Origin of the sequence: Pseudomonas aphyarum (assembly GCF_028657055.1) — a bacterium.
Taxonomy (GTDB): Bacteria; Pseudomonadota; Gammaproteobacteria; order Pseudomonadales; family Pseudomonadaceae; genus Aquipseudomonas; species Aquipseudomonas aphyarum.
In genome coordinates this window covers 109,403-324,650 of the sequence record NZ_JAMDGS010000009.1, presented here as the reverse complement: position 1 = coordinate 324,650, position 215,248 = coordinate 109,403, and the positions used below count along the sequence as shown (strand labels likewise).

General features: G+C 61.7%; 173 protein-coding genes, 1 tRNA gene and 2 rRNA genes (1 of these 176 only partly in view). 104 read left to right on the top strand and 72 right to left on the bottom strand.

Annotated features, from left to right (window positions below):
• Positions 1-10: 10 nt before the first annotated feature.
• Both rrf (M5G18_RS14220) and rrf (M5G18_RS14215) read left to right on the top strand, forming a co-directional pair.
• Positions 11-126 (top strand): 5S ribosomal RNA (gene rrf / locus M5G18_RS14220).
• Between the two features lie 106 nt (positions 127-232).
• Positions 233-348: ribosomal RNA gene (gene rrf / locus M5G18_RS14215) — 5S ribosomal RNA — on the top strand.
• A gap of 73 nt (positions 349-421) precedes the next feature.
• Here rrf (M5G18_RS14215) and M5G18_RS14210 read toward each other — a convergent pair.
• The 4 genes from M5G18_RS14210 to M5G18_RS14195 all read right to left on the bottom strand — a co-directional run bounded on the left by M5G18_RS14210 (position 422) and on the right by M5G18_RS14195 (position 5,765).
• Positions 422-1,600 carry a PepSY-associated TM helix domain-containing protein gene (locus M5G18_RS14210; protein WP_273897822.1) on the bottom strand — a complete coding sequence of 393 codons (1,179 nt, stop codon included), beginning with the start codon at positions 1,598-1,600 and terminating at the stop codon, positions 422-424.
• Positions 1,601-1,674: 74 nt separating this feature from the next.
• The gene (locus M5G18_RS14205) at positions 1,675-4,176 is read right to left on the bottom strand and encodes a TonB-dependent siderophore receptor (RefSeq protein ID WP_273897824.1); all 2,502 of its coding nucleotides are present in this window, start codon (positions 4,174-4,176) and stop codon (positions 1,675-1,677) included.
• Positions 4,177-4,263: 87 nt separating this feature from the next.
• Entirely contained in the window at positions 4,264-5,265 is a 1,002-nt protein-coding gene (locus M5G18_RS14200; RefSeq protein WP_273897826.1) for a FecR domain-containing protein, read from the bottom strand.
• A complete protein-coding gene (locus M5G18_RS14195; protein WP_273897829.1) occupies positions 5,265-5,765 on the bottom strand; it encodes a sigma-70 family RNA polymerase sigma factor in 501 nt (166 codons plus the stop codon). The genes M5G18_RS14200 and M5G18_RS14195 overlap by 1 nt, the downstream gene beginning before the upstream one ends.
• Before the next feature lie 311 nt (positions 5,766-6,076).
• Between M5G18_RS14195 and M5G18_RS14190 the strand changes: the two genes are divergently transcribed.
• Positions 6,077-7,957 (top strand): methyl-accepting chemotaxis protein, encoded by a 1,881-nt coding sequence (locus tag M5G18_RS14190; protein WP_085712595.1) that lies wholly within the window; start codon positions 6,077-6,079, stop codon positions 7,955-7,957.
• 59 nt (positions 7,958-8,016) lie between these two features.
• On the opposite strand, the gene M5G18_RS14185 is transcribed toward M5G18_RS14190, so the two are convergent.
• From M5G18_RS14185 to M5G18_RS14165, 5 genes are all read right to left on the bottom strand, one after another.
• Entirely contained in the window at positions 8,017-8,484 is a 468-nt protein-coding gene (locus M5G18_RS14185) for an SRPBCC family protein (protein ID WP_273897832.1), read from the bottom strand.
• Positions 8,485-8,507: 23 nt separating this feature from the next.
• The gene (locus M5G18_RS14180) at positions 8,508-11,897 is read right to left on the bottom strand and encodes an amino acid adenylation domain-containing protein (RefSeq protein WP_273897833.1); all 3,390 of its coding nucleotides are present in this window, start codon (positions 11,895-11,897) and stop codon (positions 8,508-8,510) included.
• A 13-nt stretch (positions 11,898-11,910) separates the two neighbouring features.
• Positions 11,911-12,840 carry a diiron oxygenase gene (locus M5G18_RS14175; protein WP_273897835.1) on the bottom strand — a complete coding sequence of 310 codons (930 nt, stop codon included), beginning with the start codon at positions 12,838-12,840 and terminating at the stop codon, positions 11,911-11,913.
• Positions 12,837-13,610, bottom strand: coding sequence for a DUF3050 domain-containing protein (locus M5G18_RS14170; protein ID WP_273897837.1), 774 nt, complete (start codon positions 13,608-13,610; stop codon positions 12,837-12,839). The genes M5G18_RS14175 and M5G18_RS14170 overlap by 4 nt, the downstream gene beginning before the upstream one ends.
• A gap of 755 nt (positions 13,611-14,365) precedes the next feature.
• Positions 14,366-15,076 (bottom strand): GntR family transcriptional regulator, encoded by a 711-nt coding sequence (locus M5G18_RS14165; protein WP_273897839.1) that lies wholly within the window; start codon positions 15,074-15,076, stop codon positions 14,366-14,368.
• Between the two features lie 193 nt (positions 15,077-15,269).
• Between M5G18_RS14165 and lapG the strand changes: the two genes are divergently transcribed.
• Both lapG and lapD read left to right on the top strand, forming a co-directional pair.
• Positions 15,270-15,962: a cysteine protease LapG gene (lapG, locus tag M5G18_RS14160; protein ID WP_007960234.1), complete on the top strand. Its 693-nt coding sequence runs from the start codon at positions 15,270-15,272 to the stop codon at positions 15,960-15,962.
• 14 nt (positions 15,963-15,976) lie between these two features.
• On the top strand, positions 15,977-17,923 hold the full coding sequence (gene lapD / locus M5G18_RS14155; RefSeq protein ID WP_273897842.1) for a cyclic di-GMP receptor LapD: 1,947 nt from the start codon (positions 15,977-15,979) through the stop codon (positions 17,921-17,923).
• A gap of 265 nt (positions 17,924-18,188) precedes the next feature.
• Here the strand turns inward: lapD and M5G18_RS14150 are convergent, their stop codons facing one another.
• Both M5G18_RS14150 and M5G18_RS14145 read right to left on the bottom strand, forming a co-directional pair.
• Positions 18,189-18,527: a hypothetical protein gene (locus tag M5G18_RS14150; protein ID WP_007960236.1), complete on the bottom strand. Its 339-nt coding sequence runs from the start codon at positions 18,525-18,527 to the stop codon at positions 18,189-18,191.
• Between the two features lie 146 nt (positions 18,528-18,673).
• Positions 18,674-35,803 (bottom strand): LapA family giant adhesin, encoded by a 17,130-nt coding sequence (locus M5G18_RS14145; RefSeq protein WP_273897844.1) that lies wholly within the window; start codon positions 35,801-35,803, stop codon positions 18,674-18,676.
• 361 nt (positions 35,804-36,164) lie between these two features.
• Between M5G18_RS14145 and M5G18_RS14140 the strand changes: the two genes are divergently transcribed.
• The 11 genes from M5G18_RS14140 to M5G18_RS14090 all read left to right on the top strand — a co-directional run bounded on the left by M5G18_RS14140 (position 36,165) and on the right by M5G18_RS14090 (position 50,280).
• Positions 36,165-37,517 carry a TolC family outer membrane protein gene (locus tag M5G18_RS14140; RefSeq protein WP_007957732.1) on the top strand — a complete coding sequence of 451 codons (1,353 nt, stop codon included), beginning with the start codon at positions 36,165-36,167 and terminating at the stop codon, positions 37,515-37,517.
• A 33-nt stretch (positions 37,518-37,550) separates the two neighbouring features.
• Positions 37,551-39,707: a type I secretion system permease/ATPase gene (locus M5G18_RS14135; RefSeq protein ID WP_045121845.1), complete on the top strand. Its 2,157-nt coding sequence runs from the start codon at positions 37,551-37,553 to the stop codon at positions 39,705-39,707.
• The gene (locus M5G18_RS14130) at positions 39,697-41,064 is read left to right on the top strand and encodes an HlyD family type I secretion periplasmic adaptor subunit (protein ID WP_011331851.1); all 1,368 of its coding nucleotides are present in this window, start codon (positions 39,697-39,699) and stop codon (positions 41,062-41,064) included. Before M5G18_RS14135 ends, M5G18_RS14130 begins: the two co-directional genes overlap by 11 nt.
• A gap of 371 nt (positions 41,065-41,435) precedes the next feature.
• Positions 41,436-42,332 (top strand): TauD/TfdA dioxygenase family protein, encoded by an 897-nt coding sequence (locus M5G18_RS14125; RefSeq protein WP_273897847.1) that lies wholly within the window; start codon positions 41,436-41,438, stop codon positions 42,330-42,332.
• A gap of 18 nt (positions 42,333-42,350) precedes the next feature.
• Entirely contained in the window at positions 42,351-43,376 is a 1,026-nt protein-coding gene (locus M5G18_RS14120; protein WP_007957722.1) for an ABC transporter substrate-binding protein, read from the top strand.
• 5 nt (positions 43,377-43,381) lie between these two features.
• A complete protein-coding gene (locus M5G18_RS14115) occupies positions 43,382-44,242 on the top strand; it encodes an ABC transporter ATP-binding protein (RefSeq protein ID WP_007957720.1) in 861 nt (286 codons plus the stop codon).
• Between the two features lie 20 nt (positions 44,243-44,262).
• Positions 44,263-45,129, top strand: coding sequence for an ABC transporter permease (locus tag M5G18_RS14110; RefSeq protein WP_085608535.1), 867 nt, complete (start codon positions 44,263-44,265; stop codon positions 45,127-45,129).
• Between the two features lie 58 nt (positions 45,130-45,187).
• Complete coding sequence (locus M5G18_RS14105) at positions 45,188-46,105, top strand: LysR family transcriptional regulator (RefSeq protein WP_007957716.1); 918 nt, start codon at positions 45,188-45,190, stop codon at positions 46,103-46,105.
• Between the two features lie 102 nt (positions 46,106-46,207).
• Complete coding sequence (locus M5G18_RS14100; RefSeq protein ID WP_262196259.1) at positions 46,208-47,743, top strand: MFS transporter; 1,536 nt, start codon at positions 46,208-46,210, stop codon at positions 47,741-47,743.
• 18 nt (positions 47,744-47,761) lie between these two features.
• Positions 47,762-48,832 (top strand): HlyD family secretion protein, encoded by a 1,071-nt coding sequence (locus M5G18_RS14095; protein ID WP_273897848.1) that lies wholly within the window; start codon positions 47,762-47,764, stop codon positions 48,830-48,832.
• Positions 48,829-50,280, top strand: coding sequence for an efflux transporter outer membrane subunit (locus M5G18_RS14090; protein WP_273897849.1), 1,452 nt, complete (start codon positions 48,829-48,831; stop codon positions 50,278-50,280). The genes M5G18_RS14095 and M5G18_RS14090 overlap by 4 nt, the downstream gene beginning before the upstream one ends.
• Before the next feature lie 47 nt (positions 50,281-50,327).
• Here the strand turns inward: M5G18_RS14090 and M5G18_RS14085 are convergent, their stop codons facing one another.
• The gene (locus tag M5G18_RS14085; RefSeq protein WP_064382656.1) at positions 50,328-50,633 is read right to left on the bottom strand and encodes an XRE family transcriptional regulator; all 306 of its coding nucleotides are present in this window, start codon (positions 50,631-50,633) and stop codon (positions 50,328-50,330) included.
• A gap of 204 nt (positions 50,634-50,837) precedes the next feature.
• On the opposite strand from M5G18_RS14085, the gene M5G18_RS14080 reads away from it, so the two are divergent.
• From M5G18_RS14080 to M5G18_RS14065, 4 genes are read left to right on the top strand one after another with little or no spacing between them, the layout of a single operon-like run.
• On the top strand, positions 50,838-51,617 hold the full coding sequence (locus M5G18_RS14080) for an efflux RND transporter periplasmic adaptor subunit (protein ID WP_115076096.1): 780 nt from the start codon (positions 50,838-50,840) through the stop codon (positions 51,615-51,617).
• On the top strand, positions 51,614-52,933 hold the full coding sequence (locus tag M5G18_RS14075; RefSeq protein ID WP_273897852.1) for an efflux RND transporter periplasmic adaptor subunit: 1,320 nt from the start codon (positions 51,614-51,616) through the stop codon (positions 52,931-52,933). Before M5G18_RS14080 ends, M5G18_RS14075 begins: the two co-directional genes overlap by 4 nt.
• Positions 52,934-55,030, top strand: coding sequence for a site-2 protease family protein (locus M5G18_RS14070; protein WP_273897853.1), 2,097 nt, complete (start codon positions 52,934-52,936; stop codon positions 55,028-55,030).
• Between the two features lie 11 nt (positions 55,031-55,041).
• The gene (locus M5G18_RS14065) at positions 55,042-55,530 is read left to right on the top strand and encodes a GNAT family N-acetyltransferase (protein ID WP_420793310.1); all 489 of its coding nucleotides are present in this window, start codon (positions 55,042-55,044) and stop codon (positions 55,528-55,530) included.
• Positions 55,531-55,539: 9 nt separating this feature from the next.
• Here the strand turns inward: M5G18_RS14065 and M5G18_RS14060 are convergent, their stop codons facing one another.
• Positions 55,540-55,851 carry a DUF6916 family protein gene (locus tag M5G18_RS14060; protein ID WP_007957696.1) on the bottom strand — a complete coding sequence of 104 codons (312 nt, stop codon included), beginning with the start codon at positions 55,849-55,851 and terminating at the stop codon, positions 55,540-55,542.
• A 56-nt stretch (positions 55,852-55,907) separates the two neighbouring features.
• Positions 55,908-56,495, bottom strand: a complete 588-nt coding sequence (locus M5G18_RS14055; protein ID WP_273897855.1) for a phage tail protein — start codon at positions 56,493-56,495, stop codon at positions 55,908-55,910.
• 242 nt (positions 56,496-56,737) lie between these two features.
• Here M5G18_RS14055 and M5G18_RS14050 point away from each other — a divergent pair, with 242 nt between their 5' ends.
• The 7 genes from M5G18_RS14050 (at position 56,738) to M5G18_RS14020 (ending at position 69,648) form a co-directional block, all read left to right on the top strand.
• On the top strand, positions 56,738-58,333 hold the full coding sequence (locus M5G18_RS14050; RefSeq protein WP_273897857.1) for a glycosyltransferase family 39 protein: 1,596 nt from the start codon (positions 56,738-56,740) through the stop codon (positions 58,331-58,333).
• A gap of 137 nt (positions 58,334-58,470) precedes the next feature.
• On the top strand, positions 58,471-59,316 hold the full coding sequence (locus M5G18_RS14045) for a sulfotransferase family protein (RefSeq protein WP_273897859.1): 846 nt from the start codon (positions 58,471-58,473) through the stop codon (positions 59,314-59,316).
• A 55-nt stretch (positions 59,317-59,371) separates the two neighbouring features.
• Positions 59,372-65,752 carry an Ig-like domain-containing protein gene (locus M5G18_RS14040; protein WP_273897861.1) on the top strand — a complete coding sequence of 2,127 codons (6,381 nt, stop codon included), beginning with the start codon at positions 59,372-59,374 and terminating at the stop codon, positions 65,750-65,752.
• A gap of 48 nt (positions 65,753-65,800) precedes the next feature.
• A complete protein-coding gene (locus M5G18_RS14035) occupies positions 65,801-67,315 on the top strand; it encodes a TolC family protein (RefSeq protein WP_007957681.1) in 1,515 nt (504 codons plus the stop codon).
• Positions 67,299-67,904, top strand: a complete 606-nt coding sequence (cysC, locus tag M5G18_RS14030) for an adenylyl-sulfate kinase (protein WP_273897863.1) — start codon at positions 67,299-67,301, stop codon at positions 67,902-67,904. The genes M5G18_RS14035 and cysC overlap by 17 nt, the downstream gene beginning before the upstream one ends.
• Positions 67,901-68,686: an aspartyl/asparaginyl beta-hydroxylase domain-containing protein gene (locus M5G18_RS14025; protein WP_273897865.1), complete on the top strand. Its 786-nt coding sequence runs from the start codon at positions 67,901-67,903 to the stop codon at positions 68,684-68,686. Before cysC ends, M5G18_RS14025 begins: the two co-directional genes overlap by 4 nt.
• On the top strand, positions 68,674-69,648 hold the full coding sequence (locus tag M5G18_RS14020; RefSeq protein WP_273897867.1) for a sulfotransferase family protein: 975 nt from the start codon (positions 68,674-68,676) through the stop codon (positions 69,646-69,648). Before M5G18_RS14025 ends, M5G18_RS14020 begins: the two co-directional genes overlap by 13 nt.
• On the opposite strand, the gene M5G18_RS14015 is transcribed toward M5G18_RS14020, so the two are convergent.
• Positions 69,614-70,372, bottom strand: a complete 759-nt coding sequence (locus M5G18_RS14015) for a slipin family protein (protein ID WP_007957673.1) — start codon at positions 70,370-70,372, stop codon at positions 69,614-69,616. The genes M5G18_RS14020 and M5G18_RS14015 overlap by 35 nt on opposite strands.
• Before the next feature lie 2 nt (positions 70,373-70,374).
• Positions 70,375-70,902 (bottom strand): NfeD family protein, encoded by a 528-nt coding sequence (locus M5G18_RS14010; protein WP_273897868.1) that lies wholly within the window; start codon positions 70,900-70,902, stop codon positions 70,375-70,377.
• A gap of 196 nt (positions 70,903-71,098) precedes the next feature.
• Between M5G18_RS14010 and M5G18_RS14005 the strand changes: the two genes are divergently transcribed.
• Complete coding sequence (locus tag M5G18_RS14005) at positions 71,099-71,560, top strand: aminoacyl-tRNA deacylase (protein ID WP_273897870.1); 462 nt, start codon at positions 71,099-71,101, stop codon at positions 71,558-71,560.
• 129 nt (positions 71,561-71,689) lie between these two features.
• A complete protein-coding gene (locus tag M5G18_RS14000) occupies positions 71,690-71,935 on the top strand; it encodes a DUF2789 domain-containing protein (protein WP_007957668.1) in 246 nt (81 codons plus the stop codon).
• Between the two features lie 9 nt (positions 71,936-71,944).
• Here M5G18_RS14000 and M5G18_RS13995 read toward each other — a convergent pair whose 3' ends face one another.
• Positions 71,945-72,145: a hypothetical protein gene (locus M5G18_RS13995; RefSeq protein ID WP_273897872.1), complete on the bottom strand. Its 201-nt coding sequence runs from the start codon at positions 72,143-72,145 to the stop codon at positions 71,945-71,947.
• Between the two features lie 173 nt (positions 72,146-72,318).
• Between M5G18_RS13995 and M5G18_RS13990 the strand changes: the two genes are divergently transcribed.
• The 11 genes from M5G18_RS13990 to pgaD all read left to right on the top strand — a co-directional run bounded on the left by M5G18_RS13990 (position 72,319) and on the right by pgaD (position 86,406).
• Entirely contained in the window at positions 72,319-72,747 is a 429-nt protein-coding gene (locus M5G18_RS13990) for a MarR family winged helix-turn-helix transcriptional regulator (protein WP_011331882.1), read from the top strand.
• A complete protein-coding gene (locus M5G18_RS13985) occupies positions 72,744-74,807 on the top strand; it encodes an FUSC family protein (protein ID WP_273897873.1) in 2,064 nt (687 codons plus the stop codon). Before M5G18_RS13990 ends, M5G18_RS13985 begins: the two co-directional genes overlap by 4 nt.
• Positions 74,804-75,013 (top strand): DUF1656 domain-containing protein, encoded by a 210-nt coding sequence (locus tag M5G18_RS13980; protein ID WP_007957657.1) that lies wholly within the window; start codon positions 74,804-74,806, stop codon positions 75,011-75,013. Before M5G18_RS13985 ends, M5G18_RS13980 begins: the two co-directional genes overlap by 4 nt.
• Entirely contained in the window at positions 75,010-75,897 is an 888-nt protein-coding gene (locus M5G18_RS13975; protein WP_007957655.1) for an efflux RND transporter periplasmic adaptor subunit, read from the top strand. Before M5G18_RS13980 ends, M5G18_RS13975 begins: the two co-directional genes overlap by 4 nt.
• Positions 75,894-77,336, top strand: coding sequence for an efflux transporter outer membrane subunit (locus M5G18_RS13970; protein WP_273897874.1), 1,443 nt, complete (start codon positions 75,894-75,896; stop codon positions 77,334-77,336). Before M5G18_RS13975 ends, M5G18_RS13970 begins: the two co-directional genes overlap by 4 nt.
• Positions 77,337-77,429: 93 nt before the next feature.
• On the top strand, positions 77,430-78,065 hold the full coding sequence (locus tag M5G18_RS13965; protein WP_007957651.1) for a hypothetical protein: 636 nt from the start codon (positions 77,430-77,432) through the stop codon (positions 78,063-78,065).
• 199 nt (positions 78,066-78,264) lie between these two features.
• On the top strand, positions 78,265-79,770 hold the full coding sequence (locus M5G18_RS13960) for a YdgA family protein (protein WP_007957649.1): 1,506 nt from the start codon (positions 78,265-78,267) through the stop codon (positions 79,768-79,770).
• Between the two features lie 258 nt (positions 79,771-80,028).
• Positions 80,029-82,509, top strand: a complete 2,481-nt coding sequence (gene pgaA / locus M5G18_RS13955; RefSeq protein ID WP_273897875.1) for a poly-beta-1,6 N-acetyl-D-glucosamine export porin PgaA — start codon at positions 80,029-80,031, stop codon at positions 82,507-82,509.
• A 12-nt stretch (positions 82,510-82,521) separates the two neighbouring features.
• The gene (gene pgaB, locus M5G18_RS13950; protein WP_273897876.1) at positions 82,522-84,519 is read left to right on the top strand and encodes a poly-beta-1,6-N-acetyl-D-glucosamine N-deacetylase PgaB; all 1,998 of its coding nucleotides are present in this window, start codon (positions 82,522-82,524) and stop codon (positions 84,517-84,519) included.
• A 1-nt stretch (position 84,520) separates the two neighbouring features.
• Positions 84,521-85,876, top strand: coding sequence for a poly-beta-1,6-N-acetyl-D-glucosamine synthase (gene pgaC / locus M5G18_RS13945; protein ID WP_273897877.1), 1,356 nt, complete (start codon positions 84,521-84,523; stop codon positions 85,874-85,876).
• The gene (gene pgaD, locus M5G18_RS13940) at positions 85,873-86,406 is read left to right on the top strand and encodes a poly-beta-1,6-N-acetyl-D-glucosamine biosynthesis protein PgaD (RefSeq protein WP_115076116.1); all 534 of its coding nucleotides are present in this window, start codon (positions 85,873-85,875) and stop codon (positions 86,404-86,406) included. The genes pgaC and pgaD overlap by 4 nt, the downstream gene beginning before the upstream one ends.
• On the opposite strand, the gene M5G18_RS13935 is transcribed toward pgaD, so the two are convergent.
• Positions 86,399-87,928 carry an FAD-dependent oxidoreductase gene (locus M5G18_RS13935; RefSeq protein WP_273897878.1) on the bottom strand — a complete coding sequence of 510 codons (1,530 nt, stop codon included), beginning with the start codon at positions 87,926-87,928 and terminating at the stop codon, positions 86,399-86,401. The two genes, pgaD and M5G18_RS13935, sit on opposite strands and share 8 nt — an antisense overlap.
• 139 nt (positions 87,929-88,067) lie before the next feature.
• Between M5G18_RS13935 and M5G18_RS13930 the strand changes: the two genes are divergently transcribed.
• From M5G18_RS13930 to M5G18_RS13910, 5 genes are all read left to right on the top strand, one after another.
• Positions 88,068-88,628 carry a YbhB/YbcL family Raf kinase inhibitor-like protein gene (locus tag M5G18_RS13930; protein ID WP_129973830.1) on the top strand — a complete coding sequence of 187 codons (561 nt, stop codon included), beginning with the start codon at positions 88,068-88,070 and terminating at the stop codon, positions 88,626-88,628.
• Between the two features lie 87 nt (positions 88,629-88,715).
• The gene (locus M5G18_RS13925) at positions 88,716-90,407 is read left to right on the top strand and encodes a vWA domain-containing protein (protein ID WP_273897879.1); all 1,692 of its coding nucleotides are present in this window, start codon (positions 88,716-88,718) and stop codon (positions 90,405-90,407) included.
• 29 nt (positions 90,408-90,436) lie between these two features.
• Positions 90,437-91,018: an RNA polymerase sigma factor gene (locus M5G18_RS13920; protein ID WP_262161243.1), complete on the top strand. Its 582-nt coding sequence runs from the start codon at positions 90,437-90,439 to the stop codon at positions 91,016-91,018.
• Positions 91,015-91,629, top strand: coding sequence for a hypothetical protein (locus M5G18_RS13915; protein ID WP_273897880.1), 615 nt, complete (start codon positions 91,015-91,017; stop codon positions 91,627-91,629). The genes M5G18_RS13920 and M5G18_RS13915 overlap by 4 nt, the downstream gene beginning before the upstream one ends.
• 20 nt (positions 91,630-91,649) lie before the next feature.
• A complete protein-coding gene (locus tag M5G18_RS13910) occupies positions 91,650-91,919 on the top strand; it encodes a hypothetical protein (RefSeq protein ID WP_011331897.1) in 270 nt (89 codons plus the stop codon).
• 65 nt (positions 91,920-91,984) lie between these two features.
• On the opposite strand, the gene M5G18_RS13905 is transcribed toward M5G18_RS13910, so the two are convergent.
• Positions 91,985-92,061: transfer RNA gene (locus M5G18_RS13905), tRNA-Arg, on the bottom strand.
• Between the two features lie 198 nt (positions 92,062-92,259).
• Here M5G18_RS13905 and M5G18_RS13900 point away from each other — a divergent pair.
• From M5G18_RS13900 to M5G18_RS13875, 6 genes are all read left to right on the top strand, one after another.
• Complete coding sequence (locus tag M5G18_RS13900) at positions 92,260-92,487, top strand: RebB family R body protein (RefSeq protein ID WP_085684289.1); 228 nt, start codon at positions 92,260-92,262, stop codon at positions 92,485-92,487.
• Positions 92,487-93,026 carry a hypothetical protein gene (locus M5G18_RS13895; RefSeq protein WP_273897881.1) on the top strand — a complete coding sequence of 180 codons (540 nt, stop codon included), beginning with the start codon at positions 92,487-92,489 and terminating at the stop codon, positions 93,024-93,026. The genes M5G18_RS13900 and M5G18_RS13895 overlap by 1 nt, the downstream gene beginning before the upstream one ends.
• A gap of 43 nt (positions 93,027-93,069) precedes the next feature.
• Entirely contained in the window at positions 93,070-93,387 is a 318-nt protein-coding gene (locus M5G18_RS13890; RefSeq protein WP_207984669.1) for a RebB family R body protein, read from the top strand.
• 317 nt (positions 93,388-93,704) lie between these two features.
• Positions 93,705-95,147 (top strand): NADP-dependent succinate-semialdehyde dehydrogenase, encoded by a 1,443-nt coding sequence (gene gabD / locus M5G18_RS13885; protein ID WP_011331898.1) that lies wholly within the window; start codon positions 93,705-93,707, stop codon positions 95,145-95,147.
• Between the two features lie 186 nt (positions 95,148-95,333).
• Positions 95,334-96,611 carry a 4-aminobutyrate--2-oxoglutarate transaminase gene (gabT, locus tag M5G18_RS13880; protein WP_007957613.1) on the top strand — a complete coding sequence of 426 codons (1,278 nt, stop codon included), beginning with the start codon at positions 95,334-95,336 and terminating at the stop codon, positions 96,609-96,611.
• Between the two features lie 141 nt (positions 96,612-96,752).
• Positions 96,753-97,964 (top strand): response regulator, encoded by a 1,212-nt coding sequence (locus M5G18_RS13875; RefSeq protein ID WP_273897882.1) that lies wholly within the window; start codon positions 96,753-96,755, stop codon positions 97,962-97,964.
• A 27-nt stretch (positions 97,965-97,991) separates the two neighbouring features.
• Here the strand turns inward: M5G18_RS13875 and M5G18_RS13870 are convergent, their stop codons facing one another.
• Both M5G18_RS13870 and desA read right to left on the bottom strand, forming a co-directional pair.
• Positions 97,992-98,981 carry a GGDEF domain-containing protein gene (locus M5G18_RS13870; protein ID WP_007957611.1) on the bottom strand — a complete coding sequence of 330 codons (990 nt, stop codon included), beginning with the start codon at positions 98,979-98,981 and terminating at the stop codon, positions 97,992-97,994.
• Between the two features lie 145 nt (positions 98,982-99,126).
• Positions 99,127-100,311, bottom strand: coding sequence for a delta-9 fatty acid desaturase DesA (gene desA / locus M5G18_RS13865; protein ID WP_273897883.1), 1,185 nt, complete (start codon positions 100,309-100,311; stop codon positions 99,127-99,129).
• A 146-nt stretch (positions 100,312-100,457) separates the two neighbouring features.
• On the opposite strand from desA, the gene dibA reads away from it, so the two are divergent.
• From dibA to M5G18_RS13835, 6 genes are all read left to right on the top strand, one after another.
• Positions 100,458-102,377 carry a phosphodiesterase DibA gene (gene dibA / locus M5G18_RS13860; protein ID WP_273897884.1) on the top strand — a complete coding sequence of 640 codons (1,920 nt, stop codon included), beginning with the start codon at positions 100,458-100,460 and terminating at the stop codon, positions 102,375-102,377.
• Between the two features lie 190 nt (positions 102,378-102,567).
• Entirely contained in the window at positions 102,568-102,750 is a 183-nt protein-coding gene (oscA, locus tag M5G18_RS13855) for a sulfur starvation response protein OscA (RefSeq protein ID WP_007952821.1), read from the top strand.
• Positions 102,751-102,882: 132 nt separating this feature from the next.
• Entirely contained in the window at positions 102,883-103,896 is a 1,014-nt protein-coding gene (locus tag M5G18_RS13850) for a sulfate ABC transporter substrate-binding protein (protein ID WP_007952819.1), read from the top strand.
• 71 nt (positions 103,897-103,967) lie between these two features.
• Positions 103,968-104,786, top strand: coding sequence for a sulfate ABC transporter permease subunit CysT (gene cysT, locus M5G18_RS13845; RefSeq protein WP_007952818.1), 819 nt, complete (start codon positions 103,968-103,970; stop codon positions 104,784-104,786).
• 13 nt (positions 104,787-104,799) lie between these two features.
• Positions 104,800-105,672, top strand: a complete 873-nt coding sequence (cysW, locus tag M5G18_RS13840) for a sulfate ABC transporter permease subunit CysW (RefSeq protein WP_007952817.1) — start codon at positions 104,800-104,802, stop codon at positions 105,670-105,672.
• A 3-nt stretch (positions 105,673-105,675) separates the two neighbouring features.
• Positions 105,676-106,665 carry a sulfate/molybdate ABC transporter ATP-binding protein gene (locus tag M5G18_RS13835; protein ID WP_064382696.1) on the top strand — a complete coding sequence of 330 codons (990 nt, stop codon included), beginning with the start codon at positions 105,676-105,678 and terminating at the stop codon, positions 106,663-106,665.
• Between the two features lie 123 nt (positions 106,666-106,788).
• Here the strand turns inward: M5G18_RS13835 and M5G18_RS13830 are convergent, their stop codons facing one another.
• Positions 106,789-107,313, bottom strand: coding sequence for an Mpo1 family 2-hydroxy fatty acid dioxygenase (locus M5G18_RS13830; protein ID WP_273897888.1), 525 nt, complete (start codon positions 107,311-107,313; stop codon positions 106,789-106,791).
• A gap of 85 nt (positions 107,314-107,398) precedes the next feature.
• On the opposite strand from M5G18_RS13830, the gene M5G18_RS13825 reads away from it, so the two are divergent.
• Positions 107,399-108,082, top strand: a complete 684-nt coding sequence (locus tag M5G18_RS13825) for a Crp/Fnr family transcriptional regulator (RefSeq protein WP_007952814.1) — start codon at positions 107,399-107,401, stop codon at positions 108,080-108,082.
• 120 nt (positions 108,083-108,202) lie between these two features.
• Here M5G18_RS13825 and uraH read toward each other — a convergent pair whose 3' ends face one another.
• Together uraH and M5G18_RS13815 are read right to left on the bottom strand one after the other, a co-directional pair.
• Positions 108,203-108,613, bottom strand: a complete 411-nt coding sequence (uraH, locus tag M5G18_RS13820; protein ID WP_273897891.1) for a hydroxyisourate hydrolase — start codon at positions 108,611-108,613, stop codon at positions 108,203-108,205.
• Between the two features lie 16 nt (positions 108,614-108,629).
• On the bottom strand, positions 108,630-109,112 hold the full coding sequence (locus M5G18_RS13815) for a GlcG/HbpS family heme-binding protein (RefSeq protein WP_273897892.1): 483 nt from the start codon (positions 109,110-109,112) through the stop codon (positions 108,630-108,632).
• A 136-nt stretch (positions 109,113-109,248) separates the two neighbouring features.
• Between M5G18_RS13815 and M5G18_RS13810 the strand changes: the two genes are divergently transcribed.
• The 4 genes from M5G18_RS13810 to M5G18_RS13795 all read left to right on the top strand — a co-directional run bounded on the left by M5G18_RS13810 (position 109,249) and on the right by M5G18_RS13795 (position 112,885).
• Positions 109,249-109,929, top strand: coding sequence for a heavy metal response regulator transcription factor (locus M5G18_RS13810; protein WP_007952810.1), 681 nt, complete (start codon positions 109,249-109,251; stop codon positions 109,927-109,929).
• Positions 109,919-111,307 (top strand): heavy metal sensor histidine kinase, encoded by a 1,389-nt coding sequence (locus M5G18_RS13805; protein WP_273897894.1) that lies wholly within the window; start codon positions 109,919-109,921, stop codon positions 111,305-111,307. The genes M5G18_RS13810 and M5G18_RS13805 overlap by 11 nt, the downstream gene beginning before the upstream one ends.
• 113 nt (positions 111,308-111,420) lie before the next feature.
• Positions 111,421-111,669, top strand: coding sequence for a helix-turn-helix domain-containing protein (locus tag M5G18_RS13800; RefSeq protein ID WP_085746304.1), 249 nt, complete (start codon positions 111,421-111,423; stop codon positions 111,667-111,669).
• A complete protein-coding gene (locus tag M5G18_RS13795) occupies positions 111,662-112,885 on the top strand; it encodes a type II toxin-antitoxin system HipA family toxin (RefSeq protein ID WP_273897896.1) in 1,224 nt (407 codons plus the stop codon). The genes M5G18_RS13800 and M5G18_RS13795 overlap by 8 nt, the downstream gene beginning before the upstream one ends.
• Before the next feature lie 14 nt (positions 112,886-112,899).
• Here M5G18_RS13795 and M5G18_RS13790 read toward each other — a convergent pair whose 3' ends face one another.
• The gene (locus M5G18_RS13790) at positions 112,900-113,904 is read right to left on the bottom strand and encodes an AraC family transcriptional regulator (protein WP_114880978.1); all 1,005 of its coding nucleotides are present in this window, start codon (positions 113,902-113,904) and stop codon (positions 112,900-112,902) included.
• A 100-nt stretch (positions 113,905-114,004) separates the two neighbouring features.
• Here M5G18_RS13790 and M5G18_RS13785 point away from each other — a divergent pair, with 100 nt between their 5' ends.
• Positions 114,005-115,078, top strand: a complete 1,074-nt coding sequence (locus tag M5G18_RS13785; protein ID WP_273897899.1) for a fatty acid desaturase — start codon at positions 114,005-114,007, stop codon at positions 115,076-115,078.
• 220 nt (positions 115,079-115,298) lie between these two features.
• Here M5G18_RS13785 and M5G18_RS13780 read toward each other — a convergent pair whose 3' ends face one another.
• The 3 genes from M5G18_RS13780 to M5G18_RS13770 are packed head-to-tail and all read right to left on the bottom strand — an operon-like array spanning position 115,299 to position 119,334.
• On the bottom strand, positions 115,299-116,909 hold the full coding sequence (locus tag M5G18_RS13780) for an arylsulfatase (RefSeq protein WP_273897901.1): 1,611 nt from the start codon (positions 116,907-116,909) through the stop codon (positions 115,299-115,301).
• A gap of 14 nt (positions 116,910-116,923) precedes the next feature.
• A complete protein-coding gene (locus M5G18_RS13775; RefSeq protein ID WP_007952799.1) occupies positions 116,924-117,739 on the bottom strand; it encodes an ABC transporter ATP-binding protein in 816 nt (271 codons plus the stop codon).
• Positions 117,736-119,334 carry an ABC transporter permease gene (locus M5G18_RS13770; protein WP_273897904.1) on the bottom strand — a complete coding sequence of 533 codons (1,599 nt, stop codon included), beginning with the start codon at positions 119,332-119,334 and terminating at the stop codon, positions 117,736-117,738. The genes M5G18_RS13775 and M5G18_RS13770 overlap by 4 nt, the downstream gene beginning before the upstream one ends.
• Before the next feature lie 303 nt (positions 119,335-119,637).
• Between M5G18_RS13770 and M5G18_RS13765 the strand changes: the two genes are divergently transcribed.
• Positions 119,638-120,651, top strand: coding sequence for an ABC transporter substrate-binding protein (locus M5G18_RS13765; RefSeq protein WP_273897906.1), 1,014 nt, complete (start codon positions 119,638-119,640; stop codon positions 120,649-120,651).
• A 39-nt stretch (positions 120,652-120,690) separates the two neighbouring features.
• Here M5G18_RS13765 and M5G18_RS13760 read toward each other — a convergent pair whose 3' ends face one another.
• Positions 120,691-121,611, bottom strand: coding sequence for a LysR family transcriptional regulator (locus M5G18_RS13760; protein WP_041475105.1), 921 nt, complete (start codon positions 121,609-121,611; stop codon positions 120,691-120,693).
• Between the two features lie 180 nt (positions 121,612-121,791).
• Here M5G18_RS13760 and M5G18_RS13755 point away from each other — a divergent pair, with 180 nt between their 5' ends.
• Positions 121,792-122,700: a TauD/TfdA dioxygenase family protein gene (locus tag M5G18_RS13755; RefSeq protein ID WP_273897908.1), complete on the top strand. Its 909-nt coding sequence runs from the start codon at positions 121,792-121,794 to the stop codon at positions 122,698-122,700.
• A 222-nt stretch (positions 122,701-122,922) separates the two neighbouring features.
• On the opposite strand, the gene M5G18_RS13750 is transcribed toward M5G18_RS13755, so the two are convergent.
• On the bottom strand, positions 122,923-124,533 hold the full coding sequence (locus M5G18_RS13750) for an alkaline phosphatase family protein (protein ID WP_273897909.1): 1,611 nt from the start codon (positions 124,531-124,533) through the stop codon (positions 122,923-122,925).
• 101 nt (positions 124,534-124,634) lie between these two features.
• Positions 124,635-125,579 (bottom strand): LysR family transcriptional regulator, encoded by a 945-nt coding sequence (locus M5G18_RS13745; RefSeq protein ID WP_127796589.1) that lies wholly within the window; start codon positions 125,577-125,579, stop codon positions 124,635-124,637.
• 165 nt (positions 125,580-125,744) lie between these two features.
• On the opposite strand from M5G18_RS13745, the gene M5G18_RS13740 reads away from it, so the two are divergent.
• From M5G18_RS13740 to M5G18_RS13680, 13 genes are all read left to right on the top strand, one after another.
• A complete protein-coding gene (locus M5G18_RS13740) occupies positions 125,745-128,105 on the top strand; it encodes a TonB-dependent receptor (protein WP_273897910.1) in 2,361 nt (786 codons plus the stop codon).
• A gap of 23 nt (positions 128,106-128,128) precedes the next feature.
• Positions 128,129-129,472 (top strand): aryl-sulfate sulfotransferase, encoded by a 1,344-nt coding sequence (locus M5G18_RS13735; RefSeq protein ID WP_273897912.1) that lies wholly within the window; start codon positions 128,129-128,131, stop codon positions 129,470-129,472.
• A gap of 181 nt (positions 129,473-129,653) precedes the next feature.
• Positions 129,654-129,980, top strand: coding sequence for a hypothetical protein (locus tag M5G18_RS13730; RefSeq protein WP_039764506.1), 327 nt, complete (start codon positions 129,654-129,656; stop codon positions 129,978-129,980).
• Positions 129,981-130,359: 379 nt separating this feature from the next.
• Positions 130,360-131,172, top strand: coding sequence for an energy transducer TonB (locus M5G18_RS13725; protein ID WP_273897915.1), 813 nt, complete (start codon positions 130,360-130,362; stop codon positions 131,170-131,172).
• A 45-nt stretch (positions 131,173-131,217) separates the two neighbouring features.
• The gene (locus M5G18_RS13720) at positions 131,218-131,943 is read left to right on the top strand and encodes a MotA/TolQ/ExbB proton channel family protein (protein WP_007952775.1); all 726 of its coding nucleotides are present in this window, start codon (positions 131,218-131,220) and stop codon (positions 131,941-131,943) included.
• 1 nt (position 131,944) lies between these two features.
• The gene (locus M5G18_RS13715; protein WP_003220570.1) at positions 131,945-132,346 is read left to right on the top strand and encodes an ExbD/TolR family protein; all 402 of its coding nucleotides are present in this window, start codon (positions 131,945-131,947) and stop codon (positions 132,344-132,346) included.
• Positions 132,347-132,514: 168 nt separating this feature from the next.
• Entirely contained in the window at positions 132,515-133,096 is a 582-nt protein-coding gene (locus M5G18_RS13710; RefSeq protein WP_007952774.1) for an alpha/beta hydrolase, read from the top strand.
• Positions 133,097-133,152: 56 nt separating this feature from the next.
• Positions 133,153-134,085, top strand: a complete 933-nt coding sequence (locus tag M5G18_RS13705) for a sigma 54-interacting transcriptional regulator (protein ID WP_273897916.1) — start codon at positions 133,153-133,155, stop codon at positions 134,083-134,085.
• A gap of 164 nt (positions 134,086-134,249) precedes the next feature.
• Entirely contained in the window at positions 134,250-135,047 is a 798-nt protein-coding gene (locus tag M5G18_RS13700) for a MetQ/NlpA family ABC transporter substrate-binding protein (RefSeq protein WP_007952772.1), read from the top strand.
• Between the two features lie 655 nt (positions 135,048-135,702).
• Positions 135,703-136,368, top strand: a complete 666-nt coding sequence (locus tag M5G18_RS13695) for an amino acid ABC transporter permease (protein WP_007918712.1) — start codon at positions 135,703-135,705, stop codon at positions 136,366-136,368.
• Positions 136,349-137,008 carry an amino acid ABC transporter permease gene (locus M5G18_RS13690; protein ID WP_007952770.1) on the top strand — a complete coding sequence of 220 codons (660 nt, stop codon included), beginning with the start codon at positions 136,349-136,351 and terminating at the stop codon, positions 137,006-137,008. The genes M5G18_RS13695 and M5G18_RS13690 overlap by 20 nt, the downstream gene beginning before the upstream one ends.
• Positions 137,005-137,802 carry an amino acid ABC transporter ATP-binding protein gene (locus M5G18_RS13685; RefSeq protein ID WP_273897917.1) on the top strand — a complete coding sequence of 266 codons (798 nt, stop codon included), beginning with the start codon at positions 137,005-137,007 and terminating at the stop codon, positions 137,800-137,802. Before M5G18_RS13690 ends, M5G18_RS13685 begins: the two co-directional genes overlap by 4 nt.
• Entirely contained in the window at positions 137,799-138,677 is an 879-nt protein-coding gene (locus M5G18_RS13680) for a transporter substrate-binding domain-containing protein (protein WP_273897918.1), read from the top strand. The genes M5G18_RS13685 and M5G18_RS13680 overlap by 4 nt, the downstream gene beginning before the upstream one ends.
• Positions 138,678-138,908: 231 nt before the next feature.
• Here M5G18_RS13680 and M5G18_RS13675 read toward each other — a convergent pair whose 3' ends face one another.
• The gene (locus M5G18_RS13675) at positions 138,909-140,069 is read right to left on the bottom strand and encodes an AAA family ATPase (RefSeq protein WP_273897919.1); all 1,161 of its coding nucleotides are present in this window, start codon (positions 140,067-140,069) and stop codon (positions 138,909-138,911) included.
• A 144-nt stretch (positions 140,070-140,213) separates the two neighbouring features.
• On the opposite strand from M5G18_RS13675, the gene M5G18_RS13670 reads away from it, so the two are divergent.
• Genes M5G18_RS13670 through M5G18_RS13660 form a run of 3 tightly spaced genes read left to right on the top strand, consistent with a single transcriptional unit; the run spans position 140,214 to position 145,422 of the window.
• Complete coding sequence (locus tag M5G18_RS13670) at positions 140,214-141,317, top strand: efflux RND transporter periplasmic adaptor subunit (RefSeq protein ID WP_007952761.1); 1,104 nt, start codon at positions 140,214-140,216, stop codon at positions 141,315-141,317.
• Positions 141,314-142,378 (top strand): efflux RND transporter periplasmic adaptor subunit, encoded by a 1,065-nt coding sequence (locus M5G18_RS13665; protein WP_127796597.1) that lies wholly within the window; start codon positions 141,314-141,316, stop codon positions 142,376-142,378. Before M5G18_RS13670 ends, M5G18_RS13665 begins: the two co-directional genes overlap by 4 nt.
• Positions 142,375-145,422: an efflux RND transporter permease subunit gene (locus M5G18_RS13660; RefSeq protein WP_273897920.1), complete on the top strand. Its 3,048-nt coding sequence runs from the start codon at positions 142,375-142,377 to the stop codon at positions 145,420-145,422. The genes M5G18_RS13665 and M5G18_RS13660 overlap by 4 nt, the downstream gene beginning before the upstream one ends.
• A gap of 206 nt (positions 145,423-145,628) precedes the next feature.
• Here M5G18_RS13660 and M5G18_RS13655 read toward each other — a convergent pair whose 3' ends face one another.
• From M5G18_RS13655 to M5G18_RS13600, 12 genes are all read right to left on the bottom strand, one after another.
• Complete coding sequence (locus M5G18_RS13655) at positions 145,629-146,261, bottom strand: class I SAM-dependent methyltransferase (RefSeq protein WP_273897921.1); 633 nt, start codon at positions 146,259-146,261, stop codon at positions 145,629-145,631.
• A gap of 48 nt (positions 146,262-146,309) precedes the next feature.
• A complete protein-coding gene (locus tag M5G18_RS13650; protein ID WP_273897922.1) occupies positions 146,310-146,954 on the bottom strand; it encodes a methionine ABC transporter permease in 645 nt (214 codons plus the stop codon).
• Complete coding sequence (locus tag M5G18_RS13645) at positions 146,944-148,068, bottom strand: methionine ABC transporter ATP-binding protein (protein WP_273897923.1); 1,125 nt, start codon at positions 148,066-148,068, stop codon at positions 146,944-146,946. Before M5G18_RS13645 ends, M5G18_RS13650 begins: the two co-directional genes overlap by 11 nt.
• A gap of 2 nt (positions 148,069-148,070) precedes the next feature.
• The gene (locus tag M5G18_RS13640; protein ID WP_273897924.1) at positions 148,071-148,880 is read right to left on the bottom strand and encodes a MetQ/NlpA family ABC transporter substrate-binding protein; all 810 of its coding nucleotides are present in this window, start codon (positions 148,878-148,880) and stop codon (positions 148,071-148,073) included.
• Between the two features lie 13 nt (positions 148,881-148,893).
• A complete protein-coding gene (locus M5G18_RS13635; RefSeq protein ID WP_273897925.1) occupies positions 148,894-150,258 on the bottom strand; it encodes an LLM class flavin-dependent oxidoreductase in 1,365 nt (454 codons plus the stop codon).
• Positions 150,258-151,451, bottom strand: coding sequence for an SfnB family sulfur acquisition oxidoreductase (locus M5G18_RS13630; protein ID WP_273926133.1), 1,194 nt, complete (start codon positions 151,449-151,451; stop codon positions 150,258-150,260). Before M5G18_RS13630 ends, M5G18_RS13635 begins: the two co-directional genes overlap by 1 nt.
• A gap of 38 nt (positions 151,452-151,489) precedes the next feature.
• Complete coding sequence (locus M5G18_RS13625) at positions 151,490-152,731, bottom strand: SfnB family sulfur acquisition oxidoreductase (RefSeq protein WP_273897926.1); 1,242 nt, start codon at positions 152,729-152,731, stop codon at positions 151,490-151,492.
• Positions 152,732-152,997: 266 nt separating this feature from the next.
• Positions 152,998-153,762, bottom strand: coding sequence for a hypothetical protein (locus tag M5G18_RS13620; protein WP_273897927.1), 765 nt, complete (start codon positions 153,760-153,762; stop codon positions 152,998-153,000).
• A gap of 456 nt (positions 153,763-154,218) precedes the next feature.
• Positions 154,219-154,968, bottom strand: coding sequence for an L-cystine ABC transporter ATP-binding protein TcyN (gene tcyN / locus M5G18_RS13615; protein ID WP_007952738.1), 750 nt, complete (start codon positions 154,966-154,968; stop codon positions 154,219-154,221).
• A 4-nt stretch (positions 154,969-154,972) separates the two neighbouring features.
• The gene (gene tcyL, locus M5G18_RS13610; RefSeq protein WP_011331947.1) at positions 154,973-155,638 is read right to left on the bottom strand and encodes a cystine ABC transporter permease; all 666 of its coding nucleotides are present in this window, start codon (positions 155,636-155,638) and stop codon (positions 154,973-154,975) included.
• Positions 155,638-156,438, bottom strand: coding sequence for a cystine ABC transporter substrate-binding protein (gene tcyJ / locus M5G18_RS13605; protein WP_230734714.1), 801 nt, complete (start codon positions 156,436-156,438; stop codon positions 155,638-155,640). Before tcyJ ends, tcyL begins: the two co-directional genes overlap by 1 nt.
• A gap of 246 nt (positions 156,439-156,684) precedes the next feature.
• Complete coding sequence (locus tag M5G18_RS13600; protein WP_007952732.1) at positions 156,685-157,689, bottom strand: D-cysteine desulfhydrase; 1,005 nt, start codon at positions 157,687-157,689, stop codon at positions 156,685-156,687.
• 190 nt (positions 157,690-157,879) lie between these two features.
• On the opposite strand from M5G18_RS13600, the gene epsC reads away from it, so the two are divergent.
• Positions 157,880-158,806: a serine O-acetyltransferase EpsC gene (gene epsC / locus M5G18_RS13595; protein WP_007952730.1), complete on the top strand. Its 927-nt coding sequence runs from the start codon at positions 157,880-157,882 to the stop codon at positions 158,804-158,806.
• A gap of 583 nt (positions 158,807-159,389) precedes the next feature.
• The gene (betT, locus tag M5G18_RS13590) at positions 159,390-161,351 is read left to right on the top strand and encodes a choline transporter BetT (protein WP_162831787.1); all 1,962 of its coding nucleotides are present in this window, start codon (positions 159,390-159,392) and stop codon (positions 161,349-161,351) included.
• Between the two features lie 24 nt (positions 161,352-161,375).
• Here the strand turns inward: betT and M5G18_RS13585 are convergent, their stop codons facing one another.
• Both M5G18_RS13585 and M5G18_RS13580 read right to left on the bottom strand, forming a co-directional pair.
• Complete coding sequence (locus tag M5G18_RS13585) at positions 161,376-161,636, bottom strand: hypothetical protein (protein ID WP_007952727.1); 261 nt, start codon at positions 161,634-161,636, stop codon at positions 161,376-161,378.
• A gap of 64 nt (positions 161,637-161,700) precedes the next feature.
• A complete protein-coding gene (locus M5G18_RS13580; RefSeq protein ID WP_273897928.1) occupies positions 161,701-162,738 on the bottom strand; it encodes a LacI family DNA-binding transcriptional regulator in 1,038 nt (345 codons plus the stop codon).
• 206 nt (positions 162,739-162,944) lie between these two features.
• Here M5G18_RS13580 and M5G18_RS13575 point away from each other — a divergent pair, with 206 nt between their 5' ends.
• Genes M5G18_RS13575 through mgrA form a run of 3 tightly spaced genes read left to right on the top strand, consistent with a single transcriptional unit; the run spans position 162,945 to position 167,568 of the window.
• Positions 162,945-165,170: a TonB-dependent receptor gene (locus tag M5G18_RS13575; RefSeq protein WP_273897929.1), complete on the top strand. Its 2,226-nt coding sequence runs from the start codon at positions 162,945-162,947 to the stop codon at positions 165,168-165,170.
• Position 165,171: 1 nt separating this feature from the next.
• The gene (locus M5G18_RS13570; protein ID WP_273897930.1) at positions 165,172-166,491 is read left to right on the top strand and encodes an LLM class flavin-dependent oxidoreductase; all 1,320 of its coding nucleotides are present in this window, start codon (positions 165,172-165,174) and stop codon (positions 166,489-166,491) included.
• A gap of 39 nt (positions 166,492-166,530) precedes the next feature.
• Positions 166,531-167,568, top strand: a complete 1,038-nt coding sequence (gene mgrA / locus M5G18_RS13565; protein WP_273897931.1) for an L-glyceraldehyde 3-phosphate reductase — start codon at positions 166,531-166,533, stop codon at positions 167,566-167,568.
• A 210-nt stretch (positions 167,569-167,778) separates the two neighbouring features.
• On the opposite strand, the gene tauD is transcribed toward mgrA, so the two are convergent.
• From tauD to M5G18_RS13530, 7 genes are all read right to left on the bottom strand, one after another.
• On the bottom strand, positions 167,779-168,621 hold the full coding sequence (gene tauD, locus M5G18_RS13560; RefSeq protein ID WP_273897932.1) for a taurine dioxygenase: 843 nt from the start codon (positions 168,619-168,621) through the stop codon (positions 167,779-167,781).
• Positions 168,622-168,678: 57 nt separating this feature from the next.
• On the bottom strand, positions 168,679-169,518 hold the full coding sequence (gene tauC / locus M5G18_RS13555) for a taurine ABC transporter permease TauC (RefSeq protein ID WP_064382739.1): 840 nt from the start codon (positions 169,516-169,518) through the stop codon (positions 168,679-168,681).
• Positions 169,515-170,309, bottom strand: coding sequence for a taurine ABC transporter ATP-binding subunit (tauB, locus tag M5G18_RS13550; RefSeq protein ID WP_007952704.1), 795 nt, complete (start codon positions 170,307-170,309; stop codon positions 169,515-169,517). Before tauB ends, tauC begins: the two co-directional genes overlap by 4 nt.
• Before the next feature lie 16 nt (positions 170,310-170,325).
• The gene (gene tauA / locus M5G18_RS13545) at positions 170,326-171,303 is read right to left on the bottom strand and encodes a taurine ABC transporter substrate-binding protein (protein ID WP_273897933.1); all 978 of its coding nucleotides are present in this window, start codon (positions 171,301-171,303) and stop codon (positions 170,326-170,328) included.
• Positions 171,304-171,649: 346 nt separating this feature from the next.
• Positions 171,650-173,233, bottom strand: coding sequence for a glutamate--cysteine ligase (gene gshA, locus M5G18_RS13540; protein ID WP_007952700.1), 1,584 nt, complete (start codon positions 173,231-173,233; stop codon positions 171,650-171,652).
• A 214-nt stretch (positions 173,234-173,447) separates the two neighbouring features.
• Positions 173,448-173,831, bottom strand: coding sequence for a PaaI family thioesterase (locus tag M5G18_RS13535; protein ID WP_273897934.1), 384 nt, complete (start codon positions 173,829-173,831; stop codon positions 173,448-173,450).
• Positions 173,831-176,155, bottom strand: a complete 2,325-nt coding sequence (locus tag M5G18_RS13530) for a Tex family protein (protein ID WP_273897935.1) — start codon at positions 176,153-176,155, stop codon at positions 173,831-173,833. The genes M5G18_RS13535 and M5G18_RS13530 overlap by 1 nt, the downstream gene beginning before the upstream one ends.
• Before the next feature lie 360 nt (positions 176,156-176,515).
• Here M5G18_RS13530 and ompR point away from each other — a divergent pair, with 360 nt between their 5' ends.
• Both ompR and M5G18_RS13520 read left to right on the top strand, forming a co-directional pair.
• Entirely contained in the window at positions 176,516-177,256 is a 741-nt protein-coding gene (gene ompR, locus M5G18_RS13525; RefSeq protein WP_007952694.1) for an osmolarity response regulator transcription factor OmpR, read from the top strand.
• 114 nt (positions 177,257-177,370) lie between these two features.
• Positions 177,371-178,684, top strand: coding sequence for an ATP-binding protein (locus M5G18_RS13520; RefSeq protein ID WP_273897936.1), 1,314 nt, complete (start codon positions 177,371-177,373; stop codon positions 178,682-178,684).
• Between the two features lie 35 nt (positions 178,685-178,719).
• Here the strand turns inward: M5G18_RS13520 and rimK are convergent, their stop codons facing one another.
• From rimK to rimA, 3 genes are read right to left on the bottom strand one after another with little or no spacing between them, the layout of a single operon-like run.
• The gene (gene rimK, locus M5G18_RS13515; RefSeq protein WP_007952690.1) at positions 178,720-179,625 is read right to left on the bottom strand and encodes a 30S ribosomal protein S6--L-glutamate ligase; all 906 of its coding nucleotides are present in this window, start codon (positions 179,623-179,625) and stop codon (positions 178,720-178,722) included.
• Positions 179,622-180,101, bottom strand: a complete 480-nt coding sequence (rimB, locus tag M5G18_RS13510) for a retropepsin-like aspartic endopeptidase RimB (RefSeq protein WP_011331964.1) — start codon at positions 180,099-180,101, stop codon at positions 179,622-179,624. The genes rimK and rimB overlap by 4 nt, the downstream gene beginning before the upstream one ends.
• 16 nt (positions 180,102-180,117) lie before the next feature.
• Entirely contained in the window at positions 180,118-180,897 is a 780-nt protein-coding gene (gene rimA, locus M5G18_RS13505) for a S6 modification regulatory phosphodiesterase RimA (protein WP_273897937.1), read from the bottom strand.
• Positions 180,898-181,013: 116 nt separating this feature from the next.
• On the opposite strand from rimA, the gene M5G18_RS13500 reads away from it, so the two are divergent.
• Entirely contained in the window at positions 181,014-181,421 is a 408-nt protein-coding gene (locus tag M5G18_RS13500; RefSeq protein WP_007952687.1) for an RNA-binding S4 domain-containing protein, read from the top strand.
• Between the two features lie 67 nt (positions 181,422-181,488).
• Here the strand turns inward: M5G18_RS13500 and M5G18_RS13495 are convergent, their stop codons facing one another.
• On the bottom strand, positions 181,489-182,289 hold the full coding sequence (locus tag M5G18_RS13495; protein WP_273897938.1) for a phosphatase PAP2 family protein: 801 nt from the start codon (positions 182,287-182,289) through the stop codon (positions 181,489-181,491).
• Positions 182,290-182,393: 104 nt separating this feature from the next.
• On the opposite strand from M5G18_RS13495, the gene hslO reads away from it, so the two are divergent.
• On the top strand, positions 182,394-183,296 hold the full coding sequence (gene hslO / locus M5G18_RS13490; RefSeq protein WP_273897939.1) for an Hsp33 family molecular chaperone HslO: 903 nt from the start codon (positions 182,394-182,396) through the stop codon (positions 183,294-183,296).
• 181 nt (positions 183,297-183,477) lie between these two features.
• Positions 183,478-185,019 carry a phosphoenolpyruvate carboxykinase gene (locus tag M5G18_RS13485; RefSeq protein WP_007952682.1) on the top strand — a complete coding sequence of 514 codons (1,542 nt, stop codon included), beginning with the start codon at positions 183,478-183,480 and terminating at the stop codon, positions 185,017-185,019.
• 171 nt (positions 185,020-185,190) lie between these two features.
• Here the strand turns inward: M5G18_RS13485 and M5G18_RS13480 are convergent, their stop codons facing one another.
• The 5 genes from M5G18_RS13480 to M5G18_RS13460 all read right to left on the bottom strand — a co-directional run bounded on the left by M5G18_RS13480 (position 185,191) and on the right by M5G18_RS13460 (position 188,218).
• Positions 185,191-185,463, bottom strand: a complete 273-nt coding sequence (locus M5G18_RS13480) for a type II toxin-antitoxin system RelE/ParE family toxin (RefSeq protein WP_273897940.1) — start codon at positions 185,461-185,463, stop codon at positions 185,191-185,193.
• Complete coding sequence (locus M5G18_RS13475) at positions 185,463-185,906, bottom strand: hypothetical protein (protein WP_273897941.1); 444 nt, start codon at positions 185,904-185,906, stop codon at positions 185,463-185,465. Before M5G18_RS13475 ends, M5G18_RS13480 begins: the two co-directional genes overlap by 1 nt.
• 157 nt (positions 185,907-186,063) lie before the next feature.
• A complete protein-coding gene (locus M5G18_RS13470; protein WP_273897942.1) occupies positions 186,064-186,363 on the bottom strand; it encodes a hypothetical protein in 300 nt (99 codons plus the stop codon).
• Between the two features lie 343 nt (positions 186,364-186,706).
• Complete coding sequence (locus M5G18_RS13465) at positions 186,707-187,834, bottom strand: hypothetical protein (protein WP_273897943.1); 1,128 nt, start codon at positions 187,832-187,834, stop codon at positions 186,707-186,709.
• Between the two features lie 102 nt (positions 187,835-187,936).
• Positions 187,937-188,218 carry a hypothetical protein gene (locus M5G18_RS13460; RefSeq protein ID WP_221533608.1) on the bottom strand — a complete coding sequence of 94 codons (282 nt, stop codon included), beginning with the start codon at positions 188,216-188,218 and terminating at the stop codon, positions 187,937-187,939.
• 304 nt (positions 188,219-188,522) lie between these two features.
• Here M5G18_RS13460 and M5G18_RS13455 point away from each other — a divergent pair, with 304 nt between their 5' ends.
• From M5G18_RS13455 to M5G18_RS13440, 4 genes are all read left to right on the top strand, one after another.
• Positions 188,523-189,026, top strand: coding sequence for a polysaccharide deacetylase (locus M5G18_RS13455; protein ID WP_273897944.1), 504 nt, complete (start codon positions 188,523-188,525; stop codon positions 189,024-189,026).
• A 372-nt stretch (positions 189,027-189,398) separates the two neighbouring features.
• Positions 189,399-191,327, top strand: a complete 1,929-nt coding sequence (locus M5G18_RS13450; RefSeq protein WP_273897945.1) for a RecQ family ATP-dependent DNA helicase — start codon at positions 189,399-189,401, stop codon at positions 191,325-191,327.
• Positions 191,328-191,435: 108 nt separating this feature from the next.
• Positions 191,436-192,659 carry a 3-hydroxyacyl-CoA dehydrogenase gene (locus M5G18_RS13445; RefSeq protein ID WP_273897946.1) on the top strand — a complete coding sequence of 408 codons (1,224 nt, stop codon included), beginning with the start codon at positions 191,436-191,438 and terminating at the stop codon, positions 192,657-192,659.
• A gap of 31 nt (positions 192,660-192,690) precedes the next feature.
• Positions 192,691-193,122, top strand: a complete 432-nt coding sequence (locus M5G18_RS13440) for an acyl-CoA thioesterase (RefSeq protein ID WP_273897947.1) — start codon at positions 192,691-192,693, stop codon at positions 193,120-193,122.
• Between the two features lie 55 nt (positions 193,123-193,177).
• Here the strand turns inward: M5G18_RS13440 and M5G18_RS13435 are convergent, their stop codons facing one another.
• From M5G18_RS13435 to M5G18_RS13420, 4 genes are all read right to left on the bottom strand, one after another.
• On the bottom strand, positions 193,178-193,657 hold the full coding sequence (locus M5G18_RS13435) for a glycine zipper domain-containing protein (RefSeq protein WP_085608624.1): 480 nt from the start codon (positions 193,655-193,657) through the stop codon (positions 193,178-193,180).
• Positions 193,658-193,945: 288 nt separating this feature from the next.
• Positions 193,946-196,294 (bottom strand): FdhF/YdeP family oxidoreductase, encoded by a 2,349-nt coding sequence (locus M5G18_RS13430; RefSeq protein WP_273897948.1) that lies wholly within the window; start codon positions 196,292-196,294, stop codon positions 193,946-193,948.
• Positions 196,291-197,130, bottom strand: coding sequence for a formate dehydrogenase accessory sulfurtransferase FdhD (gene fdhD / locus M5G18_RS13425; protein WP_273897949.1), 840 nt, complete (start codon positions 197,128-197,130; stop codon positions 196,291-196,293). The genes M5G18_RS13430 and fdhD overlap by 4 nt, the downstream gene beginning before the upstream one ends.
• A gap of 92 nt (positions 197,131-197,222) precedes the next feature.
• Positions 197,223-198,110, bottom strand: a complete 888-nt coding sequence (locus M5G18_RS13420; RefSeq protein WP_273897951.1) for a LysR family transcriptional regulator — start codon at positions 198,108-198,110, stop codon at positions 197,223-197,225.
• A 137-nt stretch (positions 198,111-198,247) separates the two neighbouring features.
• Between M5G18_RS13420 and lysM the strand changes: the two genes are divergently transcribed.
• Positions 198,248-198,688, top strand: coding sequence for a peptidoglycan-binding protein LysM (gene lysM / locus M5G18_RS13415; protein WP_262159039.1), 441 nt, complete (start codon positions 198,248-198,250; stop codon positions 198,686-198,688).
• Between the two features lie 42 nt (positions 198,689-198,730).
• Here lysM and yrfG read toward each other — a convergent pair whose 3' ends face one another.
• Positions 198,731-199,393, bottom strand: coding sequence for a GMP/IMP nucleotidase (gene yrfG / locus M5G18_RS13410; protein WP_007952643.1), 663 nt, complete (start codon positions 199,391-199,393; stop codon positions 198,731-198,733).
• 88 nt (positions 199,394-199,481) lie between these two features.
• Here yrfG and nudE point away from each other — a divergent pair, with 88 nt between their 5' ends.
• Entirely contained in the window at positions 199,482-200,051 is a 570-nt protein-coding gene (gene nudE, locus M5G18_RS13405; RefSeq protein ID WP_230734757.1) for an ADP compounds hydrolase NudE, read from the top strand.
• A gap of 7 nt (positions 200,052-200,058) precedes the next feature.
• Positions 200,059-200,886: a 3'(2'),5'-bisphosphate nucleotidase CysQ gene (gene cysQ, locus M5G18_RS13400; RefSeq protein WP_273898038.1), complete on the top strand. Its 828-nt coding sequence runs from the start codon at positions 200,059-200,061 to the stop codon at positions 200,884-200,886.
• A gap of 30 nt (positions 200,887-200,916) precedes the next feature.
• Here the strand turns inward: cysQ and M5G18_RS13395 are convergent, their stop codons facing one another.
• The 4 genes from M5G18_RS13395 to rfbC all read right to left on the bottom strand — a co-directional run bounded on the left by M5G18_RS13395 (position 200,917) and on the right by rfbC (position 205,258).
• A complete protein-coding gene (locus tag M5G18_RS13395) occupies positions 200,917-201,372 on the bottom strand; it encodes a YiiD C-terminal domain-containing protein (RefSeq protein WP_273897952.1) in 456 nt (151 codons plus the stop codon).
• A gap of 40 nt (positions 201,373-201,412) precedes the next feature.
• The gene (locus M5G18_RS13390) at positions 201,413-202,801 is read right to left on the bottom strand and encodes a sigma-54-dependent transcriptional regulator (protein WP_273897953.1); all 1,389 of its coding nucleotides are present in this window, start codon (positions 202,799-202,801) and stop codon (positions 201,413-201,415) included.
• Positions 202,798-204,606 carry a sensor histidine kinase gene (locus M5G18_RS13385; protein WP_273897954.1) on the bottom strand — a complete coding sequence of 603 codons (1,809 nt, stop codon included), beginning with the start codon at positions 204,604-204,606 and terminating at the stop codon, positions 202,798-202,800. The genes M5G18_RS13390 and M5G18_RS13385 overlap by 4 nt, the downstream gene beginning before the upstream one ends.
• 106 nt (positions 204,607-204,712) lie before the next feature.
• A complete protein-coding gene (rfbC, locus tag M5G18_RS13380; protein WP_273897955.1) occupies positions 204,713-205,258 on the bottom strand; it encodes a dTDP-4-dehydrorhamnose 3,5-epimerase in 546 nt (181 codons plus the stop codon).
• A 178-nt stretch (positions 205,259-205,436) separates the two neighbouring features.
• Between rfbC and M5G18_RS13375 the strand changes: the two genes are divergently transcribed.
• From M5G18_RS13375 to M5G18_RS13365, 3 genes are all read left to right on the top strand, one after another.
• Positions 205,437-208,349, top strand: coding sequence for an aminotransferase (locus tag M5G18_RS13375; RefSeq protein ID WP_273897956.1), 2,913 nt, complete (start codon positions 205,437-205,439; stop codon positions 208,347-208,349).
• A 178-nt stretch (positions 208,350-208,527) separates the two neighbouring features.
• Positions 208,528-209,634 (top strand): agmatine deiminase, encoded by a 1,107-nt coding sequence (gene aguA / locus M5G18_RS13370; protein WP_007952634.1) that lies wholly within the window; start codon positions 208,528-208,530, stop codon positions 209,632-209,634.
• A 245-nt stretch (positions 209,635-209,879) separates the two neighbouring features.
• On the top strand, positions 209,880-210,092 hold the full coding sequence (locus M5G18_RS13365; protein WP_007952633.1) for a hypothetical protein: 213 nt from the start codon (positions 209,880-209,882) through the stop codon (positions 210,090-210,092).
• A 65-nt stretch (positions 210,093-210,157) separates the two neighbouring features.
• Here the strand turns inward: M5G18_RS13365 and M5G18_RS13360 are convergent, their stop codons facing one another.
• Complete coding sequence (locus M5G18_RS13360) at positions 210,158-212,245, bottom strand: TonB-dependent receptor (protein ID WP_273897957.1); 2,088 nt, start codon at positions 212,243-212,245, stop codon at positions 210,158-210,160.
• A 254-nt stretch (positions 212,246-212,499) separates the two neighbouring features.
• Here M5G18_RS13360 and M5G18_RS13355 point away from each other — a divergent pair, with 254 nt between their 5' ends.
• From M5G18_RS13355 to M5G18_RS13345, 3 genes are all read left to right on the top strand, one after another.
• Positions 212,500-213,168, top strand: a complete 669-nt coding sequence (locus M5G18_RS13355) for a DsbA family protein (protein WP_273897958.1) — start codon at positions 212,500-212,502, stop codon at positions 213,166-213,168.
• Between the two features lie 299 nt (positions 213,169-213,467).
• On the top strand, positions 213,468-214,754 hold the full coding sequence (locus M5G18_RS13350; RefSeq protein WP_273897959.1) for an OprD family porin: 1,287 nt from the start codon (positions 213,468-213,470) through the stop codon (positions 214,752-214,754).
• 234 nt (positions 214,755-214,988) lie between these two features.
• Positions 214,989-215,248 carry the 5' end (the start) of a 2OG-Fe dioxygenase family protein gene (locus M5G18_RS13345; RefSeq protein WP_273897960.1) on the top strand. Its footprint extends 487 nt past the window's final position, so only the first 260 of its 747 coding nucleotides appear in the window; its start codon is at positions 214,989-214,991; the stop codon falls past the right edge of the window.

Genomic DNA, 215,248 nt, shown 5'->3' with positions numbered 1-215,248 from the left:
ACCCGAATTTCTTGACGACCATAGAGCGTTGGAACCACCTGATCCCATCCCGAACTCAGAAGTGAAACGATGCATCGCCGATGGTAGTGTGGGGTTTCCCCATGTGAGAGTAGGTCATCGTCAAGATTAAATTCCGAAACCCCAATTGCGAAAGCAGTTGGGGTTTTGTTTTAGTAGAAGTCACCGATTTTTGCCGGAACGTTACTGCGGTAACGGGCTGGTCACAGAATTTCTTGACGACCATAGAGCGTTGGAACCACCTGATCCCATCCCGAACTCAGAAGTGAAACGATGCATCGCCGATGGTAGTGTGGGGTTTCCCCATGTGAGAGTAGGTCATCGTCAAGATTGAATTCCGAAACCCCTGTCTGCTAACGCAGACAGGGGTTTTGTCATTTCAGTACCCACAAAAGTCCGATCTTCAAACCGCTTTGCGTGCCTTGCTGCTCCGACGAGCCTGCCATTTGCGCCACCAGATGTAGACGCCAGTCCCCGACAATCCCGCAATCAGAACACCCAATACCGCGATCATCACTTGTCCGGTGAAGCCTATGATCCGTCCTCCATGTATCGGCAACTGCAATCGATAAAACCGCTCTCCCAAGGTCCCTTCTCCTGCAATCTCCTGCCCCAATAATCGCCCGTCTGTACCGTGGAAGAACAACCAGGATTTGCCGTGGGCCTCGGTGTCATGCTGTCCGAACCCTGCACCGTAGAAGTTGTACTCAAAGCTGTAATACAACTCGCCGATCGCCGCTGTCAGCCCCAACCTTTTCCCCTCCTGCTGTGCCCTTTCGTATGCCTGTTGATAACTCAATCGGGTGATCCCCAGCTCTTCGGCAGGCATCCGCCCTCGGGCTTCATACACGCTCGGTTCAATCGGAGAAAACAGCGACACCGCGGGTTTGAAGACCTGGCTCGGCAGGTTCATCGCCACGCTGCTGACGGCTATCGGCAGCAACAACAACCACAGCCACAAGCCCCCTGCCCGATGCAGATCGAAGTTGAGTCGATAGGCATGCCCGCCCTTGATCTTCCAGGCGTTCGACCACTTCTTCCAGAACGGTTTACCCCTCGGCAACGTCAGCCAAAGGGCGATGAAGCAATCGATTACCCAGGCGATGGCCACCAACCCCATCAACAGCAAACCCCAGTTACCGGGCAGTGTGAGGTTGTAGTGAAACTCGAGAATGAACGGAACGAAGTTCTCACGCTGGAAACAGCACTCGCCCCAGTAACGCTGACCTTCCTGCTCGCCACTGACCGGGTCGAGGTAGAACACTTCATTGCGTTCTTTAAACGGTTCGCCCGTCGCCGGATCATTCCGTGGGACTGCCGCCAGCAATGCCGTGTGGCCTGCCTCATTCGGGTACTCCATGTACCAGACCTGCAACTTCGGATGTGCCAATTGCACCGCATCAACCAGGTCACCTGGTTGTAGACGCTCCCCCTCGGCCGAAGCCGCGTAAAACTCCGGATTCAACCACTCATCCAGCTCATGGTTGAACGCCAGAATGCTGCCCGTGATCCCGGCCAGCAGCAGGAAAACCGCCGTGGCCAACCCGATATACCGGTGCAATAAAACCAGAAACGAACGCATGAAAATTCCCCCACAGATACGACAAAGCCAGCCCCTGAAATCAGGGGCTGGCTTTTTATGCACAAGACAAAGGCTTAGAACTGGTAACTGACCGTCGCGGCGACGTTGCGCTCTTCGCCCATGTAGCAGAAGTCCAGACTGGCGCAGGAGGCTACGTAGGATTCGTTAGTCAGATTGTTCGCATTCAGGCGTACGTCGACACCCTTCAAACCGACCTTGCCGAGGTCATAACCGATCGATGCGTCGAACAATGTGTAGGACGGCACTTTCATGGTGTTCTCTGCATCCGCCCAGCTATAGCCGACATAACGCACGCCACCGCCCAGTCGCAGCCCGTCGAGTGCCGCGCTGTCGAACTTGTAGTCCGCCCACAGCGATGCCATGTGCCGCGGCGCCTGGGTTGGCGAGTTGCCTTTGTTCTCGATCACATTGGTCGTTGTACTCAAGGTACTGGTCATCGACTTCGAGTATTCAATGTCGGTGAAGGTGTAGCTGCCGAGCACTTTCAGGTTGTCGGTCAGCTGCATGTGCGCTTCCAGTTCCAGACCCTGAGAGCGGACAGCGCCTACAGCGCGATAGAAGTTTTCCTGCGGCAGTTTGGTCGCCAGATTCTCCTGATCGATGCGGAACAGCGAGGCGGTGAACAGATTGTCGGTGCCCGGCGGCTGATACTTCAGGCCCACTTCCCACTGCGTTCCATCGGTCGGTGCGAGCGGATTGCCGGCGCTGTCAGCGTAGGAATTCGGGTTGAACGACTCGGAATAGCTGACGTACGGCGCGAGACCGTTATCGAACAGATACAGCGCGCCGGCACGGCCGGTGAGCTTGGTGCGTCGATCATTGATCTCGGTGCCGACCGGACGGCCCGCTTCGGCGATGCGGTTTTCGTCGGAGGTTTCCACCCAGTCCTGACGCAGTCCCAGCGAGAAGCGCCACTTGTCCATCTCGATCAGGTCTTGCAGGTAAACGCCGGTCTGCTCCAGGCGCCGCAGATAGCTGGTCTCGCCGTACGGGGTAATAGCGGAATTGCCATACACCGGGTTGAACGCATTGATCGGCGCCAGGCCGCCACTGGTCCAGTCGACCACGGTTTTGCGTCGCTGGTAATCCGCCCCCATCAGCACTGTGTGCTTGGTCGCGCCGGTGAAAAATTCGGCCTGGAGCATGTTGTCGACGATGAATGCGTGCAGACGCTCGTCACCGCCGGTGTAGTAGCGATTCAGTTCGTTGCTGGTCGGCGACGTCCAGCCATAGGCGTACACCTGATCCATGTTCACTTTGGAGTCGAGGTAGCGGAAATTCTGCCGCGCGGTGAAGACGTCGTTGAAGCGGTGTTCGAACTGGTAACCGAACGACTGCTGATCACGGGAGTAACCGTCGATACCCGGCTCGCCTTCGAAGAAATGCGGCGAGATGCGATTGCCGTTGCGCTGATGAATCGTGCCGTCGGCCGGCACGCCGCCGTGGTAGCCGCCATCCGGGTCATGCTGCAGATACGCTTGCAGCGTCAGCGAGGTGTCTTCGCTGAAATCGATGCTGACCGTCGGCGCGAGGGCGAAGCGCTTTTCCTTGTTGTGGTCGAACTGCGTGTCGGACTGATCCGTCAAGCCGATCAGACGATAGGCGATGCGCTTGTCGTCATCGACCGGTCCGCTGAAGTCAAAACCGACACCGCGCTGACCCTGAGTGCCGACGGTGGCCTGAATCTGGTGATAGGCCTCGTACAGCGGTTTCTTGCTGGTCAGTGCCACCAGACCGCCCGGCGAGCTACGGCCGTAGAGCACCGACGACGGGCCCTTCAGAATATCGACGCGCTCGAGGAAATACGGATCGACCTGCATGGTGCTGTAGGTGCCGCTGTCACCCATCGACTTGAGGCCGTCGAGGTAGATGTTGTCCACCGAACCGTCGTTGAAGCCGCGCATCGCCACATAGTCGTAACGGTGCGTGGCGCCGTAAGGATTGGTCAGCACGCCGGGGGTGTAACGCATGGCCTGGGACACGGTTTGCGAGCCTTGGTCATCCATTTGCTCACGGGTGACCACGGACACGCTCTGCGACGTTTCCAGCAACGCGGTACTGGTTTTGGTGGCGATCTGGCTGTGCGTCGCGTTGTAGCCGTCCATGCTGCCGAGCGCGTTGCCGAGGGCGAAGCCTTTGATGTCCGTGGTTGGCAGGGCCAGCGCTTCGGTTTCCGCGACCGAGCGCAACACATAGCTGCTGCCGTCCTGGCTGACCGCTTCCAGCCCCGAGCCGCCGAGCAAGTGGCTCAGGGCCTGATCGGTCGAATACTCGCCCTGCACACCCGGCGACTGCCGTCCCAGGGTTTGCTGCGGCGTCATCGACAACGTGATGCCCGCCTGACGCGCGAACTGGTTGAGCGCATCGCCCAGCGGTCCAGCGGCGATGTTGTAGCGGTGGCTGCTGACCTCGCCGGCATTGGCCGCCATGCTCAGGCTCGGCAACACGCCAACGCCCAGTGCAGTAGAGAACAGCGCCGCCCGAACAGCGTGACGCAACAGGCCCGATTCGGCAGAGAAATTCAGAGGGTTCTTACAGGTAACGCGCGCAGTCATTGTAGGTTTCCGTAGGCAGTCGCGAAGGCTGAGTTGAAGTGCTTACTGACTAAGCCGGACTTGCCACGAAAACCCGCCAAAATAATTTCAGGCCACAGACTCCAGCGTCACCCACCAACGGGTGCGGTAGCGCAATTGCACCGGCAGGGTCTGCGGCAGGACCGCCAGCAGCTTGTCGGTGTCCTCAAGACGGAACACGCCGGACAGGCGCAAATCCGCAATGTCCGACGCACAGCTCAGAAACCCCTGACGATACCGGCCGACTTCGCCGAGGAAGTCGCCGAGCCGCATGTTGCGAGTCACGATCAGCCCGTCGACCCAGGCACCGGCGTCCATGTCCAACGGCGGCGCCGGGCGAACCTGATGGTGATCGATCAGATAGCTCTGACCGGCGAGGGCCTCCGTCGAGTTGCCTGCGGAGTGAATTGCGACCCGGCCACTGGTGACGCTCAGGCGCGTGCATCCATCCTCCTGGCGCAGGATGAATCGCGCGTTGAACGGCTCGTAACTGCCATGACGGCTCTGCACCCGCAGCGGTCGGTCAATCGGCGCACCTTCATCGGCACCGCCACAGGTGACGATGATTTCGCCACGGGTCAGTTTGATCAGCCGTTGTTGCGCGGTGTAATCGAGATCCACGCTGCTGGCGGTGTTGAGTTCGATCCGCGTGCCGTCCGGCAACTGGAAGCCACGGCGTTCGCCGGTGGCGGTGGCGTAGTCGGCGCTCCACTGTTGCCAGGCGGAAGTGTCGCTGGCCAGCCATCCCGCCGAGCCCATCAGCAACGCGCCGGACAACAGCTTCAACGCCTGACGTCTACCCAGACCCTGCGCACTGTTTTCCAGCGTGTTGAACGCCACCTGCGCGCCGGGCACGGCACGCAGGTTGTGGGTCAGTTCGGCTTGCAGAGACTGCACCCGTTGCCAGGCCAGTTCGTGATCATGGTGTTCGGCACGCCATTGTTCGCACTGTCGATTCAGGCGCGGGTTGCCATGGTTGTTGCGCAGACGCAGGAGCCAGTGAATGGCCTGTCGGACGACCTGCTGCGGTGGCTCGGCGCGTCGGCCAAGCGAGAGGTTATCCACGGGCATCAGCTTTCGTACCGCAGCACGTAGCAGTGAAACAGGGCGTCGGCGACGTAGCGTTCTACCGAGCGCAGGGACAGGCCCATCTGCTCGGCGATCTGCTTATGCGTCAAACCTTCGCACTGAGCCAGCAGAAATGCCTGACGCACTTTTGGCTTCAGTCCTTCAAGCATGCGGGCAATGCCCTCGAGCAGTTCGATCACCAATGCGCGGGATTCGGCACTCGGGGTTTCGGCTTCAGGCAAATGGGCGATGGTTTCCAGATAGGCGCGTTCGATTTCTTCTCGGCGCCAATGATCGATCACCAAACCCCGAGCAACCGTGCGCAAGAATGCGCGAGGTGCTTTGAGTTCCAGACGCTCGGTGCGCTGCAGCAAACGCACGAACGTGTCCTGAGCCAGATCCGCCGCATCGGCGGCATTGCCCAGCCGCGTGCGCAACCAGCCGTTGAGCCAGCCGTGATGACTACTGTAAAGCGCCTGTACTGCAAACTCAGGTGAGGACATGAACGCGACAGCCCGAACGTCACAAATGATAATTAGTCGCATTGTCATCAAGGGTTACAGAATTTGCAACCGGCGCTGCAAAACAGTCATCAAAAAATGACAGGTGAACGCTCTGGCGCGCCGTTCGGCGGGAATCTGGCAGAAATGCCATCCATTTCCTGCAAAGCCCTAAGTTTTCTCCGAAGCGTGCCGACAGACTGGTGAGACATGCGTGCACCAAAGTAGAGCAGTCATCAGAACGCTGCCTACGCTGTACATGGAATGTTGCATCCGGAACGCATCCCCACTTTTGGCATAAGAAGTCCCATGAAATGAATCTCAAGTTCAGCCATAAAATCCTGTTGGCCGCCTCGGGCGTCGTGGTCCTGGCGTTCGCGCTGTTCACTTTGTACAACGACTATCTGCAGCGAAACACCATTCGCCAGAACCTCCAGTCCTCGGTCCAGCAGGCCGGCGACCTGACCGCCAGCAGTGTGCAGAACTGGATGAGCGGGCGGATTCTGGTACTGGAAAACCTCGCGCAGAACGTCGCCCATCAAGGCAAAAATGCCGACTTCCCGGGCCTGGTCGATCAACCGGCCTTCACCTCGAACTTCCAGTTCACCTACGTCGGTCAGGCCAACGGTGTATTCACCCAGCGCCCTGACGCGAAGATGCCGGACGGCTACGATCCGCGTCAGCGTCCCTGGTACAAGCAGGCCGTGGCCGCTGACCAGACCATGCTGACCCCGCCATACATGGCCGCCGTTGGCGGTCTGGTGGTGACCATCGCCATGCCGGTGAAAAAGAACGGCGAGCTGCTCGGCGTCGTGGGCGGTGACCTGAGCCTGGAAACCCTGGTGAAGATCATCAACTCGGTGGACTTCGGTGGCCTGGGCCACGCGTTCCTGGTCAGCGGTGACGGTCAGGTGATCGTTAGCCCGGATAAAGATCAGGTGATGAAGAACCTCAAGGACATCTACCCGAACGCCGATGTGCGTATCCAGAAGGGCAACCAGAACGTGGTGCTCAACGGCCAGGAGCGCATCCTGTCGTTCACCCCGGTCACCGGTCTGCCGAATGCCGAGTGGTACATCGGTCTGTCGATCGACCGCGACAAGGCCTACGCCGCACTCAGCCAGTTCCGTACCTCGGCACTGATCGCAATGTTCGTCGCCGTCGGCGCGATTGCAGTCTTCCTGAGTCTGCTGATCACCGTCCTGATGCGTCCGTTGATCACCATGGGTCGCGCGATGCAGGACATCGCCCAAGGTGAAGGTGACCTGACCCGTCGTCTGGTAGTGGAAAGTAAGGACGAGTTCGGCGAGCTGGGCAGTTCGTTCAACCAGTTCGTGGAGCGGATTCACGCGTCCATTTCCGAAGTGTCTTCCGCGACTCGCCACGTACACGACCTGTCGCAACGGGTGATGGCATCGTCCAACGCCTCGATCATCGGCTCCGATGAGCAAAGCGCGCGCACCAACAGCGTGGCTGCCGCGATCAATCAGTTGGGTGCCGCCACCCAGGAAATCGCCCGCAATGCGGCCGACGCTTCGCAACACGCCAGCGGCGCGAGCGAGCAGGCCGATGACGGTCGTCAGGTGGTCGAGCAAACGATTCAGGCCATGACCGAGCTGTCGCAGAAAATCAGCCTGTCGTGCACCCAGATCGAAACCCTGAACGCGAGCACCGATAACATCGGCCACATTCTCGATGTGATCAAAGGCATCTCCCAGCAGACCAACCTGCTGGCGCTCAACGCGGCCATCGAAGCGGCCCGTGCCGGTGAAGCCGGACGCGGTTTTGCGGTGGTGGCGGACGAGGTGCGCAACCTCGCTCACCGCACCCAGGAATCGGCGGAAGAAATCCACAAGATGATCACCTCGCTGCAGGTCGGTTCCCGCGAAGCGGTGACCACCATGAACGCCAGTCAGGCGTCGAGCGAAGAGAGCGTTGAAGTGGCGAACCAGGCCGGTTTGCGTCTGGTCAGCGTGACCCAGCGCATCGGCGAAATCGACGGCATGAACCAGTCGGTGGCCGCGGCTACCGAAGAGCAGACCGCCGTGGTGGAAACCCTCAACGTCGACGTCAACCAGATCAACCTGCTGAACCAGCAGAGCGTGGCCAACCTCAATGAAACGTTGAAGGATTGCGATGCGTTGTCGCAGCAGGCCAACCGTTTGAAACAACTGGTCGACAGCTTCAAGATCTGATCGCTTGCGGTCAAAAAAAAGCCCGCTGCGGAGTGATCCGCAGCGGGCTTTTTCATGCCTTACACAAACAGCTTCTGCACATTGCCCATCGCATCATCGGCGAACCCCTGCACGAAATCCTTGAAACCCGGCAGCGCCTCGGGTCCGCCGCTGGCCGGCTCGGCGATGATCGTCCAGGTCGCCCGCGACTTGCCCGCGCCCAGCGATTCCACATTCATCGCCGCCCACAGATTGGCCACGCCCAGCGTGTTGTAGATCGTGGTCCAGGTCATGCTCAGCGCCTGGTCGTCCCGGGAGTTGAGTTGCTCGACCACCACGTTGCCATCCTTGAAGAACTTCTTGCGCAGCGACGACACGCCTTCGCCGGTCATTTCGATGTGCGACAGCGCCGGAATGAAACGGTCGAAGCCGTCGAATTTGCCGACCACTGCCCACACTTGCTTCGCGTCCACCGGCACTTCCACCGAAGACACGACGTGGCAGCCGTGAGGGTTTTTGATCAGGGTGTCGGGTTGAAGATTGCTCATGGTGTTGCTCCTTGGTTGTTGATTCAGATGAAGTTGATTTCTTTCAGGTAGTCGCAGCCGCGACGCAGCAGCGCCGGGGATTTTTCCGGGTAGTGCGCGCCCATCTGTTGCACGCCGGCCTGGGCGTTGGCGTGGCCGATCAGGGAGATGTCGCCGATGTCTTCCTCGAAGCCGTTGAGGTAGAAACCGAGTACGCCGAACAGCGCGTTGTCGGCATCGACCCGGCCCAATTGCTGTTGCCAGTCGGCGACGCTGACCAGCGAAAACTCGCTGCCTGTTTCGCGGAACGACGCGACGTAGGCATCCCAGCTCAGGGGCTCCGGGTTGTGCAGGTTGAACACCGCCCGTTCGGCCGAATAACGGCTGGCGTGGAAGGCGATGAAACGGGCAAGAAAGTCCACCGGCATCAGGTCGAAATTAAGTGCGAAGGCCGGCACCTGACCGAGCTGGATCGAGCCCTTGAGCATCAGCATCAAACGGTTCTTGTGCGGCTGGCACACGCCGCTGAGGCTGTTGAAACTGATGTTGCCGGGTCGATACAGATTGACCCGCACCCCACGCTCCCGGGCCCGTTCGAGGATGCGTTCGCCGACCCATTTCGACAGGTTGTAGCCGTTTCGGATGTAGATCGGCGGCGTCGGTGCGGCGGGCAGCTCCAGAACCCGGCCTGCGTCGTCGACGGTGCTGGAGGCCGACAGCGTGGAGACGAAATTGAACACCTTCTTGCTGCGCCCTTCGCACAGCCGCAGCAGTTCGAAAATCGGCTCGACGTTGTCCGTCGCCAGCGACTCGTAATCGAGCACGTGATTGACGTTGGCCGCGTTGTGCACCAGCGCGCCGAACTCGCGATCAAGTCGCTCGAAATCCTCATTGGCCAGGCCCAGTTGAGGCCGGGTGATGTCCGCCGAATAGACCCGCACCCGACTCAGGTCCAGATGCTCCAACCGGTTCTCTCGCAACGAGTGGGCAAAGCGCTGCGCCGCCGTTTGCCCACCGCCGTCGCGCACCAGACACGCCACTTCACTGACGCCCCATCCCAGCAGCGCCTCGACGATGTGCACGCCGACAAAACTGTTGGCGCCGGTGACGATCACCTTGTGCACATCGCCCATGCGGCTGATCGGCAACGGCTCGATGTCCAGCGCTCGCTCGGCGTCGGCCATCGCCTGGGCGCTGAGCACCGCGCTGTCATCGGTGCCGCGCACCAGCGTGGCGAGCTTGGTGATGGTCGGCAGTTCGATGAAGCGGTTGATCGAAATGCTGCGGCCGAATTCCTCCCGCAGACGCAGGAGCATGCGCGACAGCAGAATCGAGTGACCGCCGAGATTGAAGAAGCTTTCGTCGGTGGAAATGTCGCTGGTCGGCAGCTCCAGCAGCTCGCCCCAGATCTCCAGCAGTAGCGCTTCGTCGGCGTTGGCCGGCAGGCATTTGGGGCCGCTGTCCTGCACGCTGACCGACAGTTCCAGCAAGGCCTTGCGATCGACTTTGCCATTGGCGGCGAACGGCATGTTTGGCAACTCCGTCCACGCCACCGGTTGCATGTAGTCGGGCAAAAACTGCTGCGCGTGAGCTTTCAAAGACTCCCGTGCGGCATCCGATTGCGGCTGGGCGAGGAACGCCAGAATCCGTCGCTGACTGTCGATCACCACCGCGATCTGCCGATACAGCTGACTCTCGCGCAGGCACCGCTCGATCTCTTCCGGCTCGACCCGGAAGCCGCGGATCTTCACCTGATTGTCGCGGCGTCCGCACAGCTCGATGCCATCCTCGCCCCACTTGGCCATGTCGCCGCTGCGGTAGGCACGCAGGCGCTGACCGTCCGGCAACTCCAGATCCAGATAGCGCTCCGCCGTCTGCTGCGGATTGTTCAGGTAACCCAGGCATACGCCGGGGCCGACGATGAACAGCTCGCCCACGGTTTGCTCCGGCACCGGTTGCAAATCGTCATCGAGGATCAGCACCTGACTGTTGGCAATCGGCCCGCCGAGGGTGCGATTGCTGTCGCCCGGTTGCAGTTGTCGCGCGGTGATCAGCACCGTGGCTTCGGTGGGGCCGTAGAGGTTGTGCAGCTTGCCCTGGCGCGTCAGTTGCTCGATCACGAACGGCTCGCAGACGTCGCCGCCGGTCATGATTTGCCCGACGCTTTGCAATTGCTCCAGCGGCAGGATGCTCAACAGCGCCGGCGGCAGGAACGCGTGGGTCAGTTGCCGACGGCGAATCAGCGCCACCAGTTGCAGCGGATCACGGCGCTGGTTGTCGTCGGGCACCACCAGTTCTGCACCTTCGAGCAGGGTCGGGAAGATGTCGATCAGCGACGAGTCAAAACTCAGCGACGAGAACTGCAGCACCCGGCTCTCGGCGTGCAACTGCACGTAGTCGGCGTACCACGCGGTGAAGTGCGCGAGGTTCGCCTGACTCAGCAGCACACCCTTCGGATGCCCGGTAGTGCCCGAGGTGTAGAGCGCCATGCACGGCGAGTCGAGCGACGGTCGCTGGCGCATCAACGGCAACGAAAGATCGGCGTTGGCGCTGTCGATAAGGCTGACATCCAGTCCCGGCATCGAACCGCTCAGCGGGTGTTCGCCGTCGTGCAGCAACAACACCGCTCCGGCGTTTTCCAGAATGTACTGCTGACGCTGAAGCGGATGGCTCGGCTCCAGCGGCAGGTACACCGCGCCACTGCCGAGAATCGCCAGGATCGAGGCAAACAGCGCATCGCATTTCGGCAGGCAAATCCCGACTACCCAGGGTTGCGGTTGTGTCTCCAGCATTGCCAGCAAGCGCTGCTGGATCGCCCGGCTGTGATCATGCAACTGGCGATAGCTGATCGACTGCTCGGCAAGGTGCAGCGCCGGGCGTTCAGCGTGTTCAATCAGGCTCCGTTGCAGCCGTTCGATGACCGGGATCTGCGCTTGTTGCAGCAAGGCCGGATTGGCCGTGGCATTGAGGCGATGGACGTAGGCCAGGCTGTCGAGAAACAGCAGGTTTTCCACTTGCTCGAAGTCCGGCGCACGGGCCGCTATCGCGTGCTGGAAATACTCGGCATCGCGGGAAAAACGGCTGACCAGCAGCGCCACTTCGTCCACCACCTGCGCGAGTGTTCGCTGGCGCAGGGCCTGACCGTTGCCGGAAGGTTCGTCGGCGATCGGCACGCGACTCAGCAGCGTCGAGTTGCAGAGACACAGCAGATCAAGCACCGGCAAACCGCCGGTGCCCGTTGCACCAATACCCAGACGCAAGGTCAGGTGCGGTGTCACGCCGTGATCCTGCAGCACAAGACTGCCGTCATCGATCACCAGATCCACCGACGGAGCAACTTCCGTCAGCAATGAATGACCGTGTTGTTCGAGCTCCTGCGCCAGGTCGGTCAAGGCCTGGCTGCGGCCCCTCAGCAAAATGTCGAGACGTCTCATGTCAGCCTCCTTGTCAAACCAGGTAGTCGCGCAGGGCGTGCTGCACGCACGGTGTGTCGAGCAGCGAGCTGTTGTGGAAAAACCGCACGATGTTGCCCACCAGCGGGTGGTGGCGATTGATCGGGAAGGCCAGCCCGGCCATCTCGTCCTTCAGCGCTCGACGCGTTGCATCGTTGACCGGCAGGGTATCGATCAGGCGCAGGTCGAAGGCCTTCTGGATGTCGTTGGTCAGGTAATGGCCGATGAACACCGGCAGGATCTGTGCGATGCATTCGCGATCCGCATCGCTCGCTGTGTGCCAGTAGATGCGCACCATCCGCGCCCAGAAACTCGAGTGCCGGCCCTCGTCGAGCAAGTGGTCGGCCATCAGGCCCTTGATCGACGGCTTGACCGTGTCGTCCCGGGCGAACGCTGCGACATCGCCGGTCACGGTGTTTTCGGCGATGGCGACGCAGATCAGCTCCACGGCGCTTCGCAGGTGTTGCGGGGCCAGTTCGACGGCCGCCGGAATCGCCCGGCTCAGCTCGATTTCGTTCGGCAACTCGATGGGCTCGATGCCGGTCATGGCCACGGTCTGCTGCATGAAATCCATCGCTACCAGCGCGTGGTAATCCTCGTCCACGACCACGGTCATGGCGTCGTAGCGACAGGCGAACGGGAAGGCCACGGCGAAGCGGTTCTTGGCGATGCTGCGCGCGGTTTTGTCGACGATCTCGGTTTCGAAAATCACCACGTCGTTGATGAATTTGTACAGCGTCTGCACCAGGGCGAAATCACGCTGTTCCGGGCATTCGCGCAGGAAAGTTTCGCTGAGCACCAAGGGCTGGCGGCTGAGCGGATAGATCAGCCGCGCGTCGTCCTCCAGCACGCGGCGTGGCCGGGTGCGAATGGTCGCGCGGCTTTCCCAGGCATCGGCGAAAGACTGGTAGTCGGCGGCGTTCATTGGGCCACCTCCGCCAGCGGTTCGCGCATGCTCAGGCGCAGGCCGTCCCACAGGGCGATGCGGCTTTCCACGGCGGCGATGGCGCTGGCGTAGACTTCGGCTTCGCGCTGCGGATCGCCGTCCACCAGTCGATCCAGCAGTTGTTCTGCGGCCGGGCCGTGGTCTTCGGAGTCGACTTCGATGTGTCGCTCGAGGTAGTAACGGAAGGTCGGCGCCTGTTCGACGCCGATGCCCCAGGCATCGAGCATGCGCTGGAACATGGTCGGGATCACGCTCTCGCGACCGTGCAGGAAGGCGGCGGCCACGCTGTGCCCCGGCGCATGCAGCGCGATGTGCAAGGTGTCACGGACGAACCGTGCAGCGGCCGGATCGACCTCGACGCTTTGCAGGGCGACGTCGTAACTCACGCCTTCCTGCTGCAGCGTCACGAAGCGCTCCACCGCTGTCGTGTCCGCACCGACTTCGCGCATCGCATCGAGGTACAGTTCGAAGTGACTGTAATGCCCGTGTGACAGCCGATCGTCCGATTCTTCCCCGAGCACGATTTCGTTGATCAGTCTTGCCGCGTGCGGATCCCGTGGCGGCAACCACGGCAGACGCGTGCAAGTCAGTTCCTGCTGCAGGCGCTTGGTCAGCGACATGAAGTCCCAGACAGCAAATACATGGGACTCCATGAACCGGCGCAATGTCGCCAAAGAATCGATTTCGGAGAAGATCGGATGAACGCTGAGTTCGGCTTTCTTTAGTGTAAGTTGCTCTTTAGTTGGCATGGTTGCGAGACTCTGGCTAATAGGGAAGTAGGGATTGCTCAATCAATCGCTAATAACGCTGAACAAGTTTCTCCAGGCGAACGACAGCCTCATTCGGTTTCGATGAAAGCAGGCAATGTCTGAAGGGCCCAAAACTACAGCGGACGGTCAAGCCGTCGCAATCGAGGCCGTACTGCAAGGTTGTGCCGGGTTTGTCATTTCGGATCCAAACTCGGCGAAGAAAAACTAATACATCGCAAAACAACTTAACAAGTTTATTTTTAATTATTTTTAGTTGGCTGTTTTTGAAGTATGAGTGAGTCTGATAAAACTTATAAGTTAAGTTTTATTTGGGCGTAGTTGCTCCTTTCGGCGTTTAATGGCCAAAATTGAACGACAAGAGTGAATGCCTCACTCGAAGCAACTTTCCAATTGAGTAATTGAATGAATATGAGGGGATGAAGTCGGGCTGTAACGGCGCCGTTTCTTCCTGTTCCCGTGACAAGGCTCCTTCCGTAGGTTCCTGGTGCGGGGACTGCTGCCGGGGCGGCGCGTCCCCGTTCTATATTGGGTTGGCGATCCAAGGGTGCGCGTAAATCGGCGCCGCGGCTATCGTCGAAAATGACTTCCTTGCGGTGCAAATTCCGGGCTGTTCAAAGCAGGGGGGAGGTTAGAGCGCAGGCGTCGATGTGCCACGGCAAATGACCGTGACCGGTGGGGGGATTTGTAAGCGGGTTATTCGCCGGGTGAGTGGAGGCTCACCCGGGAGGGAGGATTCAGCGCGCCGCTTTGCGGCTTTGGCCGGCGGAGCTGGCGAGGTAACGGGTGATCACCTCGACACCGCGATTGAGGTGCTGCTCCAACAGTGTCACGGCGTGCGGGATGTCACGCTCTTTCACGGCCTGCAACAACGCACGGTGATCGTCCTGGGAGAGTTTGCCCAGGCCCATGGCCTCGAGGTTGAAGCGCAGGAAGCGCTCTTCTTCATTCAAGCCATCTTCCACCAGCCGCAGCAGCCGGCCATTGGGCGCCTTGCTGTAGAGCGCCATGTGAAACAGACGGTTGAGCCGGCCGATTTCGGTGTAGTCGTGCTCGATTTCCAGCTCTTCGATGTAGCCGGCCGCGCGTTCGTGATCGGCCGGGGTCAGCAGCGGGATCGACTGGCGCAGCGCTTCGGACTCCAGCAGGATGCGCAGCTCGTAGGTTTCCGTTGCGTCGCCCTGGATCAGCGGTGCCACCACGGCGCCCTTGTGGGCAATCACGCTGAGCAGGCCCTGAGCCTCGAGCTGACGCAAGGCTTCGCGCACCGGCATGCGGCTGACACCGAACAGGTCGGCCAGATCCTGCTGGCGCACGGCAGTGCCGCAGGGCAGGCGCCCGTCGAGAATCGCGGCGCGCAGGGTTTCTTCGATGACCGAGCGCGCCAGATGCGCGGGAATCGGGCCGTCGACTTTGATGCTGTGGAGTGGCTTGGGCTTCTGGGTCACAACTGCACACCCTATGACTGCGGATTTGGATCCAAAGGACACTAGTGATTGCTCTACAGGTTGTCAAACCGTGTAGAAGAACCCTGTCACATCTGAAGTTTAGCGCGCCAGCGATGATCTCAGGGTGCCATTGTTTTTTGCTGGGCTAACCTTCACCATCAAGCGCTTTCCTCTCTGCCCTGGATGCCTTGCATTGGCGGTACGTTTCGCAATCCCACGGATTGCGCGCTGGCTTGCCTGCGCGCTGCTGCTGGCCGGCATCATGCTGGGCGGCCTGCATGCCGATTGGGATTTTTCCGCGATCAGTCGCAAGGCCACGGCACTTTACGGGCCGTTGGGCGCCGGGCAACAGCGGATCGATGCCTGGCAGAATCTGCTGGCCACGCAGAAGCAGGTCAGCGAGATGGAAAAGCTCAAAGTGGTGAACCTGTTTTTCAACAAACAGATGCGCTACGTCGAAGACATCGATCTGTGGCACGAGGTCGATTATTGGGAGACCCCCATCGAAGCCTTGTGGAAAGGCGCCGGCGACTGCGAAGACTACGCGATCGCCAAGTATTTCAGCCTGCGCCACCTCGGTGTGGCCAGTGACAAGTTGCGCATCACCTACGTCAAGGCCCTGCGCCAGAACCGCGCGCATATGGTCCTGACTTACTATTCCAGCCCTGACGCCATGCCGCTGGTGCTCGACAGCCTGATCGACCCGATCAAGCCGGCCGCCGAGCGAACCGATTTGCTGCCGGTCTACTCTTTCAATGCCGAAGGGTTGTACCTGCCGGGCGCCAAGGGCAACAAGAAGGTCGGTGACACCAAACGCCTGTCACGCTGGCAGGATGTGTTGAAGAAAATGCAGGCCGAAGGATTTCCGGTCGAGACGACTAACTAGGAGCACGCGCTCAGATGTCTTTGTTCAAACAGCTGTTGATCGCTATCTGTCTGTTCCTGGTGGTCGCCTTCACCGGCAGCTTCATGGTCAGTCTGGAGAGCTCGCGCACCCAGTACGTCAACCAGTTGCGCTCCCACGCGCAGGATGCGGCCACGGCGCTGGCGCTGTCGTTGACGCCGAACATCGATGACCCGGCGATGGTCGAGCTGCTGGTCAGTTCGATCTTCGACAGCGGTTATTACTCGAGCATTCGCGTGGTCGACCTGAAGACCGACCAGACCATCGTCGAGCGCAACGGCATTCCGGCGGTCACCAACGTGCCGGACTGGTTCGTCAAACTGATCGGCCTGGAACCGGCCGGTGGCGATGCGCTGGTCAGCCGTGGCTGGGAGCAGGCGGCGCGGGTCGAGGTGGTCAGCCACCCGATGTTCGCCCTGGCCAAACTCTGGCAGAGCGCACTCGGCAGCCTTGGCTGGTTGCTGGTCTGCGGTGCGGTGAGTGCGGTGCTGGGCGCGTTGTTGCTGCGCCGGCAACTGAAGCCGCTGGATTACATGGTCAAGCAATCCCACGCTATCGCCCGCCGCGAATTCCTCAGCCTGCCGGACCTGCCGCGCACGCCTGAATTGCGCCGTGTGGTGCTGGCGATGAACCAGATGGTCGAGAAGCTCAAGGCACTGTTCCAGGAGCAGGCCGAGCGCAGCGAAAAACTGCGCACCGAGTCCTATCAGGACAACCTCACGGGGCTGGCCAACCGGCGTTATTTCGAGATGCAGTTGAATGCAAGGGTGAGCAACCCGGAGCAGGCCAGTTCCGGTTATCTGCTGCTGTTGCGGGTCAAGGATCTGGCCGGGCTGAACCAGCGTCTTGGCGGTCAGCGTACCGATGAATTGTTGAAAGCGGTTGGCGAGCAACTGTCCCGCGAGTGCGCCAAATATCCGGAAACCCAGAACCTCGTCACCCGGATTCGCGGCGGTGAATTCGCTGTGCTGGCGCCGGGGCTGACCCGCGAAGAAGCGTTGCAACTGGCGCAAAGTCTCGACAGTGCCCTGAGCAGCCTGCACGCGACAGGCGCCACCGATGTGGCCGCCGTGGCTTCTATCGGCCTGGCACCGTTCGCTCACGGCGATTCGCCGCAAGCGGTCCTCAGCCTCGGCGATCAGGCGCTGGCCCAGGCCGAAGGGCAGGGCGAGCAGAACTGGGCATGCCTCGATCAGAGCCTGGTGGCGGATGTCGGTGACGATCACCACGCCTGGCATCGCTTGCTCGATCAGGCGCTGAACCAGCGGCGCTTCGAGCTGTTCTTCCAGCCGGTAGTGGCGGCGCAGGACACGCAACTGGTGCTGCATTACAAAGTGCTGTCGCGCTTGCTCGACGAGCAGGGCCAGACCATTCCCGCCGGACGCTTCCTGCCGTGGCTGGAGCGCTTCGGCTGGACCGCGCGACTGGACCGTTTGATGCTCGAGCGGGTGCTGGAGCAGATGGCCGGTCATGAAGAATCCCTGGCGCTGAACCTGTCCTCGGCGACCCTGGCCGATTCGCAGGCGTTGAACAAAGTGTTCGAGATTCTGCGGACGCATTCCAACCTGGGGGCGCGCCTGACCCTGGAAATCGGCGAGGAACAATTGCCGGAACAAGCGGTGCTGGAACAGTTGACCCGGCGCCTGCGCGAGCTCGGTTTCTCCCTGAGCCTGCAGCGCTTCGGCGGGCGCTTCAGCATGATCGGCAACCTGGCGCGGCTCGGGCTGGCGTACCTGAAGATCGATGGCAGCTACATCCGGGCGATCGATCAGGAAAGCGACAAGCGCCTGTTCATCGAAGCGATCCAGCGCGCGGCGCACAGCATCGATCTGCCGCTGATTGCCGAGCGGGTCGAGACGGAAGGGGAGTTGTCGGTAATTCGCGAGATGGGGTTGTATGGGGTTCAGGGGCAGCTGTTTGGTGAGCCTGCGCCTTGGCGGTGAGTCATTGAGATCGCTGCCCTCACCCTAGCCCTCCCGAAACGTCGGACCGCCCGGAGGGAGAGGGGACCGATTGGGGGATGCTCCACAGATCCGCCGACGTGCAAGAGCTTCGCTGAATCCGTAATCGAAGGCTCACTGACGTCAGGGTATGAATCCATAATCGACTCGATTTTTCAGGTCGATGTATAGCGTAAGACACCTCGGTCTGCTCCCTCTCCCTCCGGGAGAGGGCTGGGGTGAGGGCAGGCTTTTGATTCCGGGTAGATCAGATCAACCCGCCCTCATCCTCATCAATCAGCTGACTCAACCCGCCCAACGCTTCCCGCGCCTGGGTCCGGTCCATCAACTTGGCCTGGGCCGCCGGCGGCAGGTCGGTGACGCGGATCACGCCTTTGCTGGTCAGCACCTGAATCAGGTCGTCGAGTACCCGGATCATTTCCAGGTCGCTCTGCTTGAGCTGTTTGAGGCTGTTCTCCACGGCCTCGTTGGCGTACCAGGCCTGGATTTCGTGGTGGTCGGCCGGCAGCGTTTCCGTGGCCTCGGCGTAGGCCGCAGCTTCCACGCGAATCAACTGACCCTGCGCATCGCGTTGCACGTAAAACATTGAGCATCCCTCGGAAATGGACCAGCGTCATGCTGTCAGCAGCATAGCCAACTGCGCGCGAGTATGCGGTGCGCCGACGCAATCGTCACCGGTTCAAGCGCCGCAAACGTGACGGCCGCCCCAATGGGGCGGCCGTTGTTCACGCATCAGCTGTTGTTGTGGTCGACCTTGATGGTCGGATCGCTGCCGGCAATCAGGTTGTGAATGTTGGCACTCGACCAGTTGTTGCCTTCGAGTTTGATCGTCACGTCCGGTGTCGCGGCTGCGGCATCGCCCGAGTTGAACTTGCCGCCCGAGCTGACTTGCAGCGACGACACGCCGTCGACCGTGGTGATCTTCAGGAAGTTATCGATGGTGCTGCCGGTCTCGCCCTGCAACAGATCACGCAGGTCGATGCGGTCGCCTTCGCTGGCCTTGAAGTCCTTGATCACGTCGTTGCCGGTGTCGCCTGATTTCCAGACGAAGGTGTCACCACCGGAACCGCCGATCAGGATGTCGTTGCCCGGGCCGCCGATCAGCGTGTCGTTGCCGGTGCCGCCGAGCAGGATGTCATTGCCCTTGCCGCCGTCGAGCAGGTCGTTGCCGCCCGAGCCGAACAGGATGTCATTGCCCGCGCCGCCCAGCAGCGTGTCGTTGCCGTCGTGGGCACCGGACACATCGAACGCCTGATAGTGCTCGGTGATGTACTGGTGCACGTTGCTGGTGGTGACTTTGCTGACGTCGACTCCGGTTTCCTTGGCCACGAACGCCTGCATCGCCTGATAACCCTCGCCGGCAATGCCGTTGAAGCTCACCAGGTCGCCGAACAGGATGTCGTTGCCGTCGCCACCGCTGACGGTGTCGTTGCCCGGCATCGTCGCTTCGGTGTGGCCGATGATCGAGTTGGCCAGGTCCTTCGGATCGATGTTGGTCTGCGGCGTCTTGTCCGAATCGTACGGTTTCAAGTCGTTGAGGCTGACACCGTTGTTGAGGCCGATCGCTTCGACGTTCGACAGACCGCTCAGCAGCGCGAAACCGGCGGCGGAGTTGTCGGTGGTGTTCGACGAAGTGCTGTTGCCGCTGCCGGCCAGGCTCGAGATCTCGTAGGTGCCGTCACCCTGGGCGTGGATGGTGCCCAGGCTGTTCCAGCTCCAGTTGTTGTTCTTGAGCGTCTGCAGCACCACTTCACCGGAGGTGCTGATGCTCAGGTAGTGGGTGCTGTCGATGTAGGTGGCGAAGCTGCTGCCCAGCTTGTAGTTGCTGGTTTTCACTACGTCGTCGAGCTTCACGTTGCCGTACAGCGTCGGGTTGGTCTGCTCGTTGCTCTGGTAGTAGGTCGGCTGGCCGTCGGTGATGAAGTACGTAAGGTTCTTCGCCCCGGTGTTGGCCACCGCTTCAGCGCTCTGGAAGAAGTTCGCGGTAGCCTTGAACACGTCTTCGTAGTTGGTGCCGCCGCCGGACGACATCGAGTCCAGCACGGCCTTGAGCAAGGTCAGCGCGTTCGGGTCGTTGAGGTTCACCGACACCGATTTGTTGACTTGGGTATCGAAGTCCACCAGGAAGATGTTCACCGTGCCGGAGTTGCTGCCCAGGCTCTGCTTGAGGGTGTTGAACACCGACGTCAGCGAGTCCTTGGCGGCACTGATCGACGAGGCGCTCATGCTGCCCGAGCTGTCGACCATGAACGCGATGTTGTAGTTGGTGCCCGGCACCACGGTCAGGCCGCCGATGTCGGCGACGATGATGTCGTTGCCGTCGGTACCGCTGACGGTGTCGTCGGCCGAGGTGGCGACAATCGAGTTGTAGATCGCCGGCACCACGGTGACCGGAATGGTCGCGGTGGTGCTGGCCGAGCCGCCCACGGCCTCGGTGGAGGTCGAGGTTACAGTCAGGTTGAACTGGCCGTTGTAGTAAGTCGGCGGGGTCACGGTCAGGGTGCCGAGGTTCCAGCCGGTGACGTTGGCGTCGCCGCTGGTGGCGGTCACGGTGAAGCTGTGGCCTGCGCCGTCGCTGAGCACCGAACCGACCGGTGCGCCGCTGATCTTGATGCTCAGGGTTTCCGAGCCGTCGGTGTCGGTCAGCGCGGTGCTGATCGACGACAGTTTCACCGTGGTGCCTTCGGCGCCGGTGTTGAGTTTGTAGCCGTCGTAATAGCCTTCGCCGTTGTTGCCGTGCAGATCGGAGACGGTCACGCCGGCATTCACCAGATCCTGCACGCCGGTGTAGATCGGCACGCCGGCACTGCTCAGGTCGATCGGCGTGCTGCCGTTGACCGACAGGTTGACGTCGTAGCTGCCCGGACCGCTCTGGTTGTGGTGGTAGATGTCCAGGGTGTAGTAGCCGCTGGTGGTCGGGGTGAACGAACCGTTGAGGTTGCCACCCGCGCCCCACGTGGTCGAGGCCACGTTCTTGCCGCCGATGGTCACCAGCAGGCTGTCATCACCGGTACCGCTGAAGGTGTAGGTCTTGCCGGCTTCCAGATAGATCAGGCCCGAGGTTTTCGACGCGGTGCCGGCGGTCACGCTGCCATCGGACTGCACGTTGTTCACGGTGCCGCTGGTGTTCGGCTTGCCCGCGCCGTCGATCACGTTTTTCAGGGTGGTCGAATTCGCGCCGCTGCCGTCGGTGCCCAGGCCCGACAGACCGGTCCAGACTTCCTTGATCAGCCCGGTGGACTTCACGCTGTTGTCGGCGACCGACAGGGTCGGTGCATCCGCCACCGGCGTGATATCGATCTTCACGGTGCCGGTGTTGCCCAGCAACTGGCCGTCGGTTGGCTGGAACTTGATCTGTGCGTAGTCAGCCTGGTTGTTGCCCAGGCCGGTGCCGCCGTAACCGTTCACGCCCGACTCGTTGGCATCCGGCAGGAAACGCAGCTTGCCAGCGTCGATGTCGGCCTTGCTGAAGGTCTGGTTGGTGGCGACGTCTTTCCAGGTCGAACCGTCCAGGTACTGCAGTTTGCCTTCGCCCGGCAGCTGGGTAATTTTCACGCCCAGGCTGCTGGCCGGGCTGTCGACGTCGCTGACGCCGAAGGTCGACCAGCCGAGAACCAGCGGGGTGTCTTCGGTGCCGGTGACGTTGACCGGTGCAGCGACCGGCGCGTCGTTGATCGCCACCACGTTGACCGTGGTAGTCGCGGTGTTGGAGTAGTTGCCGCCATCGGTCACGGTCACGGTGATGATCCGCGGCACGGTGCTCGGGTCTTCACTGCTGTTGGTGAAGCTGATGTTCTTGATGGCCTGCATGTAGTCGGCGAGCGTCGCGTTGCCCGACAGGGTCAGCGTGATCGTGCCGTTGGTGCTGTTGGCGTTGATGGTGATGCCGTTGACGCTGTTGCCCAGATTCAGCGCATCGCCGTCCTGACGGTTGGTCAGCACGACGGTGGCGCCGGTCAGCATGGTGCTGTCCGGGTCGGTGATCTTGATGTCGGTGTCGGCAATCGACACACCTGCGCCCGGGGTGTTCTCGGTGAAGGTCACCTTGTAGTCGGCACCCGTTGCACCGCTGGAGTTGTTGGCGTCGAGGTCGATGACCGGCGGTGCATCGTTGTCGATGATCGAAGTGCTGACGCTGCCATTGGTGCTGCTGACCGCCAGGTTTTCGAAGTTGCCACCGGTGGCCGAGTCGATCTTGACCACGAAGTTTTCGGTACCTTCGGTGATCTTGTCGTCGATGGTCGCAACGTTGAACTGCGCGCTGCTGGCACCCGCCGGGATCTTTACGGTGTACACGCCGGTGAAGTCCGAACCGTCGGCGGCGGTGCCGCTGTAGACGATTTTCAGGGTCACTTCGGTTTGCGCCGGGTGGGTCAGGCTGACGGTGTAGCTGGCGGTCTGGCCTTCGGTCACCGAGGTGCTGCCGGTGATGCTGACGGTGGTGGTGTCGATGGTGTCGGTGACGCTGGTCACGGCTGGTGTGTTGCTGGTCACCAGGTTTTCGAAATTGCCGCCGGTGGCGTTGGTGATCGTGGCCTGCACGTTACCGGCGTCCTTGTAGACGTCATCGGCTGGCGCAGGAACGGTCACGGTACCGGTGGTCTTGCCTGCTTCGATGGTGATCACCGAACCGTTGCTCAGGGTCACGGTTACTGGCGAGCCAGCGGCGTTGGTCAGGGTTGCGGTGTAGGTGATCGAACCACCCTCTGCCACGGTGCCGGTCGCGCTGAGCGACAGGTTGGTGGTGTCGATGGTGTCGGTGACCGTGGTCGAGACCGGAGTTTTGTCGGCCACGAGGTTTTCGTAGTTGCCGCCAGAAACGTTGGTGATCGAGTTGGTCAGCGGTGTGTGGCCGGTCAATGCGTCGTTCGGCGCGGTGGTGGTCACGGTGCCGGTGGTCTTGCCGACTTCGATGGTGATCGACTGACCGTTGGCCAGGGTCACAGTCACAGGTGAGCCTGTCACTGGCGCGCCGACGGTCGCGGTGTAGACAACGTTGCCACCCTCGGCCGCCGTCGTGGTCGCGGTCAGCTTCACGGTGGTGGTGTCGATGGTGTCGGTAACGCTCGTCACCGCTGGTGTGGTGCTGGTGACCAGGTTCTCGAAGTTGCCACCGGTGGCGGATTTGATCGTGGCCTGCACGTTGCCGGCGTCTTTGTAGACGTCATCGGCTGGTGCAGGAACGGTCACGGTGCCGGTGGTTTTGCCGGCTTCGATGGTGATCACCGAGCCATTGCTCAGGGTCACGGTCACTGGCGAGCCAGCAGCGTTGGTCAGAGTCGCGGTGTAAGTGATCGAGCCACCTTCAGCCACGGTGCCAGTCGCGCTGAGCGTCAGGTTGGTGGTGTCGATGGTGTCGGTGACGGTGGTCGAAACCGGCGTTTTGTCGGCCACGAGGTTTTCGTAGTTGCCACCAGAAACGTTGGTGATCGAGTTGGTCAGCGGCGTGTGGCCGGTCAACGCATCGTTCGGCGCGGTGGTGGTTACGGTGCCAGTGGTCTTGCCGACTTCGATGGTGATCGACTGACCGTTGGCCAGATTCACGGTTACCGGCGAGCCAGTCACCGGCGCACCTACGGTAGCGGTGTAGGTGACGGTTCCGCCTTCGGCCGCCGTGGTGGTCGCGGTCAGCTTCACGGTGGTGGTATCGATGGTGTCAGTAACGCTGGTCACCGCTGGCGTGGTGCTGGTTACCAGGTTCTCGAAGTTGCCACCGGTGGCGTTGGTGATCGTGGCCTGCACGTTGCCGGCGTCCTTGTAGACGTCATCGCCTGGTGCTGCGACGGTCACGGTGCCAGTGGTTTTACCCGCTTCGATGGTGATCACGGCGCCGTTGCTCAAGGTCACGGTCACCGGAGTGCCCGCAGCATTGGTCAGTGTCGCGGTGTAAGTGATCGAACCACCCTCGGCGACCGAATTGGTGGCGCTGAGTGACAGGTTGGTGGTGTCGACGGTGTCAGTGACGGTGGTCGAAACCGGGGTCTTGTCGGCAACCAGGTTCTCGTAGTTGCCGCCGCTGACGTTGGTGATCGCGTTGGTTAGTGGCGCATGACCATTCAACACGTCGTTAGGCGCGGTGGTGGTGACGGTACCGGTGGTCTTGCCGACTTCGATGGTGATCGATTGACCGTTGGACAGGTTTACGGTCACTGGCGAGCCAGTCACAGGAGCGCCCACAGTCGCGGTGTAAGTGACGGTGCCACCTTCGGCCGCTGTCGCGGTCGCGGTCAGCTTCACGGTGGTGGTATCGATGGTGTCAGTAACGCTGGTGACCGCTGGTGTGGTGCTGGTGACCAGGTTCTCGAAGTTGCCACCGCTGGCGTTGGTGATCGTTGCCTGTACGTTGCCGGCGTCTTTGTAGACGTCATCGGCTGGTGCAGGAACGGTCACGGTGCCGGTGGTTTTACCGGCTTCGATAGTGATCACGGCGCCGTTCGACAAGGTCACGGTCACTGGCGAGCCAGCGGCGTTGGTCAGGGTCGCGGTGTAGGTGATCGAACCGCCTTCGGCCACGGTGCCGGTCGCGCTGAGCGACAGGTTGGTGGTGTCGACGGTATCGGTGACGGTGGTCGAAACCGGGGTCTTATCAGCCACCAGATTTTCGTAGTTACCACCGCTCACGCCGGTGATGGCGTTGGTCAATGGTGCATGACCGGTCAGCACGTCGTTTGGCGCGGTAGTGGTCACGGTGCCGGTAGTTTTGCCAACTTCGATGGTGATGCTCTGGCCATTCGACAGGTTCACGGTCACTGGCGAGCCAGTCACAGGAGCGCCCACGGTCGCGGTGTAAGTGACGGTGCCACCTTCAGCAGCTGTCGCGGTTGCGGTCAGCTTCACCGTGGTGGTGTCGATGGTGTCGGTGACGCTGGTCACCGCTGGCGTGGTGCTGGTCACCAGATTTTCGAAGTTGCCGCCTGTGGCGTTTGTGATCGTGGCCTGCACGTTGCCGGCGTCTTTGTAGACGTCATCGGCTGGCGCCGCGACGGTCACGGTGCCCGTGGTTTTACCGGCCTCGATGGTGATGACAGCGCCATTGCTCAAGGTCACGGTCACCGGGGTGCCCGCAGCGTTGGTCAGGGTCGCGGTGTAGGTGATCGAACCACCTTCGGCCACGGTGCCAGTCGCGCTCAGCGACAGGTTGGTGGTGTCGACGGTGTCGGTCACGGTAGTGCTGACCGGCGTCTTGTCGGCCACCAGATTTTCGTAGTTGCCGCCCGTCACGTTGGTGATCGCGTTGGTCAGCGGCGTGTGGCCGTTGAGCGCATCGTTAGGCGCCGTGGTAGTCACGGTGCCGGTGGTTTTACCCACCTCGATGGTGATGCTCTGGCCATTCGACAGGTTCACGGTCACTGGCGAGCCAGTCACGGGAGCGCCCACGGTCGCGGTGTAGGTGACCGTGCCGCCTTCAGCCGCCGACGCGGTCGCGGTGAGTTTCACCGTGGTGGTGTCGATGGTATCGGTGACCTGGGTCACGGCCGGAACAGTGCTCGGCACCAGGTTTTCGAAGTTGCCACCGGTGGCATTGGTGATGTTGGCCTGCACGTTGCCGGCGTCTTTATAGACGTCGTCGGCTGGCGCGGCAACGGTCACGGTGCCAGTGGTTTTGCCGGCTTCAATGGTGATGACTGCACCGTTCGACAAGGTCACGGTCACTGGCGAGCCAGCGGCGTTGGTCAGGGTCGCGGTGTAGATGATCGAACCGCCCTCGGCAACCGAATTGGTGGCGCTGAGGGTCAGGTTGGTGGTGTCGACCGTGTCGGTGACGGTGGTCGAAACCGGCGTTTTGTCGGCTACGAGGTTCTCGTAGTTGCCGCCCGTCACGCCGGTGATCGCGTTGGTCAACGGCGTGTGGCCGGTCAGCGCATCGTTCGGTGCGGTGGTGGTGACGGTGCCGGTGGTCTTGCCGACTTCGATGGTGATCGACTGACCGTTGGACAGGGTCACGGTGACTGGCGAGCCGGTAACAGGCGCGCCGACGGTCGCGGTGTAGGTGACAGTGCCGCCTTCAGCCGCCGACTCGGTCGCGGTCAGTTTGACCGTGGTGGTATCGATGGTGTCGGTGACGTTGGTGACCGCCGGAACAGTGCTCGGCACCAGGTTCTCGAAGTTGCCACCGGTGGCGGTCGAAATGGTCGCTTCGACTTTGCCGGCGTCTTTGTAGACGTCGTCTTTCGGTGCGTCGACAGTCACGGTGCCGGTGGTTTTACCGGCTTCGATGGTGATCACGGCGCCGTTGCTCAAGGTCACGGTCACCGGGGTGCCCGCAGCGTTGGTCAGGGTGGCGGTGTAAGTGATCGAACCGCCCTCGGCCACAGAATTGGTTGCGCTGAGGGTCAGGTTGGTGGTGTCGACCGTGTCGGTGACGGTGGTCGACACCGGCGTTTTGTCGGCCACGAGGTTTTCGTAGTTGCCGCCCGTCACGCCGGTGATCGCGTTGGTCAGCGGCGTGTGGCCGTTGAGTGCATCGTTCGGTGCGGTGGTGGTGGCGGTGCCAGTGGTTTTACCCACTTCGATGGTGATCGACTGACCATTGGCCAGGGTCACGGTCACAGGCGAGCCAGTCACTGGCGCGCCAACAGTCGCGGTGTATGTGACGGTGCCACCTTCAGCGGCCGTTTCGGAAGCGGTCAGCTTCACGGTCGTCGTGTCGATGGTGTCGGTGACTTCCGTTACCGCTGGCACGGTGCTCGGCACCAGATTCTCGAAGTTGCCACCGGTTGCGTCCTTGATGGTGACTTCGACTTTGCCTGCATCTTTGTAGACGTCGTCTTTCGGCGCGTCGACGGTCACGGTACCGGTGGTTTTACCGGCCTCGATGGTGATGACGGCGCCGTTGCTCAGGGTCACGGTCATGGCCGTGCCGGCCGGGTTGGTCAGGGTCGCGGTGTAAACGATCGAGCCACCTTCGGCCACGCTGTCGGTCGCGCTCAGCGACAGATTGGTGGTGTCGACGGTGTCGGTCACGGTGGTGCTGACCGGGGTTTTGTCGGCGACCAGATTTTCGTAATTGCCGCCGCTCACGCCAGTGATCGCGTTGGTCAGCGGGGTGTGGCCGTTCAACGCATCGTTCGGCGCGGTGGTGGTCACAGTGCCGGTGGTCTTGCCCACCTCGATGGTGATCGACTGACCGTTGGACAGGGTCACGGTCACAGGCGAACCGGTCACAGGCGCGCCGACGGAAGCGGTGTAAGTGACGGTGCCACCTTCAACTGCCGACTCGGTCGCAGTGAGTTTCACCGTGGTGGTGTCGATGGTGTCGGTGACTTCGGTCACGGCCGGAACGGTGCTCGGCACCAGGTTCTCGAAGTTGCCACCGGTGGCGGTCGAAATGGTTGCCTCGACTTTGCCTGCATCTTTGTAGACGTCGTCTTTCGGCGCATCGACGGTCACGGTGCCGGTGGTTTTGCCGGCCTCGATGGTGATCACGGCGCCGTTCGACAGGGTCACGGTCACCGGAGTGCCGGCCGGGTTGGTCAGGGTCGCGGTGTAAACGATCGAACCACCCTCGGCCACGGAGCCAGTGGCGCTCAGGGTCAGGTTGGTGGTGTCGACGGTATCAGTGACGGTGGTCGAAACCGGCGTTTTGTCGGCCACGAGATTTTCGTAGTTGCCGCCAGTCACGCCAGTGATCGCGTTGGTCAGCGGCGCGTGGCCGTTGAGCGCATCGTTCGGCGCGGTGGTGGTGACGGTGCCGGTGGTTTTGCCGACTTCGATCGTGATCGACTGTCCGTTGGACAGGGTCACGGTCACAGGCGAACCGGTCACAGGCGCGCCGACGGTAGCGGTGTAAGTAACGTTTCCGCCTTCAGCCGCCGACTCGGTCGCGGTCAGTTTCACCGTGGTGGTGTCGATGGTGTCGGTGACGTTGGTCACGGCCGGAACGGTGCTCGGCACCAGGTTCTCGAAACCGCCACCGGTGGCGGTCGAAATGGTTGCCTCGACTTTGCCGGCGTCTTTGTAGACGTCATCTTTCGGCGCATCGACGGTCACGGTGCCGGTGGTTTTACCGGCCTCGATAGTAATGACGGCGCCGTTCGACAGGGTCACGGTCACCGGCGTACCCGCCGGGTTGGTCAGGGTCGCGGTGTAAACGATCGAACTGCCCTCGGCAACCGAATCGGTGGCCGTCAGGTTCAGGTTGGTCGTGTCGACAGTGTCCGATACCGAGGTGTCGGCGGACTTGCCGTCGACCGCCAGGTTTTCGTAGTTGCCACCGGTGGCCTTGTCGATGGTCACGCTCAGCGAGCTGCCGCCGGCCAGCGGGCTGTTCGGCGCGACGAAGTTCACGGTGCCGGTGGTCTCGCCGACGGCGATGGTGATGGTCTGTCCGTTGGACAGGGTCACGACGACCGGCGAACCGGTCACTGGCGCCGTCACGGTCGCGGTGTAGACCACGGTTTCGCCTTCGGCGACGTTGGCGGTAGCGGTCAGCGACACGGTGGACGTGTCGATGGTGTCATTGACGGTGGTGACCGCCGGGGCGGTGCTGGTGACCAGGTTCTCGAAGTTGCCACCGGTGGTGGTCGAAATGGTCGTCTCGACTTTGCCGGCGTCCTTGTAGACGTCGTCTTTCGGTGCATCGACGGTCACGGTGCCGGTGGTTTTACCGGCCTCGATGGTGATCACGGCGCCGTTGCTCAACGTCACGGTCACCGGGGTGCCGGCGGCGTTGGTCAGGGTCGCGGTGTAGGTGATCTGGCCACCTTCGTTGACTTCCGGCGTGGCGCTCAGGGTCAGGTTGGTGGTGTCGACGGTGTCGGTCACGGTGGTGCTGACCGGCGTTTTGTCGGCCACGAGGTTTTCGTAGTTGCCGCCGCTCACGCCGGTGATCGAGTTGGTCAGCGGCGTATGGCCGTTGAGTGCGTCGTTCGGCGCGGTAGTGGTGACGGTGCCGGTGGTCTTGCCCACTTCAATGGTGATCGACTGACCGTTGGCCAGGGTCACGGTCACAGGCGAGCCGGTTACCGGGGCGCCAACGGTGGCGGTGTAGGTAACAGTGCCGCCTTCAGCCGCCGACTCGGTCGCGGTCAGTTTGACGGTCGAGGTGTCGATGGTGTCGGTGACATCGGTGACAGCTGGAACGGTGCTTGGCACCAGGTTCTCGAAGTTGCCGCCAGTCGCATCCTTGATGGTGACTTCGACTTTGCCGGCGTCTTTGTAGACGTCGTCTTTCGGAGCATCGACGGTCACGATGCCGGTGGTTTTACCGGCTTCGATGGTGATGACGGCGCCGTTGCTCAACGTCACGGTCACTGGAGTGCCGGCCGGGTTGGTCAGGGTCGCGGTGTAAACGATCGAACCGCCCTCGGCCACCGAGTCAGTAGCGCTCAGGGTCAGGTTGGTGGTGTCGACGGTGTCGGTGACGGTGGTCGAAACCGGGGTCTTGTCGGCGACGAGGTTTTCGTAGTTGCCGCCAGACACGCCAGTAATCGCGTTGGTCAGCGGGGTGTGACCGTTCAACGCGTCGTTCGGCGCGGTGGTGGTGATGGTGCCGGTGGTTTTGCCGACTTCGATGGTGATCGACTGACCATTGGCCAAGGTCACGGTCACAGGCGAGCCGGTTACCGGGGCGCCAACGGTGGCGGTGTAAGTGACAGTGCCGCCTTCAGCTGCGGACTCGGTCGCGGTCAGTTTCACCGTGGTGGTGTCGATGGTGTCGGTGACTTCGGTAACAGCCGGAACAGTGCTCGGCACCAGGTTCTCGAAGTTGCCGCCGGAGGCATCCTTGATCGTGACTTCGACTTTGCCGGCGTCCTTGTAGACGTCATCTTTCGGCGCATCGACGGTCACGGTTCCGGTGGTTTTGCCGGCTTCGATGGTGATGACGGAGCCGTTGCTCAACGTCACGGTCACCGGAGTGCCGGCCGGGTTGGTCAGGGTGGCGGTGTAGGTGATCGAGCCACCTTCGGCCACCGAGTCAGTGGCGCTTAGGGTTAGATTGGTGGTGTCGACGGTGTCAGTCACGGTGGTGCTGACCGGAGTCTTGTCGGCCACCAGATTTTCGTAGTTACCGCCGCTCACACCGGTGATCGCATTGGTCAGCGGGGTGTGACCGTTCAACGCATCGTTCGGCGCGGTGGTGGTGATGGTGCCGGTGGTTTTGCCCACTTCGATGGTGATCGACTGACCATTGGCCAGGGTTACGGTCACAGGCGAACCGGTTACCGGGGCGCCAACGGTGGCGGTGTAAGTGACAGTGCCACCTTCCGCCGCCGACTCGGTCGCAGTCAGTTTGACCGTGGTGGTGTCAATGGTGTCAGTGACTTCGGTAACGGCCGGAACAGTGCTCGGCACCAGATTCTCGAAGTTGCCACCGGTTGCATCCTTGATGGTCACTTCGACTTTGCCGGCGTCCTTGTAGACGTCGTCTTTCGGCGCATCGACGGTCACGGTGCCGGTGGTTTTACCGGCCTCGATGGTGATGACGGAGCCGTTGCTCAACGTCACGGTCACCGGAGTACCAGCCGGATTGGTCAGGGTCGCGGTGTAGGTGATCGAACCACCTTCGGCCACGGTGCCGGTCGCGGTCAGCGTCAGGTCGGTGGTGTCGACGGTATCGGTCACGGTGGTACTGACCGGGGTCTTGTCGGCTACGAGGTTTTCGTAGTTGCCGCCGCTCACGCCAGTGATCGAGTTGCTCAGCGGTGTATGACCGTTGAGCGCGTCGTTCGGCGCGGTGGTGGTGATGGTGCCGGTGGTCTTGCCGACTTCGATGGTGATGGTCTGACCGTTGGCCAGGGTCACGGTGACCGGCGAGCCAGTCACCGGAGCGCCAACAGTGGCGGTGTAGGTGACGGTGCCGCCCTCAGCCACCGACGTATCGGCGCTCAGTTTCACGGTCGATGTGTCGATGGTGTCAGTCACTTCAGTGACGGCCGGAACGGTGCTCGGAACCAGATTCTCGAAGTTGCCGCCGGACGCATCCTTGATGGTCACTTCGACTTTGCCGGCGTCTTTGTAGACGTCATCGGCAGGGGCCGGAACGGTTACGGTGCCGGTGGTTTTGCCCGCTTCGATGGTGATCACCGAGCCGTTGCTCAGGGTCACGGTCACTGGCGTGCCAGCCGGATTGGTCAGCGTGGCGGTGTAAACGATCGAACCACCTTCAGCCACGGAACCCGTAGCGCTCAAGGTCAGGTTGGTGGTGTCGATGGTGTCGGTGACTGACGTCACGGCCGGGGTCTTGTCGGCGACCAGGTTTTCGTAATTGCCGCCGCTGGTGCCGTTGATCTTCACGCTCAGCGTGTTGCCGCCGGCCAGTGCATCGTCCGGCGCGGTGTAGTTGACGCTGGCGCTGCTGGCGCCGACCGGGATGGTGATGGTCTGCCCGTTGGACAGCGTCACGACCACCGGCGAACCGGTCACCGGTGCGGTGACGGAGGCGGTGTAAACCACCACGCCGCCTTCTACGGTGCTGGCCGTGGCGCTCAGGGAAACGGTGCTGTTGTCGATGGTGTCAGTGACGTCGGTCACCGCCGGGGTCTTGTCGACCACCAGGTTTTCAAAATTGCCGCCCGTGGTCTTGGTGATGCTGGCGTCGACTTTGCCGGCGTCCTTGTACACGTCGTCGCCCGGTGCGGCGACGGTGATGGTGCCGGTGCTCGCGCCTTTGGCGATGTTGATCACCGCGCCGTTGCTCAGGGTCACGGTCATGGCCGTGCCGGCCGGGTTGGTCAGTGTCGCGGTGTAGACGATCGAACCACCCTCGGCGACCGAACCGGTGGCGCTCAGGCTGATGTTGGTGGTGTCGACGGTGTCGGTGACCTTGGTCACCACAGCCGAACGGTTGGCATCGACCTGTTCGAAGTTGCCGCCGCTGTGGCTGGCAATCGCGGTCTGAACCTTGCCGCCATCGATGTAAGGCGTGTTGGCCGGTGCAGGGAAATTCACCGAACCGCTGGTGGCACCGGCGGCGATGTTGATCACCGCGCCGTTGGCCAGGGTCACGGTCATGGCGGTGCCGGCCGGGTTGCTCAGGGTCGCGGTGTAGGTGATCTGGCCACCTTCGCTGACGGTGTCGCTGGCGCTCAGGGTCAGCGTGGTCTTGTCGATGGTGTCGTTGACCGTGGTGCTGACCGGCGTCTTGCTGACGTCGAGCTTCTCGAAATTGCCACCGCTGGCATCGGTCATGGTCACGGTGAGCTTGCTGACATCCTTGTAGACGTCATCGCTCGGTGCCGGGATGGTCACCGAACCGCTGGTCTTGCCGGCCTCGATAACGATGGTCTGGCCGTTGCTCAGGTTGACGGTCACCGGCGTCTGCGCGGCGTTGGTCAGGGTCGCGGTGTAAGTGATCGACGTGCCTTCGAGCACATAGCTTTCGGCGCTGAGGGTCAGGTGCGTGGTGTTGATGGTGTCGGCGACGTTGGTCACCGCTGGCGTCGGGTTGGCCACCAGGTTTTCGAAGTTGCCGCCGGAAGTGTCCTTGATGGTCACTTCGACTTTGCCGGCATCTTTGTAGACGTCATCGGCTGGCGCCGGAACGGTCACGGTGCCAGTGGTTTTGCCGGCTTCGATAGTGATGACGGAGCCGTTGCTCAACGTCACGGTCACCGGGGTGCCGGCCGGGTTGGTCAGGGTGGCGGTGTAGACGATCTGCCCACCCTCGTTGACGTTGCCGGTGGCAGTCAGCGATACGGTGGTGGTGTCGACGGTGTCGGTGATGGTGGTGCTGACCGGGGTTTTGTCGGCCACGAGATTTTCGTAGTTGCCGCCGCTGACGTTGGTGATCGAGTTGGTCAGCGGTGCATGGCCGGCCAGCACGTCATTCGGCGCTGTGGTGGTCACGGTGCCGGTGGTTTTACCGACTTCGATGGTGATCGACTGACCGTTGGCCAGGGTCACGGTCACTGGCGAGCCGGTTACCGGGGCGCCAACCGTCGCGGTGTAAGTGACGGTACCGCCTTCAGCAGCCGATTCGGTCGCGGTCAGTTTGACGGTCGACGTGTCGATGGTGTCGGTGACCTGGGTCACGGCCGGCACTGTGCTCGGCACCAGGTTTTCGAAGTTGCCGCCGGTTGCGCCGGTGATGGTCGCTTCGACTTTGCCGGCATCCTTGTAGACGTCATCGGCAGGCGCCGGAACGGTCACGGTGCCGGTGGTCTTGCCGGCTTCGATGGTGATGACGGAGCCGTTGCTCAACGTCACGGTCACCGGAGTGCCGGCCGGATTGGTCAGCGTCGCGGTGTAGATGATCGAGCCGCCCTCGGCCACCGAATCGGTAGCGCTCAGGGTCAGGTTGGTGGTGTCGACGGTGTCAGTGACGGTGGTCGAAACCGGAGTTTTGTCGGCGACCAGATTCTCGTAGTTGCCGCCGCTCACGCCGGTGATCGCGTTGGTCAGCGGTGCATTGCCGGCCAATGCGTCGTTCGGTGCGGTGGTGGTCACGGTGCCGGTGGTTTTGCCGACTTCGATGGTGATCGACTGACCGTTAGCCAGGGTCACGGTGACCGGCGAGCCGGTTACCGGGGCGCCAACTGTCGCGGTGTAAGTAACGGTGCCACCTTCAGCTGCCGACTCGGTGGCGGTCAGTTTGACGGTGGTCGTGTCGACGGTATCGGTCACGTCGGTGACGGCCGGAACGGTGCTTGGCACCAGGTTCTCGAAGTTGCCGCCGGTGGCGTCCTTGATGGTGACTTCGACTTTGCCAGCGTCTTTATAGACGTCATCGGCAGGGGCCGGAACGGTCACGGTGCCGGTGGTCTTGCCCGTTTCGATGGTGATGACGGAGCCGTTGCTCAACGTCACGGTCACTGGTGTGCCGGCCGGATTGGTCAGGGTCGCGGTGTAAACAATCGAACCACCCTCGGCGACGGTGCCGGTGGCGCTCAGGGTCAGATTGGTGGTGTCGGCAACGTCTGTCACCGTGGTCGAAACCGGAGTCTTGTCGGCCACCAGATTTTCGTAATTACCGCCGGAAACGCCGGTGATCGAGTTGGTCAGTGGTGCATTGCCGGTCAACGCATCGTTCGGCGCAGTGGTGGTCACGGTGCCAGTGGTTTTGCCCACTTCGATGGTGATCGACTGACCGTTGGCCAGCGTCACGGTGACCGGAGAACCGGTCACTGGCGCGCCAACAGTAGCGGTATAAGTGACAGTGCCACCTTCAGCCGCCGACTCGGTCGCGGTGAGTTTCACCGTGGTGGTGTCGATGGTGTCAGTGACTTCAGTAACGGCCGGAACGGTGCTTGGCACCAGGTTCTCGAAGTTGCCGCCGGTTGCATCCTTGATGGTCACTTCGACTTTGCCGGCGTCTTTGTAGACGTCATCGGCTGGCGCCGGAACGGTCACGGTGCCGGTAGTTTTGCCAGCTTCGATGGTGATGACGGAGCCGTTGCTCAACGTCACGGTCACCGGGGTGCCGGCAGGATTGGTCAGGGTCGCGGTGTAGACGATCGAACCGCCTTCGGCCACGGAACCGGTAGCGCTCAGCGACAGGTTGGTGGTGTCGATGGAGTCGGTGACCGTGGTGGTCGCCGGTGTCGTGTTCGGTACCAGGTTTTCGAAGTTGCCGCCGGTGGCACCGGTAATCGTGGTGCTGACGGTGCCGCCGTTGTTGTAGACGTCATTCGGTGCGGTTGGCACGTTGACGCTGCCGGTGGTCTGGCCGGCGCCGATGGTAATCGTCGAGCCGTTCGACAGGGTGACGGTCACCGGCGTCTGCGCCGGGTTGGTCAGGGTCGCGGTGTAGGTGATCTGGCCACCTTCGACCACAGTGCCGGTAGCGGTCAGGGTCAGGCCGGTGGTGTCTCGCGAATCGACGATCGTGGTAACGGCCGGTGTCGGGTTCGGCACCAGGTTTTCGAAGTTGCCGCCGGTGGCACCGGTGATGGTGGTGGTGACGGTGCTGCCGTTGTTATAGACGTCATTCGGCGCGGTCGGCACGTTGACGGTGCCGGTGGTCTGGCCGGCGCCGATGGTGATGGTCGAGCCGTTCGACAGGGTGACGGTCACCGGCGTCTGCGCCGGGTTGGTCAGCGTGGCGGTGTAGGTGATCTGACCGCCTTCGGTCACGCTTGGCCCCGCCGTCAGGGTGACGGTGGTGGTGTCGATGGTGTCGGTGACCTGGGTCGTGGCCGGGGTGGTCGGCGGGGTCACGGTGATGCCGCCGCCGCCAGTGGTGCCGGTGACCGTCACGTCGATCTGGGTCGGGTCGTTATAAACAGTGTCGTTCGGTGCCAGCGGCACGTTGACGGTGCCGGTGGTGGAACCGGCCGGAATCACGATCACCGCGCCGTTGGACAGGGTGATGGTCAGGTCGGTCAGCGGCGCCTGGGTCAGGGTCGCGGTGTACACCAGCACGCCGCCGGCTTCGGTGATGCTCGGCGTGGCGCTGAGGCTCAGGGTCGACTCGCGCAGGGCGTTGGCGGTGGTGTCGGTGGTCTGGCCACCGGTGGTGTCCTGGGCGACCTGGCCGGCGGAGTTGATGCCTGCGGTCGGGAAGCCAATGGTCGGGTCGACGCGGCCGGCGGTCGCATCGAGCATCACGAAGCTGTGGCCACCACCGGCGGCGCCAGTCCCTGCGGCGCTCGGGCCGGCAGCGGTGGCTTCAAGAGCGGTGGTCGGGTCGACACCGGCGGCGATGGCTTGTTGCAGCTCTTCTACCGACGGCGCGGCTTGCGCGGTGGCTTCGGCCAGGTCAGTGCTGGAATCCGGGGTATCGGCGCTCCACTGAGTGTCTCGGCCCAGATCGATCGTGCGGCCATCGGCCAGTTCCAGGGACACGGCACCGGAAACGCCGGTGTCGACCTGATCGCCGGCAAACAGCCGGTCGCCTTCAACGAGTACGCGACGGACGCCCTCTGGGGACACCACGAAAACCTGACCGACAATGCTTTTGACGATGGCAACAACACTGCTCATTGAAGACTCTCCGGGGTGTCACGTTCAGTTGACTTCCATAGACCTGATGGCTTTTCTGCGCCGATTCAGTCTGGACGTACTTTTTAAAAAATGTGAATCAAGTTTGACGCTGCTATTCGTCAATATTTTGGCTAGATTCTTTCGCTATTAACTTTATGCCAAACTATTGACCTTATGGATGCCATCCTAAACAATCGCCCCACTAATGTCACATTGATATTTACGCGGCGACTTGCCCTTGAGCATGTGATCCAGTTCCGGTTTTAAACTTTCCGACATACGGTCATTCCGGTTGCCATTATCCGACGCAGCACCCTTATTTGCTGTGATTCACGACAAGAAGTTCTGGGAAATCCTTACCATGCGTTCGCACCTGTTCAAGGCATTGCCTTTCGCTCTCGCCGCGTCTTTCGTACAAGCACAATCCTTACCAGAAGCCATGCAGCAGGCGCTGGATGTCCATCCGGAAATCCAGGCAGGCGTGAACAGTCGTTTGGCCGCGGATTATCAGTTAAAGGCCGCAAAAGGTGGATACCTGCCCAAGGTCGATCTGCTGGGCGGTTATGGCCGTGAAGGCACCGACAGCGTCACCACCCGTGCTGCCGGTGGCGGCAATCACTGGGAAACCCTGAACCGCAGCGAGTCAAGTTTGCGTCTGTCGCAAATGGTCTTTGACGGTTTTGCGACGTCCAGCGAAGTCGGGCGTCAACAAGCCACCGTCAACTCCCGCGCCTATTCCTTGCTCGGCACTTCCGAACGCACCGCGCTGACCGTGGCCCAGGTTTACCTGGATGTGCTGACCCGTCGCGAGTTCGTGCGTCTGGCCGAAGAAAACCTCAAGAGTCACCAGCGCATCTACGACCAGATCCAGTTGCGCACCCAGCGCGGCGTCGGCAGCGGTGCCGACCTCGATCAGGCCGAAGCGCGTATGGCCCAGGCCCGCAACAACCTGATCACCGAGCAGACCAACCTCGCCGACTCGGAAACCAATTTCCTCAGCGCCGTCGGCCAGATGCCCGATCAACTGGAGCGTCCGGCGCCGTTCATGGCGATGATGCCGGCCAACCTGAATGAAGCCCGCGCGCAGATGCTGGAAAACAGCCCGATCCTGCGCTCGGCCGAGTCCGACATCGCCGCTGCCGAGAAGCAGTACGAGACCGCCAAGTCGACCTTCTACCCGCGCTTCGACGCCGAGCTGGGCCGCACTGCCGACAACGACCTCGACGGCCAGAACGGTCATAACAACGAATGGCAGGCCATGCTGCGCATGCGCTTCAACCTGTACTCCGGTGGCAGCAACAAGGCTGATCTGGAATCCAAGTCCTACCTGTCGAACCAGGCGCTGGACATCCGCAACAACGCCTTGCGTCAATTGAATGAAGAACTGGGCCTGGCCTGGAACGCCTTGAACAACGCCAACGCTCAGGTGCCGATCGCTCAGCAGTACGTTGATCACAGCACCTCGGTGCGCACCGCTTACCAGCGTCAGTTCAGCCTCGGCGAACGTACCCTGCTGGATTTGCTCGACAGCGAAAACGAGCTGTTCACCGCTTCGCGCCGTCTGGCCGAGATCAAAAACATTCAGTTATTTACTCAGTACCGAATCAAGGCGACCATGGGCGAGTTACTCAAGAGCCAGGGAGTGGTCGCACCATTGGCATCCGTTGTGCAGAACGACGTGAAGCCCAAGGTCCAGCTGCCTGGGATGAATTGAGTTGTCCCTTTTCAACCGTTAAGAGTGCAGAGCGTGGAATCAGAAGTCAGTCGAGTTCATCTCAGTCATGATCCACGCGCGTTGCACGACGATCCGTTACTGGATGGTCTGCTCGCTCTTTGCATGCTGCACCAGAAACCCGCCAGCGCGGCGATGCTGACCACCGGCCTGCCGCTGCCCAAACAACGCCTGAGTGTCGAGCTGCTGCCCCGTGCAGCGGCGCGCGCCGGGCTGCAAGGGCGGGTGCTGCAACGCAAGCTGGAAGAAATTCCGGCGATTGCCATGCCGGCGCTGTTGCTGCTCAAGGATGGCCGCAGCGCCGTCCTGCTCGGCTGGCAGGGTGAGAACGAAGCGCGGGTGCTGCTCAGCGAAAGCGACGGCGGCGAGTCCCTGGTCAGCCGCGAGCTGCTGGCCGACGACTACACCGGCAAAGTGTTCTTCGCCCAGCCCCAGCACAAATTCGACGTCAACCACGGCACGCTGATCCCGCGTGCGCGGTCGTGGTTTCGCGATACCCTCAAGCGTTCGCGCTGGCTGTATGCCGACGCCATCGCCGCCAGTTTCCTGATCAACATCATCGCCATGGCTGCGCCGCTGTTCGTGATGAACGTCTACGACCGCGTGGTGCCGAACCAGGCCGAAGCGACCCTGTGGGTCCTCGCGCTGGGCATCACCGGCGCCTACATGTTCGACCTGATCCTCAAGAGCCTGCGCAGCCTGTGCCTGGATCTGGCCGGCAAGAAAACCGACCTGATCATCTCCGCCACGCTGTTCGAACGCATCGTCGGCATGGCCATGAAATACCGCCCGGCGCGGGTTGGCAGCTTTGCCCAGAACATCCACGAGTTCCAGAGCCTGCGCGACTTCCTCGCCTCGCTGACCCTGACCAGTCTGATCGACCTGCCGTTCACCATCCTCATTTTCATCGTCATTGCGATTCTCGGCGGGCATCTGGTGTGGATTCCGGTGCTGGCCTTCCCGATTGCGCTGCTGATCGGCTACGCGTTGCAGAAGCCGCTGGTGGCAACCATGGAACGCACCATGGCCCTCGGCGCCGAGCGCCAGTCGAGCCTGATCGAAACCCTCGCCGGCCTCGACGCGGTGAAGGTCAACAACGCCGAAAGCGAACGCCAGTATCAGTGGGAACAGACCATCGGCACCCTCAGCCGCCTCGAGTTGCGGGTGAAAATGCTTTCCGGTCTGGCGATGAACATCACCCTGCTGATCCAGCAACTGGCCGGGGTGATCATGATCGTCTTCGGCGTGTACCAGATCATCGCCGGCAACCTGAGCATGGGCGGCCTGATCGCCTGCTACATGCTCAGTGGCCGCGCCCTCAGCCCGCTGGCGTCGCTGTCCGGTCTGCTGACCCGCTACCAGCAGGCGCGGGTGACCATGACCTCGGTCGACCAGATGATGGAGTTGCCGCAAGAGCGCAATTTCGAAGAACGCCCACTGAGCCGCAAGGTTCTGCAAGGCGCGATCGAATGCCGCCAGCTCAACTTCACCTACCCGGAACAACAGAACCCGGCGCTGAAGAACATCAACTTGGTGATCCGTCCCGGCGAGAAGATCGGCATCATCGGCCGCAGCGGTTCCGGCAAAAGCTCACTGGCAAAACTGCTGGTCGGCCTCTATCAGCCGGACGACGGTGCGTTGTTGGTGGACGGCGTCGACATCCGCCAGATCGACGTCAGCGAGCTGCGCTACAACATCGGCTATGTGCCGCAGGACATCCAGCTGCTGGCCGGCACCCTGCGCGACAACCTGGTTTCCGGCGCCCGTTACGTCGAGGACGAGCTTGTCCTGCAGGCCGCTGAACTGGCCGGCGTCCACGAATTCGCCCGCCTGCATCCACAGGGTTATGAGCTGCAAGTCGGCGAGCGCGGGCAGAACCTGTCCGGCGGTCAGCGGCAGAACGTCGCTCTGGCCCGGGCGCTGTTGCTCAATCCACCGATCCTGTTGCTCGACGAACCGACCAGCGCCATGGATAACACCGGCGAAGAACGCCTCAAGCAACGCCTCGCGGCGGTGGTGGAAAACAAAACCGTGGTGCTGGTGACGCACCGGGCATCGCTGCTGTCGCTGGTCGATCGCCTGCTGGTGGTCGACCGTGGACAGATCCTCGCCGACGGCCCGAAAGCGGCCGTCATGGAAGCGTTGAAGAAGGGGCAGATCAGTGTTGCTTAAGTCGGGTTTCAAGGATTCGATCCGCCGCTACTTCAAAGGCTCGGCATCGCTGCAGGGCCAGCCGCTGCCGGAGGTCAACAAGGCCTTGATCGAGGACGCGCCGCGCGTGGTGCGCCTGACGATCTGGGCAATCATCGGCTTCTTCGTGTTCCTGATGCTGTGGGCCAACTTCGCCGTCATCGACGAAGTGACCAAGGGCGACGGCAAGGCGATTCCTTCGTCGAAGATCCAGAAAATCCAGAACCTCGAGGGCGGGATCGTCTCCGAGCTGTTCGTCAAGGAAGGTCAGATCGTCGAGGCCGGCGCACCTCTGGTTCGCCTGGATGACACGCGTTTTGCGTCAAACGTCGGCGAAACCGAGGCTGATCGACTGTCGATGCTGCTGCGGGTCGAGCGCTTGAGCGCCGAGGTCGATGACCGTCCGCTGAATTTCCCCGAGGACGTGCTCAAAGCCGTGCCGGGTCAGGCGAAAAGTGAAGAATCGTTGTACATCAGCCGTCGTCAGCAACTGCACGACGAAGTTGGTGGTTTGCAGGAACAACTGATCCAGCGTCAGCAAGAGCTGCGCGAGTTCACCTCGAAGCAGGCGCAGTACCGCCAACAACTCGGCCTGCAACGCCAGGAAATCAACATGTCCGAGCCGCTGGTGGCTCAGGGCGCGGTGTCGCCGGTGGAAGTGCTGCGACTCAAGCGTGCCGAAGTGGAAACCCGTGGTCAGCTCGACGCCACCACCCTGGCAATCCCGCGCGCCGAATCGGCGATCAAGGAAGTGCAGCGCAAGATCGACGAGACTCGCGGCAAGTTCCGCAGTGAGGCCCTGACTCAGCTCAACGAAGCGCGCACCGACCTGAACAAGGCCCAGGCCACCGGCAAGGCGCTGGAAGACCGGGTCAGCCGTACGCTCGTCACCTCGCCGGTGCGGGGCATCGTCAACAAGATGCTGGTCAACACCATCGGCGGCGTGATCCAGCCGGGCAGCGACCTGCTGGAAATCGTACCGCTGGACGACACCCTGCTGGTCGAAGCGAAGATCCGCCCGCAGGACATCGCGTTCCTGCATCCGGGTCAGGAAGCCACGGTGAAGTTCACCGCGTATGACTACACCATCTACGGTGGTCTGAAGGCCAAGCTGGAACAGATCGGCGCCGATACCATCACCGACGAAGACAAGAAAACCACCTACTACGTCATCAAGCTGCGCACCGAGCGCAGCCATCTTGGCACTGACGAGAAGCCGTTGCTGATCATCCCTGGGATGGTGGCGTCGGTGGACATCATCACCGGCAAGAAGACCGTGCTGAGCTATCTGCTCAAGCCGATCATTCGGGCGCGCGCCGAGGCGTTGCACGAACGCTAGATCTTCATTGGCCTTTCGGGCCTCATCGCTGGCAAGCCAGCTCCCACAGAGTTCTTTAATGAACACACAATTGTGTTCGAACCGAGATCCCCGTGGGAGCTGGCTTGCCAGCGATAGCGTCAGTTTGAACACCACATCCCTGTCAGTAAGTGACACAAATGGTCACTCACCATCCAGTCCATTCCTAAGCAATCGCCATATCGTTATTCGTTAACAGTATTTAAATTCCGCTTCTTATAGCTATAAAGTCAGCCTCCTGCGTACCTGCCGACCAATCGGCGCGCCGCACGACACGAACCAACACGCAATCCAGCGTGAGTTTCTGATCGACGCGCGCGCCCTTGAGCGCGCCGTGCGTGGGAGATTGATTGATGTCCGCAGCTACTGCTACCCCAAGCGCCGCGACTGTCGCGCCGCAAACCTTCGAGATCCGCCCGTTCAGCGGTGCCGTCGGCGCCGAAATCATCGGCCTCGACCTGACCCGTCCGGTCAACGACGAAGACTTCGCCCGCATCCACCGCGCGCACCTCGATCACCACGTCGTGGTGTTCCGCGACCAGCGCATCACTCCGCAACAGCAGATCGATTTCAGCCGCCGCTTCGGCGTGTTGCAGATCCACGTACTCAAGCAGTTCCTGCTGGCCAATCACCCGGAAATCCTCATCGTTTCCAACATCGTCGAGAACGGCCAGAACATCGGCCTCGGTGATGCCGGCAAGTTCTGGCACTCGGACCTTTCCTATAAAGAGCTGCCGAGCCTCGGCTCGATGCTGCACGCCCAGGAGCTGCCGTCCGAAGGCGGCGACACCCTGTTCGCCGACATGCACAAAGCCTGGGACAGCCTGCCCGACGCGCTGCGCAATGCCGTTGAAGGCCGTTCGGCGGCGCATTCCTACACCGCGCGCTACAGCGAAACCAAATTCGAAGGCAACTGGCGCCCGACCCTGACCCCGGAGCAACTGGCTCAGGTCGCCGAAGTCGTGCACCCGGTGGTTCGCACCCATCCGGAAAACGGCCGCGAGGCGTTGTTCGTCAGCGAAGGCTTCACCACCCGCATCGTCGGCCTGCCGGAAGACGAGAGCCAACAACTGCTCGACGAGCTCTACGCCCACAGCGTGCTGCCGCAGAACATCTATCGCCATCAATGGCAGCCCCACGACCTGGTGTTCTGGGACAACCGCTCGCTGATCCACCTTGCCGCCGGTTGCCCTGCGCACCTGCGCCGCAAGCTGTATCGCACCACCATCCAGGGCGACGCGCCTTTCTGATTTGCCGGAGATCCGATCATGTCCAAACGTCTTCCATTCGCACCGCTGGCGGCGGCCATCGGCCTCGGTTTCAGCCTGATCGCCGGCAGCCTGGTGGCGCCGACCGTGGCCCACGCCGAAGGTGAAATTCGCATCGCCGAGCAGTTCGGTATTGTCTATCTGTTGCTCAACGTGGTTCGCGATCAGGGACTGATCGAGAAGTACGGCAAGCAGGAAGGCCTCGACATCAAGGTCGACTGGACCCAGCTGTCCGGCGGCGCGGCGGTCAACGATGCGCTGCTCTCCGGTTCCATCGACATTGCCGGCGCCGGTGTCGGGCCGCTGCTGACGATCTGGGATCGCACCCACGGCAAGCAGAACGTCAAAGCCGTGGCCTCGCTGGGCAACTTCCCGTACTACCTCGTCAGCAACAATCCCAAGGTCAAAACCATCGCCGACTTCACCGAGAAGGACCGCATCGCGGTGCCGGCGGTGGGCGTTTCGGTGCAGTCGCGCTTCCTGCAATACGCGGCGGCCAAGCAGTGGGGCGACAAGGAATTCAATCGCCTCGACAAGTACACCATCGCCGTTCCGCACCCGGACGCCACTGCGGCGTTGATCGCCGGCGGCACCGAGCTGACCGGGCACTTCTCCAACCCGCCGTTCCAGGATCAGGCGCTGGAAAACCCGAACGTGCACGTGGTGCTCAACTCCTATGACGTGCTCGGCCCGAACTCGCCGACCGTGCTGTTCGCTACCGAGAAATTCCGCAACGAGAACCCGAAAACCTACAAGGCGTTCGTCGAAGCCCTGACCGAAGCCGCGCAATTTGCGCAGAACGATAAAGGCGCGGCGGCGGACACTTACATCCGCGTGACCAAGGCCAAGATCGACCGCGCCGCGTTGCTGAAAATCATCGACAACCCGCAGTTCGAATTCAGCGTCACGCCGAAAAACACCTACCCGCTCGCCGAATTCCTCTACCGCGTCGGCGCGATCAAGAACAAACCCGAATCGTGGAAGGACTACTTCTTCCAGGACGCCAAACCGCTGCAAGGGAGCTGATCGACATGAACGCCCCTTTGCAAGGCCACGCGGCCAGCAACCCGATCGCCACCGCGCAAGCGCTGTTGGCGGTCGACCAGGTCAGCCTCGAATACCGCACGCCGCAGCGCGTCGTGCGGGCCACCCACCAGGTCAGTTTCGAAGTCGATCAACAGGATCGCTTCGTGCTGCTCGGCCCGTCCGGCTGCGGTAAATCCACGTTGCTCAAAGCCGTCGCCGGGTTCATTGCGCCGTGCGAGGGCGAGATCCGTCTGCAGGGCCAGCGCGTCGACGCGCCGGGGCCGGACCGGATCGTGGTGTTTCAGGAGTTCGATCAACTGCCGCCGTGGAAAACCGTCAAACAGAACGTGATGTTTCCGCTGCTGGCCTCGCGCACGTTGAAGAAAAAGGAAGCCGAAGAGCGTGCGCTGCACTATCTGGAAAAGGTCGGTCTGGCCGCGTTCGCCGATGCCTATCCGCACACCTTGTCCGGCGGTATGAAGGCGCGGGTGGCGATTGCCCGGGCGCTGGCGATGCAGCCGAAAATCCTGCTGATGGACGAACCGTTCGCCGCGCTGGACGCCCTGACCCGGCGCAAGATGCAGGAGGAGTTGCTGCTGCTCTGGGAGGAGGTTCGTTTCACCTTGCTGTTCGTCACCCACTCGATTGAAGAAGCGCTGGTGGTCGGCAATCGCATCCTGCTGTTGTCGCCGCACCCGGGCCGGGTGAGGGCGGAAGTGCACAGCCATCAATACGATCTGCACAGCCTCGGTGGCGTGGCGTTTCAGGAATCGGCGCGGCGCATTCACCGTTTGCTGTTCGATGAAGGGCAGTCGCCGGAAACCGAGCGCGAACTGGATTTCACCGATATCCGCATCGCTTATTGAGCTGCCTGGAGGATTGCCCGATGAGCCATTCATCATCCGTACGTCAAGAATTCGAAAACGATCTGCAACCGCTGACCAGCGTCCCGGTGGAGCGCGAACTGCCGCTCGGCCAGCGCCTGTGGCAACAGGGCTGGCTGCGCAAAAGCGTGATCCTGATTTTGCTCGCCGTGCTCTGGGAAGTGGTTGCCCGGGTGCAGAACAATGATCTGCTGCTACCGAGCTTTTTGCAGACCAGTCATGCGCTGTACGACGGCCTGCTCAGCGGCGAACTGCTGGGCAAGGTGTGGATTTCGCTGGTGGTGCTGCTCAAGGGTTACCTGATCGGCATTGTCCTGGCCTTCGCCCTGACCACGCTGGCGGTTTCGACCCAGTTTGGTCGGGATTTGCTCAGCACCCTGACCTCTATGTTTAACCCGCTGCCGGCGATTGCGCTGTTGCCGCTGGCATTGCTGTGGTTCGGCCTGGGGCAGAACAGCCTGATTTTCGTGCTGGTGCATTCGGTGCTCTGGGCATTGGCGTTGAACACTTACGCCGGGTTTCTCGGGGTCTCGGAAACCCTGCGCATGGCCGGCCGGAACTACGGTTTGAAGGGCATGCGTTTCGTGCTGTTCATCCTGATTCCGGCGGCGCTGCCGTCGATCCTCGCCGGGCTGAAAATCGGCTGGGCCTTCGCCTGGCGCACGCTGATCGCCGCCGAACTGGTATTCGGCGCCACCAGCGGCAAGGGTGGCCTGGGCTGGTACATCTTCCAGAACCGCAACGAGCTGTACACCGACAAGGTGTTTGCCGGTCTGGCCGTGGTGATCCTCATCGGTTTGCTGGTGGAGAACCTGGTGTTCGACACGCTGGAGCGGGTGACGGTGAAGCGCTGGGGCATGCAGCGCTGATTTTCTGATCTGCTAGCATTGCGTGCGAATCAATCCTGATCGGTCACGAGTGCTCAGCATGCAACTCCCGGACATGAACCTGTTGGTCGCCCTCGACGCCTTGCTCGACGAGGGCAGCGTGGTCGGCGCCGCACGGCGGATGAACCTCAGTTCGGCGGCGATGAGCCGCACGTTGACGCGGATTCGCGAAGCCATTGGCGATCCGATTCTGGTGCGTGCCGGTCGCGGTTTGGTGCCGACGCCCAAGGCACTGGAATTGCGCGAGCAGGTGCGCGATGTGGTCGAGCAGGCGGCGCTGCTGTTCCGCTCGGCCGATGCGGTGGAACTGGGGACGTTGCGCCGGCGCTTCAGCATTCGCGCCAACGACTTCTTCGTTGGCGTGTATGGCGGCAAGCTGTTCGACACCCTCGATCAACTGGCGCCGCACTGTGAGCTGCGTTTCGTCCCCGAGGGCGACGGCGACGATGAAGCGCTGCGGGAAGGGCGGATCGACCTGAGCGTGAGCAACACCCGCCCGGTAACGCCGGAAGTCAAAATACAGAACCTGTTTTCCACCCACTTCGTCGGCCTGGTACGCGAGGATCATCCGCTGCTGGATGGCGAGATCACCGCCGAACGTTACGCCGGGTTCTCCCACATCAGCATGTCCCGCCGAGGCATCGCCCGTGGGCCTATCGACACCGCGTTGAATGCGCTGGGCCTGGAGCGGCGGGTAGCGGTGATCGCACCAAGTTTCCATGCGGCGATGTTCGCCCTGCCGGACTCCGACCTGATTCTGCCGGTGCCCAAGGAAGCGTTGCTCAGCGTACGGCGGCTGGGCTTGAAACTGCGTTCGTTCGACCTGCCGATCCCGCTTCCGACCCTGATGCTGACCCAGGCCTGGCACCCGCGTTTCGACAAGGATCCGGCCCACCGCTGGCTGCGCGAAACCCTCAAGACCTGCTGCGACGAAACCTGGCTGGCAGCCCAGCCCTGACGATTGCGTCTGGCGCAACTATAAGCTGCCGACAAGTCAATTTTCGTCAGCCGTAAGCCTGACTAAGATGCTCCGGTATTTTTCCCTCCGGAGTTTGCTTGCATGACATCCCTGACGGTCACGGCACCGATTGCCGCTGCCGCTCCGATGGCAGCCGCGCCACCGGTGTTCGGGGCGCGGATCATCATCGGTCTGGTCGGTGTACTGCTGGCGGTGCTGGTGTCGGGTCTCAACGAGATGGTGACCAAGGTCGCCCTGGCCGACATTCGCGGCGCCCTGAGCATCGGCTACGACGAAGGCACCTGGCTGGTCGCCAGCTACACCGCGACCTCGGTGGCGGCCATGGCATTCGCGCCGTGGTGCTCGGTGACCTTTTCCCTGCGTCGTTTCACCCTGTGCGCCATCGGCGTGTTCACCCTGCTCGGGGTGCTTTGCCCGTTCGCCCCGAACTACGAAAGCCTGTTGCTGATGCGCATCCTGCAAGGCCTGGCCGGCGGTGCGTTGCCGCCGATGCTGATGACCGTAGCGCTGCGATTCCTGCCGGCCAACATCAAGCTTTACGGTCTGGCCGGTTACGCCCTGACCGCCACCTTCGGCCCAGGTCTCGGTACGCCGCTGGCCGGGTTGTGGACCGAATACGTCGGCTGGCAGTGGACGTTCTGGCAAATCATCGTGCCCTGCCTGATCGCCATGGCCGCTGTTGCGTACGGGTTGCCGCAGGATCCGCTGCGTCTGGAGCGCCTTAAGTCGTTCAACTGGAAAGGCCTGCTGCTGGGCTTTCCGGCGATCTGCATGCTGGTGATCGGCCTGTTGCAGGGCAATCGGTTGGACTGGTTCGAGTCGAACCTGATCTGCGCTTTGCTCGGCGCCGGTTCGCTGTTGCTGGTGGCGTTTCTGATCAATGAATGGTCGCAGCCGATTCCGTTTTTCAAATTGCAGATGCTCGGCATTCGCAACCTGTCGTTCGCGCTGATGACGTTGGCCGGCGTGCTGGTGGTGCTACTGGCGGTGGTGCTGATTCCATCGAGTTATCTGGCTCAGGTGCAGGGTTACCGGCCGGTGCAGACCGCGCCGATCATGCTGCTGGCGGCATTGCCGCAACTGCTCGCGCTGCCGCTGGTGGCGGCGCTGTGCAACCTGCGTTGGGTCGATTGCCGCTGGGTGCTCGGGATCGGTTTGAGCATGTTGACGCTGTCGTGCCTGGGCGGGTCGCAGCTGACCTCGGAATGGATTCGCGACGATTTCTACGTGCTGCAATGGCTGCAGATATTCGGTCAGCCGATGGCGGTGCTGCCGTTGCTGATGCTGTCGACCGGCAGCATCCAGCCACAGGACGGGCCGTTCGCCTCGGCGTGGTTCAACACCGTGAAAGGCCTGGCGGCGGTGGTCGCCACTGGCGTGATCGAAGCGCTGACCACTTCGCGCCTGCATTTTCACTCGACGATGCTGGTCGATCGCCTCGGCAACTCGCCGCTGGCCGCGAGCAACGACCCCGGCCTCGCCCATCGCTTGCACGAACAGGCGGTGGTGCTGACGTCTTCGGATCTTTATCTGTGCATGGCCGGCGTCGCGGTGGCGCTGATCCTGCTGATTTTCTGGCTGCCGACGCGGATCTTTCCGCCGCGCGCGCCGACCTGACTAAAACAGAAGGTTTTTATGACGACTCAAGCAAAGCAAAAACTCGCGGTGGCCGTGGCCGCTGCGCTGGCGGTCGGTGTGCTGGTGTATCTGGCGATGCCCGGCCTGTTCGGCAAGCGCACCCAGCAGAACACCAACGATGCGTTCGTTTCTGCCGACTTCACCCTGGTAGTGCCGCGTGTGGCGGGGTTCATCAAAGAGGTGCTGGTGGAAGACAACCAGCAGGTCAAGGCCGGGCAGTTGCTGGCGCTGATCGATGACCGCGACCTGCGTGCCGCTGCCGAGGCCGCCGACGCGCAAACCCTGGTGGCCCGTGCTCAGTTGCAGAACGCCAAAGCCACCCTGGAGCGCCAGACCTCGGTGATCGCTCAGGCGCAGGCGTCGGTGGTTTCGGCCAAGGCTGAAATGGCTTTCGCCCAGCAGGAATTGAACCGCTATAACCACCTTGCAGGCGTAGGTGCCGGCACCGTGCAGAACGCGCAACAGGCGCGCACCCGGATCGATCAGGCCTCTGCGCGGCTGGACACGGCCACGGCAAAACTGGCAGCGGAACGTAAGCAGGTCGAGATTCTGACGGCGCAGCGCGATGCCGCCGAGGGCAGTTTGAAACACGCTCAGGCCGCGCTGGAAATCGCCAGTTTCGAGCTGTCCTACACGCGCATCACCGCGCCTCAGGACGGCATGATCGGCGAACGCGCCGTGCGGGTCGGCGCCTATGTGACGCCGGGCAGCAAACTGCTGGCGGTGGTGCCGCTGAAGCAGGCCTATGTAGTCGCCAACTTTCAGGAAACCCAGCTCACCGACGTGCAGCCGGGGCAGGATGTTGTGGTGCGGGTCGATAGCCTCGGCGGCGAAGCCCTCACCGGCCGCGTCGAGAGCATCGCCCCGGCTACCGGCGTGACCTTTGCCGCCGTGAAACCGGACAACGCCACTGGCAACTTCACCAAAGTCGTGCAGCGGATTCCGGTGAAAATCCTGCTGGAGCCGGGCCAGCCGTTGGCCGAGCGCTTGCGCGTGGGTATGTCGGTGGAGGCGAGCATTGATACTAAAAGCTCGGTGACGTCGGTGCGTGAGGTGACGCAGCGATGAAACGCTTTCAATCTCTGACGGTTGTCCTGAGCCTCTCGGCTTTGGCGGCCTGCACCGTCGGCCCGGACTTCCAGAAGCCCGAAGCCACGCAGATTGCCGAGTGGGCAAAACCGTCAAAAACTGCCGTCAGCCAGGCCGTCAGCGAACCCTTGAACGAGCGTTGGTGGGAAGTCTTTCACGACGCGCAACTCTCGGCCCTGACCCAACGAGCCTTGCGCAGCAACCTTGACCTGCAACTGGCCAGCAGCCGCCTGCAACAAAGCCGCGCCGCCCGTCAGGTGATCACCGCCGACCGTTATCCAACAACCGCCGCCACTGGCAGCTACGCCCGCAAACGCAACAGCGGCGAAGGCTTGAACGACCCGTCCGGGCACAATGGCGATTCCGCCTTCAACCTGTGGGATGCCGGTTTCTCCGCCTCCTGGGAACTGGATTTCTGGGGCCGGGTACGCCGGGAAACCGAAGCCGCCGATGCCAACTTCGAAGTCGCGGAAAACGACCGTCGCGGCGTGCTGCTGGCGGTACTCGCAGACACCGCGCAAAACTACATCCAACTGCGCGGTGTGCAGAACACCCGCGCAGTGACCGAGCAGAACCTCGATGTGGCGCGGCATAGCCTGAAGCTTTCGCAACTGCGTCTCAACGATGGCGTGGCCACTGATCTCGACGTCGCCGAAGCAGCCGCGCAAGTGGCGGCCATCGAATCGCGACTGCCGGCACTGGAACAACGTCAGGCGCAACTGATCAACGCCATCAGCCTGTTGATGGGCGAACCGCCGCAGGCCCTGACCAAAGAGTTATCCACAGATGCGCCGGTACCGCAGTCGCCGCTGACCGTCGCCATCGGCCTGCCGTCGCAACTGGCCGAACGACGCCCGGATATCCGCCAGGCCGAAGCCCGGTTGCATGCCGCTACCGCCAACATTGGCGTGGCCAAGGGCGATTTCTATCCGCGCATCACCCTGTCCGGCAACCTCGGTTCGCAAGCCATGCAGCTCAGTGATTTCGGCTCCTGGGGCTCTCGCGCCTTCGGCATCGGCCCGCAATTCAGCCTGCCGCTGTTCGACGGCGGCCGCCTGCGCGGCGTGCTGCAACTGCGCGAAGCCCAGCAGCAGGAAGCGGCGATCGGTTATCAACAGACCGTCCTGCGCGCCTGGCACGAAATCGACGACCAACTGACCGCCTACAACGCCAGCCAGCGCCGCCGAGACAGCCTCGCCGAAGCCGTGCGCCAGAACCAGATCGCCCTGCGCACCGCGCAACAGCAATACGTCGAAGGCGTGGTCGACTTCGTCAACGTCCTCACCGTGCAAGGCGCACTGCTCGCCACCCAGGAACAATGGGTGGAAAGCTCCACCGGCGTTTCACTGGCGATGGTCGGCTTGTACCGGGCGTTGGGCGGGGGATGGGAGTCGGTGTATCCAGTAGGAGAGATGGCGCAGCGTTGACGCTCGCGCGGAAAACAAAAAAGCAGGTTGTGCAGCGTTTTGGCTGCTCAACCTGCAAAGTTTTCGATTTTGATTTGCCCATCAGGAAAGGTAGCGATGATTTCAAGCTCGCCACCCATCGCGCGGATGTAATTGCGCAGCGTGCTGATGTACATATCAGTGCGTCGCTCCATCTTCGAGATCGCCGCCTGATTGATGTGCAGGGTCTCGGCAAGTGTCGCCTGACTCAAAGCCTTGGCCTGTCGCAGTTCGTTTAGCGGCATTTCCTTGATGTGTTGTTCGTAGATCGAATCGGCATGTGCCCGGGCTTCGGGTGTCATACGCGCTTCGAGTTCGGCAAATTTCTTAGCCATCTTTGTAACCCTCTTTGCGCAATGTATCGAGGTGCGGATCGGGAACATGAAGGTTAAGGAATATTCCTTCAAGGTTATATTTTCGATAGGTTGGCCTTGGCTCTCGCACAAAATTTCGCCAGCCCCTTGGATGAGTGATGGCCTTTCGCTTGACGCTAATCGCCGCTGTCGTAGACTCCGAGCATCCGTCAGGGAGTAACGGTTATGCGGCGTTTTCGTGGTTGGGTTGTCGGATTGACCTTTGTAACGTGTGCAGTTCAGGCTCAAACGCCCGCGCCAGACGATCCGCTGCTGGATAACGGCGGGGCTGCGAATGCGTCTGCCAGCAGTGAAGCGCGCGGGGTGTTGCGGGCGCGGGATCAGGCGACGCTGGCCAGCGAGTTGTCGGGGCGAATCGTCGAGTTGCCGTTCAGCGAGGGCGAGTCGTTCAAGAAGGGCGATACGCTGGCGCGGTTCGACTGTTCGGCCTATCAGGCCCAGTTGAATGCCGCGCAGGCCGCCAGCCGTGGCGCCGGAGAAGAGCTGGCGCACAACCGGCAACTGGCGGCGCTCAATTCCGTCGGGCGTTTCGAAGTGGCCCGGGCCGAGGCCAAGGTCAGCGAGACCCAGGCGCAATCTCAGGTTTATCAAGTCCAGGTCAAACGCTGCAGCGTGGTCGCGCCGTTCGACGGGCAAGTGGTCGAGCGTAAGGTGCAGCGTTATGAAAGCGTGCCGGCCGGTGCGCCGCTGCTTGATGTGGTCGACAACCGCACCCTGGAAATCCATCTGCTGGTGCCGTCGCGCTGGATGGCCAGGCTCAAGCCCGGTCAGTCGTTCAGCTTCGTGCCCGATGAAACCGGTCAACCGATCGACGCCACGGTCAAACGCCTCGGTGCGCGGATCGATGAGGGCAGTCAGACCCTGTTGCTGGTCGCCACACTCCCCGAAGCCAAAGGCTTGCTCGCCGGCATGAGCGGCACCGCGCGTTTTCCGGAGCTTAAGTGAACGCCCCGGTGAGCGGCGCCGCCGAGCAAGTGTTCGCGCGGTTTCTCGATCTCGAACGGCAGACCCGCGCCGCCCAAGACATTTCGCAACTGGCCTACAGCCTGGTCAATGAAGGCCAGTCGCTGTTCGGTTTTCGCCATGCGGCGCTGTTGATTGCCGGCAAGGTGCAGGCGGTGACCGGGGTCAGCGCGGTGGAGCCGAATGCGCCGTTCGTGGCGTTCGTCGAGCAGGCCGTGGCGCAGTTGTTCAAGCAGGATGTGCTGAAACAGGCGCGGGTGATCACGCCGGAAATGGTCGGCGAATCGATCCAGGCCGACTGGCGCAGCCTGTCGGCCATGCAAGTGTTCTGGTTGCCGTTGATCGACCGTCAGGGTCAGGTGTTCGGCGGTTTGTGGCTGGCCCGTGATCTGCCGTGGAACCCTTCCGAACAAGTGCTGCTGTCGCAGCTGGGCGACACCTACAGTCATGCCTGGCTGGCGTTGCAACCGCGCAAGCCGTGGCGGTTGCGCTGGACCCGTAAACGCCAGGTGGCGCTGGTCGCTGTGTTGTTGCTCGGGTTGTTGATCCCGGTGCGCCAGTCGGTGCTGGCGCCCGCCGAAGTGGTGCCTCAGGGCGGGCGCGTTGTCGCCGCACCGCTGGACGGAGTGATTGCCGAGTTTCTGGTCAAACCCAACCAGAGCGTGAAAACCGGCGACCTGTTGCTGCGTTTTGAAAGCACGACGCTGAAGGCTCAGGCCGATGTCGCCGAGCGTGCGCTCGGGGTCGCCGAAGCGGAACTCAAAGCCAATTCCCAGCGCTCGTTCGTTGATGCTGAATCCAGTTCCCGGGTCGATCTGCTGGCCGCCCGTGCCGAACAGAAACGCGCCGAACGCGACTACGCCCGCGAACTGCTCAACCGCAGCGAAGTGCGCGCCGAGCGCGACGGTATTGCGGTGTTCGCTGATGCCGAGCGCTGGACCGGCAAACCGGTGCAGACCGGCGAACGGCTGATGGAAATCGCCGATCCGAGCCAGGCCGAACTGCGCATCGAACTGGCCGTGGGCGATGCGATCTCGCTGGAGCCGGGTGCCGAAGTTGCGCTGTTTCTCGACAGCGATCCGCTGCAACGCCACCTCGCCACCCTCGAACGTTCGGCCTACGAGGCGCAGCCCACCGCCGGCGGCCAATTGGCCTATCGGCTTGACGCCAATTTCGCCGACGCACCGCCGCGCATCGGTCTGCGCGGCACCGCCAAAATTTTCGGCGACCGCGCGCCGCTGGCCCTGTACCTGCTGCGGCGTCCGCTCGCCGGGCTGCGCCAGAGCGTAGGCCTGTAAATGACCCTGCCGAGCCTGCGTGCCGACCTGCAATTGTCGCCCGCGGCGCCGGCATTGGACGGTTCGCCGCGCTGGACCCTGGCCGACCCGGTGCGCGGGCGCTATTTCAAACTTGGCGCGGCGGCCATGCGCCTGTTGCGCCATTGGTCGCTGGGCGATCCCGAACAAGTGCTGCGCGCCGCCAATCGTGAACCGGGTTTACCTCTGGACGGCAACGAGCTGGCGCAACTGCTGGAGTTCCTGCGCGGTCACGATCTGATCAGCGCCCTTGATGAGCAACAGCGAGCCAGTTATCGGCTCAAGGCCCTCGTACAACGCCAGAGCCTGTGGAAAATCCTGCTGCATCAATACCTGTTTTTTCGCATTCCATTGTGGCGCCCGGACGCTTTTCTCAACCGTGCCTGGCCGTGGCTGGAGCGCTTCGGTCCGAAGGTCTTGCGCTACGGTCTGCCGGCGACGCTGGCGCTCGGGGTGTTTCTGGTGTCGCGGGACTGGCAGCGGTTCGTCGGCACCTTTCCGCATCTGTTCAGCCTCGGCGGCGCGATCGCATTCGGCATCTCGCTGTTTTTCGCCAAGCTCTGTCATGAGTTCGGTCATGCGTTCATGGCCAAGCGCGCCGGGTGTCGGGTGCAGAGCATGGGCGTGGCGTTCATGGTCTTGCTGCCGATGTTCTACACCGATGTCAGCGATGCCTGGCGGGTCAATGATCGACGTGCGCGATTGCTGATCGGTGCCGGTGGGGTGCTGGCGGAATTGCTGCTGGCGAGCATCGCGCTGCTGGTCTGGTCGTTCCTGCCGGACGGGCCCGGTCGCACGGCGGCGTTCATGCTCGCCAGCGCGACGTGGATCACCACGCTGGTGGTCAATCTCAACCCCTTCATGCGCTTCGATGGCTACTTTCTGCTCAGCGACTTATGGGAAGTCGACAATTTGCAGGGCCGGGCTTTTGCCCTGTGTCGCTGGCGGTTGCGGGAATTTCTGTTCGGCTATGGCGCGCCCGCGCCGGAGCCTTGGTCGCCGACGATGCAGCGGCGTTTGCTGATCTGGGGGTATGGCTCGTGGTTATGGCGTGCGGCGTTGTTTTTCGGGATCGCGTTGGCGGTCTATCACCTGTTCTTCAAGGTGTTGGGGATCTTCCTGATGCTGGTGGAGCTGGTGTGGTTCATCTTTCTTCCGATCATGAGTGAGTGGCGCCAGTGGTGGAGCCGCCGCGAACAGGCTCACGGCCCTCGGGTGTTGCTCAGCAGCCTGGCGGTACTCGGCCTGTTGCTGGTGCTGATCGTGCCGTGGCGCAGTTCGGTCGAATTGCCGACGATGCTCGAGGGCGGTCGCGCCAGCGCCTTGCACGCGCCGACGGCGGCGCGGGTCAAAGCCGTGAAGGTCGAGGATGGTCAGACCGTCGCTCAGGGCGACGTGCTGATCGAACTGGAATCGCCGGACCTCGATTCGCGGCAGGCCATCGTCCGCCGGGAAATCCGCATCCAGCAATTGCTGATGCGCCGGCAGGCCGGCCGCAGTGAAACCGCTGCCGACGCCGGCATCGTCGAGCAGCGTCTCGCCGAAGCGGTGGCGGAATATCGCGGCCTGACCGCGCAACGCGAACGTCTGCTGTTACGCGCACCTCACGCCGGAACCGTGCGTGACCTGCTGCCGAACCTGACGCCGGGCCGCTGGCTGTCGAGCAAGGATGCGCTGGCGCGGGTGGTGGAGGACGGCACGCGACTGCGCGGTTACCTGGCCGAAGCCGAGCTGTGGCGAGTCAAGCCCGGCGCCACCGGACGATTTATCGCCGACGACCCGATGCATGCTGCTATCGCGGTGCAACTCAATGAAATCGACACCAACGGTGTGGCCTATGTCGATCAGGAAGCGCTGACTTCCGATCACCACGGGCCGATTGCCGTGCGCCGCGATCAGCAGCAAAGGGCGGAGCCGGTGCAGGCGCAATATGGCGTGCGTTTGGCTACGCTGGATCAGGCACCGACCCCGGTGCAGCCGCTGCGCGGCGTGGTGGTGTTGCAGGGCAGCGGCGAATCGGTGCTCGGCGTGGCCTGGCGCCGGATGGCGGCGCTGGGGGTCAGGGAAAGCGGTTTCTAGGGAGTATGAAGATGACGGAAAACCTGGCAGCGGACGGATTGGTGGTGCGGCCTTCGCGGGCGACTGACGGCCCCTTTCTGCAAAGCCTGTATCAATCGGCGCGGCCGGATCTGCAATGGATCGACGGCGAGCAGGAGCAGGTGCGGCAAATCGTTGCCCAGCAATTTCAAGTGCAGGAGCAGGGCATGGGTGAAAACCATCCGAATGCCATGCACTACATCGTGGAAAAACTCGGTACGGCCATCGGCGCACTCAGCACCGATTTCGGCGTCAATGAAATCCGCGTGTTGTACCTCGCCTTTATTCCACAGGCGCGGGGCAAAGGTTACGGGCGAACCGTGCTGCAAGGCGTGCAAAAAGCCGCGCAACAAGTGCGCTGCCCGGTGGCGACGGTGGTCTGGGCCAACAACCCCCATGCGCGCCAGCATTACCTGGCGCTGGGGTTTGCCGTGGAGGAGCGCAATCCGGCGGCGGAGCGGTTGGTGTGGTACCCGCAGTGAGGCGGGATGTCAGTTGAAGGAAATGCAGAAATAACCCAGTTGCGGATCTCGCCCCATCGCCGGCACCCGCGACACGAAAATGTCCTCCACCCGGCCGAGTTCCGGCAGCTCCAGCGCGCATAAACCGTCGACGAACCCGGTCGGCACCAGGCTGTTGAATTCGAGGCAGAAGGGCATGCGTTCGCTGTAGCGGGTTTTCGCCGCGGGGACCTCATCAAGGTGCTCGATCCGAATCGGCAGTGCCGTGCCATCGGGCAGGTGCAGCGTGCGTTGTTGTCCGAGCAACGGCTGGACGTGTTGAATCTGAACCGCTTGCAGCATGGTCTGACTCCAGTGAAAAAAGAACGGCCGGGGGCGGTGAAGCCCCCGGCGTTTGATCAGTTGCGCGACGGGAACAGGCCGTTCAGGGCAACGCTGAAGTTGAGGACCAGGGCCGGGTTCAAGACTTGCAGTGGCTGACTGCCGCCGGTGGAGGAAATGTCCCCGGTGACGGTGGTGGTCACACCCTTGAGTGGCACCGGTGTGGCGCCTTGGGCGTCGGAGTAAATGTTCGCCGAACCCGGGCCGCCGCCGGACGCGCCGAGGTACGAGTTGGTGGCGGTCGGCACGGTCGCCGGATTGCTGGCGGGTACTGCCAGGGACAAGGCCGTGTTGGCGGTGAGGCCGGTCATCGCGTGAGTGTGGTTGGGCATGTTGGCGATGGTGGCGGTGACGCTTTCGGTGCCGTACACCTGACCGATGACGCGCGGTGTCAGTCCCAGTCCGGTGCCTTGTGCGACGGGCACGCGACCTTGCAGGTTGGGCAATTGAAAGTTGGTCGTGCCATTGCCGCCGTAGTAGGTGCCCAGCAAGGCGAACAGCGCCTGGTATTGCGAAATGCCCAGAGTTTGTCCGTTGCACAAGGCCCAGCCACTCGGGGCGAAGTTGAAGGCGAACGGTTGAATCGTACCCATAAAGACTTCCATGGTTCCTCATCCTTCTGTTGTGTGGTCGGCGCGCCGCGCGGTCGCCCTTGTTGTCGGGCCGGTCGAAACGTTTTGCTGACTCCTTCCTTTTGCGCGGGCAGGTCACGCCAAGCCGTAGCGTAGACCCGGATCGACGGACTTGCCGGACGTCGTCACGGCCGCGCGTCGACTTCGGCGCTGGCCTACAGTGTTCGCAGTCAATGACGCAAATCGTGTTCGCAAAAAACGCTGAGGGGAGGTTGATGGAGGTCCTTCGCGAGACGCCGCTGGGGGATACCCAGGACCCGTTCGCCGCACCGGATGCCGGTGTCCGGCGCCTGTTGCGCTGGGCGCGCGAGCACTGGTTGATACCGATCCTGCTGCTGGCCACCGTGGTGCGTTTTTATGACCTGACGGCGGCCGCGATCTGGGGCGATGAAGGTTCGAGCCTGCTGCTGGCGCGCTATTCGCTGGGCGGAATCTGGGAGCACGCCGCGTTCGACGTGCACCCGCCGTTGTACTTCATGCTGCTGCACGGCTGGATCGGCGTGTTCGGTGACGGCCTCCTGGCCATTCGCAGTTTCAGTGCGCTGGCCGGCATCGCCACGGTCGGGCTCGGCGTGAGCCTGGTCGATCGGCTGGCCACCCGCCGCGCCGCGATCATCGCCGGGGTGTTGCTGGCGCTGCTGCCGACGGCGGTGCGCTACAGCCAGGAAGTGCGCATGTATGCGTTGCTTGGCTTGCTGCTGATCGGCGCGACGCTGGTGCTGGTCAAGTGGATCAGGCGTCCGCAGCGTCACCGCTATCTGTTGATCTATGCGCTGCTGATGACGGCGGCGTTGTACACCCACTATTTCGCCGTGCTGGCGGTGCTGAGCCATTGGCTCTATCTGGGGCTGATCCGCCTGTTGCCGGGTTATCGCCTGAAGCATCTTCAGCGCAAGGACTGGTGGCTGGCCAATCTGGCCATCGTCGTGCTCTACCTGCCGTGGTTGCCGAACCTGATTGACCTGCTGCAACACATGGACGCGCTCAAGGCCGGCGGCGATGTGGGCTGGGAAGATCCGGTGACCCTGTCTTCGCTGCCGTCGATGATCTGGCTTTGGCTGATCCAGGATGAGGGCGAGCAGCTTCCGTTGCTGCTGTTCGGCGGTGTGCCGCTGGCCTTGCTGGTGCTGGCGGCTGTCGCTGTCGCTCGGGATCGCAGCGTGAACCATGGCAGCGTGTTGCTGGCGGTCTACACCGGCGTGCCGTTGTTGCTGGTATTCGCCGTGTCCTTCGTCACGCCGGTGTTCATCGAGCGTTACCTGACTGCCTACTCGCTCGGGCTGCCGATGCTGGCGGCGCTGGCCATCGACCGGCTCTACACCAGCGTGCGTGTGCTGGCGGTGGCGGTGCTGCTGTCGCTGGTCGGGGTCGAAATGATCGGGGTAAACAGCAACGCCACGGTCGACCGCAACGACCAGTTCAACGTCATGGTCGATTACGTCAACCGCCACTTCGCCAGCGGCGACCGGATCGTCACCAGCGACATGCTGTGGTACCTCAGTTATGTCTATTACAACCGCACTGACGCTCAAGTCCGGCTGTTTACACCGCCCACCGCCGGAGGGCGCTCGACCCGTCCGAACCACTATGGCTTCGGCACGCTGGTAACCGATGGGGTTTACCTGGATCGACTGAGCGAATTGCCGCAGGGCAGTGCCCGGGTCTGGTTGATCGGTGATCTGGACGTGGATGTACCCGATCCATTCCTGCCCTTGCCTGCGACCTGGCAGCTGCGGGATCAGGTGCAGGCGGGCGGGGCGAAAGCGCGACTTTTTTCGTTGCAGGCGCCCAATGGATCGGGAGAAAACTGACTTAAACGGTTCACCATTTTATTCGCGATAAATGCGAGGTTTTTAAGTCCGTTTTGCTCTGTTTTGATATCAAAACACTACTAGTCGAAAGGGTATTGTTGGACTACGCTCGTGGGACAAAAGGACTTACAAATACGGTGAAGGGATTGCAGCAGTTCCACTTTATCTCCGGCTTGCCGCGCTCAGGTTCTACCCTCCTTTCTGCAATCCTCCTGCAGAACCCGCGGTTTCATGCCGGCATGACCAGTCCGGTCGGCGCGCTGTTCTCCGGTGTCCTTGAACAATGCAGCGCCGGCAGTGAATTCGGCGCGGTGATCGATACCGACATGCGCCGACGCCTGTTGCGCGGTCTGTTCGATTCCTACTACGCCGACAAGGCCGACAAACCGGTGGTGTTCGACACCAACCGCCAGTGGTCCGCGCGACTGCCGGCCATCAACGACCTGTTCCCTCAAGCCAAGGTCATCGCCTGTGTGCGCAACGTCGCCTGGGTGATGGACAGCCTCGAGCGGTTGTACCGCGCCAATCCTTTTGAAAACACCAAGCTGTTCGGCGATGCGGTCGAGCGCAACACGGTCTACAGCCGCTGCGAGACTTTGGCCCAGCGCAACCGTCTGGTGGGTTTTGCCTGGGCGGCGCTCAAGGAAGCCTATTACGGCGAGCACGCCGATTCGCTGCTGATCGTCGATTACGACCTGCTGACCCAGGCCCCGGAACGGGTGCTGCGGCTGGTCTACAACTTCATCGGCGAACCCTGGTTCGAGCACGATTTCGAGCACCTGGCCTACGACGCGCCAGAGTTCGACCAGGCCCTGGGCGTGGCCGGCCTGCACAAGGTCAAACCCAAGGTCGCCCTGCAGTCGCGGCGCACGATTCTGCCGCCGGACCTGTTCAAGCAATACGCCGATTTGTCCTTCTGGCTCGATGGCTCAGCCAGCGCTGCCAATGTCATTCGTATGAAGTCCGACGCCGCGATCAGCTGATCGCGGCGTTTTTCATTGATGCGTCAACAACTGTGTTCGAGTCCGGGTGAGCAACATGTGGTGGAGCAAGCAGAAGTCGCGGGTTACCGAAGGCCAACGGACGCTGGCGGCGCCCATGATCATGTCGCTGGAACCGCGCATGCTGTTCGACGGCGCCGTCGCGGCCACCGTGGCCGGCACCGCCGCCCAGGCTGACAGCCATGCCACCGCCGATGCCGCGAAAGCGCCGGCCGCCGACCACCCGAGCGCCAGCAAGGACACCCACGGCCAGGCCGATGCAACGCCCGCCGCCAGCCCGGTCGCTGTGCCGGGGCAGAGCGTGGTGTTCGTCGATGCCCGGGTCAAGGATGCCGACAGCCTGCTCAAGGGCGTGGCCCCGGGTACGCAAGTGGTCAAGCTCGATGCCGGCAAGGACGGTTTGCAGCAGATCGCCGATTACCTCGACCAGCATCAGGGCGTGAGTTCGGTGCAGATCATTGCCCACGGCAACGCCGGTGACCTGTGGCTGGGCAACAGTTATCTGTCGGCCGACAACGTCGCCCAGCGCAGCGCGATCCTGGCGGAAATCGGCAAGGACATGAACGTCGGCGGCGACATCCTGATCTACGGCTGCTACACCGCCGAGGGCGACCGTGGCCTGAGCTTTGTCGATTCGCTGGCGCAATTGACCGGCCGCGACGTGGCTGCTTCAAACAACCGCACCGGCGTGGGTGGCGACTGGGATCTGGAGATCGCCACCGGCAACATCGAAAGCGCCAACGTGCTGTCGACCCAGGCGATGAGCGAATACCAGTGGGGCCTGGCCACCTGGACCGCCACCAACAATGCCAACACCGGGGTCGGCTCGCTGCGCGCAGCGCTGGCTTCGGCGCAGAACGGCGACATCGTGACCTTCAGCAGCGGCATGACGGTGCAGCTCACCTCGGAATTGCTGATCAACAAGAACATCACCGTCGATGGTGACCTGAACAACGACGGTGTCGCCGACGTCACCCTCGATGGCCAATACCGGACCCGAGTGGTGGAAATCACTTCCGGCAGCACGGTGACCCTGGATGGTCTGGTCATCACCCGGGGCCTGGTCTCGGGCAACGGTGGCAATGGCGGCTATGGCGCAACCGGCGCCATGGGCGGCGGGATTTTCAACGCCGGCATCCTGACCCTGAACAACGTTTCGGTCACCGGCAACGCGGCGGCCGGCGGTGGTGGCGGCGGTGGTGTCACGGGCGCCAACTATGGCGGCGGTGGTGGCGGTGGCGGCGGTCTTGGCGGTCAGGGCGGCGGTCATGGCGGTACGGCCGGGCCGGGCACCGGTACGCTGGGCGGGCAGGCCGGCAGCGGCGGTGTTGGCGGTTACGGCGGTGGCTACGACGCGACGCACATGGGTGGCCGCGGCGGCTCTACCACCGGCGGCGCCGGCGGTGTAGGCGTGTCCTATTACAGCAACGGCGGCAATGGCGGCACGGCCAGCAACGGCACCATTTCCATTGGCGGCGGTGGTGGCGGGTCCGGCTGGGACAAGGTTGGCGGCGTCGGCGGCAATGCGGCCGGCGGCATTTACAACGCTTCCACCGGCACGCTGAAAATCGTCGGCACCTCGGTCATCAGCAACAACATCGGTGCGGGTGGCGGTGGTGGCGGCGGCAGCGGCCAGGGCAGCAACAACCTGAACGGCGGCGACGGTGGACGGGGTGTCGGCGCGATCTGGAACCAGGGCGGCACGGTACTGATCACCGCTGCCAACTTCAGCGCCATCAGCGGCAATGCGGCCGGCAGCGGTTCCGGCGGCGCAGAACTGGGCGGTGGCGTGACGGGCTCTGTACCGCTGGCCTTCGCGGCGATCTACAACAACGGCGGCACACTCAACACCGCCTATGTGGAACCACCGACCGCGACCATCGTGATGGCGGACACGGCCCTGAAAATCGGCGAAACCTCGCTGGTGACCATCACCTTCAGCCGGGCAGTCACCGGGTTTACCAACGCCGACCTGACCATCGCCAACGGCACGCTGACATCGGTCAGCAGCAGCGACGGCGGCCTGACCTGGACCGCGACTTTCACGCCGACCAACAACATTACCGACAGCACCAACCTGATCACCCTCGACAACACCGGGGTGACCGCCATCAGCGACGGCGTGGCGGGCGTCGGCACGACCAGCTCGGTCAATTACGCGATCGATACCGCACGGCCGACCGTGACTATCGTGATGTCCGACACGGCGTTGAAGATCGGCGATACCTCACTGGTGACCTTTACTTTCAGCGAGGCGGTGACCGGCTTCACCAACGCCGACCTGACCATCGCCAACGGCACGCTGAGCGCCGTGAGCAGCAGCGACGGCGGCATCACCTGGACCGGAACGTTCACCCCGACGGCCAGCATCACTGACACCACCAACCTGATCTCTCTGGACAACACCGGTATCGCCGACCTTGCGGGCAACGCCGGCAGCGGCACGACTGATTCGGCCAACTACGTGATCGATACCGTGCGCCCGACCGCGACCATTGTCGTGGCCGACAGCAATCTGGCGGCGGGCGAAACCTCACTGGTCACCATTACCTTCAGCGAAGCGGTCAGCGGCTTCACCACCGCCGACATGACAGTGGCCAACGGCACCCTGACCGGCCTGAGCAGCAGCGACGGCGGCATTACCTGGACCGCCACGCTGACGCCGACCACCAACATTACCGACACCACCAACCTGGTCACCCTGGATAACACCGGGGTCGTCGATCTCGCCGGCAACGCCGGCAGTGGCACCACCAATTCCAACAATTACGCGATCGACACCGCGCGTCCGACCGCGACCATCGTGGTGGCGGACAACGCGCTGAAAATCGGCGAGACCTCGCTGGTGACCATCACCTTCAGCGAAGCGATCACCGGTTTCACCAACGCCGACCTGACGATTGCCAACGGCACATTGACGGCGGTCAGCAGCAGCGACGGCGGCATCACCTGGACCGCGACGTTCACGCCGACCGCCAGCATCACCGACGCGACCAACCTGATCACGCTGAACAACACCGGCATCGCCGATATGAACGGCAACGCCGGCAGTGGCACCACCGACTCCAACAACTACGCCATCGATACCGTGCGCCCGACCGCGACCATCGTGGTGGCCGACAACAACCTGCGGATCGGTGAAACCTCGCTGGTGACCATCACCTTCAGTGAAGCGGTCAGCGGTTTCACCAACGCCGACCTGACGATCGCCAACGGCACGTTGAGCGCGGTCAGCAGCAGCGACGGCGGCATCACCTGGACCGCGACGTTCACCCCGAGCGCCAGCATCACCGATACCACCAACCTGATTACCCTGGACAACACCGGCATCGTCGACCTGTCGGGCAACGCCGGCAGCGGTACTACCGATTCCAACAATTATGCGATCGATACGGTGCGGCCAACCGCGACCATCGTGGTCGCCGACAGCAATCTCACTGCCGGTGAAACGTCGCTGGTGACCATCACCTTCAGCGAAGCGGTGAGCGGTTTCACCAATGCCGACCTGATCATTGCCAACGGCACGTTGACGGCGGTGAGCAGCAGCGACGGCGGCATCACCTGGACGGCAACGTTCACGCCGAACCTGGGCGTCAACGACGCGACCAACCTGATCGTGCTGGCCAACACCGGCATCGCCGACCTTTCGGGCAATGCCGGCAGCGGCACGACCAACTCCAACAACTACACCATCGACACCGTGGTGCCGACTGCGACCATTATCGTGTCCGACCCCAGCCTGAAAATCGGCGAGTCCTCGCTGGTGACCATCACCTTCAGTGAGGCGGTCACCGGTTTCACCAACGCCGACCTGACCATCGCCAACGGCACGCTCAGTGCGGTCAGCAGCAGCGACGGCGGCGTTACCTGGACGGCAACCTTCACGCCGACCACCAACATCACCGACGCCACCAACCTGATCACACTGGACAACTCCGGTGTGCAGAACCTGTCGGGCAACGCCGGCAGCGGCACCACCGATTCGAACAATTACTCGATCGACACGGTCCGTCCGACCGCCACCATCGTGGTCGCCGACACCGCGCTCGGCGTCGGCCAGACCAGCCTGGTGACCATCACCTTCAGCGAAGCGGTAACCGGTTTCACCAACGCCGACCTGATCATCGCCAACGGTACGCTGAGCGCTGTGAGCAGCAGCGACGGCGGCATCACCTGGACCGCGACGTTCACGCCGGCGGCAGGCATCACCGACACCACCAACCTGATCACCCTGGACAACACCGGCATCTCCGATCTGGCGGGCAACGCCGGCAGCGGCACCACCGACTCCAACAATTACGCGGTCGACAGTCAGCGTCCGACGGCGACCATCGTCATGACCGACAGCGACCTGCGGCCCGGCGAAACCGCGCTGGTAACCATCACCTTCAGCGAGGCGGTCACCGGTTTCGACAACTCCGACCTGAGCGTTGCCAACGGCACTCTGAGCAACGTTTCGTCGAGCGACGGCGGCATCACCTGGACGGCCACCTTCACGCCGAACATCGGCGTTACCGATCTGACCAACCTGATCGTCCTGAACAACACCGGCATTACAGATCTGGCCGGCAACACCGGCACCGGTACCACCAGTTCGGCCAACTATCAGGTGCAGACCCAGGTGCCGACCGCCACCATCGTGGTGGCCGATACTTCGCTCAAGGCCGGGGAAACCTCGCTGGTGACCATCACCTTCAATGAAGCGGTCAGCGGTTTCGACAACAGCGACCTGACCATCGCCAACGGCACGTTGAGCAACGTCAGCAGCAGCGACGGCGGCATCACCTGGACCGCGACCTTCACCCCGACCAACAACATCACCGACAGCAGCAACCTGATCACCCTGAACAACGCCGGGGTGGCCAACCTGTCGGGCAACAGTGGCGTCGGCACCACCGATTCCAACAACTTCGCCATCGATACCGCGCTGCCGACCGCCACCATCGTGGTCGCCGACAATCGCCTGGGCATCGGTGAAACCACCACCGTAACCATCACCTTCAGCGAAGCAGTGAGCGGGTTCGACCTGTCGGACATCAGCGTCGCCAACGGTTCGTTGTCGAACCTGACCAGCAGCGACGGCGGCGTGACCTGGACCGCGACCTTCACGCCGACAGCCAACGTCAACGACCCGACCAACCTGATCCTTATCGACACCGCCGGCGTCCAGGATCTGGCCGGCAACCTCGGGGCGAGCATCGCCATCTCCAACAACTACATCCTCGACGCGACCCGGCCGACGGTAAACATCGTGGTTGCCAATCCAAATCTGGGTATCGGCCAGAGCACCACGGTGACCTTCACCTTCAGCGAGGCGGTGAGCAATTTCGACCTGTCCGACCTGAGCGTGACCAACGGTGACCTGAGCAACCTGAGCAGCAGCGATGGCGGCAAGACCTGGACCGCGACCTTCACGCCGACCGCGAATGTCACCGACCCGAGCAACTTCATCGCGCTGGACACCAGCAATGTCACCGACCTTGCGGGCAACGCCGGCAGCACGGTGGCGGTGTCGAACAACTACGCCCTCGACAGCGAACGGCCGACCGCCACGGTGGTGATCGCCAATCCGAACCTGGGCGTCGGCCAGACTTCGCAGGTGATCATCACCTTCAACGAAGCGGTGAGCGGTTTCGACCTGTCGGACCTCAGCGTGGCCAACGGCACCTTGTCCAACCTGAGCAGCAGCGACGGTGGCAAGACCTGGACCGCGACCCTGACGCCGAACGCCAACGTCAACAGCGCCAGCAATGCGATCAGCCTCAACACGGCCGGGGTCAGCGACCTGTCGGGCAACAGTGGCAGCGGCGTCAGCAACTCCGGCAATTACGTGATCAACACGGTGCCGTCGGTGACACCGACTTCTCCGCTGATCGTGGTAACGCCGGATCCGGAATTCCGCAGCAGCGATCCAGTCGCGCCGCCGCCACCGCCGAACGTTCCGCTGCAACCGATCGTCTTCACGCCGCCTACCGGCGACCTCGGTTCGCCTCTGACTTTCGCGCCGTTGTTCGAGCAGCGGGTGATCGGCAACGGCATCCGTCCGCTGGGGGATATTTTCATCAACCGCGGTGCGCTGAGCCCGAGCTTCATTGCCCAGGTCTTCAGCAGCAGCGACAACCAGGGTGACGGTTCCGGTCATGGCTTCCTCGGGTTTGGTGGCGGCGATGGCGGGGTGTTCGGCAGCAGCACGCTGTCGAGCCTGTTCAATCAGGACAGCAGCGCCGAGCGCGATTCGCTGAATGCCTTCGGCAGCCAGTCGATCAAGGGCGGTGATATTTCCCAGGGCCTGCGCGGTGTGTTCGGCGCGCCGACCCTCGGCCAGCAACTGCAACAGATCAAGGACAGCGAGCAGCACCGGGTCGACAACCTGGCGGCAGCGCTGCAACAGGTCGGCATCAGCGAAATGTCGGCCTGACAACACACAACAACTCACATATGTGCGGGACCTAGGGGCGATCCAGGGATGAAGAAAAGTCAGAAGTTGTTCGGCGCCAGCCTGCTGGCGCTGGCGATCAGCGGATGTGCAGTGACCAGTGAACCGATCGAACGCAGTGTCAGCGAGCAACGGGCCCGGGCCGACCTGCAAAGCATGTACAAGGGCCAGGAACCGCTGAGCGGTCCGCTGACCCTGCACCAGGCCATGGCCCGCGCGGTGAAATACAACCTCGAAGGCCGCTTGAAAATCATGGAGGAAGCGCTGGCCAAGCGGCAGCTCGACCTCGCCAGTTTCGACATGCTGCCGCGCATGGCACTGGACGCCGGTTACGTCGGGCGTAACAACGTCAGCGCTTCCAGCAGCCAGAGTGTGCGCACCGGGACTCAGTCCCTGGAACCGTCGACCTCTCAGGACCGCGACCGCGACGTCGCCGACCTGACCATGGTCTGGAACGTCCTCGATTTCGGCGTCAGCTACATCAGCGCCAAGCAGCAGGGCGACCAGCGCCTGATCGTTCAGGAACGCCGGCGCAAGGTGATCAACACCATCGTTCAGGACGTGCGCTCGGCCTATTGGCGGGCGATGGCCGCCGAACGTCTGCTCAAGCAGATCGACAGCCTGATGGCGCGGGTCGACACCGCCCGCCGCAACAGCGAAAGCATGAGTGAACAGCGCATTGGCGATCCGGTGCAGTCCCTCGGCTACCAGCGTTCGCTGATCGAAGCGACCCGGCAACTGGAAGAACAACGCCGCGCGCTGTCGCTGGCGAAAACCGAGCTGGCGACCCTGATCAACCTGCCGCTGGGCACTAACCTGACCCTGGCCACCGATGACGGTTATCAGATCCCGGAACTCAAGGTCGATCTGAGCAAGCTCGAACAGGAAGCCCTGACCAGCCGTCCGGAACTGCGCGAGCAGGACTACCAGACCCGGATCAGCGCCGCCGAAACCCGCAAGGCCATGCTGCGTTTGCTGCCGGGCCTGGAGTTCTCCGCCGGCGGGCATTACGACAGCAACTCGTTTCTGGTCGAACAGGGCTGGGCCGATTACGGCGTGAAGGTCACCTGGAACCTGTTCAACGTGATCTCCGCCCCGGCGGCCATCGACGTGGCCAAGGCCGGTGAAGAAGTGGCTGCCGCACGGCGTCAGGCGATGTCGATTGCAGTGCTGGCGCAGCTCTACGTGGCCAACGCCAACTATCAGGAGGCGCTGCGCCAGTTCAAGACCAACCAGCAACTGTCGGACATCGACGGGCAAATCGTCGGTCAGTTGCGTAACCGTCGTCAGGCCGACGGCATTGGTGAGCTGGACCTGATTCAAGGCGAGCTCAACACCTTGCAGGCCGATCTGCGGCGCGACCTGTCTTACGCCGATCTGCGCAATGCTTACGGCCAGATTTTCGCCAGCGCCGGTCTCGATCCGCTGCCGGATCAGGTGCAGTCGACCGAAGTCCAGTCGATTGCCACCGCGCTGGCCAACCGCGAAGCGGCATGGGCCTCGGGGAATATTTCGGTGCCGGTGGCCCATGCCTCCGCGCAGTGACGTATTGGCGCCGACCGCCAGCATCAGCCGTGCCCAACGCGAGGCCCGCAACGGCCATCGCGGCACGGCGATGCTGCTGACCGGCTTGCCGGCGGCCGGCAAATCGACCCTTGCCCAGGCGTTGCATGCCGAGTTGTTCAGTCGAGGTCTGCAAAGCGTGGTGCTTGATGGCGACGGTTTGCGGGTCGGGCTCAACAGCGACCTGGGTTTTGCCGATGCCGACCGCCTGGAAAACATCCGCCGTGCCAGTGAGCTGGCGGCGTTGCTGGTGGAGAACGGGCAGATCGTGATTCTGGCGATGATCGCGCCGCTGGCGGAACTGCGCGAGGTGTTTGCCCGCCGTTTGGGCGAGGACTATCGCGAGGTCTGGTGCAGCGCCGCGCTGGCCGTGTGCGAGCAGCGCGATCCGAAAGGGCATTACGCCCGGGCGCGGCGCGGCGAGCTGGCCGGGTTTACCGGCGTGTCGGCGCCTTACGAGACGCCAGCCCAGGCTTCGCTGGTGCTCGACACCGGCACGTTGACGGTCGAAGCCTGTCTGGACCGGTTGCTGACCTGGCTCGGCGAAACTGCGGTGTTGCCCAAGGCATGAGCCGGCCGGCGTTCTCACGGTTGCCGTTGACGGTGGACCTGCCGTTGCTGTTGCAGGCGCTGGCGGCGATTGACGATGCTGCCTGGCGCGGTCATTTCAACACCGCTTATTTCGCCGGCGACTGGAGCGGCGTGGCGCTGATTTCCGCCGCCGATGCGCTGACCGAACTGTCCCCCGGCAGCGCCGAACCCGTACAACGTGCCCCTTGGCTGAATGATGGTCGCTGGCAGCAGGCCCTGCGGGATTTGCCGCTGGAAATCGTCAGTGCGCGGTTATTGCGACTGGGACCGGGCGGGCAGATCCATGAGCATCGCGACTATGACCTTGAGGGCCCGGACGCCGATTTGCGCCTGCACATTCCGCTGCTCAGTCCTCCTGCCGTGGACTTCTGGCTCGACGGCCAGCGGATGCCGATGACGGCGGGAGAATGCTGGTTTCTCGATCTCGCCCGGCCGCATCGGGTCGACAATCGCGACCGTACGGCACGGGTTCATTTGGTGCTCGATTGCCGCCCCGCGCCGTGGCTGGAGCAGATGATCATTGATGGTTTGCCGAGCACTCCGCAGCCTGATGGCGCGGAGACGGCGCTGCAGCGATTTCAGCGATTACTCGTCAATGATCCGGAGCTGTGCGCGACGTTGCAGGCATTGCAAGACCCCGAAGCATTCGCCACCCAGACGCTGGCGTTGGCCGCTGAACGAGGCCTGCATTTTTCCCGTGAAGAACTGCTGGTGGCGATGCGTAACGGTCGCCGGTCATGGAACGAACAATGGCGCCTGTGAATTTCGACGGCTGGTTGCCGATCCGCATCTGGAAAACCGCCGGGCAATGGCAGGTCGACTGGTGCTGGTTTGGCGACACACCGCTGCATCAGCCGTTCTTTCGTGAGGCCGTCGAAGACGCGTTGCGCCTGCCGTTCAATCAGGCGTTCCGCCGGCAAACACCCTTGTCGGCGCTCATGGACTGGCAAGCACTCAGCCCGGGTCTGCCGCCGAGCGCTTTCATCCTGCACGCCTCGCGATGTGGCTCGACGCTGATCAGCCAGATGCTTGCCCGGCTCGACGATCACATCGTGGTCTCGGAGCCGCCGCCCCTTGATGCCTTGCTGCGCAGCGATCTGCCGGACGAAGAACGCCGCGCGGCCATCGCTGGGTTGCTCTCGGCGTACGGTCAGCGGCGGCGCGGTACGGAGCGGCGATTGGTGATCAAGCTCGACGCCTGGAACATCGGCGAATGGCCGTTGCTGCACGAGTGTTTTCCCGATACGCCGTGGCTGTTTGTCTATCGCGATCCGCTGGAAATCGCGGTCTCGCATTTGCGTCGCCCCGGCCTGCACATGGTGCCGGGCGCGCTCGGCGATTGTGTGCTGGACGATGATTTGCCATTCGAGGGCCGCGAGGATTTCATCGCCCGGCGGCTGGGGCGCCTGCTGGAGGCCGGGTGGGTGCATGGTCGTGATTGTGCCGGGCTGGTGCTGAACTACAGCGAATTGCCCGACGCGATGAGCGGGCGGCTGGCGCGGTTTTTCAAGCTGAGCGCCGCGCAGTGCGAACAGGCGCTGACGGCAACGGCGCAGCACGCGAAGCAGCCGTCACAACCCTTTGTCGTCGATGGCGAACACAAGCGCCGCGAGGCTTCGGCGCTGTTGCAGGCACGGGTCGAACATTGCGCCCGCGCGCCCTATGCCGCGCTGGAACGCTTGCGCGCGCTCACGATTTCGCCGACAGATCCGCCATCCCCTTGAGCAGTTCGATCGGCAACGGAAAGACGATGGTCGAGCTCTTGTCGCCGGCAATCGAACTCAAGGTCTGCATGTAGCGCAGCTGCATGGCGCCGGGCTGACGACCGAGCATTTCGGCGGCCTGCATGAGTTTTTCCGAGGCCTGCAATTCGCCTTCGGCGTGGATCACCTTGGCTCGCCGTTCCCGCTCGGCTTCGGCTTGTTTCGCGATGGCGCGCACCATCGATTCGTTGAGATCGACGTGCTTGATTTCGACGTTGGCGACCTTGATCCCCCAGGCGTCGGTCTGGGCGTCGAGCACTTGCTGGATGTCGATGTTCAGGCGTTCGCGCTCGGCCAGCAGTTCGTCCAGCTCATGTTTGCCGAGCACCGCGCGCAGGGTGGTCTGGGCCAGTTGGCTGGTGGCCATGAGGAAATCTTCGACCTGGATGATCGCTTTCTGCGGGTCGAGCACGCGGAAGTACAGCACCGCGTTGACCTTCACCGACACGTTGTCGCGGGTGATCACGTCTTGCGGCGGCACGTCGAGGACGATGGTGCGCAGATCGACCCGGACCATTTGCTGCACCACCGGGATCAGCAGGATCAGCCCCGGCCCCTTGACCTGCCAGAAGCGTCCGAGCTGGAACACCACGCCGCGTTCGTATTCGCGCAGGATGCGGAACGTCGAGCCGGCCAGGGCGATCAGCAACAGCAGCAGCGCGACAAAACCGATTTGCAGACCCATGATCACTCTCCGAGCGGTGCCGCGTCAGTCGCGGCCACTTGCAGCAACAGACCTTTGCGTCCGACCACGCGCACCGGTTGCCCGGTGTGCAGCGGCGTGGCGCTCAGCACCTGCCAGCGTTCTCCTTGTAATTGCACCCAGCCGTTGCGACTGTCTTCCGGTTGCACCACCGTCACCGCCGTGACACTGCCGAGCAGGCCGGCATCGCCGCTGACCGCGTGGCGCGGTCGGGTTTTCAGGGCGCGGATCAGCAGAGCGATCAGCAACAGGGCACTGACCAGGCCGAGGCCGATCATCATCGGCACCGGCAGTTCGGCGTTGCTCAGGATCAGCGCGCCAATCACGAACATGACGATGCCGCCGAGGCCGATCACCCCGTAGTTGGGTAGCGCGGCTTCGGCGATCAGAAACGTGATGCCCAGGGTAATCAGCCACAGACCGACCGGGCTGACGGCGGTAAACGGACCTTCTGCCGCAACCACCGATCCACTCAGCAGCAACAGGGCAAGCGCACAGCAACGGATGTTCACGTGACCCTCCGCGAGAGTCAGGGGTTGTTCTTACAGTCTAGTTGAGGCTACGGCTGGATGATTTTTGATCAGTCCGCCTGCCTCGCCAGTGGGCGGATTTCCCGGTGTTCGCAGCCCGCCGGACTAGACTTTCAAGGACAGCCACAGCGTTTCATTACCGTCCGCCGCGCAGCGTCGGCGGGCACCGAGGTGCATCATGCGTATGGCCAAGAAAGTGCAGAGCAGCCTCAACCGGGCGCAATGCGAATATGACATCGTCTCCCACCCGCACTCGTCCAGCAGCCTGGAAACGGCGCGGGTCTCCGGCATTGCCGCAGAACGGGTGGCCAAATCGGTGATCCTGGACGACCGTCACGGGCACTACCTGATGGCGGTGCTGCCCGCCAGCCGCCACCTGGACTTGAGCAAGGTGCGCAGCAGCGGCGAATGGCAAATCACCCGCGAAAGCAATCTGGCGCACATCTTCGACGACTGTGAGCGCGGTGCCGTGCCGCCACTGGGCGATTCCTACGGCCTGGACATGGTCATCGACCCACTGCTGACCCGGCAGAAAGACATCTACCTGGAAGCCGGCAACCACAACAACCTGCTACACATGAGCATGCCCGAGTTCCTGAAAATGGTGCCGCATGCGCAGGTGCGGGAGTTGAGTCAGTAGCTTTTTTAGCGTCTGTGCCGACGCCCATCGCGAGCAAGCTCGCTCCCACAGGTTCTGCGCCAAACCTGTGGGAGCGTGCTTGCTCGCGAAAAATCTTTCACACCCTATAAATCTCGCAGGAGTTCCGACATGGAAAACCCGACGCACAGCCTCCCATCCCTGTTCAAGCAACTCGGCCTGGACAACGATCCGGTCAGCATTGACCAGTTCATCGCCACCCATTCTCCGCTCAAACCCGAACTGCACCTGTGCGACGCGTTTTTCTGGACCAAGAGCCAGGCGGATTTCCTGCGCGACGAGATTCTCGATGATGCGGATTGGGCGGAGGTGGTGGATCAGTTGGATGTGATGTTGAGGAAGGGGCGGGCGGGGTAAAGACCGGACCTAGCCCTTGGGAGTCATAGCTCTCAAGGAAGAGAACGTCGCTTCAACTTCAAGATTGGATAAACCGATTCCGCAGGCCATTGATTCACGAGCGATTTTCACTTTTTGCTCTAAAAATGCCGCGTACGCAGATGTCTGGGGCAGACGTTCAATCGGATGTTGTCCGGAATTGGTGTTCTTGGTCGTGAATTTCTTCGTCATGGTTCAGTGCTCTCGGATGTCGGTGTCAGCGCAGTTTCAGCGAGGGACATTTCTTGTGCTTAAAGCAATTTGTTTCAAAACTTGACTGAATTTCCCCACCAATGCGATATTGATAGTTAGCAAACTAACAGTGTGTGCATTCCCTCGTGCCGAATAACCTCGACGCTCTCCAGATGAACATCAGCAGTGCCATGGTGGTGGCCGCCAGGCATTGGCGGAAGATCTGCCAGACCACGCTGGTCAACTATGGAATTTCCGAAGCCTGCGCCGTCCCGTTGTTGATGATCGGGCGTTTGGGCGAGGGTGTGCGCCAGGTGCAGGTGGCGCAGGCGGCAGGGATGGAGTCGCCGTCGTTGGTGCGTCTGCTCGATCAGTTGTGTCACGCCGGTTTTGTCTGCCGCACCGAAGATGCCCAGGACCGTCGCGCCAAATGCCTGAGCCTGACCGACACCGGCCGTGAGCTGGTGCAAGCGGTCGAAGCGCAACTGGTGCGTCTACGTCATGAAGTGCTCGAAGGCATCGACCAGCGCGATCTGGAGGCTACGCTTCGGGTACTGAGAGCTTTTGAGGCGGCCACTCCGCCAACGGTGATCAATCCGTGAACGGGTTCTTTTCCGGCATGCCCCCGGCGCGGGACTGGTTCTACGGGATCCGCACGTTCGCGGCCTCGATGATCGCGCTGTACATCGCCTTGCTCATGCAAATGCCGCGTCCTTATTGGGCGATGGCCACGGTGTACATCGTTTCCAGCCCGTTCCTCGGCCCGACCAGTTCCAAGGCGCTGTATCGCGCAATCGGCACGTTTCTCGGTGCGGCGGCGGCGGTGCTGTTCGTGCCGATGTTCGTCCAGAGCCCGTATGTGCTGGTGGTGGTCATCGCCCTGTGGACGGGGATTTTGCTGTTCCTGTCCCTCCATCTGCGCACCGCCAACAACTACGCGTTGATGCTGGCCGGTTACACCTTGCCGTTGATCGCCCTGCCGGTGGTGGATAACCCGCTGGCGGTGTGGGACGTGGCCGAGTCGCGGACCGAAGAGATATTCCTCGGCATCGCCGTGGCGGCGGTGGTCGGCGCGATGTTCTGGCCACGGCGCCTGGCGCCGGTATTCAACGATGCCGTGGGCAAATGGTTCGCCGACGCCACGACCTACAGCCTGAAATTCCTCAGCCGCGACGTGCAGCCCGAAGAAGTCACTGCCCTGCGCATGGCCATGGTCGGCAGTTTCAACAGCCTGGAATTGATGATCGGCCAGTTGCCGCACGAAGGTGCGCGGCCGCAGACGGTGCGCAACACCAAGGAACTGCGCGGGCGGATGATCCATCTGCTGCCGGTGATCGACGCCCTCGAAGATTCGCTTTACGCCCTAGAACGGCGCACGCCGGAGCTGGTGGAAAAGTTCGCGCCGCTGCTCACCGCGACCCGCGAATGGCTCGGCCATAAAGACGCCGATCTCGACCGCTGGCAAGCCCTGCGGGATCAGCTCGAAGCCCTGCAACCGAGCGCCGAAGCCCTCGAAGATCGCAAACAGTTGCTGTTTTCCAATGCGCTGTATCGCCTTGGTGAATTCATCGATCTATGGCAGGACTGCCGCAGCCTGCAGGACGCGATCCTGTGCGAGCGCCAGGACAGCTGGCGCGCGGTCTATCGCCACTGGCGCCTGGGTCGCCTGACGCCATTCATCGACCGTGGGCTGATGCTGTATTCGGTGGTCTCGACCATCCTGGCGATCATCGTTGCCTCGGTATTGTGGATCCTGCTGGGCTGGACCGACGGCGGCAGCGCGGTGATTCTGGCGGCGGTGTCGTGCAGTTTCTTCGCCTCGATGGACGACCCGGCGCCGCAGATTTACCGGTTCTTTTTCTGGACCGGGATGTCGGTGCTGTTCGCCAGCCTGTACCTGTTTCTGGTGCTGCCGAACCTGCACGATTTCCCCATGCTGGTGCTGGCGTTCGCGGTGCCGTTCATCTGCGTCGGCACCCTGACGGTGCAGCCACGTTTCTACCTCGGCATGCTGCTGACGCTGGTCAACACCTCGTCGTTCATCAGCATTTCCGGTGCCTACGACGCGGACTTCTTTGCCTTCGTCAATTCCAACCTGGCGGGCCCGATGGGGCTGTTGTTCGCGTTCATCTGGACGCTGATCGCCCGGCCGTTCGGCGCGGAACTCGCGGCCAAGCGCCTGACCCGTTTCAGCTGGAAAGACATCGTCAGCATGACCGAACCGGCAAACCTCGCCGAGCACCGACAACTGGGCGTGCAACTGCTCGACCGCCTGATGCAGCACCTGCCGCGTCTGGCGCTGACCGGCCAGGACACCGGCATCGCTATGCGCGAAGTGCGCGTGGGGCTGAATTTGCTCGACCTGCTCGCCTACACGCCGCGAGTGACGGGCGCACCGAACGCGCTGCTCAAGCAAGTGGTGGCAGAGGTCGGCGAATACTTCCGGGCCTGTCTCAAGGCCGGCGAACGCCTGCCGGCGCCGAGCGCCCTGCTGATGACCATGGATCGGACCCGCCGCGCACTCAATGGCCACGGCGATGAAGAAACCCGACTAAACCTGTTGCACGCCTTGAGCGGTTTGCGCCTGGCGCTGTTGCCCGGCGTGGAATTCGTTTCCAGTGCCGAGCCCGAAGAACCGCTGCCCGAAGGAGCGCCCCTATGATCGGTGATCTGGACATCAGCGGCATTTTCCTGCCGACCCTGCTGGTGTTGATGGGCATCACTTATGTGCTGTTTGTTTTGGTACACGGCGTGCTCACACGCCTGCATTTCTACCGTCTGGTCTGGCACCGGGCATTGTTCAACGTGGCTCTCTACGCCGTGATGCTGTACGGCGTGGATTCACTCAGTCGATACCTGATGACATGAAAAAACCGTTTCTGACCCTCGGTCGCGTCGTCCTGACGCTGCTGATCGTGACTTTCGCCGTCGTCGTGGTCTGGCGCATGGTGATGTATTACATGTTCGCGCCCTGGACCCGCGACGGCCACATTCGCGCCGACATCGTGCAGATCGCCCCGGACGTGTCCGGGCTGATCCAGCAGGTCGAAGTGAAGGACAATCAGTTGGTGAAACGCGGTCAGGTGCTGTTCAGCATCGACCAGGACCGTTTCAAACTGGCGTTGCGCCAGGCCAAGGCGGCGGTCGCCGATCGCGAAGAAACCCTCGCCCAGGCCCAGCGTGAAGCCAAGCGTAACCGTGGTCTGGGCAATCTGGTGCCGGCCGAACAGCTGGAAGAAAGCCAGTCGAAAGTGGCCCGCGCGCAATCGGCCCTGGCCGAAGCGCTGGTGGCGGTGGACAGCGCTCAGCTCAATCTCGACCGTTCGGTGATCCGCAGCCCGGTGGACGGCTACGTCAACGACCGTGCGCCGCGCTCGCAGGAATTCGTCACCGCCGGGCGTCCGGTGTTGTCGGTGGTCGACAGCAATTCGTTCCACATCGACGGCTATTTCGAAGAGACCAAACTCGACGGCATCCACATCGGGCAGTCGGTGGATATCCGCGTGATCGGCGACCGCGCTCGCCTGCGCGGGCATGTCGAAAGCATCGTCGCCGGCATCGAAGACCGCGACCGTTCGAGCGGCAGCAACCTGCTGCCCAACGTCAATCCGGCGTTCAGCTGGGTGCGTCTGGCCCAGCGGATTCCGGTGCGCATTGCCTTCGACGACGTACCGGATGACTTCCGCATGATCGCCGGGCGTACCGCCACTGTGTCGATCATCGACGATCAACCGCAGGAGCCCGCCAAATGAGCAGGGCTCTGATGATCGCCGGTTTGGGCATGATGCTGTCGGCCTGCTCGATGGTCGGGCCGGACTATCACGTGCCCGAAGACGCGGCGGTCCAGCGCAAGGATTTCCAGGGCGACCTGGCGGTGGCCGGCAAACCGGTGGTGTCGGCCCCGGTGCCGGCGGACTGGTGGCGGCTGTATCAGGATCCGCGTCTGGATCAACTGGTGCAGCAGGCCATGGCGTCCAACACCGATCTGCGGGTGGCGGCGGCGAACCTGTCGCGGGCTCGTGCGCAGGTCGATGAAGCCGAGGCGGCCGGTGGCTGGAGCGGCGGCGTGAAGATGGGCGCCCAGCGCTTGCAGGAATCCGGCGAAGCATTTCTGCTGCCGGAGAAAGTGCCGGTGGCCAACATCGGCGATATCGGCATCAGCGCGTCCTACCAGTTCGACCTGTGGGGCACGCTGCAACGCGGGATCGAAGCGGCGAAGGCCAACGCCGACGCAACCCAGGCCGCAGCCGACACGGCGCGCATTACCCTGGTCGCCGACGTGGTGCGGGCCTACACCCAGGTCTGCGCGGCGAACGAGGAGCGGGAAATCGCCCAGCATTCCCTCGACCTGCAATCCCAGAGCACCACGCTGATCCAGCGCCTGCGCGACGCCGGGCGCGGCGATGAAACCCAGGTCACCCGTTCGCAGACCCAATTCAAATCCCTGCGCGCTGATATGCCGCGCTATGAGGCGGCGCGTCAGGCCGGGTTGTTCCGTCTGTCGATGCTGCTGGCCAAGCCTGTCGATCAATTGCCGGCCGGCACCGCGACCTGCGCCGAACTGCCGAAAATCGCCCAACTGGTGCCGGTGGGCGATGGCGCTGCGCTGCTCAAGCGTCGGCCGGACATCCGCCAGGCCGAGCGGCGTCTGGCGGCTGCGACGGCTGGAATCGGCATCGCCACGGGCGAGCTGTACCCGGACATCAGTTTCGGCGCGACAATCGGCACCGTCGGCATTCTGGACAACCTTGGCAAACCGTCCACCAACCGCTGGGGCTTCGGCCCGTCGCTGAGCTGGAGCGTGCCGACCAACGGCGCCCGGGCCCGGATCCGCGAAGCCGAAGCCACGACCCAGGGTGCGCTGGCGCATTTCGACGGCGTGGTGCTTAACGCCATCCGCGAAACCCAGACCGGCCTGTCCCAGTACTCCGCGCTGCTGCAACGCCGCGATGCGCTGGCCGATGCCGAGCAGTCGGCGAAACTGGCGGCCGACCAGACGCACCGCTTCTTCCAGGCCGGCCGCGAGTCGTTCCTTGCCGACCTGCAAGCCACCCGCACCTACACCGACGTCACCGCGCAACTGGCCGCCGCCAACACCCAGGTTGCCATGAGCCAGATCGATCTGTTCCTCGCCCTGGGCGGCGGTTGGGAAAGCGGACGAACGCAAGCCTCGAGCGCCAGCAAACCCTGAGGCCGTTGCTATGCTTTGAAGTATTGAAAGGGCGCCCCGAACCAGGCGCCTTTTCAGTGCACATCGCTAGCGCAGGTCTAGGGGAAACCAATAATGAAAAACCCTTACGCTCTCGGCTTCTGGTGCGCCCTGGTAGCCCTGGTGCTGCTGTCGGCCACCTATTTCTACGGCATCATGCTGGCCCACCAGATCGACAAGGCAATGGTCTTCCTCGACAGCACCGTGGCGCTGATCGCGGTCATGGCGATCGTGGTCGTGGCGTCGGCGCTGGTTCAGAGCCAGCGACTCAAGAAACGCCAGCTTGAGCAAAGCAAGACGCTACTGCTGATCTGGGACACCAAAGTCGCGCTGCGCAAAGTCGAAACCGTGTTCGACCGCTACTTCTGGGGCAGCTACTGGCAACCGGGGCGGACCTTCGCCGAAGTCATGGGCGAACTCACCGGCACGCCGCTGGAGAAAAGCCTCGAAGCCCTGAAAAAACAATGCCTGGCCCTCGACCGGCAAGTTGCCGACGACGGCTGGCACTGGCTCAACAACGCCCGCGAACTGTCAGACGTCGCCACCGCCATGGCCCGCGAGCGTTATCAGCTGGATTTTTGCGACCCGCGCAGCGACGGGCCGGGCGGGGCGGTGATCGACCGGGATTTCGAAGTGCTGGTGTACACCTGGACCGCACGGCTGAAAAGCTTCGACCATCAGCTCGATGAAATCGAGGTGCAATATTCCTGATCCTTAAAAGATCGCCGAACCCGGCGATCTTTTTGTTTGTCCATGTCCCGTGGACATTCTTTAACCTTTAAACGTTGGGCCGCGCCGCACTGCCAGTGCTAATCTCCACCGCTAAATTCAGCGGAGTCGCGCCACGGCCCGGTCACGGGTTCAGGGAAGACGACCACACTTTCAGCCACGGAAATCGATCAGGTCATTCATGAATAAATCAGCAGGCGTGCTTCTCGGAATTGTTGTGGCCATCGGCGCCATCAGCGTAGGCGGGGCCTGGTACACCGGCACCAAAATCGAAGGCGTGCTGAACAATGCCGTCGCCAACGCCAACAGCGAGTTGCAGACCGCCATGGCCGGCTCCAACGGCAGTGCGTCGCTGGAACTGGTATCGCTCGAGCGCAACACCTTCAGCAGCACCGCGCACTATCGCCTAAAGGGCGAGGGTGAAATGTTCGGCGAGGCGCCGGTCGAGTTGCTGTTCGTCGACCATATTGAACACGGCCCGCTGCCGTTCTCGCGTCTGGTGTCGCTGAAATGGCTGCCGGTCATGGCCACCAGTCACTACGAACTGGAAAAGACCCCGATCACCGAAAAATGGTTTGCCGCCACCAAGGGCGCCGCGCCGCTCAAAGGTGTGGTCAACATCGGTTACGACCAGTCCACCACCGGCAACCTCGAACTGCTGCCACTGGAAGCTGCGCTGGATGACAAGTCGAGCCTGAAGTTTTCCGGTCTGAACATGGACATTTCCGCCAGCGCCCAGGCGCAGAAGGTCAAGGCCAACGGCTACATGGACAGCCTGCACCTGACCACGGTCGCCGAAGATCAGGCGCCGGTGCAGATCGAACTCAATGGCCTGACCCTGGCCAGCAACCTCGCCAAGAGCACCTACGGCTACTACACCGGCGAGAACACCCTGGAACTGACCAGCAGCAAGACCACCTTCGGCGTCAAACAATCGGTGCTGGGCGTGAAGAACTTCGAAATGAAGAACCGCACCGAGGAGAACGGCAGCAACGCTTCCGGCCGTGCCGACTACAAGGTCGGCGAAGTGACCCTCAACGACAAGAAGATCGGTTCGGCCAACCTGGCCATGAGCCTGAAAAACCTCGACATTCCGTCGGCCATGTCGCTGATGCAGATCTACCAGACCAAGCTGCAGCCGTATGAAAAGGCCGCTGCCGAAGCCACCGCCGCCGGCCTGCCGGCTCCGGAGCTGAACTTGACCGAAGCCGAGTCCACCCAGGTCAAGGCCGACCTGCAGAAACTGCTGGCAGCCGGGCCGCAACTGGCGCTGGAAGACCTGTCGCTGAAAACCGCCAACGGCGAAAGCCGAGCGAGTCTGGTGCTCGACCTGGCCAAGCCACAGTCGATGGACCTGCCGCCGGATCAACTGGGCAAACAGTTGATCGCGCTGCTTGACGTGAATGTGCTGGTGTCCAAGCCGATGCTGGTCGACCTGCTCAGCGTGCAGGCGCAAATCGACGGTCAGACCGATGCCAAAGCCATCGTTGACCAGGCCAGCGCTGGCGCCGACATGTTCGCCGGCATGGCCGTCGGTACGCAGCTGGCGACCCTGGACGGCACCAACGTAGTCACCAAACTGCATTACGCCGCCAATCAGGTGGAATTCAACGGCCAGAAGATGACCGTCGAGCAGTTCGTCGGCTTCCTGATGAGCAAGTTCGGCAGTATCGAACAGCCTCAGTAAACGCCCCGCGCGACAACGAAACGCCCGGCCTCTGCACCCGCAGACGCCGGGCGTTTTGCTGTCTGGCGTCCGGGTTTGCGGCCGGTCGGGAAATCCATCGTCACGAATCTGAACAATTATTGTGTTCTGAATATTGGTCTACGCTTGCGTGCAAGACTGCTTGGATAAGCTTGGCTGAGCGTTTATTGCTTGGCCTCCGTTACGAAATGGGCAAGGGGGGGCGTTGCTACCCGGCTGGCCATGTAAGGATGCTGACGAATGCCGCGTATTGATGTTCCCGTATTACATCGTGGTTTACGCCCTTTGTTTCGAGTCGCGCTGTGCAGCCAGTTGCTCTGGCCGGCGTTCGCGTTCGCCGATACGGCCTACGATCAAATGGTGCTCGACGCCCGGGCCGGGCATTACACGCCTGCGCTGACCGTTTTGCGTCAGGTGCCGCCGGCCCAGGCCACTACCGGCCAGGTCAGCGATCACCTGCAAATCGCCGGCTGGGCCGGGCTCGACGCCGAAGTGGTGCAGGTCTACGAGACTCAGGGCCGTGGCCGGGCATTGCCGGTTCAGGCGCTGACCGCCACCGCAAGGGCCTATCGCAATCTTAAACGCTGGGATCAGGCGATCCAGGTCTACAACAAGGCCCTCACGCTGGAGCCGGACAACGCCGACCTGCAACTCGGTCTGGCGCTGACCCAGGCCGATTCCGGCAAGCCCGACGAAGGGGTGATCCGCGCCCGTTCGCTGGTCGCCGCCAAACCCGATGATCCTTCCCGCCGACTGGCGCTGGGCTACGCCCTGAATCGCGCCGGCAAGCCGTACGATGCGCTGTTCGAGTACGACCAGGCTTTCATTCGCGCCGGCAACAAACCGGAGGTCGCCCGCGAATACGTGGTCGCCCTGCAAAAGGCACGTCTGCCGGAGCCGGCGCTGCGCCTGGCGAAGCAGCGTCCGGGGTTGATCGATCCCGTCACCTTGCGACGTCTGGAAGGCGATCTGGCTGCCGAGCGCGTGCGCCTCGCCGAACTGGCCACCCGCAGCGAAAAAGAACGCTACGTGATCGCCGATCGTGCCTTGGCCGACTACGACCAGTTGCTCGCCACCTGGACCCCGGACGCCAGCGCCCACGACGACGTGACCCGCTGGCGCATCGACCGCATGGGCGCGCTCAAGGCCCGGGCGCGCACCGCCGAGGTCATCAGCGAATACCAGAAGCTGCAAGCCGAAGGCGTGAAGATCCCGACCTACGCCCTGCGTTGGGTAGCAGCGTCCTATCTGGATCAGCGGCAGCCGGAAATCGCCACCGATCTTTACCGTCAGGTGCTGGCGGCCCCGGATGCGGATGTCGGCGACCGACTCGAAGACACCACGGCGCTGTATTACTCGCTGCTGGAAAGCGACCGCGCCGAAGAGGCGCGCAAGGTCGCCGAAGATCAGGCGAAGACACAGAAACCGCGCATCGAACTCAAGGGCCTGCCGATCGGCAACCCCAACGACGAATGGATGGACGCCCAGCAACTGGCGGCGCAGGCCGGCACCTACGGCTCCGACCTGCCTCACGGCGAAGAGCGTTTGCAGACCCTGGTGGATCAGGCGCCGGGCAACATCGGCCTGCGCCTGGCCCAGGCCGATCTGTACCTGGCCCGCAACTGGCCGCGCCGCGCGGAAAACCAGCTCAAGGAAACCGAGAGCATTGCGCCGCGCGACATGGGTCTGGAAGTCGCGCAGGCCCGCACCGCCATGGACCTGCAGGAGTGGCGGCAGATGGATGCGCTGACCGACGACGTGGTGGCGCGTTTCCCCGACAACCGTCAGGTCCAGCGTCTGGCCCGTGAGCGCGAAGTGCACGACATGTCCGAGCTGCGCGTCGAAGCCTACGGTGGCAAGGCCAACGGCGGCAGCGGTGGCGATGCCGGTGCGGTCTCTGGCAGCCGGGATTTCGGCATCCAGACCACCCTTTACAGCCCGCCGATCGATGAAGACTGGCGGGTGTTCGCCGGGGCCGGATACGCCACTGGCGATTTCGCCGAAGGCACCGGCCACCATCGCTTCCAGCGTGTCGGTCTGGAGCGTCGCACCCGCGACATGACCCTCGAAGCCGAGGTGTCGAACCATTCCTATGGCTTTGGCGACAAGCAGGGCGCGCGTCTGGCGATTGCCCGCGACATCGACGATCACTGGCAATACGGCGGCAGCCTCGAATACCTGTCGGCCGAGACCCCGCTGCGGGCACTCAACAGCGACATCAAGGCCAACGGCGGCAGCGGTTTCATCCGCTGGCGCGCCAACGAGAGCCGCGAGTGGCGGCTGGCGGTCAGCCCGTCGCACTTCAGCGACGGCAACAACCGCGTCGAAGCCTTGCTGACCGGAAAAGAGGGCGTCTACAGCGCGCCGAACCTGCAAGTCGATGCGGGCCTGGAAGTGGGCACCAGCCACAACTCCAAGTCCGATGACGTGCCGTACTTCAACCCGAAGTCGGACTTCAGCGTCATGCCGCTGCTGAACGTCAATCACGTGCTGTACCACCGCTACGAAACCGTCTGGAGCCAGCAGTTCCAGGCCGGTGCGGGTACTTACAGCCAGCGTGATCACGGCACTGGCGGCATGGCATTGCTCGGTTACGGCCAACGCTACGCCTGGAACGACGTGTTCGAGGTGGGCGGTTTGTTCAGCGTGATCAACCGGCCCTACGACGGTGACCGGGAAACCGATCTGCGTCTGCTCGTCGACCTCACTTTCCGCTTCTAGAAGAGTTTGAAGATGCCTTTGATTTCGCGTTTCATCCTTCTGCTGGGAGTGCTGCTGGTCAGCGCCTGCGCCCAGCAAGCCCCGGCCTTCGTGCCGCCGTCCGAGCGACCGGTGGCAGCCAATGAAAAGCCCTGGCCGAAAAACCACGTGTTGGGCATTGCTTACCACGACGTCGAAGACCGTGATCCCGATCAGGCGGTGGTGGCGGTGCGCACCGAGCGCCTGCTCGAACAGCTCGCCTGGCTGCGGGAAAACAACTACCAACCGGTGACGGTCGACCAGATCATGGCCGCGCGCAAAGGCGGGCCGGAACTGCCGCCCAAGGCGATCCTGCTCAGCTTCGACGACGGTTACTCAAGCTTCTACACCCGCGTGTTGCCGGTATTGCGCGCCTACAACTGGCATGCGCTGCTGGCGCCGGTCGGCACCTGGATCGATACACCGCTGAACCAACCGGTGGACTTTGCCGGCACGCCGCGTCCGCGCTCGGACTTCCTGACCTGGGCTCAGGTGCGGGAAATCTCGCAATCGGGCCTGGTGGAAATCGCCGCCCACACCGACGCCAGCCACAAAGGCATCCTCGCCAACCCGCAAGGCAACATGCAGCCGGCGGCCGCGACCCGACGCTACGATCCGGTGAGCAAACGCTACGAATCCGAAGCCGATTTCCAGGCGCGGATCCGCGCTGACGTGCAGGCCATTTCGGAAAAAATCCGCAAGAACACCGGTAAAAAACCGCGCATCTGGGTCTGGCCTTACGGGACGGCGGACGGCACGTCGCTGACCGTGGTCAGCGAGGAAGGCTATGAAATGGCTCTGACCCTCGATGACGGCCTCGATGCCCTCGACAACCTGATGAGTGGCCCGCGTTTCCTGGTCGCTTCCGATCCTGACGGCGAGCACTTCGCCAACAGTGTGGTCGGCGTGCAATCGGATTTCACCATGCGCGTGGTGCACGTGGATCTGGACAACGTCTACGACCCGGACCCGGCGCAGCAGGAAATCAACCTCGGCAAACTGATCCAGCGCATGGCCGACATGGGCGCCAACACCGTGTTCCTGCAAGCCTTCGCCGATCCGAAGGGCGATGGCCTGGTGCATTCGCTGTACTTCCCCAACCGTCATCTGCCGATGCGCGCCGACCTGTTCGACCGGGTCGCCTGGCAATTGCGCACCCGGGCTCACGTGAAAGTCTTTGCGTGGATGCCGGTGCTGAGTTTCGAACTGGATTCGAAGCTGCCACGGGTGACGCGCTGGGATCCGAAGACCGGTACGACCGCTGTCGACCCGGATCAATACAAACGCCTGTCGCCGTTCGATCCCGAGGTGCGACGGATCATCGGCGAGATCTACGAAGACGTGGCACGCCTGACTTCGGTCGACGGCATTCTCTACCACGACGACGCAGTGCTCTCGGACTTCGAAGACGCCGGCCCTCAGGCGCTGAAGGCCTATGCCGCCCAAGGCTTGCCGGGCTCGATCGCCGCCCTGCGTGACGATCCGGCGGCGATGCAGCGCTGGACGCGCTTCAAGAGCCGCTACCTGATCGACTTCACCAACGAACTGACCGCCAAGGTGCGCGCGATTCGTGGCCCGCAAGTGCTCACCGCGCGCAACATCTTCGCCGAGCCGGTGCTCAATCCGCACAGCGAAGCGTGGTTCGCGCAGAACCTCGACGACTTCCTCGTGAGCTACGACTGGACGGCGCCGATGGCCATGCCGCTCATGGAAAAACAGACCCAGGCGCAATCCGGCCCGTGGCTCGAAGCGCTGGTAGCGAAGATCAAACAGCGCCCCGGTGCGCTGGATCGCACGGTGTTCGAACTGCAGGCCCGGGACTGGACGAAAAAAGAACAGGCCGATATCGACGGTGCGCAACTGGCCGACTGGATGAGCCGCCTCAAGCGTCAGGGCGCCACCAGTTTCGGCTACTACCCGGACAACTTCCTCGAGAACCTGCCGGACCTGAAAACCGTGCGGCCTGCGCTCTCCAACAAATGGAACCCATGACATGCTGGATAGACTGCTGGCCCTGCTTGTTCTGGCGATCGTCCTCGGCGTCCCGCTGGGGCTGATCTTCCTGGTCACCGGGCAATTCCTGATGGACTTCGTGTTCTTCTACCCGCTGTTCATGTCCGGGTTGTGGATTTCCGGTGGCCTGTATTTCTGGCTGCACTGGGAGCGGCACTGGCCGTGGAAGGACGACACCCTGCCGCCACCGCTGGAAGGCGAACCGCTGATTTCGATCCTGATCCCTTGCTACAACGAGGGCGACAACGCCGCCGACACCATCCACGCGGCGCTGGCGCAGCATTACCCGAACATCGAAGTCATCGCGATCAACGATGGCTCCAAGGACAACACCGCCGAAGTGCTGGATGCACTGGCCAAGGAAGATCCACGGCTGCGGGTGCTGCACCTGGCGGAAAACCAGGGCAAGGCCGTGGCTCTGCGCATGGGCGCCATCGCCGCGCGCAGCGAATATCTGGTGTGCATCGACGGTGATGCACTGCTGGCGCCGAACACCGCGGCTTATCTGGTGGCGCCGATGCTCGACAACGCACGACTGGGCGCGGTGACCGGCAACCCACGGATCCGCACGCGTTCGACTCTGGTCGGGCGGGTTCAGGTCGGCGAGTTCTCGTCGATCATCGGGCTGATCAAGCGCACTCAGCGGGTGTTCGGGCGGATCTTCACCGTGTCCGGTGTGATCGTCGCGTTCCGTCGCACCGCGCTTAACCGGGTCGGCTACTGGAGCCCGGACATGATCACCGAAGACATCGACATCAGCTGGAAGCTGCAACTGGACCACTGGAGCATTTTCTATGAGCCCCGTGCCCTGTGCTGGATCCTGATGCCGGAAACCCTTCGTGGTCTGTGGAAGCAGCGCCTGCGCTGGGCTCAGGGCGGCGCCGAAGTGCTGTTCAAGAACATTCGCGGAATCTGGCAGTACCGCCATCGTTACCTGTGGCCGCTGCTGTTCGAATACTGCCTGTCGACCGGTTGGGCGTTCACCTTCCTGTTGTCGGTGGTCTTCTGGGGCGTCGGCAAGTTCGTGGTCATGCCTGAAGCCATTGCCGTCGATCACCTGATGCCGCCGGCGTTCACCGGGTTGCTGCTGGCGTTTGTCTGCCTGGTGCAGTTCGCGGTCAGCATCATCATTGACCGGCGTTACGAGCCGGGCCTGGGCAAGACCATGTTCTGGGTGGTGTGGTACCCGATCGCGTTCTGGTTCGTCAGCCTGCTGACCACGCTGGTCAGTTTCCCCAAAGTACTGTTCGGCCAACACCAGAAGCGTGCGCGCTGGGTCAGTCCCGACCGGGGTATCAAGCCGCTCGGGGACGATGAAGAGGAGGTTATCAAATGAAAATCATCCGGACCCGCCAACGGCCGTTTCTGGTGGTGGTCGATGCGTTCTTCACCGTGCTGGCCTGGGTCGGCCTGCTGTACCTGCTGGTGCGCGGCTTGTGGCCGTTGATCGAGACCCACGAAGGCGGGCCGCGCATCGACAACTCGGCGTTCGAAGCCCTCGGCACCTTGCAGATTTACCTGTGGGTGGCGTTGGTCAATGCTGTGATCCTGATCGGCTGGGCGCGCTATCAACAGCGCAAGAGCCGAAGCTTCGCCCAACGTCGCCTGCCGTCCCCGGTGGTCGACGATGAGGGGCTGAGCCGCAGCTTCAAATTGTGCGACGACCGCTTTCAGAAACTGCGCGGGCCGGGCGTGATGACCATCCACAACGATCAGGACGGTGACGTCAGCCACGTGGTGCCGCATCTATGGCCGGTCCAGCCGGAAGAACTGCCGCCACCGCTGGCGCCACTGGAGCATCCTCGGGTGATCTTTCTGCACGCCGAGGACGATGACAACCGTGAGCCGCTGAACCGGATCACCTGACCGCGCGAATCAGCCGCCAGGCTTCCTCCATCGGCAGCGGTTGCTTCATGCGTTCGGCGAGCAGCGCCATCGCTCGTTCCTCTTCGCAGGCCACCGCTGCCACCACCACGCCCTTGCTCCCGAACAGCCCGATAAACGGCGGCTGTTCGGGTTCGCCGATAAATTCGATCGCATCCCAATCCTCGGCGTGGCCTAGATAGTCGTAGTTGCGGCTGAAATGCCAGGTCCAGAAATACGGCACGTCGAGGTAATGCTCATCGCCACCGAGCAGGTTGGCGGCGGCGATCCGCGCGTGCTGCTGGGCCAGGCGCCAGTGTTCGATGCGCTGTGGTTTGCCGTTCAACGGGAAGGTGGCGATATCGCCAATCGCCCACAGGCCGTCAGCCACGCGCAGACTGGCATCGACCAACAGTGATTGATCGTCCTCGCGCGGCAAGTCGCCGAAGGCTTCGGTGGCCGGGTGCACGCCGATTCCCGCCAACACCAGATCCGCCGACAGGCGCAGGCCATTGTCGAGCAACACCGCCTCGACTTTGCCGTCGCCGGTGATCTCCCTGGCTTCGTGATCGGTGATGAATTTCACGCCGTTTTCTTCGTGCAGTGCCCGGATTGCCTTGCCGACGGATTCACCGAATTGCGCTGCGAAGGGAATGGCGTGCCGTGCCAGCACCGTCACCTCGAGACCGTGCTGGCGCAGGGCCGACGCGCATTCCAGCGCAATGAAGCTGTCCCCGATGATGACTGCACGCTGACCGGGTCGGGCGGCGTCCATGATGGATTGCGCCTGGGCTTTGGATCGCAGGACAAACACTTGAGGCAGGTCGGCGCCGGGCAGTTTCAGCGCGTTGGGCGTTGCGCCGGTGGCCAGCACCGCCGCGCTGTAATGCAGTGTGCGGCCATCGCTCAGGTGAAGGGTTTTGGTATCGGTATCGAGCCCGGTGACCTCGCCTGAAACCCGGTTGATGTGCTGTTCGCGGTAAAAGTCGTCATCGCGCAGGGGCGGGGTTTCCGGTGCCGGCATTTCCCCGGACAACACGAATTTGCTCAGCACCGTGCGGTCGTAGCCGGCGTCCGGCTCGCGGTCGATCAGCACGATCCGCCCGCCGAAGCCTTTTTCCCGCAGAGCTGCAGCGCAGGCCGTTCCCCCGGCACCGGCGCCAACGATGACAAAGGTGCGCGGATCGTCTTGCGGCGGGGTGTGCGGATCCGACAGCGGCTGGTCATCGACCCACACCTCGTCGCCGCGCAGTTCCAGTGGATAACGCTTGAGACTGTCCAGCGCCGGAGGCTCGCACAACGCGCCATCTTCGGCGCGAAAGGCTGCCTTGTGCCACGGGCAGATCAGTCGGCCGTGGCACAACGCACCTTCCGCCAGTGGCGCGCCGGCGTGCGGGCATTCCCCCTGAAAGGCGCGCAACTGCCCGGCGGCGCGCAGCAGGACAATCTTGCAGTCGCCGATCTGCACCTCCAGCCCACGGTCTTCAGGCACATCGGCGAAACGGGCGACACGGTGCAGGGTCATGGTCGTGCTCCTCACAGGCATTTCTCTTACGAGTTTGGGCCGCATTGCGAGGTTCAGCCATTTCCCACTGCCACGGCACGAACGGTACGGCTATAGTTTGCAGGCCGACGAAGGCCCAACTGCACAAGGTGCTCCCGGAATGACCCGATTGACCTCTCTCAACCCTTGGCTGGCGGCCGTTGCCGTCGCCCTTTGCGTGCAGTTTCCGGCGCAGGCCCAGGAGCGTTTCACCCTCAGCATTCCCGGTGTGTCGGATAACCGTCTGTTCACCTCGGCGGCGGCCAGCGATGCGGCCGGCTGCGGCGGCAAGAACCAGTCGCCGGCCCTGAGCTGGAACGCCGGCCCGAGCGGAACCCTGAGCTACGCCATCGTCATGCACGATCCGGACGGCCAGAAAGGTTCGGGTGTCGATCACTGGGTTCACTACGGGATCAAGGCCACGACCCGGCAGATTCCGGCCGGCGTCGGCGCAAAATCGGCCCTTGAAGGCGTCGGTGGCACCAACAGCAAAGGCACCACCAGCTACATCGGCCCGTGCCCACCGGTTGGCGACAGCGCGCACCACTACATCATTCAGATCTACGCCCTGGATCTGGCCCCGGACGCCTTGCCTGCCGGCCTGACCCGCGCCCAGCTGATGGAAAAGATCAAAGGCCACGTGCTGCGCAACAGCAGTGCGGTGCGGCGTTATCACCGCTAAAAAAATTTCGGCGAGGTTTAACCCGAACTGACAGGGCTGCCCGTCTCAGGGGATGAATGGATCAATTCTTCCCCGAGGTCAGCCCCCATGTCCCTTCCTTCCACGCTTCTGCGCCCCCTTGCTGCCAGTGTGTTGCTGGTGGTTGCCGGTTGCGGTGTTTCCTCCAGCCCGGAAACTATCGTCGCGCCGCCTCCGGCGCAGGCCGAACTGAAATCCTCCGTGCAACCTGAAGCGGTGATGGCCGATAGCGCGATGGCCAAGCGCAGTGCATTGGCCGCGCCGATCGCCAGTTTTGCACCGATGCCGGCCGGTGAAAGTTATCCACAAGGCTATCGCGACGAACAGCGGGAGCAGTACGTCAAGCTGGCCGACAACCCGATCCACAGCGTTGCCGAAACCCCGGTCTCGACCTTCAGCGCCGACGTCGACACCGGCGCCTACGCCAATGTGCGGCGCCTGCTCAATCAGGGTCGACTGCCGCCGGAAGGCGCGGTACGGCTGGAGGAGATGGTCAATTACTTTCCCTACGACTACGCGCTGCCGAGCGATGGCTCGCCCTTCGGCGTGACTACCGAGCTGGCTGCTTCACCGTGGAACCCACACACCCGCTTGGTGCGTATCGGCATCAAGGCCTCCGACCGCGCGGTGGCGGAACTGGCCCCGGCGAACCTGGTGTTTCTGGTGGATGTGTCCGGCTCGATGGACCGCCGCGAAGGTTTGCCACTGGTCAAAAGCACCCTGAAATTGCTGGTCGATCAATTGCGCGAACAGGATCGGGTGTCGCTGGTGGTGTATGCCGGCGAATCCAGAGTGGTATTGGAGCCGACTTCCGGACGGGAAAAGGCGAAAATTCGCACAGCCATCGAGCAATTGACCGCGGGTGGCTCGACCGCCGGCGCTTCAGGCATCGAGCTGGCTTACCAGATGGCGCAGCAGGCATTCATCCCCAAAGGCATCAACCGCATCCTGTTGGCCACCGACGGTGACTTCAACGTCGGCATCAGCGACTTCGACAACCTGAAACAAATGGCTGTGGATAAACGCAAAACCGGGATTTCCCTGACCACCCTGGGTTTCGGTGTGGATAACTACAATGAACACCTGATGGAACAACTGGCCGATGCCGGTGACGGCAACTACGCCTACATCGACAACCTGCGCGAAGCGCGCAAGGTGCTGGTGGATCAACTCGGTTCGACCCTCGCTGTGGTGGCGAAAAACGTCAAGTTGCAGGTCGAGTTCAACCCGGCGCAGGTCAGCGAATACCGGCTGCTCGGCTACGAAAACCGCGCGTTGAAGCGTGAGGATTTCAGCAATGACAAGGTCGATGCCGGTGAAATCGGTGCAGGCCATACGGTGACGGCGTTGTATGAAATTGTCCCGACAGGCGAGAAGGGCTGGCTGGAACCGCTGCGTTACGGAAAAACCGATGCAGTGGTTTCCGAGAAGAAAGGAGAATTGGCAATGCTGCGTGTGCGATATCAAAAGCCTGAGGGTGGGAAAAGTCTGCTGATCGAGCGGCCGATTGCCAGTCAGGTGGCGTCGGCCAGTGAAGACCTGCGTTTTGCTGCCGCCGTCGCCGCGTTTTCCCAGCAACTCAAGGACGGTCGCTACACCGGCGATTTCAGCCTCAAGGACACCGAAGCCCTGGCCCGCGGTGCACGTGGCGATGACCGCTTCGGCCTGCGCAACGAGTTCGTGCAACTGGTGGAATTGGCGCAGAGCCTGCGTACGTCCACCGCCTCCAACGCACTTTCCACTGAGCGACGGATTGAATAGTGAGCCGCCTCAAAAGCTTCATCACACAGCTGTTTGCCTCCGCCGACAGCCTTGAGGCCAGCAGCGACGAATCGCTGCTGGCCCGTTATCGCGAGGGTGACGGCAAGGCGTTCGAGATCCTGTACGCCCGTCATCGCCAAAGTCTTTACCGGTTTCTGCTCGGTTTGAGCGGCAAACCTGAACTGGCCGACGAGGTTTTCCAGGAGACCTGGCTGAGCCTGATCCGCAGTGCCAGTCAGCCACAGGGCCGGGCGACCTTTCGTACGTGGTTGTTCCAGATTGCCCGCAATCGCCTGATCGACCACTGGCGCAAACACGGCGCCCGGCAACCGCTGCATGACAGCTACGACGAACAATCCCACGCCGTCAGCGACGATGCCTCGGATCCCGAACAACTGCTCAACCTCAGCCGCGACAGCCAGCGCCTGGAGAGCGCCCTGCAATCCTTGCCCGCCGACCAGCGCGAAGTGTTCCTGCTGCGTGCCCACGGCGACCTCGACCTGGCGCAAATCGCCAGCCTCACCGAAACACCGCTGGAAACCGTCAAGAGCCGCTTGCGCTACGCCCAGCAAAAACTGCGTCGGCTGCTGGCCGAGGAGGTACTGACATGACGGACGCCCGCCCGACACCCGAAGAGCAACTGCTCAAGCACGTGCGCGAACAGCACAACGCCGAACCGCCGGCGCATCTCGACGCGCTGATCCTGAACGCCGCCCGCCATGAAACCCCGGCACCACGGCAGAGTCTGTGGCAACGCTGGCTCAAGGCCTGCCAGACACCGCGCTACCAAGTGGCTTTTGCCAGTCTGGTCGGCATCGCGCTGATGCTGTCGCTGGTGCAGCGCGCGCCGGAGCCCATGGCTCAATACGATTTCGCCCCTGCTGCCAAACCGGCCGCGCCTGTGGCCCGCCAGGAGGCCCGATCGTTGTCGGCTACCGCCGGCGCACTTTCTGCGCCAGCTCCCGCAATGGCCCCCGCGCCGATGGCGGAAATGGCTGCGCCGATGCAGAGCGAGTCGATCAGCGCCGACACGACGGACGAAGCCAAGGTCAGCAAGCGCGCCGCCGCCCCGGTCAACGGTCTCGACGAGCAACTGCGCGAAGTCCTGCGCCTGCGCGAGTCCGGCCAGTCGCAAGCGGCCGATACCCTGTTCAACAACCTGCACAAGCGCTACCCGAACGTGAATCTCGACCTGCGACTGGAAAAAATCCGCAAGAACTGACCGTATCAGCCATCCGCCATTTGGCATTGACCCGCAAAAACGCGCACTATCGGGTCATTGCCGATGCGCTGGAGGATGCCGTGGCCCAAAAAATCGACCGCATCGCCCAAATGCTCAACTGCCCGGTGAAGGGTGAGGAACTGCGGCGGGCAGTGACGGAGAGTCGCAAGGAGTTTCTTCTGGCCAAACAGGCTGAAGAGGATCTGGAGGAGGACGTTCTCGATGATGACTTGATCGAGGACGAAGAAGACGATGATGAATATGACGAGTTTGACTGGACGACGGAGTGAGTCGCCAGCCAGCAGACACAAAAAAGCCCCGGACCTTGCAGTCCGGGGCTTTTTCGTTTTGTTCATGGCGCACCAGGCGGGATTCGAACCCACGACCCCTGCCTTCGGAGGGCAGTACTCTATCCAGCTGAGCTACTGGTGCAGCGGGCGACATCATACCTAGGTCGGCTCGGGGCGTCCATGCCGGTTTTTGCCGGGTCATTGTCAGTGTTTGTGTCGGTGCAGGGCGCATTCCAAAAGGCTGTAACGTCGTGCAAAACGCTCTCGTGGCAGTTTGGCGCAGCTGTTCTATTGTTTTCCTGCGGCGGGTTCCTCGATCGCCTTATTCAGGGAGAAAAGCATGAGCGTCGTCAATCCTCAAATCACCGATTCCGTCACTCAATCGACCGTGCAGGTCGTCGGTTCTGCACCCGCCACGGCCATTGCCACGCTGACTCAGGTCAGCAGTCATGCGGTCAGTCTGGCGTTGCAGAACGCGGTCAGTCATCAGCAGGCGTTGAACATTATCGGCAACGCCACCGTGGCGGCGGCCGTGCAGCAGATTCTGGCGGTGGGAGGGCGATCCTGATGGCCAGGGAAAAGGTGCAGACCGACGGCGCGGAACAGCCGGCCGTCGATCCGGCTGCCGCTGCGGCCTCGTTGCTCGAATCACTCAACGAGCATCTGCTCCAGCAATCGGCTGACGGTGTGGGGGCCGACGCCTTGAACCGGCAGATCGTGGAAGCGGTGAACCTGCTCAACGCTCAGCTGGCTGCTCATGCGCCCGCACTGGCGTCGCTGGGGTCGGAGCTGCTGATTCGTCAGGCCAGCGGACTGGTGGCGCAGTCGGCGGCGAGCTACTTCGATGGCGTCACCAAGCTCGCTCTGGCCTCTCAAGGTGTGCTGTTGCGCAAGATGACCGAGAGCATCATCAAGGATGATCTCGATGCCGCCACCGAAAGTGCGCTCGGCGCGTTGAATACCCATTTGCTGGTGGGCGGAGCTGCGGCGGTGGCCGCGGCGAGCGGGGTGCTGGACGCCGACGGGGTGAGCCAGGCACTTGAGCGAATCAACCAGAGCATTGCCCAGTTCAGCGCCAGTCAGCCAGAGCGGTCGTCCGGCGCCTGAGCAATATTTGCAACACCCACTGTCCCTTGAAAGGAGTCGGAACATGGCAACCGTGAATGATCAGATCACCGATGCGGTCACCCAGACCAGCGTCAAGGTTGTGGCTGAAGCACCGGCCATGGCGATGGGCAACATTTACCAGAGCATGGCGCACTCGACCGGCATCCTGTTCGAGAACGCCGTCAGTGCCCAGCAGCAACAGAACACCCTGGCGCAAGCGGCGACCAATCAGGGTGTGATGCAGATTTACAGCGTCGATACCACGGCCGGCGCCGCGGCCACGGAGAAAGTCGCGCAGGCGGGTGTTGCCGACAACCTGACCAGTCTGTTGACGGTGCTCAAATCGTTTCAGGATAAGTAGTCATCACCCTCTGTTCCCTGCCGTTCGACGGCGGCAGGGAACACGGGCGCTTGTACGTTGATCTGAAATGTTCAGCAATTGCGGCGTTTTTGTTCTTTTTTTCGAACGCCCTATTGTCCTTCAACCCCTTTGAACCTAGGATTCGTTTGAGATTTCAAACGCTCCTTATCCAGGTGCTGAGCCGCACGCGTTTTGAGTCGTGCGCTATTTATGTGCCAGCCCGGTAAATGATTTCCCTGACGGCAGCCTTGCGAGGCGCCTTTCTACAATCATAATTTTGCTCCGCGCCTTGCGCGGTGCTGTTAAGGAAAGCCGACATGCAGCTTAAAGACACCCAGTTGTTCCGCCAGCAAGCCTTCATCGATGGCGCATGGGTCGACGCGGACAACGGTCAGACGATCAAGGTCAACAACCCGGCCACCGGCGAGATTCTGGGCACCGTGCCGAAGATGGGCGCTGCCGAAACCCGCCGTGCCATCGAAGCCGCCGACAAGGCGCTGCCGGCCTGGCGTGCACTGACCGCCAAGGAGCGTGCAGGCAAACTGCGTCGCTGGTTCGAACTGATGATCGAGAACCAGGACGACCTCGCTCGCCTGATGACCCTCGAACAAGGCAAACCACTGGCCGAAGCCAAGGGCGAAATCGTTTACGCCGCTTCGTTCATCGAGTGGTTCGCCGAAGAAGCCAAGCGCATCTACGGTGACGTGATTCCGGGCCACCAGCCGGACAAGCGCCTGATCGTGATCAAACAACCGATCGGCGTTACCGCAGCCATCACCCCGTGGAACTTCCCGGCGGCGATGATCACCCGTAAAGCGGGCCCTGCGCTGGCCGCCGGTTGCACCATGGTGCTCAAGCCTGCTTCGCAAACCCCGTTCTCCGCATTCGCCCTGGCCGAACTGGCCCAGCGCGCCGGCATCCCTAAAGGCGTGTTCAGCGTGGTGTCCGGCAGCGCCGGCGACATCGGCAGCGAGCTGACCAGCAACCCGATCGTGCGCAAACTGTCCTTCACCGGTTCGACCGAAATCGGTCGTCAGCTGATGTCGGAATGCGCCAAGGACATCAAGAAAGTCTCCCTGGAACTGGGCGGCAACGCGCCGTTCATCGTGTTCGACGACGCGGACCTGGATAAGGCCGTCGAAGGCGCGATCATTTCCAAGTACCGCAACAACGGCCAGACCTGCGTCTGCGCCAACCGTCTGTACATTCAGGATTCGGTCTACGACGCGTTTGCCGAGAAGCTGAAAGTGGCAGTCGCCAAGCTGAAGATCGGCAACGGTCTGGAAGAAGGCACCACCACTGGCCCGCTGATCGACGAGAAAGCCGTGGCCAAGGTGCAAGAGCACATCGCTGACGCGGTGAGCAAAGGCGCAACCGTTCTGGCCGGCGGCAAGCCGATGGAAGGCAACTTCTTCGAACCGACCATCCTGACCAACGTGCCGAAAGACGCTGCCGTGGCCAAGGAAGAAACCTTCGGTCCGCTGGCGCCACTGTTCCGCTTCAAAGACGAAGCCGACGTGATCGCGATGTCGAACGACACCGAGTTCGGTCTGGCCTCGTACTTCTACGCTCGCGACCTGGGCCGTGTGTTCCGTGTGGCTGAAGCCCTGGAATACGGCATGGTCGGCGTCAACACCGGGCTGATCTCCAACGAAGTCGCGCCGTTCGGCGGCATCAAGGCCTCGGGCCTGGGCCGTGAAGGCTCCAAGTACGGCATCGAAGATTACCTGGAAATCAAATACCTCTGCCTGGGCATCTAAGCCTCGGTAGAAGATCGCTGTAAACGCAAAGGGCACGAGAGCGCTGTCCCTTTGCGTCGTTTCAAACCGGAATTTTCTCTGCGGCCGGGAACGCCGTGGCAGTCGATCATCGCATGCTGCCACCGCCGATTCCTCCCGCTTTATCCTTGAACCACGCCGCCCGATGAGCGGCGAATGAGGACTGTAATGAGCAAGACTAACGCTGAACTGATGGCCCGTCGTACCGCAGCTGTTCCACGTGGTGTTGGCCAGATTCACCCGATTTTCGCCGAGTCCGCGAAGAACGCGACCGTGACCGACGTTGAAGGTCGTGAATTCATCGACTTCGCCGGCGGTATCGCCGTACTGAACACCGGCCACGTGCACCCGAAAATCATCGCCGCCGTGACTGAGCAGCTGAACAAGCTGACCCACACCTGCTTCCAGGTGCTGGCCTACGAGCCGTACGTTGAGCTGTGCGAGAAAATCAACGCTCGCGTACCGGGCGACTTCGCCAAGAAAACCCTGCTGGTGACCACCGGTTCCGAAGCCGTTGAAAACGCCGTGAAAATCGCTCGTGCTGCCACTGGCCGCGCTGGCGTGATCGCCTTCACCGGCGCTTACCACGGTCGCACCATGATGACCCTGGGCCTGACCGGTAAAGTCGTGCCTTACTCGGCCGGCATGGGCCTGATGCCAGGCGGCATTTTCCGCGCGCTGTACCCGAACGAACTGCACGGCGTGAGCATCGACGACTCGATCGCTTCCATCGAACGCATCTTCAAGAACGACGCCGAGCCGAAAGACATCGCCGCGATCATCATCGAGCCTGTGCAGGGTGAAGGTGGTTTCTACGTCGCGCCGAAAGAATTCATGAAGCGTCTGCGTGCTCTGTGTGACCAGCACGGCATCCTGCTGATCGCTGACGAAGTGCAGACCGGCGCTGGCCGTACCGGCACCTTCTTTGCCATGGAACAGATGGGCGTTGCTGCCGACCTGACCACCTTCGCCAAATCCATCGCTGGCGGCTTCCCGCTGGCCGGTGTGTGCGGCAAGGCCGAATACATGGACGCCATCGCTCCAGGCGGCCTGGGCGGCACCTACGCCGGTAGCCCGATCGCTTGCGCCGCGGCCCTGGCCGTGATGGAAGTGTTCGAAGAAGAAAAACTGCTGGACCGCTGCAAGGCTGTCGGCGAGCGTCTGGTCACCGGCCTGAAAGCCATCCAGGCCAAGTACCCGGTGATCGGCGAAGTCCGTGCCCTGGGCGCGATGATCGCCGTCGAGCTGTTCGAAAACGGCGACAGCCACAAGCCAAACCCGACCGCCGTCGCGGCTGTCGTGGCCAAGGCGCGTGACAAGGGCCTGATCCTGCTGTCCTGCGGCACCTACGGCAACGTTCTGCGCGTCCTGGTACCGCTGACCTCGCCGGACGAGCAACTGGACAAAGGCCTGGCGATCATCGAAGAGTGCTTCTCGGAGCTGTAATCCGTAGCACCGTGTGATCGGATCGACAAAAAACCCGCTTCGGCGGGTTTTTTCATGCCTGGAGAAACACTTGCGCGGTTTTCAGGTTGTACCGAAACGCCAGCATTGGCTAAGGTTCAAGCATTGCAAGGGAGGGCGAGCATGACTGCCGTCGAATTACCCGCTGTACCCCGAGTGCTGATTGCCGAGGCCGATCCCTGGTCGCGTGACCTGCTCAAACAAGTGTTGCTGAATGTGCGCTGCGATGCGCGGCTGGACCTGTGCGCCGATGGCCAGGAGGCAATGACGCTGCTCAGCGAAGTCCCCTATGACCTGGCGATCGTCGACTGGGAGTTGCCCGGCGTCGATGGCTTGAGCGTGTTGCGCAGTGTCCGCCAGCGCAAACGCAATCCGCCGCTGCCGTTCATTCTGATGAGCAGCCGCAACGACAGCGCCAGCGTGCGCGAAGCTCTGCCGCTGGCGCCGACCGCCTACCTGGCCAAACCCCTGAACATGGAAAGCCTGACCGAGCGTTTGCAGGGGCTGCTGCTGAATGCCGGCGAAGAAGTGTTCTGTGAAGTACCGGCGCTGGCGCCGGGCATGACCCTCTCGGTATTCCTCGAACGACGCCGCGAGCAGGCCGACGGCGCACCGCTGATGACCGACGTGCAGGTGGCGGTCAAACGCAGCCTCAACACCAATGGGCTGGATCTGAAGCTGCTGGAAGAGGAAATCCGCACCGATCCGCAGATCACCGCCGTGTTGATCGCAGCGTCGAACAGCGCCGCTCAGCATCATGGCGCGCCAGTGCAGACCCTGGCCCAGGCGCTGCATCGTCTGGGCACCGGGCAGAGCATGAATCTGATTCTTGGCCTTGCACTCAAACGCAGCGCCCGACTCAGCGACCCATGCCTGGCCGACTACGCCGAGCGCTATTGGGGCCTGTCGCTGCACACCGCCGAGTATGCCCGCACCTTGGCACGTTTGCTCGATCTGGATCAGGAGCGCTGCTACTGCGCCGGGATGCTCCATCGCCTCGGTGATCTTGCATTGCTGCGTTGTCTGCAAGAGTGGAAGCAGGCCGGCGGCGAGCTGGATGAAATGGAAGAAGTCGGCGATGCGCTGGCGGAATTCGGTGCAGCTTATGGTTCGGCGCTACGCACCCGCTGGCGCCTGCCGCTAGAACTGCGCGAGCTGATTGCCTCGGTCTACCAGCTCGGCGGCGGGGTGTATTCCCGCGAGGCTCTGGTGATGAACATGGCGGCGCAGATGGCCCGGCTGACCGAGCATGAAGGCGTTGAGGAACTGGCGAAGAGCCGCACGGCGCGGTTGCTCAAGATCGGATTGCCGGAGCTGATGCGGATGCGCAAATAGCGGCTTGATTGCGCATCCGGTCTGGAATCAGGCGGAAATGATCCGGTTCTTGCCCTGCCGTTTGGCCTCGTACATCGCTGCGTCCGCGCGGGCGAACAGGGTGTCGAGGCTTTCGTCTTCCGGGGTGAGGCTGGTCAGGCCTTGGCTGACGGTGATGCCGAACGTCTGATCGGCGTGATTGAAGCTCAGCCGCTGAATTTCCCGTTGCAGCCGCTCGGCCACCTGCATCGCCATGTCCGGCGCACAGCCCGGAAAAACCGCAGCAAATTCCTCACCGCCAATCCGTCCGAACAGGTCTCCCCGGCGTAACGAGGCACGACCGCATTCGGCGATTCGTTGCAGCACGTTGTCGCCTTCGGGATGGCCGTAGGTGTCGTTGATTACCTTGAAATCATCGATATCCAGCAACAGGAACGCCAGTGGCGCACCCTGCAGGCGGGCGTCTTCGAATTCACGGTGGGCGCATTCGAAGAAGTGCCGGCGATTGCTGCTCTGGGTCAGCACGTCGGTGGTGGCCAGGCGTTGCAGCTCGGTTTCCATCTGCTTCTTGTCGGTGATGTCTTCGGCGATGCCGACGATGATCACCGGTTGCCCCGGTTCGTCCTGACGGTTGATGAAGCACTTGTCGCTGATCCAGCGCACCTGGCCGTCGGCGGCGATGATCCGGTATTCGCGGTCTTCCACGGCGCCTTTGTGCAGCACTTCGGCGAGGCTGCGCTCGGCGTATTCCAGATCGTCCGGGTAGATGCTGTCGCGCCACTGGTTGTAGTCGGCCAACAGCAGGGCGGCGGAGCGACCGAAAATCCGTTCGTAGGCGGGGCTGACGTACAGCACCTGTCGGGTTTCCCAGTTGAAGGCCCAAAGTACGGCGTTGACGCTGACCAGCAGCGAGCTGAACAGTTGCTCGCGTTCGCTCAGTCGGGCGACTTCGCCCTGGGCGTGCATCAACGCCATCAGGGTCTGCGCGGCCTCGGGCCACTGGGGAGGGGATGAGTCTTTTTGATTGTTGTTGACCATCGACACGAATCTCAAAGGGCGTGCCGGTTAGTCGACAACGGCCACGGGAAAGCCCGCCGGGGGTGGCGAAGTGTCTTTGAGATAGGGGATCGGGGGTGAAGTTCCGAAGGGTGCGCCCGGGAACCGGGCGCACCGATCAACGGCATCAGGCAGCAGCAGGGCGCAGCGAGTAGGTTTTCAACTGATCGGCGAATTCACGCAGGGACTGGATGCCACTGGCCTCGGCCTCGTGTACCCATTCCTTGATGGCGGCGAGCATGTCGTGGCCATTTGCGCTGGTCTTGACCCAGATCTGCTGCAGGGCCAGGCGTTTCTCGTAGATTACCTTCAGCGCCTGGCTGTGCTCGAGCATGTTCTGGATGCGCGCGTGGTGGCGATCTTCCAGCAGGCTGGTTTCCCGCGACAGGAGGCGTTTGGCCCGGTGGAACTGGTGGCGTACCGAATGATCGACCTTGGCCAGTTCCTGTTTGACCAACGGGCCGATCACCAGCTTGCGGTACTGGGCCATGATCTGGAAGCGGTTGTTGAGGATCGCCATGGCGGTGTCCATGTCCAGGTTGCCCTTGCCTTCGACGCGGTGGGCGATCGGGGCAACACGCTGAACCTTGGCCAGACGCAGGAAGCTGAAGACCTGGATCCAGGCCCAGCCGAGGTCGAACTCCCACTTCTTGACCGACAGCTTGGCCGAGTTGGGGTAGGTGTGATGGTTGTTGTGCAGTTCTTCGCCGCCGATCAGGATGCCCCAAGGCACCAGATTGGTCGCCGCGTCGCGGCATTCGAAGTTGCGGTAGCCGACGGCATGGCCGAGACCGTTGACCACACCAGCGGCCCAGACCGGGATCCACATCATCTGGATCGCCCAGATGGTGATGCCGATGGTGCCGAACAGCAACAGGTCGACGACGGCCATGATCGCTACGCCCAGCAGCCGGTAGCGGCTGTAGAGGTTGCGCTCGATCCAGTCTTCGGGGCAGTTCTTGCCGTAGATGCGCAGGGTTTCCGGATTCTGCGCTTCTTCGCGGTACAGCTCGGCACCTTTGCGCAGGACAGTGGACAGACCCTTGACGACCGGACTGTGCGGGTCATCTTCGGTTTCGCATTTGGCGTGGTGTTTGCGGTGGATGGCGGTCCACTCGCGGGTGTTCTGCGCCGTGGTCAGCCACAGCCAGAAACGGAAGAAATGCTTGAGGCCGGCATTCAGCTCCAGGGAGCGATGGGCCGAGTAGCGGTGCAAGTAGACCGTGACGGCAACGATCGTCACGTGGGTCATCACCAGGGTGACGGCGACCAGTGACCAGGCCGACAAGCCAAGAAAACCTTCGTACCACATAGGCTATAGGGCCCTCGATAAAGAAAAAACAGCCGTTGCATTATCACCAAGCACACAGATAAAACCAGTCGCCCTTTCAGATAAGAGATGGCTGGATGTTTCTTGACCTATAATCCCGACATTTTTGTAGGGACATGGACGGCCGAATGTCTGCCACATACCGCGATGCTTTGCGTGCAGCGCTGCTTTACTTGGTCCTTGCCGTTGTCTGGCTGCAAGGCACTGGCTATTTATTGAACAGTTTCTTCGATAACTCTGACGAACTGCTGCGCTGGCAACTGATCAACGGCTATGTGTTCGTGGCGCTCAGCGCCGGGTTGATCTTCCTGGCCCGGGCGCGGCTGTTCGAATGCCTGGGCATCGGTGCCCGATTGCGTGAGCGTCAGTCGGATCGCGAAAGACTGCGTCAGGCCGCTGCGGTATTCGATTGCACCCGCGAAGGCGTGCTGGTCACGGACCGGCAGGGGCTGATCGTGCACGTCAATCGTGCCTTCATGGAAATCACCGGTTATCAGCGTGAAGAAGTGATTGGCCAGCAGCCCAGCCTGTTCAAGTCCGGGCACCACCCGCCGGGGTTCTATCAGGCGATGTTCGCCACGTTGCAGGCGAAGGACGAGTGGAGCGGCGAGATCTGGAACCGGCGTAAAAGCGGCGAGATCTACCCGCAGTGGCAGACGATCCGGGTGATCCGCGACGAGGACGGTCGGCTCAGCCACTACGTCGCGGTGTTCTCAGACATCAGCGCGATCAAGGATTCCGAACACGAGCTCAAGCATCTGGCTCACCACGATCCGCTGACCGACCTGCCCAACCGCCTGCTGTTCAGCGACCGCGCCGAACAGGCGCTGGCGTCGGCGCAGACCCACAAGCGCGGTTGCGCGCTGCTGATGATCGATCTGGACCACTTCAAACTGATCAACGATAGCCTCGGCCACAACATCGGTGACCGTTTGCTCAAGGCGGTCGCCGCGCGTTTGCAGGCGTTGTTCGGGCCGGGCATCACCCTGGCGCGGCTGGGCGGCGACGAGTTCGCGGTCCTGCTGGAAAGTTGTCCACAGCCGGCGCAGGCGGCGGCGCTGGCTCAGCGCATTCTCGATGCACTCAAGGAGCCGTTCTGCCTCGACGGCCATGAGCTGTTTATCAACGCCAGCCTCGGCATCAGCCTGTTTCCCAGCGATGCACTGAGCGCCGAACAGCTGTTGCGCAACGCCGACGCGGCGCTGTTCAAGGCCAAGAGCAGTGGCCGCAACGGTTACGCGCTGTACACCGAAGAACTCACGGCCCACGCCCAGCAGCGGGTCGAAATCGCCTTCGAGTTGCGCCGCGCGCTGGAGCAGCAGGAACTGCGGGTCTACTACCAACCGGTACACGACCTGAAAACCAGTCGCCTGATCGGCGTCGAAGCGCTGGTGCGCTGGGAGCATCCGCAGCGGGGCCTTGTGTCGCCGGCGGAATTCATCCCGATTGCCGAGCGCACCGGGCTGATCTCGGAAATCGACGCCTGGGTCATGCAGCAGGCCTGCCGGCAGATGTGCCAATGGCAGCAGGCCGGGGTGGTGCTGTCGTTTGTCGCGGTGAACGTGTCGTCACGTTTGTTCGCCCGTCGCGAGTTGTACGAGCAGGTTGCGCAGGTGCTGCACGAGACCGGCCTGGATCCGGCCTATCTGGAACTGGAGGTCACCGAAAGCGCGGTGATGGATGATCCGGAAGTCGCGCTGGAACAGATGCATCGGCTGCGCGAGCTGGGCATTCGTCTGGCCATCGATGATTTCGGCACCGGTTATTCGTCGTTGCTGCGACTCAAGCGCCTGCCGGTGCAGAAGCTGAAGATCGATCAGGGTTTCGTCGCCGGCCTGCCGTGGGACGAGGACGACGCGGCGATCGTCCGGGTGATTATCGCTCTGGCCCGCAGCATGGGCATGCAGGTGCATGCCGAGGGCATCGAGCAGGCGGAACAGGCGGCGTTCCTGCTGGGCCAGGCCTGTGATTTGGGGCAGGGCTACTGGTTCGGACGGCCGGTCCCGGAAGCGCAAATCGACTGGAACCGGGCGCCCTTGATCGGTTGAGGGCGGCGTATGGCGGGTTTGTCGGCGGGCAAATCCGCCGCAAACCCTTGCTGCATCACATAATGTTTTCCAGTTATATAAACATTCTTAAATAGTCTTTTTAAGAATATCCAAAGCTCTCTTATATTGCTCCCACGCCGAACGCAGTGCCGCCCACTGCCAGGCATATCCCATACAAAGGAGCAGCACCATGAGCGCATCCCTGCGTAGCGTTGACGGTCAGGACGAAAGCACCATCTTGCGCGAAATCCAGAGCGCCTTGCGCGACCTGCGTTTCGGCGCGGTGGAAATCACTGTGCATAACGCCCAGGTAGTTCAGATCGAACGCAAAGAGAAATTCCGTCTGCAGCAACCGGGTAACAAACCGGCCTGATTCGTAGTCTGCGGCAGCTCCTGCGGGGAGCTGTTGGCAGAAGCTGCCACAGGCTGCGGTCGTTGAACGAGCAACCCGATTCCAGCAATCCATAAGAAAAAGCCACCACCAAGAATTCCAGGAGCTTTCACCATGTCGTCGATTCGCCGTTACGCTTTGGCCGCCCTGGCCAGTGCTGTGTTTGCCGGTTCCGCGGTTGCCAAGGATTACGAACTGCTCAACGTGTCGTATGACCCGACGCGTGAGCTGTATCAGGATTACAACGCCGAGTTCGTGAAGTACTGGCAGTCGGAGCACGCCGGCGACACCGTGAAAATCCAGCAATCCCACGGCGGTTCGGGCAAGCAGGGCCGTGCGGTGATCGACGGTCTGCGCGCCGACGTCGTGACCCTGGCCCTGGCCGGCGACATCGACGAAATCGCCAAGCTCGGCAAGACCCTGCCTGCTGACTGGCAGAAGCGTCTGCCGGAAGCCAGCACTCCGTACACCTCGACCATCGTGTTCCTGGTACGCAAGGGCAACCCGAAAGGCATCAAGGACTGGGGCGATCTGGTCAAGAACGACGTCTCGGTGATCACCCCGAACCCGAAAACCTCCGGCGGTGCGCGCTGGAACTTCCTCGCGGCATGGGCCTACGGCCTGAAAGCCAACGGTGGCAACGAAGCCAAAGCCAAGGAATACGTACAGACCCTGTTCAAGCACGTTCCGGTTCTGGACACCGGCGCCCGTGGCTCGACCATCACCTTCGTCAACAACGGTCAGGGTGACGTGTTGCTGGCCTGGGAAAACGAAGCCTTCCTGGCGCTGAAAGAAGACGGCGGCAAGGACAAGTTCGACATCGTCGTGCCTTCGCTGTCGATCCTCGCCGAACCACCGGTGGCCGTGGTCGACAAGAACGCCGAGAAGAAGGGCAACGAGCAGATCGCCGAAGCCTACCTCAAGCACCTGTACAGCCCGGCCGGCCAGGAAATCGCGGCGAAGAACTTCTACCGTCCGCGTGACAAGGACGTGGCAGCCAAGTACGCCCAGCAGTTCCCGAAACTGGAACTGGTGACCATCGACAAGGACTTCGGCGGCTGGAAAACCGCACAGCCGAAATTCTTCAACGACGGTGGCGTGTTCGACCAGATCTATCAGGCGCAGTAATCTGAAATAGGTCATAAACGAGCCCCGATTTAACCGTCGGGGCTTTGTGCGTTCTCAAACCAAGGACTTTTATGTCGCGTCGTATCTCCCCCGTCATACCCGGCTTCGGGCTGACGCTGGGCTACACCTTGGTGTACCTCAGCCTGATTGTGCTTATCCCGCTGGCGGCGATGTTCGTCCACGCCGCCCAACTCACCTGGGACCAGTTCTGGACGATCATCTCCGCGCCCCGCGTTCTCGCCGCATTGAAGCTGAGCTTCGGCACCGCACTGTGCGCCGCGATCATCAACGGCATCATCGGCACGTTGCTGGCCTGGGTGCTGGTGCGCTACACGTTCCCTGGACGCAAGGTGATCGACGCGATGATCGATCTCCCGTTTGCCTTGCCGACCGCGGTGGCCGGTATTGCCCTGACGGCGCTGTACACGCCGACCGGGCTGGTCGGGCAGTTCGCTGCCGACCTCGGTTTCAAGATCGCCTACACCCCGCTCGGGATTACCCTGGCGCTGACCTTCGTGACCCTGCCGTTCGTGGTGCGCACGGTGCAGCCGGTGCTGGCCGACATTCCACGTGAAGTCGAAGAAGCCGCGGCGTGCCTAGGTGCGAAGCCTTTGCAGGTGTTCCGCCACATTCTGCTGCCGGCGCTGTTGCCGGCCTGGCTGACCGGTTTTGCCCTGGCGTTTGCCCGTGGCGTCGGCGAGTACGGTTCGGTGATTTTCATCGCCGGCAACATGCCGATGAAAACCGAGATCCTGCCGCTGCTGATCATGGTCAAGCTCGACCAGTACGATTACACCGGCGCTACCTCCATCGGCGTGTTGATGCTGGTGGTTTCCTTCGTCCTGTTGCTGCTGATCAACTTGCTGCAGCGGCGCATCGAAACCCCATAAGGAGGCGCGAACCATGTCCCAATCGTCTATTGCGGCCGCTTCCTCGGCCAACGCCGCCCGCCGTGGCAGTGCCACTTCGCGGCGGATCCTGATCGGCCTCGGCTGGCTGATTTTCTTCCTGTTTCTGGTGCTGCCGCTGTTCATCGTGGTGTCCCAGGGTTTGAAGAACGGCCTCGGCGCGTTCTTCACCGCGATCTTTGAACCGGATGCCTTGTCGGCCCTGAAACTCACCGTGATCGCGGTGCTGATTTCGGTGCCGCTGAACCTGGTGTTCGGCGTCAGCGCCGCGTGGTGCGTGAGCAAATACTCGTTCCGTGGCAAGAGTATGTTGGTGACGCTGATCGACCTGCCGTTCTCGGTATCACCGGTGATCGCAGGTCTGGTCTACGTGTTGATGTTCGGCGCCCAGGGTCTGTTCGGGCCGTGGCTGCAGGATCACGACATCCAGATCGTCTTCGCCCTGCCGGGCATCGTGCTGGCGACGATCTTCGTCACCGTGCCGTTCGTGGCCCGTGAGCTGATCCCGCTGATGCAGGAACAAGGCACTCAGGAAGAGGAAGCCGCGCGCCTGCTCGGCGCCAATGGCTGGCAGATGTTCTGGCACGTGACCGTCCCCAACATCAAATGGGGCCTGATCTATGGCGTGGTGCTGTGTACCGCGCGGGCCATGGGTGAGTTCGGTGCGGTGTCGGTGGTCTCCGGGCACATTCGCGGGGTGACCAACACCTTGCCGCTGCACGTCGAGATCCTCTACAACGAATACAACCACGTGGCCGCGTTCGCCGTGGCGAGCCTGTTGCTGATCCTGGCGCTCTTCATCCTGCTGCTCAAGCAGTGGAGCGAAAACCGTATCAACCGCCTGCGCGCCAGCGCCGCGGAGGAATAATTCATGTCGATCGAAGTGCGTAACGTCAGCAAGAATTTCAATGCGTTCAAGGCGCTGGACAACATCAGCCTGGACATCCACAGCGGTGAACTGGTGGCGCTGCTCGGCCCGTCCGGCTGCGGCAAGACCACCCTGCTGCGCATTATTGCCGGTCTGGAAACCCCGGATAACGGCAACATCGTGTTCCACGGCGAAGACGTATCCGGCCATGACGTGCGGGATCGCAACGTCGGTTTCGTGTTCCAGCACTACGCCCTGTTCCGCCACATGACCGTATTCGACAACGTCGCGTTCGGCCTGCGCATGAAACCGAAAAACCAGCGCCCGACTGAAAGCCAGATCGCGACCAAGGTTCACGAGCTGCTGAACATGGTGCAACTGGACTGGCTGTCGGATCGTTATCCGGAGCAACTGTCCGGCGGCCAGCGCCAGCGTATCGCCCTGGCCCGCGCCCTGGCGGTAGAGCCGAAAGTGCTGCTGCTCGACGAGCCGTTCGGCGCTCTCGACGCCAAGGTGCGCAAAGAGCTGCGCCGCTGGCTGGCGCGCCTGCACGAAGACATCAACCTGACCTCGGTGTTCGTGACCCACGACCAGGAAGAGGCGATGGAAGTGGCCGACCGTATCGTGGTGATGAACAAGGGTGTGATCGAGCAGATCGGTTCACCGGGCGACGTCTACGAAAACCCGGCCAGCGATTTCGTCTATCACTTCCTCGGCGATTCGAACCGTCTGCATCTGGGGGATGACAATCACGTGCTGTTCCGTCCGCACGAAGTGTCGCTGTCGCGGCATGAGCTGGAGGATCACCACGCCGCTGAAGTCCGCGATATCCGGCCGCTGGGCGCGACCACGCGGGTGACGTTGAAGGTGGAAGGCCAGACGGATCTGATCGAGGCGGAAGTGGTGAAGGACCACGACAGCCTGACCGGGTTGGCGAAGGGGGAGACGTTGTTCTTCAAGCCGAAGGTCTGGCAGAAAGTCGCCAACGTTTGATCTCGCTCATTCCCACGCTCTGCGTGGGAACGCCGCTATGGACGCTCCGCGTCCACTGTGACGCGAAGCGTCACGGGATTCATTCCCACGCAGAGCGTGGGAACGAGCGAATCAGCCTGTGGTTCAGACAGCCGCGCGATTCGGATTGACCCGCACCACACCCGCCCGCGCCTCGATCTGCTCTTTCAGCTCATGGCGCATCCCGAGCATGAACGCCAGCTCGGCCACCACAAACAGCGGCCCGACAATCAACCCGCTCAAGTCATCGACGAACGCCGGTTTGCGCCCCTCGTAATGGTGCCCGACAAACTGGATCACCCAGCCGATCACGAACATCGCCAGACCGCTGCTGAGCCAGACCATGGTGCTCTGCTGCGCCAGAACATGCCCGGCCCAGACCGATAGCCCCATCAACACGGTCATCAACATCCCGAGCTTTAGTTCCAGACGCAGGTAAAACCACGCCGAAGCAAGGGCGGCAATCACCGCCGGGGAAATCCACAATCCGCCCACCGACCATTCCGGCCGCGACAAGAGCACGGCCACCGCCACCACAATCAGCGGAATCCCGATAAAGTGGCTGGCGATGTTGCGCGGGTCACGGTGGTAAGCGGCGTATTGACTCAAATGATCGACGAGGCTTTTCATTGTTGTTCCTCCTGTAGGGTGATCGAATCATGCCCCGGGTTCACGGTTCGCTCTGTCAGGCAGGCGACAATCTTTAGGAGAACGCATGGATAAGGTCTGGCGCGAGCGCCTGCTGACCGGGCAATGGTTCAGTCATCTGCCTTCGTCCTTTCAGGATAGTCTGCTGGCGGCGGCCCGGGAGCGGCGGCTGGCGGCAGGGCAGCGCTTGTTCCAGCGCGGCGACGCGCCGTGCGGGCTGTACGCGGTGCTCGACGGCGCGGTACGCATCGGCGCGGTCAGCGAGCAGGGCAAGGAGGCGTTGCTGAGTCTGGTGGAGGCGCCGCACTGGTTCGGCGAAATCTGCCTGTTCGACGGTCAGCCCCGCACCCATGACGCTTACGCGGTCGGGCCTTGTACCCTGCTGAACATTCCCCAGGCCACGCTGCTGAAACTGCTCGACGAGCACCCCGTCTACTGGCGGCATCTCGCTCTGTTGATGAGCCACAAACTGCGCCTGACCTTCATCAATCTCGAACAGCTGAGCCTGCTGCCGGCCCCGGCGCGACTGGCCCATCGCTTGCTGATGATCGCCGAAGGCTACGGCGAACTGGATCCGCCACGCCGGGTGCTGCAACTGCCCCAGGAGCAGCTGGCGTCGATGCTGTCGCTGTCGCGGCAGACCACCAACCAGATCCTCAAGGAGTTGCAGGGGCAGGGGATTATCGGCTTGAGTTATGGCGAGATCGAAATCCTCGACGCCGCGCGATTGCGCGCGCTGGCGACCCTTTAGTTTCACCACTATCCCTGTGGGAGCGGGCTTGCCCGCGATTGAGGTCTGTCAGATTCCTCTATGTCGATTGACCCGACGCCATCGCGGGCAAGCCCGCTCCCACAGGGGATTGTATGTGGCTTACGAACCGCGATAAGTCGAGAAGCCATACGGGCTGAGCAGCAGCGGAATGTGATAGTGCTGATCTGTCTGCTTCACTTTAAAGATCACCGGAATCTCCGGAAAAAATGTCTCGTGCTTCGTCTTCTCGAAGTACTCGCCAGTCTTGAACACCACCCGATATTCACCCGCCTCGAACGGTTTGTTCGCCGGGAACAGCTCGGCGATCCGTCCTTGTTCATTGGTGGTGCCCTGCGCCAGCGGCTGCCAGTCCTGGCCGACATGACGTTCAAGCGTCACGTGGATGCCTGGCGACGGCAGGCCGTTTTCCAGATTGAGTACGTGCACGCTCAGCGGGTTGCCGGCGGCCAGCGCCAGGCTCGAAAAAGCGCTCAAGCCAAGCGCGGCGAAAGTCATGCGCAGTGGGGTCATGGTGATGCTCCTGGGTTCAAATATGGTTGATGGACAGGCCGACGATTTTGGCAGCCTTGATCGCGCAGTTCTCGTCCTGCTCGCCGCCGCCGGAACCGGCCACGCCCATGGCGCCGACCAGTTCTTTGCCGGCAAACAACGGGATGCCGCCACCGAGCAATAGCAATTCATCGAGAGTGTTGAGGTTGGCGGTTTCCGGGTTGCTTCGGGCGCGCTCGGCGAACAGCCGGGTCGGGGATTTCGTCGACAGCGCGGTGTAGGCCTTGCGTTGGCTGGCGGCGGTGTTGTGCGGGCCGATACCGTCGCCGCGCAAGGTCACCAGCAGGTTGCCGCCACGGTCGAGCACCGACACCGTGCCGTTGCAGTTTTCCAGCGCTGTGTCGGCCAGCAGCCGTGCGGTTTTCAGATCGAGATCGGCGTGACGGGGCAGCTCAGGCGCAGCAAACGCAGCGCTGCTGAGGCCGATTGTCAGGCTGGCAATCAAGTATTTGACGGTCATGGGCAGGCTCCAAAAGCGAAGGCCGCCACCTTATCCGCCGGTTCCCGTCGAAACCTCGTCAGCCGGATTACAAGTTTGTAATGGGCAACGCCGCCGAAGGGGCCTAGCCTGTGCCTCTGAATAATCGAGGTGTGCCATGCGTTTGCTGGTCGTAGAAGATGAAGCCAAAACCGCGAATTTCCTCGCCAAAGGGCTGGGCGAGTCGGGTTTTGCCGTGGACGTGGCACTGAATGGCCTCGATGGACGCTACTTCATTGAGCAGCAGGCATATGACCTGATCATCCTCGACGTGATGCTGCCGGGCCTCAATGGCTGGCAACTGCTGCAGCTGATCCGTCAGCGTGGCGCCACGCCGGTGCTGTTCCTGACGGCGAAGGACGCCATCGAAGATCGCGTGCGAGGTCTCGAACTAGGGGCCGATGACTATTTGCTCAAGCCGTTCGCCTTCGCCGAATTGCTGGCGCGGGTGCGCACGTTGTTGCGGCGCGGGCCGATGCGCGAAGCCGAGTCGTACAGCATCGCCGATCTGGAAATCGACGTGCTGCGCCGTCGGGTCAGCCGGGGCGGCCAGCGCATCGCCCTGACCAACAAGGAATTCGCCCTGCTGCATTTGCTCGCCAGCCGTCAGGGTGAAGTACTGTCGCGCACGCTGATCGCTTCGCAGGTGTGGAACCTGAATTTCGACAGCGACACCAACATGGTCGAAGTCGCAGTGCGCCGCTTGCGTTCGAAAGTCGATGATCCGTACATGCCCAAACTGATCCACACCGTGCGCGGGGTCGGCTATCAACTCGAAGCGCCAGACGATGCGCGCTAGATCCATCGCCTGGCGCCTGGCCCTGGCGTTCGCTGCCGTCTGCGCGCTGGTGCTCAGCGCGATTGGCGTGTTCCTGTATCGCTCGCTGGCCTCGGAAATCGCCTGGCGCGACGACATGGCGTTGCTCGGTCGTCTGGAACAGGTGCGCGCGCTGCTCGCCGACAGTGACAGCCTCGACGCCTTGCAGGCGCGGCCACGGCTGTACCAGAACATGCTCGGCAATCTCGACAGTCTGCTGCTGGTGCAACGAGCGGACGGCTCGAATGTGATCACGATCAACCCTCGCCAACGTGCACTGCCGCTCGTGCAGGCCATCCCCCGGGATCAACCGCCGCAACGCCGTGATGTGCTGACCTGGCAGGCGCCCGACGGTGTCGAGCTTGCCCTGTTATCAGGTCAGGCCCAAGGCCCGAACGGCGAAGCGCTGACCGTGATCGCCGGCAAGGTCTTGAGCGAGCGCGAGCAGATGCTCGGCAGCTATCGCCTGCGCTTGTATCTGGCCGTCGGCCTGGGTGCCGTGCTCGCCTTCACGCTGGGTCTGGTGCTGTTGCGCCGAGGTTTGCGACCTCTGCGCAAGCTGAGTGAAGCACTGCGCGGAATCGACCTGCGCAGCCTCGACCAACGCGTCCCCACCGCCGGCACGCCAGCGGAATTGCTGGAACCGGTGCACGCGCTGAACGGCATGCTCGGGCGGCTGGACGACGGCTTCCAGCGCCTTTCACAGTTTTCCGCCGACCTTGCTCACGAAATCCGCACGCCCCTGCACACCTTGCTCGCGAGCAACGGCCAGGCACTGAATTACCCGCGCAGCAGCGCCGAGTATCAGGAAGTGCTGGCGTCGAACATGGAAGAGTTCGAGCGGCTCAAGCGCATGGCCGAAAACCTGATGTTTCTCGCCCGCGCAGAGCAGGCCGAGCGGGCGCTCGATCTGCGCACGCTGGAACTGCACGAAATCGGCGATGAGTTGTGCGACTACTTCGAAGCCCTGGCCGATGACCGGGAAATCCGCTTGGAAAACACGTTCAGCGGAGCGTTGCTGGCGGATCAGCAACTGCTGCAACGCGCCTTGGGCAATCTGTTGGCCAACGCGGTACGCCATGGCGATGCCGGCTCGGTCATCAGCCTGTGCCGGCGCGATGAGCCGGGCATGTGCTGGCTGCAAGTCCACAACCTCGGCCCGGTCATCGCGGATGAGCACCTAGGCAAACTGTTCGACCGCTTCTACCGCGTCGACCCGTCCCGCGCGGAGCCGGGAGATTCCGGTGGGTTGGGGTTGGCGATCGTGCAGTCGATCATGCAGTTGCATGGGGGGCGGGTGCGGGTCAGCAGTGATGCAGCGGGTACGGTTTTTGAGCTTGGATTTGTAACCAGTCGCTAATTGACCCGCACATGCCGTTTCATCTGAGCTAGACTCGCCCTGAATTGGCATCAAATACGATGCATATACTTTAAATACGCTTTATTACACTGCATATAATGCACTGGTGTGTCATGGAACAGTTGGGCGAACTGATCAGAACTCTGCGCAAAGCGCAAAAACTCTCGCAACAGGCGCTGGCGCAACGTTACGGCATGAGCCGTGCCACCATTTCGGGTATCGAAAACAATACGATTTCTGAAATTGGTCTGCGCAAAGTCGAGGCGATCCTCAACGGCTTTGGCTATGAGCTGACTGCGGTCCCCGTGAGAGCGCAACGCCCGACACTCGACGCGTTGCAGAAGGTCAATTTCCATGACTGAGCCGACAGATCGGTTGCATATCACCGTCGCTGATAGCCCGGTCGGAACGCTCGGTCGAGGGCAGCCGGGCATGGATAGTGTGTTCAGCTATCGCGAGGACGCGATCGACGAAAATGCGGTGTCGCTGACAATGCCGACCCGGCTGGAGAGCTACGGCTGGGAGCGGGGCATTCATCCCGTTTTCGAAATGAATCTGCCGGAAGGCGCGTTGCGCGATGAGCTGGTTCGACGCTTCAGTAAGGCAGTGCGCGGTTTTGATGATTTCGCCTTGCTCGCTATTGTCGGACCGCATCAGTTGGGACGGCTGGCGATTACCAGCGAGTCGGCAACCGAGCGTCAGCCCGAAACGTCACTGGCCGAGCTTTTGGTGCATGACGGTGCCCAGGGACTGTTCGATGACTTGCTACAGAAGTACGGCCAATACTCCGGGGTTTCGGGCGTGCAGCCCAAAGTGCTGGTACGCGATAGCGCGGCAGCCGTTGATCGCCTGACTCACCGAGGCTCCACACATCTGGTCAAAGCCTTCCGGCCCGAGGAGTTTCCCGAGCTGGCGACCAACGAGTACTTCTGTATGCGCGCCGCAACGCTTAGCGGACTTGAAGTGCCAAAGTTTGAATTGAGTGAGCAGGGCAAGTTTCTGGTGGTCGAGCGTTTTGACCTGATTGAGCATGGCTATCTGGGTTTCGAGGACTTTTGCGTGCTCAATGGCTGGCCTTCCAGAGCCAAATACGATGGTTCTTACGAAGGCGCTGCCCGACAGATCAAGGCCTTTGTTTCGCCTGCGCTGTTGAGTCAGGCGCTGGAAGCTTTTTTCAAGATCGTGGCGCTGTCAGCGGGACTGAAAAACGGCGATGCACATCTGAAGAACTTCGGTGTGCTGTATGACCATTGCGGCGCGCAGGCCTCAATCCGGCTGGCCCCGGCTTACGACATCATCACCACATCGGTTTACATCAGGAACGACAGCCTGGCCTTGCTGCTGGGCGGGTCGAAGGCATGGCCCAAGCACAAGGCGCTCATCCGTTTCGGCCGTACGGCGTGCAATCTCACTGAAGGCCGGTGCAATGAACTACTGCAGCAGGTTGTTCATGGCATGCAGGCGGCGATGGCGGAAATGCTCGAGCATTGCCGAAGTCATCAGTCGTTCGCCGAGGTGGGTACGGCAATGATCGAGCAGTGGGAGTCCGGGATTGAACGCAGTCTGACCAAGGGTTGAATGCCCATGTGCGCTCAGCGCAACTGATCCCGAAACTGCCCCGGCGTCATCCCCGTCCAGCGTTTGAACGCGCGGCTGAAGCTGCTCGTATCGGCGAATCCGAGCAGATAACTGACCTCGCTCAGCGAGCATTGCGGATCGCGCAGGTGCAGCAGTGCGAGGTTCTCGCGGCTTTCATTCAGCAGGGTATCGAAGCGACAACCCTCGTCCGCCAGGTGCCGTTGCAGGCTGCGCAGGCTCAGGTGCAGGGCCTGGGCGATTCGTTCGGCGCTGGGTTCGCCTTCGGGCAGTTGTTCTTCGATGGCGTCGCGTACCTTGCGCTCCCAGGTCAGTGGCTTGAGCTGGGCGAGGGTGCGTTTGAGCACCGCTTCATTGTGCTCGGCCAGTTCCGGGTTGGCGTCGTCGAGGTGACTGTCGAAGTCGGTGAGGGCGAATTCGATGCGGTCTTCTTCGGCGGAAAAATGCACCGGCGAGCGGAACACCTTGTGCCATTGATGCGCATCGGCTGGTTCCGGGCGACGTAGATACACCGCCAATGGTGCGTAGTCGCGGCCCAGGCGATTGCGGCAGGTGCGCACGTAGATCGCCGCAAACGCGTCGATGGCCTCGAAGGCGGGCGCCGGGTTGTCGGCCGGAATTTTCAGGCGAAACCGATAGCGGTCTTCGGTGCGGGTCAGCTCCAGCTCCAGCGCGTCGCTGACCACCTGGTGATAACGCACGATCCGCTCGAACACTTCCCGCAGGCTGCCGCTGGCCACCAACGCATAGCCCAATGCGTGAAACGTCGTGGGGCTGACGAACCGCGACACTCGCAAACCAATCGCCGGATCACCGCTGACCTGCACCGCGATTTCCCACAGGCGTGTGGTCGCGGACAACGGATAGCGGGCGTTCGGGTCGTCCATCAGTTGCGGATCGAGCCCGGCCTGCTGGCACAGGGCAGTGCTGTCCAGCCCCAGCGCATCGAGTTGCTTGCGCAGGGCACGGGTCCAGCTGGCGAGAGAAGTCGGTTCCTTCATGCTGATTGGCGCTTCCGGTCAACAGGTTGGCGTTCTCGGCTACCGCGTTCGGAATCCGCGCGGGGCAGGATACGAACATCAATAACCAGAGGATGGAAGCATGGACCGTACTTCTGCAAGTCCCCAGCGACACAATGCTGCCCAGCGATCAGCGCATATTCGCGAAGTGGTGCTGGCGAAGGGCGTCGAGCTGCGCGAGCACTACCCGATTCTCAAGCATCAGGACGCCCTCGGCGCGGGGATTCTGGCCTTTGCCCTGGCGGGGATGATCGGTTCGGCGGCGCTCTATATCACCGGGCACATGGCGTGGTGGGCGTGCCTGTTGCTCAACGCGTTTTTCGCCTCGCTGACCCATGAGCTCGAACACGACCTGATTCACAGCATGTATTTCCGCAAACAGCGGGTGCCGCACAACCTGATGATGGGCCTGGTATGGCTGGCGCGGCCGAGCACGATCAACCCGTGGATCCGCCGTCATTTGCACCTCAATCATCACAAGGTGTCCGGCACTGAAACCGACATGGAAGAACGGGCAATCACCAACGGCGAGCCTTGGGGTTTCGCGCGGTTGCTGATGGTCGGTGACAACGTGATGTCGGCGTTCATCCGCATGCTGCGGGCCAAAACCTGGGCGCACAAGTTCAGCATCATCAAACGCACTTTGAAGGTCTACGCGCCGCTGGCGCTGGTGCATTGGGGGGCGTGGTATGTGTTTCTCGGGTTCCATGCGGCCAACGGGATCGCCTACCTGATGGGCTCGCCGATCGAATGGTCGGCGACCACGTTGTCGGTGATGCAAGTGATCGACATCGCCGCCGTGGTGATCATTGGCCCGAATGTATTGCGCACCTTCTGCCTGCACTTCATCAGCTCGAACATGCATTACTACGGGGATGTGGAGCCGGGTAATGTGCTTCAGCAGTGCCAGGTGTTGAACCCGTGGTGGCTGTGGCCGTTGCAGGCGTTCTGCTTCAACTTCGGCAGCAGTCACGGGATTCATCATTTTGTGGTGAAGGAGCCGTTCTACATTCGCCAGCTGACGGTGCCGGTGGCGCATAAGGTGATGCGGGAGATGGGGGTTCGGTTTAATGATTTCGGGACGTTCGGGCGGGCGAACAGGTTTGTTCGCAAGGAAAATGAGGGGTTGGCGGGTAAGGCGATCGAGGTGAACTGACTTTGCATGTTTGGATTGAGAGCCAGCCCTCACCCTAACCCTCTCCCGGGGGGAGAGGGGACTGATTGGGGGATATTTGGGAAATACACCGACTTGAAAGTGCTTTACCGAATCCATAATCGACTAGGTATTTCAGGTCGATGTATAGCGAAAGACACCTCGGTAGGCTCCCTCTCCCTCCGGGAGAGGGCTGGGGTGAGGGCAGCTCTTGATCTGAGTATCAATCCGGCTGAAACGGCGACTCACTCAAAACCACCCCGGTCTCCTCCACATACCGCTGCCAATGCTCGATCAGCGCTTCAAGCTTCTGCGGCTGACTCGACGCCAGGTCATGAATCTCCCCCGGATCACTGCCCAGATCGTAAAGCTGCCAAGTCGCCGGCCCCACTGGCCCGGGAATCCACACCGCCTTCCACTGCCCCTGCCGAATCGCCCGGCGCCCGAACAACTCCCAGCCGGTCACCGTGTGCTCGTCATGCACCTGCGCCGTTTCGCCGGACAAGAACCCCAGCCACGATTTACCGCGCAACGGCGCCACCGGTTTACCGTGCCATTGCTTGCCCGGATGGCGCACGCCGGCCAGATCAAGGATGGTCGGCGTGATATCCATTACCGTGCCGAAACCATGGCTGATCTGCCCCTTCAGCGGCAGCTGCGGATAATGCAGCAGCGCCGGAACGCGAATCCCGCCCTCGGTGGTGAACGCCTTGAACAGGCGTGACGGCGCGGTCGCCACCTGCGCCCAGTTCGGCCCGTACCAGACGTAGGAATTGGCGCGGCCGATGTTGTCGAGGCTGTTGTCGTAATGCTGGCTCAGGTAGGTCACCAGCTCCGGACCGAATTTCGGGAAGGCCTCCAGCAGCGCGCCTTCGGCACCGTTGTCGGACATGAACAGGATGAAGGTGTTGTCGAGCTGGCCCTGCTGGCGCAGGTAATCGACGACGCGGCCGATGTTCCAGTCCATGCGCTCGACCATCGCGGCGTAGACTTCCATCGCCCGGGCGGAAATCTGCTTTTGCTCATCGCTCAGCGCGTCCCATTGCGCGGTCAGCTGGATCAGCGGATGCGGTTCGACATCCGGCTCGATCAATCCCAGCGACTTGAGTTTTTCCAGACGCTCGAGGCGCAGCACTTCCGGCCCCGCGTCGTAGCGGCCACGGTATTTTTCGACGATGTCCGCTGGCGCCTGCAACGGCCAGTGCGGTGCGGAAAATGGCAGGTACGCGAAGAACGGCCGGCTCTGGTCACGCTCCTTGAGGTACTGCAACAGCTTGTCGCCGAAGGCGTCGGAGGAATAGAAATCCTTCGGCAATTCGTCGATGAACGTGTCGTCCTCGATGTACAGCGCCGGGGTGGATTTCAGCAGGCCGGGCGTGTGTTCATCGTAGGTCGGTTCGAATCCGTAGTGGTTCGCCGCGCCGGGCAGCAACGAGAACGAGCGCTCGAAGCCTCGGGCGTGAGGCGCCAGTTCGGCGGTCAGGCCCAGGTGCCATTTGCCGCTCATCAAGGTCTGGTAACCGGCCTCGCGCAGCAACTCCGGCAGCGCGACCACACGGTCGTTGAGATAGCCTTCGTAACCCGGTTTGCCGATCAGCTCCGGGGTCAGGGTTTCGGCCATGGTGCCGATGCCTGCGATGTGATGATCGGTGCCGGTGAGCAGCATCGAGCGAGTCGGCGAGCAGGTCGGGGCGGTGTGAAAGTCGGTCAGGCGCAGGCCATTATTGGCCAGGGCATCGAGGTTCGGCGTGGCGATTTCGCCGCCGAAGGCTCCGATGTCGGAGAAGCCGAGGTCATCGGCCAGAATCACCAGAAAGTTGGGACGTTGCGGCATCAACAGGCTCCTGTTCAGCAGGCAATGAACGACAGCGGCAGATCGCGGATCTGCACCGGTGCGCTCGGTTGGTAATGGTCGTCACTGGTCAGTTCGTGCAGCAGTTCTTCGCGCAACTGGTGGAAGTCGAAACTGCTGCGCTGGCGCGGATGGGGCAGGGCGATGTCCACCACCTGTTTGATCCGGCCGGGGCGCGGTTCCATGACCACTACGCGGTCGGCGAGGAAAATCGCTTCCTCGACATCGTGAGTGACCAGAATCGTGGTGATTTTTGCCCGCTCGCGAATCGCCAGCAGCTCGTCCTGCATCTGCTGGCGGGTCAGCGCGTCGAGGGCGCCGAAGGGTTCGTCGAGCAGCAGGATCCGTGGGCTCGCCACCAGTCCGCGAGCAATCGCCACGCGCTGGGCCATGCCGCCGGAAAGTTGATGCGGGTAGGCGCGAGTGAAGTCGCGCAGGCCCACCAGTTCGATGAAATCGTTGATGCGTTGCTGCTTTTCAGCGGCGCTCAGCGGCTCGTTGACCAGGCCCAGACCGATGTTGTCGGCCACCGTCAGCCACGGGAACAAACGGTGTTCCTGAAACACGATGCCGCGCTCGCCGCCAATGCCGCTGACGGCTTTGCCATCGACTGTGATCTGCCCGCGAAATTGCGTATCGAGGCCCACCAGCAAGCGCAGCAAGGTGGATTTGCCGCAGCCGCTGGAGCCGACGATGGCGACGAATTCGCCCTCGGCGATGTCGAGGTTGAATTCGCGGATCGCCTCCAGTTCGAAACCGTCGACGTCGAAGGATTTGCCTACATGGTTGAAGCTGACAATCGGTGCGTTCATGCGTGTCTCCAGCGGGTGGCGCGGATTTCCAGGCGTTGGCCAATGAGGTTGAGCAGGGCGCCGGTAAGGCCGACCAGCAGCATCCCGGCCATGATCAGGTCCATGCGCAGCAGTTGTTGGGCGCCGATCATCTGGCTGCCGATGCCGCCATTGGACGGCATGAAGTATTCGGCGCCGATGGTGCCGAGCCAGGCGTAGATCAGGCTCAGGCGCAGGCCGGCGAAAATCCCCGGCGCGGCGCCCGGCAATACCAGTCGACGCAGGCGTTGAGCGAGGTTCAGGCGCAGCACTTGCGCGGCTTCGTTGAGTTGCGGCGAGAGGTTGGCGACGCTGCGTTGGGTCGCGACAAACAACGGAAAAAAAGCGGCGAGGGCGACGAACACCCACTTCGCCAGTTCGCCCAGACCGAACCAGGCGGTGAGCAACGGCACCCAGGCGAAAATTGCGATCTGGCGCAGGGCGGCGAGGGTCGGGCCGAGCACGCGTTCGCTGGTGCGCGATAGACCCAGCAGCAAACCCAACACGAGGCCGAGGCCGCCGCCAATCAACAGGCCACCGAGTGTGCGGCCCAGGCTCAGGGCCATGCCCGAGATCAACGTGCCGTCGAGCAATCCGTTTTTCGTCGCCTCAAGCACCACCCACGGACTGACCAGAATGTTGGCATCGATCCATTGCTGATCGACCGCCAGTTGCCACAGCGCAAACAGCGCCAGCGGCAGCAGCCACGGCTGTACGCGCTGCCAGCCTTCGTAGCGCGGGCCGCGACGAATCTCCGCCGTGGCTGGGTGCGGCCAGTGCACCAGTTTCCTGTCCAGCAGACCGATGCCGCGATCCATCGCCACGCCGATCAGACCGATCACCACGATGCACACGAAGACGATGTCGAGCATGAACAGCTGACGCGCCCAGACCATCAGGTAACCGATGCCTTCGCTCGAGGCCAGCAGCTCGACGGCGAGCAACGAAGTCCAGCCAGCGGCCAGTGCCAGGCGTACGCCGGCCATGAACGCCGGCAGGGCGGCGGGTAGCACCAGTCGGCGAATCAGCAACCGTGGCGGCAGGCGCAACACGGCGGCGGCTTCGCGCAGTTTCGGTTGTGCGTCACGCACGCCGACCAGGGTGTGCAGGGTCACCGGCACCACGATGGCCTTGATCAGCACAACCAGTTTCAGCGTTTCGCCGATGCCGAAAAACACCATGAACAACGGAATCCACGCCAGCGTCGGCACCTGGGCCAGGCCGGCGAACGTCGGGAAGATCAGGCGTTCGAGGCGACGGCTGAAACCCAGCGCCGCACCGAGTACCGCACCGGCGGAGACGCCCGCCAGCAGTCCCCAGAACAACCGTTGCAGGCTGATCCACAAGTGACTCCACAACTCGCCCTGGGACAGCTCGATCGCGCTGTTCCACACCAGCGATGGCGCCGGCAGAATCTGTTCGCTCATCCATTGATTGCGCGCCGCCAGCCACCACAGGGCGAACAGTCCGAGCGGTAATATCCAGGGTAAAACGCGGTGGCTCAGGCTTGGCCAGGTGCGCCGGCTTTTCAACGGCGGTGCGGCCAGTGGCAGGCTGAGCAGGGATTCACGGGCCATGGTGACCTCCGTTGTCGGGTTGGATCGAGTCAGCGGAATTAGCTAAAAACCAATTGTTATAAGCGAGTTGTAGAATAATCATTTTGGAGATAAGCAGCGCCATTTAAGGCCTCCAGCCCTGCGCGCATCCAATGCATTCGAAGAATATTTTCGATGCTCTCCATGCATACGGCTCTGCATGTCCCGACTTTGCTGGCTTAGCTTGAAAAGCTATAAAAATGTGCTTTTTAAGTATTTAAGCGCTGATACGGATTGCGCCTACTTTCGGCTCCTCAATGCCCGCCGTGATCAGGAGCCGCACCCATGAACCTTCCCTTCAAACGTGTCATCAGTCTGTTTGCCGCGCCGGCGCTGGCGGGTCTGCTGGCGTTCTCTGCCCAGGCCGACGAGCTCAAGGAAATCAGGATTGCCGTGCCTGATCTGAGCGCGGGTACTCAACACAGCGGCGGGGGCATCGTGGACGTGCTGCGCGATCAGCAGATCTTCGAAAAGGCCTTCGCCGAGCAGGGCATCAAGATTCAGTGGAGCTTCTTCAAGGGCGCCGGACCTGTGATCAACGAAGCGTTCGCCAACGGCCAGGTGGATCTGGCCTATCTGGGGGATCTGGCGGCCATCATCGGCAAATCCAACGGTCTGGATACGCGCCTGCTCAGCGCCAGCGCCCGGGGCGTGAAGCAATACCTCGGCGTCGTGCCGGGTTCGGGGATCAAGACGCTGCAGGATCTCAAAGGCAAGCGCGTGGCGATCTTCCGGGGCACTGCGACCCAATTGTCGTTCGATGCGGCGCTGGCCAGCGTGGGCCTGAGCGAGAAGGACGTGAAGGTGATCAACCTCGATTTCAACGCAGCGGTTGCGGCGCTGGCGGCGAAGCAGATCGATGCGTCGTGGGGCAGCTCCGGGCTGACTGCATTGCAGGCCAAAGGCTTGGCCGAGTTGCCGCTTAACACCAAAGACCTCGGTGGCGCCGGCAGTGTGCAGTCGGTGCTGGTGGGCACCGGCAAGTTTGTCGACGGGCATCCGGAAGCCGTGGCGAAGCTGCTCAAGGCGCAGCAGCAGGCAGTAGAGTGGCTGACTCAGGACAGCAACAAGGACGCTTACGTGCAGCTTGTGTCGGGACTCGCGAGCTATCCGCCGGTGATCCTGACCCAGGATCTGAAGGATCAGAATCTGAGCGAAGTGTTCCCGTCGACACTGGATCCGCTGTTCCTCGAAAACCTGCAGGGCAAGGTGGATCTGGCGGCGCAGCAGAAGCTGATTCGCAAGCCGTTCAAGGTGAACGAGTGGGTGGCGCCAGAGCTGGCGGCTGCGAAGCTCTGAGTCATGCGGTCATTCCCGCGCAAGGCGTGGGAATGACCCTCAAACCGCGACGCTGATCGCCTGTTTATCCACTGCCACCAGCGTCTCGATCATCGCCCGCGCTGCCGGTGACAGCCGGAATCCCGTGCGGCTCACAATCCCGCACCGTGCATTCATGCTCTCCAGGTTCTGCGGCAGATTGCGCCAGTGCAGCAGTGCCAGCGAGCCTTGGGCGATGTCCTCGACAAACGCTTCCTCGGTGCCCACGCCAATCGCGTTGGATTGCAGCACCACTTTCACCAGCGCCGGAAAATGCTCGGTCTCGATGGTCGGTGAAAAATCGATCCGACCGCTGAGATTCGCCAGCAGTTTGCGAATGCCCGGCGGGATCAGCGTGGTCGCCAGCGGATAGTCGAACATGTCGTTGGTCGACAGGCTTTCCTTGGCCAGCAGCGGATGCCCCGGCCGGCAGAAAAACACCCCGCGCTTGGGCGTCAGCGGCTGGGTCTGGAAGTTTGGGTCGGACTCGAAATGGCGGATGTCGGCGATGAAGAATTCGATCTCCTCACGGCTCAGGGCGCGGCTGAGTTTTTCCCAGTTGTCCACCTGAAAACAGGTGCGCACTTTCGGGTGCGCATTGATGAATTGCGCCACAGCGTCCGGCACCAGTTTCACCGCCGGCGCCGGGCCGCAACCGAAGTGCAGTTCGCCGGCGTCGAGTTTGGTCATCTGCGTCACTTCGGCGCTGAGCAACGCCGCGCCCTGCACCAGGGTCAGGGCGTGTTGCAGCACCACCTGGCCTTCGGGTGTCGGGCGCAGATCCTTGTTGCCGCGATCCACCAGCACGCAGCCGAACTCCTGCTCCAGCCCTTGAATGCTGCGGCTGAACGCCGGTTGAGTGATGCCCATGGCGTCGGCCGCGCGGACAAAACTGCGGTGTTCGTTGAGGGCGATGAAGTAGCGCAACTGGCGAAGATCCATATGCTTTTCCGGCATCCTAAAAATAGCTCGAAGGCATTTGCGACGAGGTTGCTTGAGGTTTTAAATGCAAGCTCTTATTCCGTCAACGAAGCATGTGAATATCTATTAGATGTAAATAGAATATAGATAGAGCGTTGTTTCGCTGCCGTCCAACCGCAAGCAGTCGATGAGGGTCTACCCATGAGCAATGCCGCACTCGCTGTAAAACCCGCTGTCCACGCGCTGGACATTCATCCGGTGGCCGGCCGTATCGGCGCCGAAATCCGTGGCGTGCACCTGTCCGGTGAGCTGGATGCCGCGACGATTGAAGCCATTCAACAGGCGCTGATTCAGTACAAGGTCGTGTTCTTCCGCGAGCAGACTCAGCTCGACGATCAACGTCAGGAAGCCTTCGCGCATCTGCTCGGCGAGCCCGTGGCGCACCCGACCGTGCCGTCCCGCGAGGGCACCCGTTACCTGCTGGAACTGGACGGCGCCGAAGGGCAGCGCGCCAACTCCTGGCACACCGACGTGACCTTCGTCGATGCCTACCCGAAAGCCTCGATCCTGCGCTCGGTGGTGGCTCCAGCGTTCGGTGGCGACACGCTGTGGGCGAACACCGCGACCGCGTACAACGAATTGCCGACTGAATTGCGCGAACTGGCAGACAAACTGGTGGCCGTGCACAGCAACGAGTACGACTACGCCGCCGTGAAGCCGGACGTGTCGGCGGAGAAGCTCGAGCGCTATCGCAAGATCTTCACCTCGACCGTCTACGAGACCGAGCACCCGGTGGTGCGTGTGCACCCGATCAGCGGCGAAAAGAGCTTGCTGCTGGGGCATTTCGTCAAACGCATCAAGGGCTATTCCCAGGCTGATTCGGCGCACCTGTTCGGCTTGCTGCAGAGTCATGTGATCCGCCAGGAGAACGTCGTGCGCTGGCGCTGGAAGGCCGGTGATGTGGCGATCTGGGATAACCGTTCGACTCAGCATTATGCGATTGATGATTACGGCACTCAGGATCGGGTGGTGCGTCGGGTGACGCTGAAAGGGGAAGTGCCGGTTGGGGCGAATGGGCAGCGTAGCCAGACCATCAAAGGGCGCGATTAAGATCAGAAGATCAAAAGCCCCTCACCCCAGCCCTCTCCCAAGGGGAGAGGGAGCTGACCGAGGTGTCTGGCGCTGAACATCGACCTGAAAGATCAAGTCGATTATGGATTCAGCAAAGCTCATACAGGTCAGCGCAAATCACCAATATCCCGCGGTCAGTCCCCTCTCCCTCCGGGAGAGGGTTAGGGTGAGGGCGCTCTTGCTCTTGCCTTCGCTTGATCTCTACCAAACGCCAATCTGAACGAGCTTCTCGGTCTCCGGCTCCCCATAACGAAACCGCTGCCCCCGCAAATCAATCTCCTGATGACTGATCGTCGTGCGCCGCTTCAGCCCGCGCACCCACTCGAACAGATACCCCGCATGCTCCTCGCGCACAGCCGCATACGCAGGATCCGCGCCCAGATCCTGCAGCTCCTGCGGGTCATTCAACAGGTCGAAAAGCTGCGGCCGAAAGCCGTCGTACGCCAGGTATTTCCAGCGCTCGCTGCGCACCATCGTCATACGGCAACGGTCGATCGGCTGGCCAAGTCGCTCCCGTGCCGGGGCCTGAAAGGCGTAGTCGTATTCACTGATCGCATAGCGGCGCCAGTCAGGGTTTTCACCGTGCAGCAGCGGAATCAACGAGCGACCCTCCAGTCGATGCTCGGCCCCCGTCACGCCCAGCGCTTCGAGAAAGGTCGGCACCCCGTCGATGGTTTCCGCCAGGCGTTCATCCACCGTGCCCCGCGTGACATCCGCCGCCGCACGCGGATCGCGCACGATCAATGGAACGCCCACCGCTTGCTCCAGCAAAAACTCCTTCTCGCCCAGCCAGTGATCGCCCAGAAAGTCGCCGTGATCGCTGGTGAACACGATCAGCGTGTCCTCCCAGCGACCGTTGCTTTGCAGGAAATCGAACAGCCGCCCCAACTGATCATCGACCTGTTTGACCAGGCCCATGTACGTCGGGATCACGTTCAGTCGTACCGGATCTTTGGAGAAATTCAGGCTTTCCTCATGCTGGCGAAAGGCCTGATAGACCGGGTGGTCGCTTGGAGAGGCATTACGTACCGGTTCGAGAATCGATTTCGTACTGTACAAAGTGTGGTACGGCGCCGGTACGATGTAGGGCCAGTGGGGTTTGATATAGGACAGGTGTAAAAACCACGGTTTTTCACCTTGCTCACCGATGAAGTCGATGGCTCGATTTGTAGTGTAGACAGTCTCTGAATGTTGCTCGGGAATTCGCGCTGGCAAATGGGCATTGCGCATTTTCCAGCCGCTGAGGATTTCGCCGTTGTCGCCTTCGGCCGCGTTGGCCCAGTCGTGCCAGGGGTTGCGCCCTTCGAAACCCTGCTCGCGCAGGTAATGGGTGTACGGCGCGGATTCGCGTTTGTCATCGAACAGCGGGTCGTCGGGGAAGATGCCGTCGTGACGAAAGTACGGCTCGAAGCCGACTTCGTTGAGCACTTCGGCCTGGGCGCTTTCAGGGTTGATCGCCAACCGCTGCAAGGCATCCACGTTGGCCGTGGCGTGGGTCTTGCCGACCAGCGCAGTACGAATGCCGTGGGGGCGCAGGTAATCGCCGATGGTCAGTTCTTCCAGCGGCAGCGGCACCGCGTTCCACGCCACTTGATGGCTGCTGACATAGCGTCCGGTGTAGGCCGACATCCGCGACGGCCCGCAGATCGTGCCCTGTGTATAGGTGCGGCTGAAGCGCACGCCGGCAGCGGCCAGGCGATCGATATTCGGGGTGTGCAGGTGCGGGTGGCCGTAGCAGGACAGGTAATCGCGGCGCAGTTGATCGCACATGATGTACAGCACGTTGCGCACGGGGTTTTGCGGGTTGGACATGGGGTTCACCAGTCAGAAAGACAGGCGAGGTTTTTCGCTTTCGGCGAGGGTGTTCGGCAAGTGCATTCGGGGAATGCTTGCCATGCATGAAACGCATGGGCTCAGACGGCGAGGTTCGCCAGTGAACACACCTCTTCTTCCACCGCATCGATCGCCTTGATCTGCTCGATCATCGCCTCGGCCAGCGGCGACAACCGATACCCGGCGCGGCTGACAATTCCGTAACGGGTGTAAAGCTCTTCCAGATCATCTGCCAACCCTTCGACCTTCAAACACACCAACTCACCCCGGGCCTGATGCAGTGCATCCGAATAGGCGCCAACGATGCCGATCGCATCGGAGCGCAACACCACGCCGAGCAGGCTGGCGCTGTTCTCGCACTCCACGTTCGGAACGAAATCCGGGCGACCACTGAGGTCGACGATGACCTTGCGCAGATTCGGCGGGCGAATACTGACGGCCAGTGGATAACTCATCAATTGCTCGGCTGTGACTCGATCCGATGCGGCCAGCGGATGCCCGGCGCGGCAGCAGAAATGCCATTTGCGCGGTCGCAACCGGTGGGTCAGATAATCCGGATCTGCCTCGAAGTGGCGAGTGTCGGCAACGAAGAATTCGAACTCTTCGCTCAGCAGCCGTTTGCTCAGGCTCTGCCAGTCATCAACCTGGTAATGCACCCGTGCTTTCGGGTATCGGCCGATGAAGCTGCCGATCGCTCGCGGGATCAATCCTGCCGCCGGCGCCGGGCCGCAACCGAAGCGCAATTCCCCCGCCTCCAGCCCGTTGAACTGGCTGATCTCGTTGGCCATCTGCTGCGCACCGCTGACCAGTCGCCGCGCGTGTTCAAGCAGCACCTGGCCCTGTTTGGTCGGCGGCAATTCCTTGCGCCCGCGATCCACCAACTGACAACCGACGCTGTGTTCCAGCGCCTGAATGCTGCGGCTGAACGCCGACTGCGACAGGTTCACCGCCTGCGCGCCTGCGACGAAGCTGCGTTGTTCGGCAAGGGCGATGAAGTGTCTGAGTTGGCGCAAGTCGATATGCATTTTTCACATAAAAAATATCCGGGAAATGCATTGGATATGCATTAGGTCGACTCCTTATAAAGGCAATCTCTTATGCAGTAAATCTTTGTAAAAACATAAATAAATAACTTAAAAGAATATGCGGCACGGAAGATGTCTGCGTGTTTTTTGACCAGGAGCAGCCCCATGAGTCCGTTGAACCTCGCTTCACCGCCGCCGCCACGACGGCTCAAACGTCTGCCTCTGGCCCTGTTGCTGGCGGGGAGTGCCAGCTGGACCCACGGCTACGCTGCGGAAACGGAAATCCCTGTGCCGGCCCCGGCAGGCAAGACCGCGACCGCCACTTCGCAACTGGAAACCGTGACCGTCACCACCCGCCGTCGCGAAGAAAGTTCTCAGGACGTGCCGACGCCCATGAGCGTGGTCAGCGGCCAGACTCTGGAGACGCAACGGGTCTACCGGATTCAGGATCTGCAGCAACTGGTGCCCAGCGTCAACGTCGCCTACATGCATGCGCGCCAGTCCAGCGTGTCGATCCGGGGCCTGGGCAACAACCCGGCCAGTGACGGTCTGGAAGGCAGCGTCGGGCTGTACATCGATAACGTTTATCTGGGGCGCCCGGGGATGGCGGTGTTCGACCTGATGGACATCGAACAACTCGAAGTACTGCGCGGGCCGCAAGGGACGTTGTTCGGCAAGAACACCACCGCCGGGGTGATCAACATCAGCACCCGCGCGCCGAGTTTCACCCCGGAACGCAGCATCGAAACCTCGGTCGGCGAGGACGGTTATTTCCAGACCAAGGGCACGATTTCCGGGCCGCTCAACGATGTGCTGGCCGGGCGTTTGTCGGCCTATCGCACCCGAAGCGATGGCGACATCAAGAACGAATTCAACGGCCATGATCTGAACGGCGGATCCCGCGACGGCTTCCGGGCGCAACTGCTGTTCAAGCCCAACGAAAACTTCAATCTGCGCTGGATCGGTGACTACAACGAAGAGGACTCCAGCGCTGGTACGCGCGTGCTGTACAACACCGGGCCGACCATCAACGGCGTCAATCTCTACTCGGCCCGCGCCGCCGCTGCCGGCGCGACGCTGGTCAACGGCTCGCACCGCAAGGTCAATCTGGACAACGACCAGCACGTCACCGTGCATCAGGGCGGCACGTCGGTGGAGGCCAACTGGACCCTGCCGAGCGACTTCACCCTGACCTCGGTCAGCTCGTACCGCTTCTGGAATTTCACCCCGCGCAACGACGATGGCCTCAACGTGCCGGCGACCTACAACGCCGGGGTGTCGGTGGAGGACAAACAGTATTCCCAGGAATTTCGTCTCGCGTCGCCCAAGGGCGAGTTCTTCGATTACGTCCTTGGCGCCTACTATTTCGGATCGGATCTGGACAACAAATCCTTCGCCTATTACGGCCCGCAGGCAGACATCTGGAACGGCACGCCGCGGGGTGCGCTGGCCAACGTCAACAGTGTCGGCCGTGGCCATATCAAGACCGACAGCTTCGCGCTGTTCGCCCAAGGCACCTGGCATCTGACCCCGCGTCTGGATTTCACCGCCGGGGTGCGTGGCACCTATGAAGAGAAGAACGCCTGGGTCAATCGTGATGCGCCGGTCGGTGGCGCCGCTGTCACGGGTGCCGCAGCCACCGCGCGACGCGGCCGGACCGGCGCCTACGATTCCGGCGACCTGAACCAGTACAGCTCCAGCCCGTCCGGATTGCTCAACCTCAGCTATCGCTTCACCGATGATCTGCTCGGCTACGCCACCTTGTCTCACGGTGAAAAATCCGGTGGGGTCAACCTTGTGGTCGGCTCGGCACCGACCGCTGGCGCCGACTCGTTGCTGATCGGCACCGAGCGCGCCAACAACGCCGAACTCGGCTTCAAGAGCACACTGTGGGATCGCCGTTTGCAGCTCAACGCCAACGTGTTCTGGACTCAGGTCAACGCCTACCAGACCAACGCCTACGACGACGTCAACCGGGTGCAATACCTGACCAACGCCGGTTCAGTGCGCTCGCGCGGCGTGGAGTTCGAGAGCACCGTGATCCCGTTGCGCGGCCTGACGCTGAACTTCAACGGCTCCTACAACGACGTCAGCTATCTCTCGTACAAGGACGCGCCGTGCCCGCCGGAAGTCAGCCAGGCACCGGGTGCTCCGGCCTCGTGCGACCTCAGCGGTCATCAGGTGGTCGGCGCCTCGAAATGGATCGGCAACGCCAACGGCAAGTACGAATGGAATCTGGATAACGGCCTGCAACCTTACGTCACCGGCAGCTACGCGTTTCGCTCAAAAGCAGTCGGTACGGTGGAAGATTCCGACTACGGCCAGATCCCGAGTTACGCGGTGGTCAATCTCTCCACCGGCCTGCGCGGCGATTTCAATCAGGGGCAGTGGGACGTCTCGCTGTGGCTGAAAAACGCCTTCGACAAAACCTATTACACGACCCTGTGGACCGGCGGCAACGGCGGCTATGAAGGCCTGCTCGGCACGCCGCGAACTCTCGGCGTCACCGGTCGCTACGACTTCTGATCGATCCTTCAAGGAGCTGCATCATGTTGCGCATCAAAACCGCTTTACCGGTGTTGTTGTCCGGCGCAGTGCTCAGTGCCGGGGCGCTCGCCGCACCCAGCGTCTACCCCACCGGCGTCACCCGTTACGACCCGGCCAAGGCCTTCAATCAGTATGTGATCTTCAGCGGTGCCGACAAGCAGACGCACCTGATCGACATGAACGGCAACGAGGTCAAGAACTGGCCGCAGTCGGGTTTCCCGTCGGCGATCATCGACCCTCAACTGGTCGGTGGCGAGCGCGGCCATGTGTTGCTGCAACTGAGCGAAAAAGATCCGGGCAAGCTCGGTTCCGCTGGTAACGGTCTCGGCAATCAGAGCGTCGGCGAGCTGGACTGGAACGGCAAAGTCGTCTGGCAGTGGGGCGACAAGGCCCCCGGTGGCGCCGCGCAACAGCATCACGATCAGCGTCGCCTGAGCAACGGCAACACCGTGGTGCTGGCGAACAAGGTACACAAGGTCAAAGGCTTCAAAGTGCCCGAGGTGATCGACGATGCGATCTACGAAGTCAGCCCCGCCGGCGAGGTGAAATGGCAGTGGCTGGCGTCGGATCACTTGAACGAATTCGGCTTCACCGCCGAGCAGTTGAAGCTGGTTCGCGCCAGTGAAAATCCGGATTATCTGCACATCAACAACCTCAGCCTGGTCGGGCCGAACAAATGGTTCGATGCCGGCGACAAGCGCTTCAATCCGGACAACCTGCTGATCGATTCGCGTAACGCCAACTTCATCGCGATCATCGACAAACACAGCGGCAAGGTGGTCTGGCGCCTGGGGCCGAATCTGCCGCTGGCCAATCCGAAAACCGCGCAGAAAATCCCGAGCCCGGTGGATCAGTTCGTCGGCCAGCATGACGCGCACATTATCCCGGCCGGACTGCCCGGCGCGGGCAATCTGCTGGTGTTCGACAACCAGGGTTCGGCGGGTTACCCGAACGTCACGCTGGGGCTGATTTCCGGTTCGCGGGTGCTGGAGATCGACCCGGTGAAAAATGAAATCGTCTGGCAGTACAGCGCGGCCAATTCAAAGCAGCCGGGGTGGGCGTTTTACAGCTCGTTCATCAGCAGCGCGCGGCGCTTGCCCAACGGCAATACGCTGATCGATGAAGGCATGAACGGGCGGTTCTTCCAGGTGACAGCCACCGGTGAAAACGTCTGGGAATACGTCAGCCCTTATCTGGGCAAGGCGCCGGGCAGCGACGCGATCAGCAACTGGGTCTATCGGGCCCTTCCTGTGAGTTATGACTGGGTGCCGGCAGGTACGCCGCGCTCGGAAACGGCAGTGATTGCGCCGGCCATTGGTGTGCAACAAACCAATGCCAGTCGTTAGTTATTAAGAGTCTTCCGAATCGAAATAAGTTATGAGCGACATGAACAGTGCATATAGCAATTTCGTTGAAAAGTCGCGTGGACAATAAATGAATGTCCAACCATCCTGAGTGTCGTGAGTTTCCAGGAGGAAACTTGCTCTCATCGGAAGACACTTATCCAACGATAAAGGAAATCTCGTTATGTCGAGCATTAATGGCACTTATGTAAATGCCAACTCTGGCGCCAAGCTGGTTATCACCGACGGTAATGATTCCAATGGCAGCTTCAGCGGCACCCTCAGCCAGGGTGGCGTGAATTACGACATCCGTTACGGGAACTACCACTTCCAGAACAGCACCGGCAACCCGACCACAATCGCGGTGCTGGCTCAGAACGGAAATAGTGGTTATCAGACCTGGACGCTGTTTTCGCCTGATCACAACTACGCGAAACTCCGGGCTACCGGCTCCCGCGTGAACTTCGATGGTGAAGTTGTGAACTTGGGTGGCGAATTTCTGAAGCAATAAGAAATTCCGTAAATCGAAGGCCGATGCATTAAACATGCATCGGCCTTTTTATTTGCCTTTTAAAAATCTCGTCAACTATCGACTTGGTATTAGTTGTCACTGAATCCCGGGTCATCGATAACCCGATGCCTTGGATGAATACTTTTTATGCCGGGAAAGCATGTCGATTCCGGCGAATCGCTGGAAGCCTTGCGGGCCGTGGCTTTGGCGGAAATGACCGTTTTATATATTCCATAAACGTCTATTCATAACATGAAAGATTACTTTCGGAGATAAGCGTCTAGCCCAATGATTGACCCATCGATCACGCCGTGGGGGATTCAACAAGCGGCGAATCGGCTACGCGAAAAAACGCAAAGAGACCGCAGGGAGTAAATCAATGGGCAATGTCCAGACCGCCGCCAGTGCACAGGAGGTGCTGTGGCGCCAGGCGCCGAGCGGCGAGTTGGTCGATCTCGGCCGGCCCCATCGCGTGCCGTTGGGGCAGCTGCGTTTGCAGCGCGCGCCCAAGGGCATTCTGAGCCGCCGCGAAACGATTCTGCTCGGCGTTCTGGCGCTGGTGGTGCATGGCGCGGTGATCTACTGGATCAACCAGCATCCGACACCGGCGCTGCCGATCGTGCCACCGGAAATTCCACCGATGACCATCGAGTTTTCGCGTCCGGCGCCACCGGCTCCACCTGTGGTTGTACCGCCACCACCGGCACCTGTGGTCGAGCCACCGCCACCGGTGGAAGACGAACTGGCAACCAAGCCACCACCAAAATCGAAGCCGATTCCCAAACCGAAGCCGGTCGCTAAACCCGTACCGAAACCGGCGCCAAAAGCCGTCGAGCAACCCCCGGCTCCGCCACAACCGGCGGCCCCGGTCGCTGCACCAGCGCCACCTGCACCACCGGCGCCTGCTCCGGTGACCCCGGCCTCGGCCAACGCCGCGTACCTGAAGAACCCGGCGCCGGAATATCCGTCGCTGGCCCAGCGTCGCGGTTGGGAAGGCACGGTGTTGTTGCGGGTGCACGTGTTGGCCAGCGGCAAACCGGGCGAGATCCAGATTCAGAAAAGCAGTGGCCGGCAACAGCTCGACGACGCGGCGCTGGACGCCGTGAAGCGCTGGAGCTTCGTGCCGGCCAAGCAGGGTGATGTCGCCCAGGACGGCTGGGTCAGCGTACCCATCGATTTCAAGATTCATTAAACCGAAACCAATTTCGCGCTAAACGTTTACACGAGGGAACACATCATGACGTTACTGGCATCTCCACTGGAATCCATCGAAAGCGCGGTGATCTGGCTGCTGGTGGTCTTCTCTGTCGCCACTTGGGGCCTGGCATTGCTCAAGGCGCTGCAGTTCGGCCGGTTGAAGGCGCAGGACCGCAAATTTCACAAGCGCTTCTGGGCGGCGTCGAGTCTGGACTCCGCCGCCGAGTTGAGCGAAACCCAGCCCGGCGCCGCAGCGCGGGTGGCACAGGCCGGTTATGCGGCGATTCAGGTGGGCGAGGCGCCGCAGGCCAATGACCTGAGCCAGGCGATCAACCATCAGGATCGCCTCGAACGTGCCTTGCGCCAGCAGATCGTCCGCGAGCGCCGTTCGCTGGAAACCGGTCTGGCGGTGGTCGCGAGTATTGGCAGCACTTCGCCGTTCATTGGTCTGTTCGGCACGGTGTGGGGAATCATGGAAGCGTTGAAAGGCATCAGCGCGGCAGGTTCGGCGAGCCTGGAAACGGTCGCCGGTCCCATCGGTGCAGCGCTGGTCGCCACTGGGGTGGGGATCGCGGTCGCGGTGCCGGCGGTGCTGGTTTACAACTACTTTTTGCGTCGTCTGAAACTGACGGCGGCGGACCTGGACGACTTTGCCCACGACTTCTACAGCCTGGCGCAAAAGAGCTCCTTCCGCGTGCTGATCCACCCGACCGCGCACAAGGCAGCGGCCCAGGGCAACGCAACAAAAGTGAAGGAGGCGTCCTGATATGGCCTTCTCCACTCAAGACAGCGACGAGGTGCTGAGCGAGATCAACGTGACGCCGCTGGTGGACGTGATGCTGGTGCTGCTGGTGGTGTTCATCGTCACCGCGCCGCTTTTGACCAACGCGATACCGATCAACCTGCCGAAGACCGAAGCGGTGGCGCCGGTCGAGCAGAAAGACCCGTTGGTGGTGAGTATCGACGGTGCTGGAAAACTGTTTATCAACAAGGACGAAATCCAGCCGGATCTGCTGGAGTTCAACCTCAAGTCGGCCAAGGCCAAGGACCCGGAAGTGCGCGTGCAATTGCAGGCCGACGACGGGGTGAATTACGGCGAAGTGGCGCGAGCCATGGCTTCGATTGAGCGGGCGGGCATCACCAAGCTGTCGGTGATCACTGCACGATAAGGGTTTCACGTTTTTCCGGGGCCGTCTCCTTGGCAGGGTGCGGCCCCTTTTTTGTCTGTTGCTTAATATTCTTTTCAGGTCTTAATAAATAGCTTCTTATTCCTTAACGAATATAAATCCCGTCCCTATACTCGTTCAGGAACAGACACGACGCAGGAGAGCTCCCCCATGCGCAACGAATCAATCCGTTATCTGATTGTGCCGGGCTGGCAAGGATCGCCAGAAGATCATTGGCAAACCCACTGGCAAAACAGCCTGCCCAATAGCGCGCGGGTGGAGCAGGCCGACTGGCTGACGCCGCGTCGTGAAGACTGGGTCGCGGCGCTGGCCGAGGCGATTGCCGCCGACAGCTCGCCGGTGATTCTTATCGCACACAGCCTCGGCTGCATCACCGTTGCGCACTGGGCGGCCACCGCGCCACTGCATCATTTGCGTCAGGTGCGCGGGGCGCTGCTGGTGGCTCCGGCAGATGTCGAGCGCCCGGCGTGCGTGCCGGCACTGCGCAATTTTGCACCGATCCCGACCGATCTGCTGCCCTTCCCGAGTCAGGTCGTCAGCTCCGACAACGACGCCGCCGTCAGTGCGCCGCGTGCGCTGGAACTGGCGCGCAACTGGGGCGCCGAGGCGGGGATTCTCGCAGGCGCCGGCCATATCAACGTGAAGTCCGGGCATCAACGCTGGGAGCAGGGATTCGCTTATCTGTATCGCCTGCAAAACCGCATGGAACACCACGCCCGGCGCCGTGCCTGACCACTTTTATTTTTTCAACGCCCCCGTCTCCCGGCGATTTGGGGCGGGAGTCTGCCATGAGTTTTGAAACCTTCGGCCAGCCGTTGCTGACCTTTCCCGATGCGGAAAAAAGTCCCCTGAGCATCCGCGCCAAGGCGCTGGTGTTCGTCGATCCACGTTCGCGCCAGTTGCGCGAGGAAATGGCCCAACTCGCACCGCGCTCGATCTCGGTGTTGATTCGCGGCGAGACCGGCACCGGCAAGGAATTGCTCGCCCGCCACATCCACCGCGCCAGTGATCGCAGCGGGTTGTTTGTCTCGGTCAACTGCGGCGCGATCAGCCCGACGTATGCGGATGCCGAATTGTTCGGCTACGCCGCCGGCAGCTACAGCGGATCGGCCAGCAGTCGCGCCGGCTGGTTCGGTTCGGCCAACGGCGGCACCTTGTACCTGGACGAGATCGGCGACCTGCCGCTGCCGATCCAGATCAAATTGCTTTCCGCCCTGGAAAATCACGAAGTCACCCGTGTCGGTGCGCATCAACCGAGCCCGGTGGACGTGCGTCTGGTCGCTGCGACCAGCATCGATCTGGCGCAAGCGGTGGCGGCGGGGAAATTCCACGAGCGGCTTTATCACTATCTCAGCGAAGGGCATCTGGAACTGCCGGCATTGCGCGCGCGGGTCGGCGACATTCTGTCGTTGGCCGAGTACTTCCTCGGCATCTACAGCCAGCGTCTGGATCTGCCGGTGCCGCTGATCAGCGAAGCGGCGCAGCAGGTGCTGGAACAGCACAGCTGGCCGGGCAACACCCGGGAGCTGGAAAACGTCATTCATTTTGCGCTGCTGGTGAGCACCGGCGACGAAATCCTGCCGGAACACCTGAACCTGCCCGAGGTGTCTGGGCCGCTGGTTCAGATCGAACGTCAGGTGGCGAGCATCAGCCTCAACGGCACTACCGACGAACGTAAGGCATTGAAAGAATTGCTGTTGAGCCTGAGCGAGGCGTTGTAACCATTTTGTTCAACATGAACAAAATGGAATATGAAGCTGAATAAACGTTATTGTCCGGGAATAAAAAATCCCGGTATTGTCCGCTTCACGCCAGCAGTAGCACATCGCTGGCACACGTATTAATGCCGTCGTCGATGACGACCGATTTTCGATAAGGACACTGCATGAAAAAGGTTCTGTTGTTTACCGCATTGGCGGCTGCTCTGACTGCTTCCCTGGCCCAGGCCGGCGAGAAACTGGTGGTTGCCGCGACGCCGGTTCCACACGCCGAGATCCTCGAACTGATCAAGCCGACCCTCGCCAAAGAAGGCGTGGATCTGGAAATCAAGGTCTTCACCGACTACGTACAGCCGAACGTACAGGTGGGCGAGAAGCGTCTGGACGCCAACTACTTCCAGACCCTGCCGTACCTGAACAGCTTCAACCAGGGCAAATACAAGGACGACAAGGCCAAGTACCTGGTGACCGTGCAAGGCGTTCACGTTGAACCGTTCGGTGGCTACTCGAGCAAGTACAAGACCCTGGCCGAACTGCCGGACGGCGCCACCATCGCCATTCCGAACGAAGGCAGCAACAGCGGTCGTGCGCTGATCCTGCTGCAGAAGGCTGGCCTGATCGAGCTGAAAGATCCGAAGAACGCCCTGGCCACGCCAAAAGACATCGCCAAGAACCCGCACAACTTCAAGTTCAAGGAACTGGAGTCGGCCCTGCTGCCGCGTGTTCTGAAAGAAGTCGATCTGGACATGATCAACACCAACTACGCGCTGGAAGCCAAGTTGAACCCGACCAAGGACGCCCTGGTGATCGAAGGTGCTGATTCGCCTTACGTGAACTTCCTGGTTGCCCGTGAAGACAACAAGAACAGCGACGCCATCAAGAAACTGGCCGCTGCCCTGACCAGCCCTGAAGTCAAAGCGTTCATCGAGAAGAAGTACAACGGCGCGGTATTGCCGGCGTTCTGATCCGACGCAACAGCAACCCCCTTCAAGGTTGAAAAAAACGCCGATGACCAGCGATGGTCATCGGCGTTTTTGTGTGTGCCTCAAAAGCACCCCTTCACCCTAACCCTCTCCCCGAGGGAGAGGGGACTGATTGGGGGATGCTGTAGAGGTACGCCGACCTGATTATTCTTCACCGAATCCATAATCGGCTCGGTTTTTCAGGTCGATGTCTGTCGAAAGACACTTCTGTCGGCTCCCTCTCCCAGGGGGAGAGGGCTGGGGTGAGGGGGCTTTTCGCGTTTGATCTACGCGGTGTGTTTCAACGCCCTGCGCAAGGCCACCAGCCATTTCACGAAATCCTGCGGGTCCGGTCGCTGCGGCACTTTTACGTCCATGTTTTCTTCCTTGTTATGAGTTCGGCCGGGGGAGTCTGGCCAAAAGCTGTTCGTCCTTGGAGGGCTTTTACGAAAAAAAGATCCGTCCTACAGCGAAAGGAAAAATAGCCTTCTTATTCTGTCGGGGCAAACCCGCAGGATAGTTTTTTGCGTGATATCAATATGCTTTAACGGTATTTAAATTCTTTTTCTTATACCTTTAAAGTCGGTGCCTGCCGGACAGTTACCCGCTGTCCATGGACTGCACCACCGTCGCTTACCGAGCGGCGTCAGGATGTTTCATGACCTTCGATTACGCATTTATCCTCAGCACCCTGCCGGCTTTTCTCAAGGCCGTGGGCGTGACGCTGCAGGTCGGTTTGATCGCCATTGGCACCTCGCTGCTGGTGGCGCTGCTCAATGCGACGATTCTGGTGTTCCGCACGCCTTACCTGCAAAAACTGGTCGGGCTGTATGTGGAGCTGGCGCGCAACACGCCGCTGCTGATCCAGCTATTCTTCGTCTACTTCGCATTGCCGGCCCTTGGGATCAAGGTTTCCGGATTCACTGCTGCAATCATCACCATGACTTTTCTGGGCGGCGCCTACCTCACCGAAGTGCTGCGCGCCGGTGTCGATGCGGTGCCCCAGGCGCAGCTTGAATCGGGCCGCTCCATCGGTCTGTCCCACGGCCAGTTGCTGCGTTACGTGATCCTGCCGCAAGCGGGGATCCTCAGCCTGCCGTCGCTGTTCGCCAATTTCATTTTCCTGCTCAAGGAGACCACCGTGGTCTCGGCGGTGGCGGTGCCGGAGATTCTCTACACCACCAAAAGCTACATCGCGCTCTACTACAAAACCTACGAAATGCTCGCCGTGCTGACGTTGATCTGCGTGCTGCTGTTCCTGCCGCTGTCGCTGCTGTTGAGCCGTCTGGAAAGGAGGCTCCAGCATGGCCAGTTCGGGTCTTGAACTGCTCTGGGTGTCGTTGCCGCAACTGGCAAAAGGCGCCGGACAGACCCTGTCGATCTCGTTCCTGAGCATCGCCATCAGCACCGTCGGCGGCGTGCTTTACGGTGTGCTGCGCACGCTCAACGTGACGTGGCTGAACGCGCTGCTGCGGATCTATCTGGAACTGTTCCGGGCGATCCCGGTGCTGGTCTGGTTGTACCTGCTGTTTTTCGGTCTGCCGATTTTCTTCGGTCTGAGCCTGCCGAGCTTCTGGTGTGCGGTGTTGGTGCTGTCGCTGTGGGGCGCCAGCGAGGTGGGCGAAGTGGCGCGCGGTGCGTTGCATTCGTTGCCGCGCGGGCAGCGTGAGGCGGGGCTGTCGATCGGCCTGAACGCGGCGCAGCTCTACGGCTACGTGCTTCTGCCCCAGGCGCTGAAACGCATGACGCCGCCGACCATCAACGTCTACACGCGGATCATCAAGACCAGTTCGCTGGCGGTGCTGATCGGTGTCGTCGATGTGATCAAGGTCGGCCAGCAGATCATCGAACGCACCTACGAATCAGTGCTGATCTACGGCGCGCTGTTCCTGTTTTTCTTTTTCATCTGCTACCCGCTGTCGGCCGCCTCGCGCGTGCTGGAGCGGCGCTGGACGCAAGCATGAGCGCATTGATCGAGTTTCAGGGCTTCAACAAATTCTTCGGCGAACAGCAGGTGCTCAAGGGCATCGACCTGCAAGTGAAGTCCGGCGAAGTCATCGTCATCCTCGGCCCCAGCGGCTGCGGAAAAAGTACCCTGCTGCGTTGCCTGAACGGCCTGGAAACCGCCCACAGCGGCCACTTGAAATTTGCCGGTCGCGAACTGCTGGACAAGGCCACCGACTGGCGCGAAGTGCGTCAGCAGATCGGCATGGTGTTCCAGAGTTATCACCTGTTTCCGCACATGAGCGTGCTCGACAACTTGCTGCTCGGCCCGCTGAAAGTGCAGAAGCGCGAACGCCGCGAAGCACAGCAGCAGGCCGAAGCATTGCTCGAACGCGTGGGCCTGTCGGACAAGCGCGACGCCTTCCCGCGCCAGCTCTCCGGTGGCCAGCAGCAACGCATCGCCATCGTCCGTTCGTTGTGCATGAACCCGCGGGTGATGCTCTTCGACGAAGTCACCGCCGCCCTTGATCCGGAGATGGTCAAGGAGGTGCTGGAAGTGATTCAGGGCCTGGCCCGCGAAGGCATGACCCTGTTGATCGTCACCCACGAAATGGCCTTCGCCCGCGCGGTGGCCGATCGCATCGTGTTCATGGATGCCGGGCGCATCCTCGAACAAAACCCGCCCGAGCTTTTCTTTACGAACCCGCAAACCGCACGCGCGCAGCAGTTCCTGGAGAAGTTCTCCTACGTCGAAGCGCTGACTTCAACGACTTCGCCCACAACGTCTCAAACCAAGGAACTGGAACTGCCATGAAAACTGCCAAAGCCCTATTTGCTTTACCGCTGATCAGCCTCGCGCTGCTGGCCGGCTGCAACAAGACCGAAGAACCGGCCAAGCCGAAAGTCGCCAGCGAAAGCACCGCGCCGGCCGGTTACCTGGACAAGATCAAGGCCCGCGACAAACTGATCGTCGGCGTATTCACCGACAAGCCGCCGTTCGGTTTCGTCAACGAAGCGGGGCGTTACGTCGGCTTCGATACCGACATCGGTCGTCAATTCGCCAAGGATCTGCTGGGCGACGAAAACAAGGTCGAGTTCGTGGCTGTGGAACCGGCGAGCCGTATTCCGTTCCTGCAAAGCGACAAGGTCGACCTGATCCTCGCCAACATGACCGTCACCCCGGAGCGCAAGGAAGCGGTGGAATTCACCAACCCGAACCTCAAGGTCGCGGTGCAGGCGCTGGTGCCGCAGGGTAGCCAGGTTAAGAAGCTGGATGACCTGGCGACCCGCACCACCATCGTCACCACCGGCACCACCGCCGATATCTGGCTGACCAAAAACCACCCGGACTGGAAACTGCTGAAGTTCGAGAAAAACTCCGAGTCCTTGCAAGCCTTGGCCAACGGCCGTGGCGATGCCTACGCGCAGGACAATCTGGTGTTGTTCAGCTGGGCCAAGCAGAACCCGGGCTACCGCGTGCTGGACGAAAAACTTGGCGCCGAAGCGCCGATTGCACCGGCGGTGAAGAAGGGCAACATTGAATTGCGCGACTGGGTGAACACCGAACTGGCCAAGCTGGGCGAAGAGAAGTACCTGCTCAAGCTGTATGACCAATACGTGCGTAAAGAGCTGAGCGATGACACCAAGCCGGAGAGCGTGATTGTCGAAGGCGGGAAGTGGCAAGGTTAATTGCCTGACAGGTCGGCGGTGAGGCTGAAGAGCAACCCCCTCACCCCAGCCCTCTCCCGGAGGGAGAGGGAGCCGACCGAGGTGTCTGGCGAGTTACATCGACCTGAGACACCGAGTCGATTATGGATTCACAGAAGCACTTTCAGGTCGGCGTAATTCTTGAGCATCCCCCAATTAGTTCCCTCTCCCTCCGGGAGAGGGCTAGGGTGAGGGGCTCTTCAACTGACACACTTAATCAGGCCAATTCCACGCCGGCTCATCCAGAACCCTCTGCCCGACGATCCCCGTCTGGCCGAGGGTTTTTTCCAGCACGATGCAATTGCATTCCGGGTCTTCCTGCAACGCCGAAATCAAGCGCCGGGCATGGGACACCACCCACACCTGACACTGCTCCGACACCCGGATAATCAGACGCGCCAGCGCCGGCAGCAGGTCCGGATGCAGGCTGGTTTCCGGCTCGTTAAGTACCATCAGCGACGGCGGGCGTGGCGTCAGCAGCGCGGCGACCAGCAGCAGATAGCGCAGCGTGCCATCCGACAGTTCCGCCGCTGACAACGGCCGCAGCAATCCTTCCTGAAAAAACTCGATGGCAAAGCGTCCGCCCGCCAACGGCGCGATGTTCAGCCGTGCGCCGGGAAACGCATCACTGATCGCCGCCTGCAGCGCCTCGGGATCGCCGATCTCGCGGATGGTCTGCAACGCGGCCGCCAGATCCCGCCCGTCGTGGTGCAGCACCGGCGTGCGCGTGCCCAGTTGCGGCTGGCGCACCGGGGCGTCGGCATCGCTGCGAAAGTGATCGTAGAAGCGCCAGCGGCGGATGAACTCACGCATCTGGAACACTTCCGGCGAGGTGCGCAGGCTGCCGACCTGATCGAACAGGCTGTCGAAGTTCGGCGTGTGCTGGGCCAGCACGTCCCAGCTGCGACCCTCACGGGTGCGGATCATCGGCCCGTCGCGATCCACCAGTAGACTGGCCGGACGATAGAGCTGCCCGGCCCAGATGCATTCCTTTTTGATTTCAGGGTCGAGGGAAAAAAACGAGAGGCTTGGTTCCGGCAATCCCAGGGCGATCGAATAGCTGAAATCTTCTCCGGCAAAGCCCAGACGCAGGCGCTTCACGCCTTGGCGCACGGTGGACTGGATCGGCACCTCGCCGTTGCGCATGCGCCGGCTGATGGTTTCCGGCCCGGCCCAGAACGTCGAGTCCAGTCCGCCCTCACGGGCCAGTGCATTGACCACGCCGCCCTGAGCGGTTTCCGCCAGCAATCGCAGCGCCCGGTACAGGTTGGACTTGCCGCTGCCGTTGGGGCCGGTGATCAGGTTCAGACGGCCCAGCGGAATCACCAATTTATTGATCGAGCGGTAATTGGCCACCGCGAGGGTCTTGAGCATGAAAATCCTTCTTGAGTGCCCCGAAATCCGGGTCAGGATACTCGCTGCACAGAAATGCATATATCGCCCGGACGAAGGTTGAACCCTGTTCTAAGCTCACAGTCGTATCGTCACTTGCACGTTCGTACACAGGAAGGAGTCTGCATGGCGAGTCCCGGATTGAAAACAGCGGTCATGCTGAGTCTGTTCGCTTTGTTGAGCGCGTGCGGCGAGAAAAAGGCCCCCGCCGAATACCTGCCCAGGGTCTTCGTGCAGGAGGTCAACCCCGCCAATTACGCCGCCGCCGTGACCCTCACCGGCGATGTTCAGGCCCGCGTGCAGACCGAACTGTCGTTCCGGGTCGGCGGCAAGATCATCCAGCGCATGGTCGATGTCGGTGACCGGGTATCGGCCAAACAAGTGCTGGCCAAGCTCGATCCGAAGGATTTGCAGACCAACGTCGACTCCGCCCAGGCCCAGGTGCTGGCCGAGCAGGCGCGGGTCAAGCAGAGCGCCGCCGCGTTCGTCCGCCAGCAGAAACTGTTGCCCAAGGGCTACACCAGCCAGAGCGAATACGATTCCGCACAGGCCGCCTTGCGCAGCAGCCAGAGTGCCTTGAGCGCAGCGCAGGCGCAGTTGGCCAACGCCAAGGATCAACTGAGCTACACCTCGCTGATCGCCGATGCACCCGGCGTCATCACCGAGCGTCAGGCCGAAGTCGGCCAGGTGGTTCAGGCCACGGCACCGATTTTCAGCCTGGCCCGGGACGGCGACCGCGACGCCGTGTTCAACGTTTACGAATCCCTGCTGGCCGAGCGGCCGGCGGAGCGTTCGATCGTCGTCAGCCTGCTCGACAACCCCGCCATCAAGACCACCGGCACCGTGCGTGAAATCACCCCGGCGGTGTCCGCGCAATCCGGCACGGTGCAGGTCAAGGTCAGCCTCGACAGCCTGCCGCAAGGGATGCAGCTGGGCTCGGTGGTGAGCGCCACGGCCAAGGGCACCGGCAAGTCGGCGGTTGAATTGCCCTGGTCGGCACTGACCAAGAACGTCAGCGATCCGGCGGTGTGGATGGTCGACGACAAAGGCGAAGCGCAGTTGCACAACGTCACCGTCAGCCGCTACCTGATCGGCAAGGTCATCATCAGCGAGGGCCTCAAGGGCGGGGAAAAGGTCATTGTCGCGGGAGGGCAGTTGCTGCATCCGGGCATGAAGGTCGAAATTGCCGAAAACACCTACAAGGATCTGCAACCGGGAGCACAGCCATGAAGCGTCTGGGGCTGTTATCCATTGGCGTGTTGCTGGCCGCCTGCTCGAAAAGCGAACCACCGCCGGAGCCGGTACGGCCGGTGTTGTCGGTCAAGGTCGAAGCGATGAGCGAGGAAAACCTCGGGCGTTTCGCCGGCAGCATTCAGGCGCGCTATGAAAGCAACACCGGTTTCCGCGTCGGCGGGCGCATTGCCAGCCGCAACGTCGATGTCGGCACCGAGGTGCAGAAGGGCACGCTGCTCGCCACCCTCGATCCGTCCGACCAGCAGAACCAGCTGCGCTCGGCCCAGGGTGATCTCGCCAAGGTTCAGGCCCAATTGATCAACGCCCAGGCCAATGCCCGCCGTCAGCAAGCGCTGTTCGACCGGGGCGTGGGTGCGCAGGCGCAACTGGACATTGCGATGACAGACCTGAAAACCACCCAGGCTTCGCTGGATCAGGCGCGCGCGGCGGTCAATCAAAGCAAGGATCAACTCGATTACACCGAGCTGCGCTCCGATCACAAAGCCGTGGTCACCGCGTGGAACGCCGAGGCCGGGCAAGTGGTGACGGCGGGCCAGCAAGTGGTGACCCTGGCACAACCGGACATCAAGGAAGCGGTGATCGATCTGCCGGACACCCTGGTTGATGAGATCCCGTCCGACGTGGTGTTTCTGGTGGCCGGGCAGCTCGACCCGAGCATCAACACCACGGCCACCCTGCGCGAGATCGAACCGCAGGCACAAAGTGCGACGCGCACCCGACGTGCACGGTTGACCCTGGCCAATACGCCCGACGGCTTCCGCCTCGGCACGGCGATCAGCGTCACCCTCAGCTCGGCGATCAAGCCGCGAATCGAATTGCCAGCCACGGCGTTGCAGGAGGTCGATGGCAAACCGCGAATCTGGGTCATCGATACCCAGAGCAAAACCGTCAACCCGCGCGACGTCAGCGTGATCAGCCGCACCGACAGCAGCGTGGTGCTCGCGGGGGGCGTGAAGAACGGCGAGCGCGTGGTCAGCGCCGGCGTCAACAGTCTCAAACCCGGACAATCCGTGAAACTTGACGAGGACAGTCAATGAAAGGCTCTTTCAATCTCTCCGAATGGGCCCTCAAGCATCAGTCTTTCGTCTGGTATCTGATGTTCGTCGGATTGCTCATGGGGGTGTTTTCCTACTTCAATCTGGGGCGCGAGGAAGACCCGTCGTTCACCATCAAGACCATGGTGATCCAGACCAAATGGCCGGGCGCGACCCAGGAGGAAACCCTCAAGCAGGTCACCGACCGCATCGAGAAAAAGCTCGAAGAACTCGATTCCCTCGACTACGTGAAAAGCTACACGCGCCCCGGCGAATCGACGGTGTACGTGTACCTGCGCGACACCACCAGCGCCAAGGACATTCCGGAAATCTGGTACCAGGTGCGCAAGAAGATCAACGACATTCGCGGGCAGTTTCCTCAGGGCATTCAGGGGCCGGGATTCAACGACGAATTCGGTGACGTGTTCGGCTCGGTATACGCCTTCACCGCCGACGGCCTGACCATGCGCCAGTTGCGCGATTACGTGGAACAGGCGCGGGCCGAGATCCGCAATGTGCCCGGGCTGGGCAAGATCGAGATGATCGGTCAGCAGGACGAAGTGCTCTACCTGAACTTCTCCACCCGCAAACTCGCGGCGCTGGGAATCGATCAGCGTCAGGTGGTGCAGAGCCTGCAATCGCAGAACGCCGTGACTCCGGCCGGTGTCATCGAGGCGGGGCCCGAGCGGATTTCCGTGCGGACTTCGGGGCAGTTTGCTTCGGAGAAAGACCTGGCCGAGGTCAATCTCAAACTCAACGACCGCTTCTATCGTCTGGCCGACGTGGCCGACATCACCCGTGGTTACGTCGACCCGGCCACACCGGAATTCCGCTTCGACGGCAAACCGGCGATCGGTCTGGCGATTGCCATGCAGAAGGGCGGCAACGTCCAGGAGTTCGGCAAGGCCCTGCATAAACGCATCGATGAGCTGACCGCGGATCTGCCGGTTGGCGTGGGTGTGCACACGGTGTCCGATCAGGCGGTGGTGGTGGAGGAGGCTGTTGGCGGCTTCACCAGCGCGTTGTTCGAAGCGGTGGTGATCGTGCTGGTAGTCAGCTTCATCAGCCTCGGTGTACGCGCCGGGCTGGTGGTGGCGTGCTCGATCCCGCTGGTGCTGGCGATGGTGTTCGTGTTCATGGAATACAGCGGCATCACCATGCAGCGGATTTCCCTTGGCGCGCTGATCATTGCCCTCGGCCTGTTGGTGGACGACGCGATGATCACCGTGGAAATGATGGTCACGCGCCTGGAAATGGGTGAGAGCAAAGAGGAGGCCGCGACGTTCGCCTACACCTCGACCGCGTTCCCGATGCTCACCGGTACGCTGGTGACGGTCGCCGGTTTCGTCCCCATCGGCCTCAACGCCAGTTCTGCCGGCGAGTACACCTACACGCTGTTCGCGGTGATTGCCGTGGCGATGATCGTGTCCTGGATTGTGGCGGTGTTCTTCGCCCCGGTAATCGGCGTGCACATTCTCAGCACCAACGTGAAACCCCATGAAGCCGAACCGGGGCGTGTTGGCCGCGCATTCAACGGCGGTTTGCTGTGGTGCATGCGCAATCGCTGGTGGGCCATCGGCATCACCGTGCTGTTGTTTGTGCTGGCGGTGTTCTGCATGCGGTTTGTGCAGAATCAGTTCTTCCCGTCCTCGGATCGACCGGAAATCCTGGTCGACCTCAACCTGCCGCAAAACGCCTCGATCGACGAGACCCGCAAGGCCGTCGACAAACTCGAGGCCACGCTCAAGGGCGACGCGGACATCGTGCGCTGGAGCACCTACATCGGTCAGGGTGCGATCCGTTTCTACCTGCCACTCGACCAGCAATTGCAGAACCCGTACTACGCGCAACTGGTGATCGTCAGCAAAGACTTCGAAGCCCGCGAGGCCCTGAGTCAGCGCCTGCGCGAACGCTTGCACAAGGACTTCGTCGGCATCGGCAGTTACGTGCAGGCGCTGGAAATGGGTCCGCCGGTGGGGCGTCCGATCCAGTACCGGATCAGCGGCAAGGACATCGACCAGGTGCGCAAGCATGCCATCGACCTGGCGACTGAACTGGACAAGAACGAGCACATCGGCGAGATCATTTATGACTGGAACGAGCCAGGCAAAGTCCTGCGAATCGACATCGCCCAGGACAAGGCGCGCCAGCTCGGGCTGTCGTCCGAAGACGTGGCGAACCTGATGAACAGCATCGTCAGTGGCGCGCCGCTGACCCAGGTCAACGACGACATCTACCTGATCAACGTGGTCGGCCGCGCGGTGAGTTCGGAACGCGGTACGCCGGAAACCCTGCAGAACCTGCAGATCGTCACGCCCAACGGCACGTCGATTCCGCTGCTGGCCTTTGCCACGGTTCGTTATGAGCTGGAGCAGCCGCTGGTGTGGCGTCGCGACCGCCTGCCGACCATCACCATCAAGGCGTCGGTACGTGACGAGATTCAGCCGACCGATCTGGTGAAACTGTTGAAGCCATCCATCGACGCGTTCGCCGAAAAACTGCCCGTTGGCTACAAGGTCGCCACCGGCGGTACGGTCGAGGAGAGTGGCAAGGCGCAGGGGCCGATTGCCAAGGTGTTGCCGCTGATGCTGTTCCTGATGGCGACCTTCCTGATGATCCAGTTGCACAGCGTGCAGAAGCTGTTCCTGGTGGCCAGTGTCGCGCCGCTGGGGTTGATCGGCGTGGTGCTGGCGCTGGTGCCGACCGGTACGCCGATGGGCTTCGTGGCGATCCTCGGGATTCTGGCGTTGATCGGCATCATCATCCGCAACTCGGTGATTCTAGTGACCCAGATCGACGAGTTCGAGCGCAAAGGCTATGCGCCATGGGATGCGGTGGTGGAAGCCACCGAACACCGCCGTCGCCCGATCCTGCTGACCGCCGCGGCGGCGAGCATGGGCATGATCCCGATTGCCCGGGAAGTGTTCTGGGGGCCGATGGCCTACGCGATGATCGGCGGGATCGTGATTGCGACCCTGCTGACGCTGCTGTTTTTGCCGGCGCTGTACGTGGCCTGGTACAAGATTCGCGAGCCGAAGAAAAATTAGATCAAAAGCATCCCTCACCCTAACCCTCTCCCGGAGGGAGAGGGAACCGAATGGGGGATGCTCATGTGATACATCGACCTGACCTTGATGTGCCGAATCCATAATCGACACCGCACTTTCAGGTCGATGTATTGCGCAAGACATCTCGGTCGGCTCCCTCTCCCTCCGGGAGAGGGCTGGGGTGAGGGGGGAGTCGCTGATACACCTCAGTCTGCTATTTTGCGCCAGACACTCGCCAGCCAGGGCTGCTGCTCACGCGGCAGGCCCGCCGGCCGGTAGTAATGCTCCAGCTCGATAAACCCGGCAGCGGTCAACAACCCACGCCACGCTTGCAGATCGTGATACGAGCCATAACGCGGCCCGTTCCAGCCCTCACGGTTATCCCCGCGCGGATTGGAGCTGAACAGCACGCCGCCCGGTTTCAATGTCCCGTGCAGTAGCTTCAAGACCCGGGGCAATTCCTGCAACGGCACGTGAAACAGCACCGCATTGGCGAAGATCCCGTCGAAGCGTTCTGCCGGCAGATCCAGCTTCAGAAAATCCTGGCACCACACTTCACAGCCACTGTCTTCCCGAGCCATCTGCGCAAATTTCTCCGCGCCGTCGAGGCCGACGGCGACGTGACCCATCCGGGTGAATGTCTGCAAATCCCGCCCCGGCCCACAGCCGAAATCGAGGATGGAGAATGGCGCGTCACCCTGGATGTGCCGCAACAGGGCGTCGATGTTCTGGCTGACATCGTGATCGCGGGTGCCTTCACGAAAACCCTCGGCCACCGAGTTGTAGTGGCCGAGGGTGGTAGAGGTGATCTGTTCCAGATCGGTGGGGGTCTGCTTCATGGTCGGGCTGCGCTGGCAAAGGAATCTGCCGACTATACGCCATGCCATTCAGCGCTTGTTCAACCCCCGCGCCAGGCGATTACCGCCCAGCTGAATCACCGCTACCAGCGCCACCAGCAGCACAATCACGGTCAGCATGATCTGGCTGTCGAAGCGCTGATAGCCGTAGCGATAGGCGATGTCGCCCAAGCCGCCGGCGCCGATCGCTCCGGCCATGGCCGAGGAGTTGATCATCGTCACCAGGGTGATGGTGAACCCGCCGACAATCCCCGGCAGCGCCTCGGGCAACAGCACATGCCAGACGATGTGCCAGCGCCGGCAGCCCATGGCCTGTGCGGCTTCGATCAGGCCGTAGTCGACTTCACGCAGGCTCACCTCGGCAATCCGCGCAAAGAACGGCGTGGCTGCGATGGTCAAAGGCACGACTGCCGCCCACACACCGTATGTAGTGCCGACAATCAGCCGGGTGAACGGAATCAGCGCGACCATCAGGATCAAAAACGGGATCGAGCGAAACAGGTTCACGAACGCCCCCAGCGCGCGATTGAGCACCGGCGCTTCGTAGATCCCGCCCTTGTCGCTGGTGACCAGAATCACCGCCATCGGAATACCCGCCAGCAGTGCGATCAGCGACGAAACGCCGACCATCAGAAACGTGTCGATGAAACCCTGCAGCAAGCGATCAAACCACATAACCCAGCACCTCCGTGCGTTGTGCCCACTGGCTGGCACGCTGACGCAATTCCTCGGCGTTCAGCTTTGATCCCGCCACCGCCAGCAACAATTGCCCGAGCGCGTGCCCCTGAATCCGTTCCACACCGCCCTGCAGCAATTTCACCCGGCCACCGAGCGCGGCGAACAGCGCGGCCAGATCCGGCTCATCCTGCTGGCTGCCGGTGAACTGCAAACGCAGCACAACTGACGCGTCGGACGACGACGGTTGCGCCTGCAAACGGCTCTGCAATTCTTCGGGCAAGGCGTGTTGCAGCGGTGCGAGCAAGGTCTGGCTGACCTCGTGTTGCGGATTGCCGAATACTTCCCAGACCGGGCCCTGCTCGACAACGCGGCCATGTTCCAGCACGACGACGCGGTCGCAGATTTCCCGGATCACCGCCATCTCGTGAGTGATCAGCACGATGGTCAGGCCCAGGCGTTTGTTGATCTCGCGCAGCAGGCCAAGGATCGACTGGGTGGTTTCCGGATCGAGGGCCGAGGTGGCTTCGTCACACAGCAAAATATCCGGGTCGTGCACCAGCGCGCGGGCGATGCCCACACGCTGTTTCTGCCCGCCGGACAGTTGCGCCGGATAAGCCTTGTGCTTGGCTTGCAGGCCCACCAGCTCCAGCAGTTCGCGAACCTTTTTCTCCCGCTGTTCTTTCGGGACACCGGCGACTTTCAGTGGCAGTTCGACGTTCTGCCACACCGTTTTTGCCGACATCAGGTTGAAGTGCTGGAAGATCATGCCGATCCGCCGGCGCAGGGCGACGAGGCGATCCTCGTCGTATTCGCCGATGTCCACCTGATCGATCAGCACCCGGCCCGAGGTCGGTTGTTCGAGGCGGTTGATGGTGCGGATCAGCGACGACTTGCCGGCGCCGCTGCGGCCGATGATGCCGAACACTTCACCGCGCTGGATCGCCAGGTCGATGCCTTGCAGGGCGGCGACCGGGCCTTGTTTACCGTCGTAGGTCTTGCCGAGCCCGACGAAGCGCACGTGGGCTCGGTTCAGTTCGGGATGCAGTTCGGTGCGCTGTGCCAGCGCGGGTGGCTCTGGAAGATCCAGTCGCCGTTGAATGGCTGCCGTCATCCTCAGCTTTCCCAACCGGCCTGGTACAGCTTGCCGTGGGCCTTATCCAGCGCGGCGCGAACGGCAGGCGAATGCTGGTAGATGTCGACGAACTTGATCAGGCGCGGGTCGGTCTTGCTCTTCGGCTGGATCACGAACTGAATCACGTATTCCTTGTGATCGAGGCCGTCGAACAGCAGCGCGGAACCGGCATCGAAGGTCTTCGCCAGACGGATGTAGGCCGGGTAGCCCTGGACCAGATCGGCGTCATCGTAGGCGCGCACCAGCTGCACGGCTTCGACTTGCAGGATCTTGATCTTCTTCGGATTGGCGACGATGTCGTCTTCGGTAGCCTTGTAACCGACGCCCGGTTTGAGGGTGATCAGACCGGCCTTGGCCAGCAGTTGCAGACCGCGTCCGCTGTTGATCGGGTCGTTGGCGATGGCGACGCTGGCGCCTTCCGGCAGCTCGTCGAAGCTTCTGTATTTCTTCGAGTACAGGCCGACGTTGTTGATGATCCCGGGGGCGAATGGCACCAGGTCAAAACCTGAAGCCGCCTTGGCGTTTTCCAGGAACGGGATGTGCTGGAAGTAGTTCACGTCAATGTCACCGGCGGCGAGGCTGACGTTCGGTGCGATCCAGTCGGTGAACTCCACCAGCTCGACTTTCAGGCCTTGTTTGGAGGCCTCTTCGACGGCGGCTTCCAGCGGAATCGCGAAGGCGGCGGTGGTGCCGATTTTCAACGGAGCATCGGCGGCGAACACCGCCGAGCTGAACAGGCCGAAGGCCAGGGCCAGTGCTTTGACTGGGTAGGACAGGAGCTTCTTGGTCATGGTGGTTTTCCAGTCAGTGCGAGGAGGAGTGTCGGTAATGAGCGCCGGTGTGTTGCTGCGGCAGGTGCGCTTCGCCGTGAAACAGTTTTTCCCGCAGGCTGCCGGTGTCGTACGCGGTCTTGTACGAGCCGCGCCGTTGCAGTTCGGGAATCACCAGATCGATGAAATCCACATAACTTTCCGGGGTGACGATGCGGGTCAGGTTGAAGCCGTCGAGGCCGGTTTCGGCGATCCAGGATTCCAGTTCATCCGCCACTTGCTGCGGCGAGCCGACCACGGTGATGTAGCGTCCACCGAGGGCGTGCTGGTCGAGCAACTTGCGCCGGGTCCAGTCGTTGTTCTGCAGGTTCTTGGTGGCGGACTGGATCGCGTTGCTTTTGACGTACTGGATCGGTTCGTCGATTTCGTACTGGGAAAAATCGATCCCGGTGGACGCCGAAAAATGCGCCACGCCCGCTTCGGCGCTGGCGTAGCTCAGGTATTCGGCGTGCTTGGCCCAGGCCGCTTCCTCGGTCTCGCCGACGATCACGTTCAGGCCCATGAACACCTTGATGTCCTCGGGATTGCGACCTGCTTCGACGGCGCTGGCGCGGACCTTGTCCACCTGTACTTTGGTCGACGGCTTGTTCTGGCCGCTGATGAACACGCACTCGGCATGGCGTCCGGCGAACAGCAGACCGCGATCCGAACTGCCGGCCTGGAACAGCACCGGCGTGCGCTGCGGCGACGGCTCGCACAGGTGATAACCCTCGACCTGATAGAACTCACCCTTGTGTTCGACCTTGTGCACCTTGTCCGGCTGCGCGTAGATCCGCTGCTGCGGATCGTTGAGCACTGCACCGTCTTCCCAGCTTCCTTCCCAGAGTTTGTAGAGCACTTCGAGGTACTCGTCGGCCTGGTCGTAACGCCGGTCGTGCTCGACCTGTTCACTGAGGCCCATGGCCTTGGCGGCGCTGTCCAGGTAACCGGTGACGATGTTCCAGCCCACCCGCCCACGGCTCAGGTGATCGAGGGTCGACATACGCCGGGCGAACAAATATGGCGGCTCGTAGGTGAGGTTGGCGGTCAGGCCGAAGCCGAGGTTTTTGGTCACCGCGGACATCGCCGATACCAGCAGCAGCGGATCGCTGACCGGCAGCTGGATCGACTCTTTCAGGGTGACGTCCACCGAGTTCTGATAGACGTCGTACACGCCGACGATGTCAGCGATGAACAGCCCGTCGAACAGCCCGCGCTCCAGCAGTTGCGCCAGTTCGGTCCAGTACTCGATGGTCTTGTACCGGGTCGAGGTGTCGCGAGGGTGGGTCCACAACCCGTGGTTGATGTGGCCGATGCAGTTCATGTTGAACGCATTGAGCAGGATCTTTTTCTTGCTCATCAGATGGTCCCTCGCAGTGGAGGGTTTTCATCGTTGAGGTAGTAATTGCCGACCGCGTGATACTTCCAGCGCACCGGGTCGTGCAGGGTGTGCACCCGGGCGTTGCGCCAGTGGCGGTCGAGGCCATGCTCGATCAGGGGGGCCTGGCTGCCGGCCAGTTCGAACAGGGTGCTGCCGGCGGCCAAGGAGATTTCGGTGCTGATCGCCCGTGCTTCGGCGACGGCAATCGAGGCTGCCGCCACCGTTTCGGCGTTGGTCTCGGCCTGGGCTGCGTCGAGGAATTCGCCGGCGCGTTCGAGCAGGGCTTCGGTGGCGTGCAGGCGAATGCTCAAGTGGCCGAAACTCTTGAGGGTCAGCGGGTCTTCGGTGGCCTTGTCGTTGCCCGAATCGATCCATGGCCGGGTTTTGCTGCGTACAAAGTGCAGCGCATCTTCGTAGGCGGCGCGGGCGATGCCGGTGTCGATGGCGGCGTGAAGGATCTGCGCCAGCGGGCCGACCGGGGTCGGGCGCTCGAAGGCGCTCTGGAACGGAATGACATCTTCGGCGGCGACATACACGTCTTCGAACACCACCGAACCGCTGCCGGTGGTGCGCTGACCGAAGCCGCTCCAGTCGTCGATCACGGTCAGGCCTTTGCTGTCACGCGGGACGAAGGCCAATTGCTGCACGCCGTTTTCATCGACTACCGACGTTGGAATGCGTTGGGCGTAAATGGCGCCGGTCGCATAGAACTTGCGGCCGTTGATGCGATAACCGCTGCCGTCGCGTTTCAGGCTGGTAACCCGGTCATGGGCAGTCTTGGTGCCCAGCTCTGCCAGGGCATTGCCGAAGCGCTGGCCGGCGAGGACTTCGGCGTACAGCCGTTGTTTCTGCTCGTGGCTGCCGTTCACCCGAAGCACTTCGAGGGCATAGAAATGGTTCTGCGGAATCTGCCCCAGCGAGCCGTCGGCCCGGGCGATCAGGGCGATGACTTTGGCCAGGGTCACGTTGGACACGCCGGCGCCGCCGTACTCCTTGGGCACGCTGATGCCCCACAGGCCGGAGCGGGAAAACACGTCGAGTTCCGGCAGCGGCAGGCGGCGTTCGCGGTCGCGCAGGTTGCTGTCGCGCTGGAAGTCTTCGGCCAGGTCGCTGGCGACGATCAGGGCTTGCTCGTCGCTGGTGATGACCGCGACGGGATGGGAAAGAGTCATGTGTTTCTCCAGAGATCTGGTCAAAAGTGTTCTGGTCGTCAGATCCAGGAATGGCGAGCCGGCAACTTGCCGTTGAGGCGATAGGCGCCGACCGCGTGGTACTTCCAGCGCACCGGGTCGTGCAGCGTGTGCACCCGGGCGTTGCGCCAGTGACGGTCGAGGTTGAATTCGGCGAGGGTGGCGCGGCTGCCGGCCAGCTCGAAGAGCTTTTCGCTGGCCAGCAGCGAGATCTCGGTGGTCAGCACCTTGGCTTCGGCCACGGCAATCGAGGCGCGGGCGGCGGACTCGGCGGTGAGTGGTGCGGCGTGCACCTGATCCAGCACTTGTCCGGCCTTGCGCAGCAGCGCTTCGGCGGCGTGCAGTTCGATTTTCAGTTTGCCGATGTCGGCGATCACGTAGAGGTCATCGCTGGCCCGTTCGACGTTGGCGTCGACCCACGGCCGGGCGCGGTTCTTGACGAATTCGATGGCGTCATCGATGGCGCCACGGGCGATGCCGGCGTCGATCGCCGCTTGAATCAGCTGCGACACCGCGCCTTGGGTGTTGGGCTTTTCGTTGATCTTCCAGTTGTCCACCACGAGGCCGGCATCGACCCGCACGTTGTTCAACAGGATCGTGCCGCTGGCGGTGGTGCGCTGGCCGAAACCCGACCAGTCATCGACGATGCGCAATCCCGGCGTGCCGCGACGGACGAAAGCCAGCACTTGTTTGCCGTCATCGTTGAGCGCCTTGACCGCGACCCAGTGGGCGAACAGGGCGCCGGTGGAATAGAACTTCTGGCCGTTGATCACGTAGTCGTCGCCGTCAGCGGTGATGCGCGCTTTCAATTCCAGGGTGTCTTTGGTACCGCGCTCAGGCCCGGCGTTACCGATGCGCCAGCCTTCGAGCACGCTCTGCAGCAGCTGTTTTTTTTGCTGTTCGGTGGCGCTGCCAAGGATCAGGTTGATGATGCCGAACTGGTTCTGCGGAATCTGTCCCAGTGCCGGGTCGGCCGCGGAAATGATCGCGAACACCTCGGCCAGGGTGACGAAGGAAACCTGCGGCCCGCCGTACTCGCGCGGGATGGCGATGCTGCCGAGGCCGCTGCGGGTGAACTGTTCGATTTCCGACCACGGCAGCTTGCGCTGGCGATCACGTTTGGCGGCCTGCACGCGGGCAACTTGCGCCAGCTCGTGGGCGGCCTTGATGGCTTGAGCGTCGTTGCGCAGCACTTGCGCGGGCAACAACAACGGGGCGATGTCCAGGTCACTCTGGACGTTTGCGTCTGCCAGACTGGACATCAGTGCCGCTCCTTGGCTGCACGCAATGCCCTGGCGATCTGCACTGGGGTGATTGTGTTCCGGACCATGTTACCTACCTCACATCTCATGAAAAACGCCGCAAAAGTGCGGCGAACGAAAGAATGTCCGGTGGTCCGGTTCATATACCCTAAGCGCGTATAAAATTTAAATAAACTAACTTTTAGGAATATGTATAGAAGGGGGCGTGGTCCGGTTGGTTAAGCGCGCGGCGGCGAAGGAAGTCGTCCCTCGCCGACCATCGATCCTCATTTTTTTTGCGGCTCTGCGGCCTTCAGCGTTTCCTTGAGCGGCACCTTGAGGTAGGGATTTACGCAACCGATCTTCAGCGTTCGCGGCGGTGCCCAGCGCGAGTTGTTGCCGACCCGGTCGAGGATGCAATAGGTCACGTCCAGCCGCAGATCTTCACCTGCCTCGGTGATGATCGCCGGCGGCACCCAGACCTGGATCGGGTTGCCGATGTCGGCAGCTGTGATGCGTGCCAGATCCATCCGCACATCGCCCCAGCGCAGGGTGATGGCGTCGTCTTCGGCCATGTTCAGATAGGGCTCGATGGTGAGCGGCACGCCGCGTCTGATCTGGTTCGCGTTGACTCCCTGACGGCGAATGGTGTCGGGCAGGGTCACGGGGGCGAGTTGCTGGTTTTCGTCACCGCACACTGCCGGTGGCTGCCCGCCGGGGCAGTCGAGCTTGACCGTGACCCGCGCGGCTGCCGACAGCGATGGTCCATGGCCCACCCGCATGACCCGGTAGTGGATGCGAGACGAACCGCTGGCGATAAAACTCTCCGGCACTCGCAGACTGACGGGGATGGCGACGTCTTGCGCTGTCAGCACGTGAGAGGCGACATAGCAGTTGTTCCAGAACAGTTCGATCAGATCGCCGGTGTCCATGTCCGGGTAGGGCGGCACATCGACCAGCAGATGAGCCGCTGCTGCGAGGTTGATGCCGTGGTTTTGGGATGGCGCCAGGCTCGGCGCGGCCAGTTCGGGGATGTGCGAAGTGCGGGTCATGAAATCCTCTCCTTGAAGCCTTGCAGCGAAATCCGTTTCTGAAAGTTCAAATGGCGTGAATTGCCCGGTAATAGAATCAGGGTCGTTCGGCCATTCGTTATCGGGTCTAGGTAATGTTGTGGGGCGCGATGAGTGACTAGATAAAAGTTCGCTGAATGGCGTGTCAACGGAGAGTATTAGTTAATTGAAGAATTACGGATTTATCAGAAGCTTCCTACGCCGATAAGGCACTCTACCTATCCTGCCTGGCGAATCGGGCCACAGCTTTTAGCGGTTTTTATTGTTCTGTCGTCGGTCGGTTTGTACAGCTGGAAATTTGCAGGGGGCAAACTTTAATCGCGGCGAGACTGTTGCAGGACATATATATGTAATGCAGTCGCTGGATTAAGTTTTTTAGTGGGAGGGTGTAAGCGAAACTTCCATCCATGGAAGTTTATATTCAGGAAAGTTTACGGATCAGCCGTTGTTTCTGAACTTGCTGAGGAACTGTCGAGTGCGTTCTTCTTTCGGATTGGCAAACAACGCTTTCGCTTCACCTTGTTCGACGATCACGCCTTTATCGAAAAACACCACGCGGTTGGCCACATCACGAGCGAACGCCATTTCGTGGGTGACGATCACCATGGTGCGTTTCTCCTCGGCGAGGCCGCGGATGGTCGCCAGTACTTCACCTACCAGTTCCGGATCGAGGGCCGAGGTCGGCTCGTCGAACAGGATCACTTCCGGCTCCATCGCCAGCGCCCGGGCAATCGCCACGCGCTGTTGCTGGCCACCGGACAGGCGCCGCGGGTAGGCGTCTTCCTTGCCCGCCAGGCCGACCTTGGCCAGCAGCTTCTTGCCCAGGGCAATGGCTGCATCGCGGGGCGTCTTCTTGACCACGATCGGGCCTTCGATGACGTTTTCCAGTGCGGTGCGGTGCGGGAACAGGTTGAAGTTCTGGAACACGAAGCCCACGTGCTGGCGCAGGTTGCGCACCAGGCTCTGCTGCTGGTTCAGCGGGCGGCTGGTATCGATTTCGATATCGCCGACCTTGATCCGGCCGCTGGTGGGTTGCTCGAGGAAGTTCAGGCAACGCAGGAACGTGGTCTTGCCCGAGCCGCTGGGGCCGATGATTGCCACGACCTCGCCTTCCTTCACCTCCAGATCAATGCCGTTGAGCACGACTTGACCCTTGAACTGCTTTGTCAGTTTTTCCACGACAATCATGGGGTCAGGACTCCTGGTCGTGCCGATTGACCCGCTCTTCCAACTTGTTCTGGAAGTGCGACAGCACCGTGGCCAGAATCCAGTAGATCAGCGCGGCGGCAAGATACATGGTGAAGACTTCGAAAGTCCGGGCGGTAATCAGTTGTGCCTGGCGGAACAGCTCCGGCACCTGAATGGTGGCGGCCAGTGCGGTGTCCTTGACCAGCGAAATGAAGCTGTTGCCCAGCGGCGGCAACGCCGTGCGCATCGCTTGCGGCAGGATGGCCCGGCGCAGGGTCTGCGCGCGGGTCATGCCGATGCTCGCAGCGGCTTCCCACTGGCCGCGTTCGATCGAACCGATCGCGGCACGCAGGATTTCACAGGCGTAGGCGGCCATGTTCAGCGAGAAGCCGATCAGCGCCGCCGGCAGCGGGTCGAGTTCCATGCCCAATTGCGGCAAGCCGTAATAGATCACGAACAGTTGCACCAGCAACGGCGTGCCGCGAAAGAACGACACGTAGATGCGGGCCAGCCAGCTGACCGACTTGAAACGCGACAGGCGCATCAACGCCAGGCCAAAGCCCAGCAGCAGGCCGAAGAACATGCCGCCCAGGCTAAGGATTACCGTGTAGTACGCGCCCTTCAACAGGAAGGGCGCGGAGTCCAGAGCGAGTTGGAAAGCTTCTTCCATTATTTGGTGACGTCAGCGTTGAAGTATTTCGTGGACAGCTTCTCAAGGGTGCCGTCGGCACGCAGTTCGTCGAGGGCCTTGTTCACGGCGGCCAGCAGTTCAGGCTCGCCTTTGCGCAGGGCCACACCGGCTTCCTGACGCGAGAAGGCTTCACCGGCAGCGACGGTTTTCGGCGCTTTCTTGGCGTATTCCAGTGCTGCCAGACGGTCGATCAGAATCGCGTCGGTACGGCCGTTGTTCAGGTCGGCGAACTTGGTCGGATCATCGTCGTAGGTGCGAACGTCGGCACCCGGCACGTTGGCGCGGACCCATTGTTCGTAGTTGGTGCCCAGACCCACGCCGACTTTCTTGCCGGACAGGTCGGCGGCGGACTTGATGTTCAGCGCGGCGGCCTTGTCTTTCAGCACCAGCGCCTGAATCCCGGAAACGGTGTACGGCTCGGAGAAGTCATACTTCTTCTTGCGCTCTTCGGAGATGGTCACTTGGTTGACCACGACGTCCAGACGCTTGGATTCCAGGGCCGCGAGGATGCCGTCCCATTTGGTCGGCTGAATCTTGGCCTTCACGCCCAGCTTCTTGGCCAGGGCTTCGGACAGCTCGACTTCGAAACCCGACAGCTTGCCGTCGGCATCGACGAAGCTGAACGGTGGGTAAGTGCCTTCCAGGCCGACGTTGATAACGCCTTTGTCCTTGATCTGTTGCAGTTGCTCACCGGCAACCGCCTGCCCCAGCAGACCGGCGCTCAGTGCCAGGCCCAGCGAACCTACCAGCAGATTTCGACGTAGTGCGGAAAGAATCATGACAAGCCCCTGTGTTTTCTTATGGAAGACGCTTAAGGAAAGTTGGCGAATCCGGGAATTGGACGACAGCGCTATCCTGCCTTAAAGCAGCTTATGCGTCTCTCGCGAAATTCGCCTGCGGCGAGACTATATGACGGTTCTTTTAGAATGGAAAATAATGAATTATCCGTTTGTTATTCTTTTAGTGAATATGTATTCGAGCTGACGCTGAGCGTTCCCGCGTCGGGCGCGGGAACGCGTTCAGGCCTACAGAAAGTCCTTGTACGCGAACAACGCCGGGGCGCCGCCGGTGTGCAGGAAGATGATCGGGCCGTCGTCGAAACGCCCGCGACCGATGCCGTCGAGCAGCCCGGCCATGGCCTTGCCGGTGTAGACCGGATCGAGCAACACGGCGTCCTGACTGGCCAACAGTTTCACCGCCGCCAGTGTCCCGGCGTTCGGCTCGCCGTAGCGCGGGCCGAAGTATTCGTCCCACAACTCGACCTTGAAGCTGTCCGGCAGCGCCACACCCAGCAGGTCGGCGGTGCGTTCGGCCAGGCCCTGGACTTTCGGGCGCTGGTCTTCTTCGCTGCGCGATACCGTCACGCCGATCACCGGCAGTTGCGGCAGGGCTTCGCTCAAGGCCAGCGCCAGACCGCTGTGGGTGCCGGCACTGCCCGAGGCCAGGACCACGGCAGAAAATTGCAGCCCGGTGTCCTTGATCTGTTCCGCTAGTTCCAGGCCGGCGCGCACGTAACCTAGCGCGCCGAGGGCGTTGGAGCCACCGATCGGCACCAGATACGGCTTCTTGCCGTTGCTGCGCAGGCGCACGGCGAGGGCGGCCAGTTGTTCGTCGGCGTTGTCGAGGTTGTCGACCAGTTCGACCTTGGTGTCGAACAGGTCCAGCAGCAGGCGGTTGCCGTTGCCGGTGTAGTTGCTGTCGTCGGTGCCCAACGGATTTTCCAGCAGGGCCACGCAGCCCAGGCCGAGTTTCGCGGCCAGTGCGGCGGTCTGGCGAACGTGGTTCGATTGCAGTGCACCGGCGGTGATCAGGGTGTCGGCGCCTTGGGCGAGGGCATCGGCGGCGAGGTATTCGAGCTTGCGCAGCTTGTTGCCGCCCATGGCCAGTGGCGTCAGATCATCGCGTTTGATGTAGACATCGCGGCCGAGCCAGGTGGACAGGCGCTCGAGTTTTTCCAGTGGGGTCGGTTGGCCGAGCAGGTCGAGGCGGTTAAAGCGATCCAGCTGTTGTTTGATCGGTTGTGTGGACATGGTTCCGTACTGATGCAAGGAGATGTCAGGACTATAGGCACGCCGATTTACCGGGGCAACCGCCAATCGCTTATAGCCAAACGTGCTTATGCCAGCACTATCGGTTCTTAATTCGCGCCCGTGGGCTTGCCGTAAAGTAGTCGCCGTTGACGCGGCCAGACAGTCCGGCCGCCCGTGAGGAGTCTTTACCGTGAGCGAGCGTTCCAGCCATTGGCAATTGCAGACCATCGTCAGCCAGCTACGTACTGCGCGGGATCAGTGGCGGGCACAAAATGGCCGTGCTTCCGGCGAGCAGGGTGGGCGCGAGTTGCCGTCCCGGGATGCGATGGCGCAGATCCTGGAAGCCCTGTGCGGCGCACTGTTTCCGATGCGGCTGGGGCCGGTGGATCTGCGTGAGGAAAGCGAGGATTTCTACGTCGGTCACACCCTCGACGTCGCGCTGAATGCATTGCTGGCCCAGGCACGACTCGAACTGCGTTACGTCGCCCGTCACAGCGCCCAGGCCGATACCGAAGTCGAGGCGCAGGCGATCAGGATCATCCAGGATTTCGCCCTCGCGTTGCCGGGCCTGCGCAGCCTGCTCGACACCGATGTGCTGGCGGCGTATCACGGCGATCCGGCGGCGCGCAGCGTTGATGAAGTGCTGCTGTGCTATCCGGGGATTCTGGCGGTGATTCACCATCGTCTGGCTCACCATTTGTATCGCGCAGGTCTGCCGCTGCTGGCGCGGATCAGTTCGGAAATCGCCCACTCGGCGACCGGCATCGATATTCACCCGGGTGCGCAGATCGGCCGCAGTTTCTTCATCGACCACGGGACCGGCGTGGTGATCGGCGAGACCGCGATCATCGGCGAGCGCGTCAGGATTTATCAGGCGGTGACCCTCGGCGCCAAACGCTTCCCGGCGGACGAGGACGGCCAGTTGCAGAAAGGCCATCCGCGCCATCCGATCGTCGAGGACGACGTGGTGATTTACGCCGGGGCGACTATTCTCGGGCGGATCACCATCGGCAAAGGCTCGACCATCGGCGGCAACGTGTGGCTGACCCGCAGCGTGCCGGCCGGGTGCAACCTGACTCAGGCTAACCTGCAGCATGATGACGGGACGCAGAAGTAAGGCACTAAAGGGCTACCCCTCACCCCAGCCCTCTCCCGGAGGGAGAGGGAGCCGACCGAGGTGTCTTGCGCTATACATCGACTTGAAACACCGAGTCGATTATGGATTCAGCGGAGCACTTTCACGTCGGCGTATTTCTTGAATATCCCCAATCAGTCCCTCTCCCTGAGGAGAGGGGGCCTATACATCGACCTGAAAAAACCAGTCGATTATGGATTCGGTGCAGCAAGATCAGGGCAGCGAAATTCTCAAGCATCCCCCAATCAGTCCCCTCTCCCCCCGGGAGAGGGTTAGGGTGAGGGCGCTTTTGACTTTGATTTTTCCACTGAACGAATCCGCCCAAACCCCCGTCATACCCAACCTTGAGCTAGCGTACGAAAGGTACCGCTGAGCCCTGCGATTAGTCCTGAGCGTACTATCCATGTTTAACTTGAACGTTCATTCAAGTTAAACCGACGGTTCGCTGCCCGCTCACAACAGGAGGCTTGCCTTTGCTGAGTCCGATCATTTCAGCCATTTTCCAACCCCTTGAGGTGCACCGTTCATGAGTGCATCGTCCACCCCCGCCAGCGGTCTGGTACGCATGAATCCGCCGGTGTTCTGGTTCGCCGCGACGGTGATCCTGCTGTTCGGCCTGACGGTCATCGCCATGCCGGAACAGGCCGGTGCCTGGCTCCTTGAAGCGCAAAACTGGGCGGCCAATACGGTCGGCTGGTACTACATGCTTGCGATGACCCTGTATCTGGTCTTCGTGGTGGTCACCGCGTTATCGGGCTACGGCAAGATCAAACTCGGTGCCGACCACGACGAACCCGAATTCAGTTATCTGTCTTGGGCCGGCATGCTGTTCGCCGCCGGGATCAGCATCACGCTGTTTTTCTTCTGCGTGTCCGAACCGCTGACCCACATGCTCCAGCCGCCGCAAGGCGAGGCCGGCACCGCGGAGGCGGCGCGTCAGGCGATGCAGATTCTGTTTCTGCACTGGGGCCTGCACGGCTGGGGCGTGTTCGCCTTTGTCGGCATGGCGCTGGCGTATTTCGCGTATCGGCATAACCTGCCGCTGGCCCTGCGTTCGGCGCTGTACCCGCTGATCGGCAAACGCATCAACGGCCCCATCGGCTACGCGGTGGACGGCTTCGGCATCATCGCTACGGTGTTCGGCCTCGGTGCGGACATGGGCTTCGGCGTGCTCCATCTCAACTCCGGTCTCGACTACCTGTTCGGCATCGCCCACACCCAGTGGATTCAGGTCGGCCTGATCACGCTGATGATGGGCGCGGCGATCATCGTCGCCGTCTCCGGTGTGGATAAAGGCGTGCGGGTCATGTCCGACATCAACATGCTGCTGGCCTGTGCGCTGCTGCTGTTCGTGTTGTTCGCCGGCCCCACCCAGCATTTGCTCAACACCCTGATCCAGAACCTTGGCGACTACCTCGGCGCTTTGCCGATGAAGAGTTTCGACCTCTACGCCTACGACAAACCGAGCGACTGGCTCGGCGGCTGGACAGTCTTCTACTGGGCCTGGTGGATTGCATGGTCGCCGTTCGTGGGCCTGTTCATCGCACGCATTTCCCGTGGCCGGACCATCCGCGAATTCGTCTTCGGCGTGCTGCTGATTCCGCTCGGTTTCACCCTGGCGTGGATGTCGATCTTCGGCAACAGCGCCATCGACCAGGTGCTCAACCACGGCATGTCGGCGCTGGGCATGTCGGCCCTCGACAACCCGTCGATGACCCTTTACCTGCTGCTGGAAACCTATCCGTGGAGCAAGACCGTTATCGCGGTGACGGTGTTCATCAGCTTCGTGTTCTTCGTCACCTCCGCCGACTCCGGCACCGTGGTGCTCTCGACGCTGTCGGCGAAGGGCGGCAACCCGGATGAAGACGGGCCGAAATGGCTGCGGGTGTTCTGGGGGGCGATGACCGCACTGGTGACCAGTGCCCTGCTGTTCTCCGGCAGCATCGATGCGCTGAAGTCGGCGGTGGTGCTGACCTCGTTGCCGTTCTCGCTGATTCTGCTACTGATGATGTGGGGCCTGCACAAGGCGTTCTATCTGGAGTCGCAGAAGCAGATCGCGCAACTGCATTCGCTGGCGCCGGTGTCCGGCTCACGGCGGGGCAAGGGCGGCTGGCGCCAGCGTCTGAGCCAGGCGGTGCACTTCCCGTCGCGCGACGAGGTCTACCGCTTCATGGACACCACGGTGAAACCGGCCATCGAAGAAGTGACGGCCGTGTTCGCCGAGAAAGGCCTGAACGTGGTCACCCAACCGGATCCGGCGCACGACAGCGTCAGCCTGGAAATCGGCCACGGCGAGCAGCACCCGTTCATCTACCAGGTGCAGATGCGCGGCTACTTCACACCGTCGTTTGCTCGTGGTGGGATGGGCTCCAAGCAGCTCAACAATCGCCGCTACTACCGCGCCGAAGTGCACTTGAGCGAGGGCAGTCAGGACTACGATCTGGTCGGCTACACCAAAGAGCAGATCATCAACGACATCCTCGACCAGTACGAACGGCACATGCAGTTCCTGCATCTGGTGCGTTGATCGGGGCAGGGCGCCGGGACGGCTTCAAGTCTCGGCGCTCAGCACCATGAACAACACCATCGCCGCCAGTGGCACGCCATACACGGCGCTGCCGATCGCAATCTCCGACCCCAACGGCTGCCCGGCGTGCACCACGCCGACCGCACCATTGATCACCGTCAACGCCAGCCACAACGCCGCGAAACCGTAGGCCAGCGTCTGCCGACTGAAGCCGATGCGCTCGCCGATGTAAAACATCAGCGCCAGCAGGATCAGGCCGAAGAAGATGATGATTGCGGTGTGCATGGTCGCGCCTGTGGAATGTGCGGTATTACCTAGAGCATAGCCAAACCAGCCCACGCCATATTCGTCAGGTACTTTCCCGCTCAATGACCGTGCACTGCAGCAGATTCAACCGCTGCACCTCATCGCTCGGCAACACGCCCAGACTTTCCAGCACCCGCGTCGCCGCCAGCACGCCGATCTCCAGCGCGGGCGGTTTGATCGTGCTCAGGCTCGGCAGCAGCATCTCGGCGAACGGGTAGTCGCCGAAACCGAGGACGGCGTAGTCTTCGGGGATCTTGAGGCCGGCGCGTTGTCCGGCCAGCAGACCGCCGGCGGCGAGGTTGTCGTTGGCGAAGATGATGGCGTCCGGGCGCGGTGAGGCGTTCATCAGCGCTTGCATTGCTTGCTTGCCGGCCTCGAACGGGGCGCGATCGGCGTCCGGTGCGAATACCCAGGGCTCAAGTCCTAGCTCACGCACGGTCGCTGCATAACCGTCGCGGCGTTCCAGTGCGCTGAAGTCGCCGGGTGCGCTGTTCTGCACGAAGGCGATGCGTCTATAGCCTTTGCCGTGCAGATAGCGAGCGGCGCTGACACCCACTTCGAAGTGCGAGAAACCGATCTGCATCGGCTCCCGATCCGGTTGGTAATCCCAGGTTTCGACCACCGGAATATCCGCCTCGGCGAGCATCTTTTCCGTACCCGCGCTGTGGAAGTGACTGGTGACCACCAACGCTGCAGGCGACCAGCCTAGGAACGCCCGCACGGCGTTTTCTTCCTGTTCAGTGCTGAAGTAACTCGATGCCAGAAGAAGCTGATAACCGTGACGGCTGAGGGTGTCGCTGAAGCCCTGAATGGTGTTGGCGAAGATCGGCCCGGAGATGTTCGGAATCACCATGCCGACGATTTTCCCCCGCGCCGAGGCGAGCCCGCCTGCCACCAGATTCGGCACATAACCCAGCTCGGCGACAACCGCCGCGATCCGTTCGCGGCGTTCGGGCGAGACCTGTTCCGGCTGGTTGAAGTAACGCGACACGGTGATCGCCGAAACACCGGCCTGGCGTGCCACCGCATTGAGGGTCACGCGACCGGCGCCACGGCGTTTGCGGGGCTTTTCTTCGCTCAAGGCTCGATCCTTCTTAAAAACCAAAACGCATATAAAAGTAATTTTTCAGTATTGGACGGTCTATGTCCGGCTTGCCAATACTGGCGATGTTAGCGCTAACAAAGCGCGTTGTCTGCTACTCGCTCGAGCGAATGCCCAAGACACCGAGACAGGCGCTGTCGTCGCAGAACGGCAGCGGTTCAGGGCAACTTTTCGAGCGGGCAAACATGCACAACATTCCTGGGGCGACACATAAACTGGCGCAATCGATCCGCGCTGCGGGCTGGCTACTCACCGGGCTGGCCGCGCTGCCGCTGCCCGCCGCGTTCGCCGCCGACAGCACCGATCAGGAGCCGACACTCAAGTCCGTCACGGTCACCGCCACCCGCCGCGAAGAGTCGCTGCAAAAGGTGCCGGTGGCGGTGTCGGTGATTGACGGCGAGCAGCTGGAACGCGACAACCGCAACAGCGTGGCGAGCATCGTCCAGCAAGTGCCGTCGCTGAATTTCCGCACCGGCGCATCGAACAAGGACACTTCGTTGTTCGTGCGTGGCGTGGGCACGATTTCTACCTCGCCGGGCGTCGAGCCGACCGTGGCCACAGTAATCGATGGCGTGGTTTATGCCCGCCCCGGCCAATCCACTCTGGATCTGTTGGACCTGGAGCGCGTCGAAGTCCTGCGAGGCCCACAAGGCACGCTGTTCGGCAAGAACGCCTCGGCCGGCGTGCTGAACATCACCAGCAAGGCGCCGACCGCCGAGACCCACGGCTACATCGATCAGTCGTACTACAGCGGCAACGAAAGCCGCACCCGTTTCGGCATCGGCGGCAGCCTGATTCCGGACACGCTCAAGGGCTCGATCAGCACCTTGTTCGGCACTTACGACGGCAACGTCGACAACCAGCACAACGGTCAGGAGGTCAACGGTTACAACCACCGCGGCGTGCGCGGCAAACTGGAATTCACCCCGAACGACGACATCACCTTCACCCTGATCGCCGACTACATGCAGTCCCACGATGACGGCCCCAACGGCGTCGTCACCAAGTCGTTGACCCCGGCCTTCGCCAACGCGCTGAGCCCGGTCAGCGTGACCAGCCACAACCGCGATATCAACACCGACACCCGCACCCACGTCGAGGACACCAACAAGGGCCTGTCCGGACAACTCGATTGGCAACTGGGCGATTACACCCTGACCTCGATCACCGCGTGGCGCGGCTGGGACAACACCCAGTATCAGGATGGCGACCGCCTCGGCACGGTAACGGCGGCGTTCCCCGGCACGGCGGACAAGGGCGATCTGGCCTTCGACCAGTACTCGCAGGAGCTGCGTCTGGCGTCGCCGAAAGGTGAGTTCCTCGAATACGTTGGCGGCCTGTTCTACATGCACGGCAAGGACGAGGAAACCTATCAACGCACCCTGACCACCACCACACGAACTGATCGCGGCGTCGCCGATTACAGCACCACCAGCGACAGCTATGCGGTGTTCGGCGAGAGCACGCTGAATTTCACCTCGGACTTCCGTGGCATCGCCGGCCTGCGCTACACCCACGACGATCTCGAATACGATCACCGTCGAGTCTCCACTTCCGCCACCACCGTCAGCGGCATCCAACCGGCCACCCGCAGTTCCGGTTCGGTGGACGAGGATGGCTGGTCCGGCCGCCTCGGTTTGCAGTACGACCTGAGCGATACCGTCACCACTTATCTGACCTATTCGCGCGGCTACAAAGGCCCGGCATACAACGTGTTCTTCAACATGCAGCCGCGTGATACCGAAGCGCTGAAACCGGAAACCTCCAACACCTGGGAGGCGGGGATCAAAGCCTCAAGCTGGAACAATCGCCTGACCACCAACCTCGCGGTTTTCCACAGCGACTACGACAACTACCAGGCAAACTTTTTCGACACCGTCGCCGGGCAAGTCGTAACGCGCCTGATCAACGCCGGCAGCGTCAGCACCGAGGGTGTGGAACTTGATTTCGCTCTGCAGGCGACCCAGCAACTGAAGTTCTCCGGCGCGCTGGCCTACACCCGCGCTCGTATCGACGAGTTCGCCTGCCCGGCGGGCGCGGCGGCCTCGTGCAACGTCAACGGCAAACCGCTGCCGTTCAGCCCGGACTGGAAAAGCTACGTGCGGGCCGACTACACCATCCCGCTGGATAACGGTCTGGATATCGAACTCGGCACCGACTACAGCTGGCAGAGCGAAGTGCAGTACGACATCAGCCAGAACGCCGATACCAAACAGGGCGCCTACGGCCTCTGGAACGCCAGCGTGGCCCTGGCCGATTACACCAATGGCTGGCGCGTGGCGTTACTCGGCAAAAACCTCACCGACAAGTCCTATTCGCCATTGCTCGCCAGCGGCGGCAACTACATCTACCGCGCCGTGCCTCGCGATGACGAGCGCTACTTCGGCGTGCAACTGCGCAAGGACTTCTGAGATGAGCAGACAGCTGAAACTCGGCGCGTTCCTCATGGCCACCGGGCACCACGTTGCCGCGTGGCGTCATCCGGACGTACCGGCCAACGCCGGACTGGATTTCGCCCATTACAAACGCCTGGCGCAGATTGCCGAGGCAGCGAAGTTCGACACTCTGTTCGTCGCCGACAGCGTCGCCGCGCCGACCCAGGACATCGCCAGCCGCATGGCCCGTTCGGATCACTTCGAACCGCTGACCTTGCTCTCGGCGTTGAGCGCAGTGACCGAGCACATCGGCCTGATCGCCACCGCCACCACCAGCTACAACGAGCCGTACCACGTGGCGCGTAAATTCGCCTCCCTCGATCACCTGTCGGGCGGGCGAGCGGGGTGGAATCTGGTGACCTCGGACAACGCCGCCGAAGCGCAGAACTTCGGCCGCGACGAACACATCGGCCATGCCGAACGCTACAGCCGCGCCCGGGAATTTCATCAGGTGGTCACCGGGCTCTGGGACAGTTGGCAGGACGACGCCTTCATCCGCGACAAGGCCAGCGGCGCCTATTACGACCCGGAAAAACTGCATGTGCTGGATCACGTCGGCGAGCACTTTCGCGTCAAAGGCCCGCTGAATGTCGCGCGTTCGCCGCAGGGGCAGCCGGTGATCGTGCAGGCCGGCTCGTCGGAAACCGGGCGTGAACTGGCGGCGCAGACGGCCGAAGTGGTGTTCACCGCGCAGACCTCGCTGGCCAGCGCCCAGGCGTTTTACGCCGACCTCAAGGGACGCTTGCCGAAGTACGGACGCAGCGCCGATTCGCTGAAAATCATGCCCGGTGTGTTCGTCGTGGTCGGGCAGACGGAAGCCGAAGCGCAGGAAAAATGTGAAACGTTTCAGCAATTGGTCGAACCCGAGGTTGGCGTTGCCCTTCTTGGGCGTATGCTGGGCAACTTCGATCTGTCGAAGTACCCGCTGGACGGGCCGCTGCCGGAGTTGCCGCTGACTGACAGCGGCCAGCAAAGCCGACAGAAACTGCTGACCGAACTGGCTGGCCGGGAGCATCTGACCCTGGCCGAACTGGGTCGCAGAATCGCTGGCGGTCGCGGGCATTACAGCGTCGTCGGCACACCGGCGCAGATTGCCGACCGTTTGCAGGAATGGTTCGAGCAGGGCGCGGCGGACGGCTTCAACGTGCTGGTGCCGCACCTGCCCGGCGGGCTCGAAGACTTCGCCAATGGCGTGGTTCCGGAACTGCAACGGCGTGGGCTGTTCAGAACCGAATACGAGGGCCGGACCTTGCGCCAGAACCTTGGCCTCGCCCGGCCCGGCAACAGATTTGCGTAGCAATCGACACCCGATTCAAGACCGACAAGAGAGGATTCGATGACTTACACCGCTGCCAGGAATCGCTACAACTCCATCCCTTACCGCCGCGTCGGACGCAGCGGTCTGGTGCTGCCGGCGCTGTCCCTGGGCCTGTGGCACAACTTCGGCGACAGCACGCCGATCGACACCCAGCGCTCCTTGCTGCGCACGGCGTTCGATCTGGGGATCAACCACTTCGACCTGGCCAACAACTACGGCCCGCCCTATGGCAGCGCCGAGACCAATTTCGGCCGTCTGCTGCGCGAAGACTTCAAGCAGTATCGCGACGAACTGATCATCTCCAGCAAGGCCGGCTGGGACATGTGGCCCGGCCCTTACGGCCAGGGCGGCGGCTCGCGCAAATACGTGCTGGCCAGCCTCGACCAGAGCCTGCAACGACTGGGCCTGGACTATGTGGATATCTTCTATTCGCACCGCTTCGACCCGGACACCCCGCTGGAAGAAACCGCCAGTGCCCTCGCCACGGCGGTGCAGCAGGGCAAGGCGTTGTACATCGGCATCTCGTCGTACTCCGGGGTGAAAACCCGCGAAATCGCTGCGTTGCTCAAAGAGTGGAAAGTGCCGCTGTTGATTCACCAACCGGCGTACAACCTGCTCAACCGCTGGGTGGAAAAGGACCTGCTCGACACCACCGACGAACTTGGTACCGGCGTGATTGCCTTCACCCCGCTGGCGCAGGGACTGCTGACCGACAAGTACCTCAACGGCGTGCCGGCGGATGCGCGGGTCAATCGTCCGGGCGGTGGTTCGTTGCAGGCCTCGCACTTGTCCGAGGCGAATATTGCTCATGTGCGGGCGTTGAATGAAATCGCCAAACGTCGTGGGCAGAGCCTGGCGCAACTGGCGTTGGCGTGGACGCTGCGGGATCCGCGAGTGACTTCGGCACTGATCGGTGCGAGCCGGCCGGAGCAGATTGTCGAGAACGTCGGGGCGTTGAAAAATTTGAGCTTCAGTGCGGAAGAGCTGGCGGAGATTGACCGGTTTGCTCAGGAGGGCGGGATTAATCTTTGGGAGAAGCCTTCGACAGCAGAATAAGCAGCCCTCACCCCAGCCCTCTCCCGGAGGGAGAGGGAGCCGACCGAGGTGTCTTGCGTCTTACATCGACCTGAAAGAACTGGTCGATTATGGATTCGCTACAAGATGTTCAGGTCGGTGTATCTCTGAAGCATCCCCCAATCAGTCCCCTCTCCCTCCGGGAGAGGGTTAGGGTGAGGGGGCTTTTGATTTTGCTCTTGCGTTAAAGGCTCAACGAAAAAACGGCACATCCCCCAACACCGTAGCCCGCTGCATCACCCGCCGCGCCGGCCGGTAATCATCCACCGCGTAATGCTGCGTCACGCGGTTGTCCCAGAACGCAATGTCATCCTTCTGCCAGCGCCAGCGAATGGTGAATTCCGGCCGCGTCGCGTGCGCAAACAAGAACTTCAACACCGCTTCACTCTCGGTCTCCGACAGCTCATTGATCTTCGACGTGAACCCTTCACTGACGAACAACGAACGCCGCCCGCTCACCGGATGCGTACGAATCACCGGGTGCGACAAAGGCGGATTCTTGCGCCGCGCCGCTTCCCACTGCGCCAGTGCTTCCGGCGTGTTGCCGTAGCGCTCCAGCGGAAACGAGCGGGTGAAGTCGTGAGTCGCGGTCAGCCCTTCAAGCATTGCTTTCATCGGTGCCGACAGCGCTTCGTACGCAGCAATCCCGCTGGCCCACAATGTGTCGCCACCAAATTCCGGCAATAGCTTGGCGCTGAGCACCGCGCCCATGGCCGGGGTTGGCAGGAAGGTCACGTCGGTGTGCCAGATCGCGTTGTCGCGCACGTCGGTGACGGCGGTGTCGAGGATCAGCACTTCCGGCTGTTCCGGCACGTTCGGGTAGATCGGGTGAATGTGCAGATCGCCAAAGTAGGCGGCGAAACGCGCCTGCTGCGCCGGCTCGATCGGTTGATTGCGGAAGAACAGCACCTGGTATTTGAGCAGTGCCTGCTCGATGGCGTCGCGCTGTTCCAGGTTCAGCGGCTGGCTGATGTCGACGCCGCTGATCTGTGCGCCGAGGGCCGAGCTTAAAGGGGTGATGTTCAGGCTGCTCATGGTGGTTCTCTTCAATTCCGGGGCCCCGAAACTGTCGGGGTAGTCAGTGCTGAAAAATCAGTGGGCCTGGCCGTGCCACGGCACCAGTTTGCGTTGCAGGGCACGCAGGCCCATCTCCATCGCGAAGGCGATCAGGGCGATGACCAGAATCCCCAGCACCACCACATCGGTGACCAGGAACTGCGCGGCCGACTGCACCATGAAGCCCAGGCCGCTGGTGGCCGCGATCAGTTCGGCAGCGACCAGCGTCGACCAGCCGACACCCAGACCAATGCGCACACCGGTCAGAATGTCCGGCAGGGCACTTGGCAAAATCACGTGGCGGATCAGTTGGGCGCGGGTGGCACCCAGCGACTGCGCGGCGCGCAATTTGGCCGGGTCGACGGTGCGCACGCCAGTGGCGGTGGCAATCGCGATCGGAGCGAAAATCGCCAGGTAGATCAGCAGCACTTTCGACAATTCACCGATGCCGCACCAGATCACGATCAGCGGCAGATAGGCGAGTGGTGGAATCGGCCGGTAGAACTCGATCAGCGGATCGAGCACGCCACGGGCGATGCGGTTGGCGCCGATGGCAATGCCCACCGGCACGGCGGTCAGAATCGCGAAACCGAGGCCCAGACCGATGCGGCTGAGGCTCGCGCCCAGGTGCTGCCACAACGTCGAATCCATGTAGCCCGTGGTCGCCAGCAACCAGCCTTTTTGCAGCACGGCGGACGGTGGCGGCAGGAACAGCGGTTCGATCAGGCCGGTGGCCGTGACGGCCCACCAGATCACCAGCAACGCGAACAGGGTCAGCAGGCTGATCCAGCGGGTGCTGAGGCTGCGGCGCACGGGAATCACCACCGACGTGGCGGCGGGTTTCACGGCGGTGGCGGAAACGTCGTAACTGCTCATGCGCGCTCCTGCCGCTGAACGGCGCTGCGTTGCGAGAACACTTTGGCGAGCACGTGTTCGCGGGTTTCGATGAAGCGCGGATCGGACTTGATCGACCGCGCCGATTCGCCGGCGGCGTAGCGCTGGCCGAAGTCGAGATGCAGACGCTCGACGATCTGCCCCGGATTCGGTGCCAGCAGAATCAGGTCGGTGGCGAGGAACACCGCTTCTTCAATGTCGTGGGTAATCAGGAACACCGGTTTGGCGGTGCGTTGCCAGACTTGCAGCAACAGTTCCTGCATCTGTTCGCGGGTGAAGGCATCGAGGGCGCCGAAGGGCTCGTCCATCAGCAACACACGCGGGTCGGCCGCGAGGGCGCGGGCCAGGCCGACGCGCTGTTTTTGACCGCCGGAGAGCTGCCAGATGCGACGGTGTTCAAAACCGGAAAGATCGACCAGCGCGAGCATTTCCCGGGCGCGCTGTTCGCGTTTGTCCTTGGCCACACCGGCCAGTTCCAGACCGAAGGCAACGTTGGCCAGCACGTCCTGCCAGGGCAGCAGGGCGTCGTCCTGGAACACCACGCCGCGCTCGGCACTCGGGCCTTTGACCGGCACGTTGTCGAGGGTGATGCGGCCGGCGCTCGGTTCGACGAAACCGGCAATCAGGTTCAACAGCGAAGTCTTGCCACTGCCGGACGGGCCGAGGGCCACCAGCAATTGCTGAGGACCGAGGGTCAGGGAAATGTCGGACAGTACCGGTTCCGGGCTGCCGGGGTACTGTGCGCTGATGCGCTCCAGCTGTAGCAAGGCCATCGCAATTAACTCCCGATCAGTTGGTGATGTACTTGGCGCTGACGTACGGCGCGTAGTCCGGCAGTACCGCTTCGACCTTGCCTTGCTCCTTGAGGAACGCAGCGGTGTCGGTGATGGCTTTGGTGGTCGGCGCGCCGAGGTCACTGACCTGATCCGCCGCCAGCGGGTAGACGTTGCCTTGCAGCAGCAAAGGAATGTCGCTGGCCTTGGCACCGGACAGTTTTACGAGTTTGTCGACGTTGCTCTGGTCGGCCAGCCAGGCTTTCGGATCCTTGCGGTAGTCGGCGTAGGCGTCGAGGGTGACCTTGGCGAATGCGGTAACGATTTCCGGGTGTTTCTCGGCGAAGTCCTTACGCACGATCCAGGCGTCGAAAGTCGGCGCGCCGAACTTGGCCAGCTCGCCGGAAGTGATCAGCACTTTGCCGTTTTCCTTGGCCACACCCAGCGCCGGATCCCAAACGTAGGTGGCATCGATGTCACCGCGTTTCCACGCGGCAATGATCGCCGGCGGGGCAAGGTTGAGGACGGTGACTTTCGACGGGTCAATGTTCCAGTGCTTCAGCGCGGCCAGCAGGCTGTAGTGACCGGTGGACACGAACGGCACGGCGATTTTCTTGCCGACCAGATCCTGCGGCGTCTTGATGCCGGAGCCGTCACGGGCGACCAGTGCTTCGGCGGCGCCGATCTGGGTGGCGATGAGGAAGGTTTCCACCGGGACTTTGCGGGTGATTGCAGCGGTCAGCGGGCTGGAACCGAGGTAACCGATTTGCACATCGCCGGAGGCGATGGCGGCAATGATGTCGGCACCGTTATCGAATTTGCGCCAGTTGATGTCGGCCTTGGTGGCTTTCTCGTAAGCGCCGTCGGCCTGGGCGACTTTCGCCGGGTCAACGGTGGTCTGGTAGGCGACGGTGAGGTCGGCGGCCTGAGCCAGGAAACTCGCAGCAGCCAGAGAGGCCACGGCCAGCAGGCGAAGCGGGAAATTCAGTTTCATTGAAGAGCTCCATATCAGGCGACCGAGCGTCGGCGTGAAAGGAGACTAAATGATCTAAGAATCTAAAAATAAATAACTTTTTAGAATGAGCTTATGAGCGGAAAAATCTAAGGCGCAGAGGTATTGGGGGTGTTGGAGTTTTGGGTATGGCTTGAGATCTTTTCCCCCTCACCCCAACCCTCTCCCCCAGGGGGGCGAGGGGGAAAGGGAGCTGATCGGGGGGCTTTTCAAAATCGGAGTTCGACTCGGTATTTCAGGTCGGCGTATCTCGCACTAACAACTCGGTCAGTCCCCTCTCCCTCGGGTAGAGGGTTAGGGTGAGGGGAAAAGATCCAAAGCCGAATGATCAGTTGCTGATTGCCAAAATACTCGCCTGATACGACCCGACAAACACGTCGAAATCACCCACCTCGTTCTGCTCCAGCTCAGCCTGTTGCGCCAGCGACGAGCGCGCCAGTTCTTCAAACTTCGCCTGTTCCTCGGCCGCCAACGGTTCGCTGCGGAAGAACTCGGCGTGGGCCTGGCTCTGGCGCAGGGAGAATTGCGCGAAGCTTTCCTTGTGCGCGGCCATCGCCGCCAGCACCTGAGCTGAAGGCGTCAGGGACGAATCCTTGACCTTGGCCAGCTGCGCATCGAGCGCCTTGCTGTGGGCATCGCCGCCGTGGCTTTGATCCAGCAGCGCCGCCAGCGGAGCGATTTTTTCCAGCAGTTCGGCGGCCCATTCCTTCAGCTCGACCGGTTGGCCGTCGCGCTGCAATTGCAGGCCCGGACGGCGACCTTCCTTGACCACGCTGAGGAAGTTGGAGGTGGCGTTGCCGCAGGAGTTGTTGGTCAGCAGCGGGCTTTCGTTCAGCGCGCAGTACAGCAGGAATGCGTCGAGGAAGCGCGACTCGGTGAGGTCGATGCCCATCGGCAGGAACGGGTTGATGTCCAGGCAGCGCACTTCGACGTACTGAATGCCACGGGCCATCAGGGCCTGGATCGGCCGCTCGCCGGTGTAGGTCACGCGTTTCGGGCGGATGTTGGAGTAGTACTCGTTTTCGATCTGCAGGATGTTGGTGTTCAGTTGCACCCACTCGCCATCCTGATGCGTGCCGACTTCAACGTACGGCGCGTACGGCGTCGCCACCGCTTTGCGCAGGCTGTCGGTGTAGCTCGCCAGGTCGTTGTAGCAAGGGGTCAGGCCGGCCTGGGCGTTGCTCTGGTAACCGAGGTCGCTCATGCGCAGGCTGGTGGCGTAGGGCAGGTACAGGGTGTCCGGATCCAGCTGTTCCAGCTGGTGCGCACGACCGCGCAGGAAACCCGCGTCCAGCGCCGGCGAAGCACCGAACAGGTACATCAGCAACCAGCTGTAGCGGCGGAAGTTACGGATCAGCGCGATATAGGACGACGACTGGAAATCCCGGTCGGTGCCGACAAAGCCTTCGGCTTCTTTCAGCAGCGGCCAGAGCTTTTCCGGCAGGGAGAAGTTGTAGTGAATCCCGGCGATGCACTGCATGGTCTTGCCGTAACGCAGGGCCAGGCCCTTGCGGTAGACGTACTTGAGCTGACCGATGTTGGAGGTGCCGTAATAGGCGATCGGGATATCTTCCTCGGCCGGCAACGGGCACGGCATCGATGGACTCCACAGGTACTCGTTGCCGAGCTTGCTGTAGGCGAAGCGATGAATCTTGTCCAGGCTGGCCAGGGTGTCGGCCGGGTCTGGCAGGGCGGGCGTGATGAACTCCAGCAGCGACTCGGAATAGTCGGTCGTGATCTGTTCGTTGGTCAGCGCGGAACCCAGGGCTTCAGGGTGCGGCGTTTGGGCCAGGCGGCCTTCGCCGGTCACGCGCAGGCATTCACGTTCGATACCGTGAAGGCACTGCTCAAGCAGAGAGAGGTTAGCGCGCTCGCCGAGCAGAGCCAGGCGGCGGTTGAGAAGTTCGCTCAATTTGGATTCCTTCACGCGTCAGTCGCCCCAATATGGGGGTGGGCAGGACGGTCTACAAGGGTGAAGTTGAAACTGGCGTTTTCGCCTGGTTTTCGGGCCATGAAAGCCCCATTGGAAACGCCAACTTCAGTCCCTGAATCTGGCAGACGCGGGCGAGGAAAACTCCGACGCTGCGATCACAGCGCCGAAATTAACTCAAAATGATGAACAACATCTACAGGACAGCGAACGTGCCTTGCGCTTTTGCGACCAGTTTGTCGCCCTGTATCACGTCGGCTTCGACCACCAGCGTGCGCCGGCCCGGGTGGATCACCCGCGCCGTGCACATCACCTCGCCTTCGGAGACGGCGCGGATGTAGTTGATCTTGCACTCGATGGTCGCGCTCTGCTGGTCAAAGCCGTGGGTGCTGGAACAGGCCAGCCCCATGGCGATATCCACCAGACTGAACAGTGCGCCGCCGTGCAGCTTGCCGCCGCGGTTGCGCAGTTCGGGTTCCAGCGCCAGGGCGACTTGCGCCACCCCGGTTTCCAGGCTGTGCAGGCGGCAGCCCAACAGCTTGAAAAACGCGCTCTCGACGAGCCCGGCCGGAATGTCCATCAGCGTTTCTTCAACTGCTTGGCGTTGGCGAACAGCGACGCCATCGCGTTATTGGCTGGAGCCGCCGGGGTGGTTTCCTTGCGCGGCGCCGAACCCTGCGACTGGCGTGGCGCCGAGCCTGGACGCGCGCCACGGGCACCGTCGATTTTCTCGCCCGGGGTGTCGCTCATGCGCATCGACAGGCCGACGCGTTTGCGCGGGATGTCGACTTCCATGACCTTCACTTTCACCACGTCACCGGCCTTCACCGCTTCGCGCGGATCCTTGATGAATTTCTCCGACAGCGCCGAAATGTGCACCAGACCGTCCTGATGCACGCCGATGTCGACGAATGCACCGAACGCGGTCACGTTGGTCACCACGCCTTCGAGGATCATCCCCAGTTGCAAGTCCTTCAGGTCCTCGACGCCTTCCTGGAACTCGGCGGTCTTGAACTCCGGACGCGGGTCGCGGCCCGGTTTTTCCAGTTCCTGCAGGATGTCGGTGACGGTTGGCAGACCGAAAGTCTCGTCGGTGAACTTCTTCGGATCCAGGCGCTTGAGGAACGAGGCGTCGCCGATCAGCGAGCGGATGTCGCGGTCGGTTTCAGCGGCAATGCGTTGCACCAGCGGATAGGCTTCCGGGTGAACGGCCGAGGAATCCAGCGGGTTGTCGCCGTTCATCACGCGCAGGAAGCCGGCAGCCTGTTCGAAGGTTTTCTCGCCTAGACGCGCGACTTTCTTCAGCGCGGCGCGGGTCTTGAACGCGCCGTGTTCGTCACGGTGAGTCACGATGTTCTGCGCCAGGGTCGCGTTGAGGCCGGAGATCCGCGCCAGCAGCGCCACGGAGGCGGTGTTCACATCCACACCCACGGCGTTCACGCAGTCCTCGACCACGGCGTCCAGGCCGCGCGCCAGTTTCAGCTGCGACACGTCATGCTGGTACTGACCGACACCGATGGATTTCGGATCGATCTTCACCAGCTCGGCCAGTGGATCCTGCAGGCGACGGGCGATCGACACAGCGCCACGGATCGACACGTCCAGATCCGGGAATTCCTTGGCTGCCAGTTCCGATGCCGAGTACACCGATGCGCCGGCTTCAGACACCATGACCTTGGTCATTTTCATCGCTGGGTATTTTTTGATCAGCTCGATGGCCAGTTTGTCGGTTTCACGGCTGGCGGTGCCGTTGCCGATGGCGATCAGGTCGACCGAGTGCTTGGCGCACAGGGCGGCTAGAATCGCGATGGTCTGATCCCATTTATTGTGCGGTACGTGGGGGTAAACCGTGGCGTGATCCAGCAGCTTGCCGGTGGAGTCGACCACCGCGACTTTGCAACCGGTACGCAGACCCGGGTCGAGGCCCAGGGTGGCGCGCGGGCCGGCCGGGGCGGCCAGCAGCAGGTCGTGCAGGTTGTGGGCGAACACGTTGATCGCTTCGGTTTCGGCGCCATCGCGCAGCTCGCCGAGCAGGTCGGTTTCCAGGTGTGTGTAGAGCTTGACCTTCCAGGTCCAGCGCACCACTTCACCCAGCCATTTGTCGGCCGGACGGTTCTGGTTCTGGAGGCCGACGTGCTGGCCGATCATGCCTTCGCACGGGTGCAGGGTGCCCGGCAGTTCTTCGCCGACTTTCAGCGCGGAGCTGAGAATGCCTTCGTTGCGGCCACGGAAAATCGCCAGTGCGCGGTGCGACGGCATGCTTTTCAGCGGTTCGTCGTGTTCGAAGTAGTCGCGGAACTTGGCGCCTTCTTCTTCCTTGCCGGCGATCACGCGGGCACTGAGAGTGGCTTCCTGTTTCAGGTAGGTGCGCAGTTTTTCCAGCAGGTTGGCGTCTTCGGCGAAGCGCTCCATGAGGATGTACTTGGCGCCTTCCAGCGCTGCCTTGACGTCGGCCACGCCTTTTTCGGCGTCGACGAAACGCGCGGCTTCGGCTTCCGGGGCCAGCGACGGGTCGTTGAACAGACCGTCGGCCAGATCGCCGAGGCCGGCTTCCAGGGCGATCTGGCCCTTGGTGCGGCGCTTCTGCTTGTACGGCAGGTACAAGTCTTCGAGGCGGGTCTTGGTGTCGGCGAGTTTGATTTCGCGCTCCAGCTCAGGGGTGAGTTTGCCCTGCTCCTGAATGCTGGAAAGAATGCTGATGCGCCGTTCGTCGAGTTCTCGCAGGTAGCGCAGACGCTCTTCCAGATGACGCAGTTGGGTGTCATCGAGGCTGCCGGTCACTTCTTTCCGGTAACGGGCGATGAAGGGAACGGTAGAGCCTTCATCGAGTAGCGCGACGGCCGCTTCGACCTGTTGTGGGCGTACGCCGAGTTCCTCGGCGATGCGGCTGTTGATGCTGTCCATAAAACCACCTGACAAATTGTGAAAGCAGGCTCGCAGGCGCGTAAATGAAGGCCCGGAGTCTGGTGGGGCGGCTTGATGCTGGCCGCTGCCTGGGTCAAAAGGCATCCCGTTGACCCGTGAAATCGAACAATTACTGCGGCGCCCATGAAAATAAAGGACGGCCACCTGCGGTAACGATTCAGACGTTGCCTGACACAAAAGGCCGCGCATTATAACCAGCGTTCTGTCATTCGGGGGCGACACAGTCTGTAGGCACAAGCCCCGGTTTTCTGGCAGTGAAGGAAAAATCTGCTAACAATGCACACGGTGCGTATAACGGCAGCTACGCCATAATGCGCGCCGAGCTAAAAGGAGCATCCAATGAGCAGCACTGCACAAACTGCTGAAGGCGAAAAAATTCTCATCGTTGACGACGATCCGGGGCTGAGCAGCCTGCTGGAACGCTTTTTCGTCAGCAAGGGCTACCGTGCCCGCGCCGTACCGAATACCGAGCAGATGGATCGTCTGCTGTCGCGTGAAGTGTTCAACCTGGTCGTCCTCGACCTGATGCTGCCGGGCGAAGACGGCCTGACCGCTTGCCGCCGCCTGCGTGGCGCGAACAATCAGATTCCGATCATCATGCTCACCGCCAAGGGCGACGAGCTGAGCCGTATCAAGGGCCTGGAACTGGGCGCCGACGACTATCTGGCCAAGCCGTTCAACCCGGACGAGCTGATGGCTCGCGTCAAGGCCGTGCTGCGCCGTCAGGCCGCACCGGTGCCGGGCGCGCCGGGCAGTGAAGAAGAGAACGTCACGTTCGGCGACTACGTGCTGTCCCTGGCCACCCGCGAACTCAAACGCGGCGACGAAGTGCACATGCTCACCACCGGTGAGTTTGCGGTACTCAAGGCTCTGGTGATGAATGCCCGTCAGCCGCTGACCCGCGACAAGCTGATGAACCTGGCTCGTGGCCGTGAGTGGGATGCCCTGGAGCGTTCCATCGACGTGCAGATTTCCCGTCTGCGCCGGATGATCGAACCTGATCCGTCCAAGCCGCGCTACATCCAGACCGTCTGGGGTGTCGGCTACGTGTTCGTGCCGGATGGCAACTCCACCAAGTGATGGGTGATTTGTAGGAGCGGGTCTGCGGGAAACGGTCGGAAACGCCGTCAGCGCAGACTCGCAATCCGCAATATGCGAGCATTGCTCGCTCCTGCAAGTGTGTAGCGGTTATCCATGAAAACCCCCGTCTGGTTCCCCCAAAGTTTCTTCTCCCGCACCCTGTGGCTGGTGCTCATCGTCGTATTGTTTTCCAAGGCATTGACCCTGGTTTATCTGTTGATGAACGAGGACGTGCTGGTGGATCGGCAATACAGCCACGGCGTCGCCCTGACGCTGCGTGCCTACTGGGCCGCCGACGAAGAGAACCGCGCGAAAATCGCCGATGCCGCCACGCTGATCCGGGTGGTCGGTGCCGGTGTGCCGGAAGGCGAACAGCACTGGCCGTACAGCGAAATCTACCAGCGGCAGATGCAGGCGGAACTGGGTGCCGACACCGAAGTGCGCTTGCGCATGCATTCGCCGCCGGCCTTGTGGGTTCGTGCGCCGAGCCTCGGTGATGGCTGGTTGAAAGTGCCGTTGTACCCGCACCCGTTGCGCGGTCAGAAAATCTGGAACGTGCTCGGCTGGTTCCTGGCGATCGGTCTGCTGTCCACGGCGTCTGCGTGGATTTTTGTCAGCCAGCTCAATCAACCGTTGAAACGTCTGGTCTACGCCGCCCGGCAACTCGGCCAGGGCCGCAGTGTGCGCCTGCCGATCAGCGACACCCCCAGCGAAATGGCCGAGGTTTATCGTGCCTTCAACCAGATGGCCGAAGACGTCGAGCAGGCCGGTCGCGAGCGTGAGCTGATGCTCGCGGGGGTATCCCATGACTTGCGCACGCCGCTGACCCGTTTGCGGCTGTCACTGGAGCTGATGGGCGACCGCACCGACCTGACCGACGACATGGTGCGCGACATCGAAGACATGGACGCGATCCTCGACCAGTTCCTCGCGTTCATTCGCGATGGACGGGACGAGTCGGTGGAGGAAGTGGACCTCAGTGATCTGGTGCGTGAAGTGGCGGCGCCCTACAACCAGACGGAAGAGAAAGTGCGCCTGCGTCTGGAGCCGATCCAGCCGTTTCCGTTGCGTCGGGTGTCGATGAAGCGCTTGCTGAACAACCTGATCGGCAACGCGTTGAATCATGCTGGCGGCAGAGTGGACGTCGCGGCCTATGTGTCCGGTGACACCAGCGCGCCGTATGTGGTGCTGAGCGTGATGGACCGTGGGGCGGGGATCGATCCTTCCGAACTTGAGGCGATCTTCAACCCGTTCACCCGTGGCGATCGGGCGCGGGGCGGGAAGGGCACCGGGCTGGGACTGGCGATTGTGAAGCGGATTGCTTCGATGCACGGCGGCAATGTCGAACTGCGCAACCGCTCCGGTGGCGGGCTGGAAGCGCGGGTTCGGTTGCCACTGGGATTGATGCTGCCGCGAGACGCGGTTTAAGTTTCAGGCGGCCTTGCGGCCGCCTGATTCAAGGTTCAACCCTTGCCTTTTGTGCGGGTCATGTTCGGCCCGCCATTCTTCTCGAGATGCTCGATGATGATCCCCGCCACGTTCTTGCCCGTGGTGGTTTCGATCCCTTCCAGACCCGGCGACGAGTTCACTTCCATCACCAGCGGCCCGTGGTTCGAGCGCAGGATATCCACACCCGCTACCGACAGCCCCATGACCTTGGCCGCACGCAGCGCGGTCATGCGTTCTTCCGGGGTGATCTTGATCAGGCTGGCACTGCCGCCCCGGTGCAGGTTGGAGCGGAACTCGCCGGGCTTGGCCTGACGCTTCATCGCGGCAATCACCTTGTCGCCGACCACGAAGCAGCGGATGTCGGCGCCGCCGGCCTCCTTGATGTATTCCTGCACCATGATGTTCTGCTTCAGGCCCATGAAGGCCTCGATCACCGACTCCGCCGCCGTCGCGGTTTCACACAACACCACGCCGATGCCCTGGGTGCCTTCCAGCACCTTGATCACCAGCGGCGCGCCGTTGACCATGTCGATCAGGTCGGGAATGTCGTCCGGCGAGTGGGCGAAGCCGGTCACCGGCAAACCGATGCCCCGGCGCGACAGCAATTGCAGCGAACGCAGCTTGTCCCGCGAGCGGGCGATGGCCACCGATTCGTTGAGCGGGAACACGCCCATCATTTCAAACTGGCGCAACACTGCGCAGCCATAAAACGTCACCGACGCGCCGATCCGCGGGATCACGGCATCGAAACCCTCCAGCGGCTTGCCACGGTAGTGGATCTGCGGCTTGTGGCTGGCAATGTTCATATAGGCGCGCAAGGTGTCGATCACCACCATTTCATGCCCGCGTTCGGTTCCGGCTTCGACCAGACGGCGGGTGGAATACAGACGCGGGTTCCGCGACAGCACAGCGATCTTCATGCAACACCTGTGGAGGAGGTAGATACCGGGAACACCGGCTTGTCTTGTACATATTTGATGCCTGGGTTAACCACCAGCTGGCCGTCGATCAGGGCTTTGGAACCGAGCAGCAGGCGATAGCGCATGGACTTGCGGCAGGCGAGGGTGAACTCGATCGGCCAGACCCGGTCACCCAGGGCCAGGGTGGTGCTGATCACGTAGCGCACCTGGGCCTGGCCATTGGAACTCTTGATGGTCTTGCGGGCGACCAGCGGCGCTTCGCATCGCCGATGGCGCAACTGCACGACGGTGCCCAAGTGCGCGGTGAAGCGCACCCACTTCTCGCCGTCGCGTTCGAACGGCTCGATGTCGGTGGCATGCAGGCTGGAGGTGCTGGCGCCGGTGTCGATTTTTGCCCGAAGGCCGGCGACTCCCAGATCCGGAAGCGCCACCCACTCGCGCAGACCGATAACGGTCAAATGGTCAAATGTCTTCAATGGAAAAAACCAACGATTAACGCGTCCACGCTTCAGGGGACACCTGGGCCAACGCTTTGAATGCGGGTCTGGCGAACCAGTAACCCTGCATCAGAAAAATTCCGCAGTCCGCCAGGAAATCCCGTTCCCCCGCACTCTCTATGCCTTCGGCGATGACTGTAACGTCCAACTCCGCACAGATTGTGACAATCCCCCGAACGATAGCCTGACGAACACGGTCACGGTCGATATCGCGGATCAGCGCCATGTCGAGTTTGATCAGGTCCGGTTGGAAATCGGCCAGCAGATTGAGCCCCGAATAACCGGCACCGAAATCGTCGATGGCCGTCTTGAAGCCGAATTCGCGGTATTCACGCAGAATATTGGTCAAATGGCGATAGTTATCTACGTGCTCGCTTTCCAGTGTTTCGAAAATCAGCCGGTCGATCGGGAAATTGTGTTTCCTGGCGGCCTCCAGGGTGCTGCGTATGCATAACTCTGGACGATAGACGGCGTTGGGCATGAAGTTGATCGACAAGTGTGTCTGCATATTAAGCTCGGCTGCGCCTTCGATGGCGCGAGTCCGGCAGAGCTGGTCGAAACGGTAGCGGTTATCTTCTGTAACCTGATCCAACACGGTTAAAGCGCCTTCACCGGCCGCACCACGAACCAGTGCCTCATAGGCGTACACCGACTTGTCACGCAGATCCACGATGGGCTGATAAGCGAAGGAGAAATCGAAGCCCAGCGGCTCGCTTTGCTGGCAGCCCAGGCACCCGGACTTGGGCGAGGTCAATGAAGACGGAAATTTGGTCACTCGATCACTCCATGCCGTTGAACCGGCGAAGATCACAGTTTATCTGGAGGGCCGGATTCTTGCGCCCGACAGAATCGGTAGTACAGTTCCGACTACTGGCTGAACGAGGAATTCATATGGCGCAAAAACAGGAAGAGGACGACAAGGTCCGTCTCGACAAGTGGTTGTGGGCCGCGCGTTTTTTCAAGACTCGCGCCTTGGCCAAGGCTGCCATCGAGAGCGGCAAGGTGCATTGTCGGGGGGAGCGCTGCAAGCCTGGCAAAGAGCCACGCATTGGCGATGAGTTCGAGATTCGCACCGGCTTCGACGAGAAGACCGTTGTGGTTCAGGCCCTGTCGATTGTGCGTCGCGGCGCACCTGAGGCGCAGACGCTGTATGCCGAGACCGAGGCGAGTATTGCCAAACGCGAAGCGGCTGCGGCGATGCGCAAGGCGGGCGCCCTGGGCGTGACCACCGACGGTAAACCGAGCAAGAAGCAGCGTCGGGATCTGTTTAAATTTCGTGGGAACAGTAGCGGCGAATAAAAAAACGCAGCCTGTCGGCCTAGGTTCAAGACCCGCCGGCGGCTGCGTTTTTTTCAGTAACCGTTGATTACTGCGCGGACACCACACTCATCCGCGAAATCATCGGCAGTTTGCCCAGCAGCCGGAAAACCGGCGCCGTGACCTTCAGCCAGAAGTTCGCCGCGTGATAAGCAAACGGCGTGTAGTAACCCCAGCCGAGTGCCCACACCGCCAGCAGCATGCCGCCGATGTAATCGTCCTGGCCCCAATGTGCACCGGCGACCAGGCGCGGCAACATGAACAGCAGCGCCAGGCCCCAGATCACCAGGAACTGGCCGACCGTGCGACTGAACACGCCCATGAACAGTGCCCAGATCAGCAGCACCGAAGCGTGGTCACCGGGGAAGCTCTGGCTCGAGCGGTCCTTCAGTTCCCAGGTCTTCTCCAGATGCGGGAAGTAATCGCTGATATGCACCGCGCCTTCAAGCACCATCGACGGGCTGCTGTGCTGCCAGCCCATGTGATCGGAAAACTTGGAAAACAGCGCGCGGATCACCACCATCAACAGAAGGATCGAGAAAAATCCGAAAAAGGCGCGACGCACGTCAATCGCCCTGAACACCCAGTCGCCCTTGATCAGCAGTGTCAGCAGAATCAGGCCGACGACGATGTCGAACGGTCGCAGACTTGCAATTGCCCAGATGTGGAGCCATATGGGGTTGCTGGCCAGCGGTGCATTGAGTGAGCGGAACAGCCACTCGTCGAAAACCACACACAGCATCTGGCCCGTAGGCCATAACCAGAAAGCCAGTAGTGCCAATGGCACGATGTTGCACAGAACCAGCCGGCCGAGGTTCCACCTTGATTGGAACAAACCCGGATTGTTCATAAAATGCCTCCCGTGGCTGAACATCGGCATCAAAAAGGATGCCAGAAGCGCGGAATTTTCATTCTTTGTAACCATTTTGTCATCACATTCAGATACCCAGACCTATGACCGATTTCCTCGATACCGATTACACCCAACGCTTCATCTTCGATGACAGCGACACTCGCGGCGAACTGGTGTCGCTGGAGCGCAGCTATGCCGAAGTCCTCGCCAAGCACCCGTACCCGGAACCGGTTGCGCAATTGCTGGGCGAATTGATGGCTGCCGCGTCGTTGTTGGTCGGCACCCTGAAATTCGATGGCTTGCTGATTCTTCAGGCGCGCTCCGAAGGCCCGATCCCGCTGCTGATGATCGAGTGCTCCAGCGAACGCGAAATCCGTGGCCTGGCGCGCTATCACGCCGAGCAGATTTCGGCCGACGCGACCCTCGGCGACCTGATGCCGAACGGTGTCCTGGCCTTGACCGTCGACCCGATCGCCGGCCAGCGTTACCAGGGCATCGTCGACCTCGACGGCGAAACCCTGTCCGACTGCTTCACCAACTATTTCGTCATGTCCCAACAGGTTGGCACCCGCTTCAAGCTGTGCGCCGATGGCCGTCGTGCCCGTGGCCTGTTGCTGCAGCAACTGCCGGCCGATCGCCTGAAAGACGAAGAAGAACGCGCCGCCAGCTGGCAGCACATCACCGCGCTGGGCAACACCCTGACCGCTGATGAACTGTTGAGCCTGGACAACGAAACAGTCCTGCATCGCCTCTACCATGAAGAGCAGGTTCGTCTGTTCGATGTGCAGAAACTGCGCTTCCACTGCAGCTGCTCCCGCGAGCGTTCGGGTAATGCACTGGTCAGCCTGGGGCTGGAAGATGCGCAGGCGCTCGTGGCCGAGCAAGGTGGAAAAGTCGAGATCGATTGCCAGTTCTGCAACCAGCGCTACCTGTTCGATGCGGCAGATATCGCTCAATTGTTCGCTGGCGCGGGCGTCGAGACGCCGTCAGATACCCGGCACTAAAACGGTTCAGCGCAGGTAAATTCACTGCTCAACGACGGAATAACGCCGTTACGACGGGAGGGCCCTACTCTTTTTGGGCTTTTCTGGCATAATCCGGCCCACTTTTTTCGCGGTAGTAGTGCACGACTTTCTACTACAAAACGTTTGGAGCACACTCGGCCACTGGCCGACGGGGAACCTCATGACGCAAGCCAATAACGCCGTGTACACCGATCTGAGTGTTGATGATCTGGTAAAAGAAGCCCTGAACCGCGGTGAAGGCGAGCTTGCCGATACCGGCGCTCTGGTTGTTCGCACCGGTCACCGCACCGGCCGTTCGCCAGTCGACCGTTTCATCGTTGAAGAGCCTTCCACCCAGGCCGCCATTGCCTGGGGCCCGATCAACCGCAAGTTCCCGGCCGACAAGTTCGACGCGCTGTGGGCTCGTGTTGAAGCTTTCAACAACGCGCAAGAGCATTTCGTTTCCCACGTGCATGTAGGCGCGGCCGAAGATCACTACCTGGCCGTGAAAATGACCACCCAGACTGCCTGGCAGAACCTGTTCGGTCGTTGCCTGTTCATCAACCCGGCTCAGTACAACCCGGCCGGTCGCGAAGAATGGCAAGTGCTGAACGTCGCCAACTTCGAGTGCGTGCCTGAGCGTGACGGCACCAACTCCGATGGTTGCGTGATCATCAACTTCGCTCAGAAGAAAGTGCTGATCGCCGGCATGCGTTACGCCGGTGAAATGAAGAAAGCCATGTTCTCCGTGCAGAACTTCCTGCTGCCGGCCGCTGACGTGCTGCCAATGCACTGCGCTGCCAACATCGGCGAAGAAGGCGACGTGACCCTGTTCTTCGGTCTGTCGGGCACCGGCAAGACCACCCTGTCCGCCGACGAAAGCCGTTACCTGATCGGTGACGACGAACACGGCTGGGGCGAAGGCGTTGTCTTCAACATCGAAGGCGGCTGCTACGCCAAGTGCATCGACTTGTCCGAGAAGAACGAGCCGGTCATCTGGAAAGCCATCAAGCACGGCGCGGTGCTGGAAAACGTCGTGATCGACGACGCCAAGCACGCTGACTACGCCGATGTCAGCCTGACCCAGAACAGCCGCGCGGCCTACCCGCTGGAGCACGTTGCCAAGCGTTCCGAGAAGAACCTGGGCGGCGAGCCAAACGCTGTGATCTTCCTGACCTGCGACCTGACCGGCGTCCTGCCGCCAGTGTCGATCCTCAACGAAGAACAGGCGGCCTACCACTTCCTGTCCGGCTACACCGCTCTGGTGGGCTCGACTGAAATGGGTTCGGGCAGCGGCATCAAGTCGACCTTCTCCACCTGCTTCGGCGCACCGTTCTTCCCGCGTCCGGCCGGCGAATACGCTGAGCTGCTGATCAAGCGCATCCGCGGCTTCGGCTCCAAGGTCTACCTGGTCAACACCGGCTGGACCGGCGGCGGCTACGGCGTCGGCAAACGCTTCAACATCCCGACCACTCGTGCGGTGATCGCAGCGATCCAGAGCGGCGCGCTGATCGGTGCAGCCACCGAGCACCTGGACACCATCAACCTGGACGTGCCACTGGCCGTACCGGGCGTCGAAACCAACCTGCTCAACCCGCGCAACACCTGGGCTGACAAGGCTGCGTACGACGAAGCTGCCAAAGCACTGGCCGGTCTGTTCATCGAAAACTTCAAGAAGTTCGAAGTGAGCGACGCGATCAAGGCTGCCGGGCCTAAGTTGTAAGACTTAGTTTTGGTGAATGAAAAAGCCGCCTCTTGAGGGCGGCTTTTTTGTGGGTGAAGGGTGGGACTTCACCGTCACATCAACTGCCATTATTCCCGCAGAATCCGCGTTAAACAGCCAGAATAATGCTACTTAAGGAGCCGCGAACTCCTAGCATTTTCTCTCCAGCCATCATGGCCATTGCCGTCTGGTATGCAGTACTCGTAGCACTTCCACAACATCAACTTTGACTGTGTAGATGATGACGTAGTTTGGAGTGATGACGATTTCGCGGGTACCTTCCGCGATACCTTTTCGGTACAGAGCTGGGTGCTGCCGAGCGCTTTCTCCTTTTAGTTCGAAGGCCTCATCGAGTTCAATCGCTGCAACGGGATTTTCCTGGCTGATACGCTCCATGATGTTGTCTCGGTCATCCAGCGCTTCTTGGCGCCAGACCAACCTCATCAACGTACTCGCTGACGCAGGGCATCCCGCTTGGCGGCAAATATCCTGCGAGCGTCTTCATCGCTGACGCTGGGTCTTGGGTCATCAATGCTGATTTGTACCTGTTGTTTGACCCATTCTTCATATGCCGCAGCTTCATGAGCTTGTTTCATGGCCTCGGCGCGATCAGGGCGGGCGTAGGTTTTTATCTGAAGAGGGTCATAACTGGAGGCGTCCACATCGAAGTGATTGATGCCCACTCCTTGCAGGTAGGTCACCAGTGTTTCAAGCCGCTTGAACAGACGTACCTGGCCACTGCGTTGTGCGGTCAGCGAGTATTCTTTGCTTCCTTGCTGAATCTGAATCGACCAGCCACCGGGTTTGGCGACGATATGTGCGCTACTGATCGAACCGTTCTCAAACAGCCGCGTGAGAGTGCTGTGATCAATGGTTTCAGTGGTCATGAAGGCAAGCCCTTGGTTGAACAATGGCTCCCATCGTACGCAATCAATAGTAGTTTGCAAAATTCTGATCCTTAAGTTTCGCGCCGGAGATGTCAGCGTCAGTGTTCGAGATAGGGGCAGGCAGTTCTAGCTGTGAACACGCCTGCCGAGGAGTTCGTCAGGCCGGGGCTTTCCAACTGAGCATTTTCTGCTGGGCGACCTGGAGCAGGTCATAGCCGTCTTTGGTGAGAAGGTAGAGCGCGTGGGTGATGTGCGGGATGTCTTCGACATCAGCGTGTTTGAAGCAGAGGCAGTAGAGGGTTTGCAGCAGGTCGCTGGAGGCGCGCAGGCGCTGGACGGCGCATTCGAGGATGTCTTGCGGGTTGGCTTCGGTGTCGATGACGAGGGGCTTGGTGTCGGTGAGGTTGGAGTCGAGTGGGCGGTAGCGATTGGAGTGGAGCTCGTTCCATGATTTCATTTTTTCTATCTCTGTAGGCATCGATGAACCGCTGCTACCGTGACCAAGCGGTGGAGGCGGACTGTGTTCAAGTTGGTCAAACCGGCAGAGATAACCCGGTACGCCGAAGCGTCCCAAACACAGCCCGCCATAAAGCGTGCCGACAGAAAGAGCTCGGCAGCATACAAGGGCATGTATCAGTTATCTCTGTTTTTCAGGTGACCAAGCCTGAATCGCTGATTGGGCAGCGACACTCACAACTATAGATTTGAGCTAACTGGCGCCGATAGAAGACAAGGCGCCGCTGCGTGTAGGAACGGGATGCAGATTCCGGCAGGCCGTTCCTACAGTTCAATCACGGTTTTCAACGAATCGCCCGATACCCCTCAACATCCAGCACACTCGTGGTCAGCCCGGTCGCCGGGCTGAAGATCGTGCCTTTCACCGTCGAAAACGGAACGCCTTTGCTGCCCAGCGAAACGTAGCGCTCGCCTTGATCCAGCTCGGTGAACCAGGTGTAGGAGCACTTCTCCATAGCCTTGTATTTCGCTGCCGCGTTGACGATGGTGGCGGTGTGGTTGCGAAGGTCGGCGTCGGAGAGGTTGAGGTTTTTGTCGAGTACGGTGCCCCAGCGTTTCAGGCAGACCTCGGCAAAGTGGCGGACGACGAGGCCGGGTTCGGCCAGCACTTTTGGACCACTGTTGCCGTCGGCGGAGGCGTTGCCGACCAGGGTGGCGTGACGACCGGGCATGGGGAAGATGCTGGTCTTGGTGCCGGTCGCGGTTTGCGGGATGACGCAGCTGAAGCCCTTGGAGCGTTCGTCCCGTGCATAGAAACCCACGTACTCTTTTACGTTGTAATTGAGCTTCACCCGGTGCTCCTGAAAGTTACCGATACCGGGCACGGGATCAATGGCGAAGATATTCACCGGGATGTTTTTAAGTGCACTGTCGTTGAACATGGCATTGGCCAGCATGTGGCAACTAATACCGCCACGGCTCCAGCCGACCAAATTGACCTTTGTCGGAATAACTCCGTCCTTGCGGAAGGTTTTAATGATCTGCTCCTGTAGTTTCTGTTGCGTCACACTACGGTCCCCGTAGTTGTATTTGCGCCACAGCCACGAACCTTCAACCTTTACATCTTCAATCGGAATACCAGCAGCCTTGAGGCGGTTGTACTCCGCTTCGGTCAGTTGCTCGCGCTGCCAGTCGCACTTGCCTTTGATGATGTTCATCGCGTGCTGGACGTTTTCCTCCCAGCCCTTGCCGAACAAGGTCCCGCTGAGGCCGTAGTCCTTGGATCGGGTAAACAGTTCATCGGCTTGCAGGTTGCTGGTGCCCGGGCCATCGACCACGATCCATTCGGCGAACTCGCGACCAGCGTGATGAGAGGCAAGTGTGGAGACCAATTCACCGTCCCAATAGTTTTCGTGGGCGTTATCAAACTTTGTCGAACCTGTACCGCAAAAGAAAATAGTCAGCGTAGTCATGTTGATGCTCTTGGTTTATGTAAGAGCAAGCAGGCTAGTTCCAATCTTTGCTGCAATGGAAGTGATGGGTTGTTGCGAACTTTGTAAGTTGGTCGGCTGGCTTTAACTATTTATTTGTTGTCTGGCAACTTCCAGCAAGTCACAGCCGTCCTGCGTCAATAAATAAAGCGCATTGACGATATTGGGTATGTCTTTCACGTCGGCCTGTTTGAAACACAAGCAGTAAAGAGTTTCCAGCAGATCACTGGCGGCACGCAGTCGTTGATCGGCGGCATTGAGCAAATCACCCGGTGCTGCTGCGGTGTCGATGACCATTACCGGGTTGTCGCCGTCGCAGGTCTTGAGAGGGCGAAAACGAGTATTCAGCGGTGTGAACATGTTCATGATTGAGGCGTGTCCTTTACGAAGTCGCTTGGGCGGGCCGACACAGTGTTTTCAGTTGCGCCGGCCACTATAGAAGGGCGCCGTCGAGTGGGACAAGACAGCCACAATGGACAGAATTCGTAGGGGTTTTTCCGGGGTTCGGGCATTTGCCCTACGCGTTTTTGCGGCTTTTTCACAGCCAAACCCTGAGGGGCGAAATTTCCTACGTGTTTGTCGGGCGATTCCCGTTAAAGATCTGTATGGTGCGCGCCAGAATCCGTGGGGCGTTTCCAGGCGTCCGACACCGACTTAAAGGGAATTAGGTATGCAGTGGCTACGAATGGCCTCGATTGTTTTGCTGTGGGCCAGTGGTTGTCGTTTGGCGTTGGCCTCCGAGGCGGGCAATGGACTGATGCTCACGCCAGTGGAGCGCACCGAATGGCCGGACGCGCTCACGACCCAGGCCAGCATCGACACGGCGTCCCGCGCTGAAGTGCTGATGTTCGGCAAGGCACTGCTGGCCAGTGAAGGCCTGGATGAGTCCGGACTCAAACAACGTCTGGGCGTGCCGCATGTGCAGCTCAAGTCGATCCGCCAGGTGCGTGACGGTCTATGGGATCGTCTGCTCGCCACCTACCGCAACGCCAGTCAAAACTGTGATGAACAAGCGTTTTGTCCACGGGTGCGCAGTGTTGCCGACCTGCGTCAGTTGGCGGCGGCATTCACCGGTGATATCAGCCCTGCCCATGCACGGTGGGCCAGCAAAAGCCAAGGCGTGCATGAGCAGATATTGAACGAGCAATTGCGAGTCGCGGTATTGCAGCCGTAGCGCTTGCTATGCCGTCGGCGTGTGACCCGCTGGCACTGCGTTGGCAAGCGGTGGAACGTCGCCCGGGAGGGGCGTGCAGCCGCCGAGCAGCAGGGTCACGATCATAAAAGCGAAGGGCAGTTTCAAACGGTTCGACATGTTTCTTCCTTGGTGAGAATCTAGAGGCATCGGCCGTCCTGGCGCGATGTTCGATGGACGTTACACTCGCAATCGCGACTTCGGCGAGGAGGAAAGTGTTTCGTTTGTTACAGGCCGTGGCGGTGCATTTGACACTGTATCATCCCGTATCGATTTACCCCCCGACCTTTTCTCGACTCGCTGCGATCGCCCGCTAGGCTGTTGGCATCACAGCGGTCAACGGAGTGACAGCGAATGCACAACACCCTGGAACAGGTTTTCGGTTATCCACAGTTTCGACCCGGCCAGGAGACCGCAATCAGCGCCGTTCTCGCCGGGCGCTCGGCCGCCGCGATATTTCCCACCGGCTCCGGCAAGTCCCTTTGTTACCAGGTTCCGGCACTCTTGCTGCCCCATCTGACGCTGGTGGTCTCGCCGCTGCTGGCGCTGATGCAGGATCAGCTCGAGTTTTTGCGACGACACGGGATTTCGGCAGGCAGCATCGATTCGGCGCAGAGCCGCGAAGACGCCAACGATGTAATGGCCCGCGCGCGTTCCGGCGAACTGAAGATCCTGATGATTTCCGTGGAGCGTTTGAAGAACGAGCGCTTTCGCAATTTTTTGCAGCAGGTGCCGATCTCGCTGCTGGTGGTGGACGAGGCGCACTGCATCTCCGAATGGGGCCACAACTTCCGCCCCGACTACCTCAAGCTGCCGGACTACCAGCGCCAGTTCAACATCCCGCAGACCCTGCTGCTGACAGCTACGGCAACGCCGAAAGTCATCGCTGACATGCAGGCGAAATTCGCCATCGCGGCAGAAGATGTGGTGACCACCGGTTTCTATCGGCCCAACCTCAATCTGCTGGTCGAGCCGGTGCGTGGGCAGGACAAGCGTCGACGGCTGGTGGAGTGGATGAGCGAGCGCGCGGGCCAGCCGAGCATTGTCTACGTCACCCTGCAGAAAACCGCCGAGCACATCGCCGAACATCTTGAGCGCAATGGCATTCAGGCCGAGGCTTATCACGCCGGTTTGCCCCATGAGCAACGGGACGCGATCCAGAAGCGCTTCATGGGCGGTCAGTCCAATTGCATCGTCGCCACCATCGCGTTCGGCATGGGTATCGACAAGAGCGACATCCGCAACGTGGTGCATTTCGACCTGCCCAAATCCATCGAAAACTACAGCCAGGAAATCGGTCGCGCCGGGCGTGACGGGCAGCCGTCCGACTGCCTGGTGCTGGCCAACCGCGACAGCCTCAACGTGCTGGAAAACTTCGTGTATGGCGACACGCCGGAACAGGACGGCATTCGTCACGTGCTCGACGAGTTGCAGGCCGCCGCGCCCGAAGGCCAATGGGAATTTCTGCTCGGGCCGCTGGCGGATCAGAGCAACATTCGTTCGTTGCCTTTGAAGACGTTACTGGTGCAGCTGGAGCTGCGAGGGTTGATTGCCCCGCGCTACGCGTACTACGCCGAATACCGTTTCAAATACTTGCTGGAGCCCGAGGCGTTGCTCGAGCGTTTCGAGGGCGAGCGAAAGGATTTCGTCGCTGCGATCATCCATACCTCAAGCCGCGCACGCACCTGGGCCACGGTGAATTTCGAGGCGATGTACGAGCAGTATTCCGCCGAGCGCAATCGGGTGGTGAAGGCGCTGGATTACTTTCAGGAAAAGGGCTGGGTCGAGCTTGAGAGCAAGCAAATGACCGAGGTCTACAACGTCCTGCGCGGCGATTTCGACAGCCAGGCCCTGAGCGCTGAACTGCACGACTATTTCACCCGCCATGAGCAAACCGAAGTGGCGCGGATTCACGCCATGCTCGAGCTGTTCGCCACCGAGCGATGCCTCGGATATCGGCTGGCCGAATATTTTGGCGATCACAATGCGCCGCAGCAGTGCGGACATTGCTCGGTGTGTCACGGGCACGTCGCCCGGCTGCCGGCACCTCCGGAATTGCCGGCGCTTGTGGATAAAAATTTTGCGGCGTTGTGTGGCGATTTTATCCACAGGCATCAGCAGCACACTGGCAGTGCTCCGTCGGCGGAGCTGTTGACCCGATTCCTTTGCGGAATCAGCGTGCCGTTGTTTACCAAGCTCAAGGCCCGGGCCATTTCCGGGTTTGCGGCGCTGGAGGAATATCCTTACGCCGAGGTTCGGGCCTGGGCTCAGGCGCATCTTTGAGCCTCGAATCCATCTGCTGAATGTCGATCATCACGGCAGTGAACTTCAAAAATGCCCGGTGGCTGACTATGGTGATGGCTGTCTTCGGATCGCCAACAAGAGAACAACATGAGCCAGACATCCTTCGCTATACAGCAGGCCGCCGTGATCGGCGCCGGCACCATGGGCCGCGGCATTGTCATGTGCCTGGCCAACGCCGGCGTGTCAGTGCATTGGGTCGATAACAATCCACAGATGCTTGAGCAGGCGCTGGCCACCGTGGCCGATACCTATGCGCACAACGTGCGACAGGGCCGGATCGACCAGGCCGAGGCCGATGCGCGGATTGCCCGTGTCAGTGCGGCGGCGGATTATGTGGCGATCCGCAACGTCGACCTGGTGATCGAAGCGGTGTACGAAAACCTCGAACTCAAGCAGAAGATTTTCCGCGAGCTCGATGGCGTGCTGAAGCCCGAGGCGCTTCTGGCGAGCAATACCTCGGCGCTGGACATCGACGCCATTGCCGCCGCGACACGACGTCCGACTCAAGTGCTGGGCCTGCATTTCTTCAGCCCGGCGCACATCATGAAATTGCTGGAAATAGTCCGTGGCGCGCAGACCTCACCGGCGGTGCTTGAGGCTGCGCTTGAGCTGGGCAAGCGCATGGGCAAGGTCAGTGTGGTGTCGGGCAACTGCCACGGTTTTATCGGCAACCGCATGCTTCATCCGTATGTGTTCGAAGCACGCAAGATGTTGCTTGAAGGGGCGTATCCACAGCAGGTCGATGCGGCGTTGCAGAGTTTCGGTTTCGCCATGGGGCCGTTTCGCATGTACGACGTGGTCGGCATCGATCTCGAGTGGCGTGCCCGCGAGCTGGCCGGCAAGGGGCAGGACGCGCCGGAGGTTCAGGTGGATAACCGCTTGTGCGAACAGGGTCGCTTCGGTCAGAAGTCCGGCAACGGTTATTACCACTACGAACCGGGCAGCCGTCAGGCCGAGCATGACCCCGAGGTCGATGCGCTGGTGTTGAGCGTCAGCGAAGGATTGGGATTTCATCGCCGGGATATCGGCTCGGAGGAAATCCTTGAGCGGTGCCTGCTGGCGTTGGTCAACGAGGGAGCGAAGATCCTGCAGGAAGGGATTGCCGAGTCGGCGCATGACATCGATCAGGTCTATCTGAATGGCTATGGCTTCCCGGCGGAGCGGGGCGGGCCGATGGCCTGGGCGGATGATCAGGGGCTGGCCGACATTCACAAACGATTGCTGGCGCTGGAGACCCGGCAGGGCGATCACTGGCGGCCGGCGCCATTGATCGGCGAGCTGGCGGCGCGAGGCAAGGGTTTTTACCTTTAGACTGGGCAGATCACTCCAGGAATCGACACTGATGTCCAACCCGATGCCGCAACGCAGCGATTACCCGCACTTTCAGCCGATCACCACGCGCTGGCATGACAACGACGCCTACGGCCACGTCAACAACGTGACCTATTACAGCTTCTTCGACACGGCGGTGAACACCTACCTGATCCAGGTCGGGGGGCTGGATATCCATGACGGCGAGGTGGTGGGGTTTGTGGTGAGTTCGTCCTGCGACTATTTCGCGTCGATCGCTTTTCCGGATCGAATCGAGATTGGTCTGCGGGTCGGCAAGCTGGGCAACAGTTCGGTGCAATACGAACTGGCGGTGTTCAAGGAAGGAGAGGTGGAAGCCTGTGCCGCCGGACGTTTCGTGCATGTATTCGTCGACCGGGCATCCAATCAGCCGGTGTCGATTCCGGCCCCATTGCGCGATGCGCTGGAACGCCTGACGGTGTGACGGGCAAAAAAAATCGCAGCCCGGGGGAGCTGCGATTTTTCTTCAAGCCTTCGCCTCAGCGGTGGCGATAGTACTTGTGATGCTTGCGATGGCCGTAGGCATGACCGCGACCACGGTGGTCGTCACGGTAGTAGCGACGGTCACGACCACGGTCGTAATGACGATCGTCGTCATCGCTCTTGTTGCCCATGTAGTTGCCCAGTGCGCCACCCGCGCCGCCGCCGGCTGCGGCGCCGATCAGGCTGCCGGTGGTGCCGCCCATGCTGCGGCCGACCACGTTGCCGCCGGCTGCGCCCAGCGCACCACCGATGGCTGCTTCGCCACGGCTGCGCTTGTCGGCGCCCACCGCACTACCACCCGCGCCGCCCAGGGCTGCGCCAATGGTTGAACCTGTACTGCCGCCTAGCGATTGACCGACGACCGAGCCAAGAACCCCGCCCAATGCGCCGCCCACACCTGCTTCGGTGGTGCCTCCGGCAGAAGCGAAGCCACTGACCAGGCCAAGGGACAACAAGAGAATCGAGGAGAACTTCATAGAGGAGCCTCAAAGGGATGACGGCGCGATCCTGAGGCTCTGGAATGGGCGTGACAATCGAAATCCGACGAATAACACGACTTGTATACAATTCTGCAAGTTACTGATTTTTGGGCGGAACTTAACGGTTTTTCGCCGGTCTTTAGCTACTTCGGACAGGCCGCTTTGATAGCAAAGCGGCCTTTTTTGTGGGCGTTTGAAAAGTGTCTGCGAGATGTATCGAGTCTGATTTTCGAACTCGGAGCATCCACGGCTGCGTTCCCACGCAGAGCGTGGGAGCAATCAGGATCAGGCCGACCTGGCCATGATCAGTCCTGTTTCACTCGCGGCTTCCAACCGGATAGCGATGAACTTCGACGTCGGCGTATGGCTGCCATCGCCGGTGCTTTCCAGCGGCACCAACGGGTTCACCTCAGGGTAATAAGCCGCCGCCTGCCCCGCCGGAATATCGAACGCCAGCAGCGTGAAGCCCTTCACCCGACGCTCGCGGCCGTCGTCCCACAGCGACACGATGTCAGCCTTCTGCCCTGGCTTGAAGCCCAGGCGAATGATGTCCGCCTCGTTGGCGAACAGCACATCGCGCTGTCCCTTCACCCCGCGATAACGGTCGTCGAGACCATAAATCGTGGTGTTGTACTGATCGTGGGAACGCATCGATTGCAGGATCAGGTCCGGCAGTTTGCCGGTGGCGCGAGTGCGTTCGTGGATCAGATCCTTGGGCAGCATGTTCGGCTTGAAGTTGGCCCGACCGGAAGTGGTGTTCCACTTGCGCGCGCCGGCGCTGTTGCCGAGGTAGAAACCGCCCGGGTTCTTGACCTTCTCGTTGAAGTCCTTGAAGCCCGGGATGGTGTCGGCGATCAGCTCGCGGATACGCCGGTAGTCGGCCACCAGCCAGTTCCAGTCCACCGGTTTGCTGCCCAAAGTTGCAGCGGCGATGCCGGCGATGATCGACGGCTCCGAGCGCATCTGGTTCGACAGCGGCTGCAACTGACCGTTGGAGGCGTGAACCATGCTGAACGAGTCTTCCACGGTGACAGCCTGCGGGCCTTCGGTCTGGATGTCGATGTCGGTACGGCCCAGGCACGGCAGGATCAACGCATCCTTGCCGTGAGCCAGGTGGCTGCGGTTGAGCTTGGTGCTGATCTGCACGGTCAGGTCGCAGTTGCTCAGGGCCTGGAAGGTGCGCGGACTGTCCGGAGTAGCCTGCGCGAAGTTGCCGCCCAGACCGATGAACACCTTGGCGCGACCTTCGGCCATCGCATGAATCGCTTCGACCACGTTGTGCCCGTTGTGACGCGGCACCTTGAACTGGAAGCGGCGCTCCAGGGAATCGAGGAACGCCACCGGCGGACGCTCGTTGATGCCCATGGTGCGGTCGCCCTGCACGTTACTGTGGCCACGCACCGGGCACAGACCGGCGCCGGGCTTGCCGATGTTGCCGCGCAGCAGCATCAGGTTGGCGATTTCCTGGATGGTCGGCACCGAGTGACGATGCTGGGTGATGCCCATCGCCCAGCACATGATGACGTTCTTGCCTTTGGCGTACATGCGCGCCGCTTGCTCGATTTCCACCAGGGTCAGGCCGGACTGCGCGACGATCTGCTCCCACGGCGTGTCATCGACGACGCCGAGGTACTCGAGCACGTTGACGCTGTGCTCATTGAGGAAGTCGTGATCGAACACTGCCGGCGCACCGGCCTTCTGCGCATCGCGTTCCCATTGCAGCAGGAACTTGGCCATGCCGCGCAGCACCGCCATGTCGCCACCCAGCGCCGGGCGGAAATACGCGGTGTTGGTCGGCTTGTCGCCGTTGGTGAGCATTTCGATCGGGTGCTGCGGATGCTGGAAGCGTTCCAGGCCACGCTCTTTCAGCGGGTTGATGCACACCACCTGAGCGCCGCGCTTCACCGCTTCACGCAGCGGTTCGAGCATGCGCGGGTGGTTGGTGCCCGGGTTCTGGCCCCAGACGAAAATCGCATCGGCGTGTTCGAAATCATCGAAAGTCACGGTGCCTTTGCCGACGCCGACACTCTGCGCCAGCGCCACGCCGCTGGCCTCGTGGCACATGTTCGAGCAGTCGGGGAAGTTGTTGGTGCCGAAGGCGCGCACGAACAGTTGATACAGGTACGCCGCTTCGTTGCTGGCGCGGCCCGAGGTGTAGAACTCGGCCTGATCCGGGCTCGACAGCCCTTGCAGGTGTTTGCCGATCAGCGCGTAGGCATCGTCCCAGCTGATGGGCTTGTAGCGATCGGTTTCGGCGTCATACACGACCGGCTCGGTCAGGCGACCTTGATACTCGAGCCAGTAGTCGCTCTGTTCCAGCAACGCGGTGACGCTGTGCTTGGCGAAGAATTTGCCGTCCACCCGACGCTTGGTCGCTTCCCAGTTCACCGCTTTGGCGCCGTTCTCGCAGAACTTGACCATGCCGCTTTCAGGCGAGTCGCCCCAGGCGCAACCCGGGCAGTCGAAGCCGCCGTTCTGGTTGGTCTTGAGCATCATGCGCAGGTTTTTCAGCGCGTTGTCGCTGGTCAGCCAGGCCTGGGCCACGCTGATCAGTGCGCCCCAGCCACCGGCTGCGCCCTTGTAAGGCTTGTAGCGCGGAACGGGTTTCTGGTCGGCTTGATGGTGTTGGCTCACGAGTGTTTCTCCATTTCTGGGCTATACACCCGCGGCGCGTTTTTCTGCGGCAGGTGGATGAGATTGAGGTTGTGGCGCCGGGCCCATTGCACGGCGAGGCCGGTGGGCGCGGACAGGCTGACCAGGGTCTGAATCCCGGCCCGCAAAACTTTCTGGATCAATTCGAGGCTGCAACGACTGGTGACAATCGCCACCCCGCCGGCTGTGGATATCTTTTTCCGGATCAGGCCGCCGATCAGCTTGTCGAGGGCGTTGTGCCGGCCGATGTCTTCGCGGCCCAGCAGCAATTCACCGCTGGCGTTCATGAACACCGCCGCATGCACCGCGCCGCAGTGCTGGCCCAGCGGCTGGAACGCGCCGATGCGCTGACGCAAACCGTCGAGCCATTCGATGGGCGGCAAAGGGGCGCCGGGCAAAACCTTGAGGTCAGGCAGCGCCTGTTCCACCGCTTCCACGCCGCACAACCCGCAACCGCTGGTGCCGGCCAGTTGCCGACGCTGCTGTTTGAGGTTCCAGAAGGCGCGGTTGGCGATGGTCACCTGGGCGTATTGCGCCGAGCCCGAGCCGGTCAGTTGCAGGTCGTAGATGTCCGAGGCGTCTTCGATGATGCCGCTGCCGAGGCTGAAGCCGACGATGAAGTCTTCAAGGTCGGTCGGGGTGACCAGCATCACAGCCTGGCTGATGCCGTTGTAGGCAATCGCCAGCGCGACTTCTTCGGCCAGCGCGGTGCTGGCCGATTCCGCGAGGGGAAGATTGCTGTAGCTGTAGGTCTGACTGGCGGCAGGCGCGGGCGTTTCGAGAGCAGGCGCCGCGCAGGCCGGGCGCTTGGCGTTCATGGCATCACCGACGGATTGATCAACGTTAAGACTAGGCGCGGCAAGTTGTCGCGTCTAATCGCTAGTGTCGATCCTTCGATAGATGCCGTCGATCAAGCGTCCATTGGTGATTTTTGATAGAGCGCGAAACAGGCCTCGGCCAGCGCCGAACGCGGAGCGCCGCGGCGCATGATCAGCCCCAGTCGGGCGAGGGTCTGGGCGTTTTCGATGGGTTGCAGGCGCAGGTTATCCGTGAGGTTTTCCAGACCGCCGTCCAATGGCATTACCGCGCAGCACAGCCCGCCGTGCACAGCTTGCAACAATTGGTGAACGGCGTCGGTTTGCAGTAAGGGTTGTGGCGTCAGGCCACGGCTGTGGAAGTTATGGTCGATGGACTGGCGAAAGTGCATGCCGCTGGTGAGCATGCCCAGAGGCAGTTCGATCAGTGACTCCCAGCTCAGCGGCGCTTCGCCAAAGCTGAAGAACCGCTGGTCGTAGAGCAGGCCCATCTGCGTTTCACTGAAGGCCAGGGATTCAAAACGCTCGCCGTCGAGGCGGTCCAGGTAGGACACGCCAATGTCGATGCGGTTGTTCGCCAGTTGCTCCAGAACCTGTTCCGAGCTGAGCGAGGACAGTTCGAAGCGCAGGTTCGGGTGTTGCGCGTGCAGGCGCTGCATCAAAGGCAGTGCATCGAAACTCGACAGCGGCACCACGCCCAGCCGCAGGGTGCCGATCAGATTGCCGCGACAGGCTGCCGCTTCCGCCTGCAAACCGTCATAGGCCGCCAGCACCGTGCGTGCCCAGGCCAGCACCCGTTCGCCCGGCGCGGTGAACCCTTCGAAACGCTGGCCACGGTTGACCAGTGGCAGGTCGAGTTCTTCTTCGAGGCTGCGCAGGCGCATCGACAGGGTCGGCTGGGTGATGTGGCAGCGGGCGGCGGCTTGGCCGAAATGGCGGGTTTCGTCGAGGGCGATGAGGAATTTCAGCTGCTTGATGTCCATCTTCGCTCCGGGGCGCTGGCAAGGGTGGGCGATTCTACCGCTTGCGCAGGGGCAGGGTCATTGGTCGGGCCGGAACCGGGTTTGTCCGGGGTGGTCTAGGCTTGGGCGTCTGGAACTTAAATCAAGGAGTGTGCGCTATGAGTCTTTTGAGCTTTGTGAAAGAGGCCGGTGAGAAGTTGCTAGACCTGTTGACCCCTGGCAACGCCAATGCCAGCGAGCAATTGAAGGAGCACATCAGCAAGGTCGGGTTGGGTAACCCGAATGTCCAGGCGACCGTGGACGGTGACAAGGTGACGGTCACCGGTGAAGTGTCGAGCCAGGAAGAGAAAGAGAAGATTCTTCTGGCGGTGGGCAACATTGCCGGTGTCGGCAGTGTCGATGACCAGATCACCGTGACCGGGCCGGTTGTGGCGGCGGCGCGTTTTGTGGTCGTGAAGAAGGGCGACACCCTCAGCGCGATTTCCCTGGCGGTGTATGGCAACGCCAACCAGTACAACAAGATTTTCGAGGCCAACAAGCCGCTGCTGTCACACCCGGACAAGATTTATCCGGGGCAGACGCTGCGTATTCCCGAGTAACAACACGCCTGCGGGAGCAGCCTTTGGCGGCTCCTGCAGTATTCAAAGCCCCGCAATCAAATCCCGATAATCCTCGACTGCCGCAAACTCCCCGGTGTCCTTCGGCCCTTTGCGGCTGTCCGGCTCCTTCACGGCCAACAGATGCGCCACGCCGAAATTCCGCGCACTGCGCAGGATCGGCAAGGTGTCGTCGATGAACAGGCTGCGTGCCGGGTCAAAACCGATATCGGCCTGCAAGGCGTCCCAGAATTGCGGGTTTTCCTTGGGGAAACCGTAATCGTGGGAGCTGATCAGCCGTTCAAAGTATGGCGCCAGTTCGATTCGTTCCAGTTTCAGCGACAGTGAATCGCGGTGCGCATTGGTGATCATCACCACGCGTTTGCCAGCTCGTTTGATCGCCTCCAGAAAGGTGTCGGCGTCCGGACGCAGGGCGATCAGGTGGGCGGTTTCCAGTTTCAGTTCACGCACCGACAGCTTCAGTTCCGCGCTCCAGAAATCCAGGCAGTACCACTGCAATTGACCGGCATGGCGCTCGAACAGCGGCTGCAATTCCATTTCCGCCATGGCCCGGCTTACGCCATGCAGTTCGGCGTAGCGTTGCGGCAGGTGTTCCAGCCAGAAATGGTTGTCGAAGTGCAGGTCCAGCAACGTGCCGTCCATGTCGAGCAGAACGGTATCGATGTCGGACCACGGTAATGAAGGCATGGCAACGTCTCGAACGGTAGAAAGATATCCGACGCAAACAATCGGAAAAGCCGCGTTATAGTAGCGCGTTCACGCCAAGGAGCTTTGCATGCGCCAGAAACCCACCGTACTCGCCCGCGAGATCGTCGCCACCAGCCGGCTGTTCTGCGTCGAAGAGCTGAAGCTGCGTTTCTCCAACGGCGTGGAACGCACCTACGAGCGGCTGGTCGGCAAGGGCGCCGGCTATGGCGCGGTCATGATCGTGGCGATGCTCGATGCCGAGCACGCGGTGCTGGTCGAGGAGTACTGCGGCGGTACCGACGAGTATGAACTGTCGCTGCCCAAAGGCCTGATCGAACCCGGCGAAGACGTGCTGGCTGCCGCCGAACGCGAGCTCAAGGAAGAAGCCGGTTATGGCGCGCGACAACTGGAGCATCTGACCGAGCTGTCGTTGTCCCCCGGTTACATGAGCCAGAAAATTCAGGTAGTGCTGGCCACCGATCTGTACGAAGAGCGCCTCGAAGGCGATGAGCCCGAGCCGATGCGTGTGGACAAGGTCAACCTGCGAGAGCTGTCGACGCTGGCGCAGAATCCGAATTTCAGTGAGGGGCGCGCCCTGGCGGCGCTGTACCTGACCCGCGACCTGCTGACCCAGCGCGGATTTTTCAGTCATGAGTGAGATATCGATGAATTTTCCCCATCCGTTGATGGCGCCGGTGGTCGAGCTGGCATTGCGGGCCGGTGAGGCGATCTTGCCGTTCTGGCGTGCCGGTGTGGCGGTCACCGCCAAGTCCGATGATTCGCCGGTGACGGCGGCGGACATGGCCGCTCACCACGTGATCGTGGCCGGCTTGACGGCGCTGGATCCGAGCATTCCGGTGCTGTCCGAGGAGGACGCCAATATCCCGCAAAGCGTGCGCGCCGGCTGGCAGCGCTGGTGGCTGGTGGATCCGCTGGATGGCACCAAGGAGTTCATCAGCGGCAGCGAAGAGTTCACCGTCAACATCGCGCTGATCGAGAACGGCCGGGTGGTGTTCGGTGTGGTATCGATGCCGACCAACGGTCGGTTCTATGTCGGCGGTGCGGGGCTCGGTGCCTGGCGTGGCGATACGGGCGGTACGCCGGTGGCGATTCAGGTGCGTGATGTGCCCGGTCCTGGCGAAGCGTTCACCGTGGTTGCCAGCCGTCGTCATTCGAGCCCGGAGCAGGAACGCTTGCTGGCCGGTTTGAGCGCCAGTCTGGGCGAGCTGCAACTGGCCAATATCGGCAGTTCGCTGAAGTTCTGTCTGGTGGCCGAAGGTGCGGCGGATTGTTATCCGCGACTGGCGCCGACGTCCCAGTGGGACACGGCGGCGGCGCAGGGTGTTCTGGAAGGCGCCGGCGGCGAGGTTCTGGATTTGAACGGTGATGCGTTCTCTTATCCGCCGCGAGAATCGTTGCGCAACGCGTTCTTTCTGGCACTGCCGGCAAAAGCGGCGTGGCGTTCGAAGTTGCTGGAACTGGCTCGTTCGTAAGCGCGCTCTCGGGCTCGGAGCGCTCAGTCTTCAGCGGTGCAGGACATACTGCCCGCTGAAGGTCACTGCATCTTCATCGCTCCCGGCGTTGACGACCTGTGTGTGCAGCGTCAATCGTGCCCGTCCATAGCGCTGATACATCGTCAGGAACTTCGTCCACACTGCTGCGCTCGGTGAAGGGCATATCGCAATGGCATCGCCGGTCACCGGTAGTGGATAACTGATCTGCCCTTCCTGGATCACAATGTGCCCGTCCTCGATACCCTCTTCCTTCAAGCGCAAGTGCAGCCAGCCCCAACCGGCCAGTACGGCGCCGCAATACAGGCTGCCACCGAACATGGTGCTTTTGTGATTGACGTTGGCGTCCAGCGGCAGGTGCAGGCGCAGTTGCTGTTCCTGCCAGTCGAGCACCTTGAGGCCCATGTCCCGGGTCAGCGGGATGTCGTGGTGAAGAACGGATTCCAGATAACGGCTGTCGTGCTTCATGCCCGGACCTCTTGCAGCAGAAAAGTGAATTGAGCGTGTTTCATTCGGATTCGTCGGAATGGCCGCCGCTGCCAGCGAAATTCAGCCCGTGCTTGCGCAGTTTGTCGTGCAGGGTCTTGCGCGGAATGCCCAGGGCTTCGGCGAGGCTGCGCACGGAACCGTGAGAGCGGGCCAGTTCGGCGGCGATCAGGGACTTCTCGAAGTTCTCCACCTGCTCGCTGAGCCCTCCCGCCGTGATTTCGACGGTGGTGCCGGGGCTGCCATCGGGCTGCGTGTTGTCCAGGGCCAGCTCCAGGCCGAGGGCAAAACGCTCTGCCGCGTTCTGCAATTCCCGCACGTTGCCAGGCCATGAGTGCCGCAGCAGCAACGCCCGTTGCGCCGGTTGCAGTTCGTGAGGCGGCAAACCGTGTCGAGTGCTGGCTTCATCGGCGTAATGCTGGAACAGCATCAAGGCGTCTTCGCCCCGCTCACGCAGCGGCGGAATGCGCAGCGGCGCGACGTTTAGGCGGTAATACAGGTCCGCCCGGAAACGCCCCTGATCGGCGGCCTGGCGCAGGTCTTCCTTGGTGGCGGCGATGACGCGGATATCCAGCGGGATCAACTGATTGCCGCCCAGGCGCTCGACCACGCGCTCTTGCAGCATGCGCAGCAATTTGACCTGCACGTCCATGCTCATGCTCTCGATTTCATCGAGAAACAGCGTGCCGCCATTGGCGAATTCGAACTTGCCGATCCGGCGCTTTTGCGCACCGGTGAAGGCACCAGGCTCATGGCCGAACAGTTCGCTTTCGACCACCGACTCGGCCAGCGCACCGGCATTGATCGCCACGAACGGGCCGTTACGCCGGCTCGACAGATCGTGCAGGGCGCGGGCGACGACTTCCTTGCCGGCACCGGTTTCGCCGAGGATCAGCACGTCGGCCTTGGTCGCCGCCAGCGCGCCGATCTGCTCACGCAGACGCGACATCGGCGCGGACTGGCCGACCAGCCGCGCGCTCAGCTCGTTGCGATCACTCAGGGCCATGCGCAGGCTGCGGTTGTCCAGCACCAGGCGGCGCAGGGCCAGGGCGCGGCGCACGCTGTCGAGCAAGGCGTCGCTGGCGAAGGGCTTTTCCAGAAAATCATAGGCACCGGCGCGCATGGCCTGCACGGCCAGTGGTACGTCACCGTGCCCAGTGATCAGCAGCACGGGCAGCTCCGGATCCTGGGCGTGCAGTTCGCTCAGCAACTCCAGGCCATCCATGCCGGGCATGCGGATGTCGCTGACCACCACGCCCGGCCAGTCGCGCTCCAGTCGTGCGGCCAGACCCTTGGCTTCGGACAGCGGAAGAATTTTCAAGCCGGCCAGATCCAGGGTCTGGCCGAGGGCCTGACGCAGGTGCGGATCGTCGTCGATCAGCACCACCTGAATACGGTTGTCGATGGTCATGCGCTTCGATCCTCGGACGGTTGCAGACTGACCCCGGGCGCGCCGGCGCGCAGCCGCAGGGTGATCAAGGCGCCACCTTGCTTGTGGTTGGCGAACGACAGTTCACCGCCGAAGGCGCGCATCAGGGTTTCGCAAATGGCCAACCCCAGACCCAGACCCTGAGTGCGGGTCTTGGTCGTGTAAAACGGTTCGCTGGCGCGGCCCAGGGCTTCCATGCAGAAACCCGGGCCATTGTCGCGAATGTACAGATTGACGCCTTCGTCGGTGGATTCGGCACTCAGCCACAATTTGCGCGGCGGGCCTTTCTCGGTCAGGGCGTCGAGGGCGTTGGCCAGTAGATTGCCCAACACCTGACGCAGGCGGGTTTCCCCGGCTTCGACCCACAATGTGGCGGCAGGCAGGTCGCGGATCAGCTCCACATCCATGCTGCGGCGACGTTTGGCCAGCAAGGCGAGTGCGTCGTCCAGCGCCGGTTGCAGGGCGACGCTTTCCGGAGCGTGGCGGTCGCGACGGGCGAAGGCACGCAGATGGGCGATGATCGAGGCCATGCGCCCGGTCAGCTCGCTGATCAGTTTGAGGTTGCCTCGGGCGTCTTCGGTACGTTCATGGTCGAGCAGCACCTCGGCGTTCTCGGCGTAGCTGCGGATCGCCGCCAGCGGCTGGTTGAGTTCATGGCTGATGCTCGCCGACATCGTCCCCAGCGCCGACAGTTTGCCGGCCTGCACCAGATCGTCCTGGGCCCGCACCAGTTCCTGCTGGGCCTGTTCGCGTTCCAGCACTTCCTGTTTCAGGCGGCGGTTGAGGCCTTCGAGATCGCTGGTGCGTTCGGCAACCCGGCCTTCGAGCTCCCGCCGGGCCTTGGCTTCGAAGGCGATCCGTTCCAGGTAATGACGACGGCGCTGCATCATCAGACCCAGTAACAGCATCACCACCAGCAGGGTGGCGCCGCCGATCGCCACGACCGTGCGCACCGGTCGGTCGATCAAGGTGCGCGGGGCGAGGATGCTGACGCTCCAGCCGGTTTCCGCGATGTCCTGGGTCTGCGGCAGCCACGCGGTCGGGCTCAGGTTCAAGGGGCGTGGCTCGCGGGTCGGGTAGGGCTGGATCGCGGTGATCGCCGCGCGCTCGGTATCACTCAGGGTGCGGGTCGCTCGAAAGCGCCATTCCGGGCGCGAGGTGAGGATGACCACGCCGTTGTGGTCGGTTACCAGCAGCTGTTCCGGGGTTTTGCCCCACAGGCTTTCGGTGTGGTCGAGGTCAACCTTGATCACCAGCACGCCGATGATTTTTTCGCCGCTGCGCACGGCAGCGGCAAAGAAGTAGCCGCGTTTGGCGGAGGTGGTGCCCAACCCGAAGAAGCGCCCGAGGCGTCCGGCCATGGCCTCGCTGAAGTACGGCCGGAAGGAGAAATTGCGCCCGACGAAACTGTCGTGCTTGTCCCAGTTCGACGCTGCGAGCGTCTGGCCGCTGGTGTCCATCAGGTACATGACTTCGGCACCGGTCTGCGCAGCGATGTTTTTCAACAGGCGGTTGGCGTTGCCTTGGGTCACGCCGTCGTCCGGCGCCCCGAGCACCGCGCGCAGGGCCGGCAGGTCACCGAGGATTTGCGGCAGTACTTCATAGCGATGCAGCGTGCCCAGCAGGTTGGCGACGTAGAGGTCGAGGGTCTGGCGGTTCTGGCCGGCCAGTTCGCTGCGGTAATAGCGCTCGGCCAGATGTTCCAGCGGCCATAGCAGCGGTGCCAGGCACAGGGCCAGCAAGGCAAGACTGCGCCAGCGAGGGCGACGGGGAAGGGTCGGAGTCATGAGCATCGAGCGCCTGTGGGTACAGGCGCATTATGCCTAGGCTTGCCAGCGCAGTCTGCGCACCCGTGGCCGGGTGTGCAGCGGCGCTGAAGATTCATACAGGACTTCAGGAAAAGACGTCGGCGTCCTTGAAGAAGGCGGCTGCCTGATCCTTGGCCGACAATTTTGGCGCTTCGTCGAGTTGCCAGTCGATGCCCAGATCCGGATCGTCCCAGCGAATGCTGCGCTCGGCCGACGGGGTGTAGTAGTCAGTGGTCTTGTAGAGGAATTCGGCGAACTCGCTCAGCACCACGAAACCGTGGGCGAAACCTTCCGGTATCCATAGTTGACGATGGTTGTCGGCGGACAGGCGCACGGCTATCCACTTGCCGAAATGCGGTGAACTGCGCCGGATATCCACGGCGACATCGAGGACTTCACCGGCGGTAACGCGAACCAGTTTGCCCTGGGTGTTTTCCAGTTGGTAATGCAAACCGCGCAGAACGCCCTTCTGCGAGCGGGAATGATTGTCCTGGACAAATTGCGGATTCAGGCCGGTCGCTTCCTGAAAAGCCCTGGCGTTGAAGCTTTCGTAAAAGAAGCCGCGCTCGTCACCAAATACCTTGGGTTCGATGATCAGAACGCCGGGCAGGTCGGTGGTGATTACATTCATGAATTTTTCCGGTGGCGGGGATGGATGGCCGACATTCTTGCGCAAAGTGCCGGAGGGTACGAGCGCAGACTTGCAAATATCCTCGTTTCCCAGGCCCGGAAGGACGGATGGTCGGGGGTTGCTTATCGCCCGCAGCAATGGCGATATAGGCGCCTAATAAAATTTCAGGGGTCGTTCCATGTCGTTCGCCACGTTGATTCATCGCGCCAGTTTGCCCAGCCCTCAGGTTTCGGTGGAGCAGGCCCGGCATCTGCTGGCGCAGCATTACGGCTTGAACGGCACGTTGCAGGCCCTGGGCAGCCAGCAGGATCTCAATTACCGGATCGACAGCGAGCGTGGGCGCTTCGTGCTCAAGATCTGCCGGGGCGACTATTCGCTGGTCGAGCTGCAAGCCCAGCATGCTGGCCTGAAATATCTGGCTGAACACTGCGATGTCCACGTTCCCCGGGTCATCCCGGCCAATGACGGCCAAGACCTGCTGACCCTGGACGTCGGTGGAGAATCGGTGCATGTGCGGTTGCTCGATTACATCGAGGGCCAGCCACTGACGGCTCTCGATCATCTTGGCCATGAAGTCGTCGCCGGCTTCGGCCGGCTCTGCGGCGAAATGGATCTGGCCCTGGCCGGGTTCGACCATCCGGGGCTTGAGCGCACGCTGCAATGGGACGCGCGCCACGCCAGCGCACTGATCGAGCACCTGCTGCCGGTCATCGAAGACGAGCGCCAGCGCGCGCTGATCGCCGAGGCTGCCGAGCAGGCCAGACTTCGTTTGCAGCCGCTGCTGGAAAAGCTGCCGGTGCAGGCGATCCACATGGACATCACCGATGACAACGTGGTCTGGCAGCGTGATGCCCGGCGGCACTGGCAGTTGCAGGGCGTCATCGATTTCGGCGATCTGGTGCGCACCTGGCGCATCACCGATCTGTCGGTCACCTGCGCCGCGCTGCTGCATCACGCCGCCGGCGACCCGTTCGTGATTCTGCCGGCCGTGCAGGCCTATCACGCGGTCAATCCGCTGCAACACGAAGAACTGCTGGCGCTGTGGCCGCTGATCGTGGCGCGGGCGGCGGTGCTGGTGCTCAGTGGCGAGCAACAGGTCAGCATCGACCCGGGCAACACCTACAGCCGCGATAATCTGAGCCACGAGTGGGAGATCTTCCGGGTCGCCACGTCGGTGCCGCTGGCATTGATGGAGGCGGCGATTCTCACGGCGGTCGGCCAGACATTGCCGGCCATCGACAGTGAAGGTTTTGCGCCGTTGCTGCCCGGTCTGGTCGGGCGCGAGTTCGCGTTGATCGATCTGGGTGTATTGAGCGCGCACTTCGAGGCGGGCAACTGGGAGCAGCCTGGCATCGATCAGCGTCTGTTGAGCGAGGCCGCCGCTATCCACGGTCTGGCGGCCAGTCGATACGGGCAATACCGGTTGTCGCGCACCCGGCCTGATAGCGCCGATGAGCCAGAGACATTCCCGCTGCACGTCGAATTGCACGTGCCCCAAGGCTCGGCAGTGGAAGCGCCGTTTGCTGGCGTACTTCACCTGTCGGCCGACGGCGCGCTGCGACTCGACGGTCCGCAACTGAGCCTGCGCTTGCTGGGTGTGAAACCTTCGTTGCACAGCGGCGCGGCGCTAGTAAAAGGCCAGGTGCTCGGGTCGGTAAACGGTCCGTTGACCGTGCAATTGATTCGCGGCGCACAGCCTGAAGCGCCGCTGTTCTGTACACCATCGCGCGCGTTGGCATGGCAGGCGTTGTCCCCATCACCGGCCGCGCTGCTGGGCCTGGCCTGCGACGCCGAACCGGAGCTGGACGCAGCGACCCTGCTGGCACGCCGCGACGCCAGTTTTGCCCGCACCCAGAAGCACTATTACGTCGACCCGCCGCGCATCGAGCGCGGCTGGCGCAATCACCTGATCGACATGCAGGGCCGCTCCTACCTCGACATGCTCAACAATGTCGCGGTGCTCGGCCACGGTCATCCGCGCATGGCGGCGGTGGCGAGCCGGCAGTGGTCGTTGCTCAACACCAACTCGCGGTTCAACTATGCGGCGGTCGCCGAGTTTTCCGAACGCTTGCTGAAACTGGCGCCGGAGGGCATGGATCGGGTGTTCCTGGTCAACAGCGGCAGCGAGGCCAACGATCTGGCGATTCGCTTGGCGTGGGCTGCCAGCGGTGGACGCGACATGATCAGCGTGCTGGAGGCCTATCACGGCTGGACGGTCGGCGCGGACGCGGTCTCGACCTCGATTGCCGATAACCCGAAAGCCCTGAGTAGCCGCCCGGACTGGGTGCATGCGGTGACCGCTCCCAACACTTATCGCGGTGAGTTTCGCGGCCCGGATTCGGCGCCGGATTACGTGCGCAGCGTCGAACATCATCTGGCGAAGATCGATGAGCAGAAACGCCAACTGGCCGGGTTCATCTGCGAGCCGGTCTACGGCAACGCGGGCGGGATCTCGCTGCCGCCGGGTTACCTGAAAAAAGTCTATGAGATGGTGCGCGCCCGGGGCGGCGTGTGCATCGCCGATGAAGTGCAGGTCGGTTACGGGCGCATGGGCCACTTCTTCTGGGGCTTCGAAGAGCAAGGCGTGGTGCCGGACATCATCACCATGGCCAAAGGCATGGGCAACGGCCAGCCGTTGGGTGCCGTGATCACCCGCCGGGAAATCGCCGAAGCGCTGGAAGCCGAGGGCTATTTCTTCTCGTCCGCCGGCGGCAGTCCGGTGAGCTGCCAGATCGGCATGGCGGTGCTCGACGTCATGGAAGAAGAAAAACTCTGGGAAAACGCCCAGGTGGTCGGCGCTCACTTCAAGGCCCGGCTGGAGGCGTTGATCGATCAGTATCCGTTGGTCGGCGCGGTGCACGGTTCCGGGTTCTATCTGGGGGTCGAGCTGATCCGCAATCGGGAAACCCTGGAACCGGCGACCGAGGAAACCACGCTGCTGTGTGATCGCCTGCGGGCGCTGGGGATTTTCATGCAGCCAACCGGCGATTATCTGAACGTCCTGAAGATCAAGCCGCCGATGGTCACCTCGCGTCAGAGCGTGGATTTCTTTGTCGACATGCTGGCGAAGGTGCTGGAAGAAGGGCTCTGAGGCGGTGCGAACCCGACAAATACCGATTTGTATCGGTATTTGTCGGGTTAAACTGAGATTATTTTTTCTTTGTGGCTTCTAAAGCCGATATTTATCGTTTATAAAGTCGCCATAGTCCGTCGTCCAACCCTGTACGGCGCGTTGAAAAACCTCGACGGTTCCCTGGAGTCTGATCGACATGACCACATTGAAAAGCACACCACGTGCCGATGGCTTCTACATGCCGGCCGAATGGGCACCGCAAACCCAGACCTGGATGATCTGGCCCGAGCGTCCGGACAACTGGCGCCTGGGCGGCAAACCGGCGCAGGCCGCTCACGCCGCCGTGGCCAAAGCCATTGCGCGTTTCGAACCGGTGACCGTGGCGGTGTCCGCCGGCCAGTACGAAAACGCTCGTGCTCGCCTCGACGTGCCGAATATCCGCGTGGTCGAGATGTCCAGCGATGACGCCTGGGTTCGCGACAGCGGCCCGACCTTCGTGATCAACAACAGCGGTGAAGTGCGCGGTGTGAACTGGGACTTCAACGCCTGGGGCGGCTTTGACGGCGGTCTGTATTCGCCGTGGAACCGTGATTCTCAGGTCGGCGGCAAGATCCTCGAGATCGAACGCAGCCCACGCTACCGCACCGAAGGTTTCGTGCTTGAGGGCGGCTCGATTCACGTCGACGGCGAAGGCACCCTGATCACCACCGAAGAATGCCTGCTCAACCGCAATCGCAACCCGCACCTGGGCCGCGAAGAAATCGAAGCGGTGCTCAGCGAAAACCTGTCGGTGGACAAGATCATCTGGCTGCCGGATGGCCTGTTCAACGACGAAACCGACGGCCATGTGGATAACTTCTGCTGCTACGTGCGTCCGGGCGAAGTGCTGCTGGCGTGGACCGACGATCCGCAGGATCCGAACTACCCGCGCTGCCAGGCCGCGATGAAAGTGCTGGAAAGCAGCACCGACGCCAAGGGCCGCCCGTTCACGGTGCACAAGATGCCGATTCCGGGGCCGCTGTTTGCCACTGAAGAAGAGTGCGCGGGCGTGGACCCGGTGGACGGCACTCAGGAGCGCAACCCGAGCGTGCGCCTGGCCGGTTCCTACGTGAACTTCCTGATCGTCAACGGCGGCATCATCGCGCCAAGCTTCGACGATCCGATGGACGCGCCGGCGCGGGAGATCCTGCAGAACCTGTTCCCGCAACACGAAGTGGTGATGGTGCCGGGTCGCGAACTGTTACTGGGCGGCGGCAACATTCACTGCCTTACCCAACAGCAGCCCGCGCCGCACAAAGAGTGAGTGCGGATGTAACAGCTTGAGTTGATTGGAAAATCGACCGGGCAGTCATTTGTTGCCCACGCTTGAAGAGAAACCCGCAGCCCGTCAGGACTGCGGGTTTCTTTATGTCCGCTGGTCGGCAATTTAATTATGTTGGCATAGCTCTTGTATCGCTCATGGCGCACTAGGGAGGGGGGAGAACTTCAACAGTTCTGTCATAAACCTTGGATAACTTAGCCGCTCACGAACGGGGAGAGAGCGCTGAAATGAACGCCGAAGTGAACGTAATCAGCGAGCGGACGTTGCATCCCATGGCGGTAAATAGTGAGTCGCTCCAGATTGTCGCGCACTGGTTGAAGTCCAATGGAACGCGTCAGATCAGGGAACCTGATCCGCGCCGGATGATGATCGAGCGTTACCCCGCTGGCCTGTTCAGCGAGGCCGAACTGGAAGCACTGTGGGATGTGATGGAAGGATAAGAAGAACAAACAAGGATTGTAAAAAGCGCTGCCGGGATGGCAGCGCTTTTTTTATGGGCGCGATATCAGAAGCTGTAGGTGCCGGTGACCACCAGGCTGCGTGGTGCGCCCGGCTGGATCTGGAAGGCGCTGGTGGCCGACGAGTAATACTCGCGGTCGGTGATGTTGTTCAGGGCGCCACGCAGGTCCCAGTCCTTGTGGCGGTAGCCGACCAGTGCGTCCCAGCGGCCATAGCCCGGCAGCACGGTGGTGTTGGCGTTGTCGGCATAACGCTGGCCGACCAGGGTCAGGCCGGTTTCGGCATACCAGCCCATTTCCGGTTTCCAGGTCAGGAACAGGCTGCCGTTGCGCTTGGCCACGTTGTTTACGCGTTTGCCTTCCAGGCCGTTGTTGTCCTTCTCGATGGTCGCGTCCTGCACACCAACGCCGCCGCGCACATACCAGTTGCCGACGATCTTGCCGGTACCGGTCAGCTCGATCCCGCGCGACCGTTGCAGGCCGCTGAGCACGGTCAGGGTCGGGTCGTTTGGATCAGTGGTGCGACGGTTGTAGAGTTCCAGCTCATAGACGGCGAGGGTGGTGCTCAGGCGATCGTCGAGCCAGTCGCTCTTGACGCCGATTTCTTTCTGCTTGGTCAGTTCCGGGCTCAGGTCATTGGTATTGCCGGCCGCGCCCGGGGTGATGCCGATCAGACCACCGCCGACCGGCGAGAAGGTCTTGGTCCACGAGGCATAGAACGAGTGATTCTGCAGTGGCGTCCAGACCACGCCGAAACGCGGGCTGGTGCTGTGGCTGTCACGGTCTTCGGAGATGTTGCGCAGTTTGTTGGTCGACTCGATATCGAAGGTGTCGTAGCGCAGACCGGCCAGCAATTGCCATTGATCGTTCAGGCGCAGTTGATCCTGAACATAGACCGCGCGGCTTTCGACTTCGGTGTGGCTGCTGCTCGACACCTGCATGCGCCCGGTGTGGCGCAGGTCGCGGTTGGGGGTGTACAGATCCAGCGACGGCACCGGTTGGGTACCACGGCCGGTGGCCGCGTTGTACAGCGTCGGGTCGCGGCGCTGACTGCCGGTTTCGAGGCCGGTCAGCAAGCGGTGTTCGAGGCCGAAGGTTTCGAATCCGCCTTCCAGCTCAACGTTGTTGAACACGTTGCGGGTGGTCAGGTCCTGCTGCCAGTGCTGGCGGGTGACTTTCTTGGTCGCCGGGGTGTAGCCGGTGAGGTAGGTGTTGTCGAAATCGCTGTCGAGCTTGAACACGCCGAGCGTGTGGCGCAGCTGCCAGTTATCGTTGATTTCATAGCTCAGCTTCGAGCGCAGGGACTGGGTTTTGTCGTCGATGAAATCGTGATCGTTGCCATAGGTCGTGTCCCGGCCGACATCCGCCGGACGTCCACCGACCCCGGGAATACCCCGATCCGGTGTGCGGTTGTAGCGGCTGTATTCGTATTGCACCAGCCAGTTCAGGTCAGGCGTGAGCTGCCAGCTCATCGACGGTGCGAACAGCTGGCGATTGCCGCTGACGCCGTCGCGGAAGCTGTTTTCGTCCATGTTGCCCATGTTCAGGCGCAGGCTGATGTTGTCGCTCGGGTCGGTGCTCAGGTCGGCATAGAGGCTTCGCAGATCTTCGCTGCCACCCTGAGCCTCGATGGTCGAGCGGCGACCGAATTCGGGTGCCTTGCTGACGCGGTTGACGATCCCGCCCTGGCTGCCACGGCCGTACAACACAGCGGCAGGGCCTTTGAGCACTTCGACGCGTTCGATGTTGTGCAGGTCGCGTTTGTACTGGCTGTCGTCGCGGATGCCGTCCAGATAGAAGTCGTTGCTGGCGTCGAAACCTCGGATCCGCAGGCTGTCGAAGCGCGTGTCGCCGCCGCTGCTGACGTTGGGCATGCCGCTCAACGCGTCGCCCAGGTCATTGGTGCCGTAGTTGGCGAAGTTGGCGGTCTTTACCGAGTCGATCGCCTGGGGCACGTAACGTACAGGGGTTGAGGTGCGCGTGGCGGTGTTGCTGACCTTCACGCGCGGGTCGTCGGCCTGGGTTTCGGCACTGATCGAAGTGGCGGGAAGCTCGGTCGCGGAGTAAGCGAAACCGGAAGACAAAAAGGCAGAAAGCCCAAGCGTGACGGGCGTGAGACGGAACGGGGCAGGCATTGAAAAGCGCATCCGAAAGGGTGGAAGAATTCGAGCGCGCGAATGGTAATGCTTTGCATTTACTTCCGTTAATTATTCCTGAAAGGTTCCGCGGTTTGATTGTGTCAATTTATTTCAGATTTGTACCGGGGCAGATAACGACCGCATTTGACCGATTGCCGAAACAGACTGAAAGCCATTCCGGCGTTTTTCAGCAACGATCGAGGGACTAATGTGCCGACATCATTTTTCCACCTTCTGACCGGAGCTTTCCGATGACTCTTCATTACATCTACGACCCGCTGTGCGGCTGGTGCTATGGCGCCAAACCACTGGTGCAGGCCGCACAACAAGTGCTGCCGGTGATTGCCCACGCCGGCGGCATGATGACCGGCGCCAACCGCCAGAACGTTTCACCGCAACTGCGCAATTACGTGATGCCTCACGACCGACGCATTGCCGAATACACCGGTCAGCCCTTTGGCGAAGCTTATTTCGAAGGCTTGTTGCGCGATCACTCGGCGGTGTTTGATTCGGTACCACCGATTGCCGCTGTGATGGCAGCGGAAAAAATCGACGGTCGTGGCCTGGAACTACTTGGCCGTTTGCAGACTGCGCACTATGTCGAGGGGCGGCGAATTGCCGACGAAAGTGTGCTTGTGGAATACGCGGGAGAGCAGGGCTACAACGCCGATATGTTCTTGAATGCCGTGCAGTCCGTCGACACCGAACAACATATAAAGAACAGCCGCGCCGTGTTGGCAAAAGTTGGTGGGCAGGGTTTTCCAACTTTTGCACTGGAACAGGATGGTCAATTCACACTGGTTGATATCGGGCCGTGGCTGGGCAAACCAGAAGCCTTCGCCCAATGGTTGAGTGAGTCGTTTACGCCTGCACCAGGGACTGAAACCCTGCCAGTCTGTGGCCTCGACGGTTGCGCGTAATCCCGCATCAAAATCCCTGACTGCGGGCAATTCCGTGCACGAAGCCATCGCAAAATTTACTTTTTTTAGACGTTTTTCGCCTATTTAAAGACGATTCTTGAAATTGACACATTGTTGAGGGCGCGGCTACGATTCGGCCCAACGCCTGTGGCTAACCGCCATGACTCAAAATTAGGAGCAGGCCCGCCATGACATTGTCTTGAGCGGGTCTTTTTGTTTCGGGGTGAATAAAAGAGTGCAATAAGCGCCGTTTCAGCCGTTCGACACAGCGCGTTTCAACCCGTAATAAGGAAAACAAAATGTTGAACAAGCGAATCAGTCTGATCGCACTGGGGATGTTGAGTGCCACTTCGGCCATGGCTAACGACCAGGCCGAGTCCAAGGGTTTTGTGGAAGACAGCAGCCTCAAAGTGCTGCTGCGCAATGCCTACATCAATCGTGATTACAAAGATGGCAACAAGGACAAGGCCGAGTGGGGCCAGGCGGCCATCGGTACGTTCTCGTCCGGTTTCACCCAAGGCACCGTCGGTGTGGGTGTAGACGCGTTCGGTCTGTACGCGCTGCGTCTGGACGGCGGCAAGGGCCGCAGCGGCGCTGGCGGTATCGACTTTTTCAAACAGGGTGACAGCGGCAACGCGGCTGACGATCTGTCCAAGGGCGGCGCAGCCGTGAAATTCCGTGTGTCCAGCACCACGCTGACCTACGGCGACCAGATGCCGGCCCTGCCGGTGCTGAACTACGACAACTCGCGTCTGCTGCCGGAAAGCTACACCGGTACCTTGATCACTTCCAAAGAGATCAAAGGTCTGCAACTGGACGCCGGTCGTTTCACTGCCGAATCGCGCAAGAGCGCTGAAGGCCGTGACAGCGGTGGCCTGAAGTCCATCAACGTATTGGGCGGTAGCTACCAGTTCACCGAACAATTCAAGGCAGCGCTGTACGCTTCCGACGTCGAAGACGTGATGAAGAAGCAGTACGTGAACGCCAACTACGTGTTCCCGATCGACAAAGATCAGTCCCTGACCCTGGACTTCAACGGCTATCGCACCAAGCTGGACAAGTCCTACGCCGAGTTCAAGAACACTGGCGGTCAGGACAACAAGATCTGGAGCCTGGCAGCGACCTTCGCCACTGGCCCGCACTCGTTCACTGTGGCTCACCAGCGCAGCACCGGCGACAGCAACCTCGGCTACCCGTACGGTGGCTATCAGAACGCCGGCGCGCGTCAGGGTGACGGTGGCAACACCATCTACCTGGCCAACTCCTACTGGTCGGACTTCAACGCTGAAGACGAGCGCAGCTGGCAGTTGGGCTATGGCCTGGACTTCAGCGCTTTCGGTGTGCCGGGTCTGAGCTACAACGTTGCATACGTGCGTGGCGACAACATCACCACCGACACCAGCACCGGCGGCACCGAGCGTGAAATCTTCAACCAGTTCAAGTACGTCGTGCAAAGTGGCCCGGCCAAAGACCTGAGCGTGAAGCTGCGTAGCTCGATTCTGCGCGTTTCGCAGAAGTCTGCCGATTACAACGGTAGCGGCAACGAAGTACGTGTATTCGTGGACTACCCGATCAACATCTTCTGATGATCGGTTGAACCCGCGAAATGCGACAGAAAAACCCCGACTGGTTCGGGGTTTTTTTTTGACGTTTTTTGAAAAAAACAGCATAAAAACCCGTGTTTTTGTCATTTGAAATGCACTTTCAAGCGGTTTCAAATCGCGTTTCAAACGGGGCTTTAAATGCCTGAAATTCTTTCTCATGGACGCAAATTCTCCACCTAATAGATTAGGCCGCTCAATGCAGCGGAGAATTTGGTAATGATCGTTTTAACCAGAGAAGTGGGCGAATCGCTACGGCGCGACAAGTACGCCAATGTGCAGGGTGCTGACTTCAATCTCTACGGTCATTTCGCCGACTTCGTCAGACTGACCAAAAGTTGGGAAAACATGGAGCCTGACAGTTACTACGGTCAGGCCGAAGCCGGCATGCGTTACCGTCGTTACAGCGACTTTGAGTACAACCCCAAGACTCGCGAACTGAAGCAGCTGGAACATCGCGCGTACGTGCAGTCCAAGGA

Bases quoted from the DNA above. Each gene is read 5' to 3' on its own strand.
- tcyN (WP_007952738.1), bottom strand. From the start codon at position 154,968: ATGATTGTCGTGGAAAAACTGACAAAGCAGTTCAAGGGTCAAGTCGTG.
- betT (WP_162831787.1), top strand. From the start codon at position 159,390: ATGAATCCGCCGGTGTTCTGGTTCGCCGCGACGGTGATCCTGCTGTTC.
- M5G18_RS13925 (WP_273897879.1), top strand. From the start codon at position 88,716: ATGTCCCTTCCTTCCACGCTTCTGCGCCCCCTTGCTGCCAGTGTGTTG.
- M5G18_RS13935 (WP_273897878.1), bottom strand. From the start codon at position 87,928: ATGACCCTGCACCGTGTCGCCCGTTTCGCCGATGTGCCTGAAGACCGT.
- M5G18_RS13530 (WP_273897935.1), bottom strand. From the start codon at position 176,155: ATGGACAGCATCAACAGCCGCATCGCCGAGGAACTCGGCGTACGCCCA.
- M5G18_RS13670 (WP_007952761.1), top strand. From the start codon at position 140,214: ATGGCGAGTCCCGGATTGAAAACAGCGGTCATGCTGAGTCTGTTCGCT.
- M5G18_RS13745 (WP_127796589.1), bottom strand. From the start codon at position 125,579: ATGCATATCGACTTGCGCCAACTCAGACACTTCATCGCCCTTGCCGAA.
- M5G18_RS13780 (WP_273897901.1), bottom strand. From the start codon at position 116,909: ATGCCGCAACGTCCCAACTTTCTGGTGATTCTGGCCGATGACCTCGGC.
- tauC (WP_064382739.1), bottom strand. From the start codon at position 169,518: ATGAGCAGTTACGACGTTTCCGCCACCGCCGTGAAACCCGCCGCCACG.
- M5G18_RS13385 (WP_273897954.1), bottom strand. From the start codon at position 204,606: ATGACTCCGACCCTTCCCCGTCGCCCTCGCTGGCGCAGTCTTGCCTTG.
- M5G18_RS13620 (WP_273897927.1), bottom strand. From the start codon at position 153,762: ATGACCCGCACTTCGCACATCCCCGAACTGGCCGCGCCGAGCCTGGCG.
- M5G18_RS13350 (WP_273897959.1), top strand. From the start codon at position 213,468: ATGTTGAACAAGCGAATCAGTCTGATCGCACTGGGGATGTTGAGTGCC.
- M5G18_RS13995 (WP_273897872.1), bottom strand. From the start codon at position 72,145: ATGACGAAGAAATTCACGACCAAGAACACCAATTCCGGACAACATCCG.
- M5G18_RS13890 (WP_207984669.1), top strand. From the start codon at position 93,070: ATGGCAACCGTGAATGATCAGATCACCGATGCGGTCACCCAGACCAGC.
- M5G18_RS13665 (WP_127796597.1), top strand. From the start codon at position 141,314: ATGAAGCGTCTGGGGCTGTTATCCATTGGCGTGTTGCTGGCCGCCTGC.
- M5G18_RS13360 (WP_273897957.1), bottom strand. From the start codon at position 212,245: ATGCCTGCCCCGTTCCGTCTCACGCCCGTCACGCTTGGGCTTTCTGCC.
- M5G18_RS14140 (WP_007957732.1), top strand. From the start codon at position 36,165: ATGCGTTCGCACCTGTTCAAGGCATTGCCTTTCGCTCTCGCCGCGTCT.
- pgaA (WP_273897875.1), top strand. From the start codon at position 80,029: ATGCCGCGTATTGATGTTCCCGTATTACATCGTGGTTTACGCCCTTTG.
- M5G18_RS14105 (WP_007957716.1), top strand. From the start codon at position 45,188: ATGCAACTCCCGGACATGAACCTGTTGGTCGCCCTCGACGCCTTGCTC.
- M5G18_RS13740 (WP_273897910.1), top strand. From the start codon at position 125,745: ATGAGTCCGTTGAACCTCGCTTCACCGCCGCCGCCACGACGGCTCAAA.
- M5G18_RS13460 (WP_221533608.1), bottom strand. From the start codon at position 188,218: ATGAACATGTTCACACCGCTGAATACTCGTTTTCGCCCTCTCAAGACC.
- M5G18_RS13655 (WP_273897921.1), bottom strand. From the start codon at position 146,261: ATGAAGCAGACCCCCACCGATCTGGAACAGATCACCTCTACCACCCTC.
- M5G18_RS14070 (WP_273897853.1), top strand. From the start codon at position 52,934: ATGACCCTGCCGAGCCTGCGTGCCGACCTGCAATTGTCGCCCGCGGCG.
- M5G18_RS13895 (WP_273897881.1), top strand. From the start codon at position 92,487: ATGGCCAGGGAAAAGGTGCAGACCGACGGCGCGGAACAGCCGGCCGTC.
- gabT (WP_007957613.1), top strand. From the start codon at position 95,334: ATGAGCAAGACTAACGCTGAACTGATGGCCCGTCGTACCGCAGCTGTT.
- M5G18_RS13575 (WP_273897929.1), top strand. From the start codon at position 162,945: ATGCACAACATTCCTGGGGCGACACATAAACTGGCGCAATCGATCCGC.
- M5G18_RS14180 (WP_273897833.1), bottom strand. From the start codon at position 11,897: ATGAGACGTCTCGACATTTTGCTGAGGGGCCGCAGCCAGGCCTTGACC.
- M5G18_RS13755 (WP_273897908.1), top strand. From the start codon at position 121,792: ATGAGCAATGCCGCACTCGCTGTAAAACCCGCTGTCCACGCGCTGGAC.
- fdhD (WP_273897949.1), bottom strand. From the start codon at position 197,130: ATGAACGCCAAGCGCCCGGCCTGCGCGGCGCCTGCTCTCGAAACGCCC.
- mgrA (WP_273897931.1), top strand. From the start codon at position 166,531: ATGACTTACACCGCTGCCAGGAATCGCTACAACTCCATCCCTTACCGC.
- M5G18_RS13705 (WP_273897916.1), top strand. From the start codon at position 133,153: ATGAGTTTTGAAACCTTCGGCCAGCCGTTGCTGACCTTTCCCGATGCG.
- M5G18_RS13750 (WP_273897909.1), bottom strand. From the start codon at position 124,533: ATGTCCAACCCGCAAAACCCCGTGCGCAACGTGCTGTACATCATGTGC.
- tauD (WP_273897932.1), bottom strand. From the start codon at position 168,621: ATGAGCAGCCTGAACATCACCCCTTTAAGCTCGGCCCTCGGCGCACAG.
- M5G18_RS13675 (WP_273897919.1), bottom strand. From the start codon at position 140,069: ATGCTCAAGACCCTCGCGGTGGCCAATTACCGCTCGATCAATAAATTG.
- M5G18_RS13700 (WP_007952772.1), top strand. From the start codon at position 134,250: ATGAAAAAGGTTCTGTTGTTTACCGCATTGGCGGCTGCTCTGACTGCT.
- M5G18_RS13975 (WP_007957655.1), top strand. From the start codon at position 75,010: ATGAAAAAACCGTTTCTGACCCTCGGTCGCGTCGTCCTGACGCTGCTG.
- nudE (WP_230734757.1), top strand. From the start codon at position 199,482: ATGCGCCAGAAACCCACCGTACTCGCCCGCGAGATCGTCGCCACCAGC.
- M5G18_RS13965 (WP_007957651.1), top strand. From the start codon at position 77,430: ATGAAAAACCCTTACGCTCTCGGCTTCTGGTGCGCCCTGGTAGCCCTG.
- M5G18_RS14095 (WP_273897848.1), top strand. From the start codon at position 47,762: ATGACGACTCAAGCAAAGCAAAAACTCGCGGTGGCCGTGGCCGCTGCG.
- rfbC (WP_273897955.1), bottom strand. From the start codon at position 205,258: ATGAATGTAATCACCACCGACCTGCCCGGCGTTCTGATCATCGAACCC.
- M5G18_RS14090 (WP_273897849.1), top strand. From the start codon at position 48,829: ATGAAACGCTTTCAATCTCTGACGGTTGTCCTGAGCCTCTCGGCTTTG.
- M5G18_RS13395 (WP_273897952.1), bottom strand. From the start codon at position 201,372: ATGAAGCACGACAGCCGTTATCTGGAATCCGTTCTTCACCACGACATC.
- M5G18_RS13835 (WP_064382696.1), top strand. From the start codon at position 105,676: ATGTCGATCGAAGTGCGTAACGTCAGCAAGAATTTCAATGCGTTCAAG.
- M5G18_RS14200 (WP_273897826.1), bottom strand. From the start codon at position 5,265: ATGCCCGTGGATAACCTCTCGCTTGGCCGACGCGCCGAGCCACCGCAG.
- M5G18_RS13760 (WP_041475105.1), bottom strand. From the start codon at position 121,611: ATGGATCTTCGCCAGTTGCGCTACTTCATCGCCCTCAACGAACACCGC.
- M5G18_RS13520 (WP_273897936.1), top strand. From the start codon at position 177,371: ATGAAAACCCCCGTCTGGTTCCCCCAAAGTTTCTTCTCCCGCACCCTG.
- M5G18_RS13810 (WP_007952810.1), top strand. From the start codon at position 109,249: ATGCGTTTGCTGGTCGTAGAAGATGAAGCCAAAACCGCGAATTTCCTC.
- M5G18_RS13480 (WP_273897940.1), bottom strand. From the start codon at position 185,463: ATGAGGTTGGTCTGGCGCCAAGAAGCGCTGGATGACCGAGACAACATC.
- M5G18_RS14100 (WP_262196259.1), top strand. From the start codon at position 46,208: ATGACATCCCTGACGGTCACGGCACCGATTGCCGCTGCCGCTCCGATG.
- M5G18_RS14085 (WP_064382656.1), bottom strand. From the start codon at position 50,633: ATGGCTAAGAAATTTGCCGAACTCGAAGCGCGTATGACACCCGAAGCC.
- M5G18_RS14055 (WP_273897855.1), bottom strand. From the start codon at position 56,495: ATGGAAGTCTTTATGGGTACGATTCAACCGTTCGCCTTCAACTTCGCC.
- M5G18_RS13990 (WP_011331882.1), top strand. From the start codon at position 72,319: ATGAACATCAGCAGTGCCATGGTGGTGGCCGCCAGGCATTGGCGGAAG.
- M5G18_RS13495 (WP_273897938.1), bottom strand. From the start codon at position 182,289: ATGAACAATCCGGGTTTGTTCCAATCAAGGTGGAACCTCGGCCGGCTG.
- M5G18_RS13635 (WP_273897925.1), bottom strand. From the start codon at position 150,258: ATGAGCAAGAAAAAGATCCTGCTCAATGCGTTCAACATGAACTGCATC.
- M5G18_RS13485 (WP_007952682.1), top strand. From the start codon at position 183,478: ATGACGCAAGCCAATAACGCCGTGTACACCGATCTGAGTGTTGATGAT.
- tcyL (WP_011331947.1), bottom strand. From the start codon at position 155,638: ATGGAAGAAGCTTTCCAACTCGCTCTGGACTCCGCGCCCTTCCTGTTG.
- M5G18_RS14125 (WP_273897847.1), top strand. From the start codon at position 41,436: ATGTCCGCAGCTACTGCTACCCCAAGCGCCGCGACTGTCGCGCCGCAA.
- pgaC (WP_273897877.1), top strand. From the start codon at position 84,521: ATGCTGGATAGACTGCTGGCCCTGCTTGTTCTGGCGATCGTCCTCGGC.
- M5G18_RS13475 (WP_273897941.1), bottom strand. From the start codon at position 185,906: ATGACCACTGAAACCATTGATCACAGCACTCTCACGCGGCTGTTTGAG.
- lapD (WP_273897842.1), top strand. From the start codon at position 15,977: ATGTCTTTGTTCAAACAGCTGTTGATCGCTATCTGTCTGTTCCTGGTG.
- M5G18_RS14080 (WP_115076096.1), top strand. From the start codon at position 50,838: ATGCGGCGTTTTCGTGGTTGGGTTGTCGGATTGACCTTTGTAACGTGT.
- M5G18_RS13800 (WP_085746304.1), top strand. From the start codon at position 111,421: ATGGAACAGTTGGGCGAACTGATCAGAACTCTGCGCAAAGCGCAAAAA.
- M5G18_RS14005 (WP_273897870.1), top strand. From the start codon at position 71,099: ATGCGTATGGCCAAGAAAGTGCAGAGCAGCCTCAACCGGGCGCAATGC.
- M5G18_RS13625 (WP_273897926.1), bottom strand. From the start codon at position 152,731: ATGTCCAGTCTGGCAGACGCAAACGTCCAGAGTGACCTGGACATCGCC.
- gabD (WP_011331898.1), top strand. From the start codon at position 93,705: ATGCAGCTTAAAGACACCCAGTTGTTCCGCCAGCAAGCCTTCATCGAT.
- lysM (WP_262159039.1), top strand. From the start codon at position 198,248: ATGAGTCTTTTGAGCTTTGTGAAAGAGGCCGGTGAGAAGTTGCTAGAC.
- yrfG (WP_007952643.1), bottom strand. From the start codon at position 199,393: ATGCCTTCATTACCGTGGTCCGACATCGATACCGTTCTGCTCGACATG.
- M5G18_RS13785 (WP_273897899.1), top strand. From the start codon at position 114,005: ATGGACCGTACTTCTGCAAGTCCCCAGCGACACAATGCTGCCCAGCGA.
- M5G18_RS13685 (WP_273897917.1), top strand. From the start codon at position 137,005: ATGAGCGCATTGATCGAGTTTCAGGGCTTCAACAAATTCTTCGGCGAA.
- desA (WP_273897883.1), bottom strand. From the start codon at position 100,311: ATGTGGTACGAAGGTTTTCTTGGCTTGTCGGCCTGGTCACTGGTCGCC.
- M5G18_RS13815 (WP_273897892.1), bottom strand. From the start codon at position 109,112: ATGACCGTCAAATACTTGATTGCCAGCCTGACAATCGGCCTCAGCAGC.
- M5G18_RS13365 (WP_007952633.1), top strand. From the start codon at position 209,880: ATGAACGCCGAAGTGAACGTAATCAGCGAGCGGACGTTGCATCCCATG.
- M5G18_RS13690 (WP_007952770.1), top strand. From the start codon at position 136,349: ATGGCCAGTTCGGGTCTTGAACTGCTCTGGGTGTCGTTGCCGCAACTG.
- M5G18_RS13825 (WP_007952814.1), top strand. From the start codon at position 107,399: ATGGATAAGGTCTGGCGCGAGCGCCTGCTGACCGGGCAATGGTTCAGT.
- M5G18_RS14190 (WP_085712595.1), top strand. From the start codon at position 6,077: ATGAATCTCAAGTTCAGCCATAAAATCCTGTTGGCCGCCTCGGGCGTC.
- M5G18_RS13390 (WP_273897953.1), bottom strand. From the start codon at position 202,801: ATGACCATCGACAACCGTATTCAGGTGGTGCTGATCGACGACGATCCG.
- M5G18_RS13710 (WP_007952774.1), top strand. From the start codon at position 132,515: ATGCGCAACGAATCAATCCGTTATCTGATTGTGCCGGGCTGGCAAGGA.
- M5G18_RS13795 (WP_273897896.1), top strand. From the start codon at position 111,662: ATGACTGAGCCGACAGATCGGTTGCATATCACCGTCGCTGATAGCCCG.
- M5G18_RS13440 (WP_273897947.1), top strand. From the start codon at position 192,691: ATGTCCAACCCGATGCCGCAACGCAGCGATTACCCGCACTTTCAGCCG.
- M5G18_RS14040 (WP_273897861.1), top strand. From the start codon at position 59,372: ATGTGGTGGAGCAAGCAGAAGTCGCGGGTTACCGAAGGCCAACGGACG.
- M5G18_RS13630 (WP_273926133.1), bottom strand. From the start codon at position 151,451: ATGACTCTTTCCCATCCCGTCGCGGTCATCACCAGCGACGAGCAAGCC.
- uraH (WP_273897891.1), bottom strand. From the start codon at position 108,613: ATGACCCCACTGCGCATGACTTTCGCCGCGCTTGGCTTGAGCGCTTTT.
- M5G18_RS14025 (WP_273897865.1), top strand. From the start codon at position 67,901: ATGAGCCGGCCGGCGTTCTCACGGTTGCCGTTGACGGTGGACCTGCCG.
- M5G18_RS13875 (WP_273897882.1), top strand. From the start codon at position 96,753: ATGACTGCCGTCGAATTACCCGCTGTACCCCGAGTGCTGATTGCCGAG.
- rimK (WP_007952690.1), bottom strand. From the start codon at position 179,625: ATGAAGATCGCTGTGCTGTCGCGGAACCCGCGTCTGTATTCCACCCGC.
- M5G18_RS13790 (WP_114880978.1), bottom strand. From the start codon at position 113,904: ATGAAGGAACCGACTTCTCTCGCCAGCTGGACCCGTGCCCTGCGCAAG.
- tauA (WP_273897933.1), bottom strand. From the start codon at position 171,303: ATGAAACTGAATTTCCCGCTTCGCCTGCTGGCCGTGGCCTCTCTGGCT.
- cysC (WP_273897863.1), top strand. From the start codon at position 67,299: ATGCCTCCGCGCAGTGACGTATTGGCGCCGACCGCCAGCATCAGCCGT.
- M5G18_RS13720 (WP_007952775.1), top strand. From the start codon at position 131,218: ATGACGTTACTGGCATCTCCACTGGAATCCATCGAAAGCGCGGTGATC.
- M5G18_RS14175 (WP_273897835.1), bottom strand. From the start codon at position 12,840: ATGAACGCCGCCGACTACCAGTCTTTCGCCGATGCCTGGGAAAGCCGC.
- M5G18_RS13830 (WP_273897888.1), bottom strand. From the start codon at position 107,313: ATGAAAAGCCTCGTCGATCATTTGAGTCAATACGCCGCTTACCACCGT.
- M5G18_RS13420 (WP_273897951.1), bottom strand. From the start codon at position 198,110: ATGGACATCAAGCAGCTGAAATTCCTCATCGCCCTCGACGAAACCCGC.
- M5G18_RS13650 (WP_273897922.1), bottom strand. From the start codon at position 146,954: ATGTGGTTTGATCGCTTGCTGCAGGGTTTCATCGACACGTTTCTGATG.
- ompR (WP_007952694.1), top strand. From the start codon at position 176,516: ATGAGCAGCACTGCACAAACTGCTGAAGGCGAAAAAATTCTCATCGTT.
- pgaB (WP_273897876.1), top strand. From the start codon at position 82,522: ATGCCTTTGATTTCGCGTTTCATCCTTCTGCTGGGAGTGCTGCTGGTC.
- M5G18_RS14150 (WP_007960236.1), bottom strand. From the start codon at position 18,527: ATGTTTTACGTGCAACGCGATGCGCAGGGTCAGTTGATTCGCGTGGAA.
- M5G18_RS14000 (WP_007957668.1), top strand. From the start codon at position 71,690: ATGGAAAACCCGACGCACAGCCTCCCATCCCTGTTCAAGCAACTCGGC.
- M5G18_RS13765 (WP_273897906.1), top strand. From the start codon at position 119,638: ATGAACCTTCCCTTCAAACGTGTCATCAGTCTGTTTGCCGCGCCGGCG.
- M5G18_RS13900 (WP_085684289.1), top strand. From the start codon at position 92,260: ATGAGCGTCGTCAATCCTCAAATCACCGATTCCGTCACTCAATCGACC.
- M5G18_RS13735 (WP_273897912.1), top strand. From the start codon at position 128,129: ATGTTGCGCATCAAAACCGCTTTACCGGTGTTGTTGTCCGGCGCAGTG.
- M5G18_RS13715 (WP_003220570.1), top strand. From the start codon at position 131,945: ATGGCCTTCTCCACTCAAGACAGCGACGAGGTGCTGAGCGAGATCAAC.
- M5G18_RS13725 (WP_273897915.1), top strand. From the start codon at position 130,360: ATGGGCAATGTCCAGACCGCCGCCAGTGCACAGGAGGTGCTGTGGCGC.
- tcyJ (WP_230734714.1), bottom strand. From the start codon at position 156,438: ATGATTCTTTCCGCACTACGTCGAAATCTGCTGGTAGGTTCGCTGGGC.
- M5G18_RS13775 (WP_007952799.1), bottom strand. From the start codon at position 117,739: ATGAACGCACCGATTGTCAGCTTCAACCATGTAGGCAAATCCTTCGAC.
- M5G18_RS14145 (WP_273897844.1), bottom strand. From the start codon at position 35,803: ATGAGCAGTGTTGTTGCCATCGTCAAAAGCATTGTCGGTCAGGTTTTC.
- M5G18_RS13680 (WP_273897918.1), top strand. From the start codon at position 137,799: ATGAAAACTGCCAAAGCCCTATTTGCTTTACCGCTGATCAGCCTCGCG.
- aguA (WP_007952634.1), top strand. From the start codon at position 208,528: ATGACCACATTGAAAAGCACACCACGTGCCGATGGCTTCTACATGCCG.
- pgaD (WP_115076116.1), top strand. From the start codon at position 85,873: ATGAAAATCATCCGGACCCGCCAACGGCCGTTTCTGGTGGTGGTCGAT.
- M5G18_RS13535 (WP_273897934.1), bottom strand. From the start codon at position 173,831: ATGGACATTCCGGCCGGGCTCGTCGAGAGCGCGTTTTTCAAGCTGTTG.
- M5G18_RS14050 (WP_273897857.1), top strand. From the start codon at position 56,738: ATGGAGGTCCTTCGCGAGACGCCGCTGGGGGATACCCAGGACCCGTTC.
- M5G18_RS14185 (WP_273897832.1), bottom strand. From the start codon at position 8,484: ATGAGCAATCTTCAACCCGACACCCTGATCAAAAACCCTCACGGCTGC.
- M5G18_RS14210 (WP_273897822.1), bottom strand. From the start codon at position 1,600: ATGCGTTCGTTTCTGGTTTTATTGCACCGGTATATCGGGTTGGCCACG.
- M5G18_RS14205 (WP_273897824.1), bottom strand. From the start codon at position 4,176: ATGACTGCGCGCGTTACCTGTAAGAACCCTCTGAATTTCTCTGCCGAA.
- M5G18_RS13645 (WP_273897923.1), bottom strand. From the start codon at position 148,068: ATGACGGCAGCCATTCAACGGCGACTGGATCTTCCAGAGCCACCCGCG.
- M5G18_RS13585 (WP_007952727.1), bottom strand. From the start codon at position 161,636: ATGCACACCGCAATCATCATCTTCTTCGGCCTGATCCTGCTGGCGCTG.
- dibA (WP_273897884.1), top strand. From the start codon at position 100,458: ATGTCTGCCACATACCGCGATGCTTTGCGTGCAGCGCTGCTTTACTTG.
- oscA (WP_007952821.1), top strand. From the start codon at position 102,568: ATGAGCGCATCCCTGCGTAGCGTTGACGGTCAGGACGAAAGCACCATC.
- M5G18_RS14015 (WP_007957673.1), bottom strand. From the start codon at position 70,372: ATGGGTCTGCAAATCGGTTTTGTCGCGCTGCTGCTGTTGCTGATCGCC.
- M5G18_RS13600 (WP_007952732.1), bottom strand. From the start codon at position 157,689: ATGTCCACACAACCGATCAAACAACAGCTGGATCGCTTTAACCGCCTC.
- M5G18_RS13980 (WP_007957657.1), top strand. From the start codon at position 74,804: ATGATCGGTGATCTGGACATCAGCGGCATTTTCCTGCCGACCCTGCTG.
- M5G18_RS13770 (WP_273897904.1), bottom strand. From the start codon at position 119,334: ATGGCCCGTGAATCCCTGCTCAGCCTGCCACTGGCCGCACCGCCGTTG.
- M5G18_RS13500 (WP_007952687.1), top strand. From the start codon at position 181,014: ATGGCGCAAAAACAGGAAGAGGACGACAAGGTCCGTCTCGACAAGTGG.
- M5G18_RS13450 (WP_273897945.1), top strand. From the start codon at position 189,399: ATGCACAACACCCTGGAACAGGTTTTCGGTTATCCACAGTTTCGACCC.
- M5G18_RS13730 (WP_039764506.1), top strand. From the start codon at position 129,654: ATGTCGAGCATTAATGGCACTTATGTAAATGCCAACTCTGGCGCCAAG.
- M5G18_RS13660 (WP_273897920.1), top strand. From the start codon at position 142,375: ATGAAAGGCTCTTTCAATCTCTCCGAATGGGCCCTCAAGCATCAGTCT.
- M5G18_RS13435 (WP_085608624.1), bottom strand. From the start codon at position 193,657: ATGAAGTTCTCCTCGATTCTCTTGTTGTCCCTTGGCCTGGTCAGTGGC.
- hslO (WP_273897939.1), top strand. From the start codon at position 182,394: ATGACCGATTTCCTCGATACCGATTACACCCAACGCTTCATCTTCGAT.
- M5G18_RS13445 (WP_273897946.1), top strand. From the start codon at position 191,436: ATGAGCCAGACATCCTTCGCTATACAGCAGGCCGCCGTGATCGGCGCC.
- M5G18_RS14035 (WP_007957681.1), top strand. From the start codon at position 65,801: ATGAAGAAAAGTCAGAAGTTGTTCGGCGCCAGCCTGCTGGCGCTGGCG.
- M5G18_RS13930 (WP_129973830.1), top strand. From the start codon at position 88,068: ATGACCCGATTGACCTCTCTCAACCCTTGGCTGGCGGCCGTTGCCGTC.
- M5G18_RS13960 (WP_007957649.1), top strand. From the start codon at position 78,265: ATGAATAAATCAGCAGGCGTGCTTCTCGGAATTGTTGTGGCCATCGGC.
- M5G18_RS14195 (WP_273897829.1), bottom strand. From the start codon at position 5,765: ATGTCCTCACCTGAGTTTGCAGTACAGGCGCTTTACAGTAGTCATCAC.
- M5G18_RS13470 (WP_273897942.1), bottom strand. From the start codon at position 186,363: ATGAAATCATGGAACGAGCTCCACTCCAATCGCTACCGCCCACTCGAC.
- M5G18_RS14020 (WP_273897867.1), top strand. From the start codon at position 68,674: ATGGCGCCTGTGAATTTCGACGGCTGGTTGCCGATCCGCATCTGGAAA.
- M5G18_RS14060 (WP_007957696.1), bottom strand. From the start codon at position 55,851: ATGCTGCAAGCGGTTCAGATTCAACACGTCCAGCCGTTGCTCGGACAA.
- M5G18_RS14120 (WP_007957722.1), top strand. From the start codon at position 42,351: ATGTCCAAACGTCTTCCATTCGCACCGCTGGCGGCGGCCATCGGCCTC.
- M5G18_RS14110 (WP_085608535.1), top strand. From the start codon at position 44,263: ATGAGCCATTCATCATCCGTACGTCAAGAATTCGAAAACGATCTGCAA.
- M5G18_RS13695 (WP_007918712.1), top strand. From the start codon at position 135,703: ATGACCTTCGATTACGCATTTATCCTCAGCACCCTGCCGGCTTTTCTC.
- M5G18_RS13915 (WP_273897880.1), top strand. From the start codon at position 91,015: ATGACGGACGCCCGCCCGACACCCGAAGAGCAACTGCTCAAGCACGTG.
- M5G18_RS14115 (WP_007957720.1), top strand. From the start codon at position 43,382: ATGAACGCCCCTTTGCAAGGCCACGCGGCCAGCAACCCGATCGCCACC.
- M5G18_RS13375 (WP_273897956.1), top strand. From the start codon at position 205,437: ATGTCGTTCGCCACGTTGATTCATCGCGCCAGTTTGCCCAGCCCTCAG.
- tauB (WP_007952704.1), bottom strand. From the start codon at position 170,309: ATGGCCTTGCTACAGCTGGAGCGCATCAGCGCACAGTACCCCGGCAGC.
- M5G18_RS13970 (WP_273897874.1), top strand. From the start codon at position 75,894: ATGAGCAGGGCTCTGATGATCGCCGGTTTGGGCATGATGCTGTCGGCC.
- cysW (WP_007952817.1), top strand. From the start codon at position 104,800: ATGTCCCAATCGTCTATTGCGGCCGCTTCCTCGGCCAACGCCGCCCGC.
- M5G18_RS13355 (WP_273897958.1), top strand. From the start codon at position 212,500: ATGACTCTTCATTACATCTACGACCCGCTGTGCGGCTGGTGCTATGGC.
- M5G18_RS13850 (WP_007952819.1), top strand. From the start codon at position 102,883: ATGTCGTCGATTCGCCGTTACGCTTTGGCCGCCCTGGCCAGTGCTGTG.
- cysT (WP_007952818.1), top strand. From the start codon at position 103,968: ATGTCGCGTCGTATCTCCCCCGTCATACCCGGCTTCGGGCTGACGCTG.
- M5G18_RS13455 (WP_273897944.1), top strand. From the start codon at position 188,523: ATGCAGTGGCTACGAATGGCCTCGATTGTTTTGCTGTGGGCCAGTGGT.
- M5G18_RS13465 (WP_273897943.1), bottom strand. From the start codon at position 187,834: ATGACTACGCTGACTATTTTCTTTTGCGGTACAGGTTCGACAAAGTTT.
- M5G18_RS13570 (WP_273897930.1), top strand. From the start codon at position 165,172: ATGAGCAGACAGCTGAAACTCGGCGCGTTCCTCATGGCCACCGGGCAC.
- M5G18_RS13870 (WP_007957611.1), bottom strand. From the start codon at position 98,981: ATGGTCAACAACAATCAAAAAGACTCATCCCCTCCCCAGTGGCCCGAG.
- M5G18_RS14065 (WP_420793310.1), top strand. From the start codon at position 55,042: ATGACGGAAAACCTGGCAGCGGACGGATTGGTGGTGCGGCCTTCGCGG.
- M5G18_RS13805 (WP_273897894.1), top strand. From the start codon at position 109,919: ATGCGCGCTAGATCCATCGCCTGGCGCCTGGCCCTGGCGTTCGCTGCC.
- M5G18_RS13640 (WP_273897924.1), bottom strand. From the start codon at position 148,880: ATGACCAAGAAGCTCCTGTCCTACCCAGTCAAAGCACTGGCCCTGGCC.
- M5G18_RS14170 (WP_273897837.1), bottom strand. From the start codon at position 13,610: ATGCCAACTAAAGAGCAACTTACACTAAAGAAAGCCGAACTCAGCGTT.
- cysQ (WP_273898038.1), top strand. From the start codon at position 200,059: ATGAATTTTCCCCATCCGTTGATGGCGCCGGTGGTCGAGCTGGCATTG.